Genomic DNA, 227251 nt, shown 5'->3' with positions numbered 1-227251 from the left:
CCGTGCTGATCCCGGTGCTCGGCGACGTCACCGCCGTCTCCGCCACCCGGGGCCCCTCCGACGTGGTGCAACTGGCCCTGCGCCACGCCTCGGGCGCCGCCAGCACCGCCGTGCTCAGTCTGGGCGCGCCGCGGGCGGCCGCCGGGGTGGGGCTGGAACTGCGCGGAGCCGAGGGAATCTTCGACCTGCCCGAGTGGAGCGACGTGCCCGGCGCCTACGGCCGGGCGCTCGACGCGCTGCTCACGGCGGCCCGCACGGGCGAGCCGGACGCGCGGGACGCGGGGTTCGGGCTCCGGCTGACGGAGATCCTGGCCGAGGCGGAGCGCCGGTTGGGCGCGTGAGGGGAGGGGGCGGGGGCCTGGTCCCGTTCGTCCCCTCGCCCCTCCGCGGGACACGCCCTCGCGGCGGGGCCCGGATCGCGGCCCGGGGCGGCACCTGCGCGCGCGTGCGGGCGGACTCCACCGTCCACCGGTGAGTCCAGGTTCCCGCTCGGTCTCCAGGGCCTGCTCGACTGCCCGGGGTCCCGCCCACCACTCGATGCCGCTCACGGCGGCCGACGCGATCACCCGCCCGCCGACGGAGGCTTGAGCCGGCCCGTCGGATCGCGCCCGCCGGCCCGGCCGGCTCAGGCCTTGCGGGACATGGCCTCGCGCACGGCCTCGTCGGTGCGGGCGATCACGGCCGTGCCGTCCTCGGCGGTGATGATCGGGCGCTGGATCAGCTTCGGGTGCGCCGCCAGGTGGGCGATCCACCGGCCTCGCGCGGCGTCCGTCGCCTCGCGCGGCAGCTCCGGTACCCCGCTCTCGCGGGCCATCGGGTCGGAGGTGCGCGTGATGTCCCAGGGCTCCAGCCCGAGGCGGTCCAGCACCTCGCGGATCTCGGCCTCGGACGGCACGTCCTCCAGGTACCGGCGCACCGTGTAGTCGGCGCCCTCCGCGTCCAGCAGGGTCAGCGCGGCGCGGCACTTGGAACAGGCGGGATTGATCCAGATCTCCATGCGCCCAAGCCTAACGAGGCGTCGCGCCGGGCCGGTCTGGCCAGGGGCTTTTGTCAGTGCCCCCCGGTAAAATCGAAGGAGCACGACAGGAAGCCAACTACCGTTTGGGAGGCTGTAGATGGCCGCTGCCGCGATCATTTCGATGCCCAAGAAGAAGCCGCTGCCTGCGGGGCTGCCCCGCGAGTGGTACGAGAGCCACAACCGCCGCCTGAAGGCGATGCGGCTGGCGATATCGCTGCTCGACACCGGGACCTACGACGCTCGACGCGCCACGAACCGCAAGATCCGGACGATGGCGGTGCGGGTGGGGATCCACCGGCCGTCCAACGTGACCTGCAAAATGGTGCGCGCCTTCATCCGCGACGTCGGCTGACGTTCGACGCCGGCTCCGGGGACCGCGACGCCGCGACCCCCGGAGCCGGCAGGGTCTGGGCTCTGCCGATCCCGGCCACGGCACGCCCGTCACGTTTCCATGGCCGGCAGGGACAGCAGCAGGACCGCCACGTCGTCGCTCGGGCCGCCCGCCGTGAAGGCCTCCAGGTCCCGCCACACCGCCCGTACGAGACCCTCGGGGTCGTTGGCCAGCACCGGGATCCGGGAGGCCAGCGGGTAGAAGTCGCCGTCCTCGTCGCGGGCCTCGGTCACGCCGTCCGTGTGGGCGAGCAGCCGGTCGCCCGGCAGCAGCGGGACCTCGGCGACCTTCGGGAGTTCGGGCACGGTCAGGCCCAGGCCCAGCGGGGGCCCCGGCTCCACGTCCAGTTCCGCGGTCGTGAAGCCGCGGAGCAACAGCACGGGCGGATGCCCGCACGACACGATCCGTACGAGATCCAGTCCGGGCGGGAACTCCAGCAGCACCGCCGTCGCGAACAGCTCCGCGTGCCGGATCGAGGCCGCGGCCGCGTCGGCCACCAGCCGCCGGTCCAGCCGGGCCGCGACCGTCGCCAGCTCGGGATCGTCCAGGACCGCCTCGCGGAAGGCGCCGAGCAGCGCGGCCACCGTTCCGACCGCCGCCAGACCGTGCCCCTGGACGTCGGCCACCACCGCCCGAACCCCGTACGGCCCGGCCCGTACGTCGTACAGGTCGCCGCCGACCAGCGTGCCGCGCTGCGCCGCCCGGTACAGACCGGAGCAGTGCACCGGACCCACCTGGTCCGGTACCGGTGGCAGCACCGCGAGCTGGGCCGCCTCGGCGACGGTCCGCACGCTGACCAGCTGGTCGTCGCGACGCCGTCGCACGAAGGAGATCACCACGCTGAGCAGACCGACGAAGGCCACGGTGGCCAGGTCCGTGCCCCGGGCGTTGGCCACGCCGAGCTGGGGGACGCCGAGCAGGACGAGGACCAGTACGGCGAACGCGCAGGTTCCCAGGGGGCCGTACGAGAACGCGGCCACCGCGGGCAGGGCCGCGAGGAAGTACCCCAGCTCCGCGCCGGGGGTCAGCCACTGCGCGCAGCACAGCACCACCACGGCCACGGCGGGCGCAAGCCGGGCCCAGCGGGGCGGGGGCGTCCCGTGCAGCCGGCCGGAGTCCTCGAGTCCGCGTCTCACCCCTCCACCCTGATCCCGGCCGGCCGGGGGCGCACCCCGGGTGGGCGCCGGATGGCCTCGCGCGGTCCGCCCGGCGACAGTGGTGCGGTGACCGAATCGGCGGGCGCGCGGAGCGCGGAGATCAGCACCCGGCTCAACTGGCTCAGGGCGGGGGTCCTGGGCGCCAACGACGGGATCATCTCCACGGCGGGCCTGGTGGTGGGCGTGGCCGGGGCGACGACCTCGCGCGCGGCGATCCTGACGGCGGGAGTGGCCGGGCTGCTGGCGGGGGCGCTGTCGATGGCGGCGGGGGAGTACGTGTCGGTCAGCTCGCAGCGGGACTCGGAACGCGCCGCCCTGGCCGTGGAGCGGCGGGAGCTGGCGGACGAGCCGGAGGCGGAGCTGGCGGAGCTGACGGACCTGCTCGCGGCGCGCGGCCTGAGCCGGGACCTCGCCCGGGAGGCCGCCGAACAGCTGACGGAACGCGACGCCCTGCGGGCGCACGCCCGGGTGGAGCTGGGGATCGACCCGGACGAGCTGGTCAACCCCTGGCACGCGGCCCTCGCGAGCCTGCTCTCCTTCACGGTGGGGGCGCTGCTCCCGCTCCTGGCGATCGTCCTGCCGCAGCCGTCGGCACGGGTACCGGTGACGGTGGCGGCCGTGCTGGCGGCGCTGACCCTGTGCGGGCTGGTCAGCGCCCGCCTGGGCGGCGCCCCCGCGGCGCGGGCGGTGCTGCGCAACGTGGCCGGCGGCGCGGTGGCGATGGCCGTCACCTACGCCGTGGGCACCTGGATCGGCGGCACCTGACCCGACCGGACCGCCCGGATCCGTCCCCGGACCACCCCGGCGCGGCCCGCCCGGTGGATCCCCGGGCGCCACGCCCCGGGTCGCCCGTGCACGGGCGCGACCTGCGGGCAGACTGGCGCCATGCGCATCGCGGTCACCGGAGCATCCGGCCTCATCGGCAAGGTCCTCGTACGGTCCCTCCAAGTGGACGGCCACGAGGTGGTGCGCTTCGTGCGCCGCCCCGCCGCCGCCCCGGACGAGGCGACCTGGGACCCGCGGCGCGGGTACGTGGATCCCGCCGCCCTGGTCGGCTGCGGCGCCGTCGTCCACCTGGCCGGGGCCGGTGTCGGCGACCACCGATGGACGGCCGCGTACAAGAGGGAGATCCGCGACAGCCGTGTCCTCGGCACCGCCGCCATCGCCCGAGCCGTCGCCGACATGGCCGAGCCGCCGCCGGTCCTCGTCAGTGGAAGCGCCGTCGGCTACTACGGCGACACCGGCGACCGCGTCGTCGACGAGGACGCCCCGGCGGGGGAGGGCTTCCTGCCCTCCGTCTGCGTGGAGTGGGAGGCGGCCGCCGCGCCGGCCCGGGACGCCGGGATCCGTACGGTCTTCGCCCGCACCGGCCTGGTCGTCGCCGCCGACGGCGGGGCGTGGGGCCGGTTGTTCCCCGTCTTCCGGGCCGGCGTCGGCGGTCGGCTCGGCAACGGCCGCCAGTACTGGTCGCACATCTCGATGCACGACGAGGTCGCCGCCCTGCGCCACCTGATCACCGCGTCCGGGGTGTCCGGTCCGGTGAACCTGACGGCCCCCGAGCCGAGGACCAACCGTGAGGTGACGGCGGCGATGGGGCGGGTGCTGCACCGCCCGACGGTGTGCGCCGTGCCGGCGCCCGTCATGCGCGTCGTCCTCGGCGAGTTCGCCGAGGACGTGCTGGGAAGTCAGCGGGTGCGTCCCACGAAGCTGTTGGAGTCCGGGTTCGTGTTCCGCCACCCGGGGATCGACGACTCGATCAGGGCCGCGCTGGCCTAGGGCCGGCGGCCCGGGGCCCGGGGCCCGGGGCCCGGGGCCCCGGGCCCCGGCGGCTCGGGGGAGCACCCTTCGCTCACGTGCGACCGTTTGTGACCCGAATGCGACCGCTGTGCGACCGGAGTTGTGCGCAATACGGCATCGAACTCGGGTTCTGCCGGAGTCCGTTGGGGGAAGGAGGAACCCCACACAGCCGCGCCGACCTCGGGGAGGGGCACGTGCTCAGCAGCGCACACCATGCAGACGTCGTCATCGTGGGAGCCGGAGTCTCAGGACTCGCGGCGGCACACCATCTGATCGCCGCGGGCGTCACGGTCACCGTCCTGGAGGCCGCGGACGACCCCGGCGGTCGGATGGCCACCGAGTCGGTCGACGGCTTCCGGCTCGACCGGACCGGCCAGCTCCTCAACACCTCGTACACCGAACCGTCCCGTACCCCGGGCCTGGAGGCGCTCGTCCTGCGGTCCTTCGCACCCGGGGTCCTCATCCGGGGAGCCGACGGCAAACAGCAGCGTGCCGGGGCCCTCACCCCCGCCCGCGCCCTCGCCGGCGGCTCCCTCGACCAGGCCCGGCTCAGCGCCGCGCTCGGCCGGCTCGCCGCCCTGCCCGTGGAGCGCCTGCTCGCCCGGCCCGAACGCACCGCGACGGCCGCCCTGCGCACCCGCGGCCTGCCGCCGCGCACGGTCAACGGCGTACTGCGCCCCCTGCTCGCCACCCTGCTCCGCGACCCGGAGCTCACCACCTCCAGCCGGGTCGCCGACCTGGCCCTGCGCGGATTCGCCCGAGGCCGGCTCGCCGTGCCCGAGGGCGGCGCCGCGAGCCTGCCCGACCTGCTCGCCGCCGCCCTGCCGCCCGGCACCGTACGGACCGGGGTGCGGGTCCGCACGGTGGCGACGAACCTCGTCACCACCGAGGGGCACGGCGACTTCAGCTGCCGTTCCGTCGTGCTCGCCACCGGTGCCCGCGCCGCCGCCGACCTGCTGCCGGGGCTGCGGGTGCCGGACTTCCACGAGGTCACCGTCATCCACCACGGCACCGCCGTCCCGCTGCCGTGGGACGGCTCCCTGCTCCTGGACGCCGACCCGAAGTGGCCGCTCGCCCACACCACCGTGATGAGCGCGGTCGACCCGACGCGGGCTCCCGCCGGGCGCAGCCTCGTCACCACCACCGTGCACGGACCGCCGCCGCCCATCCGCACGGTCGCCTCCCGGCTCGCCCGGCTCTACGACACCTCCACCCGGGACTGGGAGCCGCTCGCCGTCCACCACACCCCCGAGGCCGTCCCGGCCATGCCCCCGCCACACGACCTGCGGCGCCCGGTACGGGTCGTGGCCGGGCTGTACGTGTGCGGCGACCACCGCGACTCCAACACCGTCCAGGGGGCCCTGCACTCCGCCCGACGCGCGAGCACGGCCGTCCTGCGCGACTTCGGCATCCCGGTGCCGGCCGCCCCGGAACGATCCATTCCGGTGGCGGCCTGAGCCGGTCCCGCCCGGCCGCGCCCCCGGAGGGCCCGGCCCCCGGTGACCGGGGGCCGGGCCCTCCCGCGCCCCCCCGTGACCGGGGCCGGGCGCCGGTCCGCTCAGGCCAGCGCGGCGACCCGGTCCCGGTAGGTCCGCACCGCCGAGGCGTCCCGGTACGGCTCCAGCCGCCGCTCGAAGTCCCGTACGTACTCCACCGCGCGCGCCGACCGCATCTCCATCGCCTGCTGCGCCGCCTCCGCGCCCAACGCGCACGCCTGGTCCAGCTCACCGAGCCCCAGCCGGGCCGTGGCCAGCACCACCCTGCAGAACAGCCGCGAACGCGCGTGGCCGGGCGCCCGCAACTGGAGCGAGCGCTCCGCGTGCTGCGCCGAGGCCCGGTACTGCTGGAGATCCCGGTGGCAGTGGCCGAACTCGTCCGCCAACTGCGCCTCGTCGTAGAAGCGGGCCCAGTGCGGCACGTCGTCCCCCGGCCGGGCCGCGCCCAGCGCCCGCTCCGCCCGCACCAGCGAGGCCGTCGAGGCCCGCACCTCGCCCAGCACCGCGTGCCCCCGCGCCTCCGCCGAGTGCAGCAACGCCTGTACCACCGGCGGCGGCCCGGAACCCACGCCCTGCTGGGCGACCCGGGCGAGCTGCACCGCCTCCCGCCCGTGCCCCAGGTAGACGGCCTGCCGGCTCATCGTGACCAGCACGTACGACCCGTACGGCCGGTCGGCGGCGGCCTGCGACAGCCGTAGTGCCTGCACGAAGTACCGCTGGGCCAGCCCGTGCGCGGCGATGTCGTACGAGGTCCACCCCGCAAGCCGGGTCAGGTCGGCGGCGGCCGCGAACAGCCTGCGCCCGGTGGTCTCCCCGTACGTGCCCCGCAGCATCGGCTCCGCCTCATGCTCCAGGTACCGCACCAACGCCTGCCGGGCGTGCCCGCCGCCGTAGGTGTCGTCCAGGGTCCGGAACAGTTCGCTCACCGACCGCAGCGCCGCGATGTCCCCGCCCGTCACCCGCTGGCCGGGCGCCCGGTCGATCTGCCGCTGGCGGGGCACGGCCGTCCGGCCCTGCGTCGGGACCCGGGAGCCGGCGGGCTCCGCGCCCCGCCCGACCCGTTCGTCGGCCCGGCCGATCAGCCAGTCCCGACTGGGCACCACCAGACCGGCCGGGGTGAAGGCGATCTTGCGCAGCTCGGCGTGCGACCCGGAGTCCTTGCGCCACAGCCCGCTCGCGATGTCCACGGCCTCCTCGGGGGTGGCCGCGAACTCCAGCCCCGCGTAGACGGGCGCGCACGCGTCGAGCCCCAGGTCCTGGGCCGACAGCCGCCGCCCGAGGCGCCGGGTGAAGACCTCCGCGATCAGCGCGGGGGTCGTCCCGCGGGGTTGCTGGCCGCGCAGCCACCGGGTCACGGACGTCTTGTCGTACCGCAGATCGAGACCGTGCTCCAGGCCGAGCTGGTCGACGCGGCGGGCGAGACCGGCGTTGGAGAACCCGGCTTCCGCGATCAGCGCCGAGAGTTGCCGGTTGGGGACGCGCTGGGCTGGTCGTTCCGTCATCGGCTCCACGGTTTCCTGACGTGAAAGACCGGAGTCCCGGCCCTGTGAACGGCGTGAATGTAGCGGCGAACTTCGCCCGCACCGCCCCCTCTGTCCCACATTCATCCGATCGTGTGCAGAACCTGTGGGGTCCTTTACGGATCGGCACGCTCCGCCCGTATGGGCGATGACCGGGGCGATCGTCGGGGCCCTGAGGGGCCGCTTTCGGCCGGCCGTACCCTTGGCTGGTGCGATGCGTGCACACAGCAGGTTCAACGAGGAGGCGCTGCGGTGACTGAGCTTCGGTTTGTCCATCTGGGCTTCGGGCCGGAATTCGTCGAGTACACCGAGGCCTGGGACGAGCAGCGCCGGGTGCACGCCGCCCGCTTCGCGGACGAGATCGAGGACACCTGCCTGCTGCTGGAGCACCGGCCCGTCTACACGGCCGGCCGGCGCACCGCCGACAACGAGCGGCCGCTGGACGGCACGCCGGTCGTGGACGTGGACCGGGGCGGAAAGATCACCTGGCACGGCCCGGGCCAGCTCGTCGGCTACCCGATCATGAAGCTGCCGCGCCCCGTGGACGTGGTCGCCCACGTCCGCCGGCTGGAGGACGCGCTGATCAGGACCGCCGCCGAGTTCGGTCTGGAGACCACCCGGATCGAGGGCCGCAGCGGCGTCTGGGTGCTCGGCGACCCCGTCGAGGACCGGCCGAGCATCGGCGGACTCTCGCTCGACCTCGATCCCCGGATGCACGACGACGAGTTCGACGCCCGGCTGAACGGCCCCGAGTACGCCCCGTCCAACGCGGGACAGCGCCGCGAGGACCGCAAGCTCGCCGCCATCGGCATCCGGGTCGCCAAGGGCGTCACCATGCACGGGTTCGCGATCAACGTGAATCCGGACAACACCTGGTTCGACCGGATCGTCCCCTGCGGCATCCGGGACGCCGGTGTGACCTCGCTCTCGTACGAACTGGGCCGGGAGATCACCATCGCCCAGGTCGTGCCCGTCATCGAGCGGCACCTCAAGGACGTCCTGGAGCAGGCGGAGCTCCGGCCGAGGGAGATCGAGCACGCCGCCGGCTGACGGCGCGGGGAATGCGTCCGACCGCCCCCAGGTTGGCGGACGTAAGAACGTATGAAATTACGGGCGTACCCTGGTGGGCGCCGAAGAATCGAAGTCACAGGGAGCCGGTCGTGTCCGCAGTCGCACCCGACGGACGCAAGATGCTGCGCCTCGAAGTCCGCAACGCCCAGACCCCCATCGAGCGCAAGCCCGAGTGGATCAAGACCCGGGCGAAGATGGGCCCCGAGTACACCAAGATGCAGGCCCTGGTGAAGGGCGAAGGACTGCACACGGTGTGCCAGGAAGCCGGCTGTCCGAACATCTACGAATGCTGGGAAGACCGCGAGGCCACCTTCCTCATCGGCGGTGACCAGTGCACCCGGCGCTGTGACTTCTGCCAGATCGACACGGGCAAGCCCGAGGCCCTTGACCGGGACGAGCCGCGTCGTGTCGGCGAGTCCGTGGTCACCATGGACCTGAACTACGCGACCATCACCGGCGTGGCCCGCGACGACCTGCCCGACGGCGGCGCCTGGCTGTACGCGGAGACCGTGCGCCAGATCCACCAGCAGACGGCGGGCCGTGAGACCGGCCACACCAAGGTCGAGCTGCTGGCCCCCGACTTCAACGCGGTGCCGGAGCTCCTGGAGGAGGTCTTCGCCTCCCGCCCCGAGGTCTTCGCGCACAACGTCGAGACGGTCCCCCGGATCTTCAAGCGGATCCGCCCCGGCTTCCGCTACGAGCGCTCCCTCGACGTGATCACCAAGGCGCGCGCCTACGGCCTGATCACCAAGTCGAACCTGATCCTCGGCATGGGCGAGGAGCGCGAGGAGGTCACGCAGGCCCTCAAGGACCTGCACGAGGCCGGCTGCGAGCTCATCACCATCACCCAGTACCTGCGGCCCTCGCCGCGGCACCACCCCGTCGAGCGGTGGGTCAAGCCGGCCGAGTTCGTCGAGCTGGCGAAGGAGGCCGAGGAGATCGGCTTCTCCGGTGTGATGTCCGGCCCGCTGGTGCGCTCCTCGTACCGCGCCGGGCGCCTCTACCAGCAGGCGATGGAGAAGCGCGCCACCGTCTGACATGGCCGTGTGAAGTCCCGCACAAAACCTTACTGAAGAGTAACACCGCGCCGACGCGGCCCCTAGGCTCATTCCAGGATGAGTCGGGTGGGCCGCGTCAGTGTTTTCGCGCCCGACATGTTCATCGCATTTGACCGACCGGTCACGTCCTGGTAACACCAGTCAGTGACGATTGCTGCACGCACCGCACACCGCGCAGCAGGCACCACCGCTTCGCTCCACGTACCACCGCTTCACTCCCAGCCGTCGTGAGCACCGTGAGAGGGATCGACATCATGCAGGCCGCGCCCGTACGCGCCATCGCCATCCCGTCGTTCACAGACGCCTTCCGGGGCATCGAGTCGCTGCTCATGAGCGGCGCCCGCCGCAACGCCTGGAGCGCGGTCCTGGAGGACCGGCGCAGGGCCAAGGATCGGGTCGAAACCGAGCACGTACTCGAGGCCGCGGCGACCCGCCGTCCGCAGGCCACGTAAACTCGCCTTATGGCGAGGAAGTCAAACGCAGAGACTGCTGCGAACCCCGGGCGACTGAAGCAGATCGCCCTGACGTACAAGATGACGCGCAAGGCCGACCCGAAGGTCGGTCTGATCGTCGCGGGCGTGGGAATCGTCACCTTCGGTGTCTTTCTTGCGATCGGCTTCCTGATCGGCCACCCGGTCTACCTGGGCATCCTGGGTTTCCTGGTGGCGTTCCTCGCGATGGCGATCGTCTTCGGGCGACGGGCCGAGCGGGCTGCCTTCGGGCAGATGGAGGGACAGCCGGGCGCGGCCGCGGCCGTACTGGACAACGTGGGACGGGGCTGGACCACCACCCCGGCCGTCGCGATGAACCGGAACCAGGACATCGTCCACCGGGCCGTCGGCAAGGCGGGCGTCGTCCTGATCGCGGAGGGCAACCCGAACCGGGTCAAGGTCCTGCTCGCGGCCGAGAAGAAGAAGCTGGCCCGGATCATGCCCGACGTCCCGGTGCACGATTTCATCGTGGGCACCGGCGAGGGCGAGGTCCCGCTCAAGAAGGTCCGCACGACGCTGCTCAAGCTGCCGCGCGTGCTGGCCGGCCCGCAGATCACGCAGGTGAACGACAAGCTCCGGGCCATGGGCGACCTCATGAGCAACATGCCGGTCCCCAAGGGCCCCATGCCGAAGGGCACGCGCATGCCGCGCGGCGGCAAGATGCGCTGACAATGCGCTGACCTGCTTTTCGTATACGACACGGGGGTGCCCCCGGAGCCGCCGGCTCCGGGGGCACCCCCGTGTCGTGCGTCGTGCGTCGCGCCGTTCCTCAGATGCGGACCTGGACGGCGCCGGAGAGCCGGTCGTGCAGGCCGCGGCCGTCCCGGTCCGAGATCAGGGCCGGGACGAAGAGGGCCAGCAGCAGGGTGCGCAGCGCCACCCGGCCGAGGCCCAGGCGCGAGCCGTCCAGCGCGATGACCCGGAGCCCCAGGATCCGCTTGCCGGGGGTGAAGCCCACCGTGCCCACCGTCAGGAACGTGAGGCTCAGGAAGAGCGCCAGCGTCCAAGGGCTGGAAGCGTCCAGGTCACCGCCCGTGACCAGGGCGTAGGCGATCAGCTGACAACCGACCCAGTCGATGACGACGGCGCCGAGGCGACGCCCGAAACGGGCCACCGAGCCGGGCCCCGAACGGGGAAGGCCCAGACGCTCGCCCGGATGGCCGAAGTCGACGCCCATCTCCTCGGCGGCCGCGCGGGGGCCGGAAAGCCAGGATCCGATTGCTTGCCTGTTGTCCACCCGACCACGGTACCGGTGCGCTCTCCAGCGCCCCGGACGGGACCCTGGTTAACTTGTGCGAAACAAATGGGTCATGCCTGAGAAATCCCGTCTGCTTATGGTCGGGTCAGCGTGCGGCACCGCACTGACGCACCACGAGCTATAAAGCCCGCCCCTGCCCCGGGGTCGGGAGTAGGAGGAGTTGGATGTTCCAGAACGCCGACGAAGTGAAGCAGTACATCGAGGAGAACGACGTCAAGTTCGTCGACGTCCGCTTCTGTGACCTGCCTGGTGTGATGCAGCACTTCACCATCCCGGCGCGGGCGTTCGACCCGGCGGAGGAGCTCGCCTTCGACGGATCCTCCATCCGCGGCTTCCAGGCGATCCACGAGTCCGACATGGCGCTGCGCGCCGACATCACCACCGCGCGCCTGGACCCGTTCCGCAAGGACAAGACGCTCAACATCAACTTCTTCATCCACGACCCGATCACGGGCGAGGCCTACAGTCGCGACCCGCGCAACATCGCGAAGAAGGCCGAGGCGTACCTCGCCTCCACCGGCATCGCCGACACCGCGTACTTCGGCCCCGAGGCCGAGTTCTACGTGTTCGACAGCGTGCGCTTCGCGACGACCGCGAACGAGAGCTTCTACCACATCGACTCCGAGGCCGGCGCCTGGAACACCGGCTCGGAGGAGAACAACCGCGGCTACAAGGTCCGCTACAAGGGCGGTTACTTCCCCGTCGCCCCGGTCGACCACTTCGCCGACCTGCGCGCCGAGATCTCGCTGGAACTGGACGCCCAGGGCCTCCAGGTCGAGCGCCAGCACCACGAGGTCGGCACCGGCGGCCAGGCCGAGATCAACTACAAGTTCAACACGCTGCTCGCCGCGGCCGACGACCTGATGCTCTTCAAGTACATCGTGAAGAACGTCGCCTGGCGCAACGGCAAGACCGCGACCTTCATGCCGAAGCCGATCTTCGGTGACAACGGCTCGGGCATGCACGTCCACCAGTCGCTGTGGGCGAACGGCGACCCGCTGTTCTACGACGAGGCCGGCTACGCGGGCCTCTCGGACACCGCCCGCTACTACATCGGCGGCATCCTCAAGCACGCCCCGTCGCTGCTGGCCTTCACCAACCCGACGGTGAACTCCTACCACCGCCTGGTGCCGGGCTTCGAGGCGCCGGTCAACATGGTGTACTCGCAGCGCAACCGCTCCGCCGCGATGCGCATCCCGATCACCGGCTCGAACCCGAAGGCCAAGCGCGTCGAGTTCCGTGCCCCGGACCCGTCGTCCAACCCGTACCTCGCCTTCGCGGCGCTGCTGCTCGCGGGCCTCGACGGTGTCAAGAACAAGATCGAGCCGATGGAGCCGATCGACAAGGACCTCTACGAGCTCTCCCCCGACGAGCACGCGAGCGTCCCGCAGGTCCCGACCAGCCTGGAGGACGTCCTCAAGGCCCTGGAAGCGGACCACGAGTACCTCCTCGCCGGCGGCGTCTTCACCCCGGACCTGATCGAGACCTGGATCGACTACAAGCGCACCAACGAGATCGCCCCGATCGCGCTGCGCCCGCACCCGCACGAGTTCGAGATGTACTTCGACATCTAGTCGCCCCGAGCGCCCACCGGCGGAACCCGTACGACGGGCCGCCGGCCGGGCGCTCCGCGACCTTGCCGCAGGCGCCCGCGCCCGTGGCCGTGCCGTCCCCCGCTCCTCACGGAGCGGAGGGCGGCACTTCGTCGTTTCGGGGTGCTTCGTGGCGTCGGGGCGCTTCGTGGTTCCCGGGGGTGCGGGCCCTCAGGTCGGGCGGTGCAGCAGCGGCATCGCGCCCGTGAGGTCGCGCAGGCAGCGGACCGCGAGTTCGGCCGGGGAGCCGGGGCCCGCGACCGGGGCGTCGGTGGCCGACCAGAGTTCCAGGGCGATGCGGATCGCGTCCGTGGCGGCCGCCGCCAGGAGGCGGACGCCGAGGGCGTCGGCGTCCGGTCCGGCGAGCCGGGCGATCACCGGCACCAGACGTTCCTCGGAGTCCTGGTTCACGCGGTACCAGACCGCCCGCAGGGCCTCGTCGCCGGTGGCCGCCCGCAGCAGCCCGCGCGTCACCTTCAGGCCTTCCTCGACGGCCTGGGAGTCGCCGAGGGAGCGGGTGACGGCGCGTTCCAGCGCCTCGGCCAGGGGGGTGCCGGGATCCTCCTCGGCGAGCAGCGCGCGCCAGGCGTCACCACCACCGGCGAGCAGGGGGGCCACGGCCTCCTGCTTGTTGCGGAAGTAGCGGTAGAACGTGCGCAGGGCCACGCCGGCGCGGTGGGCGATGTCCTCGGCGGTGGTGCCGTCGGGACCGTGCTCGGCGAAGAGTTCGCAGGCGGCGCGGGCGATGTCGAGCTGGGTCGCGGCCTTGCGGCGCTCGGTCAGCGACTGGGCTCCGGGGCCGGCCTGGGGAGAGTACGGACGAGGGGATCTCACGTCTGAAGCCTACCGTCCTGCAGGGTCGACGATTGCATGCATTGACGTACTGGCAAAACGTGTCATCAGGTCGTACGCTCGCACCCATGAATCGTTACGAAGGACGTCGCGTCCTCATCACCGGCGGCGGCTCCGGCATCGGCCGGGCCACCGTCCACCGCATCCTCGCCGAAGGCGGCCGCGTACACGCCGTGGACGTCGACGAAGCCGGACTCGAGAACACGGCGGACCAGGCCGGCGCCGACGGCCGCGGGGACCGTCTCACCACCGCCGTCCTCGACATATCCGACGAGGCCGCCGTACGGGACGGGATCGCCGGCGCCGTCGCGAGCCTCGGCGGGCTCGACGTGCTGGTGAACGCCGCCGGCATCCTGCGCTCCTCGCACACCCACCAGACCACGCTCGACTTCTGGAACAAGGTCATCGCGGTCAACCTCACCGGCACCTTCCTGGTGATCCGCGAGTCGATCCCGGCGCTGCTGGCGGGCGACCAACCGGTCGTCGTCAACTTCAGCTCCACCTCGGCCTCGTTCGCCCACCCCTACATGTCCGCCTACGCGGCCAGCAAGGGCGGCATCCAGTCCATGACCCACGCCCTGGCCGCCGAGTACAGCAAGCAGGGCCTGCGGTTCGTCGCCGTGGCCCCCGGCTCCATCGAGAGCGGCATGACCACCGGCAACGGCCCGGGCCTGCCCGAGGACACCGACTGGAGCCTGTTCACCAAACTCGCCCCGGCCCTCGGCCAGGGCTTCGCGGGCCCGCAGACGGTGGCCGGCGTCGTCGCGATGCTCGGGTCCGAGGACGGCGCGTTCATCACCGGCACGGAGATCCGCATCGACGGCGGCACGCACTGCTGAGCCGCGCGCGCCACCGACCGGATCCGGTGCCGCACGCGCCACCGACCGGCGTCAGCCCCTGAACCGGTCCCAGAGCCGGGGGAAGCGTTCCGCGAGGACGGATTCGTTCTCGAAGTCGAGGGGAGCGCCCTCCGGCTCGGCCGCCTGGAGCGAGACCCCGAGGTCCGGCGCCACCGCCCCGGTCAGCTGCTCGTACGCCTCGTCCGCCGCGTACCCCAACTCCTCGCCGTCGCCGTCGATCTCCTCGTCGAAGTCGCCCAGCAGCTCCGCCAGGTGGTCGGGATCGTGCACCCCGCCCTCGAAGACCTCCCGCCCCTGGCCGATCAGCCAGCACCGGAAGTAGTCGAACGCGTCGTCGCTCGCCCCGTCGAGCAGCACCCAGGCCGCGCCCCAGAGGTCCCAGGTGTACGCCCGGTTGTACCGCGACTCGAAGTGCCGGGCGAAGTCCAGCACGGAGTCCGGGTCGAGCTGCGCCAGCCGCTCCACGAGCAGCTCGGCATGCTCCTCGGGGTCGCCCTCGGCGGCCTCGCGGGTACGGTCGACGATCTCCCAGAACTCCGTCTCGTCCATCACCGCTCCAGCATCACGGGTCCACCCCCGTGCCGCCACCGCTCATACGGCCAAAGGCCGGTGTCCGCCCCCCAATGGCGGGGCGGACACCGGCCTTCGGCCGCGGGTGGCGCATCGGACTCGGCGCGACGGGGCGCCCGGGTCCTACAGGCCGTAGCGCTCGCGGGCCTCCTTGATGGCGGACGCCGGCACCTCGCCGCGGCGGGCGAGCTGGGCCAGCGCGGCCACCACGATGGACTGGGCGTCGACACCGAAGTGCCTGCGGGCGCCCTCGCGGGTGTCGGAGAGACCGAAGCCGTCCGTGCCGAGCGAGGTGTAGTCCTGCTCCACCCACTGGCTGATCTGGTCCGGGACCTGACGCATCCAGTCGGACACGGCCAGCACCGGGCTCGTGACGCCCTCCAGCGCGCGGGTGACGTACGGGGTGCGCACCTCGCCGCGCAGCAGCGCCTCGTCGCACTCCAGCGCGTCGCGGCGCAGCTCGCCCCAGGAGGTGGCGGACCAGACGTCGGCGGCCACGTTCCAGTCGGCGGCGAGCAGCTTCTGGGCGTCCAGGGCCCAGTGGATCGCCGTGCCGGAGGCCATGAGCTGGACCTTCGGGGCGTCGGCGGCGGGGGCCGCCTCGGCGAGGTCGGCCGCGGTGTTGAAGCGGTACAGGCCCTTGAGGATGCCTTCCTCGACGCCCTCCGGGATGGCGGGCTGGACCTTCGGCTCGTTGTAGACCGTCAGGTAGTAGAAGACGTCTTCCGGCTTCTCGCCGTACATGCGGCGCAGACCGTCCTTGACGATCACCGCGATCTCGAACGCGAAGGCCGGGTCGTAGTTGAGCGACGCCGGGTTCGTGGACGCGATCAGGTGCGAGTGGCCGTCCGCGTGCTGGAGGCCCTCACCGGTCAGCGTGGTGCGACCGGCGGTGGCGCCGACGATGAAGCCCTTGCCGAGCTGGTCGGCGAGCTGCCACATCTGGTCGGCGGTGCGCTGCCAGCCGAACATCGAGTAGAAGATGTAGAACGGGATCATCGGCTCGCCGTGCGTCGCGTACGACGTGCAGGCGGCGATGAAGTCGGCCATGGCGCCGGCCTCGGTGATCCCCTCGTTGAGGATCTGGCCGTCCTTGGCTTCCTTGTAGTACATGAGCTGGTCGCGGTCGACCGGCTCGTACGTCTGGCCCAGCGGCGAGTAGATGCCGGCCGACGGGAAGAGGGACTCCATGCCGAAGGTGCGGGCCTCGTCGGGGACGATCGGCACCCAGCGCTTGCCGGTCTCCTTGTCCCGCATCAGGTCCTTGACGAGCCGGACGAAGGCCATGGTGGTGGCCATCTCCTGCTTGCCGGAGCCCTTGAGGAGCGGGGCGAAGGAACGGTCGGCCGGGGCCGGCAGGGCCACGGGCTTGACCTTGCGGGCCGGGGCCGGGCCGCCGAGGGCCGTGCGGCGCTCGTTGAGGTACCGCACCTCGGGGCTGTCGGGGCCCGGGTGGCCGTAGGGGACCTGGCCGTCGACGAAGGCGCTGTCCGGGATCGGGAGGTCGAGCTTGTCGCGCATGCTCTTGAACTCGTCGATCGTGAGCTTCTTCATCTGGTGGTTCGCGTTCTTCGACTCGAACCCGGCACCCAGCGTGTAGCCCTTGACGGTCTGCGCGAGGATGACCGTCGGCGCGCCCTTGTGCTCCAGGGCGGCCTTGTACGCGGCGTACACCTTGCGGGGCTCGTGGCCGCCGCGGGAGGTCTGGAAGCACTCGGCGATCTTCGCGTCGGACAGTACGGCCGCGAGCTGCACGAGTTCGGCGTTGGCGCCGAAGAAGTGCTCGCGGATGTAGGCCGCGTCGCGGGTCGCGTACGTCTGGAACTGCGCGTCCGGTACCTCGCGCAGCCGGCGTACGAGGGCGCCGGTGGTGTCGAGCCGGAACAGCTCGTCCCAGGCGGAGCCCCACAGGGACTTGATGACGTTCCAGCCGGCGCCGCGGAACTGGGCCTCCAGTTCCTGGACCACGCGGAAGTTGGCGCGGACCGGACCGTCGAGACGCTGCAGGTTGCAGTTGATGACGAAGGTCAGGTTGTCGAGCTGCTCGCGGGAGGCGAGGGCCAGGGCGGCGGTCGACTCGGGCTCGTCCATCTCGCCGTCGCCCAGGAAGGCCCAGACGTGCGAGTTCGCGGTGTCCTTGATGCTGCGGTTGTGCAGGTAGCGGTTGAACCGCGCCTGGTAGATCGCGGACAGCGGGCCGAGGCCCATGGACACCGTGGGGAACTCCCACAGCCACGGCAGGCGCCGCGGGTGCGGGTAGGACGGCAGGCCGTTGCCGCCGGACTCCTGGCGGAAGTTGTCGAGCTGCTGCTCGGAGACGCGGCCGTCGAGGAAGGCGCGCGCGTAGATGCCGGGGGAGGCGTGGCCCTGGATGTAGAGCTGGTCGCCCGATCCGTCGGCCTCCTTCCCGCGGAAGAAGTGCTGGAAGCCGGTCTCGTAGAGCCAGGCCGCCGACGCGAAGGTGGCGATGTGGCCGCCGACGCCGTACTTGGAGCCGCGGGTCACCATGGCGGCCGCGTTCCAGCGGTTCCACGCGGTGATCCTGGCTTCCATCGCCTCGTCGCCGGGGAACTCCGGCTCCGCGGCGGTGGGGATGGTGTTGACGTAGTCCGTCTCAAGGAGCTTCGGCAGCGCGAGGCCGGCGGCCTCGGCGTGCTGGAGGGTACGACGGAGCAGGTACTCGGCGCGGCGCGTACCGGCGGCCTTGGCGACGGCGTCGAGGGAGGCCGCCCATTCGGCGGTCTCCTCGGTGTCGCGGTCCGGGAGCTGGTCGAGCTCGCTCGGAAGCTTTCCTACGGGGTCGGACATCGGTGTGCGCCGCCTTCCGGACAAAGGAGAGGTGGTGAAGAAAATCCCTGACGGGCAGGACAGGGTCGATGGACCCGGGTGGGGTCCGCGTTGACTGTAAAGCGCTGATCGATGATCGATCAAATAAAAGTGACAATTAAATGTCCACGAGGCGAAAGTCGGCACCGGGTGCCATGGCTCAAGGCACCCGGTGCCGGTGGTCTCGCGTCGTGGAACCAGTACAGGCCGACGCGCCGGCGGCTCCCTGGAGAGCCGCTCGAAACCCCAGGTCGGAAGGGGTTTCGGAGGGACGTGCCGGCCGGCCGGAAACGTTCCTCAGGCGCGCGGCGCGCAGCCCAGGACGTGCCGCTTCACGAGCAGGCCGATGTCCGGATCCTGACCACGGAACGCCGCCACCAGCGCCTCGTGCTCCTCGGCGTACGACTTCTGGACGGTACCGAGCCAGCGAATGGACAGGGCCGTGAACACCTCGATGCCCAGGCTCTCCCAGGTGTGCAGCAGCACGCTGTTCCCGGCCGCCCGCACCATCTCGCGGTGGAAGCCCACCGTGTGCCGCACCTGCGCCGTGCCGTCCTCGGTGCGGTCCGCCTCCCACAGGGCCGCCACGTGCGGCTCCAGCGCCGCGCAGTCGGCCGCCAGCCGGGGCGCGGCCAGCTCGGCGGCGATCTGCTCCAGACCGGCCCGGACCGGGTAGATCTCCTCCAGGTCGGCCGCGGAGAGGTTCCGTACGCGGACGCCCTTGTTCGGCGCGGACTCGATCAGCCGCAGCGTCTCCAGCTCGCGCAACGCCTCCCGTACGGGCGTCTGGCTGACCTCCAGCTCGACGGCGATCCGGCGCTCCACGATCCGCTCACCGGGCTTCCAACGGCCGCTGACGATCCCCTCCACGATGTGCTCGCGGATCTGCTCGCGCAGCGAGTGCACGACGGGTGGGGTGATCATCGGCGCTTCATCTCCTGAGGGGCACGCAGGGCTCTGATGCGTAGACAATACGGCGGAGTAGCCCCGAGCGAGGTGTTCCGGGGCGGGGACCCCGGGTGAGGCTGGTTACAAGACCGCCCCGGCCGGCTCGCCGTCGGCCGGACATCGCGTCCCCCGAGCCCGGGCACGACGACGGCGCCCCCTCCCGGAGGGTGTTCCGGGAGGGGGCGCCGTATCGGATGGCTGCCGCGGGGCGCGAGCCCTACAGGCCGAGCTCGACCTCGAACTCGCCGGCTTCCAGGATGGCCTTGACGGCCGAGAGGTACCGGGCCGCGTCCGCGCCGTCCACCAGGCGGTGGTCGTAGGACAGGGTCAGGTACGTCATGTCGCGGATGCCGATGTTCGTGCCCTCGGCGGTCTCGATGACCACCGGGCGCTTGACCGTGGCACCGATGCCCAGGATGGCGACCTGGTTCGGCGGCACGATGACCGTGTCGAACAGGGCGCCGCGCGAGCCGGTGTTGCTGATGGTGAAGGTCGCGCCCGACAGCTCGTCCGGCGTGATCTTGTTGCCGCGGACCTTGGAGGCCAGGTCGGCGGTCGCCTTGGAGATGCCCGCCAGGTTGAGGTCACCGGCACCCTTGATGACCGGGGTCATCAGGCCCTTCTCGGAGTCCACGGCGATGCCGATGTTCTCCGAGTCGAAGTAGGTGATCGTGCCCTCGTCCTCGTTGATCCGGGCGTTGACGACCGCGTGGGCCTTCAGCGCCTGGGCCGCGGCCTTGACGAAGAACGGCATCGGCGAGAGCTTGACGCCCTCACGGGCCAGGAACGCGCCCTTGGCCTTCTCGCGCAGCTTCATGATCTTGGTGATGTCCACCTCGACCACGGAGCTGAGCTGCGCCTGCGAGTGCAGCGCCTTCATCATGTTGTCGCCGATGACCTTGCGCATGCGGGTCATCTTGACGGTCTGGCCACGCAGCTCGGACACCGCGGCCGGAGCCTTGGCGGCCGGAGCGGCAGCGGCGGCAGCCGGCGCCGGAGCGGCGGCAGCGGCCTTGGCGGCCTCGGCGGCGGCCAGGACGTCCTGCTTGCGGATACGGCCACCGACACCGGAGCCCGAGACCGAGGACAGGTCGACGCCGGACTCGGAGGCGAGCTTGCGCACCAGCGGGGTCACGTACGCGCCCTCGTCACCGGCCGAGGCCGGGGCGGCGGGAGCGGCCGGGGCCACGGGAGCCGGAGCCTGAGCGGCCGGAGCGGCCTGCGCCGGCGCGGCGGCCGGAGCCGCCACGGGAGCCGGAGCGGCAGCCGCGGGGGCGGCCTGGACCGGAGCCGGGGCGGCGGCCGGGGCGGCAGCCTCCACCGGAGCCGGAGCGGCGGCGGGAGCGGCCTCGGCCGGAGCCGGGGCGGCCTCTGCCGGAGCGGCCGCGGGAGCCGCACCGGCGACACCGATGACGGCCAGACGCGCGCCGACCTCGGCGGTCTCGTCCTCGCCGACGAGGATCTCCAGCAGGGTGCCGGCGACCGGGGCGGGGATCTCGGTGTCGACCTTGTCGGTCGAGACCTCCAGCAGCGGCTCGTCGGCCTCGACCGACTCGCCGACCTGCTTCAGCCAACGGGTGACGGTGCCCTCGGTGACGCTCTCGCCCAGGGCGGGGAGGGTGACGTCCGTGCCGGACGCGGCAGGCGCGGCGGCGGCAGGGGCCTCGGCGGCGGGAGCCGCGGGTGCCTCGGCAGCCGGAGCGGCCTCGGCGGCCGGAGCCTCGGCAGGGGCCTCGGCGGCGACCGTCTCGGCCTCGGCCGGCGCCGGGGCGCCCGAACCGTCGTCGATGACGGCCAGCTCGGCGCCGACCTCGACGGTCTCGTCCTCGGCGACCTTGATGGAGGCCAGGATGCCGGAGACGGGCGACGGGATCTCGGTGTCGACCTTGTCGGTCGATACCTCGAGCAACGGCTCGTCGGCCTCGACGCGCTCGCCCTCGGCCTTCAGCCAACGGGTGACAGTGCCCTCGGTGACGCTCTCACCGAGCGCCGGAAGGGTTACGGAAACCGACATGGTTTCAGTTGCTCCTAACGAAAGTGCGGAAGTGGTCGTCGCGCCCGTGACGATTAGTCGTGGGAGTGAAGCGGCTTGCCGGCCAGGGCCAGGTGGGCCTCGCCGAGCGCTTCGTTCTGGGTCGGGTGTGCGTGGATGAGCTGCGCGACCTCGGCCGGCAGAGCTTCCCAGTTGTAGATCAACTGGGCTTCGCCGACCTGCTCGCCCATCCGGTCACCGACCATGTGGACGCCGACCACGGCACCATCCTTGACCTGGACGAGCTTGATCTCGCCCGCGGTCTTGAGGATCTTGCTCTTGCCGTTGCCCGCCAGGTTGTACTTCAGGGCCACGACCTTGTCGGCCCCGTAGATCTCCTTGGCCTTGGCCTCGGTGATGCCGACGGAGGCGACCTCGGGGTGGCAGTACGTGACGCGCGGCACACCGTCGTAGTCGATCGGGACGGCCTTGAGGCCGGCCAGACGCTCGGCGACGAGGATGCCCTCGGCGAAGCCGACGTGCGCGAGCTGCAGGGTCGGGACGAGGTCACCGACGGCCGAGATGCTCGGCACGTTGGTCTGCATGTACTCGTCGACCAGGACGTAGCCGCGGTCCATCGCGACGCCCTGCTCCTCGTAACCCAGGCCCTGCGAGACCGGGCCGCGGCCGATCGCGACCAGCAGCACCTCCGCCTCGAAGGTCTTGCCGTCGGCGAGGGTGACGCGGACACCGTTCTCGGTGTACTCGGCCTTCTCGAAGAAGGTGCCGAGGTTGAACTTGATGCCGCGCTTGCGGAACGCGCGCTCAAGAAGCTTGGAGCTGTTCTCGTCCTCGACCGGCACGAGGTGCTTGAGGCCCTCGATGACGGTGACGTCGGTGCCGAAGGACTTCCACGCCGAGGCGAACTCGACGCCGATGACGCCGCCGCCCAGGATGATCGCGGACTCGGGCACGCGGTCCAGGACGAGCGCGTGGTCCGAGGAGATGATGCGGTTTCCGTCGATGTCCAGGCCCGGCAGCGACTTCGGCACGGAGCCGGTCGCCAGCAGGACGTGGCGGCCCTGGATGGTGCGGCCGTCGACGTCGACGGAGGTCGGCGAGGAGAGGCGGCCCTCACCCTCGATGTAGGTCACCTTGCGCGAGGCGACGAGACCCTGGAGACCCTTGTACAGGCCCGAGATGACGTCGTCCTTGTACTTGTGCACACCCGCGATGTCGATGCCCTCGAAAGAGGCCTTGACACCGAACTGGGCGGCTTCGCGCGCCTGGTCCGCGATCTCACCGGCGTGCAGCAGTGCCTTCGTGGGGATGCAGCCGTTGTGCAGGCAGGTGCCGCCGAGCTTGTTCTTCTCGATCAGCGCAACGTCGAGACCCAGCTGGGATGCGCGCAGCGCCGCGGCGTAACCGCCACTGCCACCGCCGAGGATCACTAGGTCGAAAACGGTGCTGGCGTCGTTCGCCACGTCACGTCCTCCATGCATGTGCGCCGGGCACCGGTCCTCTGTGACCGGGGCGGCGGCTGGTAATCGGCCGCTTGTTTCTTCGGCCCTGTGGTGGGGGCCCTGTCCTGCCGAGAACCCATCTTCGCATTTGTCGGGGGCACGCGGGACGCCGGGCCCCGGCTCTGGACCGTCGTTCTGCCCGAACCGGGGGTTACCACTGCGTAGAAACCTACTGATCTTCGAGGTTTCGTCGAGAGCGAACGTGCCCCGGGACCCCGTCGGGGTCCCGGGGCACGTTCACGTCCCACCCGGCGAGACGGATCGCCGGTCGTGTCAGCCCAGGTCGCCCGTGGCGGTGCGCTCGGCCAGCCGCACCAGGGTGCGCACGGCGGAGCCGGTGCCGCCCTTGGGGGTGTAGCCGTAAGGGGCGCCCTCGTGGAAGGCGGGGCCCGCGATGTCGAGGTGGGCCCAGGTGATGCCCTCGCCGACGAACTCCTGGAGGAAGAGGCCGGCCACCAGGCCGCCGCCCATGCGGACACCCATGTTGGCGATGTCGGCGGTGGGGGAGTCCATGGTCTTGCGCAGGTCCGCGGGGAGCGGCATCGGCCAGGAGGCCTCGCCGACCTCCTCGGCGATCTCGTGGATCGAGGTGCGGAAGGCGTCGTCGTTGGCCATCACGCCGAAGGTCCGGTCACCCAGGGCCAGCACCATGGCGCCGGTCAGGGTGGCGACGTCGACGATCGCGTCCGGGTTCTCCTCGGAGGCCCTGGTCAGCGCGTCGCCGAGGACGAGGCGGCCCTCTGCGTCGGTGTTGAGGACCTCGACGGTCTTGCCGCTGTACATGCGCAGCACGTCGCCGGGCTTGGTGGCGGAGCCGGACGGCATGTTCTCGGCGAGCGCGAGCCAGCCGGTGACGTTGACCTGGAGGCCCAGCTTGGCGGCCGCGACGACGGCGGCGAACACGGCGGCGGCGCCGGCCATGTCGCACTTCATCGTCTCGTTGTGGCCGGCCGGCTTCAGGGAGATGCCGCCCGAGTCGTAGGTGATGCCCTTGCCGACGAAGGCGAGGGTCTTCGCCGCCTTGGAGTGGGTGTAGCTGAGCTTCACCAGGCGCGGCGGGTTCTCGGAGCCCTTGCCGACGCCCATGATGCCGCCGTAGCCACCCTTGACGAGGGCCTTCTCGTCCAGCACCTGGACCTTGATGCCGTTCTCCTTCGCGGCCGCGGACGCGATCGCGGCGAAGGCCTCGGGGGTGAGGTCGTTCGGCGGGGTGTTGATCAGGTCGCGAGCGATGTTGACCTCGGTCGCGACGACGATGGCGCGCTCGGCCGCGGCCTTGTGGTCCTTGTCGCGCGGCTTGGCGCCGAGCAGGGCGATCTCGGCGAGGGGCTGCTTGGGGCCCTCGCCCTTGGCGGCCTTCTTCTCGCCGCCCTGGTAGACGGTGAAGGCGTACGCGCCGAGCAGCGCGCCCTCGGCGACCGCGGTGACGGCGGAGGCGTCGTCGAGGGGAAGCGCGAAGGCGGCCTTCTTCACGCCGTGCAGGGCGCGGGCGGCGGACCCGGCGGCGCGGCGCAGCGCCTCCTCGTCGTAGGACTCGTCCTGCTCCGGTACGGAGCCCAGACCGACCGCCAGCACGACCGGGACCTTGAGGCCTGCGGGTGCGGGCAGCTTGGTGATCTCGCCTTCCGCGCCCGAGGCGCCGAGCGCGTCAAGCACGGTGGCGAGCTTTCCGCCGAACGCCTTGTCCACGGCCTCGGCGCCTGCGGCGACCACGGGGCCCTTGGCGCCCTTCGACACGCCGACCACGAGGGCGTCGGCGCGCAACGTCGCGGCGCCGGCAGTGCTGAGAGTCAGAGCAGTCACGGTGGTGAAGTCTCGCTTCCGTTTGTGTATGTGGGCGCTGCGGTCGCGTCAGGGTCGCCGGCCGCTCCGCAGCGATCGTATTCCGGCACTACGGCCGCCGGAAACGAGCCTACGCCGACGCACTCGTCCGTACGTCACTCGAAGGTTTGGCAAGTTGTTCGATCAGGACGCCGACAGGTTCACCCATCTGTGGTCTCTGTTCCAGGTTTGCCCTTGAGACCTGACGAGGTCCGAGAGAGTGATGCCGCTCTCGCAAGGGGACGCGGGGTCCCTTTGCATGATTTCCACAGAGCCTCCCCGGCGCGGCCGAACGCCATGCGGCCCAAGTCGTCGGGAGGCCTGCGGGGGGAAGGCCGAAATGGTCAACAAGAACCGGATGAACAGGGTCGCCGCGGCGATGGCCGCCGCGACCCTGATGTCCGTGGCAGTACCCGCGGCGTCCGCCGAGGCGGCCGCCGTGACACCGCGCATCGACCTCAGGGTGCTGGTCGTCGACGACGGCGGCAGCTCGGTCGAGGCGATCACCGCCGAACTCCGCGACACCGGGGTTCCGTACACCCGCGTCGACCTGGGCAGCAGCAGCCGCCCGGTGCTCAACGCCGCCTACCTGAGCGACACGGTCGACGGCCGTCCGCGCGCCAAGTTCCAAGGAGTGGTGCTGCCCAACGAGAACCCCTTCGGCGCGGGTTCGGCCGAGATGACGGCGCTCGCCGCCTACGAGACGACGTACGGGATCCGCCAGGTCGACGCCTACACCTGGTCGCACCCGGGCGTCGGACTGGAGTACACCGACAACGGCGGCTACAGCGGCACGCTCGACGGCACCCAGGCCGCCGTCACCGCCGCCGGCAAGACGGGCCCCTTCGGCTACCTCGGCGGTCAGGTCACCTTCGAGGACAACTCGCCCCTGGTACCCGAGAGCTACGGGTTCATGGGCAAGCCGCGCACCGGCTACACCAGCTACCTCGACGCACCCGTCGGCTCCGGGCGCGCCTCGCTCGTCGGCGAGTACGCCCACGACGGGCGCAGTGAACTGGTCGTCACCTTCGGCTACAACCAGTACCAGCAGCAGTTCCGGCTGCTGGCCCGGGGCATCGTCGAATGGCTCACCCAGGGCGTCCACCTCGGCCAGGAGCGCAACTACTTCGCGGTCCACGTCGACGACGTCTTCGCTCCGGACGCCCGCTGGAGCAAGGAGCTCAACTGCACGCCCGGCGACTACGCCTGCGCGGGCGGCGAGGGCCAGGAGAGCACCATCCGGATGACCGCCGCCGACGCCCAGTACGCGGCGCAGTGGCAGACCTCCAAGAACTTCAAGCTCGACATGCTCTTCAACGCGGGCGCGGGCGAGGAGTGGAAGACCGAGCACGGCGGCGTCGACGCCATGACCGCCCAGCTGGTGGCGGACCGGGCCAAGTACCGCTGGATGAACCACACGTACACGCACCCGTTCCTCGGCTGTGTGCAGGACACCACCACCTCCCCCTGGACCTGCAAGAAGAACGCCCAGGGCGCGATCCAGTACATGAGCCGCGCCGAGATCTCGGCGCAGATCCGCGACAACAACAACTGGGCGGCCGGCAAGGGCATCACCACCGACCGCACCGAGCTCGTCACCGGCGAGCACTCCGGCCTCAAGACGGCCCCGCAGCAGCCCGTGGACAACCCCAACCTGGCGGGCGCGCTCGCCGACAACGGGGTCAAGTGGGCGGGCAGCGACAACTCCCGCGAGCCGGCGCAGCGCGCGGTCGGCGCCGCCCTGACCGTCCCGCGCCACCCGATGAACGTGTACTACAACACGGGCACCAACGCGGAGATGGCAGACGAGTACAACTGGATCTACAGCAGTCGTGCCGACGGCGGCAGCGGCGCCTGCGAGGACAACCCGGCGACCTCCACCTGTCTGCCGGCCCCGCTCGACGTCAACACCGGCTACACGAACTACATCGTCCCGCAGGAGGCCCGGACCGCCCTGCGCCACGTGCTGGCCAACGACCCCCGGCCGCACTACGTCCACCAGTCCAACCTGGCCGAGGACCGCACGCTCTACCCGGTGCTCAACCAGGTCCTCGACACCTACCGCACCCTGTACGCGCCCAGCGCGCCCATCGTGAACCAGACCATGAAGGACACCGGCGTCGAGCTGACCCGTCGCGCCGCGTGGGACAAGGCCATCGCGAACAACCAGGTCACCGCCTACCGCATCGGCAAGGACGTCACCGTCAAGGCGCCCTCCGGAGTGGTCGCCCCGATCACCGCGCCGAACGGGACCAAGAAGCAGCTGCTGCTCGGCACCGCCGACTTCGGCACCGCGTACGCCGGCACCCGCTCGGCGTGGACGGCTCCCGAGATGCTCCAGTCCGCGGTCACGCTGAAGCTGCTCTGACCTCCCCCCGGCCCCCGTCGGGCCGGACGTTCCACCGCACGCGCACCCGCATCACCCAGCGCCGGCGCTCCGCGAACCACGGGCGCCGGCCCCTTTTCCGTCCTGGGGGGACACACCGCATGAGCCATGGGCGTCATGTCACCATGCTCACCGAAGGCACCTATCCACACGTCCACGGGGGCGTCAGCACCTGGTGCGACCAACTGGTCCGCGGCATGCCGGAGGTCGACTTCAACGTCATAGCCCTGACCGGCTCCGGACGCGAGCCGGTCACCTGGGAACTGCCGCGCAACGTCTACCGGCACACCGCCGTACCGCTCTGGGGTCCTCCGTCGGCCCGGCGACTGCGGTCGACACTGCGCGGAAGGGCCCTGCGAGGTTTCACCGAGACGTACGAGACGTTCCTGCTCTCCATGCTCGACCCGCGGCACGGCGGATTCTCGCGATCCCTGCGCGAACTGGCCCTGCTGGCCCGCGCCGGCAAGCTCGCGCCGGCCCTGCGCTCCGAGTCCGTGCTGCGCCTGCTGATGACCGTCTGGACCCGCCCCGGCCTCGTCACCGCCGAGGCCGCGCCCACCATCCACGACGCGCTGACCGCCACCGACCTGCTGGAACACGCGCTGCGCCCGCTCTCCGTGCGGATCCCGCCCGACAGCGTCGCCCACGCCGTCAGCAGCGGCCTCGCCACCCTTCCGGCCCTCGCCGCCAAATACCTCGACCAGGTGCCCTTCCTCCTCACCGAGCACGGCATCTACCTGCGCGAGCGCTACCTTGGCTACCGCAGCGCCGAACAGCGCTGGCCCGTCAAGGCGTTGATGCTCGGCTTCTACCGCGAGCTCAACACCGAGGGCTACCGGCAGGCCGACCTGATCACCCCCTGCAACCAGTACAACCGTCGTTGGGAGGAGCGCGGCGGCGCCGCCTCCGACCGGATCCGCACCGTCTACAACGGCGTCGACCCGCACGCCTTCCCCGAGGCCGGCCCCGAACCCGAGGTGCCCACCCTCAGCTGGTGCGGGCGCATCGACCCGATCAAAGACCTCGAAACCCTCGTGCGCGCCTACGCCTTCATGCGCGAGGAGCTGCCGGCCCTGCGGCTGCGCCTCTTCGGGCCGGTCCCGGCCGGCTGCGAGGACTACAAGCTCCGCCTGGAGAAGCTCGCCGCCGAACTCGGCGTCGGCGACGGCATCACCTACGAGGGCCGCATCGACCAGGTCGCGAAGGCCTACGCCGCCGGCAGCGTCGTGATGCTCTCCTCCATCAGCGAGGGCTTCCCCTTCAGCATCATCGAGGCCATGTCCTGCGGCCGCACCACGGTCTCCACCGACGTGGGAGGCGTGCGCGAGGCCGTCGGGGACACCGGTCTCGTCGTCCCGCCCCGCGAGCCCGAGACCATGGCCCGCGCCACCCTCGCCCTGCTCCGCGACGACGAACGGCGCGCCGAACTCGGCCGGATGTCGCGCAGGCGGGTGGTCGAGAAGTTCACCCTCCACCAGTCCGTCGACGGCTTCCGGCACATCTACCGGGAACTCGCCGGCCAGCCCCTGCTGCCCGTCCACCCGGGCGACGACTGGACCCAGCGGCTCGCGGACCCCTGGTACAAGGAGCTCGCCGCCGACGGGAGCCTGTGGTGAGCGGTTCCCTCTGGCTGAAGGTCCCGGGCGGCAACACGCTGCCCGCCGTCCCGCGACCCCGGCGAACCGTTCCCCCGGCCGCCGACCCGATGGAAGAACTCGCCGAGCGGCTCGACGTGTTCATCGCCGCGGCCGTCCACCCCGACGAGATAGCGGCCATCCTCGAATCCGACGGGATGACCGACGAGTACATCCGGCTCACCTACGGCCGCCACGACTCCTTCGCACTCGCCGAGGAGCTGTACACCCGGGTGCCCCGGTCGTTCCCGGAGCCCGAGGGAGCAGCCGACCCCTGGAAGGTCTCGCTCACCGCCTGCCTGCTCCGCGGGGTGATCTTCGCCCTGCCCGGCCTGGCCTACCTGCTCGGCGCACCCCTGCTGGAGGGCCCCCAGGACCGGCTGGGGCTGCCCGCCGGGACGCTGACCCTGCTCGCCGGGGCACTGATCGGGTGGGTCTGGGACCAGGCCCTGTCCCACCGGGCCTACTCCTGGCTCGGCCTCGGCGACCGGGCCGCCGCCGGGCGGACCCTGCTCGCCGGGGCCCCCGCCGGGGCGCTGCTGGGCACCGCCGCAGCGCTGGCGGTGCCCGGCGGTCCGCCGTTCTCGTACGCGTTCGCCGCCGGACAGGCCCTGTACGTGGGCGCCGCCACCGTCCTGCTGGTCCTCGGCCGGGAGCGGATGCTGATCGTCGCGCTCGCGCCGATGGCCGCGGGCGCGGTGCTGTCCCTCTTCGTGGACCTGCCCGTGCCCGTGCGCGTCACCCTGCTCCTGGTGTCGTTGCTGGCCGCCTGCGCCCTCGCCGTCCGGGAACTCCCGCTGGCCGAGGGCGTGCGGAGCACCGTGCGCCGCGTCCGGGGCCGGTACCGGCGCGGCCCGGGGGAAGGGCCGGTGCGCTGGCGGATGCTGCGCGGTGCCGAGGAGGAGTACCGGCCGCGCGGACCCCGGCTCGGGGACTCCGTGCCGTACGGGGTGTTCGGCCTCGGCACCGGCCTGCTCGTGCTGTACGCCGCCCTCGGCGAGGTGCTGGCCGGGGGCCCCGCCGAGGCCGTCGCCGCGCCCTCCGCGGTGGCCCTCACCCTCAGCATGGGCCCCGCCGAATGGCTGCTCCACCGGTTCCGCAGCGGCAGCCTCGCCGGGCTGCGGGCCGCCCGCTCGCCCCGGGCGTTCCGACACCGGATGCTCGTCACGCTGACCCGGTGCCTCGCCGCCTACCTGGTGGTGCTGCTCGCCCTGGGCGTCGTCGGCACCCTGCTGTGGCCCGGAGCCCCCGGGCCGACCGGGCTGCGCGTCGCGACCCTGCTGCTGCTCGGCGCCGTGATGTGGACCGGGCTGCTGCTCCAGTCGTTCGGGGCGGTCCGCCCCGCCGCGATGGTCTGCGCCTCGGCCGCCGTCGCCCAGAGCCTGGCCCTGCTGTTCGGGGCCGGGCAGCCGCGGCTGGTCCAACTGGTCGTGGCGGGCACGGCCGCCGCCGCCCTGGCCGCCATGGTCTGCCTGTTCCTGGGTCGGGCCACGGCCCACCGCTGACGCACGTGCCCCCGTACCCGACGGACATGAAGAAGGACCACATGCTGATGGTGCCCCTCTACGAGCACCCCGCCGACCGGCCCGAGGCCTGGGAGCTGCTGATCCGCTCCGCGGGCCGCCTGCACTCGGTGGTGCTCAACCCCGACAGCGGGCCGGGCGACGCCCCCGACGAACGGTTCGCCGCCGTCGCCGCACGGCTGCGCGACGCCGGGGTGCCCGTCCTGGGCTACGCCGACACCGACTACGGGCGGCGCCCGCACGCGGCCGTCGTCCAGGACCTGTTGCGCCACCGCGACTGGTACGACACCGACGGGGCCTTCCTCGACCAGGCCTCCGCCGACCCCGAGCTGCTGGCGCACTACGGTCGGCTCGGGGTCGCCGCCCGGGCCGCGGGCGCCCGCACGGTCGTCCTGAACCACGGCGTGCACCCGCACCCCGGGTACGCCGAACTCGCGGACCTGCTGGTCACCTTCGAGGGTCCCTGGGACGCCTACCGGGACGCGGCGGCCGTGCCCGCCTGGACCGCCGACCACCCCGCGGGACGGTTCTGCCACCTGGTGTACGCCGTCCCGCCGGGCGCGCCCACCGCCGAACTCGCCCGGGAGCGGGGGGCCGCCGTGCACTGCGCGGTCCCCGGAACCGGCGCGCACCCGTGGGGCACCCTCCCGTACGCCCTGGAGGCCACCGCGTGAACCGCCGTCCGCCGCGGTGGTCCCTGCCGGTCCTCGTCCCACTGCTCCTGCTCGCCGCGTGCACCACCGTGCCGGAGCCGGACGACGTCTCGCCCGACCCGGCGCCCGGGCAACGCTGGCAGCCCGAGCCGGGGGTCAGCTGGCAGTGGCAGCTCTCGGGCAGGCTCGACACCTCGGTGAAGGCGGCCGTGTACGACGTCGACGGGTTCACCACGACCAGGGAGCAGGTCGCCGACCTGAAGAAGGCCGGACGCAAGACGATCTGCTATCTCTCCACGGGGGCCTGGGAGGAATTCCGCCCGGACGCCGACGACTTCCCGAAGTCGACGCTCGGCAAGGGCAACGGCTGGGAGGGCGAACGCTGGCTGGACATCCGGCGCCTGAAGGAGCTGGAACCGCTGATGGCCAAGCGCATCGACATGTGCCGGGGCAAGGGCTTCGACGCGGTGGAGCCCGACAACATGGACGGCTACGCCAACACCACCGGCTTCCCGCTGACCGGCGACGACCAGGTGAGGTACAACCGGCTGATCGCCCGGCTCGCCCACGACCGGGGCCTGTCGGTCGGCCTGAAGAACGACCTGGACCAGATCCCCCAACTCGTCGGGAACTTCGACTTCGCGGTCAACGAGCAGTGCATGGAACACGACGAGTGCGAGCGGTACGCGCCGTTCACCGACGCGGGCAAGGCCGTCTTCCACGTCGAGTACGAGGGTCGGGTGGGCGAGTGGTGCGCCCGCTCGCAGGAGGCCGGGCTCAGCTCGCTCCAGAAGAAGTACGACCTGGGCGCCTGGCGCAGGGTGTGCCCCCGCTCCGGCACCCCCTGAAAGGACCGGGAAGGAGCGAGACTTCGACGACGGGACCTAGGAGACCGGCAGGATGGCGTGGACCCGGTACCCGCCGCCGTACCGGGGGCCCGCGAAGCAGGACCCGCCCAGCGCGCCCGCCCGCTCGCGCATCCCGAGGAGCCCGTGGCCGCCACCCGGATCGGCCGGTTCCGGGGCCGGGTCGGCGGAGGTGCCCCCGTCGTCGAGGACGGTCACCTCCACCGAGGCCCCGACCCGGACCACGCTCACCTCGGCACTGGCTCCCGGGCCCGCGTGCTTGCGCACGTTGGTCAGCGCCTCCTGGATCACCCGGTACACGGCCAGGTCCACGGCGGCCGGCAGCGCGGAATCGTCCCGCCCCAACTGCACGATGACCTCCACCGGCAGCCCGGCGTGCCGGAAGGTGTCCGTCAGTTCGTCCAGCACGGCCAGCCCCGGCGCGGGCTCGGTCGGCGCCTCCGGGTCGCCGGACTGGCGCAGCAGCCCGACCGTGGCACGCAGCTCGTTCAACGCCGAACGGCTGGCGTCCCGTACGTGGGCCAACGCCTCCTTGGCCTGGTCGGGGCGCTTGTCCATCACGTGCGCGGCCACCCCCGCCTGCACGTTGACGAGGGCGATGTGGTGGGCCACCACGTCGTGCAGGTCCCGGGCGATCCGCAGCCGCTCCTCGGCGACCCGGCGCCTCGCCTCCTCGTCACGGGTCCGCTCGGCGCGCTCGGCCCGTTCCCGGATGGCGTCGATGAAGGCGCGCCGACTGCGCACGGCGTCGCCGGCGGCGGCGGCCATGCCGGTCCAGGCGAAGATCCCGAGGTTCTCCTGCGCGTACCAGGGCAGTGGTCCCGCCAGCATGGCGACGCCGGTCAGGCCCGTCATCGTGAGCAGCCCGATCCGCCAGGTGGTGGGCCGGTCGGTGCGGGCGGCCAGCGTGTACAGGGCGATCACCGCGCACATCACGACGGGGGCCCGGGGCTCCCCGGTGGTCAGTTCCAGCAGGGACAGCGCGCAGGTCACGGCGAGCACGGCACGGGTGTGCCGGCGCCGGAACACGAGGGCGGTGGCGCCCAGGAGCATCAGCAGGAGCGAGAAGGGGTCGGGGGTACGGGTGCCGAAGGTGGGCCCGTGCGGTCCGCGGGGATCGGCGAACGATCCGACGACCATGGAGACGAGCGCCCCGAGCGCGAGCACGGCGTCGGTGGCGAGCGGATGGGCCCGCATCCACTGCCGGGTGGGGGCGAAGGGCCCGAGGTGTGTCGTCACCCCGTTACGGTACGGCCTGCCCGCGGAGCGCAGGACGGAGGCGGAGGCGTCACGCCCCCGGCGGTGCGCTCGACGCGGGCGGCGGGTGTTGCCCCAGCGGGGCCCGGGAGCGCCGCGGCCCCCACTTCGCGCGCACCACGCACACCACCATGACGGCCGCGATGGCGGCCAGGTGCTCCTTGCCCGCCAGATTGTCCTTGATCAGCACCTCGCCGATCATCACCAGGATCACCAGGGCGCCGGTGAGGTGGGCCCGGTAGCGCCAGCAGACGTAGATCGCCAGGCCCACGACCGCCGCCGACGGCCCCGTGTCGTTGACGACGCGGTCGGACACCGGCAGACCGAAGGGGTGGTCGGGGCCCAGCGAGAGACCGATCCGGGCGTACGTGGTGCCGGCGAGGGTGGCCACGTAGCCGACGACCAGGGTGCGCCACCAGCCGATGCAGATCTCCGAGATCCCGAAGACCAGCAGGATCTGCGCGAGCGCCCCCCACACCGGCAGGTCGAGCGCCGGGACGAAGAGGGACAGGGGCGTGCGCAACAGCGCCAGCCAGAGCGGATCGACGGCCTTGACCGAACCGAGGTCCTGCACCGGCTGGAAGCCCCAAGAGGTGTTCTGGACGATCTGGAAGACCGAGGTCAGACAGACCGCGCCGAGGGTCATCGGGATCGCCCGCCACTTCTCGCGGGCGAGCGAGTCCCGGATCGTCCAGAACAGGGGCCCCCACTCGCGGCGGGCGAACCGCCGCAGTGAGGAGTTCGTCAACGCTTGGTCTCCAGGTGTCTGCGGTGCATCCACTTCGGCAGGCCGGGAGCTTCGAGGAAGCCCTCCGCCCGGCCCGCCGCGACACCGATCCGCAGCAGGTCCGAACTCTTCTCGAAGAGCATGAACCGCGGTTCCCAGATCGGCCGGTATTTGGCGTTGGCCCGGTAGAGGGACTCGATCTGCCACCAGCGCGAGAAGAAGCTCAGCAACGAGCGCCACATCCGCAGCACCGGACCGGCGCCGAGCTTCGATCCCCGCTCGAAGACGGAGCGGAACATCGCGAAGTTCAGTGAGACCTGTGTGACGCCGATCTCCTTTGACCGCTCCAGGAGTTCGATGACCATGAACTCCATCAGACCGTTCTCCGAATCCCGGTCGCGGCGCATCAGGTCGAGCGAGAGCCCCTTGGGTCCCCACGGCACGAAGGACAGCACGGCCCGCAGTTCACCGTTGCCGTCGAAGCACTCCAGCATCACGCACTGTCCGTCGTCGGGATCGCCCAACCGGCCCAGTGCCATCGAGAAGCCGCGCTCGGTCGCGCCGTCGCGCCAGTCGTCGGCACGGACGAGGAGTACGTCCATCTCCTCGGTCGGGATGTCGGAGTGCCGGCGGATCCGCACCGTGTACCCGGCGCGCTTGACCCGGTTGTAGGCCTGCCGGACGGTCCGCATGGCGCGGCCCTCCAGCGTGAACTCGGCGGTCTCGACGATGGCCTCGTCGCCCAGTTCCAGCGCGTCCAGGCCGTGTCGGGCGTAGATCTGTCCGGCCTCCTCGCTCGCGCCCATGACGGCCGGCACCCAGCCGTGCTCGCGGGCCTCGGCCAGCCAGGGCTCGATGGCGCCGGGCCAGGCCTCGGGGTCGCCGATCGGGTCGCCGGAGGCCAGGGACACGCCGCCGACGACGCGGTAGGTGACGGCGGCCTTGCCGGTGGGGGACCAGATGACGGACTTCTCGCGGCGCAGCGCGAAGTAGCCCAGCGAGTCACGGTCGCCCTGCTTGGCGAGCAGTGCCCGCAGCCGGTCCTCGTCCTCGGGGGTGAGCGGGTCCACGGCGCGGCGCGAGCGGAACGCGGCGAACAGCACGGCGAGGAGCAGCAGCATCGACATGACGTTGACGAAGACGTCCACCCACGCCGGCGTGGCGATCCCGTCGTAGGCCCGGTCGTTCGGCTCAAGGGTGATCAGCCGCATCGCGCCGTACTTCCAGCGGGCGAGGAAGGTGGCGTCGGCCCGGTCCGGGTCGGTGTTGGTGGCGCCGACGAGCAGCGCCGCGACCAGCGAGGTCAGCAGCAGGCCGACGGCGGCCACGGCGGTGGCCAGCTTCGGGTTGGACCGGTCGCCCTTGGCGTAGAACTCGTGGCGGCCCAGCAACAGGGCGCCGACGAAGGCCGCGGTCAGGACGAGCGAGACCCAGTTCTGCGCGTGGTCGCGGAACTCCGGGTAGCAGAAGTCGTAGTCCCCGCCGATGCACGGGGCGAAGGCCGCCGTGGCGAAGGCGAACAGCAGCATGCCGCTGATCACCAGGTTCAGGATCCAGGCGGCCCGTTTGCGGCGGCCCATGGTGACGGCGAGGATCAGCGAGAACAGCCCCGAGGCGAAGCCCGCCGTGAGCAGGTACGGGGTGTAGAAGTCGGCGGTGTTGTGCCGGCGCAGGTCCTGCCCCAGCGAAAGCCACACCGCGCTGAGGAAGTTCACGAAGGTGACGACGCGCAGGTACCAGATCGCGAAGGCGGCGCCGCGCCGTGACGGTTTGCTGCCCCTGCGGGCCTCCGCCTTGGCCACGGGATCCCCCTTGCCTGTTTCCCCCCTGCCGGCGGGATCGCCGCCGGACTCTTTTCTTCCGTTTACTGCCGTTGTGGTATCTGCGCTGGTCAAGCGGACCTCTCCCATGAAAAGCGATGATATGGGGCGTCACCGTCCACGGGCGGATCGAGCGCCCCGGACTGGTCAGGCCGGTGGCGCCCGGTGAATTCAGTCCGTCGGCTCCTCCACCGCTCGTTCGGGCAGTTCCGCAGCGAGTGCGGCGGCCGCCTGAACGAGGGGGAGGGCCAGCAAGGCCCCTGTTCCCTCGCCCACAGTGACGCCGTGGTCGAGCACGGGGTTGAGTGCCATCCTGTCCAAGGCCTTCGCCTGGCCGGGTTCGCCGCTCGCCTGGCCGGCCAACCACCAGTCCGGGGCCCGGAACGCGGCCCTCTGGGCCACCAACCCGCAGGCCGCCGAGACGAGCCCGTCGAGGATGACCGGTGTACGGCGCACCGCGCACTGGAGCAGGAAGCCGGTGATCGCGGCGACGTCCGTGCCGCCGACCTTCGCCAGCAGGGCCACCTGGTCGCCCAGGACCGGACGGGCCCGGCGCAGGGCGTCGCGGATCGCCGCGCACTTGCGCATCCAGGCCAGGTCGTCGATCGGGGCGCCCCCACGACCGGTGACGACCGAGGCGTCCGTCCCGCACAGCGCGGCGACCAGCGTCGCGGCCACCGTGGTGCCGCCGACACTGAGGTCCCCGAGCACGACGAGATCGGTTCCCGAGTCGGCCTCCTCGTCGGCGACCCGCATCCCGAGCCGCAGCGCGGCCTCGGCCTCCTCGACCGTCAACGCGTCCTCGACGTCGATCCGCCCGCTGCCGCGCCGCACCCGGTGCCGCACGACGTCCTCGGGGAGCAGCCCCGGGTCGCAGTCCAGGCCGGTGTCGACGATCCGTACGCCGGCGCCGAACCGCGCCGCCAGGACGGCCACCGGGCTGGTCCCGTCGAGCACGCCGCGCACCAGCTCGTGCGCGGTGCCCGCGGTCCGCGCGGAGACCCCCTCGGCGGCGATGCCGTGGTCGGCCGCGAACAGCACGACGCGGGGCCGTTCGATCTGCCCGACCGGAACCCGCCCCTGAGCCGCGGCGAGCCACTCGCCGAGCTCGTCGAGCCGGCCCAGCGCGCCGGGCGGCACCGCCAGCCGCTCACGGCGATCCTCGGCGTCACGCCGGACGCCCCCGTCGGGGCGTTCGATCAGATCGGAGAAGTCGTCGAGATTCAGCGTGGTCATCTGCCAGAGCGTACAGCCGGTGAGGCCCTCCCCAAGCCCCTCCCGGGGCCTCGCCGTCGGTGTGCCGGGGGCGATTTCACCGACCGCGGGCGACCTCGTCGGCGACGTCAACCCTTCAGGACCACCGCCTGTCCGGCCACGACCAGCAGGACGTGCTCGCACTGCGCCGCCACCGCGTTGTTGAGCCGCCCCAACTCGTCACGGAAACGTCGACCGGAGGACGTCGCGGGGACCACTCCCGAGCCGACCTCGTTGCTGACGAGCACCACCGGACGACGGGTCGCGCGGACCGCCGCCACCAACTCCTCGGTCGACTCGCGCAGTTTCCGCTGCCCGCCGCCCGCCCACACCTCGTCGTCCCAGGCCCCGGCCCGGTCCATCGCGTCCGTCAGCCACAGCGCCAGACAGTCGATCAACAGCGGCGGGCCGCCGTCGTTCTCCAACAGCGGGACCAGCGCGCAGGTTTCCACCGTCCGCCAGCTCGCCGGCCGCCGCTCCCGGTGCAGACCCACCCGCTGCGCCCACTCCGTGTCCCCGTCGCGGGAACCGCCCGTGGCCACGTAGACCACCTCGGGGAAGCCCGCCAACCGGCGTTCCGCCTCGTACGACTTGCCGGACCGGGCGCCGCCCAGGACCAGCGTGCGCCGCGGCACCTCCGGCGCCGCGTGGTACTCGCCGACCGCCACCGTCGTGCCGTCCGGCACCACCCGCGCCCCGACCGCCGCGCACCGGCGCTCCGCCTCCCGCCCCGGCGGGTCGTCGTGGTCCAGGTGCACCGCGATCAGGTCCGTCGCCGGCCCCAGCGCGCCGCTCGCCCGCAGCCGCGCCACCGCCTCCGGCCGGCCGAGCACGTCCGCGAGGACCACGTCGTAGGGACGCTGCCCGGCCTGGCCCCCGGACTCCGGGCGCCCGGACCCCAGACCGGCCGGCGCCCCGCCCGGCGGGAGGTACAGCAGCCGGCTGCCGTCCGGCCCGGTCACCTCGTACCCGGTGCCCGGCGTGTCCATCGGTACCGCCCGCACCCGGTGACCACTGATCACCGACAGTTCCTGCCCGTCCGGGACCCGCCCCGCCGCCGGCAGACCCGGTGGCAGTTCGACGGGGGGCCCGTCGTGCGGATGGGTGAGCAGCACCTGCCGCACACCGGCCAGCGAATGCCCCGCACGGGCCCCGGCCAACACCGCCCCGGGGGTCAGGTCGAGCAGCAGCGCGCCGTCCACGAGCACGGCGGTCGCCGCCCTGGAGAGGGGGCCGACGGAGACCGCGCAGGCGGCGCAGGGACAGCCGGGTCGGGGCAGTCCTTCGGGGGTACCGGTACCGAGCAGAGTGAGTTCCACCCGATGATCCTCCCGCGTCCGCGGGAGTGGTGCTCGCCCGGCTACTCTGCGGGCAGACTCAAGGCGAACAACGCGGGTGCGCGCCGGACGATCGACGCGCGAACAGTGGACGAGCAACGGAGGCGGACATGGCGTGGACGTGGCGGTTCGAGACGGCCGAGGGCAGCGAGACGACCCCGTCGGTGGTGCCGGAGGAGTTCACCACGCAGGGGGACGCGGAGTCCTGGATCGGTGAGTACTGGAAGGACCTGCTGGAGGGCGGCACCGAGAAGGTGAAGCTGTCCGACGACACGGGCACCGAGCTGTACACGATGAGCCTGCGCGAGGCCCTGGACGCCTGACCGGCGCCCGCCGCCGCGGTGTGCGGGCTCAGCCCCGCACACCGCACAGGTGCAACAGCGCCGCCACCGCGCGGTACGGGTCGGTGCGTCCGGCCCGGTCCTCGGCGGCGAGCAACCGTTCCATCTCCGCCTCGTCCGGCAGGTGGTTCCCGGCCTCGGTGCCGTCGGTGAAGACCCGCACCCCGTACCAGGCCTGGAGCGGAGCCCCGATCCCCGAGAGCGTGGCGGTCAGACCCGCCAGTCGGTCGGCACGCACGTCCAGACCCAACCGGTTCGTGTAGTCGACGGTGTCGAACGCCCGCAGAGCGGCGTTCCAGTCGCCGCCGAGCCCCGGTCGCATGGCGAGCGCGTCGCCGTTGCGCACCAGCAGGGACAGCAGCCCGCCCGGAGCGAGCATCCGGGCCAGCCCCGCCAGCATGGCGTCCGGCTCCGGTACGTACATCAGGACGCCGTGGCACAGCACCACGTCGAAGCTGCCCGGCACGAAGTGCGCACCGGTCTCCCGGCCGTCGCCCTCCATCAGCCGGACCCGGTCGCGGATGCCCGCCGGCTCGCCCGCCAGCGCCTCACGGGCGACCGCCAGCATGTCGGGGTCCTGCTCCAGGCCGGTCACCTTGTGCCCGGCGCGCGCCAGGCGCAGGGCCTGGGTGCCCTGGCCCATGCCCACGTCGAGGATGCGCAGTCGCTGCCCGACCGGGAAGCGGTGCGCGATCTGTTCGTCGACCTGGCGGCCCACGAGTTCCTGCCGGACCGCGTTGCGCAGTCCGCCCAGGCCCTCAAGCCACAGTCGGGATCCCCCGGAGAAGTCGGCCACGTCGCCCCCCGACGCCCCGGATGCGGGCGTCGCTGCGCTCAGGGCCGTTCCCCACGCTTGACCTGCGGCTTCGGCAGGCGAAGCCGGCGCATCTGAAGGGTGCGCATCAGGCCGTACGCGACGGCGCCGCGCTTGGGCTCGTCCGGGAAGCGCTCGTTGACGGCCTTGCGCAGGCGGATGAACATGCCGACGGAGTCGAGGAGGATCAGCACGATCACACCCATCCACAGCACCAGCGCGATGCTCTGGAGCCGCTCGACCCGCACCATGCTCAGCACGAGGATGATCACCGCCAGCGGCAGGAACATCTCGGCGACCGAGAAGCGCGAGTCCACGAAGTCGCGGACGAAGCGGCGGACGGGGCCCTTGTCGCGGGCGGGCAGGTAGCGCTCGTCGCCGTTGGCGAGGGCCTCGCGCTGCTTCGCCATCTCCACGCGACGGCGCTCACGGGCCCGCTTGGCGTCCTCCTTCCGGTTGCCGGTCGAGGCCACCACTGCCTTGCGCTGCGACTGGGCCACAGCACGCTTCGGCGTCGGGCGGCCCTTCGGGGCCTGGGGGTCACGGGGCTGCGAAAGGTCGGCGCTCACCTTGTCGGTGGCGGGGGCCTTTTCTTCCTTGGAGGAACGGCTACCAAACACGAAACCAAGCCTACGTGGTCAAGGGCACGCTCCCCACCTCGGTGGGGAACGATCCGGCAACGGCGGGCGTCTTCCCTTGTGCAGGGTTCTTGTGACGGGCGGGCCCCTCCGGGGATCTCCTGGGACCACCTACTCCTTACGCCTGACACGGCGGCGGCGTAGTCGTCCTGGAGGAGGAGCGCATTCGTTCTCGAACAGTGCGGTAATGGAGACAGGGCCCGTACTGTGGGTTCTGTTGGTGACCTGGAGCGAAGTCCGTCTAGAAGGGGGCGCGCGAAGCCCATGAGCGGTGTCATGAAGCGTATGGGGATGATCTTCCGCGCGAAGGCGAACAAGGCCCTTGACCGGGCCGAGGACCCGCGCGAAACCCTCGACTACTCGTACCAGAAGCAGCTCGAACTGCTGCAGAAGGTACGCCGCGGTGTCGCCGACGTCGCGACCTCCCGCAAGCGCCTGGAACTGCAGCTGAACCAGCTCCAGGGCCAGTCCACGAAGCTGGAGGACCAGGGCCGCAAGGCACTGGCGCTCGGCCGCGAGGACCTGGCCCGCGAGGCCCTGTCCCGGCGCGCGTCGCTCCAGCAGCAGGTCAGCGACCTGGAGGTGCAGCACCAGACCCTCCAGGGCGAGGAGGAGAAGCTGACCCTCGCCGCCCAGCGCCTCCAGGCCAAGGTGGACGCCTTCCGCACGAAGAAGGAGACCATCAAGGCCACCTACACCGCGGCCCAGGCGCAGACCCGGATCGCGGAGTCCTTCTCCGGCATCTCGGAGGAGATGAGCGACGTCGGCCTCGCCATCCAGCGGGCCGAGGACAAGACGGCCCAGCTCCAGGCCCGCGCCGGCGCGATCGACGAGCTGCTGGCCTCCGGCGCCCTGGACGACCGCAGCGGTCTCGGTTCCAAGGACGACATCCAGGCCGAGCTGGACCGCCTCTCCGGCGGCTCGGACGTGGAGCTGGAACTCCAGCGGATGAAGGCCGAACTGGCGGGCGGCCCGGCCGACCGGCAGCAGGCCATCGAGGGCGGCGCCCCGGGCGACGCCCAGCCCACCCAGACCCCGCACCGGTTCGACAAGCAGTAGGACGGGCCCGTCATGATTGTCCGCATCATGGGGGAGGGCCAGTGGGAACTGGCCGACAGCCACTTCGTCGAGCTGAACAGGCTCGACGACGAACTGCTCGCCGAGATGGAGTCCGGTGACGGCGAGGGGTTCCGGCGCACGCTGGCCGCGCTCCTCGACGCGGTCCGCAGACTCGGCGAGCCCCTCCCGGACGACGCCCTGGAGCCGTCCGAGCTGATCCTCCCGGCGCCCGGCGCGAGCCTGGACGAGGTCAGGGAGATGCTCAGCGACGACGGACTGATCCCGGGCTGATCCCCGGGTCACCCCCGCGCACCCGACGGCACGCACCCAGGCACCCAGGCACCCGGGCACACCGACACCGCAGGACGACGGGCCCGCCCCACATTCGGGGGCGGGCCCGTCGTCCGTCCGTACGCCCGTCAGTCCGGGCCCTTCTCCAGCGAGATCCGCTCCGGGTCCGGCGTCCCGCCGATGAAGTTCTCGAACCTGCGACGAGGCGAGGCCCAGCGCCGGTCGTGATGGAAGGCGCGCAGCCCCGCCTTGGCCCGCGCCTTCGGACGGTTCGTGTAGAAGCGCTTCGCGTAGGGGGAGGTGGGCCGGGCGAGGCGGACCGCGCCGATCAGCGCGACGAACGGCACGACCGTGCCGAAGATCGCGGTCCGCGTCTTGCCCTTCCACAGCGCGATCAGCGCCAGGAAGAAGTTGCCGGCCATGTTCATCACGACCACCCCGCGGCTCTGCCGTTCCTCGGGGGTGAGGTCGTTGACCCCGAACGGCAGGAACCCGCCGAGCATCAGCGCCACCAGCGCGGCGGTCAGGACCACGATCTCCACGCTCTTGCGGCCGTCCTCGCTCCAGTACACGTCGTCCAGGTGCAGGATCAGCGCGAACTCGTCCAGCACCAGCCCGGCGCCGATGCCGAAGAGCACGGCCGAGAGCAGCGCCCCGAAGCCCTGCCGGCCGCTGCTCACGGCCCCGAAACCACCGATGATCACCAGGATCACGCCCGGCACGACGTGATGGATGTGCATGCCGCCCGGCGTGACGTTCTTGAACGGCCCCCGCCCCGCCCGGATCAGGCGGGTGATCACCCGGGTGATCAGGAACGACAGGACGAACGACAGCAGCGCGAGCAGCAGCGGCAGCTTGCCCGGCTCCAGGATGTTGCGGTACCACCAGTGACCCATGACACCACCTTCCACCGTGGCGGGTAATGCGCAATTCAACCCCGGCGGCGGCGGGGTAGCGTTCGCGCCGATGAAAGATTCGTTCGAAGATCAGCCGCAGTCGCCGCCGCCCGAGCGCGCCCCGCTCGTCGACGGGGTCCGCTTCGCGTTCGGCACCCTCACCGTGCTGCCCGCTCGCATCACCCGGTGGGACCGGCCGGCCGCCCGTACCGGGATGGCCTGCGCACCGCTCGCCGGACTCGCCGTGGGTCTGCTCGCGGCCGTCCCCGGGGTGCTTCTGCTGGTCCTCGGCGGTGGGCCGCTGCTGGCCGCCGCCGTCACCGTCGCCGTGCCGGCCGCGCTGACCCGGGGGCTGCACCTCGACGGACTCGCCGACACGGTCGACGGGCTGGGGAGCGCCAAGCCCGCCGAAGAGGCGCTGCGGATCATGAAGCAGTCCGACATCGGCCCCTTCGGGGTGATCGCCCTGCTGGTGGTCTTCCTGGTGCAGGTGGCGGCACTGGCCAACGTGTACGCCGACAGTTGGGTACGGGGCGCCCTCGCCACCGTCCTCGCCGCCGTCACCGCGCGACTCGCCATGACCCTGGCAGCCCGCGACGGCGTACCGGCCGCCCGACCCGGAGGCCTGGGCGCGGCGGTCGCGAGCGTGGTCCCGCTCCGCTCGGCCGTCCTCGTCACCCTCCTCACGGTGACGGCCTGCACGGCCGCGGCCCTCCCGTTGGGGCTGCCCGCCGCGGCCCAGCACGCTGCGGCGGTGCTCGTCGCCCTGCCCGTCGCCGAACTGCTCCTGCGCCGCTGCGTGCGCCGCTTCGACGGGGTCACCGGTGACGTCTTCGGCGCCCTGTCCGAGGTCTCGGCCACCGCGGTCCTCGTGGTCCTGGCCCTGGGCTGACCCCCGCGGAGCACCCCGTGGGGACGTACGCGGCGTCTCCCCGCCACCGGTCCCGGAACCCGGGGACGTACCCTCGGGGGGTGGACGACACGGTGGCGGGAATGCCGGGCGGTGGGCCCATCAGGGTGCTGCTCGCCGACGACCAGGCGCTGCTGCGCAGCGCGTTCAAGGTGCTCGTCGACTCCGAGGTCGACATGGAGGTCGTCGGCGAGGCCGCCGACGGGGCCCAGGCCTACGCCCTCGCCGGCGAACGACGGGCCGACGTGGTCCTCATGGACATCCGGATGCCGGGCACCGACGGGCTGGCCGCCACCCGCATGATCAGCGCCGACCCGGAACTGCGCGACGTACGCGTCGTCATGTTGACCACCTTCGAGGTGGACGAGTACGTGGTCCAGGCCCTGCGCGCGGGTGCCTCCGGCTTCCTCGGCAAGGGCGCCGAACCGGACGAGCTGCTCAACGCGATCCGGGTCGCCGCCGCCGGCGAGGCCCTGCTCTCCCCGGCCGCCACCAAGGGGCTCATCGCCACCTTCCTCGCGCAGGGCGGCCACCCGGACGTCCCCGCCGACGGCTCCGCGCACGCCGCCCGCCTCGCCACGCTGACCGTGCGCGAGCGCGAGGTCCTCGTACTCGTCGCGGCGGGCCTGTCCAACGACGGCATCGCCGGCCGCCTGGAGGTCAGCCCGCTCACCGTCAAGACCCACGTCAACCGGGCCATGGCCAAGCTGGGCGCCCGCGACCGGGCCCAACTGGTGGTCGTCGCGTACGAATCGGGCCTGGTGCGGGCCCGGGCCGACGGCGCGCGGTAGTTCGGGGCGGCGCAGTAGTACGGCGTACTGCGGGCGCGGTATGCCGCCCGTAAGTACGGCACCTGGGGGCGACGAAGCGGCGCCCCCGGATGCGAAAGGCTGAGGGGCCCTCGCTTGTCCCTGACGGTGTCACCTCGCCGCCGTCACCGAATGAGAGATCATCCACCATGTCGTGGCTGTCCCGCTTCAGCCTGGCCCAGAGAGCACTGATCGGCCTCGTGTCGATCATCGCGCTCCTCTTCGGCGCCATAGCCGTCCCGCAGCTCAAGCAGCAACTGCTGCCGTCCATCGAACTGCCGATGGTGTCCGTGCTCGCGCCCTACCAGGGCGCCTCGCCCGACGTGGTGGAGAAGCAGGTCATCGAGCCGATCGAGAGCACCCTCAAGGGCGTCGACGGCATCACCGGCATCACCTCCACCGCCAGCGAGGGCAACGCCCTCGTCATGGCGACCTTCGACTACGGCGACAGCGGCACCAAGCAGCTCGTCGCCGATGTCCAGCAGGCCGTCAACCGGGCCCGCGTCCGGCTGCCCGCCGACGTGGACCCGCAGGTGGTGGCCGGTTCCACCGACGACATCCCGACCGTCATCCTCGCCGTCACCTCGGACAAGGACCAGCAGGCCCTCGCGGACCAGCTGGAGGCCTCGGTGGTCCCCGTCCTCTCGGACATCGAGGGCGTCGGCCAGGTCACCGTGGACGGGGTACGGGACCTCCAGGTCACCGTCACCCCCGACAACGCGAAGCTCGCGGCCGCCGGACTCGACGCCGCCGCGCTGAACAAGGGCCTCCAGGCCGGCGGCGCCACGATGCCGGCCGGCTCCTTCGACGAGGAGGGCAAGAACCGCACCGTCCGCGTGGGCGCCGGTTACACCTCCCTCGCCCAGCTGGAGGACCTGCGGCTGAGCCCCGGCCCCGGCAAGCCGGCCGTCCGCCTCGGCGACGTGGCCGCGGTGAAGCAGGAGGCCGCCCAGGCCGTCTCGATCACCCGCACCAACGGCAAGCCCAGCCTCGCCCTCGTCCTGACCATGGACAAGGACGGCAGCGCCGTCGCGATCTCCGACGCCGTCAAGGACAAGCTGCCCGAGCTGCGCTCCACCCTCGGCTCCGGTGCCGACCTGGCCGTGGTCACCGACCAGGGCCCGGCCGTCGCCAAGTCCATCTCCAGCCTCACCACCGAGGGCCTGCTCGGCCTGCTCTTCGCGGTGATCGTGATCCTGGTCTTCCTCGGCTCCCTGCGCTCGACCCTGGTCACCGCGGTCTCCATCCCGCTGTCCGTGGTCCTCGCGCTGATCGTGCTGTGGACCCGCGACCTGTCGCTCAACATGCTGACCCTGGGCGCACTCACCATCGCCATCGGGCGCGTCGTCGACGACTCGATCGTGGTCCTGGAGAACATCAAGCGGCACCTCGGCTACGGCGAGGAGCGCGAGGCCGCGATCATCACCGCCGTCAAGGAAGTGGCCGGCGCGGTCACCTCGTCCACGCTGACCACCGTCGCCGTCTTCCTGCCGATCGGCCTCGTCGGCGGGATGATCGGCGAACTCTTCGGTTCCTTCTCCCTCACCGTCACCGCGGCCCTGCTGGCCTCGCTGCTCGTCTCGCTGACGGTGGTCCCGGTCCTGGCGTACTGGTTCCTGCGCGCCCCGAAGGGCACCTCGCAGGACCCGGACAAGGCCCGCCGCGACGCGGAGGAGAAGGAGGCCCGCAGCCGGCTCCAGCGCTTCTACGTGCGCGTCCTGGGCTTCGCGACCCGCCGCAGGCTGACCAGCGTGGCCATCGCCGTCGTGGTCCTCGTCGCCACCTTCGCCATGTCCCCGCTGCTGAAGACCAACTTCTTCGACCAGGGCGAGCAGGACACCCTGACGGTCAAGCAGGAGCTGGCCCCCGGCACCTCGCTGGCCGCCGCGGACGCGTCGAGCCGCAAGGTCGAGCAGGTCCTCGCCTCGGTCGACGGCGTCAAGGACTACCAGGTCACCGTCGGTTCCTCCGGTTTCATGGCGGCCTTCGGCGGAGGCACGGGCTCCAACCAGGCCTCGTACCAGGTCACGCTGGAGGACTCCGGCAAGGCGGAGTCCGTCAAGAAGAGCATCGAGACCAAGCTCGCCGCGCTCGACGGCGTCGGCGACACCCGCATCATCGCGGGCGGCGGCTTCGGGAGCTCCAACCTGAGCGTGGTCGTCAAGGCCGGCGACGCCGACGTGCTGGCCAAGGCCGCCGCGCAGGTCCAGGCAGAGGTGGCGAAGCTCAAGGACGTCACCGACGTGCAGAGCGACCTCTCGCAGTCGGTGCCCCGGATCTCGGTGGTCGCCGGCCCCAAGGCCGCCGAGGCGGGCCTGGACCAGGCCACCCTGGGCGCGATCGTCGCCCAGTCCGTCCGGGGCACCCCGGCGGGCAAGGCCGTCCTGGACGACACGGAGCGGGACATCCTCGTGAGGTCGGCGCAGCCGGCCACCACCCTGGCCCAGCTCCAGGCGCTCCCGATCGGCCCGGTCAAGCTCGGTGACATCGCCGAGGTCAAGGTGGTGCCCGGCCCGGTCGCGATGACCCGGATCGACGGCGCCCGCGCCGCCACCATCACGGCCAGGCCGGTCGGCGACAACACCGGCGCGGTCGGCACGGAGCTCCAGGGCAAGATCAAGGCGCTGGACCTGCCCGCAGGCGCCACGGCCTCGATCGGCGGCGTCTCCGAGGACCAGGACGACGCCTTCGCCTCCCTGGCCCTGGCCATGCTCGCGGCCATCGCGATCGTCTTCATGCTGCTGGTCGCGACCTTCCGCTCGCTGGTCCAGCCGCTGATCCTGCTGGTGTCCGTGCCGTTCGCGGCGACCGGTGCGCTCGGTCTGCTCATCGTCACCGGCACCCCCATGGGCGTCCCGGCGATGATCGGCATGCTGATGCTCATCGGCATCGTGGTGACCAACGCGATCGTCCTGATCGACCTGGTCAACCAGTACCGCGCCCAGGGCCTCGGCGTCGTCGAGGCCGTCATCGAGGGCGGCCGCCACCGGCTCCGCCCGATCCTGATGACCGCCCTCGCGACGATCTTCGCGCTGCTCCCGATGGCGCTCGGCGTCACCGGAGAGGGCGGCTTCATCTCGCAGCCGCTCGCGGTCGTGGTGATCGGTGGCCTGGTCAGCTCGACGTTGCTGACCCTGCTGCTCGTGCCGACCCTCTACACCATGGTCGAGCTGTTCAAGGAGCGCCGCCGGGCGAAGAAGCGGGCCCGCCTGACGGTGGTCTCCAGCTCCGCCCCGACCGAGGACGACGCCCCGGTCAAGGTCTGACGCGCCGGACCCCGGGTCCCGGCCCCCGTACGCGTACGGGGGCCGGGACCCGGGCCGTGGTGCGAGAGCGGCGGGCGTTCGGGAACGGAGAAGGGGCGCCCGGCTTGCCGCCGGGCGCCCCTTCTCCGTTCACGGACGACCCGCGTTCGAGCGGATCGCTACGGAAGCGCGAGCATGCGCTCCAGGGCGAGCTTCGCGAAGCTCTCGGTCTCCTTGTCGACCTCGATCCGGTTGACCAGGTTGCCCTCGGCGAGGGATTCCAGGGTCCAGACCAGGTGCGGCAGGTCGATGCGATTCATCGTCGAGCAGAAGCAGACCGTCTTGTCGAGGAAGACGACCTCCTTGTCCTCTGCGGCGAATCGGTTCGCCAGGCGGCGGACCAGGTTCAGTTCGGTGCCGATGGCCCACTTGGAACCGGCCGGGGCCGCCTCCAGCGCCTTGATGATGTACTCGGTGGAGCCGACGTAGTCCGCGGCCGCCACGACCTCGTGCCTGCACTCCGGGTGGACCAGGACGTTCACGCCGGGGATGCGGGCGCGGACGTCCTCGACCGACTCGACCGAGAACCGGCCGTGCACCGAGCAGTGCCCGCGCCACAGGATCATCTTGGCGTCGCGCAGCTGCTCGACGGTCAGGCCGCCGTTCGGCTTGTGCGGGTTGTAGAGCACGCAGTCGTCCAGCGACATGCCCATGTCGCGGACCGCGGTGTTGCGCCCGAGGTGCTGGTCGGGCAGGAAGAGCACCTTCTCGCCCTGTTCGAAGGCCCAGTCCAGGGCCTTCTTGGCATTGGACGACGTGCAGATCGTGCCGCCGTGCTTGCCGGTGAAGGCCTTGATGTCGGCCGAGGAGTTCATGTAGGAGACCGGCACGGTGTCGCCCGCGATCCCGGCCTCGGTCAGCACGTCCCAACACTCCGCGACCTGCTCGGCGGTGGCCATGTCGGCCATCGAGCAACCGGCCGCGAGGTCGGGAAGGACGACCTTCTGGTCGTCGGAGGTGAGGATGTCCGCGGACTCGGCCATGAAGTGGACGCCGCAGAAGACGATGTACTCGGCCTCCGGCTTGGCGGCCGCGTCCTTCGCCAGCTTGAACGAGTCGCCGGTGACGTCCGCGAACTCGATGACCTCGTCACGCTGGTAGTGGTGGCCGAGGATGAAGACCTTGTCCCCGAGCTTCTCCTTGGCCGCGCGGGCGCGGGCCACCAGGTTCGGGTCCGACGGCGAGGGCAGGTCGCCGGGGCACTCCACCCCGCGCTCGCTCTTGGGGTCGGCTTCGCGGCCGAGCAGCAGCAGGGCAAGGGGCGTCGGCTGGACGTCCAAAGGCTGGGCGGTGGTCACGACACGCACCCTTTCTGTTCTGCGACTAGGTACTTCCGAGGAAGCGCTTCGACTTCTCGTCTATTTGACGTTATCTATCATAACCGCTTCACGTCAGTTTGACGATGCCCGATAGCGTCGATGTGACGCATTCGCCCGCCCCGGAACTCTCCCGTCCGTCAGGTACGTCCCCCCGTGCCGGTGTGCGAGCATGAATATCGAGACAAGGCGCGGGACCCGGAATGAATCCGCCATCGCGCTGGTTGCCACCGACGGCAAGAGTCCGACGTTTCCCCAGCCTCCGGCGGGGAGCCGCCCACTTCGGGAGTGAATGCAGATGTCCGTACAGGACGACAAGACCACTGTGAGCGACGGCATCCTCCTGTCCGACGCCGCCGCCGTGAAGGTCAAGACCCTGCTGGAGCAGGAAGGCCGTGAGGACCTGGCGCTGCGCGTGGCCGTTCAGCCCGGTGGCTGCTCGGGCCTGCGCTACCAGCTCTTCTTCGACGAGCGCTCCCTCGACGGCGACGTCGTCAAGGACTTCGACGGCGTCAAGGTCGTCACGGACCGGATGAGCTCGCCCTACCTCCACGGTGCCTCCATCGACTTCGTCGACACCATCGAGAAGCAGGGCTTCACCATCGACAACCCGAACGCCACCGGCTCCTGCGCCTGCGGCGACTCGTTCAGCTAAGCCTGTACGACGAGGGCCCGCGCACCGGTCGAGTACGACCGGTGCGCGGGCCCTCTCGCATGTCGGGCTCGCATGGTCGGGGTCCCTGCCGGGACGCCGCCGCGACGGCATCCCTCCGGCTCACCCGCGGGGGAGCGGCTTGCCCGTGGTCGCGTCGACCACCTTCCGGTCGCCGAGCGGCTCCTTGAGGGTCACCGTCCGGGACATCTCCTCCGCGATCATGATGCAGTTCTGGCCCGGCTTGTTCGGGGTGTCGGTGATCTTCACCAGTACCGACCCGCCGTCCTCGCGCGCCTCCACGGCGTACGCGCTGCACACCCCGCCCCAGAAGTTCACGGTCAGCTTCCGGTCGGCCTCGGCGTACGAGAACCCGGGCACGGTGCGTCCCCCCGTCGGCGGGACCGGCGCCGGAGCGGTGCTCTCCTCGGCCGACGCCGGCTGGACCACCGTGTGGCCCGCCGCGCCGTCCTTGCCGGCCACCTCGAAGTGCCAGGCCGGGACCAGGCCCCGCGTACCGTCGACGGTCCCGGGCGCCAACCCGAGCACGGCGCCCCGCACGGTCTCCGTCCGCGGCGGCTTCATCGGGCGCGGCTCCGGGTTGCAGGGCAGCGTGTCGGTCGCCCCGACCGGGGTGTCCGGAGTCAGCGGCACCGAGGTCGCGCAGCCACTCGGGCCGGTGCCCGTACCGTTCGAACCGGACTTCTGGGCGTTCAGCCGGGCCAGCGCCTCGACGGCCCCGACCACCGACTGCTCGGCGGCCCGGACCGGCGCCTTCAGCTCGCCGCTCGCCGCCACCACCCGGGAGTCCGGACCCACGCTGACCTTGCTGGACCAGCCCTGCGTGGGCAGGTCGCCGATCACCGGGTCCGCGGTCACCACCCGGGCCGAGCCCTGCGCGAGGCGGGCGTCCAGCTTCGCGCCGGCCTGACCCGCGGCGGCCAGCACCGGGGCCGCGGCGGCCTTGGCGGCCTCCTCGGAGACCGGCGTGGCGCCGGTGGAGCCCTGCGGCTCCTGCGGGTCCTTCGGAAGGGTGGCCGGTCCGCAGGTGTCCTGACCACGCTTGCAGTCGTCCCCGCCCCCGCCGTTGTCACCGCCCGGCTGGAAGCGGTTGAACGTCCAGGTGCCGGGAGCCTTGAGGGCGACCGTCAGCCGGGGCCCGGAGCCGTCGGCGCCCTCGCCGGCCAACCACTGCCCGCCCGACAGCCGGGGCGCGCCGGTGACGCCCAACGCGCCCGCCAGCCGCGCCACTTCCTCGGAGGTCACCTCGCCCGACGCGGCGAACGCAGGCGCCTTCGCCGGGGCCTCGGGCAGCTTCACGTCCGCGCGGTACGTCACCCCGCCGCCGGACGGGTCCGGCTCGCCGGGGGCGATCCCCGGCCCCGACGGGGTCCCGGCCTCGCGTGCCGCGGCGGCCGTGCGCTCGCCCGTCCGCCCGGCGCCGGATCCGTCGCCGTGGGCCGTCGACGCCCAGAAGGCCGTACCGCCACCCGCGAGCAGGACGGCGGCCGCGATCGAGCCGATGGCCCAGGCCGGCCGCCGTCGTGTGGCGCGTGCTGTGTCGGGTTCTTCGCTGGTCACCGAATCGCTCCTTCACTCGTCCCGTCGTACGTGACGCGGGTGTGACGGGACAGGGGCGAAACCGGTTCCCCCCGGGAGCGACCGGGTCAGGCAGGATCCGAAAGAGACGACCTAGTCGCCGTACTCCGCGGTGGACGCGATCAGCCGGGCCGAGGAGGGCGGGACACTGATGCCGTGGATCTGGGACGGTGCCACCCGGTCCGGACGCGGGCCCACCGGGACCGCCCAGTGCGGGGCCATCCGGGCGCAATCACCCAGCAGGCGTGCGAAACCGGGACGGATCTCGGCGGTGTGGTCGGCGTACCCGAAGCCATCGCTGTAGGTCATGAAGGCACCGTAGGCCCGGCTCGGCAGGCGAAGAAAGGCCTACTACGGGGTAGTTTCGTACGGTCGGCCTGGCGCCGGGGAACGGGTAGTTTTGAATGTCCCCCTTGCCGCCCTCCGCAGGAGCATCCACGCCGTGCGCATCGCAGTCACCGGCTCCATCGCCACCGACCACCTCATGACCTTCCCCGGCCGTTTCGCCGATCAGCTGGTCGCGGACCAGCTGCACACGGTCTCCCTCTCCTTCCTCGTGGACAACCTCGACGTACGGCGGGGCGGTGTCGGCCCGAACATCTGCTTCGGAATGGGTCAGCTCGGCAGCCGCCCCGTCCTGGTCGGCGCGGCCGGCTCGGACTTCGACGAGTACCGCGCGTGGCTGGACCGCAACGGGGTCGACACCGAGTCCGTGCGGATCTCCGAGGTGCTCCACACCGCGCGCTTCGTCTGCACGACGGACGCCGACCACAACCAGATCGGCTCCTTCTACACGGGCGCGATGAGCGAGGCCCGGCTGATCGAGCTGAAGGCCGTCGCCGACCGGGTGGGCGGGCTGGACCTCGTCCTCATCGGCGCCGACGACCCCGAGGCGATGCTGCGCCACACCGAGGAGTGCCGCACGCGCGGGATCCCCTTCGCCGCCGACTTCTCGCAGCAGATCGCCCGCATGGACGGCGACAACATCCGCACCCTGATGGAGGGCGCGACCTACCTCTTCTCGAACGAGTACGAGAAGGGCCTCATCGAGTCGAAGTCCGGCTGGACCGACGCGGAGATCCTGGCCAAGGTCGGCACCCGGGTGACGACGCTGGGCTCCCAGGGCGTGCGGATCGACCGGGTCGGCGAGGAGCCGATCGTCGTCGGCTGCCCCGAGGAGACCGCGAAGGTGGACCCGACGGGCGTCGGCGACGCCTTCCGCGCCGGCTTCCTGACGGGCCTGGGCTGGGGCGTCGGCCTGGAGCGGGCGGCGCAGGTGGGCTGCATGCTCGCCACGCTGGTCATCGAGACGCTGGGCACGCAGGAGTACACGCTGGCGCGGGCGCACTTCATGGAGCGCTTCACGAAGGCGTACGGGGACGAGGCCGCGGCCGAGGTCCGGTCCCACCTCTCGGCGTAAGGCCACCCGACGGCGCGGCGGGAGCACTCCCGCCGCGCCGCCGTCCACGTGCCCCCAGCCGTCCGCATGCCCCCCGACGGCGTCAGCGCAGCCGGCGGACCGCGTACGCCACACCCACCTCGGCCGCCGTCTCGCCCAGGTAGGCGTGGCCGCGCATCGCGCACCACGCCGGGATGTCCAGGCGGGCGACCTCGTCGTCCGACACGACCGTCACCGTGCCGCCCACCGGTACCGTCACGATCGCCCGGGCCAGTTCGATCACCGGCTGGGGGCAGCGCAGCCCCAGGGCGTCGAGGCGCACCGCGTCCGCGACCGGCGCGCAGGGCTCCGGCTCGCTCACCCCGAGCTTCTCCCGGACGTCGGCCACCGCGCGCGGCAGGACCTCCAGGAAGCCGTTCACGTCGTCGGCGGTGGTCCCGGGCGGCAGGGACACCCGTACGTTCCCCTCCGACAGCACCCCCATGGCGCGCAGCACGTGCGAAGGCGTCAGGGTCGAACTGGTGCAGGAGGAGCCGGAGGACACCGAGTAGCCCGCCCGGTCCAGCTCGTGCAGCAGCGTCTCCCCGTCGACGTACAGGCAGGAGAACGTGACCAGGTGCGGCAGCCGCCGGTCCGGGTCGCCGACCACCTCCACGTCCGGCACCAGCCGGGCCACCCGCCGCCGGATCCGGTCCACCAGCAATCGCAGTCGGGCCGCCTCCACATCGGCCTCGGCGCGCACCGCCCGCAGCGAGGCCGCCGCCGCCACGATCGCGGGCAGATTGGCGAAACCGGGGGAGCGGCCCGACTCCCTCTCGTCCGAGGGGCCTTGGGGGGAGAACCGGACGCCCTTGCGGACCGCCAACAGCCCGACCCCGGGCGGGCCACCCCACTTGTGGGCGCTCGCGGTGAGCAGCGACCACCCGCCCTCCACCCGGCCCCACGCCAGCGACTGCGCCGCGTCCACCAGCAGCGGCACCCCGGCCGCGCCGCACACCTCGGCCACCTCCGCCACCGGCTGGACGGTGCCCACCTCGTGATTGGCCGACTGGAGACAGGCCAGCGCCGTGGTCGGGCCGAGCACGGCGGCGTACTCCGCCGGGTTGACCGCGCCGAAGCGGTCGACCGGCACCTCGGTGACCGTGCCTCCGCCGGCCGCGTGCACCTCGGCGGCGTGCAGTACAGAACTGTGTTCGACCGCCGACACCACCAGGTGCCCGCCGACCCGCCGGCGTCCGGCCAGGGCTCCGGCGAGGCCCGTGTGAACCGCGTGCGTCCCCGAAGGAGTGAACACCAGCTCGTCGGGGCGACAGCCCACCGCCTCGGCGGCGGCCTCGCGCGCCGCGTCCAACAGCAACCGGGCACGGCGGCCCTCCCGGTACAGCCGGGCCGGGTCGGCCCAGCCCTCGTCCAGGGCGGCCCGCAGCGCCTGACGGGCCACAGGGTGCATCGGAGCGGCTGAGGCGGTGTCGAAGTACGGCATCCGGCCACGCTAACCGGCGGCCGGGGACGCCCGAGGTCAGGGGCCGTCAGTTGTCCGCCGGAGTGCGCCATTCAGGGCCGGATGGCCCGTCCCCCGGACGGCGGATCCATCCCTTCGGGGTCAGTAGCGGCGCGTTGGGCACCCTCCCCGCGCGACCCCAAATAGCGTCCAGTAGGGTTTGGTCCGCATAAACATCCAAACCCCTGCCTGCGTCAGGGCCGGCGACCGACCCGAATACGGCCGCGGCCAGCCACGCGGGCCGAGACTCTCGGGAAGGCGCTACGTGAGTCCCTACGGCTCCGACCGCTCGCCGCGGCGCCCGATGCGGCGGAAGCTGCTCCAGGCGCTGACTGCGGGCGTGGTCCTGGCGACCGCCACTGGTTGCTCGTATACATGGAAAGACTTCCCTCGCCTCGGAATGCCGACTCCGGTAACTGAGGAGGCGCCGCGCATTCTCTCCCTCTGGCAGGGATCCTGGGCTGCCGCGCTGATCACGGGCATCCTGGTGTGGGGCCTGATCCTGTGGAGCGTCATCTTCCACCGGCGCAGCCGCACGAAGATCGAGGTTCCGGCGCAGACCCGGTACAACATGCCCATCGAGGCGCTGTACACCGTGGTCCCGCTCATCATCGTCTCGGTGCTCTTCTACTTCACCGCGCGTGACGAGTCGAAGTTGCTCGCCCTCTCCAAGCCCGCCCACACCATCAACGTGGTCGGCTACCAGTGGAGCTGGGGCTTCAACTACATCGAGGACGTCGACGGCGACCCCGCGACCCCGAAGCTGCCGGCCCCGTCGGTCGGCGAGGAGAAGAAGGAGGGGGCCGTCGCGGTCCCCAAGGAGCTCGCCTCCATCCCGGACCGCTTCGCCAAGGACTTCCCCAAGGGCGCCGAAGGCGTCTACACCCAGGGCGTCCCCGGTGACCGGAACCCGCAGACGGGCAACCCGGGTCCGACCCTCTGGCTCCCCAAGGGCGAGAAGGTCCGCTTCATCCTCTCGTCCAATGACGTCATCCACTCCTTCTGGGTGGTGCCCTTCCTGTTCAAGCAGGACGTCATCCCCGGCCACACCAACGTCTTCGAGGTGACCCCCTCCCAGGAGGGCACCTTCATGGGCAAGTGCGCCGAGCTCTGCGGCGTGGACCACTCCCGGATGCTCTTCAACGTGAAGGTCGTCTCGCCGGAGAAGTACCAGGCGCACCTGAAGGAACTGGCCGAGAAGGGGCAGACCGGCTTCCTGCCGGCCGGCATCAAGCAGACCGACCCGGCCCGGAACTCGGAGACGAACAAACTGTGAGCATCCTCAACGAATCTCAGGGTGCCGCCGCCGACTCGTATGAGAACGAGCTGCCGGTACGGCGCAAGCAGCCGGGCAATGTCGTCGTGAAGTGGTTGACCACCACCGACCACAAGACCATCGGCACGATGTACCTGATCACGTCGTTCGTGTTCTTCATCATCGGCGGGATCATGGCGCTCTTCATGCGCGCCGAGCTGGCCCGTCCGGGTACGCAGATCATGTCGAACGAGCAGTTCAACCAGGCGTTCACCATGCATGGCACGATCATGCTGCTGATGTTCGCCACCCCGCTCTTCGCGGGCTTCGCGAACTGGATCATGCCGCTGCAGATCGGCGCGCCCGACGTGGCGTTCCCGCGGCTGAACATGTTCGCGTACTGGCTGTACCTCTTCGGTTCGACCATCGCGGTCGCCGGCTTCGTGACGCCGAACGGTGCGGCCGACTTCGGTTGGTTCGCCTACTCGCCCCTGTCGGACGCGGTGCGTTCGCCGGGCATCGGCGCCGACATGTGGATCATGGGTCTGGCCTTCTCCGGCTTCGGCACGATCCTCGGCTCGGTCAACTTCATCACCACGATCATCTGCATGCGCGCGCCCGGCATGACGATGTTCCGCATGCCGATCTTCACCTGGAACGTGCTGCTGACCGGTGTCCTGGTCCTGCTCGCCTTCCCGGTCCTCGCCGCCGCGCTCTTCGCGCTGGAGGCCGACCGGAAGTTCGGTGCGCACGTCTTCGACGCGGCCAACGGCGGCGCCTTGTTGTGGCAACACCTCTTCTGGTTCTTCGGACACCCAGAGGTGTACATCATCGCCTTGCCCTTCTTCGGCATCATCTCCGAGGTCATCCCGGTCTTCTCGCGCAAGCCGATGTTCGGTTACATCGGTCTGATCGCCGCGACGATCGCGATTGCCGGCCTCTCGGTGACGGTGTGGGCCCACCACATGTACGTCACCGGCGGTGTGCTGCTGCCGTTCTTCTCCTTCATGACCTTCCTGATCGCGGTACCGACCGGTGTGAAGTTCTTCAACTGGATCGGCACCATGTGGAAGGGCTCGTTGTCCTTCGAGACCCCGATGCTCTGGGCCGTCGGCTTCCTGATCACCTTCACCTTCGGTGGTCTGACCGGCGTCATCCTGGCCTCGCCCCCGATGGACTTCCACGTCTCCGACTCGTACTTCGTCGTCGCGCACTTCCACTACGTGATCTTCGGCACCGTGGTGTTCGCGATGTTCTCCGGCTTCCACTTCTGGTGGCCGAAGTTCACGGGCAAGATGCTGGACGAGCGCCTCGGCAAGATCACCTTCTGGACGCTGTTCGTGGGCTTCCACGGCACCTTCCTGGTGCAGCACTGGCTGGGTGCCGAGGGCATGGCGCGTCGTTACGCCGACTACCTCGAGGCAGACGGCTTCACCGCGCTGAACACGATCTCCACGATCAGTTCGTTCCTGCTCGGCCTGTCGATGCTGCCCTTCATGTACAACGTCTGGAAGACGGCGAAGTACGGGAAGAAGGTCGAGGTCGACGACCCGTGGGGCTACGGCCGTTCGCTCGAATGGGCGACGTCCTGCCCGCCGCCGCGGCACAACTTCCTCACCCTCCCGCGGATTCGTTCCGAGTCCCCGGCGTTCGACCTGCACCACCCGGAGATCGCGGCCCTCGACCACCTTGAGGACCACGGCGCCGGCACCAAGGCCGTCACCGGTGGCAAGGAGGCCGGCAAGTGAAGATCCAGGGCAAGATGTTCCTCTGGCTCTCCTTCTTCATCCTGATCATGGCCGTCGTGTACGGCGTGTGGTCGAAGGAGCCCGTAGGCACCACCGCGCTCTTCCTGGCCTTCGGCCTGAGCGTCATGATCGGCTACTACCTGGCCTTCACGGCCAAGCGCGTGGACGAGATGGCCCAGGACAACCTGGAGGCCGACGTCGCCGACGAGGCGGGCGAGCTGGGGTTCTTCTCCCCGCACAGCTGGCAGCCGCTCTCGCTGGCCGTCGGTGGCGCGCTCGCGTTCATGGGCGTCATCTTCGGCTGGTGGCTCATGTACTTCTCGGCCCCGATCATCGTGATCGGCCTGTGGGGCTGGGTGTACGAGTACTACCGCGGTGAGAACCAGAACCAGTAGCCAAAGCGGCACCCACGCAAGACACCAGGGGCCCGGACACCTCGAACAGAGGAGTCCGGGCCCCTCGTTTGCAGTCACCCCGCGCGCCGTAATTGTCATATCTTCATAGCGTTAGCCCCATGAACCACTCACCGCGTCTTTGGACGGTAATCGGCTGCTCCCTGCTGGTCGCGTCCCTCGGGGCCGGCGCCACCGCCTGTGGGTCCGAAGAGGAGAACCCGCTGTCCGCCCGCCCGTTTGACGCGGGCGAGCAGGTCGCCTTCAACCAGAAGGCCGGCGGACGTCCGGTGGACCACAACCGGCCACTGGAGATCACCGCGAAGAGCGGCGGCGGCCGGATCACCGACGTCACCGTCGTCGACACCCATGGCCGCCGCCTGGCCGGCGAGCTCACCGCCACCGGCGAGCGCTGGCACAGCACGGTCCCGCTGGCCGCAGGCGTCCGCTACACCGTCACCGTCAACACGGAGGACGAGAGGGGCGCTCCGGGGCAGCGCACGATGGCGTTCGACACCACGCCCTCCAAAGGCGTCCTCCAGGTCGAGTTCGGGCCCGAGGAGGGCAAGTACGGCGTCGGACAGCCCATCACGGCCGAACTCAACGAGCCCGTCAAGGACAAGGCGGCCCGCGCGCTGGTCGAGCGCGGCCTGGTCGTCGACACGCCGGAGGGCGTCGAGGGCGCCTGGCACTGGGTCGACGACAAGAACCTGCACTTCCGGCCCAAGGAGTACTGGCCGGCCAACACCACCGTCTCCGTGCGGAGCAACCTGGAGGGCGTCAGGATCACCGACGACCTCTACGGCGCCGCGGCCAAGCCGCTGAAGCTGGAGATCGGCGACCGCGTCGAGGTCACCACCGACGCCTCCTCGCACTACCTGACCTTCCGGCGCAACGGAGAAGTGATCAACACCATTCCGGTGACCACCGGAAAGCCGGGCTTCTCCACCCGAAACGGGATCAAAGTGGTCCTCGGCAAGCAGTACTTCGTCCAGATGCGCGGCGACACCGTCGGCATCGGCGGCAGCGAGTACTACAACCTGCCCGTCTACTACGCGACGCGCGTCACCTGGAGTGGTGAATACGTGCACGCCGCCCCGTGGTCCGTCGGCTCCCAGGGCTACGAGAACGTCAGCCACGGCTGCACCGGCATGAGCACGGGCAACGCCGCCTGGTTCTACGAGAACATCACCGAGGGCGACGTCGTCAAGGTGATCAACAGCATCGGCGACGACATGGACACCTTCGGGAACGGCTTCGGCGACTGGAACATGGAGTGGAAGGAGTGGCGCGAGGGCAGCGCTCTCCTCAAGGGCACCCAGGACGGACGCCACCCCATGGACCAGGCCCGACTCCGCCCACAGGTCTGAACCGGCGCGCGCGGGCGCGCAGAACCCCCCGAAAGAGGCCCTCGACCGGCCCATGGAAGTCCGTACGGGCTCCCGTGGGCCGGTTTCCGGTGTTCCGCGCCCGTTCTACGCGTCCAGGGCCAGCCGGGGCCGCAGCAGGCCCGCCAGAACCTCCGGGAAGTCCACCGGGTCCACCGGAAGGGTCACCGCCGCGTCCGCGCGGCTCCAAGTGGCCAGCCAGGCGTCCTGGGGGCGCCCCATGAGCAGCAGGACCGGCGGGCAGCGGAAGATCTCGTCCTTGATCTGCCGACACACCCCCATGCCCCCGGCGGGGACGGCCTCGCCGTCCAGCACGCACACGTCGATGCCGCCCGCGTCCAGCGCGGACAGGACCGCCGGAAGGGTCGCGCACTCCAGGAACTCCACCGGCGGCAGGTCCGCGGCCGGCCTGCGTCCGGCGGCCAGCCGCACCTGCTCCCGGGTGCCCGCGTCGTCGCTGTAGACCAGAACTCGCGCAGTCGCCCGCATTTCGTTCCTCCACGTGTCCCGTGAATCACGTTGATGTTGCGCGGGATGCTACTCCGTCCGACCCGGTGTCAACATCGGTTCGCACAGCCTCGCGACCACCCGTCCGCCACCCGATCTGATGGGCCGTTCGGGCCTTGCACACGCCCCTGACACTCCGAACGGCACCCCCCGGGGTGAGGGCGGGATAAGCGACCGACATAATGTCGGTCGTGGCGACAGCAACGACAGTAGATACCGGGCACGCGCACCCGACGGTCAACCGGCCGAACCTCGTCAGCGTCGGAACCATCATCTGGTTGAGTTCCGAGCTGATGTTCTTCGCGGCCCTCTTCGCGATGTACTTCACCCTGCGATCAGTGACGGGTGCCGAGTACTGGACAGAACAGGCCTCGGCCTTGAATCTGCCCTTCTCGGCGACGAACACGACGATCCTGGTGCTCTCCTCGCTCACCTGCCAGCTCGGCGTGTTCGCCGCCGAGCGCGGTGACGTGAAGAAGCTCCGGACGTGGTTCATCATCACGTTCGTCATGGGTGCGATCTTCATTGGCGGCCAGGTGTTCGAGTACACCGAGCTGGTCAAGCACGAGGGCATGTCTCTCTCGTCCGGACCGTACGGATCGGTGTTCTATCTGACCACCGGCTTCCACGGTATGCACGTGACGGGCGGTCTCATCGCCTTCCTGCTGGTCCTCGGCCGGACGTACGCGGCCAAGAGGTTCACCCACGAACAGGCCACGTCGGCCATCGTCGTGTCCTACTACTGGCACTTCGTCGATGTCGTCTGGATCGGCCTCTTCGCGACGATCTACCTGATCAAGTAGCGAGAACGTCGCCGGGCCCGACCCGGCACTCCATCCAGAAACACCGACGCAGAAGATCCTGACACCGGGGTAATCCGTGAAAAAGCTCTCCGCACGACGACGCCATCCGCTGGCGGCGGTCGTCGTTCTACTCTTCGCGCTGGCGGCCACCGGGGGGCTCTACGCCGCCTTTGCCCCGGCGGGCAAGGCGCAGGCCGATGAAACCGCCCAGTCCCTCGCCATCGAGGAGGGCAAGAAGCTCTACGCCGTGGGCTGCGCAAGCTGCCACGGAACCGGCGGTCAGGGTTCCTCTGACGGCCCGAGCCTGGTCGGCGTCGGCTCCGCGGCCGTCGACTTCCAGGTGAGCACGGGCCGCATGCCCGCCCAGCAGCCCGGCGCCCAGGTGCCGAAGAAGCCCGTGATCTACTCGCAGGCCCAGATCGACCAGCTGGCCGCGTACATCTCCTCTCTCGGCGCCGGCCCGATCACGCCGACCGAGAAGCAGTACGACCCGGCAGGGGCCGACATCGCCAAGGGTGGTGAGCTGTTCCGCAACAACTGCGCGCAGTGCCACAACTTCACCGGCGAGGGCGGCGCCCTGACGCACGGCAAGTACGCCCCCAACCTTGAGGGCGTCGAGCCGAAGCACATCTACGAGGCCATGCTCACCGGCCCGCAGAACATGCCCTCCTTCCCGGACAGCACCATGCCGGAGAAGCAGAAGAAGGACATCATCGCGTACCTCCAGAACGTGAACGGCGATAAGGCGAGCAGCCCCGGTGGTCTCAAGCTCGGTGGCCTCGGCCCCGTGTCCGAGGGTCTGTTCGGCTGGATCTTCGGTCTGGGTGCGTTGATCGCTGTCGCCGTCTGGGTCGCGGCCCACACCGCTAAGGCCAAGAAGTCATGAGTAGCCAAGACATTCCCGAAGAGAAGCACCTGCCGAGTGAGCAGGGCGACGCGCACCACGGTGGCGTAGCGGTCGCGGACGATCCGTTCGCCGACCCGGGCCTTCCGGTCCACAAGCCGCGCATCCAGGACATCGACGAGCGGGCCGCCAAGCGGTCCGAGCGTACGGTCGCGATGCTGTTCACGCTGTCGATGCTGGCCACGATCGGCTTCATCGCCTCGTACGTGGCCATCCCGATCGACAAGATCGTCTACATCTTCCCCGTCGGGAAGGTGAGCGGCCTGAACTTCGCCCTGGGTCTGACCCTGGGCGTGGCCCTCTTCTGCATCGGCGCGGGCGCGGTCCACTGGGCCCGCACCCTGATGTCCGACGTCGAGGTCGCCGACGAGCGGCACGCCATCGCCTCCCCGCCGGAGGTCAAGGCGAAGGTCCTCGCGGACTTCGCCGACGGCGCGCGCGAGTCGGACATCGGTCGACGCAAGCTGATCCGCAACACGATGTTCGGAGCGCTGGCCCTGCTGCCGCTCTCCGGCGTCATCCTGATGCGCGACCTGGGCCCGCTGCCCGAGGACAAGCTCCGCAAGACCCTGTGGGCCAAGGGCAAGCTGCTCATCAACGACAACACGAACGAGCCGCTGCGTCCCGAGGACGTCATCGTCGGGTCGCTCACCTTCGCCCGGCCGGAAGGCCTGGAGGAGGAGCAGCACGACTTCCAGACCCAGATCGCCAAGGCCGCCCTGATGATCGTCCGCATCCAGCCGGACGACATCAAGGACAAGCAGGAGCTGGAGTGGTCCCACGACGGGATCGTCGCCTACTCCAAGATCTGCACCCACGTCGGCTGCCCGATCAGCCTGTACGAGCAGCAGACGCACCACGTGCTCTGCCCGTGCCACCAGTCCACCTTCGACCTCTCCGACGGCGCCCGAGTCATCTTCGGCCCGGCTGGTCACGCGCTTCCGCAGCTGCGGATCGGCGTCAATGACGAAGGTTTCCTCGAGGCGCTCGGCGACTTCGAAGAGCCCGTCGGTCCTGCTTTCTGGGAGCGCGGATGAGCACTGCCACCACTGACACCAGCGCGCGCAAAGCGCCCGCCGGCGAGCGCGTAGCGGACTGGGCGGACGGTCGCCTGGGCATCTACGGCCTCGCCAAGGCGAACATGCGCAAGATCTTCCCGGACCACTGGTCCTTCATGCTGGGTGAGATCTGCCTCTACGCCTTCGTCATCATCATCCTCACGGGTGTGTACCTGACGCTGTTCTTCCACCCGAGCATGAACGAGGTCGTGTACCACGGCTCGTACGTGCCGATGCAGGGCGTCCAGATGTCCGAGGCCTTCGCCTCGACCCTGGACATCAGCTTCGACGTCCGCGGCGGTCTGCTCATCCGGCAGATCCACCACTGGGCGGCGCTGATCTTCGTCGCGGCCATGGTCGTGCACATGATGCGCGTCTTCTTCACGGGTGCGTTCCGCAAGCCCCGCGAGGTCAACTGGATCTTCGGCTTCCTGCTGCTGGTCCTCGGCATGTTCACCGGTTTCACCGGTTACTCGCTGCCGGACGACCTGCTCTCGGGTACCGGTGTCCGCTTCATGCAGGGCGCCATCCTGTCGGTCCCGGTCGTGGGCACCTACCTGTCGATGTTCCTCTTCGGCGGAGAGTTCCCCGGCGGCGACTTCGTCGCGCGGTTCTACTCGGTCCACATCCTGCTGCTGCCCGGCATCATGATGGGCCTGTTGGTGGCCCACCTGATCCTGGTCGTGTTCCACAAGCACACCCAGTACGCCGGCCCCGGCAAGACGAACAAGAACGTCGTCGGCATGCCGCTGCTGCCGGTCTACATGGCCAAGGCCGGAGGCTTCTTCTTCCTGGTCTTCGGTGTCATCGCGGCCATCGCGGCGCTCGCCTCGATCAACCCGATCTGGGCGCTGGGCCCGTACCGCCCGGACCACGTGTCCACCGGCGCGCAGCCCGACTGGTACATGGGCATGCCGGAAGGCCTGATCCGAGCCATGCCGGGCTGGGAGATCAACCTGTGGGGCCACACCCTCGTCCTGGGCGTGTTCATCCCGCTGCTGCTCTTCCCGCTGGTGCTGGGCGCCATCGCCGTCTGGCCGTTCATCGAGTCCTGGGTCACCGGGGACAAGCGCGAGCACCACATCCTGGACCGCCCGCGCAACGTCCCGACCCGCACGGGCTTCGGTGTCGCCTGGATCGCGGAGTACATCGTGCTCCTCATCGGCGGCGGCAACGACATGTTCGCCCAGTACTTCCACCTGTCGATCAACTCGATCACCTGGTTCGTCCGGATCGGCTTCTTCGTCGTACCGGTCCTCGCCTTCATCGTCACCAAGCGGATCTGCCTCGGCCTCCAGCGCCGGGACCACGACAAGGTGCTGCACGGTCGCGAGACCGGCGTCATCAAGCGCCTGCCGCACGGTGAGTTCGTCGAGGTCCACGAGCCGCTCCCGCAGTCCCAGCTGCACACGCTCACCGCGCACGAGCAGTACCGTCCGATCGAGCTGGGCCCGACGGTCGACGAGAACGGTGTCGAGCGCAAGCTCACGGCCACGGAGAAGCTCCGCGCGAAGCTCAGCAAGGGCTTCTACGCGGAGAACAACCAGATTCCGAAGCCCACGGTGGAGGAGTACAAGGAGATCCAGAGTGGCCACGGCCACCACTGATCCCGCGTGATCGTTTGACCGCACCCGCATGAGGGATTGATTTCGGTCAATCCTGGTGTCGCCACGGCGAGAGCCCCGTCCAGACCCTGGACGGGGCTCTTTGCCGTCCCGCGCGGCTGGATAGGCTGAGGCCCTTACCCATCAGACGTGGGCGGCGAGCACGGGGCGGCCCACTAGCGCAGGAGCGGACCATGGACGTTGTGACCCCGGCAGGCGGCGACAGCGTGGCGGCCCGCGGCTGGCCGGGCGTGCTCGACGCCCTGCTGACCGGCCGGGACCTGCGCGCCGAGGACACCGCCTGGGCCATGGACACGATCATGCGCGGCGAGGCCACCGACGCCCAGATCGCCGGGTTCGTGGTGGCGCTGCGGGCCAAGGGCGAGACGGTCGAGGAGATCGCCGGGCTGGTCGGGAGCATGTACGAGCACGCCAACCTGATCGAGGTGCCCGGCCGGACGGTGGACATCGTCGGGACCGGTGGCGACGGGGCCAAGACGGTGAACATCTCCACGATGTCGGCGATCGTGGTGGCCGGCACCGGCGCCAAGGTCGTCAAGCACGGCAATCGGGCCGCCTCCTCCGCGAGCGGCTCCTCGGACGTCCTGGAGAAGCTCGGCGTCAACCTCGACCTCACCCCCGCGCGGGTGGCGCAGGTCGCCGAGGAGGCCGGCATCACCTTCTGCTTCGCCGTGAAGTTCCACCCCGCGCTGCGGCACGTGGCGGCGGCGCGCAAGGAGCTGGGCATCCGGACCCTGTTCAACTTCCTCGGCCCGCTGACCAACCCGGCCCGCGTCCGCGCCCAGGCGACCGGCGTGGCCGACCCCCGGGTGGCGCCCATCGTCGCGGGCGTCCTCGCCGAACGCGGTTCCTCGGCGCTCGTGTTCCGGGGCGACGACGGCCTCGACGAGCTGACCACCACGGGCACCTCACGGGTGTGGTGGGTGCGGGACGGATCGGTCACCGAGCTGCCCTTCGACCCGCGCGACGTGGGGATCGACGTGGTCGACGTGTCCGCGCTGCGGGGCGAGGACCCCTCGTACAACGCGGACGTCGCCCGGCGCCTGCTCGCGGGCGAGACCGGCCCCGTGCGCGACGCCGTCCTGCTGAACGCGGCCGCCGCCCTGGTCGCGCTGGACCCGGGCAGCGGCTCGCTGGAGGAGCAGATCGCGGCCGGCATCACCCGGGCGGCGCAGTCCATCGACTCGGGATCGGCGCGCGCCGCGCTGGATCGCTGGGTGACGGCCAGCAACGCGTAGCCGGCTCGTCCGAACGGCGTGAAACGGCAAGACCCCGGTCCACGATGCGGACCGGGGTCTTGCGCACGACGGATCGTGTGGCAGGATTCTGCCCAGGTCACGAGTGACAGCGTTTAGGCCCCGGCTTGCTGTCCGGCAACCCTCCTTCCGTGGCGGGGTGCCCCGGGTGATGACCAGGCCGTAGGCAGTGAGGTCTACGGCAAGCGCGGATCCCTCGACACCAGGGGTCCTGGTCTCTCGAGGAGCGTTTTCCGTGAGCAAGCGAATGCGATAGGGCGACTCCGCCCCTTCTTCACCCCTCGGAACAGGGACCTCTCCGCGTACCCGCGTACGCCCTCCCGTGCTCCGAGGTCATCCCCGTACCCCTCCGGTCGGCCGCCGAGCCGCACCCGCGTACGGGCACACCGAAGCCATTCAGCCCTGCCTGCCGGGAGATTCCGCCATGTCCGCATCCCTGAACACCGCCGTCACCACCTCCGCCGACGTCGCCGCCGACCCCGCCTGCGTCGAGCCGCTGCCCGTGCTCGGCCGCGACGTCACCGTGCCGCTCGTCACCGGCGGCGAGGTCACCTACGCCGCCCTCGACTACGCGGCCAGCGCCCCCGCCCTGCAGCGGGTCTGGGACGACGTGGCGGCCTACGCCCCGTACTACGGAAGCGTGCACCGGGGCGCCGGCTACCTCTCGCAGCTCTCCACCGACCTCTTCGAGCAGAGCCGGGTCACCGTCGCGGAGTTCCTCGACTGCCGCGCCGAGGACCAGGTGATCTTCACGCGGTCCACCACCGACTCCCTGAACCTGCTCGCCGCCGCGCTCCCCGCCGACTGCCAGGTCTTCGTCTTCGAGACCGAGCACCACGCCTCCCTGCTGCCCTGGGGGGACGCGCGGGTCACCTGCCTCGACGCGCCGCGCACCCCGGCCCAGGCCGTCGAGACCCTGGAGCGGGCGCTGGCCGGGCGCGACCCGTACGGTCCCGCGCTGGTGTGCGTGACCGGCGCGTCCAACGTCACCGGCGAGCTGTGGCCCGTACGGGAGCTCGCCGCCGCTGCGCACGCCCACGGGGCGCGGATCGTGCTGGACGCCGCCCAGTTGGCCCCGCACCACCCCGTCTCCGTGCGGGAACTCGACGTGGACTGGGTGGCCTTCTCCGGACACAAGCTGTACGCGCCCTTCGGCTCGGGCGTGCTCGCCGGCCGCGCGGACTGGCTGCAGGCCGCCGATCCGTACCTCGCCGGCGGTGGCGCCTCCCGCAAGGTGGCCCGCCGCGAGGACGGCGGCGTGGACGTCGAGTGGCACACCACGGCCGCCCGCCACGAGGCCGGTTCACCGAACGTCATCGGCGTCTACTCCATCGCCTCCGCCTGCCGCGCCCTGAAGGAGGCCGGGTTCGAGAACCTGGTCGCCCGCGAGAACCACCTCATCGCGAAGGTCCGCGAGGGCCTGGCCGACGTCCCGGCGGTCCGCGTGCTGTCCCTCTTCGGGGACGACGCCCCGCGCGTCGGCGTCATCTCCTTCGTCGTCGACGGGTGGAACAGCTCGCACTTCGCCGCCGCCCTCTCCGCGGAGTACGGCATCGGCGTCCGCGACGGCCTGTTCTGCGCCCACCCGCTGGTCCGCACCCTGCTCGGCAGCGAGCCGCAGGAGCCGGGGGAGTGCGGGGCGCCCGAGGCCGGCCCGGGGGAGCGCTCGCTGAACGCGATCCGCGTCAGCTTCGGCGCGGGCACCCCCGACGAGCACGTCGAGCGGTTCGTCGGCGCGGTCAGGGAACTCGTCACCGACGGGGCCAAGTGGCGGTACCACACCGAAGAGGGCCGCTGCGTGCCGGCCGTCTGAGGCCCGTCGGCCCCTGAACGCCGCGCGCCCCGGTCGGGAGGATTCCCGCCGGGGCCTTCGGCCGTCGCGACGGCTGCCGGCCGTCGACACGCCCGGCCGGAACCTACGCGTCGAGGCCGATCGCGAAGGCGGCTTCCAGGTCGTGCTGGGAGTACGTGCGGAACGCCACGTGCGTGTCGGTGCCCTCCACGCCCGGGATCTTGCTGATGCGGCCCGGGATGATGTCCGCGAGGTTCTCGTGGCGGGCCACCCGGACCAGGGCGATCAGGTCGTAGGTACCGGTGACGGAGTAGACCTCGCTGACGCTGTCCAGCGCGGCGATGGCCTCGGCGATCTCGGGGATCCGGTCCACGCTGGTCTTGATGAGCACGATCGCGGTGATCACGGTTGGCTGTCTCCCTCGCCGGCAGTCACTGGTCTCCTCACTCTAGTCGTACGCCGGTATCGCACCCACGCGTAGCCGAAGCCCAGGGAGAAGCCCACCACGTGGGCGAGATAGGCGACCCCCGGACCGCTTTCCGCCCGGTGCGCCGCCACCCACTGCAACGCGAACCAGAACATCAGCACGATCCAGGCGGGGAAGCGCAGCGGCAGGAAGAACAGGAACGGGAACAGGCTCGTGACCCGGGCGCGGGGGAAGAGGCACAGGAACGCCCCGAGCACCGCCGAGATCGCGCCGGACGCCCCGACCAGGGTCTGGTCGGAGGAGGCGTTGGCCGCCGCGTAGGCGCCCAGGGCGAGGTAGCCCGTACAGACGCAGAAGGCGAGGAAGGCCGGTCGGCCCATCCGGGCCTCCGTCATCGCGCCGAAGACGTACAGGAAGAGCATGTTGCCCAGCAGGTGCAGCCAGCTGCCGTGGACGAACAGCGCGGTCAGCGGGGTGAGCAGCGCCCTGGCCGATCCGGAGAAGAGCTGATCGGGGACGACGCCCCAGCGCCGGAAGTAGTCGGTGCCCCGCGCGAGCAGCTCGTCACCGGTCCCGTAGACCGGATTCATGCCCGAGGCGGGACCGAGGAGGAACACCACGCAGCAGCCGGCGATCAGCGCGTGGGTGATCACCGGGCCCCTGGAGGCCTCGCGGACGGCCTGCCACCTTACGATCATGCGACCGAGCATGACCCAACCGGACCCCCTCGGAGCGGTGGCAGGCCGTAGGGTTACGAGCTGCGGTCCGCCGTACGGCTCAGCGGGCCGCTTTAATTGAAACTGAAAGAGCCACGAAGGAGAGAGCGGCCTGATGACGGTTCCCCAGCCGACCGACACCACCCGGTGGCGCTGCACCCTGTGCGGCAACCTCACGCGTTTCGACGTGACCCGTTCGTCGAAGGTCGTGGAGTACATCCACTTGGACCTCGCCGGGGAGCCCAAGGTCGAGGAGCGAGAGGTGGTCAATGAGACCATCGAGTCGGTTCGCTGTCGCTGGTGCAACGCGGTGGACCAGATCGAGCTCGTGGACAGGCCGGGCGCGGACTCCTGAAGGAGCCGGGCCCACAGGTAGATCACGGTAGGGGTGACGGATTGTGGAGCCAGCAAGCGGCGCTGAGCCGGCCGACGCGGCCGGCGACGCCGCCGAGGTGCTCGACCGCCCGCTGCCGGAAGGCGTGCGGCGCAGGGTCGTCGCACTCGTCTCGGACGCCTTCGGCGGACTGACGGTCGGGGACCTCCCGGCGCAGCTGCGCCAGTACGCCCGGTTCACCCCGACCCGTCGTGCCAAGTTCGCGGGCAACGCGATGGCCGCGGCCGTGGAGACGGACGCCGTCTTCCGCGGCCGGGTCGCCGAGAAGCTCCGCGAGGCGCAGGCCGAACTGGCCGGGGCCCTGGAGTCCGGGGCCCCGCCCGCCGCCGCCGATCCGCTGGACGTGGCAGCCGCCGCGTACGTGCTGAGGCCGGCCGGCTGGGTCAAGCTGGTGGCCGCCGCGGGCGAGGAGGCGCAGCGCGCCGACGCCGAGCGGGTCGGCGACGAGACCCGGCGCGAACTGGAGCGGCTCCGCGAGGAGCTGGCGCACGTACGCGAACTCCAGCGCAGCGGCGGTGAGCAGGTGCGCGGCGAGCTGGAGGCGGCGCGCAAGGAAGCGGAATCGCTTCAGCGCAAGCTGCGCAGCGCCCTCAGCGACGTCAAGCGCGGCGAGGCGGCCCTGCGCAAGATCAATGCCGAGATCGACGGGATCCGCGGGGAGGCGGCGGCGCAGGTGACGGTCGCCGAGAGCGAGACGCGGCGGCTCAAGTCCCGCCTCGCGGAGGTGGAATCGGCGCTGGAGACCTCGCGCCGCGCCACCCGCGAGGGGCGCAGCATCGAGGACATGAGGCTGCGGCTGCTCCTGGACACCGTGTTGGACGCGGCGGCCGGACTGCGCCGCGAGCTGGCGCTGCCGCCCGTGTCCACCCGGCCCGCGGACACGGTGGAGGCGGTGGAGCCGGGTCGGATGACCCCGAAGGACATCGCGGCGCGGGCGCTGTCGGAGACCGATCCGGCGCTGCTGGACCAGTTGTTGGCGCTGCCGCAGGCGCATCTGGTGATCGACGGCTACAACGTGACCAAGACGGGCTATCCGACGATGCCGCTGGAGAAGCAGCGGCTTCGGCTGCTGGGCGGGCTCTCGATGCTGGCCGCGCAGACGGGCGCGGAGATGACCTGTGTCTTCGACGGCGCCGAACTGGCCGCCCCGGTACTCCTCGCCCCGCCGCGCGGGGTGCGGGTGCTGTTCTCCAAGGCGGGGGTGACGGCGGACGAGCTGATCCGCCAGTTGGTGCGGGCCGAGCCCGCCGGCCGGCCCGTGGTCGTGGTCTCCACGGACCGGGAGGTCGCGGACGGGGTGGCGAAGGCGGGTGCCCGGCCGGTGACGTCCGCACTGCTGCTGAAGCGGCTCGCCCGAGTTTCGTAGTACCTGCGGCTTCTGTCCCCTCCTGCAACGGCTGTGCGCAATGCCGGTATTGGTGGGGCGGTGAAGGGAACGTACCGTCAACTGACCGGTACGGAGCGTGCGAAGACGGTAAAGAAGCCGGTCGGGGACCGGAATTTTGCCTTCGGGGATTTGAACTGATCACAGCCGGGTCACTAGGGTCTGTTCAAACCTTCGTACGGTCGTTCACTCATTCGGGGTGTCGGCGGAGGCGCGCTGCCGAGTGTGTGCCCCTCTTCGGCGGCTCCAGGAAGAAGGAGCTCGCGTTCGTGGCGTCCCACCGTCGACCCAAGCCGCCGACCCGCACGCGAGTGAGCGTCCTCACCGCCCTCGCCACCGCGGCCGTCGCCCTCTCCGCCCAGTCGGCCACGGCCGCCCCGGACAAGCCGAACAAGGACGAGGTCAAGGCCCAGGTCGACGCCCTCTACGAGGAGTCCGAGCAGGCCGGCGAGAAGGCCAACGCGGCCAAGGACCGCCAGGACAAGCTGGAGAAGGAGATCGGTCGGCTCCAGGACTCGGTCGCGCGCGGCCAGGCGGAGCTCAACGACCTGCGCAGCACGCTCGGTTCGATGGCCACGGCCCAGTACCGCGGCGGCGGCCTCGACCAGTCGATGCAACTGTTCCTCTCCGACGACCCCCAGGACTACCTCGACAAGTCCTCCATGCTCCAGCAGATGAGCGGCAAGCAGGTCGAGGCGATATCCACGATCCAGGCCAAGCAGAGGACCCTGGCGCAGCAGCGCGCGGAGGCCGGCACCAAGCTCGCCGACCTCGACGCCACCCGCAAGGAACTGGCCGAGAAGAAGGCCGCCGCCCAGGGCAAGCTCGCCGAAGCCCAGGCCCACCTCAACTCGCTGACCGCGCAGGAGCGTTCGCAACTGAAGGCCGCGGAGGCCAAGGCCGGCGAGGAGGCCGCCAAGGCCGCCGACGGGGGCGCCAAGCCCGGTGCGGTGAAGGGCTCCGGGCGGGCCGCGCAGGCGCTCGCCGCCGCCCTGACCCAGGAGGGCAAGGGCTACAACATGGGCTCCACCGGCATGGCGTACTGGGACTGCTCCAGCCTGGCGCAGTGGGCCTACGGACAGGCGGGCGTCCAGATCAGCCGTACCACCTTCACGCAGGTCAACGACGGCACGCGCATCGGCGAGAGCCAGCTCCAGCCCGGTGACCTGGTCTTCTTCTACGACGACCTGCACCACGTCGGCCTCTACGCGGGCAACGGCCAGGTCTTCCACGCCTCCAACCCCAGGGGCGGCGTCAAGTACGAAGCCATGAGGAACATGCCCTTCCAGTTCGGCGTCCGCGTCGGCTGACCCCGTCCCGCGCCTCCCCCGACCGGGGAGGCGCGCCGGACACCGCCCATCCGGGCGAATTGCGCGGCCCCGCCGTGACCCCACGCCCCGCCGGTGACCTGCGTCTCCTGCGGGGCACCCGTGTGTCCGGGCCCCGACGGTCGTTGGTCGGCGCCCCGTCACGCCGCTACTGTCTGCCAGCGCGGAACCCGGCACACGGCCGTCCACGGAGGGCGGACCCGGGCCCCGCGCAAGCGGAAGGGAGCGGTTCCACGTGGCGTCCCATCGCCGGTCCGGCCTCAGCGGCCTCGACCGGAACACGAAGATCACCGTCCTCACCGCCGCAGCGGCCACCGTCGCGGTCGCCCTGGCGGGAGCACCCGCCGGCGCGGCGCCCGGTCTCCCGCAGGACCCCTCGGCGGGCGCCCGCGCCCAGGTCGACCGGCTCTTCGAGGAAGCCGAACAGGCCACCGAGCGGTTCAACGAGGCCGGGGAGAAGGCCGACCGGCTCCGCGCCGAGATCGGCCGCGCGCAGGACTCCGTCGCCCGGGGCCAGGACCGCATCAACACCCTGCGCGGGATCCTCGGCGCCTTCGCCGGAGCCCAGTACCGCTCGGACGGCATGGACCCCACCCTCTCGCTGATGCTGTCGGACAACCCCGACGACTACCTCGACAAGGCAGCCGTCCTCGGCCGACTCGGCGACCGCCAGGCCGACCGGCTCGACGAACTCCGCGGCGAGCAGCGCCGGATCGCCGTGCAACGCCGGGAGGCCTCCCACAAGCTCGCCGAGCTGGACGCCCTGCGCGCCGACGTCGCCCGACACAAGAGGTCCGTCACCGCCAAGCTCGCCGACGCCCGCCGACTGCTGAACGCGATGCCCTCGCAGGAACGGGCCGACTTCGAGCGCGCCTCGCGCTCCGGCGACCGGCCCGGCTCGTTCCCCGAGATCTCCTCCGCCGGCGCGTCCTCGGGCCGGGCCGCGACCGCCGTGATGGCGGCCCGGGCGGCCGTGGGTCGCCCGTACGTGTGGGGTTCCACCGGCCCCTCCGGCTTCGACTGTTCCGGGCTGATGGTGTGGTCCTACCGCCAGGCCGGCGTCTCGCTGCCGCGCACCTCGCAGGCGCAGCGGCACGCGGGGCGGCAGGTCCCGCTGTCGCAGGCCCGGCCCGGCGACCTGGTGACGTACCGCTCGGACGCCAGCCACGTCGCCATGTACGTCGGCAACGGCCAGGTGGTCCACGCCCCCTACCCGGGCGCGCGGGTGCGCTACGACCCCGTCGGCATGATGCCGGTGTCCTCGGTGACCCGACCCTGAGGCGGACGCTGCGTACGATCGTCCGATGCTCCCGCGTCATCGGCCGGTCGTACGAGTCCTGCCCCTGCTGCTGTGCGCGCTCCTGGTCGGATGCGGCCTGGCCGGCGCCGCCCCTCTGGACCCCGGCGTCCGGCGCGCCGTGGCCGACTGGTCCGCGGCCCCGCCCGCGCGCCTCGCCGGGATCCCGCTGGAGGGCTGGTCGTACGAGGTCACCTCGGTCCGGCGGGACGGCGACCGGGCACTCGCGCGGGCCCGGCTCCGCTACCGGCTGACCGGCCACGACGAGGCCCCCGCCGAGTCGGTGCGCGAGGTCGACCTGACCCGGGACGACGGGACCTGGCGGGTGACCGGCGACAGGCCCGCCCCGGGTACCCCGCCGCAGCTGTGGGACCAGGGCGACCCGACCGTGGTCCGGGGCGCGCACGCGCTGGTGCTGGGCGTCGGACAGACCCGGCAGACCCTGTCCGGGATCGCCGCCGAGGCCGACCGGGCGGTGCCCGCCGTCGACGCCGCCTGGCCGGGGCCCTGGGCGGGGCGGGTGGTGGTGCTGGTCCCGGGCACCCTGGACGCCATGGCCGCGCTGCTGGGGCAGCCCGCCGCCGCGTACCGGGGCATGGGGGCCGTCACCACCGGCAAGGCGGGGGCCGGGCCCGCGCCGGCCGACCGGGTGGTCGTCAATCCCGAGGGGTACGCCCAGTTGTCGGGGGCGGGCCGCCGGATCGTGCTCACCCACGAGGTCACCCACGTGGCCACCCGCGCCGCGACCACCGCCGGGACCCCGCTGTGGCTGTCCGAGGGCTTCGCGGACTGGGTGGCCTACCGGGACACCCCGAGCACGCCGGCCGAGGCGGCGCCCGCGCTGGGGCGGGCGGTGCGGCGCGGTGAACCGCCGGCCGCGCTGCCCTCGAACGAGGCCTTCGCGTTCGGCGGGGACCCGGACGCGTTGGCGCGCGCGTACGAGGGTTCCTGGCTGGCCTGCCGGCTGATCGCGGCCAAGTGGGGCGACGCCACGCTGGTCCGGCTCTACGAGTCGGCGGGCCGAGAGCCGCTGCCCACGGCGCTGGCGGACACGATCGGCGGAGACCTGACGGGCCTGACGACGGCCTGGCAGGCGGCCCTGAGCGGGGAACTGGGAACCCGCTAGCCGCGGGCCGTGGGGACGAACCGCGCCGGGCCGGGGCAGGGGGCGTGCCGGGGCGGGTGGACAGGCTCGGCGGGGACCGCGCGGGTGCGCGCCGGACCGTCCGGTACTTTGGCTGACGATGCACAAGACGCTGATCGTGACCAACGACTTCCCGCCGCGACCCGGCGGCATCCAGGCCTTCCTGCACAACATGGCGCTGCGCCTGGATCCCGACCGGATCGTCGTCTACGCCTCCACCTGGAAGCACGGCGCCGAGGGCCGTGAGGCCACCGAGGCCTTCGACGCGGAGCAGCCCTTCCAGGTGGTGCGCGACCGCACGACGATGCTGCTGCCGACCCCGAGGGTGACCCGGCGGGCCGTCGGCCTGCTGCGCGAACACGGCTGCGAGTCGGTGTGGTTCGGTGCGGCCGCCCCGCTCGGCCTGATGGGACCCGCGCTGCGCCGGGCGGGGGCGCGCCGGCTGGTCGCGACCACGCACGGGCACGAGGCCGGTTGGGCCCAGTTGCCGGCCGCGCGGCAGTTGCTGCGACGGATCGGCGAGGGCACCGACACCCTGACCTACCTCGGGGAGTACACCCGCGCGCGGATCGCCTCGGCGGTCACGGACCGGGCGGCCGCCCGGATGGTCCAACTCCCGCCGGGGGTGGACGAGAAGACCTTCCACCCGGGATCGGGCGGGGCGGAGGTCCGGGCCCGGCTCGGGCTCGCCGAGCGGCCCGTGGTGGTGTGCGTGTCCCGGCTGGTCCCGCGCAAGGGGCAGGACACCCTCATCGAGGCCATGCCCCGGATCCTGGCCGCGGTGCCCGACGCCGTGCTGCTGATCGTGGGCGGCGGCCCGTACGAGGCCGACCTGCGCCGGCTCGCGGCCGACACGGGCGTGGCCGACTCCGTGGTCTTCACCGGGGCGGTCCCGTGGTCGGAGCTGCCCGCGCACTACGGCGCCGGTGACGTCTTCGCGATGCCGTGCCGGACCCGGCGCGGGGGACTGGACGTCGAGGGGCTCGGGATCGTGTACCTGGAGGCCTCCGCGACGGGGCTCCCGGTGGTCGCGGGCGACTCGGGCGGCGCCCCCGACGCGGTGCTGGACGGGGAGACCGGCTGGGTGGTCCGGGGCGGCTCCCCGGAGGAGGCGGCCGACCGGATCGCCACCCTGCTGCTGGACCCGGAGCTGCGGCGCAGCATGGGCGAGCGGGGCCGCGCGTGGGTCGAGGAGAAGTGGCGCTGGGACCTGCTCGCCGAGCGCCTGCGCGAGCTGCTCTGAGGCTCCGCGTCCGGGGGCGGCCTTCCGGCCGTCGGGCTGGGGCCCGTGGCCGGATCGCCATGTCTGACTGTCACTCAGATGTGTGTCAGCGCCTGCTATGGGGGGATGTGCGGATTCCGCTCATCATGCGGCCATGACACCCCAATTGACGCGCCGTCACATGCTTGGCATCGGCGCCCTCCAAACCGCGGCCGTGCTCGGATTCACCCGGATCGGACTGTCCTCCGCGGCAGCCGTCGAACCCGCCGCGGCGACCTACGCCCCCGCCATCGTCGTCGGCTCCGGATACGGCTCGGCCGTCGCCGCGCTCCGGCTCGGCCAGGCCGGCGTCCGTACCGTCGTCCTCGAAATGGGCCGGCTCTGGGACACCCCCGGGTCCGACGGCAGGATCTTCCCGTCCACCTCCGCGCCCGACCAGCGCTCCATGTGGTTCCGCACCCGCACCGAGGCCCCGCTCGCCCAGTTCCTCTGGCTGGACGTGGTCAACCGGAACATCAGCCCCTACCCCGGCGTCCTCGACCGGGTGAACTTCGGCGACATGTCCGTGTACGTGGGGCGCGGGGTGGGCGGCGGATCCCTCGTCAACGGCGGCATGGCGCCGACGCCCCGACGCTCGTACTTCTCCGAGGTGCTGCCCCGGGTCGACGCCGACGAGATGTACGGCACCTACTACCCCCGCGCCCGGGCCATGCTCGGCGTCAACGACATCGACCCGGCCTGGTTCGAGTCCACGGAGTGGTACCGCTTCGCCCGCGTCTCCCGCAAGCACGCCCAGAACACCGGCCTGAGGACCACCTTCGTCCCGAACGTCTACGACTTCGAGTACATGAAGCGCGAGGCCGCCGGCACCGCCACCCGGTCCGCCCTCGCCGGCGAGGTCATCTACGGCAACAACCACGGCAAGAAGAGCGTCGACAAGACCTACCTCGCCGCCGCCCTCGGCACCGGCAACGTCACCATCGAGACGATGCAACGCGTCGTCGGCGTACGGACCGACCCGGCCGGGGGCTACGTGCTGACGGTGCGCACCATCGACGTCACCGGCAAGGTCACCCAGACCCGTGAACTCGGTTGTCGGCAGCTCTTCCTGGGGGCCGGCAGCCTCGGCACCACCGAGATCCTGGTCCGTGCCCGCGAGACCGGCACCCTGCCCGCGCTGACGGAACAGGTCGGCCGGGGCTGGGGGCCCAACGGCAACGTCATGACCGCCCGGGCCAACCACCTCTGGGACACGGTCGGGGCGAACCAGTCCACCATGCCCGCCCTCGGCATCGACGACTGGGACAACGCCGCCAACCCGGTCTTCGCGGAGATCGCCCCGCTCCCGATGGGCATCGAGCACTGGATCTCGATGTACCTGGCCATCACCAAGAACCCCGAGCGCGGACACTTCACCTACGACGCCGCCACCGACTCGGCACGCCTGCAATGGAGTCGGGACCAGAACGCCCCGTCGGTGCGGGCGGCGAAACAGCTCTTCGACCGGATCAACCGGCGCAACTTCACGATCTACCGATACGACCTGTTCGGCGGCAACAAGGCCTTCGCCGACACCTTCACCTACCACCCGCTCGGCGGCTGCGTCCTCGGCGAGGCCACCGACGACCACGGCCGGGTCAAGGGCCACCAGGGGCTCTACGTGGTCGACGGCTCACTGGTCCCGGGGTCCCTCGGCGTGAACCCCTTCGTGACCATCACCGCGCTCGCCGAGCGGAACATGGAACGGATCCTCACCGACCCGCGCTGACCCCGCTCGGCGAACCGACTCCCGTCGGGGCCCCCGGGAACGCGGGCGTTCAGCCCCGGTACAGCGCCTCGATCTCGTCCGCGTAGTCCTTCGCCACCACGTTCCGCTTGAGCTTCAGCGACGGCGTGATGTGGCCCGACTCCTCCGTGAACTGGGAGGGCAGAATGCGGAATTTCCGCACCGATTCCGCCTTGGAAACCGCCGCGTTGCCGTCGTCCACGGCCTTCTGGACGGCGGCGATCAGATCCGCGTCCTCGCGCAGCTCCGCCGCCGTCACACCGGCCGGCTTGCCGTTCTCGGCGGCCCAACGGCCCAGGAACTCCTCGTCGATGGTGACCAGCGCGGCCACGAACGGCCGCGCGTCGCCCACCACCATGCACTCCGCGACCAGCGCGTGGGCGCGGATGCGGTCCTCGATCACCGCGGGCGCCACGTTCTTGCCGCCCGCCGTGACGATGAGTTCCTTCTTGCGTCCGGTGATCGCGAGGTAGCCGTCCTCGTCGAGGGTGCCGACGTCGCCGGTGTGGAACCAGCCGTCGGTGAGCGCCTCGGCGGTCGCCGTCTCGTTCTTCCAGTACTCCTTGAAGATGTGCTCGCCGTGCAGCAGCACCTCGCCGTCGTCGGCGATGCGCACCACGGAACCCGGCAGCGGCTGACCGACCGAGCCGATCTTCTGGCGGTCCCACGGGTTGAAGGCCGTGGCCGCGCAGGACTCGGTCAGGCCGTAGCCCTCCAGCACCGTGAAGCCGATGCCGCGGAAGAAGTGGCCGAGCCGCTCGCCCAGGGGGGCGCCGCCGGAGATCGCGTACTCGCCGCGCCCGCCGAGGACCGTGTGCAGCTTGCTGTAGACCAGCTTCGTGAACAGCTTGTGCTTGAGCCGCAGCCCGAGACCGGGTCCGCCCGGGGCGTCCAGCGCACGGCTGTAGGTGATGGCCGTCTCGGCCGCCGCGTCGAAGATCCGGCCCTTGCCGTCGGCCTGGGCCTTGGCGCGCGCCGAGTTGTAGACCTTCTCGAAGACGCGCGGCACGCCGAGGATCAGCGTGGGCCGGAACGACTGGAGTTCGTCGGTGAGGTTCTTGATGTCCGGTACACAGCCCAGCCGGATCGGCGCCAGTACGGCCGCCACCTCGACCAGGCGCCCGAAGACGTGCGCGGCCGGCAGGAACAGCAGCACCGAACACTCGCCGGTGCGGAAGAGCGGGCCGAGCCGCTCCACGACGTTCCCGCACTCCGCGAAGAAGTTGCGGTGCGTCAGCACGCAGCCCTTGGGGCGGCCCGTGGTGCCCGAGGTGTAGACGATGGTGGCCGGGTCGTCGGCGTTCGCCAGGGCGGTGCGCTCGTCGACCTCGGCGTCCGTGACCCCGGCGCCTGCGGCGCGGAGCGCGGCGGGGGCGCCCTGTTCGATCTCCCAGACCTCGCGCAGCTCCGGCAGCCTGTCGCGCAGACCGGCCACCGTCGCACTGTGGCCGGGGCTCTCGACGACGACCGCCGACGCGCCGGAGTCACCGAGGATCCACTGGATCTGCTCGGGGGAGCTGGTCTCGTAGACCGGCACCGTGACGCCGCCCGCGGTCCAGATGGCGAAGTCGAACAGCACCCACTCGTACCGGGTGCGGGAGATCAGGGCCACCCGCTCACCGGGACGGATGCCGGCCGCGATCAGACCCTTGGCCGTGGCCCGGACCTCGGCCAGGAACTCGGTCGCGCTCACGTCCTGCCATCTACCGTCCACCTTGCGGCTCATGACGGCGACGTCGGGATGCTGAGCGGCGTTGCGGCGGATGAGATCCGTCAGGTTCCCGTCCGACGGGACCTCGTACAGGGCCGGAAGGCTGAACTCGCGCAAGACTGCTGCTCCTCTGGGCGCCATCGCCACCATGTGGACCGACCGGACGTTACCCACCGGTAGTGGGTTCCGGATAGGGGGAACCGGCCAGATGTTCCATGCGTCACACGACACGGACGTGCCGAGCCGACACTAGTCGACCCCGTTCGCGACTCGGAAGTAACCGCAGGTGGGCCGACTGTGGGGCTTCCCCTACCCGTCGAGGCCGGGCGCCCCTAGGGTGGCGGCATGGTGGGCAGGGAGAGTCGTACGCGGGTTCATGTCGTCAGTGACGTCCACGGCAACGCCGAGGCGCTCGCACGGGCCGGAGAGGGCGCCGACGCCCTGATCTGCCTCGGTGACCTGGTGCTCTTCCTCGACTACGCGGACCACTCGCGCGGCATCTTCCCCGATCTGTTCGGCGTCGAGAACGCCGATCGCATCGTGGAACTGCGCACCGCCCGCCGTTACGCGGAAGCGCGCGATCTCGGCCGGCGGCTGTGGGGCGACCTCGATCGGGAGACGCTCATCGAGGGAGCGGTGCGACGCCAGTACGCCGAGATGTTCGCCGCGTTCCCGAATCCCACGTACGCCACCTACGGCAACGTCGACATGCCGGGCCTGTGGCCCGAGTACGCCGGACCGGGCACGACCGTGCTCGACGGGCAGCGGGTGGAGATCGGCGGCCGGGTCTTCGGCTTCGTGGGCGGCGGGCTGCCCTCGCCCATGCGGACCCCGTACGAGGTGGACCCCGAGGAGTACGCGGCCAAGGTGGAGGCCCTCGGCGAGGTGGACGTGCTCTGCTCGCACATCCCGCCGGAGGTGCCGGAGCTCTGCTACGACACGGTCGCCAGGCGGTTCGAGCGGGGCAGCGAGGCCTTGTTGGAGGCGATCCGGCGGACCCGCCCGAGGTACGCGCTGTTCGGGCACGTGCACCAGCCGATGGCCCGGCGGATGCGGATCGGGGCGACGGAGTGCGTGAACGTCGGACACTTCGCCTCCACGGGGCGGCCGTGGGCGATGGAGTGGTGACCGGAGCCGCCGTCCGGGCCCGAGCCGCCGGCTCCGGCGGCCGGCACCCCGGGACCGGGGAGCCACTGGAGTGGCCGGCCCCGCACGCGCGGTAGCCTTCACGCGGCGGCCGGAGGCCCCCGCACACTTGTCGAACTTCCCCAGCCACCGCTGGGAGGTGCCCCCGACCCGGAGGAGCGACCGCGATGGCGGAACACACCAGCTCGAGCATCACGATCGAGGCGGCCCCGGCCGACGTCATGGCCGTGATCGCCGACTTCGCCCGCTACCCCGACTGGACCGGCGAGGTGAAGGAGGCCGAGGTGCTGGCCACCGACGCCGCCGGCCGCGCCGAGAAGGTCCGCCTGCTCCTCGACGCCGGCGCGATCAAGGACGACCACACGCTCGCCTACTCCTGGACGGGCGCCGACGAGGTCAGCTGGACGCTGGACAAGTCGCAGATGCTCCGCCAGCTGGACGGCTCGTACCGGCTCGCCCCGCTGGACGGCGGCAAGCGCACCGAGGTCACCTACCAGCTGACCGTGGACGTCAAGATCCCGATGCTCGGCATGATCAAGCGCAAGGCCGAGAAGGTCATCATCGACCGCGCCCTGGCGGGCCTGAAGAAGCGCGTCGAATCCGCCTGAGCGCAGGCCGGAGTCGGCCGACTCCGGCCTCGCCGCCGTTCGAGGCGCGGGGCCCTGGACGGAGCCCCGCCGGAGGGCGCACCCCGGGCGGAGCCCGGCCCGTACCCCCTCACAGGAGCACCGCACCATGCACACCCTGCTGATCACCGGCCCCGGCGGAGCCGGTCGGACCACGGTGGCCGCGGCCACCGCCCTCGCCGCCGCGCGGCAGGGACGCCGCGTACTGCTGCTGTCCGGTGACCCCGGCGCCCCCGACGACCGCCTGGTCGAGCTGCTGGGGCCCACCACCGGCCCCGTCGCGGAGGTCGTGCCCGGGCTGAGGGCCGTCCCCGTCGCCCACGGGATCCGGGCCGCGCGGATCGACTCCGGCGAGGAGTTCCGGGCCGAACTCGTCACCCTCCAGGAGCGGGGCGCCTCGCTGCTCGGGATGCTCGGCGGACGGCCGCTCGGCGCGGAGGAACTCACCGAACTCCCCGGCGCCGAACAGTTCGCCCTGCTCAGGGCCCTGCGTCGAGCCGCCTCGGCCCCCGGCGTCGATCTCCTGATCGTGGACATGCCCCCGCTGCACCAGGCGATCACCACCCTCGCGCTCCCCGCCGAACTGCGCCGCTACCTGGCCCGGCTGCTGCCCGCGCAGCGGCAGGCGGCCCGGGCCCTGCGACCCGTCCTCGCCCAGCTCGCCGGGGTACCCATGCCCGCGCAGTGGCTGTACGACGCGGCCGCCCGCTGGGACGAGGAACTGGCCGCCGTCGAGGCCGTCGTCGAGTCGCCCGCGACCGAGCTGCGCCTGGTGGCCGAGCCCGGACCCGCCTCCGACGACGCGCTGCGCACCGGCCGGCTCGGGCTCGCCCTGCACCGGCTCCCGGTCGCCTCCCTCGTCGCGAACCGGATGGTCCCGCAGGACTCCGCCGACCCGTGGGTCGCCGACCTCGCCGCCCGACAGCGCGAGCACGCCGACCGGTGGGCCGCCGAGCTGACCGTGGTCCCGCTCGCGCACCTCGGTCGGGACCCCCGCGACCTCCGCGACCTGACCCTGCTCACCGACACCGACACCGAAGCCGTCGCCCCCCGGGAGGCCGCCGTGTACCGCCGGGCCTGGGCCGTCGAGGACCGGCTCGCCGAGGACGGGGTGCTGGTCTGGGTCGTGCCGCTGCCCGGCGCCCGCAAGTCCGACCTGGACCTGATCCGGCGCGGCGACGAACTGCTGCTCACCGCCGGCCCGTACCGCAGGATCGTTTCGCTGCCGTCGGCGCTCCGGCGCTGCACCGTCACCGGCGCGGCCCTCACCGACGGCGAGCTGCGCGTCCGCTTCACCCCGGATCCGCAGCTGTGGCCCCGCGAGCACTGAGGCCCGTACCACCGTTCGGGTACCGTCGAAGGTAGTCCGTCCCGTACGTCCCGCATCCGCCGCAGGAGTCCGCCATGAGCGAGGCCACCGACCGCCCCATCGACGACGACGCCTGGGCCAAGGCCTGCGCCGAGGACCTCGCAGCGGAGAAGGAGCGCCGCAGGGCGGGGCAGGGCCAGGCGGGCACCGGCACCGGCAGTGCCTCCGAGGAACTGTTCAAGCTCTTCGAAGCCGTCGCCGACAAGGTCTCCGCCCTGAACAACCCGCTGCTCGGCGCCACCGCCCAGGGCGCCGTGCGCCAGTTCGTCACCCAGGCCAAGACCGCCGCCAAGCCCGTCATCGAACGCAACCCCGAGGTCTTCGACCACCTCGCGGCGGCCGGCTCCGAGCTGCTCGCCGCCTACCGGTCGGCCGTCGAGGGCCACGAGCGCCGCTGGACCCGCGACGAGGCCGCGCCCTCCGCTCCGGGCCCCCGCGCGGAAAGCGCCCCCCGCACCCCCGGCACCGGGCGCGACGACCGGGAAGAAGGTCCCGATTCCGGCCCGTCCGAGCGGATCGATCTCGACTGATCCTCCGTCGCGCTCGGGTACGGTGGGCCGTGGCGGGGTTTGACCGGAAACCGAGGGACTAATGGGACTCACCATCGGCGTCGACATCGGCGGCACGAAGATCGCGGCCGGCGTGGTCGACGAAGAGGGCACCATCCTTGAGACGTACAAGGTGCCCACCCCGCCGACCGCGGACGGAGTGACGGACGCGATCTGCGCCGCCGTGTCCGAGGTCAGCAGCAACCACACCATCGACGCCGTCGGCATCGGCGCCGCCGGATACGTGGACGACAAGCGCGCCACCGTGCTCTTCGCGCCGAACATCAACTGGCGCCACGAGCCGCTCAAGGACAAGGTCGAGCAGCGCATCGGCCTGCCGGTCGTCGTCGAGAACGACGCGAACTGCGCGGCCTGGGGCGAGTACCGCTTCGGCGCCGGCCAGGGCCACGACGACGTCATCTGCATCACGCTCGGCACCGGCCTGGGCGGCGGCATCATCATCGGCAACAAGCTGCGACGCGGACGCTTCGGCGTCGCCGCCGAGTTCGGCCACATCCGGGTCGTCCCGGACGGTCTGCTGTGCGGATGCGGCAGCCAGGGCTGCTGGGAGCAGTACGCCTCCGGGCGCGCGCTCGTCCGGTACGCCAAGCAGCGCGCCAACGCCACCCCCGAGAACGCGACGACCCTGCTCGCGCTCGGCGACGGCACCCCCGAGGGCATCGAGGGCAAGCACATCAGCGAGGCGGCCCGGGCCGGCGACCTCGTCGCCATCGACTCCTTCCGCGAGCTGGCCCGCTGGGCCGGCGCGGGCCTGGCCGACCTGGCGTCCCTCTTCGACCCGTCCGCGTTCATCGTCGGCGGCGGTGTCTCCGACGAGGGCGACCTCGTCCTGGACCCGATCCGCAAGTCCTTCAAGCGCTGGCTGATCGGCGGCGCCTGGCGCCCGCACGCGCAGGTCCTCGCCGCGCAGCTCGGCGGCAAGGCCGGCATGGTCGGCGCGGCCGACCTCGCCCGCCAGGGCTGACGCACCCGGTTCCCTCCGCTGCCCGCCGCGCCCCCTGTGGGAGCGGCGGGCAGCTGCGTATCTTGCGGGGCATGGACCTGCCGAAGTCGCATACGGAGCCCGACGGTTCAGCCGTGATCCGGGTGCTCAGCTACAACATTCGCTCGCTGCGCGACGACGAGGACGCGCTCGCCCGCGTGATCCGGGCGTGCGAGCCCGACCTGGTGTGCGTGCAGGAGGCGCCGCGCTTCTTCCGGTGGCGCAAACACGCGGCGCGACTGGCGTCGAAGTGCGACCTGGTGGTGCTGGCCGGCGGTGCGACGGCCGCCGGCCCGCTGCTGCTGTGCTCGCTGCGCGCGCACGTGGAGCACACCCGGGACGTTCTGCTGCCGTTGCGGCCGGGACTGCACCGCAGGGGCTTCGCGACGGCCGTCGTCCGCTTCGGGCCCGCACCCGGGACCAGGGTCGGCGTGCTCAGTGCCCACCTGCCGCTGGACGCGGGGGAACGGGAGGAACACGCGGGGCTGCTGCTGGAGCGGCTGGCGGGCATGGACGTCCCGTACGCGATTGCCGCCGGCGACGTCAACGAGGGCCCGGAGGGCCGGGCCTTCGGCCTGCTGGCCGCGGAACTCCAGGACTGCCGGGCCGTGGCGCCGTGGGGCGGGGAACACACCTGGCTCCGGTCCGCGGAGCCGAGGCGGATCGACGCCGTCTTCGCGTCGAAGGGGATCGAGGTGCTGGGCTGCGGGGTCCCGACGGGCCTTCCCGGGGTCACGGGCGCGGACCTGAGGGACGCCACCGACCACCTCCCGGTGCTGGCGGCGCTGCGCCTCGGCGCCGTCCCGGCGTCGCACTGAGCCGCCCGGTGCGACGCCGGCGGACGCCCCGCACCCGGGGCGGCGTCGCACCGGGGCCCGGCCCGGCCCCGACCGGCCCCGACCGGGCCCGACAGGGCCTAGACGACCGCGCCGCGCCCCGGGTCGTCCTCGTCATCGTCGTCCTGCGACATGCGGGCCACCAGGGTGGCGAAGCCGCCCAGGAAGCCGCCGATGCCCAGGGTGGTCAGCCACCAGGTCATCTCCCACTGGAGCAGCACCGCCACGAGCAGCAGGACCGGCCCGCCCACGACCGCCAGCCAGGCGAACTTGGACGTGGTGTCCGCCACCGGGAGCTCGGGCTCCGGAGGCACGAAATGGCCCTCGTCCGCCCGGTCCTCGGGCGTCACGTCCTCGTCCTTCGGCTCGACCGGCGAGTGGTCCCGGGGACCCGCCCCGCCCACGCCCGGCGCGAAGGTCACCGAGCTGCCCAGGGGCCCGGCGGGGGCCGGCGGGTCACCGGGACCGGCGTCCTTCTCCGGCGGCTTCCCGACCGAGGGGGGCGTCGGCTGGACGTCCTCCTCGGGCAGCATCAGGTTCTCGATCGGTCGGAACGGTCTGGATCCCGGCGGGTCCGGCGGTTCCTGCCCGTACCCGGCGACGATCGCCGCCCACGCGGCCTCCTCGTCCAACGGGGGAACACCCCCGGACGACTCCTCGTGCTCAGCCACCGCTGGCCGCCCCCTCCCTGCCGATGCTCTTCGAGAGCCGTCCGACGAACGCAAAACTGTCCGCGAAGATCCGCTCCGCGTCATGGTCCAACGTCGCGACGTGGTAGCTCTGTTCCAGCAGGGTCTCGGTCACGTCCGTGGACGAGATCCGGGACAGCACCCGCGCCGAGTCCACGGGCGGGACGACGTGGTCCTGCGGGCTGTGCAGCAGCAGCACCGGCTGGGTGACCTGGGGCAGCTCCGCGTCCACCAGGCGCAGGAACGCGCGCAGCGAGTGCGCGGCCCGCGTCGGGACGCGGTCGTAGCCGACCTCCACCGACCCCGGCTTCGCGATGTCGTTGGCGACGCCCGGCGTGGAGCGGATGACGTGCTTGGCCACCGGAAGGGCGAAGGCCAGCGGGTCGTGCACCTTGTTGGCCGGGTTGACCAGGACGATGCCGCTGACCGAGTCCCCGTGCTTGGCGGCCAGGCGCAGGGTCAGCGCGCCGCCCATCGACAGCCCGAAGACGAACACCTGCTCGCACCGGTCGAGCAGCTCGCGCAGCGCGCGGTCGACCTCGGCGTACCAGTCCTGCCAGCCCGTGAGTTGCATGTCCTGCCAACGCGTCCCGTGCCCGGGCAGCAACGGCAGCGACACCGTCAGCCCCCGCTCGGCCAGGTACTCGGCCCAGGGGCGCAGCGACTGCGGGGAACCGGTGAAGCCGTGGCAGAGCAGTACGCCGACCTCTCCGCCCTCGTGGCGGAACGGCTCTGCTCCAGGGAGGACGGGCACCAGGGTCTCCTTGTTGATCGGAATGCGAGGGGGATGGAGGGGTGGTGAGGGGGTACGGGTGCGTAGCGCTGTGTGACTTCACCGTACGCGACCGGGGTGGTACCGACCAGGGTCGTAGGAACGCTCCCGGGGGAGCCAGGGGATAAGGTCTGTTCGACAGACACAGGAAGGCTTTCGAGTTGATCTACGGCGCAATGAAGTTCTCGATCGGCGGTTCCCTGAAGCTCGCCTTCAGGCCGTGGGTGGAGGGCCTCGAAAACATTCCCGCTGAGGGGCCGGCGATCCTCGCGAGCAACCACCTGTCCTTCTCGGACTCCTTCTTCCTTCCGGCGGTGCTCGACCGGAAGGTGACCTTCATCGCGAAGGCGGAGTACTTCACCTCCCCCGGCGTCAAGGGCAAGCTGACGGCCGCCTTCTTCAAGGGCGTCGGCCAGCTCCCGGTGGACCGTTCCGGAGCGCGCGGTGCCGGCGAGGCCGCCATCAAGAGCGGCATCGACGTCATCGAACGCGGAGAGCTGTTCGGTATCTACCCGGAGGGCACGCGTTCACCCGACGGTCGCCTCTACCGCGGCAAGCCCGGCGGTCTGGCCCGGGTGGCGCTCGCCACCGGAGCCCCGGTCATCCCGGTCGCGATGATCGACACCGAGAAGATCCAGCCGCCCGGCAAGGTGGTGCCGAAGCTGATGCGACCCGGCATCCGGATCGGCAAGCCGCTGGACTTCAGCCGCTACCACGGCATGGACGGGGACCGGTTCATCCTGCGCTCGGTGACCGACGAGGTCATGTACGAGATCATGAAGCTCTCGGGCCAGGAGTACGTCGACATCTACGCGACGGCCGCCAAGCGGCAGATCGCGGACGCCGAGAAGGCCGCCAAGGCCGAGAAGGCGGACAAGAACGACAAGGGCGAGCAGGGCGCGGAGTAGCGGGGCGGGCGACACCGCCCGTACGGGGTGGGGGAGATGACGAAGCGCGAGCGCGTCGTGCGCATGTCGGTCGAGCAGCCGCTGTGGCGGGCCCTGACGGGCTATCGGCTGCTGACCATGGTCTACGCGGTGCTGCTGTTCGCCTCCGCGTACAAGGAGTTCGACCACCCCGGCGTCGCGGTCGGCTACCTCGCGGTCCTCGCCGTCTGGACCCTGGCCACCCACCGCCGGGTGTCCAACGCGGCGAGCTGCACCAAGCCCTTCCTCGGCGCCGACCTCGGCGTCGCCATCGCCGGGATCCTGCTCACCCCGCTCGCCGACAACGCGGAGCGGATCGCGGGCGGCGGCCCCACGCTCCCCAGCATCTGGACGGCCGGCTCGGTCCTCGCCTTCGCCCTCAAGGGCGGCTGGCGCTGGGCCGGCTTCGCCTCCACCTTCGTGGCCGCCGCGAACATCGTGGTCCACGGCGGCGATCCCACCCGCGACACCCTCCACAACGTCCTGCTGGTCTGGGTCGCCTCCATCGCGATCGGCTACGTGGTCGAGGTCGCCCGGGCCAGTGAGGCCACGTTGGCCCGCGCCCTGGAGATCGAGGCCGCGACCCGCGAACGCGAGCGCCTGGCCCGCGACATCCACGACGGGGTCCTCCAGGTCCTCGCGATGGTCCAGCGGCGCGGCACCGAACTGGGCGGCGAGGCGGCCGACCTGGGCCGGATGGCGGGGGAGCAGGAGGTGGCGCTGCGCACCCTGGTCTCCAGCGGACTCGTGCCCACCTCCCGGATCTCCCGCGACGAGTCGCTCGGCGCGCTCGTGGACTCCTACGACGACGAGGAGCCGGCCGCCGGGAACGGCGAGCTGGACCTGCGCGGCCTCCTCGCCCCCCACGCCGGCTCGAAGGTGAGCTTCGCCGAGCCCGGTACCCCGGTGCTGCTCCCGGCGCCCGCGGCGCGGGAGCTGGCGGCGGCGGTCGGGGCCGCCCTCGACAACGTGCGCAGGCACGCGGGGGAGGGCGCCCGGGCCTGGATCCTGGTCGAGGACTGGGGCGACGAGGTCATCGTCACCGTTCGCGACGACGGCCCCGGCATCCCGGCCGGTCGACTGGACCAGGCGGAGGGCGAGGGCAGGATGGGCGTCGCCCTGTCGATCCGGGGCCGGCTGCGTGATCTCGGCGGCACCGCCGAGCTGGTGTCCGTCCCCGGACAGGGCACCGAAGTGGAACTGAAAGTACCGAGGGGGAGAACCCAGTGACCGAGACCAACGAGCCCGGCGAGCTCAGCTCCATCAAGGTGATGGTCGTCGACGACCACCCGATGTGGCGGGACGCGGTCGCCCGCGACCTGGCCGCCGCCGGCTTCGACGTCGTGGCCACGGCCGGCGACGGCCCGGAGGCGGTCCGCCGCGCCAACGCCGCCGCCCCGCACGTCCTGGTCCTCGACCTCAATTTGCCGGGCATGCCCGGCGTACGGGTCTGCAAGGAGCTGGTCGGCGCCGACCCGGCCCTGCGCGTGCTCGTGCTCTCCGCGAGCGGAGAGCACGCCGACGTCCTGGAGGCGGTGAAGTCGGGCGCGACCGGCTACCTGCTGAAGTCCGCCGGGGCCGCGGAGCTCATCGACGCCGTCCGCCGCACGGCAGCCGGAGACCCGGTGTTCACCCCCGGCCTCGCCGGACTCGTCCTCGGCGAGTACCGCCGGCTGGCCACCGACCCGGCGCCGGCCGCCGCCAACGAGCCCAAGGCCCCGCAGCTGACCGACCGCGAGACCGAGGTGCTGCGCCTGGTGGCCAAGGGGCTCTCGTACAAGCAGATCGCGGAGCGGCTGGTCATCTCCCACCGCACGGTGCAGAACCACGTCCAGAACACCCTGGGCAAGCTCCAGCTGCACAACCGGGTGGAGCTCGTCCGGTACGCCATAGAGCGCGGCCTGGACGACGCGTAGTCCCGTACACGCGGCTCCCCGACGCGTGGTCCCCTTACGAGTGAACGGGTGTGCGGTAACGCCCCCTGGATCCACCGGAATTGCCTCTCCCCGGCATCTTGATGTGACCTGAATCACCATTAGCGTGACGGTCGTGCGGGCTCATTGGGCTCAGTGGGCCCTTTGCCGAAGGGAGATTCCATGAAGGTCGGAGTGCTGACGGGCGGCGGAGACTGCCCCGGGCTCAACGCGGTCATCCGGGCCGTCGTCCGCAAGGGCGTGCAGGAGTACCAGTACGAGTTCCTCGGCTTCAAGGACGGCTGGCGCGGCGCGGTCACCGGGGACACGGTCCCGCTCGACATCCCGGCCGTGCGCGGGATCCTGCCGCGCGGCGGGACCGTCCTCGGCTCCTCGCGCACCAACCCGTTCAAGCTGGAGAACGGGGTCCGCCGGATCAAGGAGAACCTCGCGAAGTTCGAGGTCGACGCGCTCGTCGCGATCGGCGGCGAGGACACCCTCGGGGTGGCCGCCAAGCTGTACGAGGAGTACGGCATCCCCTGCGTGGGCGTGCCGAAGACCATCGACAACGACCTCTCGGCCACCGACTACACCTTCGGCTTCGACACGGCCGTCGGCATCGCCACCGAGGCCATCGATCGGCTCCACACCACGGCCGAGTCGCACATGCGGGTGCTGGTCGTCGAGGTCATGGGGCGCCACGCCGGGTGGATCGCGCTCCATTCCGGCCTGGCCGGCGGGGCCAACGTCATCCTCGTCCCCGAGCAGCGCTTCGACGTGGACCAGGTCTGCGCCTGGGTCACCTCCCGCTTCAAGGCCAGCTACGCGCCGATCGTGGTCGTCGCCGAGGGCGCGATGCCCACGGACGGCGAACTGGTGCTCAAGGACGCGACGACGGACTCCTTCGGACACGTGCGGCTGTCGGGCGTCGGCGAGTGGCTCGCCAAGGAGATCGAGGCGCGGACCGGCAAGGAGGCCCGTACGACGGTCCTCGGGCACGTCCAGCGCGGCGGCACCCCCAGCGCCTTCGACCGTTGGCTGGCCACCCGCTTCGGTCTGCACGCCGTCGACGCGGTGCGCGACGGCGACTTCGGCAAGATGGTCGCGCTCAAGGGGACGGACATCGTGCGGGTGCCGATCCTGGAGGCCACGGCGAAGCTCAAGACGGTGGACCCGGCGCTCTACGCGGAGGCGGGCGTCTTCTTCGGCTGAGCCGGAGCGCGTGTGCGGATCATGGGTCGTATCGTGACAAAGGGCCCATGATCCGGTGCGGGCGACGACACGGTACGGGAGCGAACGTGGAGATCCTCGCATTCGGGGTGCAGGCGGACGAGAAGCCGCTCATGGAGAAGGCGTTCGCGGGCCGGCACGAGGTGCGTTGCCTGGACGTGGCCCTGGGCGAGGACACCGCCCCCATCGCGGCCGGGTACGAGATCGTCTCCTCCGGCGTCAATGCCGACCTCGGAGGCCGGGTGCTGCGGATCCTGGCCGACGGCGGGACCCGGATGATCGCCCAACGCTCCACCGGCTTCAACAACATCGACCTCGACGCGGCCCGGGAACTCGGCCTCACCGTCAGCCGGGTCTCGTCCTACTCGCCGTTCTCGGTGGCCGAATTCGCCTGGACCCTCGCGATGGCCGTCAACCGCAGCATCGTGCGGGCCTCGAACCGCACCCGGGACTTCGACTTCCGCCTCACCGGACTGATGGGACGCGACATGCGAGGCCGCACGGTCGGCGTCCTCGGCACCGGGAGGATCGGCGAGGCCTTCACCCGGATCGCACGCGGCTTCGGCATGAACCTGCTGGGCTGGGACGTGACGCGGAACCCGGCCTGCGTGGAACTCGGCATGAAGTACGTGGACAAGGACACGCTGTTCGTCGAGTCGGACCTGATCAGCCTGCACGTCCCGCTGCTGGACGCCACACGGCACATCGTCGACGGCGCGGCGCTGCGGCTGATGAAGGACGACGCGATCCTGGTCAACTCCAGCCGCGGCGCACTGGTGGACACGGACGCGCTGGTGGACGAACTCCGGGCGGGGCGGTTCGCCGGCGTCGGCCTGGACGTGTACGAGGCGGAGGCCGGACTGTTCTTCACGGACCGCTCCCTGGAGGCCGTGGAGGACGACACCCTCGCCCGACTGATCACCTTCCCGAACGTGGTGGTGACCTCGCACCAGGCGTACTACACCCACGACGCGGTGGGCCAGATCGTCGACGCCACCCTCGCGAACGTGCGGGACTACCTGGCCGGCCGCCGCTCCGAGAACACCCTGTCGCCGTGAGCACCCGGCGCGCCCCGAGCCACGCGCGACGCCGGCGGGAGCCGGGTGGGGCCCCCGCCGACACCGGAGGTCAGGCCGGGGCGGCCATCCGTACGCCCGTCAGCAGGTCGCGCAGCAGCTCCGCCCCGCGCAGGGTGAGCACCGACTCCGGGTGGAACTGCACCCCCGCGAAGCCCGCCGCCGACCGCAGCGCGTGCACCTCGCCCGTCTCCGGATCCCGCGCGACCTCCACCCCGCGCAGCGCCGACCGCTCCGCGAGGTCCGCCGGGCAGTGCGCGGTGTACGTGTTGTAGAACCCGACCACCTCGGACGTCCCGAACAGGTCGATCCGGGTCTGCGCCCCCTGCGCCGGCTCCGCCTTGCGGACCAGCGGGAGACCCAGCTCGGCGGCCAACAGCTCGTGCCCGAGGCACACGCCCAGCAGGCCGTGCCGGTGACCGGCCAGCAGCTCCGCCGTCAGCGCGCGCAACGTCCGCATCCTCGGGTCGGACGTGTCCGCCGGGTTCCCCGGCCCCGGTCCCAGGACGACCGGCCCCTCCCAGGCCAGGGCCGCCGCCCGCAGCCCGGGGTCGTCGTGGCGGAGCACGGTCACCTCCAGGCCGGTCACGCGCAGCACGTGGGCCAACATCGCCGTGAAGGTGTCCTCGCCGTCCACCACCAGCGCGTGGCCCGGCGCCGCGGCCGGCCGCTCCTGCATCCGCAGCCAGAAGGGAGCCAGGTCCGCTCGCCGCGCGGCCAGGGCCGCCTGCACCCGAGGATCGCCCGCGAGCGGCCCCCCGGTCGCCGCGGGGCGCGGAGCGGGGGCCCGCACCCCCAGTGCGGCCAGCACCCCGGCCGCCTTCGCGTGCGTCTCGGCCACCTCGCCGGCCGGGTCGGAGTGCCGTACCAGCGTCGCCCCGACCGGTACGCGCAGGGTCCCGTCGGGCGCGATGTCGGCCGTGCGGATCAGGATCGGCGAGTCCAGGGTCTGCGCCCCGGCGGCGTCCGTGCCCAGCAGGGCCAGCGCGCCCGCGTAGTAGCCGCGGCCACCGCTCTCGTACCGCTCGATCACCCGGCAGGCGTTCTGCACCGGCGAGCCCGTCACCGTCGCCGCGAACATGGTCTCCCTGAGCACCTCGCGCACGTCCAGCGAGGACCGGCCGCGCAGCTCGTACTCGGTGTGCGCGAGGTGGGCCATCTCCTTCAGCCGGGGTCCGACGACCACCCCGCCCATGTCGCCGACCGTGCACATCATCTTGAGTTCCTCGTCGACGACCATCGACAGTTCCTCGGTCTCCTTGCGGTCGCCGAGGAAGGCCAGCAGCGAATCGACCGTCGGGCCCTGCGCGGGATACCGGTACGTCCCGCTGATCGGATTCATCACGACCGTCCCGCCGGACATGCGCACGTGCACCTCCGGGCTGGCCCCCACCAGCGTGCGCTCCCCGGTGTGCACGACGTACGTCCAGTACGCGCCTCGCTCGCCCACCAGCAGCCGTCGGAACAGGGCCAGGGCGTCGGCCCGCCCGAAGCCCTCGATCCGCCCCTCGTACGTGCGCCGAATGACGAAGTTCGCGCCCTCGCCGCGCCCGATCTCGTCCTCGATGACGCGCTCCACGGTCGCCGCGTACCGCGCGTCCGGGACGTCGAAGCCGCCGTCCTCGACCCGCACCTCGTGGTCCGGCAGCGCGGCGAGCACCTCCGCCAGCGGCAGCTCGTACGCCTCCTCGGCGGCCAGCACGCTCAGCGGCGTGCCGTCGTCGCGCACGTCGAACCCGCGCTCCCGGATCTGCCGGAACGGCACCAGGGCCAGCGTGGGCAGCTCCCCGACGGGCAGGTCGGCGAGCCGCTCGGCGGTGTGGACCGGGCCGATCAGCAGCTCGACGGTGTCGTGGTCGCGACCGGGGGTGCGGCGGCGCAGCAGGGCGAACGGCGGGCAGGAGTCGTCGAGCAGTCTGCTGATGTCCATGGGCGGGCGTCCTTCTCGGAGATCTCGGAGGAGATGGGGTGAGAGGGGCCGGCCCGGGCCCGGAAACGCCGAAGGCCGCCCCTCGGGCGGCCTTCGCGTCGTTCGAGTCGTCTACGTACGCGCGAGGAGTGGGCCGCCGGAAGCGGGCCACCACCAGTTCTGGTTCGAGTGCGCGTACATGCCGCCGACGATAGCCCACGCCGGGGAGGGAGGCGAAGCGTCCGCGGGACGGGTCGCATTCCGAGAGACATCCGTCTCAGGAAGTGGGCACCGGGCTGGACGCGACGTGCGACGCCGTAATGTGTACGAGGTGACCGTGAACGCTGAAACCCAAGCCCCCGCCACCAAGGCGACCTGGCGAGACCTTCCCGCGGCGCAGCAGCCTTCGTACCCCGATGCCGAGGCCCTGCGCGCTGTCGTCGCGGACCTCGAGTCGTATCCTCCCCTCGTGTTCGCGGGTGAGTGCGACCAGCTGCGCGCCCGTCTGGGAGCCGTCGCCAAGGGCGAGGCGTTCCTGCTGCAGGGCGGCGACTGTGCCGAGGCCTTCGACGCCGTGTCCGCCGAGCACATCCGCGCCAAGCTGAAGACGCTGCTCCAGATGAGCGCCGTCCTGACGTACGCCGCCTCCGTGCCGGTCGTCAAGGTCGGCCGCATCGCCGGCCAGTACTCCAAGCCGCGCTCCAAGGACACCGAGACCCGCGACGGCATCACCCTGCCGACCTACCGCGGCGACTCCGTCAACGGCTTCGCCTTCACCGAAGAGGCCCGGATCCCGGACCCCGAGCGGCTGAAGCGCATGTACCACGCGTCGGCCTCCACGCTGAACCTGGTCCGCGCCTTCACCACCGGCGGCTACGCCGACCTGCGGCAGGTGCACGCCTGGAACCAGGACTTCGTGAAGTCCTCCCCGTCCGGGCAGCGCTACGAGCAGCTCGCGCGGGAGATCGACAACGCGCTGAACTTCATGAAGGCCTGCGGCACCGACCCGGCCGAGTTCAAGGCGGTCGAGTTCTACGCCTCCCACGAGGCGCTGCTCCTGGACTACGAGGGCGCGCTGACCCGCACCGACTCGCGGACCGGCAAGCTGTACGACACCTCGGGCCACATGGTCTGGATCGGTGAGCGCACCCGCCAGCTGGACCACGCGCACATCGAGTTCTGCTCGCGGATCGCCAACCCGATCGGCATCAAGCTCGGCCCCACGACCACCGTGGACGAGGCGCTGACCTACATCGACCGCCTGGACCCCGAGCGCGAGCCCGGTCGGCTCACCTTCGTCGTCCGCATGGGCGCCGACAAGGTCCGCGACAAGCTCCCCGAGCTGGTCGAGAAGGTCACCGCGTCCGGTGCGACCGTCGCCTGGGTCACCGACCCCATGCACGGCAACACCTTCGAGGCGGCCTCCGGCCACAAGACGCGTCGCTTCGACGACGTGCTCGACGAGGTCAAGGGCTTCTTCGAGGTCCACAAGGCGCTGGGCACCCACCCGGGCGGCATTCACGTCGAACTCACCGGTGACGACGTCACCGAGTGCGTGGGCGGCGGCGACGAGATCTTCGTCGACGACCTGCACCAGCGGTACGAGACGGCCTGCGACCCGCGGCTCAACCGCAGCCAGTCCCTGGACCTCGCGTTCCTGGTGGCCGAGATGTACCGCGACCAGTAGGACCCGCGATCAGTAAGTGGCTTCGTACGACGGTGGGGCACGGATCGATGTGATCCGTGCCCCACCGTCGTATCCAGGCCTTTTAGGTGACCCTAAGTTTGGGTATGGTTAGGTAAGCCTCACCGAATAGGGGATGGCTCGTCGAACCGTTCCTGCCAGGGAGGTGAACCGCGTGTACGTCTGCTCTTGTTTCGGGATCACCGACAAGCAGGTCAAGGACCACGCGGCTGCCGGGGCGTGCACCCCCCGCCAGATCGCCTCGGAGACCAAGGCGGGCACCGACTGCGGTTCGTGCGTGCGCACCATCCAGGGAATCCTCGGCCGCGGGGCGTGCCCGCGCCGCGAACTGCTGGAGACGGGCAACGGGGCGGCCGTGCTCGCCGCCGACCCGCAGCTCGCCGAAGCGGCCTAGTTCACCGAAGCGGCCCGGCGCAACGGCGCGGCTCAGCTCTCCGGCTGCTCGATGAGCTGCGCGATGTAGAGCGGCTCCCCGATGCTCTCGATCAGTTCCAGCTGGGTGTCGAGGTAGTCGATGTGGTGCTCCTCGTCCTCCAGGATCTCCTCGAAGAGGCGCGCGGAAGTGATGTCACCCTTGCCGCGCATGACCTCGATGCCGCGCTTGAGGCGGTCGATGGCCTCGACCTCGACCTGGCGGTCGGCCTGGAACATCTCCGTCAGCGTCTGGCCCACGCGCACGTGGAAGAGGCGCTGATAGTTGGGCAGACCGTCGAGCATGAGGATGCGCTCGGTGATCTTGTCCGCGTGCTTCATCTCGTCGATGGACTCGGCGCGGGTGTAGTTGGCGAGCTTCGTCCAACCCTTGTTGTCCTGGATGCGGTAGTGCAGCCAGTACTGGTTGATCGCCGTGAGCTCGCCGGTCAGCTGCTCGTTGAGAAACTCAAGGACCTCGGGGTCGCCCTGCATCGCAGAGGCTCCTTCCAAGCAATGTCAGCTAAGTGACTGGGCAGGTGCGCGCATCCTTGCACCGCCGCACGGGGGCGTCCAGTAAGTGCCTCCTTAGTGGGAGTTGCCGTGACTTGCCCGAATCGGTCCAGACCTGGTCATGACCACCCCGACGAGTCTGTCACCATGGAGTCATGGGTCAGCCGGAAAGCCGGGAATCTCCGGAAGCAGAGCAGTTCGAGCTTCCTCCGGGCCAACGGTTGCAGCGCGGCTGGCCGGTCACCCACTACGGTCCGGTCCCCAAGTTCAAGCCGGACCGCTGGGAGTTCCGCGTGTTCGGCGCGACGGCCGACGGTGACAAACACTGCTGGAACCACGAGGAGTTCGCGGCCCTGCCGTTCGAGTCGGTCGTGGCCGACCTGCACTGCGTGACGAAGTTCAGCATGCTCGGAGCCGAATGGGGTGGGGTCCGCGCCCGCACCGTCCTCGCGCTCGCCCCGCCGGCCCCCCAGGTCACGCACGTGATGGTGTGGGCCGAGTACGGGTTCAGTTCGAACATGCGATTGGCGGATTTCGCCGCGGACCGCACGGTCTTCGCCACCCATCAGGGTGGCGAACTGCTGACCGCCGAGCACGGCTTCCCCCTGCGTCTCGTGGTCCCGCACCTCTATGCCTGGAAGGGCCCCAAGTGGGTCCGCGGCATCGAGTACATGACCGCCGACCGGCGGGGTTTCTGGGAGGAGCGGGGCTACCACAACGTGGGCGACCCCTGGCGCGAGCAGCGCTACTCGTACCAGGAGGAGCCCGGGGACGGCCCCGAGCTCTGACCGTCGCGCTTCAGTGGTGGTACGCGTGGACGACCGCGTGCCCCTTGCCGCGGCCGATCATCCACTTGTTGACCGGTGTGGTGATCACGAAGGCGGCCGCGAGCGCGATGCCCAGGACGATCCAGAACAGCGGGTCGGAGAGGTGGGCGTCCATGGCGCCCGGCCACAGGGCGATCACCCCGTTGTCGATCAGTTCCATCACGGCGATCGAGAGGGTGTCGGCCGCCAGTGCCACCCGGACGGCCGTACGGAGGTCCACGCCGGCGCCGAGGATCCCGCGCAGGGTGAGCGCGTAGCCGAAGAGGAACGCGAGGACGATCGCCAGGATCATCGTGGCCAGGTTGCCCCAGCCCAGCGCGGTACCGATGATCATGCCCAGCACCTCGCCGATGGCGCATCCGGTGAGGCAGTGCAGGGTGGCCTTCGCGGCCATGGCCCAACTGACCCGGCCGTGGTCGCCGTGGTCGCCGTCGTGGTGGTCGGCGTGCTCGTGGTGCTCCTGGTGTGCGTGCGCGTGATCCATGGAATGCCCCCTGGGAACGGCTGAGGAACGGGTCTGCGACAAACAGAACCGTATACCCCCCAGGGGTATTCCCGGGCGCTCGCCGCCCGGTGTGTCACCTCGGGCCGCGCAGCTCCTTCAGCAGCGCCACGTCCGCCGCGTGGCCCTCTTTGCCGCCCGGCGTCTCGATGATCAGCGGTACCCCGTCCATCCCCGGGTGGGTGAACAGCTCGGCGAACGCCTCCCGGCCGATGTGCCCCTGACCGATGTTCTCGTGCCGGTCCTTGTGGGCGCCGACACCCTCCTTGGAGTCGTTGGCGTGGACGAGTTTCAGCCGGCCCTCGCCCACCGTCTCCACCAGGAGATCCAGCGTCTGCTTGGTGCCGCCCGTTTCCGCCAGATCGTGCCCGGCCGCGAAGACGTGGCAGGTGTCCAGGCAGACACCGAGCTTCGGATGGTGGTCCAGCGCGTCGAAGTACGGCCCGAAGTCCCAGGTGCGCGAGCACAGGGAGAAGCCCTGACCGGCCGTGGACTCCAACAGCAGGAACGGGTCGTCGTCGTGCGTCAGCTCATCCAGGAGCGGCAGCATGTGCTCCCTGACCTGCGCGTATGCCTCCTCGCGCGGTCGGCCCCCGGTGGCGGAGCCGGTGTGGACGACCACGCCGAGCGCCCCGATCTCACGGCCCCGGCGCAGCGAGTGCCGAAGGGAGTCCACCGACTTCTCGACGGTCGCCCCGGTGTGCGAGCCGAAGTTGATCAGGTACGGCGCGTGCACGTACGCGGGGATCGACTCCCGGGCGCACTCCTCGCGGAACAACTCGTCCTGCGCCGGGTTCCCGACGGGCGTCGCCCACCCGCGAGGATTGGCCACGAAGACCTGGACGGCCTCGGCGCCCATCTCGCGGGCGTACGAGAGGCCGACCGAGGCGAGGCCGCCCGCGACGGGCACGTGGCCGCCCACCGGATTGCGTGTCACGCCTACAGCCCCTTGGTCTTGATCGTGATCGTGCTGCCCTCGGCGGCGTTCTGGCCGCCGGGCACGGACTGGCTCTCCACGGTGTTGCTGAACGACAGGAACGGCCGGTCCACCTTCACCTTGAAGCCCGATCCCTCCAGCGCCTTCCGGGCGGCGTCCACATCCTGGCCGGTGACGTCCGGCACCTGGACCTGGCGGGGCCCCTTGGAGAGGGTCAGGGTGACCGTGTCGCCCGCGGCGGCCTGGGTGCCGGCCCCGATCGACTGGTTGGCGACGGTACCGGCGGGCGAGGCGGAGTTGACCTGCTCGGCCGCCGTACCCACCTTCAGGCCGAGGGCCTCCAGGGCCGATCGGGCCTCGTCCGCGGACCGGCCGGTGACGCTCGGCACCCGGACCGGGCTGCCCTTGCTGACGACGATCGCCACCGCCGTGTCGGGAGCCCGCTTCTCGCCGCCCGCCGGATCGCTGCTGATGACGGAGCCCTGGGCGACGTCGTCGTTGAACGCCTGGGTGACGATCCCGGGCGCCAGCCCCACCGCCGTCAGCTCCGCCTTGGCCGCCTCCAGGGGCTTGCCCTTCAGGGCCGGCACGCTCACGACCTCGGGGCCGCGGGAAAGGGTGATCGTGACGGCGTCGTTGCCGCGGATGCGCCTGCCACCCTGCGGGTCGGTGTTCATGACGGTGCCGCGGTCGAAGGCGTCGCTGAACTTCCGGTTCACGCCCTTCACGCCGAGCCCGGCCGCCGACAGCTGCGACCTGGCCTCCTGCTCCGACTTGCCGAGCAGGTTGGGGACCTTCGTGAACTGCCCGGAGTTGATGTACCAGACGCCGGCCCCCAGACCGAGGGCCAACAGTATTCCCGCGACGATCAGCAGCGGGCCTCGGCGCGGCGCGCGCAGGCCCCCCGCCGGCCGACGCCGGGGCGGGATCGGCGCGGGGGATTCCAGGCGGGAGGTGTGGTGCACGGGCTGCTGCGCCGTGACCGGCCGCGCGATCACGCTGGTGCGGTCCTCGGAGGCGGGCCGGTCCTCGGCGCGGGCCTGCGGCGGTTCGGCGTCGAGCTCCGCGTCGGTCAACCGGGCGCGCGCTTCGAGCGTCAGCCCGAGCAGGGCGGCGGCGTCGGAGGGGCGCCGCTCCGGGCTGCGGGCCGCCGCCAGGGCGACGAGCTCGTCCAGGCCGGCGGACAGCCCGGGGACGGCGGCCGACGGGGGCGGGACGTCCTCGTTGAGGTGCTGGTAGAGCACCTGGGCGGGGCTGCCGCCGTTGTGCGGCTTGGCGCCCGTGAGCATCTCGTACAGGACGACACCGCAGGCGTAGACGTCCACGCGGGTGTCGGTGATCCCGTTCTCGATCTGCTCGGGCGCGAGGTAGGAGACGGTGCCGAGGACCGAACCGGTGGTGTTCGTGACGGAGCCCACACTGCGCACCAGACCGAAGTCGGCGACCTTGACCCGGCCGTCGTCGCCGATCAGCACGTTCTCGGGCTTCATGTCCCGATGGACGAAACCGGCCCGGTGGGCGGCGCCGAGGGCGGCGAGGACCGGTTCGAGGATGTCCAGGGCCGCCCGGGGGCGCAGCGCGCCCCGCTCGCGGAGCACGTCGCGCAGGGTGCAACCGGAGACGTACTCCATGGCGAGGTACGTGTACGGGCCGTCCGTCCCCTGGTCGAAGACCGCGACCACGTTGGGGTGGGCGAGCCGCGCCACGGACTTCGCCTCACGGATGAAGCGGTCGACGAAGGCGCCGTCGGCGGCCAGGGCCGGGTGCATCACCTTCAGCGCGAGGATCCGGTCGAGACGGGTGTCGAGGGCCCGGTAGACCGTGGCCATGCCGCCGGCCGCGATTCGGGCGTCGACGCGGTAGCGGCCGTCGAGCACGCGCCCGACGAGGGGGTCATCCAGGGTCGTATCCACCCGGCGATTCTACGAGCGGTGCGGAGTGCGCCGACGCGGGCGGGGGTGGTTGCAGCGCACCTGTGACGTGCCGAACACCGGCCCTGTCCGGCCTCGCCGGCGTTTGAGGCGCGGGGCCGGGGTTGCCCGGGGCTCCGCCCCAGGGCCCCGCGCCTCAAACGCCGGCGAGGCTGAAATGGACCGGCCCGGCCGAGCCGGAGGCTAGAAGGCGGGGCGTTCCGGGTCGAGGGCGGCGCGGCCCTCGGTGGGGGAGGAGGCCTCGGCGAAGCGGCGCTGGGGGATGCGTCCCGCGCGGTGGGCGAGGCGCCCCGCCGAGACGGCGTCCCGCATGGCGGCCGCCATCAGCGCGGGCGACTGGGCCCGGGTGACGGCCGACGCCAGCATGACGGCGGCGCACCCCAGCTCCATCGCCAGCGCCGCGTCCGAGGCGGTGCCGGCGCCCGCGTCCAGGATCACCGGGACCCCGGCCCGTTCCGTGATCAGTTCGAAGTTGTGCGGGTTGCGGATGCCCATGCCGGAACCGATGGGGGAGCCCAGCGGCATGATCGCCGCGCAGCCCACGTCCTCCAGCTTCCGCGCCAGCACCGGGTCGTCGTTGGTGTACGGGAGCACGGTGAAGCCCTCGTCCACCAGGATCTCGGCGGCGTCGAGCAGCTCGACGCCGTCCGGGAGGAGGGTGCGTTCGTCGGCCACGACTTCGAGCTTGACCCAGTCCGTGCCGAGGGCCTCGCGGGCCAGCCGCGCGGTGAGCACGGCCTCGCCGGCCGTGAAGCAGCCCGCGGTGTTCGGCAGGACCGCGATGCCCAGCCGGGAGAGCACGGACAGCACCGACCCCTGGACCGTGGGGTCCAGACGGCGCATGGCCACGGTGGTGAGTTCCGTGCCGGAGGCGATCAGGGCGCGTTCCAGGACGTCCAGGCTGGGGGCACCGCCCGTGCCCATGATCAGGCGGGAGGTGAAGGTCCGGCCGCCGAGGGAGAAGAGGTCGTCCGCCATCGCCGTCAGCCTCCCTGGACCGCGGTGAGGACCTCGACCCGGTCGCCCTCGCCGACCTCGGTCCGCGACCACCGGCCGCGCGGCACCACGGTCTCGTTGAGTGCCGCCGCGACGCCCTGGGGGGCGCGCGTCAGGGTGGCGACCACCGCGTCGAGGGTGGTTCCGGCCGCGACCTCGTGCGGCTCGCCGTTGACGGAGATGGTCATGCGTACGACTCCTGACGTGCCTGGGTGAAACGGCGCGGGGTGAAGGGGCGGGCGACCTCCGGCATGGTGCCGGTGGCCAGCAGTTCCGCCATGACGTCCCCGGTGAGCGGGGTCAGCAGCACCCCGTTGCGGTAGTGCCCGGTGGCCAGGTGCAGGCCGGGCAGTTCGGTGGGTCCGAGCAGCGGGGCGTTGTCGGGGGAGGCCGGTCGCAGGCCCGCCCGGGTCTCGGTCAGCGGGAGTTCGGTGATGCCGGGTACCAACTCGTGGGCGTCGCGCAGCAGCTCGTACACCCCGCCGGCGGTGACGGTGGTGTCCCAGCCGAGTTCCTCGCTGGTGGCTCCGACGACGAGTTCGCCGTTCTCGCGCGGCACCAGGTAGACGTGGCTGCCCCGGACGACGGCCCGTACGGTCCGGGAGAGGAACGGCGCGTACGAGGCCGGCACCGTCAGCCGCAGCACCTGGCCCTTGACCGGCCGCACCGGGACCCGCACCTGCGGCGGGACGCCCGCCAGCCGCCCGCTCAGCGAGCCCGCCGCCAGCACCACCTGGTCGGCGCGCAGCTCCGTGCCGTCGTCGAGCACGGCCCCCGCGGCCCGGTCGTGCAGCACGGTCAACCGGTCGGCTGCGGCCCGGTGGACGCTCACCCCGGCCCGCTCGCAGGCGGCCAGCAGCGCGGCGGCGAGCCGGCGCGGGTCCACCTGGTGGTCCCCGTCGACGCGCAGTCCGCCCCGGACGCCCGGGGCCAGCATCGGTTCCAGACGCCGGCACTCGCGGCCGGTCAACCACTGCGACTCCAACCCGCAGCGGCGCTGGAGCGCGTGCAGTTCGCGCAGGTGGAGGCGGTCGTCGGAGTCGAGGGCCACGGCGAGGGTGCCACAGGCGCGGTAGCCGATCCCCAGCCCGCCGGCGGCCTCGGTCAGCTCGGCGGCGAACTCGGGGTAGCGGGCGGCGGAGGCGACGTTGAGCCCGAGCAGGGTCTCCTCGCCGTAGTGCAGCTCGGTGACGGCGGCGAGCATGCCGGCCGCGACCTGGGCCGCGCCCCCTCCGGGGGACGGGTCGGCGAGCACGGTGCGCAGTCCGCGCCGGGCCGCCCGCCACGCGACGACCAGGCCGATGACGCCGCCCCCGATGACGAGGACGTCGTGCCCCGCCTGTCGTGACGCGTGCGATGAACGCGATGAGTGCATGGGTGTCCAGCCCCTCCCTTCGCCGGCATGACCCGGATCAGGTTCGTACGGTCGGAGGCCGGTCAGCCTCCCTCTCAGCCCGGTGCGCCCGGACTCCCGCGATAGGTACGGTGGCCAGACTAACCCCGGGGCCGATGCCGGGTAAGGCTGCCTCCCCGCCCACCATTCCTGACGAACCATCAGGAGATTAGGGTGGGCGACGTGAGCGAGCAGACGGAACAGACTCAGAGCGGCGTCGTCATCGTGGGCGCCGGAATGGCCGGCGTGCAGACCGCCGTGGCCCTGCGCGAACAGGGCTACACCGGACCCGTGACCCTGCTGGGCGCCGAGCCCCACCAGCCCTACGACCGGCCCCCGCTCTCCAAGGCGGTCCTGCTGGGCAAGGCCGAGGACTCCGCGTTCGACGTGGACTTCGAGGGGCTCGACATCCGCCTCCGGCTGGGCACCGAGGTCACCGGGCTGCGCGCGGGAGCGCGCGAACTCGACACGGAGGCCGGACCGGTCCCGTACGAGGCCCTGGTCCTGGCGACCGGCGCCGAACCGCTGACCCTGCCCGGCTCCGAGGGCGTCCGCGGCGTCCACCTGCTGCGCACCCTCGACGACGCCGCGCGACTGCGCCCGGTCCTCGCCGCAGCCCGGGCCGTCGTCGTGGTCGGGGCCGGCTGGATCGGCGCGGAGTTCGCCACCGCGGCCCGGGAGGCGGGCTGCGCCGTCACCGTCGTCGAGGCGGCGGACCGGGTCCTGGCGGGGGCCCTGCCCGCCGAGGTCGGCGAGGCGATGGGCCGCTGGTACGCGCAGGCCGGCGCGACCCTGCTGACCGGCGCGCGGGTGGCCTCGGTGGAGCCGGGCCGAGTCCTGCTGGCGGACGGCCGGGAGCTGGCGGCCGGTGCGGTGATCGTGGGCATCGGGGCCCGCCCCGCCACCGCGTGGCTCGCGGACTCGGGGGTCGACCTGGGACCGGACGGCTCGGTCACGGCGGACGCCCGGCTGCGGAGCTCGCTGGAGGACGTGTACGCGGTGGGGGACTGCGCCTCCTTCCCCTCCGCCCGCTACGGGACCAGGCTGCTCGTCCACCACTGGGACAACGCCCTCCAGGGCCCCAGGGTGGTCGCGGCCGACATCCTCGGCGGCGGGACGGACCGGGCCTACGACCCGGTGCCGTACTTCTGGTCGGAACAGTTCGGGCGTTTCGTGCAGTACGCCGGGCACCACGACGACGCGGACGAGACGGTGTGGCGGGGCGACCCGGCCGACCCGGCGTGGTCCGTCTGCTGGCTCCGCGACGGAGCCCTGGTCGCCGTCCTCGCCGTGGGCCGCCCCCGCGACCTCGCCCAGGGCCGCCGCCTGATCGAATCCGGCACGGCCCTGGATCCGGCCAAGGTCGCCGACCCCGGCACCCCCCTGAAGTCCGCGGCGGCCTGACCCGGGCGAGGACCGCGGGGCGCCGCCGTGCCGGGCGGCACCTGCCCCGGCGCCCGTACGGACGGCCCGGGTACCGGCGGCCGGCCCGAGATGGCAGGCTTGTCCCCGTGACCGAGATTGACGCAAAGATCGATGCCCTTGTCCCCGCCTGGCTGTACCTCCCCGACATCGCGGAGATGCTCGACATCGAAGTGACCCGGGTCCGCCAGCTGGTCAAGGAAGGTCAGCTGCTCGCCGTGCGCCGCGGCGAGAACCGCTCCCTCCAGGTACCCGCCCCCTTCATCGACGGCGACAAGGTCGTCAAGGGCCTCGTCGGCCTGCTGACGGTGCTCCGCGACGACGGCTTCTCCGACGCGGAGATCCTGGAGTGGATGTTCACCGCCGACCCCACCCTGCCCGGCACCCCCGCGCAGGCGCTGAGCGAGAATCGCGGCACGGAGGTGAAGCGCCGCGCTCAGGCGCTCGCCCTCTGACCGGCTGATTCGCCGAACCAATCGGTGTACGGGCCGAGCGCGCGGGCCCGTACACCGCCACGACCACGGGGGGTACACCCATGCAGCAGCTGTCCGACGCCCGGCTCTACCTGTGCACGGACGCCCGCAAGCGACAGGGTGACCTTCCCGAGTTCCTCGACGCCGTCCTGGCCGGCGGGGTGGACATCGTCCAGCTCCGCGACAAGGGCATGGAGGCGGGGGAGGAGCTGGAACACCTCCAGGTCTTCGCCGAGGCGGCCCGCCGCCACGGAAGGCTCCTCGCGGTCAACGACCGCGCCGACGTCGCACACGCCATCGGCTCCGACGTCCTGCACCTCGGCCAGGGGGACATCCCCGTTCCGGCCGCCCGCGCCATCCTCGGCCCCGACGTCCTCATCGGCCGTTCCTGCCACTCCGAGTCCGAGGTCGACGCGGCCGCCGCCGAAACCGGGGTGGACTACTTCTGCACCGGCCCCTGCTGGCCCACCCCCACCAAGCCCGGCCGGCACGCCCCCGGCCTCGGGCTCGTCCGCCACGCCGCCTCCCTCGCGCAGGACCGGCCCTGGTTCGCCATCGGCGGCATCGACGCCGGCAACCTGGACGAGGTCCTCGACGCCGGGGCCACCCGCGTCGTGGTCGTGCGCGCCCTCACCGAGGCCTCCGACCCCGGGGCCGCCGCCGCCGAACTGGCCAAGCGGGTCCGCGCCCGTCTGCCGTAGCCGGGTGTCCAAAAACGTGTCCAATGGGCGGACAGCGCTTCGGCGTCCGCCGGCACGCGTCTAACCTGCCGGTATGGCCCTTGGTACCGCTTCCACCTGGTCGGACCGCGCACACACGGTCCGCGACCTCATCGCGTCCGGGCGCTCGTACTCCTTCGAGTTCTGGGCGCCCAAGACCGAGAAGGGCGAACGCAACCTCTGGAACGCGCTCCGCCGCATCGAGGCGGTGGGCCCCAGCTTCGTGTCCGTCACGTACGGGGCCGGCGGCTCCACGCGCGGAGGCACCGTACGGGCCACCGAGGCCATCGCCGCGAACACCACCCTCACCCCCGTCGCGCACCTCACCGCCGTGGACCAGTCCGTCGCGGAGCTGCGTCACGTCATCGGCCAGTTCGCCGACGCCGGCATCCGCAACATGCTCGCGCTGCGCGGGGACCCGCCCGGCGACCCCATGGCCGACTGGGTCAAGCACCCCGAGGGCGTGGACTACGCGGCCGACCTGGTCCGGCTGCTCAAGGAATCCGGCGACTTCTGCGTCGGCGTCGCGGCCTTCCCCGAGATGCACCCGCGTTCGGACGACTGGGACACGGACATCCGGCACTTCGTGGACAAGTGCCGCGCGGGCGCCGACTATGCGATCACCCAGATGTTCTTCGATCCGGAGAATTATCTGAGGCTCCGCGACAGCGCCGCGAAGGCGGGCTGTGACACCCCGATCATCCCCGAGGTCATGCCTGTTGTGGGCATCAAGCAGTTGGACCGGTTGCCCCAGCTCAGCACCGCGGTCTTCCCCTCGGCGGTAAAAGACCGCATGCTCGCCGTCAAGGACGATCCGGCCGCTGTACGCTCCATTGGCATCGAGTTCGCCACGGAGTTCTGCGCGCGGCTGCTGTCCGAGGGTGTTCCGGGGCTGCACTTCATCACGCTGAACAACTCCACGGCGACTCTCGAAATCTACGAGAACCTGGGCCTGCACCAGCGGGCCTGACGGCCGTCCCCCGTTCCCGCGCCGGCGGCCGTACCGAGAGGGGCCAATGCATGGGAATGACGGTCCTCTACACCGCGTTCGGTTTCGTCGCGTTGTGGCTGCTTGCCGAGGTCCTGATGCAGTACAAGGCCCGGCTCCGCTGGCGCCTGCTCGCCTTCGCCGGTTTCGCCGGCGTGGTCGCCGGGGTGGTGCTGCCGTCGGTGCCCGTCATCGCCGTCGGCGCGACCGCGTTCGCCGTGGGCCAGACATTGGTGACGCTCTCCTTCCGCAAGGGCTTCGTGGCCGGTTGGGCGCTGCGCCGCGGCGGGGAACCGGTACGGCAGCAGAGCGGCCGGCGCCGGGGCGGCGGTGCGCGCGCCGAACGCCCGGCGCCCACGCTGGAGGTGACGGGGCTGGAGTACGACGAGCGGACGGCCGCCGGTCGCCGCGACGGCGCGGACGCTCCCGACGACTTCGACGACCGGGAGGCCAACGTCTTCACCCCGCAGCCGGTTCCCGAGGACACCGGCTCCTACGGGATACAGAGCTTCGCCCCCCAGTACGGCGACCCGTCGGGCCAGGCGGCCGAAACGGCCGCGTTCGCCTCGCCGTTCGCCACGGCCGGGCAGGACGGCCAGTACGCGCCGCAGTACGGCGCGCAGCCCCAGGGCGGCTACGACTACTCCGGTGGCTACCCCGGGGCCGAGCAGCAGGTCTACGCGGCCTACTCGGACCCGTACATCGGCACCACGCCCCAGAGCAACGACTACGCGCCCTACGCGGACCAGAGCGGGCAGCAGTACGCGATGGACACCCCGCCCGGCGGGGTCTGGGTACCGCAGCAGCGGTCCACCGACGAGTACGGCGGGCAGTCCTACCCGACGGACGAGCAGTACCAGCAGCAGCAGTACCAGCAGCAGCAACAGCAGTACCCGTACCAGGGCGGCGCCGGCGACCACGAGCAGTACCGCTACTGACCCGCCGGCGCCCGACCCGACCGGGCCTAGCGGGAGCCGCGGAAGTCCGCGCCCTCCACGATGAGCCCCGCCACCAGGGCGCCGGTCATGCCCGCGTGCGGGAGTCCGCCGCCGGGGTGGGCCCAGCCGCCGGCGAGGTACAACCCCGGCAGACCCGTGGTGTTCGAGGGATGGAGCAGCCGTCCGCCGGCCCCCGCGAGCGCGGGCGGCGGCACGGCCCCGTCCAGGGCGCCCGTCGCCGCCGCGATGTCGGCCGGGGTGCGCAGTTCGTGCCACAGCAGCCGTTCCCGCAGACCCGGCACGGCCGGGGCCGCCGCCGCGATCAGCTCCTCCGCGGTGGGCGTCGTGCCGGGCTCCACGACCGCCTGGACGGTGACGGCCTCGTGCGCGGAGTCGGGCCGGACGGCGGGATCGTCGGGCCGCAGCACGGTCAGGTCCGTTCCGACCAGGGTGCGGTGCGCGGCCTCCGCCGGCCGGGGCCCGCCGAGGGCCAGGAAGAGCGTGTACCGGCCGGGGAGCCCCGTGGGCGGGGCGGGGACCGGACCGGGCGCCGACGGGATCCCCAGTGCCCTGGGATCGACCCCGCAGACCACGGCGTCGGCCTCCACGGCGTCGCCCTCCACCGTGCACGTGTCGGCCAGCGAGAGGCCGGCGGCCCGGCCGTCCCGCTCCACGACCCCCCGCACGTCGGCGTCGAAGACGAAGGCCACCTTCCGTTCCAGGCAGCGCTCGTACACGGCCGTGGCCAGCTCCCGGACACCACCGCGCACGTACCAGCTCCCGAAGGTCTGCTCCATGTACGGGAGCACCGCCGCCGAGGCGGGCGCGTCCGCGGGGCGCAGACCGTACGCGCGCACCCGCGCGGTCAGCAGGTCGCCGAGCGATCCGCCCAGTTCCCGTTCGGCCACCTCGGCGAGCGTCGGCGGGCGTCGCCGCAGCAGGCCGCTCTTGCGCAACGCCGGGTAGGGGTCGGTGCCCAGTACCTGCCAGTCGGGGCGCAGCGGCTCCTCCAGCAGCGGGCGACGCGTGGCGTTCCAGGCGTCGCGGGCGCGCCCGAGCACCCCGTTCCAGCGGTCCCCGGAGCCCGCGCCGAAGGCCTCGTCGAGCACCGCGGCGGCGCCGCCCCGCGAGGCGTTGGGGAGGGTGACCGAGGTGCCGTCCGCCGCCAGGTGGCGGACGGCGGGGTCCACCTGGACGAGCTGGACGCACTCCTCCAGCGGCTGCCTGCCCGTCTTCACGAACAGGTCGCGGTAGACGGCGGGCAGGTGCAACAGCCCCGGGCCGGTGTCGAAGGAGAATCCGTCCCGTTCGTACCGGCCGACCGAGCCGCCGTACGTGGAGCCACGCTCGTACACCGTCACCCGGTGGCCCGCCACGGCCAACCGGGCCGCCGTCGCCATCGCGCCCATGCCGGCGCCGATCACCGCAATTCGTGCCATGCGGCTGAGCCTATCGAGCGAACCGGGGGCCGGTTCGGCGAGGTCGTACGAGGTCAGGGCGGGCGGCGGGCGGGCGTCCGGGCCCGGCCGGCGCCGGCGCGCGACGGTCAGGGAGGTGGCGCGCCGGAGGTCTGACGCAGCTCGGCGGCCATCCGCTTCTCCTCGCGGCGTTGGGCCCGCCGCCTTCGGTAGCGGCGGATCCGGCTCCAGAGGAAGAAGACCATCGCCAGGCCGGCCGCCAGCAGCACGGCGGCGATGATCGCGGCGGCCTGGGGATTGAACATGGCGAAGGTGACGATGCCCGCCACACCGAGGTCCTCGGCGGTGCTGAGGGCGATGTTGGTGAACGGTTCCGGTGAGGTGTTGACCGCCATCCGGGTCCCGGCCTTGACGAAGTGGCTGGCCAGCGCGGTGGAACCGCCGACGGCCCCGGCGGCGAGGTCGGGGAGCGAACCGCTCTGCCCGGCCAGCAGGGCCCCGACCACCGCACCCGCAACCGGGCGGATCACGGTGTGCAGGGTGTCCCACAGCGAGTCCACGTAGGGGATCTTGTCGGCCACCGCCTCGCAGAGGAACAGCACGCCGGCGACGATCAGGACGTCGGGACGCTGCAACGACGCCGGAACCTCGTCCGTGAGCCCGGTCGCGCCGAAGATGCCGAGCAGGAGGACCACGGCGTAGGCGTTGATCCCGCTGGCCCAGCCGCTGGTGAAGACCAGGGGCAGCACAGTCATTCGGTCATCATGCCGCAGGACGGGTGATCCGTCCGGAACGACGAGGGGACGGCCGCCCGTCGGCGACCGTCCCCTCGTTCATGTCGTGTGGGGCTACTGCCCCTGTTCGTCACGGCGGCGCTGCCACCGTTCCTCGATGCGGGTCATCATCGACCGACGCTGTCGGTTCCGGCCGCGGGCCGAACCATCTGCACTGTCGGAGACGGGCTGCTCGCCAGGCTTGGGTGCCTTGCGCCAACCGGTGACCACGAGAACCGTGCAGCCCAGCATGACGAGGAAGCCCACCACGCTGATCCAGAGCACGTTCGGCACGATCACACCGGTCATGAGGAGCGCGATACCCACCACAATGCCTGCGACTGCCTGGTAGACCCGTCGCCGGGTGTACGTGCGCAGTCCGCTTCCCTCAAGCGCTGTCGCGAACTTGGGATCTTCGGCGTACAGCGCTCGCTCCATCTGCTCGAGCATTCGCTGCTCGTGCTCCGAGAGCGGCACGGGAGTCCTCCTCATCCGTCGGTCGCGAAGGGTAGCGACCAGGGGTCCCCTTCAGGATAGGCGGGGAATCGCCCCCGTGATACCCGCCCTCTACGCCACGTTCGAAAAATGCCCTGCGTTCAAACCGTACCGTCGCCTGTGCGGTCACTGAGGCGCTTATTCCCCAATGGTCCGTCCGCCATGCCGACCGGTGTCCTCGATCATACGGGGCCGGCGGCCGGTTCACAGGGTGTCCGTTGATCCGTGTGCGCGGACCCGTCGCAGATCAGGCGGTCTTCTCGCCCAGAATGTGCAACTGCGTGGCCACCGCGTGGAAGGCGGGCAGCTCGGCGGCGGCCTCCTCCAGACGCAGCAGCGCCTCCACCGCGCCGGGCTCGGTGTCGACCAGGACACCCGGGACGAGGTCCGCGAAGATCCGCACACCGTGCACCGCGCCGACCTCCAGGCCGGCTCCACCCACCAGCTCCGTGAGCTGCTCGGCGGTGAAGCGGCGCGGGACCGGATCGCCGGATCCCCAACGACCCGCCGGGTCGGTGAGGGCGGTACGGGCCTCGGTGAAGTGGCCCGCCAGCGCGCGGGCCAGCACGGCTCCGCCGAGTCCGGCGCCGAGCAGGCTCAGGATCCCGCCCGGTCGCAGGGCCGCGACGGCATTGGCCACGCCCTCGGCAGGGTCGTCCACGTACTCCAGCACGCCGTGGCAGAGCACCACGTCGTAGGCGTCCCGATCCACGACGTCCAGCAGGCCCTGGGCGTCACCCTGGACCCCGCGCACCAGGTCGGCGACACCGGCTTCGGAGACCCGGCGTTCCAGCCCGAACAGCGCGTTCGGGCTGGGGTCGACCACCGTCACCCGGTGGCCCAGTCGGGCCACCGGGACGGCGAACTTGCCGGTGCCGCCACCGGTGTCCAGCACGTCCAGCACGTCCCGCCCGGTCGCCTTCACCCGGCGGTCGAGGGCCTCCTTGAGGACCTCCCACACCACGGCGGTGCGGAGGGAGGCACGGGGGCGGGAAGTGTCCGACACGGCTGATGGCTCCTCGGCGCGGTAAGGGTGAGCGGGCGTGCCCACCCTATTGCCTCAGGCCGCCGACCAGCTCATCCCGCATGCGGACGCTCCGGCCGCGGTTGTGGCAGGGTCGTTGGCAGGCCCTGTGCGGCGGCCGGGGTCACCGGTCGCAAGGACAGCATCCGCTCCACCAGGCGCAGGAACATCCCGACCTCGCGGACGAGGTCGTCGGCCTCCCGGCCCGTCGCGGCGTCCGGTATCCCGGCCTCGGCCCGGGCCCGGCGGTCGGCGCCCGAGGCGAACAGGGCGCTCCACTCCGTCAGCTCCGGTGCCATTTCCGGCAGCACCTCCCACGCGCTGCGGATCCGGGGCCGCCGGCGCGGGTTGACCGGTTCGGGCTTCACGCGCGCGGCCAGTACGGCCGCGGCCGCGCGCAGCGCCGCGAGGTGTGCGGTGGCGTAGCGCTCGTTGGGCCGGGACAGTGCGACCGCCTCGGTCAGGCCGCGGTGGGCCTTGGCGAGCAGATCGAGGGCGGCCGGCGGTGCCGACGACTTCCTCGGGACGGGGTGGACAGGGGACGGGGACGGTGTGGCCATGACGAACCTCCTGTCGATGCGTGCTGCTTCTGATGCCGGGTACTGCTCGGGTACTGCCTCTTCGGGTACTGGCTCTTCGGGTACCGCCGTTCGGGTGGTGCTGTGTTGCCCGCCGCGTTGTCGCGCTGCGTGAGTCCATCGTGACCCCCGCCACTGACAAATGCGGTGACCTGCATCTTTACCCCCGGTTGGGGATCTTCACCCCCCTCGCCGCAACCGGATACCGCAGAACCTGCTAGTTTTTGAACTGACCGGTCAGTTCAAAAGAAGGGGGGACGGCGTGGAGAGCCCACACGGGGCGGCCGTCAAGGCCGAGGACTTCGGACTCAAGGGCCCGCGGGGCTGGGTCTTCCGGGGAGTGGGGATCGACGCCGCACCCGGCTCGCTCATCGCGCTCGAAGGCCCCTCCGGAAGCGGCCGGACCTGCCTGCTCCTCGCCCTCACCGGCCGGATGAAGCCCTCCGAGGGTCACGCCGGGATCGGCGGGTACCCGCTGCCGAAGAAGATGACCGCGGTGCGGCGGATCGCCGCCCTCGGACACGTACCCGGGGTCAACGACCTCGACGAGGCGCTCACCGTCGCCGAGCAGTTGCGCGAGGGCGCCATGCTCCAGCGCCGCTACGAGGGTCCCGTGCGGGCCCTGTTCCGACCGCGCGGAGAGCGCCGCGCCGCCACCGCGACCCGGATCGAGGAGGCCCTCGCGGCCGCCGGGCTCGACCCGGCGACCCTGCCCAAGGGACCGCGTACCTCCGTCCGCGACCTGGAGCGCCTGGAGGCCGTCCGGCTGTCCGTGGCCATCGCCCTGCTGGGCGAGCCCCGACTGCTGGCCCTCGACGACGCCGACCTCAAGCTCTCGACCGCCGAGCGCGCCGAACTGTGGGCGCTGCTCCGCTCGATCGCCGGCCGGGGGACCACCGTCCTCGCGGTGTGCGACGAGGCGCCGGAAGGGGTCCTGGTGCTGCGCACGGTCGCGACCGCGGCCGAGGCCACCGCCGTGCCGACCACCGAGGTCGAGGCCCCACCCGCCCCGGCCGTCCGGTCGGGCTCCGGCACGCAAGCCCCGATCACCTGGGGGGCCAAGCCCGAGAACAAGCCTGAGCCGACGGACGAGCCCGCGCCGGAAGCCGAGCCGAAGGTCGAAGCCGAAGCCGAGCCCGGGGCCGAGCCGGAGGCCGAGGTCGATCCCGACACCGGCGAGGACGCCGACGCGGCCACCACCGACAACGGCGCGGTCGCCACCACCGACAACGACACGAAGGGGGCGGACGATGCGCTCGCCGAAGCTCGCCGCGCTTGAGCTGAAGCGGTTCGGGCGGGGGAAGCTGCCCCGGGCCGCTCTCGTCGCGCTGCTCCTCCTGCCGCTGCTCTACGGGGCCCTGTACCTCTGGTCCTTCTGGAACCCCTACGGCAACCTCGACAAGGTTCCCGTGGCCCTCGTCAACTCCGACCGCGGCGCCACCGTGGACGGAAAGCACCTCGCCGCGGGTGACGAGATCGCCAAGAAGCTGCGCGACAGCAAGACGTTCGACTGGCGCGAGGTCGACGCCGACGAGGCGGCCGAGGGTCTGGAGGAGGGGAAGTACTACCTGTCCCTGACCATGCCCGCCGACTTCAGCACGAAGATCGCCTCCAGCTCCGGCGCCGACCCCACCACCGGGGCGCTCCAGGTCCGGACGAACGACGCGAACAACTACATCGTCGGCTCGATCTCCAAGACCGTCTTCTCCGAGGTCCGTTCCGCCGCGTCCACCAACGCCTCGCGCGGATTCCTCGACAAGATCTTCGTCAACTTCTCCGACCTGCACGACAAGACCGCCGAGGCCGCCGACGGCGCCGACAAGCTCAAGGACGGCGCCGGCAAGGCCAAGCAGGGCGCCAAGGACCTCGCCGACGGCCTCGACACGGCCAAGGAGAAGACGGGCGAGCTCAACGGCGGGTTGAGGAAGCTGAACACGGCCGCCGGGCAGCTGGAGACGGGTTCGAAGGACCTCGCCGCCGGCACCCGGACCCTCGCCGACAAGGTCAACGGGGCCGCCGCCAAGGCCAAGCCCTTCGTCAGCGATCCGAAGTCCCTGGCCGCCACCGCCGAACTCGTCGCGGACACCGCCCAGGTGGTCAACAAGCACCTGGACTCCTTCGCCAAGAACGCCCCGGCCGCGGCCGCCGTCACCCAGCGGGCCGCGACGGGAGCGGACAAGTACTACACCGCCCACTGCGTCACCCCGGGCGCCGAGCCGCACCTGGCCTCCTGCCCCGACCTGAAGCGGATCAAGGACGACACCGCCGAGGGCGCGCTGCTGGCCGGTGATGTCAACGACGTCGTCAAGGCCTCCGGCACCGACATGGGCAAGCTCCGCCGTCAGCTCGACGACCTGGAGACCAAGGCCCGCGAACTCGCCGACAAGGCCCCCGGCCTGTCCTCCGACCTCAACGCGGCCGTCGCCAAGGTCAACGCCCTGAACACCGGCGCCCAGAAGGTCGCCTCCGGCATGACGCAGCTGCACAGCGGCCTCGGCACCGCGTTCACCGGCTCCGGCGCCCTCACCGAGGGCGTCGGCAAGCTCGGGGACGGCGCGCACACCCTGGACAGCGGCATGTACAAGCTGGTCGACGGCAGCGGCGAACTCGCCGGCGGCCTGCACGACGGCGCCGGCAAGATCCCGGACTACGACCAGCAGGCGCGCGACGCCCGGACCCAGGTCATGGCCGACCCCATCCGGCTCGCCAACCAGTCCCTCCACAAGGCGCCCAACTACGGCACCGGTTTCGCCCCGTACTTCATCCCGCTCTCCCTGTGGGTCGGCGCGATGGTCGCCTACATGCTGATCGCCCCGCTGAACCGGCGGGCCCTGGCCGCCGGCGCCTCGCCCTGGCGGGTCGCCCTCGCGGGCTGGCTGCCCGTGGCCGGCATCGGCTTCGCGCAGGTCGCCCTGTTGATGTCGGTGCTCCACTGGGCCCCGGGCCTCGGCCTGGACATGGCCCGGCCCGCGCTCACCATCGCCTTCCTGATGCTGGTCTCCGCCTGTTTCGCGGCGATCGTCCAGTGGCTCAACGCCAAGTTCGGGGCGGCCGGACGCATCCTGGTCCTCGCCGTCCTGATGCTCCAGTTGACCTCGGCCGGGGGCACGTACCCCGTTCAGACCAGCCCCGCCTTCTTCAACTGGATCCACCCGTACCTGCCCATGTCGTACGTCGTCGAGAGCCTGCGCCGCCTCATCACCGGCGGCGACCTCGCCCCGGTGTGGCAGGGATCCCTGGTCCTGCTGGCCTTCACGGTCGGGGCGCTGGCCCTGACCGCGCTCGCGGCCCGCGGCAAGCAGGTGTGGACGATGAGTCGACTGCACCCGGAACTGAGCCTGTAGAGAGCTGTTGACCTGTGAGAATCAGCGCCATGGAAAGCAGCAGCACCGGTACCGCCGCCGGCGGCGGTCGACGTCAGGCCACCCGGCAGAAGCTCTACGAGGCGGCCGTCACCCTCATCGCCGAGCAGGGCTTCTCCGCGACCACGGTCGACGAGATCGCCGAACGGGCGGGCGTGGCCAAGGGCACCGTCTACTACAACTTCGCGAGCAAGAACGACCTCTTCGAGGAGCTGCTGCGGCACGGGGTGGGGCTGTTGACCGTCTCGCTGCGGACGGCGGCGGAGGAGACGGAGGCGCGGGGCGGCACCCGGATCGAGGCGCTCGACGCCATGATCCGCGCGGGCCTGGTCTTCATCGACCGGTACCCGGCCTTCACCCAGCTGTACGTCGCCGAACTCTGGCGGACCAACCGCACGTGGCAGTCCACGCTGATGGTGGTCCGGCGCGAGGCGGTGGCGGTGGTGGAGGACGTCCTGCGGGAAGGCGTCGAGCGGGGCGAACTCAGCGCCGAGATCGACGTGCCGCTGACGGCGGCCGCGATGGTCGGCATGGTGCTGGTGGCCGCGCTGGACTGGCAGTCCTTCCAGAGCGAGCGGTCCCTGGACGACGTCCACTCGGCGCTGTCGCTGCTGCTGCGCGGCCGGGTGAGCGGCAGCCGCTGACCCCCCGGTCGGCGGTGCCGCCGGGGGACGGACCCGGCGTAGAACTGAGTATCCGTACCCAGCCCTCCGGATGAGTACGAGTACGGATGGGTTCCCACCTGCGCACACAGCAGACTGGGGGCACGGACCGGGCGCCCGGTCCCGCACCGCGGACACGGGGCCGCGGAGCGGGACCGGGCCCTCGTCCTTCGCCGGGATTCGGGGGAACCTGCGCGACACGAACGCCGGTGCGGCGGGGCTCGGGGGGAACGAGCCCCGCCGCACCGGCGTTCTTCGCGTACATCCGTCCGGGGCCGACCCCGAGGGGCCGGCCCGGGCTCAGCCCCGGCCGCGCAGCGGGAGCCGGATCCGACCGGAGAGCGCCGCGCCCCGGGCGGTCACGACCGACCAGCGGGTCGAAGCGGCCCAGGAGAGCCGAACCAGGGACCGGGGCAGCAACAGGGCCCGTACCCGGGTGCCCCGTGACACGGTCGCGAGCAGCGCCGCGCTCGCCAGCAGGACGTCGTCCGCCAGACCCTCGTACGAGGTGTCCGCGCCCGGCGGGGCGTACAGCGCCCGTTCCACCGCGCCCGCGACCCGGTGCACGGCCTGCGACGCCTCGTCCTCCAGCCGGCCCAGGACGACCACCCGCCCCGCCGCCCGACGGGGGGACAGCGCCTCGTCCGGCGGGATGTCCACGTCCCAGGCCGCGTCGCCCAACTCGCGCCAGGCGAGCAGCACGTCGCCGTCCGCCAGCCGCTGCGTCCGGATCCTGCGCCGCCACAGCAGGGGGAGCAGGGGCAGACCCAGGACGAGGATCCCCGCGGCCGTCCAGCCCAGGACCGACAGCGGTGTCACCCCACCGTCCGAGTTCCCGCCCTGCGAGAGCACGGGCCCGCCGCACTCGCCGAGCTTCTTCAGCTCCGGCGGGCAGTCCTCCGCCTTCGACGGGGCGGCCGAAGGCGCCGACGCGCCCGGCGAGGGCAGCGCCGCCGGGGCGGACGGCTGCGCGGTCGGCGTCGCGGCCCGGCTGTACTCCGGTACCGAGATGCCGGACCGGGGGGTCGGCTCGAACCGGGTCCAGCCCACGCCCTCGAAGTACAGCTCGGGCCACGCGTGCGCGTCCCGCAGCGTCACGTTCACGCTGCCGTCGGCCTGCTTGGAGCCCGGGGTGAACCCGACCGCCACCCGCGCCGGGATGTTCAGCGAGCGGGCCATCGCCGCCATCGAGAACGAGAAGTGGACGCAGAAGCCCTCCTTGTCGTTCAGGAACCGGGCGATGGCCTGCGAACCCGAACCGGAACTCACCGTGGTGTCGTAGCGGAACCCGCCGCTCACCGCGAAGAAGTCCTGGAGCCGCACCGCCCGCGTGTAGTCGTCCGTCGCGCCCCGGGTGACCCGCCGGGCCGTCTCGGCGACGACCGGCGGCAGGTTCGCCGGCAGCTTCGTGTACTCCGACCGGACCGCCGGGTCCGGTGCGGGGGCGTCGCGCAGCTGCGAGGCCGTCGGCTGGAGCAGCAGGCTGCGCACCGTGTACTGGGCGCCCTGCACGTTCTGGAAGCGGTCCTTGCCCAACTGGTCCCCGACCAGGGTCCGGCCGGCCGGTTCGAACCGCCACTTCCCGCCGATGTCCACCTGCGTGGCCGGGTACGGCATCGGCAGGTAGCGCTGCGCGTACGTCTGGGCCGCCGACACGGTCGTCCGCACCTCGGCCGCGTCCTGGCGCACATCGGCCCCGAGACCCTGCGGGTTGGGCAACCTCTCCGGCACATCCGTCAGGGGGCGCCCGGAGGCCTCCCACTTGACCCCGTTGAACTCGTCGAGCGCGAGGATGCGCAGGTACTGGTCGGACTGCTGAGGACTGTCCGTGCGGTACCGCAGCACCACCCGGTTGTCCTGCGCGTTCAGGCTGCCCTGGAGCGACACCAGCGGGTTCACCGCCGAGATCGTCCCGCCGCCCGCGCCGTTGCCCGCACCGCCGTCGTCGCCGGAACCCAGCATGCCGCCGCCGAGCGACGGCAGCACCGCCGGCACGGCCAGCGCCAGACCGAGCGTGACCACGCCGATCCGCCGGCCGGTGCGCACCGGGGCCACGGCCCGGGTGCCGTCCTTGCCGCCCCCGTATCCGGAAGCTGCCGACACGCGCCCGCCCGGCGCCGCGCCGAAGACCCGGCCCCACTGCGCCAGCCGGTCCCGGCCCTCGGTCAACAGCAGCATCAGGAAGCCGCAGCCCGCCAGCAGGAAGGAGAACCAGGCGCCGCCCTGACCTGCCGACAGCCCGGCGGCCACCGAGTACAGCGCCAACAGCGGCAGCCCCGCCGCCGCGGCCGTCCGCATCGTGACGGCCAGCATGTCCACCAGCAGACCGATCAGCAGCACCCCGGAGAGCAGCAGCAGCCGGATGCCGTCCGTCAGCGGCGCCGGTATGGCGAACTCGCCGACATCGCGCACCCCCTGCCGGAACAGCGACCCGAAGTCCGTGAGCAGGTAGCCCGACAGCCCGCCGGAGGGCGACTCGGCCTTCCCCGCGAAGAGGAAGGCGAGCAGCAGCAGCGACACCAGGAGCTGCGCCGCCACCGTCAGCGAGCGCGCCAGCGGGATCCGCCGGGCCCCGGCCCCCACGGCGCTCTGCACGCCGAGCAGTACCGCCGCCTGCACCAGCCAGCCGGAGGACTCCACCAGCGGGGCCAGCGACCAGGAGGTCAGCAGTGTGGCCAGCATCGCGAAGAGCGTCAGTCGTGCGCGCCCGCTCATCCCCAACCTCCGGAAGTCGCCGTGCCGAGCGGAGCGTTCCCGGCCTGCCGCCACAGATCGCCGAAGGCCACCCCGGGCGGGGCGGCCAGTGCCGTCCAGCCCGCGTCGCGCAGCCGGCCCAGCCGTGTCTCCACCCGCGAGGTCTCGCCGGCCCAGGCCGCGGAGTCCAGCACGAACGCCACCGCGCCCCCGCTGCGCTGCCGCATCCGGCCCGCCATCTCCGTCTGTACGTCGTCCAGGTCGCCGAGGAAGGCGATGAGGAGCCCGTCCGAGCCCGCCCCGCCGAAGCCCCCGCCCGCTCCGCCGCCGCGGAGCGCGTCGTGGGCCTTGGACAGCCCGCTCTCGTCGGAGTGCCCGATGACCGCGAGGGTGTCCAGCATCAGCCCGGCCGCCTCGGCGGGATCGTGCCCGCCGGAGGAGAAGCCGCCGCCGGCGTCGCCGGGGACGGAGGTGCCGTTGTCGGTCAGCAACCGCACCGAGAACCCCTGCTCCAGCAGGTGCACCAGGGTGGAGGCGGCCCCCGAGACGGCCCACTCGAAGGCGGAGTCCGGGCCGGCGCCCCGATAGGCGTCCGCCCGGGTGTCCAGCAGGACCGTGGCCTTGGTGCGCTGGGGCTGCTCCTCGCGGCGCACCATCAGCTCGCCGTAGCGGGCGGTGGAGCGCCAGTGCACCCGGCGCAGGTCGTCGCCGCGGCGGTACTCGCGCGGGATGACGTCGTCGTCCCCGGCCAGGGCCAGGGAGCGACGGCTGCCGTCGCCGTGGCCGTTGGCCTCGCCGCTCAGGCGGACCGCGGGCAGGGCCTCGGTGCGCGGGATGACGGTGAGGGTGTCGTACGTGCTGAAGGAACGGGTCAACTCGACCATCCCGAACGGGTCGGTCAGCCGGAGTTGGAGCGGGCCCAGCGGGTAGCGTCCGCGCAGGTCGGAGCGGACCCGGTAGGACACCTCGCGGCGACCCCCGGGCTCGACCCGGTCCAGGACGAAGCGGGGCCGGGGCCCCAGCACGTACGGCACCCGGTCCTGGAGCATCAGCAGCCCGGTGGGCATCCTGGAGGTGTTGTCCATGCGCAGCTGCACCCGGGCCTCACCGCCCGCGGGCACCCGGCCCGGGGTCAGCCGGCGGCTGCCGGAGACCCGGTGGCGGGTGCGGTGCAGGGCGACGACACAGATCAGGGGGAGCAGGGCCAGCAGCAGTCCGACCCGGAGCAGCTCGCCCTGTCCGAGTACGTACGCGCACGCGGCGGCGGCGATCCCGGCGGCCAGGAACGAGCGGCCGCGCGTGGTCAGTCCCGACAACGAGGCGCGCAGACCGGCCCCGCCCCCTCCCGCGCCACCGGCGCCGCTCGGGGCACCGGCGCTCATCAGAAGCCCCGGATGCCCGCGCCGGGCGGCATCTCGCCGCGTGCGTGCGCGGCCGGGACGGGGGTGCGCTGCAGGATGTCGGCGACGACCTGCTCGGCGGTCCGCCGGTTCAGCTGGGCCTGCGCGGTCGGCAGCAGCCGGTGCGCGAGGACCGGGGCGGCCAGCGCCTGGACGTCGTCCGGCAGGACGTAGTCCCGGCCGGCCAGCGCGGCGGACGCCTTCACGGCGCGCAGCAGGTGCAGGGTGGCGCGGGGCGAGGCGCCCAGGCGCAGGTCCGGGTGGCTGCGGGTGGCGGAGACCAGGTCGACCACGTAGCGGCGCACCGGCTCGGCCACGTACACCTCGCGGACGGCCTCTATCAGCTTGACGATGTCGTGGGCGTGCGCGACGGCCTGCAGGTCGTCCAGCGGGGAGAGCCCGCCGTGCACGTCCAGCATCTGGAGCTCGGCCTCCGGGCTGGGGTAGCCGACGGAGACGCGGGCCATGAAACGGTCGCGCTGGGCCTCGGGGAGCGGATAGGTGCCCTCCATCTCCACCGGGTTCTGGGTGGCGACCACCATGAAGGGGCTCGGCAGCGTGTAGGTCGTGCCGTCGATGGTGACCTGTCGCTCCTCCATCGACTCCAGCAGCGCGGACTGGGTCTTGGGGGAGGCGCGGTTGATCTCGTCGCCGATGACGATCTGGGCGAAGATCGCGCCGGGCTTGAACTCGAACTCGCGGCGCTGCTGGTCGTAGATGCTGACGCCGGTGATGTCGGACGGCAGCAGGTCCGGCGTGAACTGGATGCGCTGCACCGAGCAGTCGATGGACTTGGCGAGCGTCTTGGCCAGCATGGTCTTGCCGACGCCGGGCACGTCCTCGATCAGCAGGTGTCCCTCCGCGAGCAGGACCGTCAGCGCGAGGCGGACGACCTCCGGCTTGCCCTCGATCACGCTCTCGACCGAGTGGCGGACCCGCTCCGCAGTGCTGGTCAGATCCGCGAGGCTCGCTCGGTCGTCATACGTGGTCACCTTGTTCTCCTCGGCCCTTTCTCCGGGCCGATCACGCTCTTGACGCATGAACCGGCCCACCCCGACACCTCTGCATCGCGAGAGTGCGGACGCCGGCCCGGGAACTCTCCCGGGTGGCGTCACCCCGCATTCTTGACGGCGTTACGGCCTTGTGTCACTCAAGAGGCGGGATCGATCTCCCGCAGGAGCCCGGTGTGCACGTCGAAGACGAAGCCTCGCACATCGTCGCGGAAGGGCAGGAAGGGGTTCGTCCGGACCCGCTGCATGGACTGGCGCACGTCCTGGTCCACGTCCCGGAAGGCCTCGACGGCCCACGCGGGCCGCTGGCCGACCTCGTCCTCCAGCTCGTGCCGGAAGTCCTCGGTCAGACTTTCGAGACCGCAGCCGGTGTGGTGGATGAGTATGACCGCGCGGGTGCCCAGCGCCCGCTGGCTGATGGTGAGCGAACGGATCGTGTCGTCGGTGACCACACCACCCGCGTTGCGGATCGTGTGGCAGTCGCCCAGCTTCAGGCCGAGGGCGGCGTGCAGGTCGAGGCGGGCGTCCATGCAGGCCACGACGGCGACCTGGAGCACCGGGCGGGCGTCCATACCGGGATCGCCGAACGCGGAGGCGTAGTGACGGTTCGCCTCGACCAGCCGGTCGGTGACGGACCCGCCGGCGGACGCCTGGGCTGCGGATTCTGCGGGCAGGGATGCGGAAGTCGTCATGCCTACGACGTTAGTGGGCCTCGCTCGGGGAGGCATGGAGCGAGGAGGGACAAAGAAGGTCAACCGGCCTTGTTGTGAGCTAACCCACAAGGGTGGGCAGGATGCGGCTGTTCGGGTGATTCGCGGCATTCGCGGGTTCCGTGCGAGCGGAGCGGACGGCGCGCCGGGCGGTTCGTTGACCGCGGGGACCGTTGCACTAAAGTGACGCGAACCGGCCGGAGCCCGGCCCTCACCGGCCGCCCGGCCCCCTGGTAAAACTCCGCGTGCGCGGCGCGGCGTACGCCTGCCGCGCCGTTATCTGAGAGGGCGCTTTGACTAGCGAGTCCCGACACGTCCCGGTGATGCTCCAGCGGTGCCTGGACCTGTTGGCCCCGGCGCTGGAGAGGCCGGGGGCCGTCGTAGTCGACTGCACCCTCGGTCTCGGCGGCCACAGCGAGGCCCTGCTGACCCGGTTCCCCGAGGCCCACCTGATCGGCCTCGACCGCGACAAGGAGGCCCTGCGGCTCTCCGGGGAGCGCCTCGCGCCCTTCGGCGACCGGGTCACCCTCGTCCACGCGATCTACGCCGACCTGGCCGAGGTGCTCGACGGACTGCGCATCCCCGCGGTCCAGGGCATCCTCTTCGACCTGGGCGTCTCCTCGATGCAGCTCGACGAGGCCGAGCGCGGGTTCGCGTACGCCCAGGACGCCCCGCTGGACATGCGCATGGACCAGACGACCGGCATCAGCGCCGCCGAGGTCCTCAACACCTACGCCCCCGGCGAGCTGGTCCGCATCCTGCGCCAGTACGGCGAGGAGAAGCAGGCCAAGCGCATCGTCTCCGCGGTGGTCCGGGAGCGGGAGAAGGACCCCTTCACCAACAGCGCCCGGCTCGTCGAACTGATCCGCGACTCGCTGCCCCAGGCGGCGAAGCGCACCGGTGGCAACCCGGCCAAGCGCACCTTCCAGGCGCTGCGCATCGAGGTCAACGGCGAGCTGTCCGGCCTGGAGCGGGCCATCCCGGCGGCCGTGGACCGGATCGCGGTCGGCGGCCGGATCGCGGTGCTGTCGTACCACTCGCTGGAGGACCGGCTGGTCAAGCAGGTCTTCGCGGCGGGCGCCGCCTCCACGGCGCCGCCCGGACTGCCGGTGGTGCCCGAGAAGTACCAGCCCAAGCTCAAACTCCTCACGCGCGGCGCCGAACTCCCCACGGAGGAGGAGATCGCCGAGAACCGGCGGGCGGCTCCCGCCCGGTGCCGCGGAGTCGAACGGATCCGCGAGGCGCGACTGTGATCAAGCGCGGGGGACGGCTGCGGCCGGGCGTCGCCGGCGCCACGGCGGGGAGCGGAGCAGGTCAGGCGGCCCGGATGCCGTTCGTGCTGTTGGTCGTCGCCCTGCTGGGCGGCGGCCTGATCAGCCTGCTGTTGCTGAACTCCGCGCTGAACCAGGGCTCCTTCCAGCTCACCCGGCTGAAGAAGGAGACCCTCGTGCTGACCGACGAGGAGCAGGCGCTCCAGCGCGACGTGGACGGCTACTCGGCCCCCGACGCGCTCCAGCGACGGGCGCACGAACTGGGCCTGGTGCCGGGCGGCAGCCCCGTCTTCATCGGCCCGGACGGGAAGGTCGCGGGCACCGCCTCGCAGGCGCAGGCGCCGCCCCCGCCGTCCCCCGCGCCGGTCGCCCAGCCCCCGGTGTCCGCGGCGCCCTCCGGCGCCCCGTCCGCCGCGGCGAGCGGGCCTCCCGCACCGAACCCGTCCGCGACGAGCGGGACCCCCCAACCCAGCCAGACCCCTGGAAGGTGACGTCGTGACGCGGACCCCCGCGGGGCTTCTCCCCAGCCCGCCCCCGCCTCGTACGCCGGGCGGCGCCCCGGCCGGAGCCGCCGTCCGGGCCGTGCCGGCGGTGGCCGCGTGAGCCCCCAGGAGCCGCCCCGGCGGCGGGTGCCGGGCCCCGGCCGGCCCCGGCCCACCGGCGGTGACCGGGCCAGGGCCACGGCGCGTCCCGCGTCCCGCCCCGCCACCCGCAGGCCGGCCCCGGCCCGCACGGCCCACACCATCAGGCTCGGGAACCCCAAACCCCGCCTGCGCCTCGTCGGCGTCGGGCTGACCCTGGTCATGATCGCCTTCGTGGTACGGCTGCTCCAGGTACAGGCCGTCGACGCCTCCGCCTACTCCGCCAAGGCCTCCGAGAACCGCTTCACCAGCTACACCCTGGCCGCCGAACGCGGGGAGATCACCGACCGCAAGGGCGTGGCCCTGGCCACGAGCGTCGACGCGTACGACATCACCGCCGACCCGAAGATGTTCTCCGCGCAGGAGAGCAAGGCCCCGGACGCCCCCGCGCAGGCCGCGGCCCTCCTCGCGCCGATCCTCGGCAAGGACGCCAAGGAGATCGCCAGGCTCCTGGAGACCAAGAACTCCCGCTACGTCATCCTCGCCCGCCGCCAGACCCCCCAGGTCTGGAACCAGATCAAGGACCTCAAGAAGGTCTTCGCGGACAAGGCGGCCGCCGACAAGCGCAACAACGGCCCCGGCGCCAACGTCATCGCGGGCGTGTTCAAGGAGGACAGCAGCAAGCGCGTGTACCCGAACGGCGACCTCGCCGCCGGGATACTGGGTTACGTCAACGCCGAGGGCAAGGGCGGCGGCGGCCTGGAGTCCTCCCTCGACAAGAAGCTCTCCGGCAAGGACGGCAGCCTCACCTACGCCCAGTCCGGCGGCCGGCGCGTCCCCACCGCCGAGTCCAGCGAGAAGGCCGCGGTGCCCGGCGAGGACATCGAGCTGACCATCGACCGCGACATCCAGTGGGCCGCGCAGAGCGCCATCTCCGAACAGGTCGAGAAGTCCGGCGCCGACCGCGGCTACGTCGTCGTCCAGGACACCCGCACCGGCGAGGTGCTGGCCATGGCCAACGCCCCCGGCTTCGACCCCAACGACCTGTCGAAGGCCCGCTCCACCGCCATGGGCAACGCCGCCCTCCAGGACGTGTACGAGCCCGGCTCCACCGCCAAGGTGATGTCGATGGCCGCCGTCCTGGAGGAGAAGAAGGCCACCCCGGCGACCCCCGTCGAGGTCCCCAACCGCCTCCACCGCGGCGACCGCCTCTTCAAGGACGACGTGGACCACCCGACCTGGTACCTGACCCTCAACGGGGTGCTCGCCAAGTCCTCGAACATCGGCACCATCCTGGCCACCGGCCGACTCGGCGCCACCCAACCCGAGGCCAACAAGGTCCTGTACGGATACCTGACCAGGTTCGGCATCGGGCAGCCCACCGGCCTGGACTACCCCGGCGAATCCCGCGGCATCCTCGCCAAGCCCGAGGCCTGGTCCACGTCCCAGCAGTACACGATCCCCTTCGGCCAGGGCCTCTCCCTCAACGCCGTCCAGGCGGCCTCCGTGTACTCCACCATCGCCAACGCCGGCGTCCGGATCGAGCCGACCCTGGTCCGCGGCAGCAGGGGACCCGACGGCCGCTTCACCCCGGCCCCCGCCCCCGAGCAGACCAAGGTGATCAGCCAGGGCACCGCCAAGACCCTCGCCGCCATGCTCGAATCCGTGGTCGACGACCAGGAGGGCACCGGCACCAAGGCGCGCATCCCCGGCTACCGCGTCGGCGGCAAGACCGGCACCTCCAACCGCGTCGACCCGGCCACCGGCCGCTACAAGGGGTACACCGCCTCGTTCGCCGGCTTCGCGCCCGCCGACAGTCCGCGCGTCACCGTGTACTGCGCCATCCAGAACCCCACCAAGGGCAGTTACTTCGGCGGCCAGATCTGCGGACCCATCTACAAGAAGGTCATGGAGTTCGCCCTCAAGACCCTCCGGATCGCGCCCACCGGCACCGCCCCCGCCGGACTGCCGGTCACCTTCGAACCGGGCCCGCAGCCCGCACCGCAGCCCAGTACCCGGCCAGGCCCGCAGCCCGGCCAGTGAACCCGCCGCCCAGCCAGAAAAGCGTGAGGCACCATCAGTGACAACGATCACCCCCAAACCCGGGAACCAGTCGGCCACCGGCCCCGCGGCCGGGACCTCGCTTCGCGACGGGGCCACCGCGCCCGGTACGCTCACCGCCGTGTCCCACGCTGATCAGCCCAGAAACACCCGGAAAGACGCCCCGGCAGCGCCGCCGGGAGCGCCCCGCCCCGTGTCCGTGCGCCCCACCCCGCTGCCCGAGCTCGCGGCCCTGGTGGACCTCGAAGCCGCCGGCGAGCCGACGGGTCCGCGGATCACCGGCATCACGCACGACTCCCGTGCGGTGCGCCCCGGCGACCTCTACGCGGCCCTCCCCGGCGCCAAGGCGCACGGCGCGGACTTCGCGGCCCAGGCGGCCACCCTCGGCGCCGCCGCCGTGCTGACCGATCCCGCGGGCGCCGACCGCGCCGCGGCGACCGGACTGCCGGTGCTCGCCGTCGCCGACCCGCGCGCCCGGATGGGCGAGCTCGCCGCCGCGATCTACGGCAGGCCGGGCGAGGCCCTCCTCCAGCTCGGCATCACCGGCACCTCCGGCAAGACCACCACCGCGTACCTGGTCGAGGGCGGCCTGCGCGCCGCCGGTCGGGCCACCGGCCTCGTCGGCACCGTCGAGATGCGGATCGGCGACGAACGCATCAAGTCCGAGCGCACCACCCCCGAGGCCACCGACCTCCAGGCCCTGTTCGCCGTCATGCGCGAACGCGGGGTCGAGGCCGTGGCCATGGAGGTATCCAGCCACGCGCTCGTGCTCGGCCGGGTCGACGGCTGCGTCTTCGACGTCGCCGTCTTCAACAACCTGAGCCCGGAGCACATGGAGTTCCACTCCGACATGGAGGACTACTTCCAGGCCAAGGCGCAGCTCTTCACCGAGCGCCGGGCCCGCCTCGGAGTGGTGAACGCCGACGACGAGTACGGCCGCCGCCTCGCCAAGGAGGCGACGATCCCGATCGTCACCTTCTCGGCCACGGGCGATCCGGCCGCCGACTGGCGCGCCGAGGACGTGGTCCTGGGGGCCGCCGACTCCACGCTGACCCTCGTCGGTCCGGACGGACAGCGCGTCCGCGCCACCGCGCCGCTGCCCGGCCCGTTCAACGTCGCCAACACCGTCGCCGCGATCGTCACCCTCGCCGCCGCCGGCATCGACCCGCAGACCGCCGCCGACGGCGTCGCCGCGGTCCCCGGAGTGCCCGGCCGGCTGGAACGCGTCGACGCGGGACAGCCGTTCCTCGCCGTCGTCGACTACGCCCACAAGACCGACGCCGTCGAATCGGTGCTGCGCGCCCTGCGCGAGGTCACCGAGGGGCGGCTGCACATCGTGCTCGGCTGCGGCGGCGACCGCGACACCACCAAGCGGGCCCCGATGGGCGCCGCGGCCGCCCGGTTCGCCGACGTCGCCGTGCTCACCTCCGACAACCCGCGCTCCGAGGACCCCCTCGCCATCCTGGCCGCGATGTTCGAGGGCGCCGTGTCCGTGCCCCGCGCCGAACGGGGTGCCGTCCTCGTCGACGCCGACCGGGCCGCGGCCATCGCCGCCGCCGTCGCGAGCGCCCGGCCCGGTGACACGGTGCTGGTCGCGGGCAAGGGCCACGAACAGGGCCAGGACACAGCCGGCGTCGTACGCCCCTTCGACGACCGCGAGGTCCTGCGCGCGGCCATCGAGGCGCGCACCGAGGCCCCGCACCACGCAACCACGCAGGCCGAGGTGAACCAGTGATCGCCCTTTCCCTCGCCGAGATCGCCGACATCACCGGCGGGCGGCCCCACGACATACCGGATCCGGCGGTGCGGATCGGCGGGGCCGTGGTCATCGACTCCCGTCAAGTGGAGGCCGGCAGCCTGTTCGCCGCCTTCCAGGGCGAGCACGTCGACGGCCACGACTACGCGGAGCGCGCGGTCGCGGCCGGCGCCACCGCCGTCCTCGCCGCCCGCCCCGTCGGCGTACCCGCGATCGTCGTCCCCGACGTGGAGAAGGCGCTCGGCGCCCTCGCCCGCGCCGTCGTCGAACGCCTCGGCACCGACGTGGTGGCCCTGACCGGTTCCGCCGGCAAGACCTCCACCAAGGACCTCATCGCCCAGGTGCTCCAACAGCACGCACCCACCGTGTGGACGCCCGGCTCCCTCAACAACGAGATCGGCCTGCCGCTCACCGCCCTCAAGGCCACCGAGGACACCCGGCACCTGGTGCTGGAGATGGGTGCCCGCGGGATCGGCCACATCGCCTACCTCACCGGCCTGACCCCGCCGCGCATCGGCCTGGTCCTCAACGTCGGCACCGCCCACATCGGGGAGTTCGGCGGCCGCGAGCAGATCGCCCAGGCCAAGGGCGAACTGGTCGAGGCCCTGCCGTCCGAGGCCGACGGGGGCGTCGCCGTCCTGAACGCCGACGACCTGCTCGTGCGCGCCATGTCCGCCCGCACGAAGGCCCGTACGGTCCTCTTCGGCGAGGCCGAGGACGCCGACGTCCGGGCCACGGACGTACGGATGACGGCCGGGGGAACGCCCGCCTTCACACTCCACACACCCTCCGGGTGCGGCGATGTGACCTTGCGGCTGTACGGTGAGCACCACGTGTCGAACGCGCTCGCCGCGGCCGCCGTCGCCCATGTACTGGGCATGTCCACTCCGGAGATCGCCACCGCGCTCTCCGGGGCGGGCACGTTGTCCCGGTGGCGGATGGAGGTCACCGAGCGAGCGGACGGCGTGACGATCGTCAACGACGCCTACAACGCGAACCCCGAGTCCATGCGGGCCGCTCTGCGCGCGCTTGCCGCGATGGGCAGCTCCGCGAGGGCCGACGGGGGACGCACGTGGGCGGTGCTCGGTCCCATGGCCGAGTTGGGTGACGCATCGCTGGCCGAGCACGACGCGGTGGGACGGCTCGCCGTCCGGCTCAACGTGAGCAGGCTCGTCGCAGTCGGGGGCAGGGAAGCGTCCTGGCTGCAACTGGGCGCATACAACGAGGGTTCGTGGGGTGAGGAGTCGGTGCTCGTGTCCGACGCGCAGGCGGCGGTCGACCTGTTGCGCAGTGAACTGCGCCCGGGTGACGTCGTGCTGGTGAAGGCTTCCAGGTCGATCGGCCTGGAGCGGGTCGCGCTTGCGTTGCTGGAGCGCGAGGGCGAGGTCGCCGACCGATGAGGCAGATTCTCTTCGCCGGTGTGATCGGTCTGTTCCTGACCCTCATCGGCACCCCTCTCCTGATCAAGCTGCTGGCCCGCAAGGGCTACGGCCAGTTCATCCGCGACGACGGCCCCCGCGGCCACGCCGGGAAGAAGGGCACACCCACCATGGGTGGCATCTCCTTCATCCTGGCGACGCTCATCGCGTACGCCCTGACGAAGGTCATCACCGGCGAGGAAGTGAGCTTCTCCGGTCTGCTCGTCCTCTTCCTGATGGCCGGCATGGGCGTGGTCGGCTATCTCGACGACTACATCAAGATCGTCAAGAGGCGCTCGCTCGGCCTGCGGGCCAAGGCCAAGATGTCCGGCCAGCTGATCGTCGGCATCGCCTTCGCGGTGCTCGCCCTCCAGTTCAAGGACTCGAGGGAGCTGACCCCGGCCTCGACCAAGCTGTCGTTCGTCACGGACTTCGGCTGGTCGATGGGGCCGGTGCTGTTCGTCGTCTGGGCCCTGTTCATGATCCTGGCGATGTCCAACGGCGTGAACCTGACCGACGGCCTGGACGGACTCGCCACCGGCGCGGCCGTCATGGTCTTCGGCGCCTACACCTTCATCGGCGTCTGGCAGTACCAGGAGTCCTGCGCCAACGCGCAGACCCTGACCAACCCGGCCGCCTGCTTCGAGGTGCGCGACCCGCTGGACCTCGCGGTCGTCGCCTCCGCCCTCATGGGAGCCTGCTTCGGCTTCCTGTGGTGGAACACCTCGCCCGCCAAGATCTTCATGGGTGACACCGGTTCGCTGGCGCTCGGCGGCGCGCTCGCCGGCCTCGCCATCTGCTCCCGCACGGAGTTCCTGATGGCCCTCCTCGGCGGCCTCTTCGTGCTCATCACGATGTCGGTCGTCATCCAGGTCGGCTCCTTCAAGCTGACCGGCAAGCGCGTCTTCCGGATGGCGCCACTCCAGCACCACTTCGAACTCAAGGGGTGGTCCGAGGTCCTTGTGGTGGTCCGCTTCTGGATCATCCAGGGCATGTGCGTGATCGTGGGTCTCGGTCTCTTCTACGCGGGATGGGCAGCCGACAAGTGACCTCCTGGCACGGCAAGAACATCACCGTCGCCGGCCTCGGCGTGAGCGGCATCAGTGCCGCCCGCGCCCTGGCCGGCCTCGGCGCTTCGGTGACCGTCGTCGACGGCGGCGACAGCGAGGGCCACCGGGCCCGGGCGGCGGAGCTGGAGGCGGCGGGGATCTCCGTGCGCCTCGCGGACGCCGCGACCCTGCCCGAGGGCACCGACCTGGTCGTCACCTCGCCCGGCTGGAAGCCCGACAGCCCGCTGTTCGCCGCGGCCGCCGAGGCCGGTGTCGAGGTCGTCGGGGACGTGGAGATCGCCTGGCTCCTGCGCGGCCCCGACGCGGCCCCCTGGCTCGCGATCACCGGCACCAACGGCAAGACGACGACCACCCGGATGCTCGCGTCGATCCTGCGGGCCGCGGGCCTCAAGACCGCGGCCGTCGGCAACATCGGCACCCCGATCATCGACGTCGTGACCGGCGGGGAGGCGTACGACGTCCTCGCCGTCGAGCTCTCCAGCTACCAGCTCCACTGGGCGCCCTCCGTGCGCGCCCACTCGGCGGCCGTCCTCAACCTGGCCCCCGACCACCTCGACTGGCACGGCTCGATGGAGGCGTACGCCGCCGACAAGGGCCGCATCTACGAGGGCAACACGGTGGCCTGCGTCTACAACGTCGCCGACAAGGCCACCGAGGACCTCGTCGTGGATGCCGACGTCGAGGAGGGTTGCCGGGCGATCGGCTTCACCCTCGGCGCCCCCGGCCCCTCCATGCTGGGCGTGGTCGACGGGATCCTGGTGGACCGGGCCTTCGTGGAGAACCGGCAGAAGAACGCCCAGGAGCTCGCGCAGGTGGAGGACGTCAACCCGCCCGCCCCGCACAACATCGCCAACGCGCTCGCCGCGGCGGCCCTGGCCCGCGCCTTCGGCGTCGAACCGCGCGCGGTCCGTGACGGCCTGCGCGACTTCCGGCCGGACGCCCACCGGGTCGCGCACGTGGACGAGGTGGACGGGGTCACGTACATCGACGACTCCAAGGCCACCAACACCCATGCGGCGGAGGCCTCCCTGGCGGCCTTCGAGCCGGTCGTGTGGATCGCCGGCGGCCTCGCCAAGGGCGCGACCTTCGACGAGCTCGTGCGCAAGTCGGCCGCCCGTCTGCGGGCCGTCGTCCTGATGGGTGCCGACCGGGCCCTGATCGCGGACGCGCTGGCGCGACACGCGCCGCAGGTACCCGTCGTGGACCTCGACCGGACCGACACTGGGGCGATGCTCGCGGCGGTCCGGGAAGCGGCCCGTCTCGCCGAGCGCGGCGACACGGTCCTGTTGGCACCTGCCTGTGCCTCGATGGACATGTTCGCGAACTACAACGAGCGTGGGGACGCATTCGCCGACGCGGTGCGCGAACTGGCCGCCGAGAGCGCCTAGGTCGAACCAGGGCAGGTGTCCTTCCCGACCGGCTGCTCGCCTCGCACGAGTGGAGGGGAAGATCACAGATGCCGGCCAAGCAAGTACTGCCGGGGCGGCGGCCGTCCGCGTCGAAGGCCGTCAAGGCCGTCAAGGCGCAGGGGCGCAAGCGCCCGGTGATCGGTGGGAAGCGGCCCGGCGGGCGCGGGCCGCTCGCCGGGCTCCGGCGTACGCAACAGCAGTTGCGCAAAGCCTGGGACCGTCCGCTCACGGCGTATTACCTGATTTTCGGCAGCTCGATGCTGATCACCGTGCTCGGCCTCGTGATGGTCTACTCGGCCTCCATGATCAAGGCGCTCCAGCTCGGCCTGGGCGACGCGTACTTCTTCAAGAAGCAGTTCCTCGCGGCCGTCATCGGCGCCGTCCTGCTGCTGGCCGCCTCCCGCATGCCCGTCAAGCTCCACCGGGCCCTGTCCTACCCGGTGCTGACCGGGACCCTCTTCCTGATGGTCCTGGTGCAGGTCCCCGGGATAGGAGTGTCGATCAACGGCAACCGGAACTGGCTCTCCCTGGGCGGCCCGTTCATGCTCCAGCCCAGCGAGTTCGGCAAGCTGGCGCTGATCCTGTGGGGGGCCGACCTGCTGGCCCGCAAGGGCGACAAGGGGCTGCTGAGCCAGTGGAAGCACCTGCTGGTGCCGCTGGTCCCGGTCGCCTTCCTGCTGCTCGGACTCATCATGCTCGGCGGCGACATGGGCACCGCGATGATCCTCGGGGCCATCCTCTTCGGCCTGCTCTGGCTGGCCGGCGCCCCCACCCGGATGTTCGCGGGAGTTCTCGCGTTCGCGGGTGTGATCATCGCACTGCTGATCAAGACGAGTCCGCACCGGATGGACCGGCTCGCCTGCCTCGGTGCGACAGAACCGGGCAAGAACGACCTTTGCTGGCAGGCCGTCCACGGAACCTACGCCCTCGCGTCCGGGGGATGGTTCGGTTCCGGGCTGGGTGCCAGTGTGGAAAAATGGGGCCAACTGCCGGAAGCCCACACCGACTTCATCTTCGCCATCACCGGTGAGGAACTGGGTCTGGCGGGGACGCTGTCGGTGCTCGCCCTGTTCGCGGCTCTAGGCTATGCGGGTATCCGCGTGGCCGGACGCACGGAGGACCCCTTCGTACGGTATGCCGCGGGAGGCGTGACCACATGGATCACGGCGCAGGCCGTGATCAACATCGGTGCGGTGCTCGGCCTGTTGCCGATCGCCGGGGTTCCGCTCCCGCTGTTCTCCTACGGAGGGTCGGCCCTGCTGCCGACCATGTTCGCGGTCGGACTGCTCATCGCCTTCGCGCGTGAGGAGCCGGCGGCGCGCGCGGCACTCGCGATGCGGCAGCCGAAGACCGGCCGGCCGCGGACCGGGCTGAGATGGAAGTCGATGAGACGGCGCGTCAAGAAGCGTCCGTCCGGAGAGCGGTGAATTTCGGTGCATGTCGTACTCGCCGGTGGGGGGACCGCCGGCCACATCGAGCCGGCGCTCGCCCTCGCGGACGCCCTGCGCAGGCAGGACCCTTCAGTGGGCATCACCGCCCTCGGCACGGAGCGCGGACTGGAAACCCGCCTGGTGCCGGAACGCGGCTACGAGCTGGGCCTGATCCCCGCCGTACCGTTGCCCCGCAAGCCCACCCCTGAACTGATCACCGTCCCCGGACGGCTGCGCGGCACCATCAAGGCGGCCGAGGAGATCCTCACGCGCACCAAGGCCGACTGCGTGGTCGGCTTCGGCGGCTACGTGGCGCTGCCCGGCTACCTGGCCGCCAAGCGGCTCGGGGTGCCGATCATCGTCCACGAGGCCAACGCCCGGCCGGGACTGGCCAACAAGATCGGCTCCCGGTACGCGCACGCCGTCGCCGTGTCCACCCCGGACAGCAAGCTGCGGGGGGCCCGCTACGTGGGCATCCCGCTGCGGCGGTCCATCTCGACCCTGGACCGGGCCGCCGTGCGCCCCGAGGCGCGCGCCGCGTTCGGCCTGGACCCCAACCTGCCGACGCTGCTGGTCTCCGGCGGCTCGCAGGGCGCCCGGCGCCTCAACGAGGTGATCCAGCAGGTCGCCCCGACCCTCCAGCGGTCCGGGATCCAGATCCTGCACGCCGTCGGGCCGAAGAACGAACTGCCGCGTGTCGACAACATGCCCGGGATGCCGCCTTATGTGCCGGTACCGTACGTGGACCGGATGGATCTCGCGTACGCCGCCGCCGACATGATGCTGTGCCGCGCGGGTGCGATGACCGTCGCCGAACTCTCCGCCGTCGGGCTGCCCGCCGCCTACGTACCGTTGCCGATCGGCAACGGTGAACAGCGGCTCAACGCCCAGCCGGTGGTCAAGGCCGGCGGCGGCCTGCTCGTGGACGACGCGGAGCTGACGCCCGAATGGGTGCTCAGTCAGGTCCTCCCGGTGCTCGCCGACCCGCACCGCCTCTACGAGATGTCCCGCGCCGCCGCCGAGTTCGGCCGCCGGGACGCCGACGACCTGCTCGTCGGCCTGGTCTACGAGGCGATTGCCGCACGCAGAGCCCGCTGAGGCGGGAGCACTGACCCAGGAGGCACAGGAGTGGCCGGAGCGACGACCGCACAGCGCGGGACACCCGGTTCCGACGGGAACGCCCGCAAGGGCAGGAACCCCGGCCCTCCCAAGCCGGGCCGGCGTCCCAAGCCGTCGAAGGGATCCGGCCCGCGGGGACCCGGCGTCAAACGGCGCCGGGTCCTCGTCCTGGCCTCCCTGGCCGCCGCGGTGCTCCTCGCGGCCGGCGGCACCTGGGTGCTCTACGGGTCCTCCTGGCTCCGCGTCGAGAAGGTCGCCTCCGCCGGCACCGAGGTGCTCACGGCGGCGCAGGTGGTGTCGGCGGCGGCCGTCCCGATCGGCGCGCCGCTGGTGAGCATCGACACCGACGAGATCGAGAGTCGGCTGCGCGAGCGGCTGCCCCGCATCGATTCGGTCGATGTGACGCGGTCGTGGCCGCGTGGAATCAGCCTGAAAGTGACGGAACGCAAACCCGTGCTGCTCATCAAGAAGGGCACGGACTTCGTCGAAGTGGACTCTTCGGGTGTGCGATTCGACACGGTTGCGAAAGCACCCGGAGGCGTTCCCGTCCTCGAATTGGCAGCGGAACGGTCACCCAGCGCCCGTCGTTTCGACGAGCAGCGGCTGCTGCGCGAGGCGGTGGACATCGCGGGCGGCCTCCCCGAGGCCGTCGCGAAGGAGACCCTGCAGGTCAGGGTGGAGTCGTACGACTCGGTCGTGCTGGCGCTCACCAAGGGGCGAACCGTGGTGTGGGGAAGCGGCGAACTGGGTGAAGCGAAAGGGCGGGCGCTGACCGCCCTGCTGAAGGCCTCGCCCAAGGCTGACCACTTCGACGTGAGTGTCCCCACCGCCCCGGCGGTGTCCGGGAGTTGACGTCGAGTCGAACAGCGACGCACCCTGGTTGGCCAGCGATACGGGTGATCACATAGGGTGAAAAGAAAAACGGGAGGTTCGGCGTGTTCGTTGAACACGCGCTACTTGTCGACTTAGTGTCCTGTTCGGAGAGTCCAAGGAACAGACACACTCATAACCCTAAACTTCAGGGTTAGGGTTCGGGTCGGCGTGTACGAACCGGCCCAATTTCGGCATCAGTCGTCGCAACGCAGGCCCGCGAGGCGGCGACACGTAACTCGAGGCGAGAGGCCTTCGACGTGGCAGCACCGCAGAACTACCTCGCAGTCATCAAGGTCATCGGTGTCGGCGGCGGTGGTGTCAATGCCATCAACCGAATGATCGAGGTCGGTCTCAAGGGCGTCGAGTTCATCGCCATCAACACGGACGCCCAAGCGCTGTTGATGAGCGACGCCGACGTCAAGCTCGACGTCGGCCGTGAACTCACCCGGGGCCTCGGCGCCGGCGCCAACCCGGCCGTCGGCCGGAAGGCGGCAGAGGACCACCGCGAGGAGATCGAGGAGGTCCTCAAGGGGGCCGACATGGTCTTCGTCACCGCCGGTGAAGGCGGCGGCACCGGCACGGGCGGCGCACCTGTCGTCGCCAACATCGCGCGCTCGCTGGGCGCCCTGACGATCGGTGTGGTCACCCGACCGTTCACCTTCGAGGGCCGGCGCCGCGCGAACCAGGCGGAGGACGGCATCGCCGAGCTCCGCGAAGAGGTCGACACCCTCATCGTCATCCCCAACGACCGACTGCTGTCCATCTCGGACCGCCAGGTCAGCGTGCTCGACGCCTTCAAGTCGGCCGACCAGGTCCTGCTGTCCGGCGTCCAGGGCATCACCGATCTCATCACCACCCCCGGCCTGATCAACCTCGACTTCGCGGACGTCAAGTCCGTGATGTCCGAGGCCGGCTCGGCCCTCATGGGCATCGGCTCGGCCCGCGGCGACGACCGTGCCGTGGCCGCTGCCGAGATGGCGATCTCCTCGCCCCTGCTGGAGGCGTCCATCGACGGCGCCCGCGGCGTGCTGCTCTCCATCTCCGGCGGCTCGGACCTCGGTCTCTTCGAGATCAACGAGGCCGCGCAGCTGGTGAGCGAGGCGGCGCACCCCGAGGCGAACATCATCTTCGGCGCCGTCATCGACGACGCGCTCGGCGACGAGGTACGGGTCACCGTCATCGCCGCCGGGTTCGACGGAGGACAGCCCCCGGCCCGCCGGGACAACGTCATCGGCGCGGCCTCCACCAAGCGCGAGGAGCCGGCCCCGGCACCGGTCCGCGCCGCCGAGCCGGTGCGCCCGGCCTTCGGCGGGCTCGGCTCGGTTACCCCGCGTGAGGAGCCCCAGGCTCCGGTCGAGCCGGAGCCGGCGAACGAGTTCCCGCCGCCGGCCCACGTCCCGACGGCCCGTCCCTACCAGGACAGCCCGGCGGAAGAGCTGGATGTCCCGGACTTCTTGAAGTGATCCTGGGACGGCACGACGAGAACGGCGCGCACTTCGCCTTCACCGACAGGTGGGGCGGGGTGAGCGCCGTTCCGTACGAGGAGCTCAATCTCGGCGGCGCGGTCGGAGACGACCCGGCCGCCGTTCGCGCGAACCGGGCGACCGCGGCGAACTCCCTCGGCCTCGCTCCCGAGCTGGTGATCTGGATGAACCAGGTGCACGGTCGGGACGTGGCGGTGGTGGACGGCCCGTGGGACGCCGAGCGGGAGGCGATCCCCTCGGTGGACGCGGTGGTGACCGCCCGTCGCGGCCTGGCCCTGGCGGTGCTCACGGCCGACTGCGTGCCGGTCCTGCTGGCCGACCCGGTCGCCGGGATCGCGGGGGCGGCCCACGCGGGGCGGCCCGGACTGGTCGCCGGGGTGGTGCCCGCCGCCGTCGAGGCGATGGTCGCCCTCGGGGCCGACCCCGGGCGCCTCGTCGCCCGTACGGGGCCGGCGGTCTGCGGGCGTTGCTACGAAGTGCCCGCCGAGATGCGGGACGCGGTCGCGGAAGTGGTGCCGGCGGCGTGGGCCGAGACGAGCTGGGGTACCCCGGCCGTGGACGTGGTCGCCGGCGTGCACGCACAGTTGGCGCGGGCGGGGGTGGCGAACGCCGACCGTTCCCCGGTCTGCACACTGGAGTCACGGGACCACTTCTCGTACCGCCGTGACCGGGTGACCGGGCGGCTCGCCGGATATGTCTGGTTGGACTGAGGGATGACGGATCGTAAGGCCGAGCTCGCGGCGAACCTCGCGCGGGTCGAGGAGCGCATCGCGTCGGCGTGCGCGGCGGCGGGTCGCCAACGGGACGAGGTGACCCTCATCGTGGTCACCAAGACCTACCCGGCGAGCGACGTACGACTGCTGGCGGACCTGGGTGTCCGTCATGTTGCGGAAAATCGTGACCAGGACGCCGCCCCCAAGGCAGCGGCCTGCGCGGACCTGGCGCTCGACTGGCACTTCGTGGGCCAGTTGCAGACGAACAAAGTCCGTTCCGTGGCGGGATACGCGCAAGTGGTGCAGTCGGTCGACCGGCCGAAACTGGTCACCGCGCTCTCGGCGGCCGCCACGGCCGCGGGACGGGAACTCGGCTGCCTCGTGCAGATCGCCCTCGACGCCGAGTCGGGGGAGCGGGGGGCCCGGGGCGGGGCGGCACCGGACCTCCTCCCGGAGTTGGCGGACCTCGTGGCCGCGGCGCCGGGACTGAGGATCGACGGCCTCATGACCGTGGCCCCGCTGGCGGGGTCGTACGCGGGCCGCGAACAGGCGGCTTTCGCGCGGCTGGTGGAATTGTCATCCAGCCTGCGCGCCGACCATCCTGCTGCCACGATGGTGTCGGCGGGAATGAGCGCAGACCTGGAACAGGCGGTGCTGGCGGGTGCGACACATGTACGCGTCGGCACTGCGGTACTCGGCGCGAGACCCCGGCTCGGGTAACGTCGCGAAGAAAGTCGGACCACAGCAGAAAATATGGTCATTTCCGCAGATGAGCGGACAGACCACGTGGATCGCGGGCAGTTGGTGACTTTGGTGACACAGCGACTTTGGTGGCACGGCGACACCTGCGACAGGGCGATCCACCACAGAGCGGAGGACTCGGAGAATGGCCGGCGCGATGCGCAAGATGGCGGTCTACCTCGGCCTCGTGGAGGACGACCGGTACGACAACCCGGGGTACGACCCCGATGACGAGTTCGAACCCGAGCCGGAGCCGGAGCGGGATCGCCGGCGTCAGCAGCCCGCGCACCAACCGCCCGTAACGGACGAACCGGTACGAGCAGTACAGCCCCCGGCACAGCGGGAACCCATCCCGATGCCGGTGGAAAACGGACGTCCGGCGCGAATTGCCCCCGTGGCGTCCATCACACCCGACCGCACCAACCTGGAGAAGAACGCACCCGTGATCATGCCCAAGGTCGTCTCCGAGCGGGAGCCGTACCGCATCACGACGCTGCACCCCCGGACCTACAACGAGGCCCGTACCATCGGGGAACACTTCCGTGAGGGCACCCCGGTGATCATGAACCTCACGGAGATGGACGACACCGACGCGAAGCGTCTGGTCGACTTCGCGGCCGGCCTCGTCTTCGGTCTGCACGGCAGCATTGAACGCGTGACGCAGAAGGTGTTCCTGCTGTCTCCTGCTAACGTCGATGTCACGGCGGAGGACAAGGCCCGCATCGCGGAGGGCGGGTTCTTCAACCAAAGCTAGACCGATCCGTCAGACACGGGACCGGGAACAGAGCGGGAGCAGGGGAGAGGGAAGCGCGGGATGGGCATCGCAATGCAAGTGGTCTACATCGCGCTGTCGTGCTTTCTGGGCATCCTGATCTTCCGACTGGTCATGGACTATGTGTTCCAGTTCGCACGTTCATGGACACCCGGCAAGGCGATGGTGGTCGTTCTGGAGGCCACCTACACCGCCACCGACCCACCACTCAAGCTTCTTCGGCGTTTCATTCCGCCGTTGCGTCTCGGGGGCGTGGCACTCGACCTGTCCTTCTTCGTTCTGATGATCATCGTTTACATCCTGATCACTTTCGCGCGCGCTGGTGCGAGCGGCCAGTGAACGATGTGCTTCCCCGCGAACCCGGGGACAGTCCCGATACGGTCTTGCCGACTGCCGACGACTACGTAGAGGTGAAGAAGACATGCCGCTGACTCCCGAGGACGTGCGGAACAAGCAGTTCACGACCGTCCGCCTGCGAGAAGGCTATGACGAGGACGAGGTCGACGCCTTCCTCGACGAGGTCGAGTCCGAACTGACGCGCCTGCTGCGCGAGAACGAGGACCTGCGCGCCAAGCTGGCCGCCGCCACACGCGCCGCCGCGCAGAACCAGCAGCAGCAGGGCATGCGCAAGCCCGAACCCCAGGACCAGCGCGGCCCCGGTGGGCCCGGCGCCCCCGTGCCCGCGGCCATATCCGGCCCGCCGCAGCAGCAGCAGCCGCAGATGGGCCCGCCCCAGCTGCCCGGCGGTCAGCCGCAGCTGCCCCCCGGCCCCGGTGGGCAGGGCCCGCAGGGTCCCGGCCCGATGGGCGGCCCCATGCAGCAGCACAACATGGGTGGCCAGCAGCAGATGGGTCAGCCGCAGCAGATGCAGCAGCCCCAGCAGATGCAGCAGATGCAGCAGCAGTCCATGGGCGGCCAGAACCCGCTCGGCCAGCCGATGGGCCAGCAGATGCAGCCGATGGGGCAGCAGATGCAGCCCATGGGCCAGCAGATGCACCAGCAGCACCAGCAGCTTCCGCAGCAGGGTCCCGGTGGCGATAGTGCCGCCCGCGTCCTGTCGCTCGCGCAGCAGACCGCCGACCAGGCCATCGCGGAGGCCCGTTCCGAGGCCAACAAGATCGTCGGCGAGGCCCGTTCGCGTGCCGAGGGTCTGGAGCGGGACGCCCGCGCCAAGGCCGACGCGCTGGAGCGGGACGCGCAGGAGAAGCACCGCGTCGCGATGGGCTCCCTGGAGTCCGCCCGCGCCACGCTGGAGCGCAAGGTCGAGGACCTGCGAGGCTTCGAGCGCGAGTACCGCACGCGCCTGAAGTCCTACCTGGAGTCCCAGCTGCGTCAGCTGGAGACCCAGGCCGACGACTCGCTGGCCCCGCCGCGCAACCCGGCCGGTCCCGCGCTGCCGCCGTCGCCGTCCATGGCTCCGGCCGGTGCGATGGGGCAGTCGATGGGTGGCCCGTCCCCCATGGGCGGTCCCTCCCCGATGGGTGGCCCGTCCCCGATGAGCGGTCCGTCCTACGGCGGCCAGCAGCAGATGTCCCCGGCGATGACCCAGCCGATGGCTCCGGTGCGGCCCGCTGCTCCGCAGCCGATGCAGGCGCCGTCGCCGATGCGTGGCTTCCTGATCGACGAGGACGACAACTAGGCGCCGCCGCCGCGTCTGTCGGCAGTCTCTCGGGCCGGGCCCGGTTCCCCTCAGGGGGTACCGGGCCCGGCCCGTTTCCGTACCCCGGTGCCGGTGCCGGTGCCGGTGCCGGTGCCGGTGCCGGTGGTGGTGGTGGTGCGGGGGCGGGGTGGGGGCCGCTGCGCGGGGCCGGTCCCCGACCCGCCCTTCCGCCGTTCCCCGGGGCTCCGCCCCGGACCCCGCGCCTCAAACGCCGGCGGGGCTGGGGGGTGTTCGGCGGGGCTGGGCGGGGGTGTTCGGCGGGGTTGGGGGCCTTGGGCGGGGGTGGGGACGACGACGGCCCGCGGCTCCCGGGTGGGAGGCGCGGGCCGTCGGGTGGGGTGGGGTTACGCCTTGCGGAGGCGGAACGTCAGGCCCAGGGGCTCGTCCGTGAACGGGTCGCCGTAGGACGCGTCGGCCTCGCCGGTGGCGAAGTCCGTCGCCAGGACCTCCTCCGCGATCAGCTCCGCGTGGTCCGTCAGGGCCGTCACCAGCTCCGGGTCCGCCGAGGACCACCGCAGGGCGATCCGGTCCGCCACGTCCAGGCCCGAGTTCTTGCGGGCCTCCTGGATCAGGCGGATCGCGTCACGGGCCAGGCCCGCCAGCCGCAACTCCGGGGTGATCTCCAGGTCCAGGGCCACGGTCGCCCCGGAATCGGACGCCACCGACCAGCCCTCGCGCGGGGTCTCGGTGATGATGACCTCCGCCGGGGTGAGGGTCACGGTCTCGCCGTTCACCTCGACCGAGGCCTCACCGGAGCGCAGGGCCAGCGAGAGACCCGCCGCGTCCGCCGCGGCCACGGCCTTGGCGACGTCCTGTACGCCCTTGCCGAACCGCTTGCCCAGCGCACGGAAGTTGGCCTTCGCCGTCGTGTCGACGAGGGACCCGCCGACCTCGGACAGGGAGGCCAGCGAGGAGACGTTCAGCTCCTCCGTGATCTGACCCCGGAGCTCCGGGGTCAGGGCGTCGAAGCCGGTCGCGCCGACCAGGGCCCGGGACAGCGGCTGACGGGTCTTGACGCCCGACTCCGCGCGGGTCGCGCGGCCCAGCTCCACCAGGCGGCGGACCAACAGCATCTGCCGGGACAGCTCCGGGTCGATCGCGGCGGTGTCCGCGGTCGGCCACGTCGAGAGGTGGACGGACTCCGGGGCGTCCGGGGTGACCGGGACGACCATGTCCTGCCAGACCCGCTCCGTGATGAAGGGGGTCAGCGGGGCCAGTAGCCGGGTCACCGTCTCCACCACGTCGTGGAGGGTGCGCAGGGCCGCCTTGTCGCCCTGCCAGAAGCGGCGGCGCGAGCGGCGGACGTACCAGTTCGACAGGTCGTCCACGAAGGACGACAGCAGCTTGCCGGCGCGCTGGGTGTCGTAGGACTCCATCGCCTCCGTGACCTCGGAGGTGAGGGTGTGCAGCTCCGACAGGAGCCAGCGGTCCAGGACGGTGCGGTCCGCGGGCGCCGGGTCGGCCGCCGACGGCGCCCAGTTCGACGTGCGGGCGTACAGGGCCTGGAAGGCCACCGTGTTCCAGTACGTGAGCAGCGTCTTGCGGACGACCTCCTGGATCGTGCCGTGGCCCACGCGCCGGGCCGCCCACGGGGAGCCGCCGGCCGCCATGAACCAGCGGACGGCGTCCGCGCCGTGCTGGTCCATCAGCTGGATCGGTTCGAGGGTGTTGCCCAGGTGCTTGGACATCTTGCGGCCGTCCTCGGCGAGGATGTGGCCCAGGCAGACCACGTTCTCGTAGGAGGACTTGTCGAAGACGAGGGTGCCGACCGCCATCAGCGTGTAGAACCACCCGCGCGTCTGGTCGATGGCCTCCGAGATGAACTGCGCCGGGTAGCGCTTCTCGAAGATCTCCTTGTTCTTGTGCGGGTAGCCCCACTGCGCGAACGGCATCGAACCCGAGTCGTACCAGGCGTCGATGACCTCCGGGACGCGCACGGCTTCGAGGGAGCAGCCCTCGTGCGTGCAGGTGAAGGTGATGTCGTCGATGTACGGGCGGTGCGGGTCCAGGGCCGACTGGTCGGTGCCGGACAGCTCGCCCAGCTCGGCGAGGGACCCGACGCAGGTGAGGTGGTTCTCCTCGCAGCGCCAGATCGGCAGCGGCGTGCCCCAGTAGCGGTTCCGGGAGAGCGCCCAGTCGATGTTGTTGTTCAGCCAGTCGCCGAAGCGGCCCTGCTTCACCGAGTCCGGGAACCAGTTCGTCTTCTCGTTCTCCCGCAGCATCGCGTCCTTGACGGCGGTGGTGCGGATGTACCAGGACGGCTGCGCGTAGTAGAGCAGCGCGGTGTGGCAGCGCCAGCAGTGCGGGTAGCTGTGCTCGTAGGCGATGTGCCTGAAGAGCAGGCCGCGCGCGTCGAGGTCGGCGGTCAGCTTCTCGTCGGCCTTCTTGAAGAAGACACCGCCGACGAGCGGGACGTCCTCCTCGAAGGTGCCGTCGGGGCGGACCGGGTTCACGACGGGCAGGCCGTAGGCCCGGCAGACCGCGAGGTCGTCGGCGCCGAAGGCGGGGGACTGGTGGACCAGACCGGTGCCGTCCTCGGTCGTGACGTACTCGGCGTTCACGACGTAGTGGGCGGGCTCCGGGAACTCGACGAGGTCGAAGGGGCGCCGGTACGTCCAGCGCTCCATCTCCTTGCCCGTGAAGGTCTCCCCGGTTGCCTCCCAGCCCTCGCCGAGGGACTTCTCCAGCAGCGGCTCGGCGACGACGAGGCGCTCCTCGCCGTTGGTGGCGACGACGTACGTGACCTCGGGGTGTGCGGCGACGGCCGTGTTGGACACCAGGGTCCACGGGGTCGTCGTCCACACCAGCAGGGCGGCGTCGCCCGCGAGGGGGCCGGAGGTCAGCGGGAAGCGGACGTAGACCGAGGGGTCGACGACCGTCTCGTAGCCCTGGGCCAGCTCGTGGTCGGAGAGGCCGGTGCCGCAGCGCGGGCACCAGGGGGCGACGCGGTGGTCCTGGGTGAGCAGACCCTTGTTGAAGATCTCCTTCAGCGACCACCACACGGACTCCACGTACTCGGGGTCCATGGTCCGGTAGGCGTCGTCCAGGTCGACCCAGTAGCCCATGCGGGTCGTGAGCTCGGCGAACGCGTCGGTGTGACGGGTCACCGACTCGCGGCACTTGGAGTTGAACTCGGCGATGCCGTACGCCTCGATGTCCTGCTTGCCGTTGAAGCCGAGTTCCTTCTCGACGGCGAGCTCGACGGGCAGGCCGTGGCAGTCCCAGCCGGCCTTGCGGGCCACGTGGTAGCCGCGCATGGTGCGGAAGCGGGGGAAGACGTCCTTGAAGACGCGGGCCTCGATGTGGTGCGCGCCGGGCATCCCGTTCGCGGTGGGCGGACCCTCGTAGAAGACCCACTCGGGGCGGCCCTCGGACTGCTCCAACGTCTTGGCGAAGGTCTTGCTCTCGCGCCAGAACTCCAGGACGGCGTGTTCGAGGGCGGGCAGGTCGACCTGGGCGGGTACCGGGCGGTACTGCGGCGGTGTGGTCATGAGGCTGAACTCTTCCTCCGGCGGGATGTCACTTCCGTCCGGAGGGACGAGAGCCTTGTCGCGCTCCCGCGGTACCACCCTCCTTGGCCGTCGGACGGATCCGATGGCCCCCTCATTGGGGTGCGAAGCCGGTTCTACTTCCCGTACGGGGATCCGTGCGGGATCCGTGATCGTGACGGCTTTCTTCCGGCGGCTCCGGGGTGATCCTTCGCATCGCGCTCGCCCCCGGGCTCTCACCGTCCCCGGGTCGCTCCTGGCTGCGTCCGACGCTACTCGTCCCCATCCATGCCTCTCGCTGGGCCCAGTGTACGGGCCGACGCCGAGGGCGGCCGACCGATATTCCGGGCGTGGTGCGGGGCCGCGGGGCGGCGGCCGCGGTGACCCGGATGGGCTGACGCGCCGGTCCCGGTTCCGGTGGGGCGGGAGGGGCGGATTACCGGGCCGCCGGATGGGCACAACGGATGCAGGTTGACCTCGCGGGATGCGCGCCCCGTTGCCGCGGGGCCGGCGTCGATTTATCGTTCCGGCACGATTCGCGAGCAATGATCACAGTATGTGAAGGGGCCGCGGCCATGGTGGCGAAGAAGACCGCCGGGACTACCAAGAAGGCTGTCGGGAAGGCTGTCGGGGCCGAGGTCGGAACCGAGGTCGGGGCACCGGCGCCGGCTCCCGCCGAGGCGGCGCCCGAGGAGACGGCCGCCGTACGGAAGGCGCCCGCGAAAAAGGCATCCGCGAGGAAGTCGGCGTCCACCGCCAAGGTGGCCGCCGCCGAGAAGTCGACGGCGAAGAAGGTCACGGCCAAACGGGCCGCGACCGAGGGGGCGGCGCATGCCGCGTCAGAGACGGGAGCCCGGAAAGTGGTCGCCAAGAAGAGCACCGGCACGGCCAGGAAGACGGCCGCTGCCGCCACCAGTGGACTGCCCAAGGCGCGGGGCGGCGCGGTGGCCGCCACTCCCGGAGAGCTCCCCGTACGCCCGGGAGAGGACCCCTGGACGCCGGCGGAGGTCGCCGAGGCCCGGTCCGAGCTGGAGAGCGAGGTGCTGCGCCTGCGGGCCGAGCTCCAGGCCTCCGACGCGGCCATCTCCGGCCTGATGCGGGACTCGGGCGACGGCGCGGGAGACGACCAGGCGGACACCGGCACCAAGAACATCACCCGGGAGTCCGAACTGGCCCTCGCGGCGAACGCCAGCCTGATGCTGGAGCAGACGGAACGCGCCTTGGAGCGGCTGGAGTCCGGTACCTACGGTCTCTGCGAGACCTGCGGAAAGCCCATCGGCAAGGCCCGGATGCAGGCATTTCCCCGCGCCACGCTCTGCGTGGACTGCAAGCAGAAGCAGGAGCGACGGCACTAGCCGGGCGTCGGCCGGGCGCCCTGACGTACCCTCGTGTCTCGTCAGGGTCCAGGAACCTGGCAGGGCGGTTTCGCCGGAACCTGGTTCGAGCTAGTTCGAGGGACTCACGTGGCAGAGGCGGAGCGCATCATCGGTACGCCGGAGGTCGGGGACGACACCGAGCCCGAATCGACCGCGCCCAAGGGGCGCAGGCGGATCGTGGCGCTGCTCGTGGTGGCGACGCTGGCGTACCTGATCGACCTCGGCAGCAAGATGCTGGTCGTCGCGAAACTGGAGCACGAGCAGCCCATCGAGATCATCGGTGAGCTGCTGAAGTTCTCGGCGATCCGCAACCCCGGGGCCGCCTTCGGCTTCGGTGAGGCCTTCACGATCATCTTCACCTGCATCGCGGCCACCGTGATCGTGGTGATCGTCCGGCTGGCGCGCAAGCTCTACAGCCTGCCGTGGGCGATTGCGCTGGGCCTGCTGCTGGGCGGTGCGCTGGGCAACCTGACCGACCGGATCTTCCGTTCCCCGGGCGTCTTCCGGGGAGCGGTCGTCGACTTCATCGCGCCCGCCCACTTCGCCGTCTTCAACCTCGCGGACTCGGCGATCGTGTGCGGCGGGATCCTGATCGTCCTGCTCTCGTTCAGGGGCCTCGACCCGGACGGCACGGTCCACAAGGACTGATCGCGGGGCCGCTCGCGGGAAGGCGGGCGCGCCCCGTCCTGCATACTCGACAGGTGAGTACGATTCCCGAGATCCGAACCCTGCCCGTTCCCGATGGCCTGGAGGGCGAGCGCGTCGACGCCGCCATCGCCCGTATGTTCGGGTTTTCCCGGACGAAGGCGGCCGATCTCGCGGCCGCGGGGAAGGTGTCGGTCGACGGCAGTGTCGTCGGGAAGTCCGAGCGCGTACACGGTGGCGCCTGGCTCGAAGTCGAGATGCCCGCGCCGCCGCGGCCCGTCGAGCTGGTGGCCGAACCGGTCCCCGGCATGGAGATCGTCCACGATGACGACGACATCGTCGTCATCATGAAGCCGGTGGGCGTCGCCGCCCACCCGAGCCCCGGCTGGACCGGCACCACCGTCATCGGTGGCCTCGCCGCGGCCGGCTACCGGATCTCGACCTCCGGCGCCTCCGAGCGCCAGGGCATCGTGCACCGGCTCGACGTCGGCACGTCCGGCCTGATGGCCGTCGCGAAGTCCGAGCGGGCGTACACCTCCCTGAAGAACCAGTTCCGCGAGCGCGTGGTCGACAAGCGCTACCACGCGCTGGTGCAGGGCCACCCGGACCCGATGAGCGGCACCATCGACGCGCCCATCGGCCGCCACCCCAACGCCGACTACAAGTGGGCCGTGACCCAGGAGGGCAAGCCCTCGGTCACCCACTACGACCTGATCGAGGCCTTCCGCGCGGCCTCCCTGCTGGACATCAAGCTGGAGACCGGCCGCACGCACCAGATCCGCGTGCACATGTCCGCGCACCGGCACCCCTGCGTCGGTGACCTGACGTACGGCGCCGACCCGACGGTCGCGAAGCGACTGGGGCTGACCCGGCAGTGGCTGCACGCGGTGCGGCTCGGTTTCGAGCACCCGTCGGACGGCCGGTGGGTGGAGTTCGAGAGCGGCTACCCGGCCGACCTCCGGCACGCCCTGGACGTGATCCGGGCGGAGAGCGAGTGACCTCCTACCAGGTGCGCGTGGCCTCCTGCGACGCCGACCTGGCGGCCTGCTTCGCCGTGCGCACCGAGGTGTTCGTGGTCGAACAGTCCGTGCCGGAGTCGATCGAGTACGACGCCTACGACGCGGTGGCGGTGCACGTGCTGGCCGAGGGGCCGGACGGGGAACCGCTGGGCACCGGCCGGCTGCTGCACGGGCCCGAGGCGCTCGGCAAGACCGGCGCCCCGGAGATCGGCTCCCTCGGGCGGCTGGCCGTCGCGAAGTCCGCGCGGGGACTGGGCGTCGGCGCGGCGCTGGTGCGGGCGATCGAGGCGGAGGCCGCGAGGTCGGGGCTGACCGCGGTCGACCTGGGCGCGCAGACCCACGCCCTCGCCTTCTACGAGCGGCTCGGATACGAGGCCTACGGGCCGGAGTTCCAGGACGCGGGCATCCCGCACCGCTCCATGCGGCGCCACCTGCCCTAGGCGGTATCGCCGGCGGGGCTGGCGGGGCTCGGCGGACGGATGGGGCAGGCTGGGGATCGTGGATCAGCTTGCTCTGTTGTTCGTGTTGTTGCTCGGGGCCGTGGTGACCGTACCGCTCGGGGATCGGCTCGGGTTGCCCTCGCCCGTGTTGATGACCATCGGCGGGGTGGTGCTGGCCCTCGTGCCGGCCGTGCCGAACGTCGACATCCCACCCGAGTACATCCTGCCGCTGGTGCTCCCACCGCTGCTGTACGCCTCCGTGCAGCGGACCTCCTGGCGACAGTTCGCCGCCAACGTGCGCCCCATCCTGCTGCTGGCCGTGGCCCTGGTCTTCGTGACCACCGCGGCCGTGGCCGCCGTCGCGCACGCCGTCGTCCCGGGCCTGCCCATCGCCGCGGCCGTCGCGCTCGGCGCGCTCGTCGCGCCGCCCGACCCGGTCGCGGCGACCGCCGTCGCCGGCGCGCTCGGGCTGCCGCGCCGCATGGTGTCCATCCTGGAGGGCGAGGGGCTCTTCAACGACGTCACCGCCATCGTGCTCTACCACGTGGCCATCGCCGCCGCCGTCAGCGGCAGCTTCTCCTGGCCCGACGCGCTCGGGGAGTTCGTGCTCTCCGCCGTGGTCGCGGTGGTCGTGGGGCTCGCGCTCGGCTGGGCCACGAACCGGCTCATGGGCCGGCTGGGCGAGGTCACCCTGCAGATCGGGCTGACGCTGCTGGTGCCGTTCGTGGCGTACGTGGTCGCCGAGGAACTCCAGGGCTCCGGGGTGCTGGCCGTGCTGACCACCGCGCTGTTCCTCGCCGAGTACGCGACCGACGCCGACGACGTGCTCGGACGCCTGGCCGGGCACACGTTCTGGGAGATCGTCGACATGCTGGTCACCGGTGTCGCGTTCGGTCTGATCGGGCTCGAACTGCACCAGGTGTTCGGCGTCGCGGGGGACCGCGTGGGCGAGATGGCCGGCTGGGCGGGGATCGTGGTCGCCGTGGTGGTGGGCGTACGACTGGCATGGCTGTTGCCGGCCGGCTGGCTGGCGAAGAAGCTGCACAACCGGCGCGACTACGACGAGGAGATCCCGGTGAGCTGGCGGGAGAGCGTCGTCATGTGGTGGGCCGGGATGCGCGGCGTGGCCTCGGTGGCGCTCGCCCTGGCCATCCCGCTGAAGGTGGACGGCGGGGACCCCTTCCCGGCGCGGGACCAGATCATCTTCATCGCCTTCGCCGTGATCATGGCGACGCTGGTCTGCCAGGGCCTGACCCTGCCCTGGCTGGTGCGCCGGCTGGGGGTGGAGGCCGACGAGGACGCGGACAAGGAGACCGAGCGCCGGCTGGCGATCCGCGCCGCCAAGGCCGCGAAGCAGCGGCTGAAGGAGATCGAGGCGGCGGAGGACCTCCCGGAGGACCTCGTGGAGACCCTGTACCGGCGGGCCTACGACGTGGGCGCCAGGATCAGCCCCGACATGGTCGACGAGGAACGGCGGGAGGCGTACGCGAAGCGGGTCGAGCGGATCCGGGACGTCCAGCGGATCCAGCGCGAGATGATGTCCGCCGCCCGGCACGAGGTGCTGTCGGCGCGCAGCGAACCGGGTTCGGACCCGGAGGTCGTGGACCGGGTGCTGCGCCACCTCGACGTCCGGAGCCTGCGCAGCCCTTAGTCGTCTCCGGCGGCGCGGGTCAGGCAGGATCCGGAAGGGACGGCTCAGGGCGCGAGCGGGGGCTGCTGGATCGCGTCGGCCGTGTTCACGTGGGGGAGGGCGTAGGGGTGGTGGTCCACCAGCCAGGTGATCAGGCGCTCGCGGACCACGCAGCGCACGGTCCAGATGTCGTCGGCGTCCTTCGCGGTGACCGTGGCCCGGACCTGGATCGTGTTCGGGGTGGAGTCGGTGACGACCAGACCGCTCGCGCGACCGTCCCACTCCGGGGTCTCCTTGAGGATCTCCGACAACCGCTCGCGCAGCAGCGGGATCGGCGCCGAGTGGTCCAGGTGCAGGAAGACCGTGCCGGTCATCTGGGCCCCGCCGCGCGACCAGTTCTCGTACGGCTTGCCGGTGAAGTACGAGACCGGCATCGTGATCCGGCGCTCGTCCCAGGTGCGGACCACGAGGAAGGTGAGGGTGATCTCCTCGACCGTGCCCCACTCCTTGTCCACGACGACGGTGTCCCCGATGCGGACGGTGTCGCCGAAGGCGATCTGGAGGCCGGCGAACAGGTTGCCCAGCGCGGACTGCGCGGCGATGCCCGCCACGATGCCGAGGACGCCCGCGGACGCCAGCATCGAGGCGCCGACCGTGCGCATCGCGGGGAAGGTCAGCAGCATGGAGGCGATGGCCACGACGACGACCACGGCGCTCACGACCCGCTGGATCAGCGTGACCTGGGTGCGGACCCGGCGGACCCGGGCGGCGTCGCCGGCGCCGGCCGCGTAGCGCGTGTACGTCGAGTCGACGACGGCGGTGGCGATCCGGATCAGCAGCCAGGCGGTCGAGGCGATCAGCACCAGGGTGAGGGCCCGGCCCACGCCCTCCCGGTGATCCGTGAGGACCTTGGTCTGGGGGTAGGAGGCGCGCAGCAGGGCCGTGCACAGGACGATCCGGAAGGGCGGACCGCACCGGCGCAGAAGCCCCCACAGGGGGGTCTCCCCGTGGCGGGCGTCGGCCCGGCGGAGCAGCAGGTCAAGCAGCCAGGCGGCGACGAGCGTGAGGGCCACCGCGCCGCCGATGACCACGACGGGACGCAGGACGTTCTCCATATCCATGCCCGTGAACCTAACCGGAGGGGGACCCGGGAAACTGGCACGATGGGGATATGAACATCATGCTCTTCCATTCGACGTACGGGCTGCGGCCCGCAGTGCACGCGGCGGCCGACCGGCTGCGCGCGGCGGGGCACGAGGTCCACGTGCCCGACCTGTTCGAGGGGCGCACGTTCGGGAACGTCGAGGAGGGCATGGCCCACCGGGACGAGATCGGCCGTGACGAACTGCTCAAGCGCGCGATCCTGGCCGCCGCCCCCTACTCGGACCGGGGTCTGGTCTACGCGGGCTTCTCCTTCGGCGCCTCCGTCGCGCAGCACCTGGCCCTGCACGACGAGAAGGCCCGCGGGCTGCTCCTCCTGCACGGTACGTCCGACCTGGAGGACGACGTCTCGGCGGACGACCTGCCGGTGCAGCTGCACGTGGCGGACCCGGACCCCTTCGAGCCGCACGACTGGCTGACCGCCTGGTACCTGGGGATGCGCCGGGCCGGGGCGGACGTGGAGGTCCACGGCTACCCGGGCGCGGGGCACCTGTTCACCGATCCCGATCTCGACGACTACGACGCGGAGGCCGCCGAGCAGACCTGGAAGGTCGCGCTGTCCTTCCTCGACGGGCTGTAGGGGGCGGGTGCGCGCGAGGGGGCCCGGCCGGGTGGACACCCGGCCGGGCCCCTGTCACGCGTCAGGTCACACGGGTCAGGCCCGGTACGCCGTCCACATGCTCTTCATGCGCGACACCTGGCCGCTCGTGAACTGGTACATGCAGGAGTCGTACGTGTAGTCCATGAAGTTGTGGATCGGGTCCGCGCCGCTCGCACCGCAGGTGTCGCGGCCGGTCGGGCACTCGAACGCGGCGCTCGCCTCGGCCGGGGTGTCGGAGACCGAGTCGCCGCTGCCCGAGCAGCCGCCCTGGAAGGTGTGGTAGAGGCCGAGCCAGTGGCCGACCTCGTGGGTGGCGGTGTCGCCCTGGTTGTAGTTGGCGGAGGAGCCGCCGGGGATCGAGCTGTTGAGGATGACCACGCCGTCCATCTTGGGCTGGGAGGCGTAGGAGCTCGGGAAGGTGGCCCAGCCGAGGAGCCCGCCGCCGAGGTTGGCGGTGTAGAGGTTCAGGGCGTTCTTGCCGCCCTTGCGCAGGGCGTTCTTCATGTTCTTCTCGGCGGTGGTGCCGTCCGAGACGTTGTACCAGGTCGCGTTGTCCGTGTAGTCGGTCCCGGCCAGCGAGAACTGGAAGCCGGAGTTGACGTTGCCGCTGCCCTGGCCGGCGTAGGCGGAGTTCAGGACGGCGAGTTGGCTGTTGATCTGCGCGGCGGTCAGCTTTCCGGTCGCACCGGAGTGGATGACGTGCACGTAGACCGGGACGGTCGTGCCGGCGGCGGCCCGGGCACGCATGCCGTCGAGCTGCTGCGGGGTCGACTGCCCCAGTCTTCTCTTGAGGTCGGCGTCCATGGCCTTGACCTGGGCGTCCGTCACCTCGTTGGGGTCGGCGGCCTGGTGGTCGCGCGGGCGGGCGACCCGGGCGTTGGCGGCGGCGCCGCCGGCTTGTTCGAGACAGGTCTGCGCCGGGGTCTTGGCGGCGGGCGCCGCGGCGACGGACGTGGGGGCCGTCAGCGGGGCGAACGCCAGGGTTCCGGCCAACAGGGCCGTACCCGTGATGCGGCGGCGGAGAAGGGGGGATATGCGGGCGAGAGCGCGCACGTGTACTCCTCGCGAAGCGTGGTGGGGGGTGAGGGACTTCCTCACGCCGGCGCGAGCTTACGTGGGCATGTCATACGGATGGCAAGATCTCGACGGTTAAAGATTTGTTGCGCGAGAGACGAAAGGGGCGCCTGGTGTGAACCAAGCGCCCCTCTGAACAGCAAAATTGATGGAATGTCAGGAAACCGGACGGTCGGCCCGCTCGACCTTCTGTGTCCCGTTCAGGGTGCGGTACGAGCGGGCCCACGTGGAGCGCGCGTCCTGCCTGCGCTTGTCCGAGACCACGAAGTAGTCCATCTGCGAGCGCTCGCCCGTCACGTCCAGGACGCCGTACCCGTGGGAGTCCATGTCCAGCCACTTCACGTGCCAGTTGGCGGCCTTGATGGCCGCCTCGGCGACCAGCGAGGCGGTGTCCGCCGGCACGTGCAGAATGTCGTCGATGTTGTCGGAGGTCACCGACGTCACCACGAACTCGGTCGCCGCCGTGCCCGAGCCCGGGTACGTCGCCATGTTCACCGGGACGTCGTTCGCCCACGCCATGTGGATGTCACCGGTCAGGAAGACCGTGTTCCTGATGCCGCGGTCCTTCAGGTGCCCCAGGAGTTCCTTGCGGTCGTCCGTGTAGCCGTCCCACTGGTCCGTGCTGATCGCGAGCCCGCCCTCGGGCAGCCCCAGCAGCTTCGCGAGCGGCTTGAGCAGGTGCGCGGGCAGCGAGCCGAACGCCACCGGCGAGATCATCACCGAGGTGCCGACCAGCTTCCAGGTGGCGTTCGAGTTCGCCAGCCCCGACTTGAGCCAGTCCAACTGCGCCCGCCCGGTGATGGTGCGCTCCGGGTCGTCCACCGCGCCGCTGCCCACCTTGACCTGCTGCGAGCGGAAGGTCCGCAGGTCCAGCAGGTGCAGGTCGACGAGGCTGCCGAAGCGCAGCCGCCGGTAGACGGTGCCGGCTATGGAGGCGCGGACCGGCATCCACTCGAAGTACGCCTGTTTCGCGGCGGCGGCGCGGGCCGCCCAGTCGCCCTCGGTGCCGGGGGTGTGGTTCTCCGCGCCGCCGGACCAGGCGTCGTTGGCGAACTCGTGGTCGTCCCAGATCGCGACGACGGGGTGCGCCGCGTGCAGGGCCTGGAGGTCCGCGTCGGTCTTGTACGTGCCGTGCCGGGTCCGGTAGTCGGCCAACGAGACGATCTCGTGCCGCGGCTGGTGCGGGCGCACGACGTACTTCGCCTCGGGATAGGCCCCGGAGGCGTACTCGTACACGTAGTCGCCCAGGTGCAGGACCGCGTCCAGGTCGGTGCGGGCCGCCAGGTGCCGGTACGCGGAGAAGTAGCCGGACTCCCAGTTCGCGCAGGAGACCACGCCGAAGCGGATCCCCGGCGTGGCCGCGTCGACGGGCGGGGCGGTCAGGGTGCGCCCGATCGCGGAGACGGTCGCCCCCGCGGTGAAGCGGTACCAGTACGGGGTGTGCGGGCGCAGGCCGCGCACGTCCACCTTGACCGTGTGGTCGGCGGCGGCGGTCGCCGTGACGGAGCCGCTCGCCACGACCCGGGCGAAGTTGCGGTCCTCGGCCACCTCCCAACCCACCGCGGTGGCCGGGCCGAGGCCGGAGCCGGGCACGGCCTCGGGGGAGGGGGTGACGCGGGTCCACAGGAGGACCCCGTCGGGCAGCGGGTCGCCGGAGGCGATGCCGTGCAGGAAGGCGGGGGCGGTCTCGGCCGCGTGGGCGGGCGACAGGCCCAGCGTGGCGATCGGCGCGAGCGCGGCCGCGGCCGCGGCGCCCAGGACCACCGTACGGCGGCGCGGGTTCGTCGCGGCGGGGGAAGAGGAGAGTTGACTGGTCACGGACCATCATATTACTGATCGGTATACCTCCGGTACAGACATGGAAAGGCAACGGGCGGACGAACTCCAGGAGTTCGTCCGCCCGTTGCCGTCCGCCCGTTGCCGGGACCGGGGAGGTTCAGCCTGCGAGGGCCTTCTCGATCGCCGCGGTGTACGCCTCCGCCGTCGAGGGGGTCTCGATCTTCTTGCCGTCCATCATCAGGGTCGGCGTGCCCTTCACCTCGGACTTGTTGAAGACCTTCGACATCTCCAGCGCCCACCGGTCGTAGGTGCCGTCCTCGACGGCCTTCTTGAACTCGGCGTTGCCCTTGAGCGCCGGGACCGTGTCCGCGACCTTGATCAGGTAGTCGTCCTTGGCGAAGCTGTCGACGGTCTCCTCGGGGTGCAGCTCCTTGGAGTAGAGCGCCCCCTTGTACGCGAGGAAGGCGTCCGGGCCGACGTTCAGCGCCGCGCCCAGCGCGCTCAGCGCGTTCTTCGAACCCTCGCCCTGGGCGGCGTTGTCGATGAAGGTCGCGCCGAAGTAGCGGAGCTTGAACTTGCCCGCGTCCACGTCCTTCTTGATCTGCTCGCCGCTGGTCTGCTCGAAGGCGGCGCACGCCGGGCAGCGCGAGTCCTCGTACAGGTCCAGGGTCTTCTTCGCCTCGGGCTTGCCGATGACGACCGTGGTGCCGTTGTCGCCCGAGGTGTTCTTGGGCTTGACCAGCTCCGCCGAGGCGGCCTTCTCCCAGTGGTCGGGCTGGTTGGCCTGTACGACCGCGTAGCCGACTCCGCCGGCCAGGGCCAGGGTGGCCACCACCGCGCCGGCGACGACCAACTGGCGGCGCGCCTTGTCCTTCTTGGCCTGCTTCTCGCGCTCGACGCGCAGGCGGTCGCGGGCCGCCGCCTTGTTCGCCTGGCTGTTGCGTGAACTCATCGTGATCTCCGTGGGGTGTGGAAGGGGGGATTGCCGTACGCGTGTCAGACGCTCGCGAGCGTCCCGCGCACGGGCGGTCCCCGCCGCCCCACGGAATGTGCCGGGAACCGGGTACGGGCACCCGAGCCCGGCCGGGGCGGGCATGCCCGCCGGCGCGCCGGACCGGCGACCGCCGCGACCGAGGCCACCACCAGCAGCAGCGGCCGGAAGGCGAAGGCGGCCACGGCCCGCAGCAGCCGGCCCAGCGCCCGCTCGCCGTACCGCAGCCACGCGGCGGCCAGCATCCCGACCGCGACGTGCCCGCCCAGCAGCAGCCAGGGCGTCCAGGGCCCCGCCGCGGCGGACAGCGCGCCCGCATCGGTCACGGAACCGGGTACGCCGGCCAGCTGTCCGCCGACCGGGGTGCCCCCGCACAGTTCCTCCAGGCCCAGCGCCCGCAGCGGACCGGCGACCGGGCCGCCCGCGGGGCCGTAGCAGAGGTGCTGCCCGGCGGTGAAGACGGTGTCGGCCGCCAGTTCCAGCGGCACGAGCAGCCCGGCGATCGGGCCGAAGCCGCGCTCCCGGCCGGCCAGCGCGAACGCCAGGGCGAACACCCCGGCGAAGGAACCGGCCACCAGCGCGGGCGGCAACGGCACCCGGGACATGAGGACGTGCGAGCCCGCGGAGAGCAGCACGACGAACGCGCTGAACAGCGCGGCTCGCAGCCCCCGGAGTCCTGCCCCTGATATGTCCATCGCCGCGAGTCTGTCACGACTCCCTGTGAATCGGAGGCCCCGGGTTCCCGACGGCCTGCCCGTTACGACGTGATCCGGCCGTTGCGGAACAGGTCGACGAAGATCTGGTGGTCGGCGCGCGCCCGGGCCCCGTAGGCGTGGGCGAAGTCGACCAGCAGCTCCGGGAAGCCCACCTCGTCCGCGGCGATGGCCGCGTCGATGGCCCGCTCCGTGGAGAAGGGCACCAGCGACTGGCCGCTCTCCGCCGCGTCCGCCGCCCCGTGCATCGTCGCCGTGGCCCGACCCAGGTCGGCGACCACGGCCGCGATCTCCTCGGGGTCGTCCAGGTCCGACCAGTCCAGGTCCACCGCGTACGGGGAGACCTCCGCCACCAGCTGCCCGGATCCGTCCAGCTCGGTCCACCCCAGCCACGGGTCGGCGTGCGCTTGGAGGGCCCGCTGCGAGATCACCGTGCGGTGTCCCTCGTGCCGGAAGTAGTCCCGCACCGACCGCTCGGTGATGTGCCGGGACACCGCCGGGGTCTGCGCCTGCTTGAGGTAGATCACGACGTCGTTCTCCAGGGCGTCGCTGTGCCCCTCCAGCAGGATGTTGTACGAGGGCAGGCCGGCCGAGCCGATCCCGACGCCCCGCCGTCCCACCACGTCCTTGACCCGGTAGGAGTCCGGTCGCACCAGGGACTCCTCCGGCAGGGTCTCCAGGTACCCGTCGAAGGCGGCCAGCACCTTGTAGCGGGTGGCGGCGTCCAGCTCGATGGTGCCGGGGCCCGCCGTGAAGCGGCGCTCGTAGTCCCGGATCTCCGTCATCGAGTCCAGGAGCGAGAAGCGGGTCCGCGAGCGGGCGGCGCGCAGGGCGGCCAGCAGCGGACCGTCGGCGGTGTCCAGGGTGAAGGAGGGGACCTCCTCGTGCTTGGCGCCGGTGGCCAGGGCGTGGATCCGCTCCCGGTAGGCGGCCGCGTAGATCCGCACGAGCCCGCTGATCTGCTCGTCGCTGAGCGCCTTGGTGTAGCCGATCAGGGCGACGGAGGCGGCGAAGCGCTTCAGGTCCCAGGTGAAGGGGCCGACGTAGGCCTCGTCGAAGTCGTTGACGTTGAAGACGAGGCGACCGTTGGAATCCATGTACGTGCCGAAGTTCTCGGCGTGCAGATCACCGTGGATCCACACCCGGCCGGTCCGCTCGTCCAGGTACGGGCCGCCGTGCCGTTCGCGCTCCAGGTCGGCGTAGAAGAGGCAGGCCGTCCCGCGGTAGAAGGCGAACGCGGAGGCCGCCATCTTTCGGAACTTCACCTGGAAGGCAGCGGGGTCGGCGGCGAGCAGCTCACCGAAAGCGGTGTCGAACACATCGAGTATCTGCTCGGCGCGCTGCTCGTTCGTCGTCTCGGGAACCGCCATGGCGGGTGCCTCCTGGTGGCGCTGGATCGATCGCGTGCGGATGGTGTGGAATCGGACACCGTCCCTGGGTCTGCAACGGATGACCGTACCCGTCGGTGCCCGTTTTCTGTCACTCGGGAGACGTAGACTTCGAGGCTGCCCCCCTCACTCCCGCCCGGAGGACTCCACCGTGACCAAGGCGCCGTTCACGCACCTGCACGTCCACACCCAGTATTCGCTGCTGGACGGTGCCGCGCGGCTGAAGGACATGTTCAACGCGTGCAACGAGATGGGCATGACGCACATCGCCATGTCCGATCACGGCAACCTGCACGGCGCCTACGACTTCTTCCACACGGCGAAGAAGGCCGGGGTCACCCCGATCATCGGGATCGAGGCGTACGTCGCGCCGGAGTCCCGCCGCAACAAGCGCAGGATCCAGTGGGGGCAGCCGCACCAGAAGCGCGACGACGTGTCCGGTTCGGGCGGATACACGCACAAGACGATCTGGGCGGCGAACGCGACCGGTCTGAACAACCTCTTCCGGCTGTCCTCCGACGCGTACGCCGAGGGCTGGCTCACGAAGTGGCCCCGGATGGACAAGGAGACCATCTCCAAGTGGTCCGAGGGGCTGATCGCCTCCACGGGCTGTCCCTCCGGCGAGCTGCAGACCCGACTGCGCCTCGGCCAGTTCGACGAGGCCCTCAAGGCCGCCTCCGAGTACCAGGACATCTTCGGCAAGGACCGGTACTTCCTGGAGCTGATGGACCACGGCATCGAGATCGAGCGCCGGGTCCGCGACGGACTGCTGGAGGTCGGCAGGAAGCTCGGCATCCCGCCGCTGGTCACGAACGACTCCCACTACACCTACGCCAGCGAGTCCGTCGCGCACGACGCCCTGCTGTGCATCCAGACCGGCAAGAACCTCTCCGACCCGGACCGCTTCCGCTTCGACGGCACCGGCTACTACCTGAAGTCCACGGAGGAGATGTACGCCATCGACTCCTCGGACGCCTGGCAGGAAGGCTGCGCCAACACCCGGCTGGTCGCGGAGCAGGTCGACACCGAGGGCATGTTCCAGTTCCGGAACCTGATGCCGAAGTTCGACATCCCGGACGGCTACACCGAGGTCACCTGGTTCCGCGAGGAGACCATGCGCGGCATGGACCGCCGCTACCCGGGAGGCATTCCGGACGACCGGATGAAGCAGGCCGAGTACGAGATGGACACGATCATCTCGATGGGCTTCCCCGGCTACTTCCTCGTGGTCGCCGACTTCATCATGTGGGCCAAGAACCAGGGCATCGCGGTCGGCCCGGGACGAGGCTCCGCGGCCGGTTCGATCGTCGCCTACGCCATGGGCATCACCGACCTCGACCCGATCACCCACGGCCTGATCTTCGAGCGCTTCCTGAACCCCGAGCGCGTCTCCATGCCCGATGTCGACATCGACTTCGACGAGCGCAGGCGCGTCGAGGTGATCAGGTACGTCACCGAGAAGTACGGCGCCGACAAGGTCGCCATGATCGGCACCTACGGCACCATCAAGGCCAAGAACGCGATCAAGGACTCCGCCCGCGTCCTCGGCTACCCGTACGCCATGGGCGACCGGCTCACCAAGGCCATGCCCGCCGACGTCCTCGGCAAGGGCATCCCGCTGTCCGGCATCCTCGACCCGACGCACCCGCGCTACGGCGAGGCCGGCGAGATCCGCGGGATGTACGAGAACGAGCCCGACGTGAAGAAGGTCATCGACACCGCCCGCGGTGTGGAGGGCCTGGTCCGGCAGATGGGCGTGCACGCCGCCGGCGTGATCATGTCCAGCGAGACGATCACCGACCACGTGCCCGTCTGGGTACGGCACACCGACGGCGTCACCATCACCCAGTGGGACTACCCGAGCTGCGAGTCGCTCGGCCTGCTGAAGATGGACTTCCTCGGCCTGCGCAACCTCACGATCATGGACGACGCCGTCAAGATGGTGAAGGCCAACAAGGGGATCGACATCGATCTCCTCGGCCTCCCGCTCGACGACCCCAAGACCTTCGAACTGCTCGGCCGCGGCGACACCCTCGGCGTCTTCCAGTTCGACGGCGGCCCCATGCGCTCCCTGCTGCGCCTGATGAAGCCCGACAACTTCGAGGACATCTCCGCCGTCTCGGCCCTGTACCGGCCGGGCCCGATGGGCATGAACTCGCACACGAACTACGCCCTGCGCAAGAACAAGCAGCAGGAGATCACCCCGATCCACCCGGACCTGGAGAAGCCCCTCGAAGAGGTGCTCGCGGTCACCTACGGGCTGATCGTGTACCAGGAGCAGGTGCAGAAGGCCGCGCAGATCATCGCCGGCTACTCGCTCGGCGAGGCCGACATCCTGCGTCGCGTGATGGGCAAGAAGAAGCCCGAGGAGCTGGCGAAGAACTTCACCATCTTCCAGGGGGGCGCCCGCAAGAACGGGTACAACGACAAGGCGATCCAGGCCCTGTGGGACGTCCTGGTCCCCTTCGCCGGCTACGCCTTCAACAAGGCGCACTCGGCCGCGTACGGGCTGGTCTCCTACTGGACCGCCTACCTCAAGGCGAACTTCCCCGCCGAGTACATGGCGGGCCTGCTCACCTCGGTCAAGGACGACAAGGACAAGTCCGCGATCTACCTGAACGAGTGCCGGCGCATGGGCATCAAGGTGCTCCCGCCGAACGTGAACGAGTCCGAGCCGAACTTCGCCGCCCAGGGCGACGACGTGATCCTCTTCGGCCTCACCGCCGTCCGCAACGTCGGCAACAACGTCGTCGACTCGATCATCAAGACGAGGAAGGCCAAGGGTAAGTACTCGACCTTCCCCGACTTCCTGGACAAGGTCGAGGCCGTCGTCTGCAACAAGCGGACGGTCGAGTCGCTGATCAAGGCCGGCGCCTTCGACGAGATGGGTCACACGCGCAAGGGCCTGGTCGCCCACCACGAACCGATGATCGACAACGTGGTCGCGGTGAAGCGCAAGGAGGCCGAGGGTCAGTTCGACCTCTTCGGCGGAATGGGCGACGAGGGCGCGAGCGACGAGCCGGGCTTCGGCCTCGACGTCGAGTTCTCCGACGTGGAGTGGGAGAAGTCGTACCTGCTCGCCCAGGAACGCGAGATGCTCGGCCTCTACGTCTCCGACCACCCGCTCTTCGGTCTGGAACACGTCCTCTCCGACAAGACGGACGCGGGCATCTCCCAGCTCACCGGCGGCGAGCACTCCGACGGCGCGGTCGTCACCATCGGCGGCATCATCTCGGGCCTCCAGCGCAAGATGACCAAGCAGGGCAACGCCTGGGCCATCGCCACCGTCGAGGACCTGGCCGGCTCCATCGAGTGCATGTTCTTCCCGGCCACCTACCAGCTCGTCTCCACCCAGCTGGTCGAGGACACGGTCGTCTTCGTCAAGGGCCGCCTCGACAAGCGCGAGGACATCCCGCGGCTCGTGGCGATGGAGATGATGGTCCCCGACCTCTCCTCGGCCGGCACCAACGCGCCCGTCGTCCTCACCATCCCGACGGTCAAGGTGACCCCGCCGATGGTGACCCGTCTGGGCGAGATCCTGCGCCACCACCACGGCAACACCGAGGTGCGGATCAAGCTCCAGGGGCCGCGGACCACGACCGTGCTCCGCCTCGACAAGCACCGCGTCAAGCCCGACCCGGCGCTGTTCGGCGACCTCAAGGTGCTGCTCGGCCCGTCCTGCCTGGCCGGCTAGGCGGGCGGGGGCGGGCACCGCGCCGCGCACGAGAACGAGGAAGGGCGCGCCCGGGCTACCGGGCGCGCCCTTCCTGCCGTCCGGCCGACGAGCCGCAGGTGGTGTCGGTCGTCGGTCGGGTCGGTGGTGTCGGTGGTGTCAGTTGTGGCCGAACTTCTTTTCCTTGCGCTTGCCCGCCATGTGCATCGGACTCGGCGCCGACGACGGCGAGGGCTCGGGCGTGGATTCCATCGAGCTCTTGCCCGGATCCTGCGCCGACGAGCGTTCCTGGGGCTTGGCGGGCTGCTGGCGGTTCTTGTTCTTGGCCATGGGAAGCCTCCGTGGGGGGTGTAGGGGCCAGGGCCGCCTTCACACTCACACAGCACTATAAACCGCGCATTTTGGATCATTACTGCGCGTAGTCGGCGCCCCGTCTTCCGGTCGCCGGGAGATACGCCACGCCGATGATCGAGTTCCGGCCGTCAACGTCCTTGCGGTCGGGCAGACTCGGGGAATATCCAGAGGACCCCCACGGAAGAGGGTGGAACGCGTGGACCGCTGCGTCGTCCTGGTGGACGCCGGCTATCTGCTGGGCGCCGCCGCCAGCCTTCTCGCAGGGGAGCCCTCCCGCTCCCGCATCACCGTCGACCACGCCGCCCTCATCCAGGGCCTGCGCGAACGCGCGGAGGCGGACACCGAACAACCCCTGCTGCGGATCTACTGGTTCGACGGCGCGCCGGACCGGGTGCCCCAGCCCGAACACCGCAGGCTGCGCGTGATGCCCCGGGTCACCGTCCGGCTCGGCGCGCTGACCCGCAGCGACGGCCGCTGGGCCCAGAAGGGCGTGGACGCGGCCATGCACGCCGAGCTCACCGAGCTGGCCCGCAACCGCGCCTGTTCCGACGTGGTCCTGGTGACGGGCGACGGCGATCTGCTGCCCGGCCTGATGTCCGCCAAGGAACACGGGGTGGCCGTCCACCTGTGGGCCGTCCAGGCCGCCGACGGGGACTACAACCAGTCCGAGGACCTCGTCGCCGAGGCCGACGAACGCCGGGTCCTGGACCGGGCCTGGATCACCCGGGCCGTCCGCGCCAAGGACCTCGCCGGCCTGTGCTCCCCGGCCCCCGCGCCACGCCCGGAGATCGCCGCGATCCTTTCCGCACCGCTCCCCGAGGCGGCCCTGGCCGAGGCCGCCCGCAACGGCGCCTCCACCACCCCGGCGGACGCCGCCGAGCGCGGCGCGCCCGTACCGCCGCCCGTCGCCGAGGGAGCCCGGCCCGTCCCCACGCCCAAGGACCTGGCCGCCCTGCGCGCCCCCGGGGCCGCCGCCCCCGCCACCCACAACGGCCAGACGGCCGCCCCCGCCGGCAGCGCCCTGCGCTGGTCCTCCGACAAGGGCTGGGTCGACCGGGCGGGACCGCTCGGGGAACCCGCCGAGACCGCCTCGCTGCCCACCCTCGCCCAACTCACCTCCGCCGAGCAGCGCTGGGCCGACCGCGAGGAGGACATCACCACCGTCGGCGGCGACCCCTTCGAGGTCGGCCAGGTCTTCGCCCGACGCTGGATGGAACGGCTCCCCGAGACCGTCCACCTCCAGAAACTGGCCACCATGTACCCCCGGATCCCGCACCGCATCGACGGTGAGCTGCTGCGTTACGCCGCGCGCTTCGGACTCCTCGCGCACAAGGACGACCAGATCGACGAGCACGACCGCTACGCCATCCGGGCCGGCTTCTGGCGGGAGATCGACGTCCGGGCGGCCGCCGACCACGTGGCCGGCCCGCCCCCCGCGGTGCCCGCGCCGCCGGGGTCGCCGACGCCCCCGGCGGCCGAGTGAGGGCGGAAGCCGCGTAGGCTGCTCCCTCGTGAGTACGGGCACAGCATCAGCGAGGCAGGGCACGGCAGCAGCCGCGGAAGCGGCCTCCGACGTGGTTTGCGCGGTGCGTGACCTGGTCAAGACGTATCCCGCCGTACGCGGCCGGCGCGGCGCTCCCGCCCTGCCCGAGACCCGCGCCACCGACGGGATCTCCCTGGACGTGGGGCGCGGCGAGATCTTCGGCCTCCTCGGGCCGAACGGCGCCGGCAAGTCCACGCTCGTCCGCCAACTGACCGGCCTCATGAGGCCGGACGGGGGCTCCGTCACGCTGCTCGGCCACGACCTCGTACGCCACCCCGAGCGCGCCGCCCGTCTGCTCGCCTACCTCGGGCAGGAATCCACCGCCCTGGACGAGCTCACGGTGTCCCTGGCCACCGAGACCACGGGACGGCTGCGCGGGCTCGACGCGCGGTCCGCCCGGTCCGCGCGCGACGAGGTCCTGGAGGAACTCGGTCTGACCGGGATCGCCGGCCGGCCGCTGAAGAAGCTCTCCGGCGGCCAACGCCGGCTGGCCTGCTTCGCCGCCGCCCTCGTCGGCGAACGGGCGGTCCTGGTCCTCGACGAACCCACCACCGGCATGGACCCGGTCGCCCGACGGGCCGTCTGGGCCGCCGTGGACCGGCGCCGCGCCCAGCGCGGCGCCACCGTCCTGCTCGTCACCCACAACGTCATAGAGGCCGAGACCGTGCTGGACCGGGTCGCCGTCATCGACCAGGGCAAGGTCATCGCCTGCGATACCCCGGCCGGACTCAAGGCCAAGGTCTCCGGCGAGGTCAGGCTGGAACTGGTGTGGCGGACCACCGCCCCACTGGAGGTGCCGGAGGTCGCGGCGCTGGCCCCGCGCGCCGTCGAGTCGGGACGCCGGTGGGTGCTGAGGCTGGGCCCCGACGAGGCGCGCGCCGCGGTCGCCGCCGTGACCGGCAGCCCCGCCTTCGCGGCGCTCGACGACTTCACTCTGGCCACGCCGAGCCTGGAGGACGTCTACCTGGCCCTGGGCGGGCGCGTATCGAAGGGGCTGGTCAAGTCGTGAGTGCCGCCGCTGTCGGAGTGCTGGCTCCCCGAGCCCGCTTCTTCCCGGCGCTGGCCGCCGTGTACCGGGCGCAGTTGTCCCGGGCGCGCGTGGCGCGGATTCCGCTGCTGTTCGTGGCCACCTTCCAGTCCGTCGGGATCATGATCCTGATGCGGGGCGTGGTCGACGGGGGCTCCGAGGCCCGTGCCGTCGTCGCCGGCTCGTCCGTCCTGGTCGTCGCCTTCGTCGCACTGAACCTGCTCGCGCAGTACTTCGGGCAGCTTCGGGCCAGTGGCGGCCTCGACCACTACGCGACGCTGCCGGTGCCGCCCGCGTCCGTCGTGCTCGGCGCGGCCGCCGCCTACGCCTCCTTCACCCTGCCCGGAACCCTCGTCACCGCCCTCTTCGGCTGCCTGCTGTTCGGGCTGCCCATGGGCGGGCTGTGGATCCTGGCCGCCGTGGTGCCGCTCGCCGGCGCCGCGCTGGCCGGACTCGGCGCCGCGCTGGGCCTGCTGGCCCCCCGGCAGGAACTGGCCACGCTGGCCGGACAGCTCGGCATGTCGGCCGCGCTGCTGCTGGGCGTCCTGCCGCCCGAGCGGATGCCCGAGGTCGTCGTGTGGGCGCGGGACCTGCTGCCGTCCACGTACGGCGTCGAGGCCTTCGCCCGCACCTTCGAGCCGCACCCCGACTGGGCGGCGGTCCTTCTCGACCTCGGGGTGTGCGCGGTGGTCGGCGCGCTGTCCCTCGCCGTCGCCACCTGGGCGTACCGCCGCGCGGCGGTCCGCTGAGGCCGGTGCCCGCCGCACCTGGCACGATGTGGGGGTGACCGAAGCCGTGACCCCACCGCCGTCCCCGTTCGACCCGCCGGCGCCCCCGCCCGAGAAGCCGCGCGACGCCGCCGGGGGAATCACCCCCGCCGATGTCCGAGACGGGGCCGGCGTCGCCCTCGTGGTGGCGGTGGCGGGCCTCCTGCTCGGGCTGTTGTGGGTCTGGCTCGCGCCCAGGGTCCAGTACGTCTCCAACGGCGAGGCCGTCTTCCTGCGGGACACCGAGAGCGAGGCGCGGATCGGGTCCGACGCCACCTTCCTGCTGCTCTCCGCCGGATTCGGGCTGCTGAGCGGGGTGGGAACCTTCCTGTGGCGGCGCCGGGGCGGCGTACCGCTCGTCGTCGGGCTCGCGGTGGGGTCCTGCTTCGCCGCGCTGGTGGGGTGGCGTCTGGGCCTGTGGCTCGGCCCCACGTCCGACCTGGCGGCTGCCGCGCTGAAGGCGGGCAAGGGCGTGCCCTTCGACGCGCCGCTCCAGTTGCTGGCCCACGGCGTGCTGCTGGGGTGGCCGATGGTCGCGGTGGCCGCCCACCTCGGGCTGACGGCCGCGTTCACGCCGAAGGACCCCGAGCCCGACATCGAGTGGTACGGCGCGACCTACCCGCCCGCGCACGCCCACGCCAAGGACCCGTCGCCCGAGCCGCCCCGCCCCTGACACCGGACGCCCGACCCCGCGGGGTCGGGCGTGGGTCGATCGGACTACGGGCGGGAGATGGGGGCCACCACGGCCTCCAGCAGCTCCGTCAGCGTCGCCGGCGGGAGTTCGACCTCCAGGCCGCGACGGCCCGCCGAGACACAGATCGTGGGATGGGCGGTCGCCGAGGCGTCCAGCACCGTACGCAGCCGCTTGCGCTGACCCAGCGGCGAGATGCCGCCCAGGACGTAGCCCGTGGTGCGTTCCGCCAGGGCCGGATCGGCCATCGACGCCCGCTTGGCGCCCAGGGCCACCGCCAGGGCCTTCAGGTCCAGCGATCCCGACACCGGGACCACCGCCACCGTGAGCACCCCGTCCACGTCCGTGACGAGCGTCTTGAATACCTGCGTGGGGGAGACCCCCATCGCCTCCGCGGCCTCCTGGCCGTACGAGGGGTGCGCGGGATCGTGCTCGTACGAGTGCACCGTGAACTCCGCCGCCGCCGCGGTGAGGGCCGCCATGGCCGGGGTCGCCGCCCCGGACTTCTTCCTCGCCATCAGTTCGGGCTCGTCGGCGCGCGCGTCAGGTCCACCGCGGGCAGCGACGGCAGATGGCGGATCACGGCCGTCTCGGCGCGCAGCAGCTTCAGTTCCTCGGCGAGCCGGGTTGCGGTGTCCGGTGCCTGGAGCAGTTGCTGCTTCGCCGGGATGTCGAGCACCGCCGCCGCGGCGACCAGGTACGAGACCACCGACGGCTCGTCCGGCAGTTCCGCGCCCGTCAGCGACCGCTCACGGGCCCCCGCCAGCCGCTTCTGGTAGTTCCGGAACGCCCGCAGCACGCCCTCGGCCAGCGCGCCGGCGCCCTCGCCCGCGTCCTCGGGGAGTTCCTCCAGCTCCGCGACCAGGAACGGCCCCGACGCGTCGACCGACAGCAACCGGACCCGGGAGGTCCCGGTGGCCAGCACCTCGAAACTGCCGTCCTCGCGCTCCCGGATCGTCGCGGCGTCCGCGACGCAACCCACCCGGTGGAACGCCTGGATCGGGTCCGCGCCGAAACCGGCCGTCGGGCCCCGCTCGGGCAGCGCCGTCGGATCGGGCAGGCCGGGCGCGGTCGGCGCGACCTCCCGGCCGTCGCGGATCGCGACGACCGCGAAGCGTCGCGGCTCGTCCTCGCTCGTCTTCAGCAGCTCGCGCATCATGGCGCGATAGCGCTCCTCGAAGATGTTCAGCGGCAACACGAGGCCCGGGAACAGCACCGAGTTCAGCGGGAAGAGTGGCAGGCGAACGGTGGTCACGAGGCACAGGGTAGTGGCCGCGGGGCCGCGGCGGTCACCCCCGCCGCAGCAGCCGGGACGCGCCCGCCGCCACCGTCGTGGCCAGGATCCACCCGAGCACGACCAGGGCCGCCGCCCCCCACTGCCAACCACCCCGCAGATCCCACTGCCCCTCCTGCCCGAAATCGACGACCGGGAGCAGCAGGTCGAGCGCGTACAGGGCGGCGTTCCAGTGCGGATGCTCGTCCGCCTTGATCGCGGGCGGGTCGAGCCGGGAGAACAGCAGCGAGCCCGCCGCCCACAACACCGCCATCCACAGCGCCGCCCGGCCCGGACGGTACCCGTAGACCACCGTCCAGTCCTGGAGGTACCCCCAGGCCTTCGCCGCGGGCGGCAGGGTGGCCCGGCGCCGGCGCTGCTTCGCCAACAGCACCATCCGGGCGTCCGCGTCCTCGCCGCTCGCCCGCAGGACCGCCGCGAGCCGCTCGTACGGTTCCGGCGAGTAGTCGGGCGTGGCGGCCTCCACCCAGGCCAGCCGACGGGCGAGCGGGAAGTGGCCCCGGGGCGCGAGCAGCTCGTACGAGCAGCCCTCCATCGACAGCCGGCCCGGGCCCGGCCAGCTGGTCGACATGTCGACCAGCTTGACGACCTTGGCCCCGGACAGCACCACCCTGCCCCGCTCCGGCTGCTCGCCGACGAACCGCAGCTCCGGCGTCTGGATCCGCCGCAGCGAGACCTCCTGCTCCGCCGACAGCAGGAACCGGGCCCCGTAGAAGTCGATCGCGTCGCCGAACCGCCCGTCGTCCAGTCGCATCCCGCCCTCGCACTCGAAGGCCCGCGCCCGCCGGCCGCCCAGCGGGGTCTCGCCCGTCCCGTACGGGGGCGTGTGGGTCCCGGAGTCGCCGGGGGAGTGGTCCAGGGCGACCGACGTCAGGTACAGGGTCCGCTCCACGGTGAGCTGCGGGGCGTTCAGCGCGCGCCGCCCCGACGGGTTGCGCAGCCGGGCCCCGCGCAGGCTCATCGACACGCCGACCTTCGCGCCGCGCAGACTGACCTCCCCGTACGCCTCCAGCATCTCGCCCTGGAAGTCCTGCGCCACCGCCATCCCGTCCGCGGCGATGGCCCGACCCTTGCTGTCGCGCTGCACCACCGCCTGGCTGATCAGCAGGTCGGTGCCGATCTGCGCGTCGGTCAGCCGGATGCCCCGTGCCACGCGGCACCGCGGCAGGTGCAGATCGCCCTCGGTGTGCAGCCGGGCCGCCTCCAGCCGCGGTATCGCGCAGTTGACCAGGCGCAACGTGCCGAACCGGGTCTCGGACAGCTGGATCTCGTTGTCGAAGCGGCAGGACTGGAACTCCACGTACGGCTCGACGGTGCCCCCGGACAGGTCGAGCCGCCCGCTGATCCGCACCCCGCGCAGCTTCAACGAGGCGACCCGGCCCGGTACCGGCGGCGGGCCGTGGAGCAGCAGCAGGGCGACCGTCCCGGCCCGGACGGTGCGCTCCGGCCCCCACACCCGGTCGGAATGCGGATCGTCCCGGCCGGCGGCGCGCGCACTGAGATCGCAGACACCGCCCGTCCGGTACGCCTGCCACATCCACAGCTCGGCGGCGGTCGCGTCGGCGGGCTCCCCGCCCCCACGCACCTCGGTCATGGCGGTCCCCCTCCGCTCGTCCGTCACGCCCAGGGGAACGCTAAGGGGCGGCGGTGACGTCCGGGGCGTGTATCAGCCAGTGATACGGGCGAACGGTGCCGGGAGACGGTCTGAGAGAATTGGCAGGTGATCTCTCGTATCGACCTGCGCGGTGCCACCCTCCCCGAGGGTGGCGCCCTGCGCGATCTGCTGCCCCGTGCCGAGTTCGACGTGGAAGCCGCCCTGGACAAGGTGCGGCCCATCTGCGAGGACGTCCATCATCGTGGCACGGCGGCGCTGATCGACTACGCGCGGAAGTTCGACGGGGTCGAGCTCTCGCAGGTCCGGGTGCCCGCGCAGGCCCTGAAGGCCGCCCTGGAGCAGCTGGACCCGGCCGTGCGCGCCGCCCTGGAGGAGTCCATCCGACGCGCCCGGATCGTGCACCGCAACCAGCGCCGCAGCGAGCACACCACCCAGGTGGTACCCGGCGGAACCGTGACCGAGAAGTGGGTTCCGGTCGAGCGCGTGGGCCTGTACGCGCCCGGCGGCCGGTCGGTGTACCCGTCCTCCGTCGTGATGAACGTGGTGCCGGCGCAGGAGGCGGGCGTCGAGTCCATCGCGCTCGCGTCCCCGCCGCAGAAGCCCGCTTTCCCCGGAGACCCGGCCGGCGGTCTGCCGCACCCCACGATCCTCGCCGCCTGCGCGCTGCTCGGTGTGGACGAGGTGTACGCGGCCGGCGGCGCCCAGGCCGTCGCGATGTTCGCGTACGGCACGGACGAGTGCGCCCCGGCGAACATGGTGACCGGCCCCGGCAACATCTGGGTCGCCGCCGCCAAGCGCTACTTCACCGGGAAGATCGGCATCGACACCGAGGCCGGCCCCACCGAGATCGCCGTCCTCGCGGACTCCACGGCCGACCCGGTGCACGTCGCCGCCGACCTGATCAGCCAGGCCGAGCACGACCCGCTGGCCGCCGCCGTCCTCGTCACCGACTCCGTCGAGCTGGCGGACGCCGTGGAACGGGAGCTGGAGCCGCAGGTCGCCGCCACCAAGCACGTCGAGGACCGGATCAGGCCCGCGCTCGCCGGCCGGCAGTCCGCGATCGTGCTGGTGGACAGCCTGGAGGACGGCCTCAAGGTCGTCGACGCGTACGGTGCCGAGCACCTGGAGATCCAGACCGCCGACGCCGCCGCCTGGGCCGCCCGGGTCCGCAACGCCGGCGCGATCTTCGTCGGCCCCTGGGCCCCGGTCTCCCTCGGCGACTACTGCGCGGGCTCGAACCACGTGCTGCCCACCGGCGGCTGCGCCTGCCACTCCTCCGGCCTGTCCGTGCAGTCCTTCCTGCGCGGCATCCACATCGTCGACTACACGCGGGACGCCCTCGCCGAGGTCACCCACCACGTGGTGACGCTGGCCGAGGCCGAGGACCTGCCCGCGCACGGCGCGGCCCTCAAGGCGCGCTTCGGATGGAAGGTCCCGCAGGCATGACCGGCATCGACGACCTCCCCATCCGGGACGAGCTGCGCGGCAAGTCCCCCTACGGCGCCCCGCAGCTCGACGTGCCCGTCCAGCTGAACACCAACGAGAACCCGTACGAACTCCCCGAGGAGCTGGTGCGGCGCATCGCCGAACGCGTGGCCGAAGCCGCCCGCACCCTCAACCGCTACCCCGACCGGGACGCGATCGAGCTGCGGACCGAGCTGGCCGCGTACCTCACCCGTACCGGCAAGCACCCCGTCGCGCGCGAGAACGTCTGGGCCGCCAACGGATCCAACGAGGTCCTCCAACAGCTCCTCCAGGCCTTCGGCGGCCCCGGCCGCACCGCGATGGGCTTCGAGCCCTCGTACTCGATGCACGCGCTGATCGCCCGCGGCACCGGCACCGGGTGGATTTCCGGCCCCCGCCGGGACGACTTCACCATCGACGCGGAGGCCGCCGAGCGCGCCATCGCCGAACACGCGCCGGACGTCGTCTTCATCACCTCGCCCAACAACCCCACGGGCACCGCCGTCGGGGCCGAGACCGTCCTCGCCCTGTACGAGGCCGCCCAAGCCGCGCGGGCCGATCGAGGTTCGGCGTCCCTGGTCGTCGTCGACGAGGCGTACGTGGAGTTCAGCCACCACGACTCGCTCCTGCCGCTGATCGAGGGCCGCCCGTGCCTGGTGGTCTCCCGGACCATGTCCAAGGCCTTCGGCGCCGCCGGGCTGCGCCTGGGCTACCTGGCCGCGCACCCCGCCGTGGTCGACGCCGTGCAGCTCGTACGCCTGCCGTACCACCTGTCGGCCGTCACCCAGGCGACCGCGCTGGCCGCGCTGGAGCACACCGACACCCTCCTCGGCTACGTGGAGCAGCTCAAGGCCGAGCGCGACCGCCTCGTCGAGGAGTTGCGGGCCATCGGCTTCGAGGTCACCGAGTCCGACGCGAACTTCATCCAGTTCGGGAAGTTCGACGACTCGCACACCGCTTGGGAAAAGATCCTCGACCAGGGCGTCCTGGTCCGGGACAACGGCGTGCCGGGATGGCTGCGGGTCACCGCGGGCACCCCGGCCGAGAACGACGCGTTCCTGGAAGCGGTTCGCGCACTGAAGAAGGAGCAGCACGCATGAGCCGCATCGGACGGGTCGAACGGACCACGAAGGAGACCTCGGTCGTCGTCGAGATAAACCTCGACGGCACCGGCAAGGTCGACGTCTCGACGGGCGTGGGCTTCTACGACCACATGCTCGACCAGCTCGGCCGCCACGGCCTCTTCGACCTCACCGTGAAGACCGAGGGCGACCTGCACATCGACAGCCACCACACCATCGAGGACAGCGCCCTCGCGCTCGGCGCCGCCTTCAAGCAGGCCCTCGGCGACAAGGTGGGCATCTACCGCTTCGGCAACTGCACCGTCCCGCTGGACGAGTCGCTCGCCCAGGTGACCGTCGACCTGTCCGGCCGCCCCTACCTCGTGCACACCGAGCCCGAGAACATGGCGCCGATGATCGGTGCCTACGACACGACGATGACCCGGCACATCTTCGAGTCCTTCGTCGCGCAGGCCCAGATCGCCCTGCACGTCCACGTCCCGTACGGGCGCAACGCCCACCACATCGTGGAGTGCCAGTTCAAGGCCCTGGCCCGCGCCCTGCGCTACGCGGCCGAGTTCGACCCGCGCGCCGCCGGGATCCTGCCCTCCACGAAGGGCGCCCTCTAACCGTGACCGGCCTCAACACCATCCTGATCGTCGTCGGCCTCTTCCTCGCCGGCGGCGTCTACTCCTTCCACAAGCAGAAGATGCCGCTGTCGCTGGTCGTCCTGCTCGCCATCGGCTCCGCGATGTGTCTCGCCGCCGGAGTCCTGCGGATCCAAGGAATCTGGGATTGACCTCCTTCCCTCCCCAAGAGGAGGGGGGTCCCACCCTCACGGGTGGGGTTTCCCGTTTCACCACGGACCGCCCCAACCGAGAGGAGCCTGCGCGTCGGTCGGATAGAAGCGGTACTTGTACGCCCGCTTCACCAGAGAAGAAGTTCCCACGCCCCGGACGCCAGGGGCGGTCACGATCCGAACACAAGTACAGGTCACGGCTTCACGCAGCGGCACCGCGCCTGGGCGCGGTCCCGAGCCGTGGACGCGTTCCCCACCTGGCTGCAGCCGGGAGTTTTCACGCAAGGAGGTTTGGGATGAGCGCTGCTGGTCCCGCCAGACCGACCAAGAAGGTCGTCGTCTTCGACTACGGCTTCGGCAACGTCCGCTCCGCCGAACGCGCCCTCGCGCGCGTCGGCGCCGACGTCGAGATCACCCGCGACTACGACAAGGCCATGGACGCCGACGGACTCCTCGTCCCCGGCGTCGGCGCCTTCGCCGCCTGCATGCGGGGCCTCAAGGACGCCCGCGGCGACTGGATCATCGGCCGCCGGCTCTCCGGCGGTCGTCCCGTCATGGGCATCTGCGTGGGCATGCAGATCCTCTTCGAGCGCGGCATCGAACACGGCGTGGAGACCGAGGGCCTCGACGAGTGGCCCGGTACGGTCGGACCGCTCAAGGCCCCCGTCGTCCCGCACATGGGGTGGAACACCGTCGACGCGCCGGCCGACAGCCAGGCCTTCGCCGGCCTGGACGCGGACGCCCGCTTCTACTTCGTCCACTCGTACGCGGCACGCGACTGGAGCCTGGAAGTCACCAACCCGCTGATCCGCGCCCCCAAGGTCACCTGGGCCACCCACGGCGAGCCGTTCGTCGCGGCGGTGGAGAACGGGGCCCTGTGGGCCACCCAGTTCCACCCCGAGAAGTCCGGAGACGCCGGGGCCCGGCTCCTCACCAACTGGATCGAGACCCTCTGATGCCGAAGACCCTTGAACTCCTCCCCGCGGTCGACGTCCGCGACGGACAGGCCGTCCGCCTCGTCCACGGGGTGTCCGGCAGCGAGACCTCCTACGGCTCCCCGCTGGAGGCGGCCCTCGCCTGGCAGGCCTCCGGCGCCGAATGGCTCCACCTGGTCGACCTCGACGCCGCCTTCGGCACCGGTGACAACCGTGCCCTGGTCGCCGAGATCACCGGCGCCATGGACATCAAGGTCGAACTCTCCGGCGGCATCCGCGACGACGCCTCGCTCGCCGCGGCCCTCGCCACCGGCTGCACCCGCGTCAACCTGGGCACCGCCGCCCTGGAGACCCCCGAGTGGGCCGCCAAGGCCATCGCCGAGCACGGCGACAGGATCGCGGTCGGCCTCGACGTGCGCGGCACCACCCTCAAAGGCCGCGGCTGGACCAGCGAGGGCGGCGACCTCTACGAGACCCTCGCCCGCCTGGACTCCGAGGGCTGCGCCCGCTACGTCGTCACCGACATCGGCAAGGACGGCACGCTGACGGGCCCCAACCTGGAGCTGCTGAAGAACGTCTGCGCCGCCACCGACCGGCCCGTCGTGGCCTCCGGCGGCATCTCCTCGCTGGACGACCTGCGGGCCCTGTCCGCGCTCGTCCCGCAGGGCGTCGAGGGCGCCATCGTCGGCAAGGCCCTGTACGCCAAGGCCTTCACCCTGGAAGAAGCCCTGAAGGTGGTCTCCGCATGAGCTCTGACGACCAGGTGCGACGCATCTCCTCCGGCGGCGCCTACGAGGACGTCATCGGCTACTCCCGCGCCGTACAGCTGCCCAACGGCCTGGTCCTCGTCTCCGGCTGCACCGCCGCCGAGGGGGGCGGCCCGTACGACCAGGCCATCACCGCCTTCGGCGTGGCCTTCAAGGCCCTGGAGCAGGCCGGGCTCGGCCCCGAGCACGTGGTGCGCACCCGCATGTACCTCACGCACGCCCGTGACGTGGAGGACGTCGGCCGCGCCCACAAGGAGCTGTTCGACGCGGTGCGGCCCGCCGCATCCATGATCATCGTCTCCGGTTTCGTCGACCCCTCCATGGTCGTCGAGGTGGAGGTCGAAGCCTTCGGTCCCTCAGGAGCCACCGCATGACCCTCGCCGTACGGGTGATCCCCTGCCTGGACGTGGACAACGGCCGCGTGGTCAAGGGAGTGAACTTCCAGAACCTGCGCGACGCCGGCGACCCCGTGGAGATGGCCAAGCTGTACGACGCCGAGGGCGCCGACGAGCTGACGTTCCTCGACATCACCGCCTCCTCCGGGAACCGGGAGACCACCTACGACGTGGTGCGCCGCACCGCCGAACAGGTCTTCATCCCGCTGACCGTCGGTGGTGGCGTGCGCACCGCCGACGACGTCGACAAGCTGCTGCGGGCGGGCGCCGACAAGGTGGGCGTCAACACCGCCGCCATCGCCCGCCCCGAGCTGATCCGGGAGATCGCCGAGCGCTTCGGACGACAGGTGCTCGTGCTGTCCGTGGACGCCCGCCGCACCGCCTCCGGCTCCTTCGAGGTCACCACCCACGGCGGCCGGCGGAGCGCCGGCATCGACGCCGTCGAATGGGCCCACCGGGCGGCCGAACTGGGCGCCGGGGAAATCCTGTTGAACTCCATGGACGCGGACGGTACGAAGGACGGCTACGACACGGAGATGATCGCGGCCGTGCGCAGGCACGTCACGGTCCCGGTGATCGCCTCGGGCGGCGCCGGCAGGCTGGAGCACTTCCCGCCGGCCATCGAGGCCGGCGCGGACGCGGTACTCGCCGCGTCGGTGTTCCACTTCGGCGACCTGCGCATCGGCCAGGTCAAGGACGCGCTGCGGGGGGCCGGCCACCCGGTGCGCTGACGCCTCGGGGGGCTGCGTTGAACCGGAACACATGGCGTTGGCTGGCCGCCTACGCCGCCTCGCTGATCGGCGACGCGATCTACTTCCTCGCCCTCGGCTGGACGGCCGCGCACGTGGCCGGCCCGGCCGAGGTCGGGCTGGTCATGGCGGCCGGCGCCGTCCCGAGGGCCCTGCTCATGCTGGGCGGCGGGGTGGTCGCCGACCGCTTCGGACCCCGGCTCGTGGTCGTCTCCTCCGACGCCGTGCGCTGCGCGGTCATCCTCGCGCTCGCCCTGATCGTCGCGCTCGCCTCACCGGGGCTGTGGGTCCTGGTGACGGTGGCCCTCGTCTTCGGGGCCGTCGACGCGCTGTTCATGCCGGCGGTCGGCGCGCTGCCGCCCCGCATCGCCGGCCCCGGACAGCTGGTGCGGGTCCAGGGGCTGCGCAGCCTCGCCGAACGCGTCGGGCACACCGCGGGGCCGCCGGTGGCGGGCCTCGCGATCGGCCTGGGCGGCGTGGGGGCCGCCTTCGGCGTGGCCGCCGCACTGTTCGGGCTCTCCCTGGTGCTGCTGCTGGCCGTACGGATCGCCCCCGCGGTGCGTGACTCGGAGGACCCCGCGGCGGGGCAGACCCCCTGGCGGCAGTTGCTGTCCGGGCTCGCCTACATCCGGCGGCACCCGGTGATCGGCCCGCTGACGGTGTCCGGCGCCCTGAGCCAGCTCGGCACCTCCGCCCCGCTCACCCTGGGGCTGATCCTGCTGGCCGAGGAGCGGGACTGGGGCGCCGGCGGGGTCGGCTGGATCATCGGCGCCTTCGGGGCCGGCGCCGCGTCCAGCGCCCTGGTCCTGACGCTGGTGCCGCGGTTCCCCCGCGCCGGCGCGGTGCAGAACCTCACCCTGATCGTCGGCTCGGCCGGCATCGGCAGCCTCGGCCTGGCCCCCGGCCTGCCGACCGCGGTCGCCGTCTCGCTGGTGACCGGCCTGGTCTGCGGCATCTGCGGAGGCCTGGCCGTCGCCCTGATCCAGACCTCCACCGACCCCGCGTACCTGGGCCGGGTCAGCTCGGTCATGGCCTTCACGGCCGTGGGCCTGGCTCCGCTGTCCTATCCCGTCTTCGGCCTGGCGGTGGACCTGTGGGGCATCACCCCGGTGTTCCTGGCCGGCGGCCTGCTGAGCATGGCGGGAGCGGTGGTCGGCACCTCGGCCCGCGAGGTCCGCAGGGCGGAACTCGCCTTCGCCTGACCGCCGGCCGGCCCTCTGCCGCCCGTCGGCCCCGCACACCCCCGCTACAGGCCCAACTGCGCCGTCGTCAGCTTCGCGACGGCCTCCGCCGGACCGTCCAGCTCCACCGCCGCCGAGGACTGGCGGCCGAAGCAGAACAGCGTGAGTTCGCCCGGCTCGCCCGTGACCGTCACCACCGGGGTGCCCTTGTGCGCCACCGTCGTCTGGCCGTTCGGGCGGCGCAGGACCAGCCCCACCGGGGAGCGGCGGCCCGTCAGCCGGGCCAGCTTCTCCAGGCGGGACCAGAGGGAGTCCGAGAACACGGGGTCCAGCGCCCGAGGCGACCAGTCGGGCTGGGCCCGCCGGACGTCCTCCGCGTGGACGTAGAACTCCACCGCGTTGGCCGCCTCGTCGATCTGCTTCAAGGAGTAGAGGGACATCTTCGGCGGGCCGGTACGGATCAGCCGGATCAGTTCCTCGTACGGCTTGGCCGCGTACTCCTCCATCACCTTGTCGAGCCGGGTCTTCAGCACGTCCAGCAGGAGACCGCCCGCCGCGTCCGGGCGGCGTTCGCGGACGACCACGTGCGCCGCGAGTTCCCGGGCGCGCCAGCCGTCGCACAGCGTCGGCGCCTCCGGCCCCGCCGACTCCAACAGGTCGGCCAAGAGCAGTCGTTCACGCTTCGCATGGGTAGACATGCGGGCTAGCCTACGGCCGGAACCCGCCGCGCGCCCGCCCATCAGGTGGACGGCGCTCCGTGATCGTCGCCTCCGCCCGGCACAATGGCCTCATGAGTACGACCTCCCTCGACCCCGCCATCGCAGCCCGCCTCAAGCGCTCCGCGGACGGTCTGGTTCCGGCCATCGCCCAGCAGTACGACACCGGTGAGGTGCTCATGCTCGGCTGGATGGACGACGAGGCCCTGCACCGGACCCTGACCACCGGGCGCTGCACGTACTGGTCCCGCAGTCGCGGGGAGTACTGGGTCAAGGGAGACACCTCCGGTCACTTCCAGCACGTGAAGTCCGTCGCCCTCGACTGCGACGCCGACACCCTGCTCGTGAAGGTCGACCAGGTCGGGGCCGCCTGCCACACCGGCGCCCGTACGTGCTTCGACGCCGATGTCCTCCTCAGCGAAGCCGAATAGGTAGGGTTCCACGCCATGGATCTTGAGACGTTCCGCAAGCTCGCGGTCGACCGCCGCGTCATCCCCGTCAGCCGCAAACTGCTGGCCGACGGCGACACGCCCGTCGGGCTCTACCGCAAGCTGGCCGCGGAACGCCCCGGAACCTTCCTCCTGGAGTCCGCCGAGAACGGCCGCTCCTGGTCCCGCTACTCCTTCGTCGGCGTCCACAGCGACTCCACCCTGACCGTCCGCGACGGCCGGGCCCACTGGATCGGCACCCCGCCCGTCGGCGTTCCCACGGACGGCGACCCGCTGGAGGCCCTGCGCGCCACCGTCGAGGCCCTGCACACCCCCCGCGACATCGCCGGCGGGATGCCGCCCTTCACCGGCGGCATGGTCGGCTACCTCGGCTACGACATCGTCCGCCGCCTGGAGCGCATCGGCGAGCACACCGCCGACGACCTGGAACTCCCCGAGCTGACCATGCTGCTCACCTCCGACCTGGCCGTCATGGACCACTGGGACGGCACGGTCCAGCTCATCGCCAACGCCATCAACCACAACGACCTCGACACGGGCGTGGACGAGGCGTACGCGCACGCGGTCGCCCGCCTCGACGCCATGGAAGCCGACCTCGCGCGGCCCGCCCCGTACGTCCCCACCCCGCTGCCCGCCTCCGAGCTGCCGGAGTTCTCCGCCCTGTGGGGCGGAGAGAAGTACCAGGCGGCCGTGGAGGACGTGAAGGAGCGCATCCGGGCCGGCGAGGCCTTCCAGGTGGTGCCCTCGCAGCGGTTCGAGACGCCCTGCGAGGCCTCCGCGCTCGACGTCTACCGGGTGCTGCGGGCCACCAACCCCTCCCCGTACATGTACCTCTTCCGCTTCGAGAACGGCTTCGACGTGGTCGGGTCGAGCCCCGAGGCGCTGGTCAAGGTCGAGGACGGCCGGGCCATGGTCCACCCCATCGCCGGCACCCGGCACCGCGGGGCCACCCCGCAGCAGGACAACGACCTCGCCGAAGAGCTGATGGCGGACCCCAAGGAGCGCGCCGAGCACCTGATGCTCGTCGACCTGGGCCGCAACGACCTGGGCCGGGTCTGCGCCCCGGGCTCGGTGGAGGTCGTCGACTTCATGTCGATCGAGCGCTACTCCCACGTGATGCACATCGTCTCCACCGTCACCGGCCGACTCGCCGAGGGCAAGACCGCCTTCGACGTGCTCACCGCCTGCTTCCCCGCCGGCACCCTCTCGGGCGCGCCCAAGCCGCGCGCCATGCAGATCATCGAGGAGCTGGAACCCTCCCGCCGCGGGCTGTACGGCGGCTGCGTCGGCTACCTCGACTTCGCCGGGGACTCCGACACGGCCATCGCCATCCGCACGGCGCTGCTGCGCGACGGGACGGCGTACGTCCAGGCCGGCGCGGGGGTCGTGGCGGATTCGGTGCCCGAGCTGGAGGACCTCGAATGCCGCAACAAGGCCGCCGCGGTGCTCCGCGCGGTGGGAGCGGCGAACCGCCTCCACCGCGGCTGAGGGCGTAGGGGATAGTGGGGTGCGTGAGTGCCGTACCCCCGCCCCGAAACGATGCCGCCGCCCCCGGGACCCAAGAGGCCCCGCCGAGGCCCGAGCGCGGCGCCGGCCGCCGCAGCGTGGCCGTCGCCCTGCTGTTCGGCGCGCTCGGCGCCACCGTCGTGCTGCTCGCCTCCGGCCGCGTCTGGGCCCAGGGCCGGGCGTCCGTCGGCGGCGGTTCGCTGCCGCTGAGCGCCGACGGGCGGGCCGTCACCGGCCTGCCCGCCGCCCTGGCGATCGTCGCCCTCGCCGCCCTGGTCGCCGTCTTCGCCGTCCGCGGCAGGAGCCGGCGGCTGGTGTCCGGACTGCTCGCGCTGAGCGGCCTGGGCGCCGCCCTGGCGGCCGTGTTCGCCGCCGACGACCACCGGGCCCTGGACGAACAGGCCGCCAAGACCACCGCGGACACCGCGGCCCAGGTGGTCGGGCTCACCCATACGGCGTGGCCGTACGTCACCGCCGTCGGCGGGGCCCTGATCCTGCTGGCCGGCCTGCTCGCCCTGCGCTTCGGCCGGAGTTGGCCCGCGATGGGAGGCCGTTACGAACGCGACGGCAGCCCCCGCACCCGCACGCCCGCGCCCGTGGACCCGGACCGGCCCGAGGACCTGTGGAAGGCTCTGGACCGAGGCGAGGATCCCACCCGCTGACGGGACCCCCGTGAGCGAGCGCCGCGCCCGGTGCGGGACAATGGGCACCGAGCGTTCGACACAGCACGTGACGTGCGACAGAGCAACGAGGAGCAACTCATGGCGGGCACGAGCCACGGACACACCCCGGCCGCCTGGACCGGTGTCATCATCGCCTTCATCGGTTTCTGCGTCTCCGGCGCCTTCATGGTGCTCGCGAACCCGCTCGGGTTCTACGCCGGCCTGGTCGTCGTCGTCCTCGGCGGTGTCGTCGGGATGGCGATGAAGGCCGCCGGCATGGGCGCTCCGAAGGCCGCCCACAAGGACCTCGCCGAGGTCATCGCCGCGTCCAAGGTCCCCGCGGGCGTCTGAGGCGCGAGGACCGGAAGCGGAAGGCGCGGCCCTGTCGGGCTGCGCCTTTTGTCATGACCGGAGAGAATCGGCGCGTGGACGCCTCCCGCACCCCTCCCGCCCCGCGGCCCGCCCCCGGGCCCGCGGTGCCCCCGTACGTGCCGCCCGCCCCGGCGCGGGCCTCCCGGGCCCGGACGATGGCCGTTCCCGTCCTCACCCTGGCCGGGGTGGTGGCCGCCTTCGCGTACGTGGGCGCGGTCGACCCCAACGAACCCGGGCACTACCCGGTCTGCCCGCTGTTCCGGCTGACGGGCATCCTGTGCCCGGGCTGCGGCGGGCTGCGCAGCGCCCACGCCTTCGCGCGGGGCGACCTGCTCACCGCCCTCGGCGCGAACGCGGCGGCGGTCGCCGGCTACGTCCTCTTCGCGGCGTTCATCGCCGTCTGGCTGGTGCGGGCCTGGCGCGGCGCCCCCGCCCCGCGGATCGATCCGAAACCCGGGTACTGGTGGCTTTTCGGGTCTCTGATGCTGATTTTCGCGATTGTCCGCAATCTTCCCTTCGGGGCGGCCCTGGCCCCCTGAGGCCCGTGCGACAGCCGGAGGAAGCCCGCATTCCGACTGTCCAGTCCCTGGGAAACGGCGATGTCCGTGCGGAGGCCGCGGCGACCTGCGGATACCATTTGAGTGCCGACCTTGCAGTGATACGTGTCTGCGAGGCGGCCGACCGTCATCGACCCGGAAGGGGGCCGCTCGCGTGAGTGTGCTCGACGAGATCATCGAAGGGGTCCGCGAAGACCTTGCCGAACGGCAGGCCCGCGTGAGCCTCGACGAGCTCAAGGAGCGTGCCGCCAAGGCGCCCCAGGCCAAGGACGGTGTCGCCGCCCTGCGCGGCGACAGCGTCAAGGTGATCTGCGAGGTCAAGCGCTCCAGCCCGTCCAAGGGCGCGCTGGCCGCCATCGCCGATCCGGCCGCGCTCGCCGCCGACTACGAGGCGGGCGGTGCGGCGGTCATCTCCGTCCTCACCGAACAGCGCCGTTTCGGCGGCTCGCTGGCCGACCTGGAGGCCGTCCGCGCCAAGGTGGACATCCCGATCCTGCGCAAGGACTTCATCGTCACGGCGTACCAGCTCTGGGAGGCCCGCGCCTACGGCGCCGACCTCGTCCTGCTGATCGTCGCGGCCCTGGAACAGGAGGCCCTGGTCTCCCTCATCGAGCGTGCCCAGACCATCGGTCTGACCCCGCTCGTCGAGGTCCACGACGAGGAGGAGGTCGAGCGCGCCGTCGCCGCCGGAGCCAAGATCATCGGTGTCAACGCGCGCAACCTCAAGGACCTCAAGGTCGACCGCTCCACCTTCGAGCGCGTCGTCCAGGAGATCCCCGACCACATCGTGAAGATCGCCGAGTCCGGCATCCGCGGACCCCACGACCTGATCGCCTACGCCAACGAGGGCGCCGACGCGGTCCTCGTCGGGGAGTCCCTGGTCACCGGACGCGACCCGAAGGCGGCCGTGGCCGACCTCGTCGCCGCCGGCGCCCACCCCGCCCTGCGCCACGGGCGGAGCTGACCCTCCCGTGCCGCCCATCCGCTCCTTCGTCCGCACCCGACCGGGCCCCGGCCCGGCCGGCGTGCCGACGACGCACGCGCCGCTGGCGCGCGGCTGCCGCCCCCGCGGCTGCCGCGCCCCGGCCCGGCGCGTGCACGGGCGACGGGTGCGCTACGTGATCGGTTCCGAGCCGGGCCAGGTCAACGGGATGCGATGGCGCGGCGCCTCGGCGCCGTAACGAAGACCACGCCCGTCCGGTACCCCGCGTACCCGCCGGGTGGTCCCGTACGGCCCGCCGTCCCGAGCCGCCGGCTCCGGGCGCGGGTCGCTCCGTCCGTACCCTCCACATCCCCCAGCGGGGTGCGCGAGGTACGGGCAGGCGGCGCAATACGGTGAAGTCCTCCCGTCGCACCCCGTAGGAGTAGTGACCATGTCCACCAGCTCGTTCTTCATCCCAGACCCCGAGGGTCACGTCCCCAACGCCGAGGGCTACTTCGGCGACTTCGGCGGCAAGTTCATCCCGGAGGCCCTCGTCGCCGCCGTGGACGAGGTCGCCGTCGAGTACGAGAAGGCCAAGGGCGACCCGGCCTTCGCGGCCGAGCTCGACGAACTCATGGTCAACTACACCGGTCGGCCCAGCTCCCTCACCGAGGTGTCCCGGTTCGCCGAGCACGCGGGCGGCGCGCGGATCTTCCTCAAGCGCGAGGACCTCAACCACACCGGCTCGCACAAGATCAACAACGTGCTGGGTCAGGCGCTCCTCACCAAGCGCATGGGCAAGACCCGCGTCATCGCCGAGACCGGAGCCGGCCAGCACGGCGTGGCCACCGCCACCGCCTGCGCCCTCTTCGGCCTCGACTGCACCATCTACATGGGTGAGATCGACACCCAGCGCCAGGCCCTCAACGTGGCCCGGATGCGCATGCTGGGCGCCGAGGTCATCGCGGTGAAGTCCGGCTCCCGGACCCTCAAGGACGCCATCAACGAGGCCTTCCGCGACTGGGTCGCCAACGTCGACCGCACCCACTACCTCTTCGGCACGGTCGCCGGCCCCCACCCCTTCCCCGCGATGGTCCGCGACTTCCACCGGGTCATCGGCGTCGAGGCCCGCCGCCAGATCCTGGAGCGCGTCGGACGGCTGCCCGACGCCGTCGCGGCCTGCGTCGGCGGCGGCTCCAACGCCATCGGGCTGTTCCACGCCTTCATCCCCGACGCCGGCGTCCGCCTGGTCGGCTTCGAGCCCGCCGGACACGGCGTCGAGACCGGTGAGCACGCCGCCACGCTCACCGCGGGCGAGCCCGGCATCCTGCACGGCTCCCGCTCCTACGTCCTCCAGGACGAGGAGGGCCAGATCACCGAGCCGTACTCGATCTCGGCGGGCCTGGACTACCCCGGCATCGGCCCGGAGCACTCCTACCTCAAGGACACCGGCCGCGGCGAGTACCGGGCGGTCACCGACGACGCCGCGATGCAGGCCCTTCGGCTGCTCTCCCGCACGGAGGGCATCATCCCGGCGATCGAGTCCGCGCACGCCCTCGCGGGCGCCCTCGACCTGGGCCGGGAACTGGGCCCGGACGGCCTGATCGTCGTCAACCTGTCCGGTCGCGGCGACAAGGACATGGACACCGCCGCGCGGTACTTCGACCTGTACGACACCGACGGCGAAGTCGCCGAGAACGAGTTCTCCCAGGGGGACGACAAGTGAGCGCCACGCACGGCACCGGCAACATCGAACTGCTGACCGCCACCCTCGCGAAGGCGAAGTCCGAGGACCGCGCCGCCCTCGTCGCCTACCTCCCGGCCGGCTTCCCGACCGTCGACGGCGGCATCGAGGCGGTCAAGGCCGTCATCGCGGGCGGCGCGGACGTCGTCGAGATCGGCCTGCCGCACAGCGACCCGGTCCTGGACGGCCCGGTCATCCAGACCGCCGACGACATCGCCCTGCGCGGCGGAGTCAAGATCGCCGACGTGATGCGGACCGTGCGCGAGGCCCACGAGGCCACCGGGGTCCCGATCCTGGTGATGACGTACTGGAACCCCATCGACCGCTACGGCGTCGAGCGGTTCACCTCCGAACTCGCCGCGGCGGGCGGCGCGGGCTGCATCCTGCCCGACCTGCCGGTCCAGGAGTCCGCGCTGTGGCGCGAGCACGCGGCCAAGCACGGTCTGGCGACCGTCTTCGTCGTGGCACCCAGCAGCCGGGACGCCCGCCTGGCCACCATCACCGAGGCCGGCACGGGCTTCGTCTACGCGGCCTCCCTGATGGGCGTCACCGGCACCCGCGAGTCCGTCGGCAACGAGGCGCAGGCCCTCGTCGAGCGGACCCGCGCCACTCCCGGCGCCCGGCGCGGCCTCCCGGTCTGCGTGGGCCTGGGCGTCTCCAACGCCGCCCAGGCGAAGGAGGTCGCCGCCTTCGCCGACGGGGTGATCGTCGGCTCGGCCTTCGTGAAGGTGCTGCTGGACGCGCCGGACCCGCACAGCGGGCTCGCCGGGGTGCGGGCGCTGGCGGCCGAGCTTGCGGAAGGCGTACGCAGGTCCTGACGTCGGACGGGCCCCGAGCGGGGTTCTGTAGCCCGATCGGGTGGAAGTGGGAGCGGGGAGGCACGAGAGTGCCTCCCCGCTTCGTTTGGCCGAACGTGAGCGACAAGAACGACGGTGCGAACCGCGATGCGACGAAACGATCGGCCCGGGAGCGACTCCTCGTGGAGCGCGAGCGGCAGAAGACCCGGGACAAGCGCCGACGGACCCTGATCGTGTCGGCGGCGGTGGTCGGCGTACTCGGTCTGGCCGCCGTCGTCGGCCTGATCGCGGCCAACACCGGGAAATCGGGCGACTCCGCCAAGGGCGCGGTGGTCGCCCCGTCCGGGGCCGTGGGCAAGGACGCGCTCGCGATCCGGACGGGCAAGGACGCGGCCACGTCCACCCTGACCGTCTGGGAGGACTTCCGCTGCCCGGCCTGCAAGGCCTTCGAGGACAACTACCGTGCCACCGTCCACGAGCTGGAGGCGAAGGGGCAGCTCAAGGTCGACTACCACCTGGTCACGCTGATCGACGGGAACATGAGCGGCACCGGCTCCCTCAAGGCCGCCAACGCGGCCGCGTGCGCCCAGGACGCCGGGAAGTTCCCCGCCTACCACGACGTCCTCTTCCAGAACCAGCCCGAGGAGGTCGACGACGCCTACGGCAAGAACGCCAAGCTGCTGGAGCTGGCCGGGAAGGTGGAGGGGCTCGACACCCCCGAGTTCCGCGCCTGCGTCGAGAAGGGCACGCACAACTCCTGGGTCGGCAAGTCGCAGGAGGCCTTCCGCGCCGGGAAGTTCCGGGGCACCCCGACGATCCTCCTCGACGGGAAGGACATCTTCGCCGACCAGGCGAACCCGCTGACCCCGCAGAAGCTCAAGGAGCAGGTGGAGGCCAAGGCGAAGGGCGGGTCGGCCGCCCCGAGCCCGAAGGCCTCCGGGACGGGCAAGAACGGGTCGAAGGCCTCGTCCTCCTCCTCGTCGTCCTCTTCTTCGTCCGGGCTGTCGTCGTCGACGTCGTCCGGCTCCTCCTCGAACGGCTCCTCCTCGACCGGCTCCTCGTCGCGATCGGGCTCGACGGCGGGGAGCCAGGCCGGTTCAGCCGGTTCCGCTTCCGTCTCCCGGGGGGCGGGCGAGGACTGAGAGGCCACCGGGGACGGTGTGGCGTCCCTGTATCGATTCAGCCGAGGTTGCCGGGCGGGTTGCGGTCTGCACCGCCCGGCAGGGTAGCGTCGGTCCTGCCATGGAACTTGCCTATATCCCCAGCCCGTCGACCGGCGTGATCCATCTCGGACCGATCCCGCTCCGCGGCTACGCGTTCTGCATCATCATCGGCGTCTTCGTCGCCGTCTGGCTCGGCAACAGGCGCTGGATCGCGCGCGGCGGAAAGCCGGGCACGGTCGCGGACATCGCCGTGTGGGCGGTGCCATTCGGCCTTGTCGGCGGTCGCCTCTACCACGTCATCACCGACTACCAGCTCTACTTCGGCGAGGGCCGCAACTGGGTCGACGCCTTCAAGATCTGGGAAGGCGGCCTCGGCATCTGGGGCGCCATCGCGCTCGGCGCCGTGGGCGCCTGGATCGGCTGTCGACTCCGCGGCATCCCGCTGCCCGCCTGGGCCGACGCCCTGGCCCCCGGCATCGCGCTGGCCCAGGCCTTCGGACGCTGGGGCAACTGGTTCAACCAGGAGCTCTACGGCCGCGCCACCGACCTGCCGTGGGCGGTGAAGATCAGCGAGGGCCCGAACCGGGTCGCGGGGACCTACCACCCCACCTTCCTGTACGAGTCCCTGTGGTGCGTCGGCGTCGCCGTCCTGGTGATCTGGGCCGACCGCCGCTTCAAGCTCGGACACGGTCGGGCCTTCGCCCTGTACGTGGCCGCGTACTGCGTCGGCCGCAGCTGGATCGAGTACATGCGGGTCGACGAGGCGCACCACATCCTCGGTCTGCGGCTGAACGTCTGGACCGCGATCGTGGTCTTCCTGCTGGCCGTGGTCTACCTGGTGCTGTCCGCGAGGCTGCGGCCGGGCCGCGAGGAGATCGTGGAGCCGGACCGCGGTCCCGCCGCCGGTGACCCGAAGACCGTGGACACCGACGCCGACGCGAAGGACGCGCAGGCGAAGGTCGAGGCCGGGGACAAGACGCCGAGCCTCGTCAAGGCCGAGGACGCGCCGAAGGACACCGCACCGAAGGACGCCGAGCCGAAGACCGCCGCACCGGAGGACGCCGAGCGGGCGGACGCGGAGTCGGCCCCCGGCACGGCTTCCGGGACGGCCTCCGAGGCCAAGAAGGTCTGACCGGTCCGGACCGAGGGTCCGTGATCGACGCAGTGGGGTGCCGCGCTCAGCGCGGCACCCCACTGCGTTGCCGGGCGGCGCGGGTCAGGCAAGATCCGGAAGAGACGGCCTAGACCCGGTCGCCGCGGCGGGAGAGGGTCAGGGTGCGGTGGGCCGCCGCGACCACGGCAGGGTCCACGAACCGGCCGTCGGGGAGGGCCAGCGCGCCCGGGGTGGCCCGGGCGGCGGTGACGATCTCCTCGGCGGCGCTGACCTCTTCCGGGCCGGGCACGTAGGCCCGTTCGATCACCGGGAGCTGGCGCGGATGGATCGCGGCCCGGCCCAGGAACCCGAGGGCCCGGCCGCGCGCGCAGGAGACGGCCAGCGCCTCCAGGTTCCGGATGTCGGGGAACACCGACTGCGCGGGCGCGACCAGACCCGCGGCCCGCGCCGCGACCACCACCCGTGAGCGCGGCCAGTCCAGGCCCGCCTCGGCACTGACGTTCAGGTCGGCCCGCAGGTCCGCCTCGCCGAGGGAGAGGCCGTGCAGGGCCGGGTGGGCGCGCGCGATCTCGTACGCCCGTTCCACGCCCAGGGCCGATTCCAGCAGCGCGTACAGCGCCACGCCGCCGGTGCGGTTCGCGACGGCGGTGATCTGCTCGGGGGCGGCGATCTTCGGGAGCCGCAGCGCCGACAGCCCCCGGAGCCCGGTCAGGGCGCTGAGGTCGGCGCCGGCCCAGGGCGAGTCCAGGGCGTTGACCCGGACCTGCACGGGCACCGGCGGCCGGTCGGCGAGCAGTTCGGCCGTCGCGGCCCGCGCGTACTCCTTGCGGGAGGCCGAGACCCCGTCCTCCAGGTCGACGATGACCGAGTCGGCCCCCGAGTGCAGGGCCTTCCAGACCACCTCGGGGCGGTCGCCGGGAGCGTACAGCCAGGTGAGGATCACAGGACTCCGTCCTTCGCGAGTGCGGTGATCTCGGCCTCGGTCAGGCCGAGTTCGGTGAGGACGGCCTCGGTGTCCGCGCCGTGGGGGCGGCCCGCCCAGCGGATGGCACCCGGGGTGCCGGACAGCCGGAAGAGCACGTTCTGCATGCGGAGCGGCCCGAGTTCCGGGTCCTCCACCTCGGTGATCGTGTCGAGCGCGGCGTACTGCGGATCGGCCATGACGTCCCGTACGTCGTAGACCAGCGCGACCGCCGCCTGGGCGTCCTCGAACGCGGCGACCACCTCCTCCGCCTTGTACCGGGCGATCCAACCGCCGACCGCCTCGTCGAGCACCCCCGCGTGGGCGGCCCGGCCGGAGCCCGTCGCGAACCAGGGCTCCGCGATCAACTCCGGTCGACCGACCAGCCGCATCACGCGCTCCGCGATGGACTGCGCCGAGGTGGACACGGCCAGCCAACGCCCGTCCGCGCTGCGGTAGGTGTTGCGGGGCGCGTTGTTGGTGGAGCGGTTGCCCGTGCGCGGCTGGACGAAACCGAGCTGGTCGTACCAGAGTGGGTGCGGGCCCAGCACCGTCAGGATCGGCTCGATGATGGCCAGGTCCACCACCTGCCCCTGCCCGGTGCGGTCCCGGCCGGCCAACGCCGTCATCACGGCGTACGCGGTGGTCAGCGCGGCGACGGAGTCGGCGAGCCCGAACGGCGGCAGGGTCGGCGGGCCGTCCGGTTCCCCGGTGATCGAGGCGAAGCCGCTCATGGCCTCGGCGAGGGTGCCGAAGCCGGGGCGGTGGGCGTACGGGCCGTGCTGGCCGAAGGCCGTCACGCGGGCCAGCACCAGCCGGGGGTTGGCGGCGGACAGCTCCGGCCAGCCCAGGCCCCACTTCTCCAGGGTTCCGGGGCGGAAGTTCTCGATGATCACGTCGGCGCCGGCGGCGAGGCGCAGCAGGGTGTCCCGCCCGCCGGGGGTGGACAGGTCGAGGGTCATCGTCCGCTTGTTGCGACCGAGCAGCTTCCACCAGAGGCCGACCCCGTCCTTGGCGGGACCGTGCCCGCGCGAGGGGTCGGGGCGGACCGGGTGCTCGACCTTGACGACCTCCGCGCCGAAGTCCCCGAGGAGGGTGGCCGCCAGCGGGCCGGCGAAGAGGGTGGCCAGGTCCAGGACGCGCAGCCCGGCGAGGGGGCCGGCGGCCCGGTCGGCGTCCGGGCCGGGGGTGGTGGCGGGCGGGGGCGGGGGTGCGGAGCGGGGTGTCCGGGTCACGAGGCGCTCCCGGTGGTTCGGCCGGCCGACGACGGGGCGTTCCCGTTCCCGTTCCCGGGCCCCGGAACGGGCTCCGGGGCGGTGTCGGGTGCGGTCGCGGTGAAGGCGTCGGTCTCGGTCCGGGTCGGCATCGAGTCCTGGGCGCCGGGCCGTTGCACGGACAGCGCCGCCGCCGCCGAGGCCCAGCGCAGCGCCTCGGGCATCGGGCGGCCCTCCCCGACGGCCACGGCGAGCGCCCCGACGAAGGTGTCCCCGGCGGCGGTGGTGTCCACGGCCCGCACCCGGAGCGCCGGCATGGCCAGCGGCTCGCGCCCCCGCGCCGCGAACAGCACCCCGGCCGCACCGAGGGTGATCACCACCTGCGGCACGCTGCGCAGGAGCGCCTCGGCGGCCCGGTGCGGGTCGGTGAGCCCGGTGAGGGTCGCCGCCTCGTGCTCGTTGGGCACCAGGAGGTCGGTGACGTCGAGGAGTTCGGCGGGCAGGGGCCGGGCCGGCGCCGGGGTGAGGATCGTACGGACACCGTGGGCGCGGGCGGCGCGGGCCCCGGCGATCACGGCTTCCAGGGGGAGTTCGAGTTGCAGGAGCAGGGAGTCGGCGGAGCCGATCCGGGAGTCGTCGCCCACCTCCAGCCCGGTGACGCGGGCATTGGCGCCGGGGATGACGACGATGCTGTTCGCGCCCTCGTCGTCGACGGTGATGTGCGCGGTGCCGCTGGCCCCCTCCACCGTGCGCAGGGCGGCCGTCTCCACGCCGGCCGCGGCGAGAGCGGAGCGCAACCGTACGCCGAACTCGTCCGCGCCGACCGCGCCGATCATCACCACCTCGCCGCCGAGGCGGGCGGCGGCCACGGCCTGGTTGGCGCCCTTTCCGCCGGGGACCGTGTGGAACGCGCGGCCGGTGACGGTCTCCCCGAGGCGCGGCGCCTTGGAGACGTAGGCGACGAGATCCATGTTCGTACTGCCGAGCACGGCGATGGCCGTCATGAGCGGGCTGCCTCCTGAGCGGTGAGGTGGGCGAGGGTGTCGAAGCCGACGCCGTCGAAACCGGGCACGCTGGTCGCGAGACGGTTTCCCAGCGGCGCGGTCCAACGCCGCGGGAGCCGATCGGGCGATCCGGCGAGGAGCCCGGCGAGGGAACCGGCGGTGGCGCCGTTGGAGTCGGTGTCCCAGCCGCCGGACACGGCGTTGCAGACGGACCGGGTGAAGTCGCCGTCGGCGTGGGTGAGCGCCGCCGCGATCAGGGCCGTGTTCGGGAGGGAATGGACCCAGTGGTGGTGGTCGTAGCGGGCGTGGAGGGCGTCCACGACCCGGTCGAAGTCGCGGTGCCGGCCCGCCGTGTCGATGCCGAGGCGGACGGCCCCGGCCAGGCGCGAGCGGGGTGGTACGACGGCCAGCCCGGCCCGCAGCGCGCCGTGCACGTCACACCGGCCGCCGGCCGCCTCCGCGATGGCGGCGGCGGTGAAGAGGGCCGCGTAGATCCCGTTGCCGGTGTGGGTGAGGGCGGCGTCCCGGTGGGCCTGGGCCGCGGCGGCCACCGGGTCGCCGGGGTTGGTCCAGCCGTGGACGTCGGCCCGGATGAGGGCGCCGATCCACTCGCGGAACGGGTTGTGGTGGGTGGCGGACGCGGGGGGCTCCAGCCCCTGGAGGAGGTTGCGGTAGGCGACGCGCTCGGCGGTGAAGGTCCGGCCGGCGGGGAGTTCGTCGAGCCAGAGCCGCGCGACGTCGGCGGTGGTGAACGACCTGCCGTGGCGCTGGAGCAGGAGCAGGTTCAGCAGGGGGTAGTTGAGGTCGTCGTCCTCGGGCATGCCGTCGATGTTCTCGGCGAGGGAGGTCGGGGCGGACCTGCGGTTCCAGGGATGCGCGGCCAGCAGCTCCGGCGGGACGCCGCGGGCGGTGAACCAGTCGGACAGCGGCCAGTTGCCGGTGGCGCGGGCCAGGGCCCGGATCCCGTCCAGGGGGAGCTTCTCGACGGGCTTGCCGAGCAGGCACCCGGCGGCCCGCCCGAGCCAGGCGGCCTCCAGCCGGGCGACGTCGGGTCGGGCCGCCGGCGGCGGTGGCGCGGGGCGGTCGGCGGGGCCGGTCGGCGGGGGAGCCGGGGGCCAGGTGGAGCGGATGGCGGGCCAGGCCCCCGGCTCGTCGGCGGCCAGTGGCGAGGGCAGGGCGGCGAGTTCGGCCAGGAGACGACCGGCGAGGGCGCGCAGCTCCGGCGGTGCGGGGGTGGCGGAGGCCCCGGCTCGAACCGGGGCCATGCGGCCCCCCGCGGCGAGCCAGCCGCGCAGCAGCGGTCGCGCGTCGCGCCCGTCCTGCGCGGCCTGACGGAACTCGTGCCCGACCAGGTCTTCCGGCTGTACCCAGGTCAGGCGCACCGCGCACGGGGCCGCGGTCCCGGTCACCGCGGCGTCGCGATCTCGGCGAAGGCCGCCTCGTGGGCGCGGCGCCGCTCCCGGTCGCGGTCGAAGACCTCCCGGGCCACCGTCGCCAGCGCCGCCGCCGGCGCGTGCAGGTCCAGCCGGCTGGCCTCCGCCACCTGCTTCGCCCAGCCGGCGGGGACCACGGCCTCGCCGCCCAGGGCGCCGGCGAGCGCCCCCGCCATGGTGGCGATGGAGTCGCAGTCCCGGCCGTAGTTGACCGCTCCGAGCACGGATGCCTCGTACTTCCCGTCGGCCACCAGCAACATGCCGAGCGCGACGGGGAGTTCCTCGATCGAGTGCAGCCGCGAGGGCCGTCGGGCGCCGAGCGAGGGCTCGCGGTAGTCCGGGCCCACCGAGTCGTACGGGGCCACCGCCGCCCGCAGGGGGGCCAGCGCCGACTCGAAGTCCCGGTGGCCCGCGGCCACGTCGCACACCGCCGCGATGGCCTCCCGGGTGCCGTCCTTCGCCAGCGACAGGGCCGTCTCGACGACCGAGGTCGCGCTCGCGCCCGGTGCGCACGCCGCCGCCACCGCGGCCGCGAACACGCCCGCCGCCTCCCTGCCGTACGAGGACTGGTGCGCGCCCGCGACGTCCAGCGCCTCCGCGTAGGCGGCGGCGGGATGCCCCGCGTTGACGAGCCCGACCGGGGCCATGTACATCGCGGCACCACAGTTGACGATGTTGCCGGCGCCGGCCTCGCGGGGGTCCGCGTGGGCGTAGTGGATCCGGGTGACGATCCACTTCTCGGCCAGGAAGATCCGCTGGAGGGGCAGGGCCTCGGCTTCGAGTTCCGGGATCCAGCGGGGGTTCGTCATGAGGTCCGGGACGAGGTGGTCGGCGACCGCGTACGCGTCCAGGTGGTCCCGCACGCTCTCGTAGACCCGGACCAGCGCGTGCGTCATGAGGGTGTCGTCGGTGACGTGCCCGTCGCCCTTGTGGTACGGCGCGATGGGGCGGGCGGTGCGCCAGTCCTCGTACCAGGGGCCGACGATGCCGTGCACCCGGCCGCCGTGCCGCTCGACGATCCGGTCCGGGGACCAACCCTCCACCGCACCCCCCAGGGCGTCGCCGACGGCGGCGCCGATCAGGGAGCCGGCCACGCGGTCGTCGAGGGAGAGGGGAGCGTGCGTCATGTCCGAATCATCCCTTGGGGGTTGGGGTTTTTGGGGGAGGTCAGCTCCGTACGGGTGAGGAGCGCGGCGAGTTCGACGAGATCGGTGCCGGCCAGGCGGGGCAGTGCGCAGCCGGACAGGGTGCGGCAGGCCTCCCGCCAGGCGGGCGGGAGGGAGTCGCCGCCCCCGAGGGCGCCGGCGAGGGCGCCGGCCAGGGCGGGGGCGGAGTCGGCGACGCGGGAGAGGCAGGCGGCCGCCGGGACGGCCTCGGAGACCTTGCCGCGGGCCGCGGTGGCCAGGGCGAGGGCGACCGGGACGGTTTCGGCGGCGGCGATTCCGTAGCTGTACACGTGGTCGACGGTCTGGTGTTCCAGCAGCGGGACGATGGCGAAGGCGCCTCCGTCCGGATCGGCGCGGGCGAGTTCGACGGCGTGGCGGGCGTTGCGGCCGATCTCGGTGGAGGCGGGCAGCTGTGCGAGGGCGGCGTCCACCGCGGCGTCGACGTCCGCGCCGGCGAGGGCGGTGGCGATGGCGGCGGCCATGGCGCGCGCGCCGTGCACCCCGTCGCCGTCCTGGGTGTACCGGGCGTCGAACTCCGCGAGGTCGGCCGCGGCGCGGGGATCGCCGGGGTGGACGACGGCCAGGACGCAGGCGCGGACGCAGGCGGCGTCGTCGAAGTAGTGCGGGTTGTCGTGGCCGGTCGCGGGCGGGCGCAGGCCGGCGGCGAGGTTGCCCAGCCCGGCGCGGACGGAGATCCGGGCGCGCAGCGGCAGTACGGCCGACTCGACCTCGGGCGCGCGCTCGGCCGCCGCCGCGACCTCGGAGGCCAGGGCGTTCCACGCCAGGTCGATGGCCGCCCGCATCCGGCGGGACCGGCTGAGGTCGCTGAGCAGCACCCCGGCGGCCGTCAGCACGGACTCGGCGGCGAAGGCGGCCCACTCGGCGTCGTCGGACGGGCCGAGTCGCAGCGGTTCCGGGGGCTGGTTGAGGGCGATCGGGACGGGGAGCGTGGTGGTGGCGTTCTGCTCGGCGAAGGTGTCGAGCTCGCGGGTGAGGCGGCGGGTCCACTCGGGCATCCGGCTGGCCCGGTGCCGGGCGGCGGGCCAGCCGGCCGCGTCGCCCGCGGCGAGACCGAGGAGGAGCCCCTCGATGCGGCGCGGCCCGCCCGGCACCGCCTCCACCGGGGTGGAGGCGGTGCCGGGCGCTCCTGCGGGGGGCGGGCCGGCGAGGGCGGTGGTGCGCGGCCCCGGGTGCGGCGCCTCGACCGGGAGGTGTCCGCCCCGGGGGCCCCGGCCCGCGACCGTCCCCGGCGGGAGCGGAGCGCCGAGCCCCGAGGGCGAGGTCGCGGAGCCCGGGACGGGAACGGGCACGAGGGCGGGGACGGAGCCCGTGATGGGAACGGGCACGAGGACGGAGACGGACACGGGGACGGAGCCCGGGACGGAGACGGAGACGGGCGCGAGGACGGGGGCGGGGGCGGAGATCGGCACGGGGGCGGGGGGCGGCGGTGTGGTCTCGGCGGTCCGATCCCGCGGGGGCGGACCGGCGAGCGGGTGGAAGAGGCCCGGTTCCGCGGCGGAGGGGCCGTGCGTCCCGGCGGTGGGTTCGGCCGAGTCCGGGGTGTGGGGGGAAGGGCTCATCGGGGGGTCTCGGCTTCCGGGGTGAGGAGGTCCGCGATGTCCAGGACGTGGTAGCCCCGCATCGAGGGGAGGCAGCTGCCCCGGACCGGGCCGATCGCCGCCGCCCAGTCGGCTGGGATGGAGGGGATGCCCGACATGGCACCGGCCAGGGCGCCCGCCACGGCGGCCGTGGTGTCGGCGTCCCGGCCCATGTTCACGGCCGTCAGGACGGAGCCGGGGAAGTCGCCGCGGCAGGCGGCGAAGGCGCCGAACGCCAGCCCCACCGCCTCGGGGGCCAGGTCCGTCCACGGGTAGCCGCCGATGACCACCGCCGAGCGCACCGCCCGTTCGCCGCGCGGGGCCGCGGTGACGGCCCGGCGCAGGGAGCGGGCCGTCCAGGAGTCGGACGGGATGACGGACAGGGCCGCCGAGACCACGGAGGCGGGCGAGCCGCCGGCCATGGCCGCCGCGACACCCGCGGCGACGGCCTGGCCCCCGTAGATGCCCTCGCCGTCGTGGCTGACGGTGCCGTCGATGGCCACCAGCCGGGCGGCCTCGGCGGGCCGGCCCGCGGCGAAGACGCCGAACGGGGCGGCCCGCATGGCCAGTCCGTCGGACCAGGCGTGGCGGTGCTGCGCCGAGATGGGGGCCGCGAGTCCCCGGCGGAGGTTCTCCAGCGTGCCGCGTTCCGAGAAGCCGGCCCCCCGGAAGGGGCCCTCGTCCAGGTCGGCGATCCAGTGGTGCCACGCCCGCTCGACGTGGGCCACGGTCAGCGCGGAACCGTGCCGGGCCAGCAGCAGGCCCGAGAAGATCGCGTACTCGGTGTCGTCCGTGCCCGCCGGGTCCTCGGACACGAAGCCCTCGATCCGACCCCACTTCGCCCGGATCTGCGACGGCTTCATGTTCTCCGCCGGGGCTCCCAGCGCGTCACCCACCGCGAGCCCCAGAAGAGCGCCCCTGGCTCGTTCGAGGAGGACCTGCGGATTGCATGCAATCAGCTCCATGGCGCGCCTCTCCACTTGATGGGACTCATGATGAGCCCTTGGGGGATTTGTGCCATGGCATGTGGTTTGTCGCTTGCCGCGAAACACCACCCGAACGCTCTCGTCACCCGGTCGCCGATCCACGAAACCGCAGGTAAGTACGGCCTTCCTTGCCGGCGGAGACCGAAAATCGTGCGTAGGTTCGAGGTGTTCAGGGGGAGTGGGTCTCTGCGCGTCGCCTTCGCGCGCCCATTCGCAGGAAAAGGGGAGATGTACCGCATGTCCATCATCGACACCGAAGCGCCGCTGCACACCGCCCACCGCGACAACCACACCCACCGTGACGTCAACGGCGGATGGCTGCGGCCGGCCGTGTTCGGGGCGATGGACGGACTGGTCTCCAACATCGCCCTGATGACCGGAGTGGCGGGCGGCGCGGTCGCGCCGCAGACGATCGTCATCACCGGCCTCGCCGGTCTGGCCGCCGGCGCCTTCTCGATGGCGGCGGGGGAGTACACCTCGGTCGCCTCGCAGCGCGAACTGGTCCTGGCGGAACTCGACGTGGAGCGTCAGCAACTGCGCAAGCACCCGATCGACGAGATGGAGGAGTTGGCCGAGCTCTACGTCTCGCGCGGCGTCGCCCCCGCCCTGGCCCGCGAGGTGGCGATGCAGCTGTCCCGCGATCCCGAGCAGGCGCTGGAGATACACGCCCGCGAGGAGCTGGGCATCGACCCCGACGACCTGCCGTCGCCGCTGGTCGCGGCCGTGTCGTCCTTCGGCTCGTTCGCGCTGGGCGCGCTGCTTCCCGTACTGCCCTACCTGCTCGGCGCGACCGCCCTGTGGCCGGCCGTCCTGCTGGCGCTGATCGGGCTCTTCGCCTGTGGTGCGGTCGTCGCCCGGGTCACCGCACGCTCCTGGTGGTACAGCGGACTGCGGCAGCTCGTCCTGGGTGGTGCGGCCGCGGGTGTGACGTACATCCTGGGAACCTGGATCGGCGGCGCCATAGGCTAACCGCCGCGGGAGTGAGACACTATGCGGTACACAACATAAGTAGTCCGTTACCCGGCGGTTTCGATTCCGTGTCCGCGGGGCATCAGGACAGGGCGTCGGGCAATGGTGCCCGCTCCGTGCCGGGATCAGCAGCGGCCCGTGACGCGTCCGCAGATGTTCTTGAGATCCAAGGGACCTCCCGGCAGATCCCTTATCCCCCTTCGGGCATGTCCGCATGTTGGAATGCGATATCCGCTTCTCGGGATTGCCGTCATCATGTAACCTGCACGAAATTTCGCAGAGGGCCAACGTCGTCCCTCGGCCATGCACATATGCCACGACGACGACGGGAGAGCCGATGCGTTCCGCATCCACGCACTCCGCGACCGGCCTCAGCACCACCGCCTGGTCGCCCATGGACGGTCGCCCCGCCCAGCAGGGCATGTACGACCCGCGCAACGAGCACGACGCCTGCGGCGTCGGCTTTGTGGCCAACCTCAGCGGCGAGGCCAGTCACACGCTGGTCGAGCAGGCGCTGACCGTATTGCGGAACCTCGAGCACCGCGGCGCCACCGGCTCCGAGCCCGACTCGGGCGACGGCGCCGGAATCCTGTCCCAGGTGCCGGACGCGTTCCTGCGCGAGGTGGCCGGTTTCGAGCTCCCCGACGCCGGCGCGTACGCCGTCGGCATCGCCTTCCTCCCCGCCGACGGCCCCGCACAGGCCGTCGCCGTGGAGCGCATCGAGGCCATCGCCGTCGAGGAGAACCTCACGGTCCTCGGCTGGCGCGAGGTCCCCGTCTCCCCGGACCTGCTCGGCAACGGCGCCCGCGCCACCATGCCCGCCTTCTCGCAGCTCTTCGTGTCCAACGGGGCGAGCGGCATCGAGCTGGACCGCAAGGCGTTCGTGCTGCGCAAGCGCGCCGAGCGCGAGGCCGGCGTGTACTTCCCGTCGCTCTCCGCCCGCACCATCGTCTACAAGGGCATGCTGACCACCGGCCAGCTGGAGCCCTTCTTCCCCGACCTGTCCGACCGTCGCTTCGCGTCGACGCTCGCCCTGGTCCACTCCCGGTTCTCGACGAACACCTTCCCGTCCTGGCCGCTCGCCCACCCGTACCGCTTCGTCGCGCACAACGGCGAGATCAACACGGTCAAGGGCAATCGGAACTGGATGAAGGCCCGCGAGTCCCAGCTCGCCTCGGACGTCTTCGGCGAGGGCAACCTCGACCGGATCTTCCCGATCTGCACCCCCGACGCCTCCGACTCGGCCTCCTTCGACGAGGTCCTGGAGCTGCTCCACCTCGGCGGCCGGTCGCTCCCGCACAGCGTGCTGATGATGATCCCGGAGGCGTGGGAGAACCACGCGTCCATGGACGCGGACCGCCGCGCGTTCTACCAGTACCACTCCACGATGATGGAGCCCTGGGACGGCCCGGCCTGCGTCACCTTCACCGACGGCACCCAGGTCGGCGCGGTCCTCGACCGCAACGGTCTGCGCCCCGGACGCTACTGGGTCACCGACGACGGCCTCGTCGTCCTCGGCTCCGAGGTCGGCGTCCTCGACATCGACCCGGCCAAGGTCGTCCGCAAGGGCCGCCTGCAGCCCGGCAAGATGTTCCTCGTCGACACCGCCCAGAAGCGGATCATCGAGGACGACGAGATCAAGGCCGAACTGGCCGGCGCCGCCCCCTACGCCGAATGGCTGGAAACCGGCGAGATCGAGCTCGAAGACCTTCCCGAGCGCGAGCACATCGTCCACACCCACGCCTCGGTCACCCGCCGCCAGCAGACCTTCGGCTACACCGAGGAAGAGCTGCGCGTCATCCTCGCGCCGATGGCCCGCACCTCCGGCGAGCCGCTCGGCTCCATGGGCACGGACTCCCCGATCGCGGCCCTGTCCGAGCGCCCCCGGCTGCTCTTCGACTACTTCACGCAGCTCTTCGCGCAGGTCACCAACCCGCCGCTGGACGCCATCCGCGAGGAGCTCGTCACCTCGCTGCTGTCCTCGGTGGGCCCGCAGGGCAACCTGCTGGAGCCGACCGCCGCCTCCTGTCGCAGCGTCACCCTGCCCTTCCCGGTGATCGACAACGACGAGCTGGCCAAGCTGATACACGTCAACGCCGACGGCGACATGCCGGGCATGAAGGCCGCCACGCTCTCCGGCCTCTACCGGGTCTCCGGCGGTGGCGAGGCACTCGCCGCCCGCCTGGAGGAGATCCGCGGCGAGGTCGACGCGGCCATCGGGAACGGCGCCCACCTGATCGTCCTGTCGGACCGTCACTCGGACGCCGAGCACGCGCCGATCCCGTCGCTGCTGCTCACCGCCGCCGTGCACCACCACCTCATCGCCACCAAGCAGCGCACCCAGGTGGGTCTGCTGGTCGAGGCCGGCGACGTCCGCGAGGTCCACCACGTCGCGCTGCTCATCGGCTACGGCGCCGCCGCCGTCAACCCGTACCTCGCCATGGAGTCCGTCGAGGACCTGCTGCGCGCCGGTACCTTCCTGTCCGGCCTGGAGCCGGAACAGGCCATCAAGAACCTGATCTACGCGCTCGGCAAGGGCGTCCTGAAGGTCATGTCCAAGATGGGCATCTCCACGGTCGCCTCGTACCGGGGCGCCCAGGTCTTCGAGGCCGTCGGCCTCGACCAGGAGTTCGTCGACACCTACTTCGGCGGCACCGCCACCAAGATCGGCGGCGCCGGCCTCGACGTCGTCGCCAAGGAGGTGGCCGCGCGCCACGCCAAGGCGTACCCGGTCTCCGGCATCGCCGCCACGCACCGCGCGCTGGAGATCGGCGGCGAGTACCAGTGGCGCCGCGAGGGCGAGCCGCACCTGTTCGACCCGGACACGGTCTTCCGCCTCCAGCACGCCACGCGCAACCGCCGGTACGACATCTTCAAGCAGTACACCGACCGGGTGAACGAGCAGTCCGAGCGCCTGATGACGCTCCGCGGACTCTTCGGGTTCAAGACCGGCGAGGCGGGTGACCGGCCGTCGATCCCCGTCGAGGAGGTCGAGTCCGTCGCCGACATCGTCAAGCGCTTCTCCACCGGCGCCATGTCGTACGGCTCCATCTCCAAGGAGGCGCACGAGACCCTCGCCATCGCCATGAACCAGTTGGGCGGCAAGTCCAACACCGGTGAGGGCGGCGAGGACCCGGACCGCCTGTACGACCCGGCGCGTCGCTCGTCCATCAAGCAGGTCGCCTCCGGCCGCTTCGGCGTCACCAGCGAGTACCTGGTCAACGCGGACGACATCCAGATCAAGATGGCGCAGGGCGCCAAGCCCGGCGAGGGCGGCCAGCTGCCCGGCCACAAGGTCTACCCGTGGGTCGCCAAGACCCGGCACTCCACCCCGGGCGTCGGCCTGATCTCCCCGCCGCCGCACCACGACATCTACTCCATCGAGGACCTGGCTCAGCTGATCCACGACCTCAAGAACGCCAACCCGGCGGCCCGCATCCACGTGAAGCTGGTCTCCGAGGTCGGCGTCGGAACGGTAGCCGCGGGCGTCTCCAAGGCCCACGCGGACGTCGTCCTCATCTCCGGCCACGACGGCGGAACGGGCGCCTCGCCGCTCACCTCGCTCAAGCACGCGGGCGGCCCCTGGGAACTCGGCCTCGCCGAAACCCAGCAGACCCTGCTGCTCAACGGGCTGCGCGACCGCATCGTCGTCCAGACGGACGGCCAGCTCAAGACCGGCCGCGACGTCGTCATCGCCGCGCTGCTCGGCGCCGAGGAGTTCGGTTTCGCGACCGCGCCGCTCGTCGTCTCCGGCTGCGTCATGATGCGCGTCTGCCACCTGGACACCTGCCCCGTCGGCATCGCCACCCAGAACCCGGTCCTGCGCGAGCGCTTCTCCGGCAAGCCCGAGTTCGTCGTCAACTTCTTCGAGTTCATCGCGCAGGAGGTGCGCGAGATCCTCGCCGAGCTGGGCTTCCGCACCATCGAGGAGGCCGTCGGTCATGCCGAACTCCTCGACACCAGCAAGGCCGTCACGCACTGGAAGGCCCAGGGCCTCGACCTGGAGCCCCTCTTCCACGTGCCCGAGCTCCCCGAGGGCGCGGTCCGCCACGCCCTGATCGAGCAGGACCACGGCCTGGAGAAGGCGCTCGACAACGAGCTGATCAAGCTCGCCGGCGACGCGCTGAACGCCGCCACGGCCGAAGCGGCCCAGCCGGTCCGCGCCCAGGTCGCGATCCGCAACATCAACCGGACCGTCGGCACCATGCTCGGCCACGAGGTCACCAAGAAGTTCGGTGGAGCGGGCCTGCCCGACAACACCATCGACCTGACCTTCACCGGTTCGGCCGGCCAGTCCTTCGGCGCCTTCCTGCCGCGCGGCGTGACGCTTCGCCTGGAGGGCGACGCCAACGACTACGTCGGCAAGGGCCTCTCCGGAGGCCGTGTCGTGGTCCGCCCGGACCGCGGCGCCGACCACCTCGCCGAGTACTCCACCATCGCCGGCAACACCATCGGCTACGGGGCCACCGGCGGCGAGATGTTCCTGCGCGGCCGTACCGGCGAACGCTTCTGCGTCCGCAACTCCGGCGCCCTCGTCGTCTCGGAGGGCGTGGGCGACCACGGCTGCGAGTACATGACCGGCGGCCAGGCCGTCGTCCTCGGCGAGACGGGCCGCAACTTCGCGGCCGGCATGTCGGGCGGCACCGCGTACGTCATCGACCTGGACCCGAACAACGTCAACGTCGGCAACGCCGGCGCCGTCGAGACCACCCTCTCCGACACCGACAAGCAGTGGCTGCACGACGTGGTGCGTCGCCACGAGGAGGAGACCGGCTCGACCGTGGCCGCGAAGCTCCTCGCCGACTGGTCCGCCGCGGTGGACAGGTTCAGCAAGATCATCCCGACCACGTACAAGGCAGTGCTCGCCGCCAAGGACGCCGCCGAGCTGGCCGGACTCTCGGAGTCCGAGACCACCGAGAAGATGATGGAGGCGGCGATCAATGGCTGACCCGAAGGGCTTCCTCACCACCCCGCGCGAGACCGCCTGTTCCCGTCCCGTGGCCGAGCGGCTGGGGGACTGGAACGAGGTCTACGTTCCGGGCTCGCTGCTCCCGATCATCAGCAAGCAGGCCGGCCGCTGCATGGACTGCGGCATCCCGTTCTGCCACAACGGCTGCCCCCTCGGGAACCTGATCCCGGAGTGGAACGACTTCGCCTACCGCGAGGACTGGGGCGCGGCGTCCGAGCGCCTGCACGCCACGAACAACTTCCCGGAGTTCACCGGGCGGCTGTGCCCGGCCCCGTGCGAGTCGGCGTGCGTGCTCGGCATCAACCAGCCCGCCGTCACGATCAAGAACGTCGAAGTCTCGATCATCGACAAGGCCTGGGACAACGGCAACGTCACCCCCCAGCCGCCCGAGCGGCTGTCCGGCAAGACGGCCGCCGTCATCGGCTCCGGCCCGGCGGGTCTCGCCGCCGCCCAGCAGCTGACCCGGGCCGGCCACACCGTGGTCGTGTACGAGCGCGCCGACCGCGTCGGCGGCCTGCTGCGCTACGGCATCCCCGAGTTCAAGATGGAGAAGGTGCACATCAACCGCCGCATCGAGCAGATGCGCGCGGAGGGCACCAAGTTCCGCACGGGCATCGAGGTCGGCCGCGACATCACGGCCACCGACCTGCGCAAGCGGTTCGACGCGGTCGTCATCGCGGCCGGCGCCACCGTCTCCCGCGACCTGCCGGTCCCCGGGCGCGAGCTCAAGGGCATCCACTTCGCGATGGAGTACCTGCCGCTCTCCAACAAGGTGCAGGAGGGCGACTTCGTCACCCCTCCGATCACCGCCGAGGGCAAGCACGTCGTCGTCATCGGCGGCGGCGACACCGGCGCGGACTGCGTCGGCACCGCCCACCGCCAGGGCGCGGCCTCGGTCACGCAGCTGGAGATCATGCCCAGGCCGGGCGAGGAGCGCAGCGCCAACCAGCCCTGGCCGACCTTCCCGATGCTGTACAAGGTCACCTCGGCCCACGAGGAGGGCGGCGAGCGGGTCTACTCCGTCTCCACCACCCACTTCGAGGGCGACGAGGACGGCAACGTCCAGTCCCTGCACCTCGTCGAGGTCGCCTTCGAGGACGGCAAGCTCGTCCAGAAGGCGGGCACCGAACGCGTCCTCCCGGCGCAACTGGTCACCCTCGCCATGGGCTTCACCGGCACCGACCAGGAGAACGGTCTGGTCCACCAGTTCGGCCTGGACCTCGACGCGCGCGGCAACATCGAGCGCGACGCCTCGTACGCGACCAACGTGGGCGGCGTCTTCGTCGCCGGCGACGCCGGCCGCGGCCAGTCGCTCATCGTCTGGGCCATCGCGGAGGGCCGCTCGGCCGCCCGCGGCGTGGACCGCTTCCTGACGGGCGCCAGCGCCCTGCCGTACCCGGTCAAGCCGACGGACCGTTCCATCACCGTGTAGTACCGACGGTGCACCCTCCCCCGGGCCTTCCGGGGGAGACCCCTCATACGGCCCGTACAACGACGTACGGAAACCCGACACCGCGCCCGCCATGTCCCCGACCAGGGATGGCGGGCGCTGTGGCGTTCCGGGTGCGCGGCGACCTCAGCGGGGCGTCGAGCGGGCCGTCAGGGCTGCCAGGGCCGAACGGCTGGTGACGCCCGTCTTGTGGAAGATGTGCGACAGGTGGGTGTCGACCGTGCGCGGGCTCAGCCGCAGGCGCGCCGCGATCACCGGGGTGGTGAGGCCCTCCGCGACCAGGGCGGCGATCTCCTGTTCGCGCCGGGTGAGGGCGGGGAACCCCGGGGCGGAGCCCGCCGGGGCCGGGTCGGGGACAGCCGAGGGTGCCGGCGGCGGCTCGGGGGTCGGGGGGCGGGCGAGGTCCGCGAGGCCGGTCAACAGCCCGGCGCCGCCCGCCGCGGCCAGTCGGTGGCCCTGTTCCCACAGCGGCGCCGCCGCCGCCGCGTCGGCCGTCAGCGAGGCCCCGAGCAGCAGCGACAGGGCCTCCCACAGGGTGGCGCCCGAACGCCCCGCCTCCTCGGCCGCCTGGACGAACCGACGCGCCGCCCCGGCCGCGTCACCCCGGCCCGCCAGGACCTGGCCCTCGCCCCGCAGCGCCGCCGCCCGCTGGGCGGGCAGGTCGAGCAGGGCCGCGTCCCGGCGGGCCCGGGCGGCCCACGCCTCGGCGGCCGGCAGATCGCCGTCGGCCACGGCGGCGGTGACCAGCGCCTCCAGGAACAGGGGCCGCATGGAGGGCTGGAGCCCCGCCAGGTCCGGTCCGCCGCCGGCCCGCAGCATCGCGGACCGGGCCCGCCGGGGGTCGCCCCCGTGCAGCGCGGCGTAGCTGAGGACGCACCACGCGAGGGAGGCCCACCAGCTGGTCCGGGGACCGGCCGCGGCGACGGCCTCCTCGGCGACGGTCAGCGAGGTCCGGTCGCCGGGCGGCAGCGCCGCGATCAACACCTGGGCCTTGTTCGACAGGACGAGCGCGAGCAGTTCCTCGCTCCCGATCCCGCGGGCGATGCTCTCGGCCTCGTCCGCGAGTTCCAGCGCCGACCCCAGCCGGCAGGTGTTCATGTGGACGATGGCCTTGCAGAGCAGCAGGTGGGGCAGCAGGTGCAGGGGGCCGCTGCGCCGGGCGATGGCCAGCCCCCGGTCGGCGTGCCGTTCCGCGTCGGTGTACCGCTCCAGGTAGAACTCGGCCCAGCCCAGCCGGGCCAACGGTTCGCACAGGTCGGCGAGGTCCCGGTCGGTGAGCGCGTCCACCCGGGCACCGGCGCGGTCGGTGAACTCCCGGGCGGCCGCCAGGTTCCCCTCGTACGCCTCGCCGAGCGCCGCGACGGCCAGCGCCGTGGCCGCGGCCGGCTCGTTGCCGAGGGTCCGGGCCAGCTCGAAGGTGCGTTGTACGTCGGCCCGCACGGTCGGGTAGGCCGAGGCGTGCGGGGCGGCCGAGCCCAGCTCCAGACCGAGGGCCACCGCGTCCGCCGGGCCGGGCGCGGGGGTGCGCGACAGTTCGCGGCGCAGCAGCGACACGGCGGCCGGGTAGTGCCCGAGGTGGCGTTCCATCGAGGCGCACAGGGTGACGGCCGCCGCGCGCACCCCGCCGTCGTCGTCCTCGGGCACCTCGGCGATCACCTCGTGCAGCAGGTCCCGGCTCTCCCGTAACGCGCCGCAGACGCTCAACGCCCGGGCCCGCCGCAGCCGCAGCTCCCGGCGCCGCACGGCGTTGTCGGGCGTGTCCGGCAGGACCCGCAGCACCACCTCCAGCCAGTGGGCGCAACTCGCGGGGGCCGTGGTCGCGGACTGCTCGGCCGCGTCGAGCAGCACGGCCGCGAGGTCGGGGTCCCAGCGGGCGGCGAGGGCCCGTTCCACGTGGTGGGCCCGGACGGCGGCCGAGGCACCGGCCCCGGCCAGCGCCTCGGCGGCCCGCCGGTGCATGCCGGTACGACGCCGGCGCTCGGTGTTCTCGTGGATCACCGTCCGCAGCACGGGATGGCGCAGTGACCAGCTGTCGCCCGGCCCGGGCCGCAGCAGGTCGCGGCGGGCCAGCACGGCCAGGTCGGCGTCGAGCCGGGCCGCGTCGGGCACGGCCGCCGTCAACGCCAGCAACGGCGCCGTGGCCTGGTCCCCCAGCACCGCGACGGCTTCGGCGGTACGCCGCTGCGCGGTGGTCAGCGGGGTCAGTTCGTCGAGGAGCAGCGCGGCGAGCCCGCCGTCGGGGACGCTCGCGCCGGCCTGTCCCTGGAGCAGGGTCAGGAAGTACAGCGGGTTGCCCTCGCTGGCGGCGTACAGCCGGGCGGCCCGGGCGGGGGCCAGGCCGGGCACGAGGTCGGGCGCGAGTCGGGCGACGCAGGCCTCCTCGGGGAGCGGTCCGAGGTCCAGGCGCAGGACGGCGGCGGTGTCCACGCCCCGGGTGAGCGCGGCGGTGAGCGAGGGCGAGGTCTGCCGGTCCCGCCGGGCCACGGCGATGATCACCGGGGTGCGCGGGGGATGCCGTACGAGGTGGTCGAGCAGCTCCAGCGAGGCAGGGTCCGCCCAGTGGAGGTCGTCGAGGGCGATGAGCAGGCCCGGTCCGCCCCGGCCCAGGCGGGTGAGCAGACGTCCCGTCGCCCGGTGCACGGCGAACCGTTCGGCGTCCGCGCCGACCCCGCCCGCGTCCACCCCGTACAGGACGGGGGCGGCCGCCTCGGCGTCCGGCCCGTCCGGCGGCCCCGTGTCGAGGTCGGTGAAGGCGTCGGTGAACACCCCGAAGGGGATGTGCCGCTCGAACTCGGCCGCCCGGCCGCGCAGTACGGTCATGCCCCGGTCGGCGGCCCGCGCGCACAGTTCCGTCAGCAGGCGGCTCTTGCCGATCCCTGCGGCTCCCGTGAGGTCGACGACGGCGGGGGCGCCGCCGTCGAGCACCTCGACCAGGTGCCGGAGTTCGGCGGCCCTCCCGACCAGCGGAGTCCTGCGCATCATCAGCCCCCCCCGAGTCGGCGCCGGCCCGGACCGGTACACCCGGATTGTCTCCCGTGCGCGCGGCTTACGTAGGTGGTTCCACGGATGTGTGACGGCCGGCGGGCTGTCACGCTCGGAATCGACTCCGGCTGTGTCTGACGAGGAGGCCGCATGCGTCGATTACGCGTACTCGTGGTTCCGTTCCTGACCGTTCCCGCACTCGTGCTCGCGGGCTGCGGGGGGCAGGGGTCGCCCCGGTCCCTGCCCTCCGATCCGCTCGTGCCGGGCCCGGCGACGTCCTCCGCGGCCGCACCGACGCCCACCCCGACACCCACACCCACCCCCTCGCCGACCCCGACGTGCACGGTCACCTCCGGCATGGGTCCGGACGAGAAGGCCGCCTACCTCAAGGCCCTGCGGAGCAAGGACCGCCCGGACTACAGCGCCCTGTTCATGACGGACACCGGGGTCTACCTGAGCCTGAAGGACGGCAAACGCCCCTGCGAGGCGGTGGAGGTGAAGGTCGGCCACTTCCGGGTCGACATGACCCGCGCCATGAGCAAGCCGGGCTACTCCTACTCCTACAAGCCGATCAACACCGTCATCGTCAAGGTCGGGCCCCGCGACGGTCTCGCCCCGGGGAGCGTCCCCCCGCCCCCGGAGGGATGCGGGGGAACGCTGTCCGTCCTTTACGTCGGTGACGAGATCACCGAGGACGACCTGCCGGACGGACTCCGGCTCCCGAGCGCCGATTCCTCGATCGACTGGACGCTGGTCGTGCTCAGCGCGGACCGCGCCCTCGACGGGGTCTTCCAGCCGCCGGCCGGCGTACGGAACTGCTGAGCCGGCCCGGCGGGACGGCGCACCGTGGGGGTGTGCACCGACCGCCGGGCCACGGAGCCGCTCCTCGGCGGGGGAGCGGGGAACACGACGGGCGGTACCGCTGGGGGGCGGTACCGCCCGTCGTCACGGGTCGTCGTGGCGCCCGTCGTGACGGGGCCGGGCCCGGTTCGCTCGTGCGGGTGACGCGTCGCGGGAGGCGCGGGGGCGCCGGCCCCGCCCGACGCGGGCCGGACGCCGGTCCGGGCTTCGGCGCCCGGATCCGGGCGGGACGGGCGGCGCCGCCCGGGCGGGTGCGACCGTAGGCCGTACGGCCCATGTGCGGCGGATCGCGGCGCAGTTGAGGGCAGCCGCCCTCTGGTAACTCTGGCCCCATGCCCTCCCGAATGCTGCTGCTGCGCTGTCTGCTGGGCGCCGCCCTGCTCCTGCCCGCCCAGGCCGCGGTCGCCGTCACTGCCGCCGGCGACGAAGGACGCACCGTCGACTACCGCGGGCTGCGGCTCACCGTCCCCGCCGACTGGCGGGTCGTCGACCTCGACCGGACCCCCGACGCCTGCCTGCGCCTCGACCGGCCCACGCTGTACCTCGGCCACGCCGGGACCCAGACCGAATGCACCGGTCGGGCCGCCGTCACCCGCGCCGACACCCTGCACCTGGAACCCCTCCACGGGGCCCCGCCGCGCGCCGACGTCCCCACCCTGAAGGCGAACCCCGGCACGCCGCTCCCGCGGACCGGGAGCGACAGCAACGAGCTGCGGTACGCGCTGCGCGGCTCCGGGGTGATGGCCACCGTCTCGTACGGCACCGGGCCCGAGGCGGTACGCGGCCTCCTGGAGCGGGCGCGCCGTACGCCCGCCTCCGCCACCGGGGCGGTGGCGGACGTCGCGACCGCGGCCCTGCCGGCGTCCCGCACCGCCCAGGAACCGTTCACCGGGCTCGGTTTCGACGCCTGCACCGCCCCGACGCAGTCGGCGATGACCGCCTGGCGGCAGGGCTCGCCCTTCGGCGCCGTCGGCGTGTACATCGGCGGCCTGGCCCGGGCCTGCGCGCAGCCGCAACTGACCTCCGGCTGGGTCCGACGGCAGACCGAGGCGGGCTGGCACCTGATGCCGATCTGGGTGGGCCCGCAGCCCTGGCGCAGCAACACCACCGGCCTGTCCACCGACCCCTCCCGGGCCGACGAGCAGGGCGTCACCGCCGCCGAGGGCGCCGCCGACGCGGCGCGGTCACTCGGCCTGGGTCCGGGCACGCTCCTCTACAACGACCTGGAGCACTACACCGATCGGGCCACCTGGGACGCGCCGGTCGTGGCCTACCTCACCGCCTGGACGGTGCGGCTGCACGAGCTGGGCTACAAGTCGGCGGCCTATGTGCACGCGGCTTCCGGGGTGCCGGCGTTGAGCGAGCACCACCACCAGGCGCCGCAGGCCATGCCGGACGTGCTGTGGGTGGCCCGGTGGAACCTCTCGGCGAGCGTCTCGGACGCCGACATGGGCCTGCCCACCGGGACGACCAAGTGGGCGGGCCCGCGCCGGGCCCACCAGTTCCGCGGCGGGCACGACGCCACGTACGGCGGGGTGACGATCAACATCGACCGCAGTTGGCTCGACGTCGATCCCCGGCTCCTCACCGTCCCCGGGACGATCGGGCTCGGCCCCCTGGCCTGAGGGGCGTCTCAGCCGGCGGGGGAGTCCCCGGCCGGGTCCTCGCGCGGCGGCTCGTCGTCGTTGCCCCGGCGCAGGGTGTGGACGCCGCGCTCCGGGGTCCACGTCCGCACCACCAGGTCGTCGCCCTCGACGGTGATCCGCACGATCTCCGTCAGGTCGGCGTGGAAGAGGTGGAAGGGGTGCGGTGTCTCGGTCTCCTCCGCGTAGCGGTGGAGCTCCGGCGGGTCCACGAGCTCCAGCGCCCGCCCGGAGATCCGGACGTCCCCGCCCTCCATCTCCTCGCCGGGGCCCGGGTTGGAGTGCAGCGCGAAACGGGGGTCGCGCTGGAGGTCCCTGGCCTTCATGGAGCCGGCCATCATGCCGAGCCACAGTTCGCCGCCGCGGATGTCCACGTTCAGTCCGGCCAGTCGGGGCGAGCCGTCCTTGCGGAGGGTGCCGAGGACGTGGTGCGGATACCGCGCGAAGCGGGCCCGGACGGCCGCCGCGAACTCCGGCTCCGCCGTCTCGAACACGGCCCAGTTGTTCGTCGTCGTCATCCCTCCATCCAAGCGCGGATCGTGCGCCGCCGCCGCTCAGACGCGCAGGATGCCGGCTTCCCGGGCCGCCGCCAGCCAGGACGGGAACTCCGCGACCAGCCGGTCGTACAGCACCTCGTCCGGGACCCGGCGCGGGTCCTCGCCGGCGTGGAAGTAGCCCGCGTTGTCGACGACCCGCTTCGCGGGGACGGGGAGTTCGTCGAGGCGGCGCAGGAAGTCGAACTGGGTGCTGCGGGTGTTGCCGAAACCGACGAACTGCCAGAACAACGGCAGCCGGGCGGCCTTGCAGAGGTACCTCTCCGCGGCGAGTTTGTTGATCGGGCCGCCGTCCGTCTGGAAGACCACCAGGGCCGGGGCCGAGGTGCCCGAGTCGAGGTAGTGGTCGATGACCGCGTCCATCGCCAGGTGGTAGGCCGTCTTGCCCATGTGGCCCAGGCCGGCGGCGATCTCGGTGACCCGGCCCGCGTGGTCGGCCAGGGAGACCTCCGCGACCGCGTCCACCTCCGTGGAGAAGAACACGACGGGCACCCGGCCGTCGGTGTCCAGGTGGGCGGACAGCCCCAGGACCCGGTCGGCCAGGGACTGCACGCTGCCGTCCTGGTAGTACGGGCGCATCGACCCCGAGTAGTCCAGGACCAGGTACACGCTGGCCCGGCCGCCCTCCATGCCGTGCTTGCGGAGCGACACCCCGGCGCTCTTGTACAGGTTCACCAACGCCGGAGCGGCTTCTTCCAGCTTGCGGAGGTTGATCGCACTGCCCGTCATGGCGCCGAGCGTACGGCAGTCGGCGGGGGCGGAACCCGGTGTCGCGCCGGCCGCTCCGAGGCCCCCGCGCGATCGGCGTCCCGCTCGCGCCGCGCGTGCCGGCCGAGGAGGCGGACTCGGCCGCCGCCTCGGGTCCGGGCGGGCCTACGGCCGTGTGCCGCGTTCCGACGCGAGTGCCTCGATGTCGTCGAGCATCGCCGCCGCCAGGTCGCGCTCGGAGGCGTAGTACCGCTCGGCCCACTTGAGGGTCAGCGTCGGGTAGGGCCAGGAGGCCCGCTCCTCGGCCTCTTCCGCGTCCGCCGCCGCACTGCGGCGCATCGTCTCCGCGAACTCCCTTTGCCGTGACAGGACTTCGCGCATCTGCTCCGGCTCCAACAGGTGACCGAGCCACAGTCGGAGCATGGGCCCGTGCTTGAGCACCGGAGGGTCGACCGGCGTCCCGCGCGCCCACTCCCGTACGGCCGTCATGCCTTCGTCGGTGATCCGGTACACGCGTTTGTCGCGGGTTCCGGTCTCCTGGGCGACCAGGCGCGAGGAGGCGTATCCGGCCTTCTCCAGCCGCTTGAGTTCGCTGTAGATCTGGCTGAAGGACGGGCTCCAGTGGAAGAAGCGCAGCGAGCGGTCCGACCACTTCTTCAGGTCGTAGCCGGAGAGCTCCTCGCCGAAGGAGAGCAGCCCGAGCACTGCCCAGCCGGTCGCGGGGAGGGCGCGCTTGTTCGTCTCGTCTGCCACGCGGCGCAGTCTACGACCGGTCCGCGCGGACCCTCTTCCCTCCTCGCGGTGTGACTGCTAGAAGTGTTCCTGTTAGGCATACTGAGCCCCGTCCCCCCGCGCTTTCGTGCCCCTGGAGGGCTGAACCGTGATCCCACTGGACGGCAAGGTCGTCGTCATCACCGGCGCCGGGCGCGGGCAGGGCGCCGCCGAGGCCCGCATGTGCGCGGAGGCGGGCGCCCGGGTCGTCGTCACCGACATCCGGGAGGCGGAGGGCCGGGAGGTCGCCGCGACCCTGGGGGGCCAGGGGCTGTACGTCCACCACGACGTGGCCGACGCCGACGGCTGGGCCCGGGTCGTACGGGAGGCCGTGACCGCCTTCGGCACGATCTCGGCGCTCGTCAACAACGCGGCCCTGTGGCGCACCGCCCACGTGGAGCGGCAGTCCCTCGCCGACTTCGAGGCGCTGCTGCGGGTCAACCTGCTCGGCCCCTTCCTCGGCATCCAGGCCGTCGCCCCCGTCATGCGCGCCGCCGGGGGCGGCTCGATCGTCAACGTCTCCTCCACCGCCGGACTGGTCGGCATCCCGGGCCACGCGGCCTACGGATCCACCAAGTTCGCCCTGCGCGGGCTGACCCGGTCGGCCGCCCTGGACCTGGCGGGGGACCGGATCCGCGTGAACTCCGTGCACCCGGGCGTCATCGACACCCCGATGATCTCCGCCGTGTCGGACCAGGACTGGTCCCACGTGCCGCTCGGCCGCATGGGCCGGCCCGAGGAGGTCGCGGAACTCGTCCGCTTCCTCTGCTCGGACGCCTCCTCGTACGTCACGGGCGGCGAGTTCACCGTGGACGGGGGGACGACGGCCCGATGAGCGACGACCTCTCACCCGCCGCCCGGCGGCTGTGCGACCTCATGGCCGCGGCCTTCCCCGGCCCCGGCGACCCGCACGCCCTGCGGGCGGCGGCGGCCACCGGCGGGGGCGCCCCCGGGCCCGCGCCGGCCGATGTGCGCGACGACGACGCCTGCGGGGTTCCCGTCCGCGTGTACGACCCCGACCCCGGGGCCTCGGGGCGCCCGCTCGTCGTCTACCTCCACGGCGGCGGCTGGGTCATGTGCGACCTCGACACCCACGACGCCGGCTGCCGCCGGCTCGCCGCCGCCTCGGGCGCGGTCGTCGTCTCCGTCGACTACCGGCTCGCCCCGGAACACCCCTGGCCCGCCGCGCCCGACGACGCGCTGACCGCGCTGCTGTGGGCCCGCTCCCGAGCCGCCGCGCTGGGCTGCGATCCCGACAGGACGATCGTCGCCGGGGACTCCAGCGGGGGCACCCTGGCGGCCGTGACCGCACTGCGGGCCCCCGAACTCGTCGCGGGACAACTGCTGTTCTACCCGCCCCTGGACGCGGCCATGGACACCCCGTCCGTGGAGAGGTACGGGCGGGGGTACTTCCACACCGCCGCCCACATGGCCTGGTACTGGGACCGGTACGGCGGGGACCCCGCGCACCCGCACGTCTCCCCGTTGCGCGCCCCCGACCTGACCGGACTGCCGCGCACCCTGATCGTCCTCGCCGACTGCGACGTGCTGCGGGACGAGGGGCTGGCGTACGCCCGCAGGCTGGGCGAGGCGGGCGTGGACTGTGGCGTCCAGCTGTACCCGGGGGTCTTCCACGGCTTCCTGGGCTCGCCACTGCCGGCCGCCGGCGTGGATCAGGCGCTGAGGGGCCGAGGGGCCGGTGCGGGCCCCGCCCCGTGGAGGCGGTGCGGTGATCCATGGGCGGCGCCCGCGGCGCGCCGGGCGGCGGCAAACCGCTGTCGAAGATCGGCGGCGGCGCGAAGAATGGGCCCATGACGCCCCCCTCCCGCGCCCGTTCCTTCGACGCCGCCGCCGCGCTGTACGCCGCGCACCGGCCCGCCTACCCCGACGCGCTCCTCGACGCCCTGGAGGAGCTGAGCGGTCGCCCGCTCGCCGGTTCCCGGGTCGCCGACGTGGGGGCCGGGACCGGCATCGCGACGGCCCTGCTCCACGCCCGCGGGGCGCACGTCCTCGCCGTCGAGCCCGGTGACGGGATGGCCGCCGAACTGCGCCGCGCGCACCCCGGGATACCGCTGGTGCGCGGGGACGGCGACCGTCTGCCGCTGGCCGGCGACAGCTTCGACCTGCTCACCTACGCGCAGGCCTGGCACTGGACCGACCCCGCCCGCTCCGTCCCCGAGGCGCGCCGCGTGCTGCGGCCCGGCGGCGCGCTCGCGATCTGGTGGAACGACATGGACGAGTCGGTGCCGTGGGTCGCCGAACAGGCCGCGCGGATCCGGGCCGTCTTCGGCGTCGACGGCGTGTCCTTCCGTACGCTGCCCGCCGGCCTCGACTCCGGCTTCCGCACCCGCACCGTGCCCTGGTCCCGCCGGATCACCCTCGACGAGCACCTCGCGAACATCGCCAGTCACTCCGCGTTCCTCCTCCTCGGGGAGGCCGGCACCCGGGAGTTCACGGACAGGGAGCGGTCGGTGCTCGGCGCCCTCTTCCCGGACGGGACGCTGGAGGAGCCGTACGTGGTCAGCCTCCACGTGAGCGTCCTGTGACGGGGGCCGTGGGGGGTGCGCCCCACGACCCGGAACGCGACCGCGGCCACCGCTACCCGCCGGCCGCCCCGAGCACCGCCGCCCGGCACGCCGACGGCGTTCCCCACGCGTCCCGCAGCGGGCGCGCCCTGCGCAGCCACAGCGACAGGTCCAACTCCTCGGTGTAGCCGACCGCCCCGTGGAGTTGGAGCGCCGTCATCGCCGCCGCGTACGAGGCCTCGCCCGCCGCGAGCTTCGCCGCCGCGACCTCGCCCGGATCGAGGGACAGCCCGGCCGCCCACACCAGCGGCCGGGCGAACTCCAGGCCCAGCAGGGTGTCCGCCAGCCGGTGCTTGACCGCCTGGAACCCGCCGATCGGCGCGCCGAACTGCGTGCGCCGCTTCGCGTACTCCACCGTCCGCGCCAGCAGGGCCTCCCCGACGCCCAGGCACTGCGCCGCCGTCAGCAGCCGCGCCCACCCCAGGGCGCTCCGCGCCGCCGCCGTCACCGCCGGCCCGCGGGCCAGCAGCTCACCGCCCCCGGCCGGGAGGCGCAGCAGCCTGCGCGTCGGGTCCGTCGAGCGCAGGACCGGCCCGCCGGCCGGGTCCGCCAGGCGCAGTTCGCCGGCCTCCGACACCGTGAAGCAGTACGTGGCCGCGTCCGCGTCCAGGGCGTACGGGGCCGCGTCCGGCAGGGTCAGCGAGGCACAGGCGCCGCCCGAGAGAAGCCCCGGGAGGAAGCGCTTCGCCGGCCCCTCGTCCCCCAACCCCGCCAGCAGCACCGCCGCCGCCGCCGTCTCCACCACCGGCCCCGGCACTCCGGCCCGCCCCAACTCCACGAAGCCGAGGGCCGCTTCCAGCGGCAGCGGCCCGAGCCCGTCGTACGTTCCGTCGGTGGCGAGCGCGAACAGGCCGGTGTCGGCGAGGCGGGACCACAGGGCCCGCCCCGGCGCGTGGTCGCCCGCGCCCCAGGCCCGTACGGCCGCCGGCACCTCGGACGCGTCGAGCAGCCGGCGCAGCGTCCGGACGAAGTCGCGCTGTTCGTCGGTCGGCAGGAAGCGCATCAGCGGCGGCCCTTCGGGAGGCCGAGCAGCCGCTCGGCGATGATGTCGCGCTGGATCTCGTTCGTCCCGGCGTAGATCGGCCCGGCCAGGGAGAAGAGCCACGGTTCGGCCCACTCGCCGTCCGCCAGCTCGGCGTCCGCGCCCAGCAGGTCGAGCGCCGTCTCGTGCAGGGCGATGTCGTACCGGGACCAGAACACCTTGTTCAGGCTGGACTCGGCGCCGATCGTCTCGCCCGCCGCGAACCGCGAGGCGTTCCCCCAGGTGAACAGCTCGTACGCGCGGGCGCCGACCAGCGCGTCCGCGACCCGGTCCGACAGCGCGGTGTCGGCGGGATCCCCGACCTCCCGCCACAGCCCGAGCAACCGGTCCGCCGCCGCCAGGAACCGGCCGGGGGAGCGCAGGGTCAGCCCCCGCTCGTTGCCGGTCGTGGACATCGCGATCCGCCAGCCCTGCCCCGGCTCCCCGATGACGTCCTCGTCCGGGACGAACACACCGTCCAGGAAGAGTTCGGCGAACGCCGGTTTGCCGTCCAGGCGGCCGATCGGCCGCACGGTCACCCCCGGCGCCCGCAGGTCGAACATCAGGTACGTCAGCCCCTGGTGCGGCTTCGGGGCCTCGGGGTCGCTCCGGAAGATGCCGAACGCCCGGTCCGCGAACGCCGCCCGCGAGGACCAGGTCTTCTGCCCGGACAGCAGCCAACCCCCCTCCGTACGGACCGCCCTCGACGTCAGGGAGGCCAGGTCGGAGCCCGACTCCGGCTCCGACCAGGCCTGCGCCCAGATCACCTCGCCGCTCGCCATGGACGGCAGCACCCGCGCCCGCTGCTCGGCCGTCGCGTGGTCGAACAGGGTGGGGGCCAGCAGGTTGATGCCGTTCTGGGAGACCCGGCCGGGCGCGCCCGCCGCCCAGTACTCCTCCTCGAACACCAGCCACCGCTCGATGTCCACGCCCCGGCCGCCGTACTCCTCGGGCCAGGACACCACCGCCCAACAGTCCGCGTGCAGCCGGGCCTCCCACTCCCGGTGCGCGGCGAAGCCCTCGGCCGTCTCCAGCGAGGGGAGGGGGGCGGCCGGGACGTGTCCGGCCAGCCAGGCCCGGGCCTCCTCGCGGAAGGCCTCCACCTGCGGCGTGTGGGTGAGGTCCATCAGCCGGTCGCCCCCTTCGCCGCGGCGGGGTGCGTCACGGTCGCGTGCGTGAAGGGGCCGCGACGCTCGTGGAGCACCGGCGGACCGACCGTCTCGGGGGTGCGGGCAGCGGACATCGACACATCCTTCCCTAACAAGTGTTTGGTAGGTTAACGTACGGGCACGAGCGGCGTCGAGGAGAGCGGCGCCACCTCTTCTCCGCGCCGACTTCTCCGCGCCGACACCGTCGCCGAGCGGCTCCTCGGCCTTCCCCAGGAGGTACGGGCGTGAACGCACCCGAGTACGTCGGCGGGCACGGGCTGCTCGCCGGCCGGACCGCCGTGATCACCGCCGCCGCCGGGGCCGGCATCGGCGGCGCCACCGCCCGCCGCTTCCTGGAGGAGGGCGCCCGCGTCCTGATCGGCGACTCCCACGCCCGCCGCCTCAAGGAGACCGAGGACACGCTGGCCGCCGAGTTCGGGGCGGACCGGATCGACTCCCTGCCCTGCGACGTCACCGACGAGGACCAGGTCCGGGCCCTGTTCACGCACGCCGAACAGACCCACGGCGCCCTCGACGTCGTCGTCAACAACGCCGGACTCGGCGGCACCGCCGCCCTGGTCGACATGACCGACGACCAGTGGGGCCGGGTCCTCGACGTCACCCTCAACGGCACCTTCCGCTGCACCCGCGCCGCCCTGCGCTCCTTCAGGGCCGCCGGCACCGGCGGCGGGGTCGTCGTCAACAACGCCTCCGTCGTCGGCTGGCGCGCCCAGACCGGCCAGGCCCACTACGCCGCCGCCAAGGCCGGGGTGATGGCGCTGACGCGCTGCGCGGCCCTGGAGGCCGCCGAGTTCGGCGTACGGATCAACGCGGTCGCCCCCAGCCTCGCCATGCACCCGCACCTGGTGAAGGTCACCAGCGAGGACCTCCTCGCCGAACTCACCGCCCGCGAGGCCTTCGGCCGGTACGCCGAACCCTGGGAGGTCGCCAACGTCATCGTGTTCCTGGCCAGCGGCTACTCGTCGTACATGACCGGCGAGACCGTGTCGGTCAGCAGCCAGCACGCGTAGGTCGAGAATGGGCGCGTGCCGACGAACAAGAAGAAGCCACAGGTGACCGCGTCCCCCGAGCGCAGACGGGAGCTTCTCGACACCGCCGCCGAGGTCTTCGCCGCGCAGGGCTACAACGCCACCACCGTGCGCAAGATCGCCGATGCCGCCGGGATGCTCGCCGGCAGCCTCTACTACCACTTCGATTCCAAGGAATCGATGCTCGACGAGATCCTCTCGGCCTTCCTGAACGAACTGTGGGAGGGGTACGACACCGTCCTCGCCGCCGGTCTCGGCCCCAGGGAGACCATCGAGGCCCTCGTCACCGAGTCCTTCCGGGAGATCGACCGGCACCGCGCCGCCGTCGCGATCTACCAGAAGGAATCCCGCCACCTGTCCGCGCAACCCCGCTTCCACTACCTCTCCGACTCGCAGCAGAAGTTCGAGAAGGCCTGGCTGGGGACGCTGGAGCGCGGAGTGGCCGCCAAGGTCTTCCGGGCCGACCTGGACATCCGCCTCACCTACCGCTTCGTGCGCGACACGGTGTGGGTGGCGGCGTCCTGGTACCGGCCGGGCGGACAGCACAGCCCCGACGAGATCGCCCGGCAGTACCTGTCGATGGTGCTGGACGGGATCGCCCTGCGCGACTGACCGAACCAGAGGAGTCCCGATGCCCGAGGCCTACATCGTCGACGCCGTACGCACCCCCGTGGGGCGACGCAACGGAGGGCTGGCCGGCGTGCACCCCGCCGACCTCGGCGCCCACGTCCTGCGCGCCCTGATGGAACGCTCCGGGGTGGACCCCGCCGCCGTCGAGGACGTGGTCTTCGGCTGCCTGGACACCGTCGGGCCGCAGGCCGGCGACATCGCGCGGACCGCCTGGCTCGCCGCCGGCCTCCCCGAGGAGGTCCCCGGGGTGACGGTGGACCGCCAGTGCGGCTCCTCCCAGCAGGCCGTCCACTTCGCCGCGCAGGGCGTGCTGTCCGGCACCCAGGACCTGGTCGTCGCCGGCGGCACCCAGAACATGTCGATGATCCCGATCGCCTTCGCCTCGCGGCAGGCCGCCGAACCCCTGGGCCTCACCGAGGGCCCGTACGCGGGATCGGAGGGCTGGCGCGCCCGGTACGGCGACGCTCCCGTCAACCAGTTCCACGGCGCACAGCTCATCGCCGGGAAGTGGGGGATCTCGCGCCTCGACATGGAGGAGTTCGCCCTGCGCTCCCACCGGCGGGCCCTGCGCGCCATCGACGGGGGACGCTTCGAACGGGAGATCGTGCCGTACGGGGACGTCCGCGTGGACGAGGGCCCGCGCCGGGACACCACCCTGGAGAAGATGGCCGCCCTGGGGCCCGTGGTCGAGGGCGGCACCATCACGGCGGCCGTCTCCTCCCAGGTCTCCGACGGCGCCGCGGCGATGCTGATCGCCTCCGAGCGGGCGGTCGCCGAACACGGCCTGCGCCCCCGGGCCCGCATCCACCACCTGTCCGTACGGGGCGAGGACCCGATCCGGATGCTGTCCGCCCCGATCCCGGCGACGGCGCACGCCCTGAAGAAGACGGGGCTGTCGCTCGACGAGATCGACCTCGTGGAGATCAACGAGGCCTTCGCCCCCGTCGTGCTGGCCTGGCTGAAGGAGACCGGCGCGGACCCCGATCGGGTGAACGTCAACGGCGGCGCCATCGCCCTCGGCCACCCCCTGGGCGCGACCGGCGTCAGGCTCATGACCACCCTGCTGCACGAGCTGGAGCGCACCGGGGGCCGCTACGGCCTCCAGACGATGTGCGAGGGCGGCGGCCAGGCCAACGTGACGATCATCGAGCGGCTCTGAGGCCCTCGGGAACGGGACCCGCTCCGGGGCGCTCAGGCGCTCCGGGGCCAGGTCAGGGACCCGCGGGGGCGCGGTTGCGCCGACGTGTGCTAGCTTAGAGCTCGTTGCAGTTGTGGTACCCATGAACTTTATGTGCGCCTGACGGGAATGCTCCGACAGGCGCTTTAATTGTTTTTACCGGGATCTCCGGATGGGGCCCTTGCCGCCTATTCAGGAGATTCAAATGGCACTTGGCACCGTGAAGTGGTTCAACTCGGAAAAGGGCTTCGGCTTCATCGAGCAGGACGGTGGCGGCCCGGACGTCTTCGCCCACTACTCGAACATCGCCACCCAGGGCTTCCGTGAGCTCCAGGAGGGCCAGCGCGTGTCCTTCGACGTCACCCAGGGCCAGAAGGGCCCCCAGGCGGAGAACATCCTCCCCGCCAACTGACGTCATCAGCACGCCGGGGTCCGCACCGTGAAGGTGCGGGCCCCGGCTTGTCTGCTGTTTCGACTGTTTGTTTTACCTGCCGGTTTCAGGAGGGCTTTCTCGCATGACCAGCTCCAGCTCCGCACGACCCAGCCGCCGCCCCACCCGGGGTCGAGGTGCGGCTCAGGGACGTCCGAAGGCTGGCGCGGGACGGCAGAAGTCCGCCCCCGTGGCCAGGCCCCAAGAATTCACCATGCCCGAACCGCTGACCCCGGCCCTGCCGCCGGTCGCCGCGTTCGAGGACATGGGCATGCCCGAGGCGCTGCTGAAGACCCTCGCCGCCCTGGGCGTCACCGACCCGTTCCCGATCCAGGCCGCCACGCTGCCGAACTCGCTCGCCGGCCGTGACCTGCTCGGCCGCGGCCGTACCGGCTCCGGCAAGACCCTCGCCTTCGGCCTGGCACTGCTGGCCCGCACCGCCGGTCGCCGCGCGCAGCCGAAGCAGCCGCTCGCGCTGGTCCTCGTACCGACCCGCGAGCTCGCGCAGCAGGTCACCGACGCCCTGGCCCCGTACGCCACGGCCGTCAACCTGCGCATCGCGACCGTCGTCGGCGGCATGTCGATCAACCGCCAGTCCGGCGCGCTGCGCCGCGGCTCCGAGGTGCTCGTCGCCACCCCCGGCCGGCTGAAGGACCTCATCGACCGCGGTGACGCGGACCTCTCGCAGGTCTCCATCACGGTCCTCGACGAGGCCGACCAGATGACCGACATGGGCTTCATGCCGCAGGTCACCGCGCTGCTCAAGCAGGTCGAGGCCGACGGCCAGACCATGCTGTTCTCCGCGACGCTCGACAAGAACATCGACAAGCTCGTCAAGATGTTCCTGCACGACCCGGTCGCCTTCTCCGTCGACCCGTCCGCCGGCGCGGTCAGCACGATGGAGCACCACGTCCTGTACGTCATGGACGAGACCGACAAGAAGGCCGTGGCGACGCGCATAGCCGCACGCGACGGCCGGGTGATCATGTTCGTCGACACCAAGCGCGGGGTCGACCGCATGGTCAAGAAGCTCCTCGCGGACGGCGTCCGCGCCTCCGGTCTGCACGGCGGCCGTTCGCAGCCGCAGCGCAACCGGACCCTGGACTGGTTCAAGACGGGCGAGGTCACCGCGCTGGTCGCCACCAACGTGGCCGCCCGCGGCATCCACATCGACGACCTCGACCTCGTCGTCAACGTGGACCCGCCCACCGACCACAAGGACTACCTGCACCGCGGTGGCCGCACCGCCCGCGCCGGCGAGTCCGGCAGCGTCGTCACCCTGGTGCTGCCCGACCAGAAGCGCGACATGACCCGGCTGCTGTCGGACGCCGGGATCTCCCCGCGCACCGCGCAGATCAAGTCCTCCGACGCGGAACTGTCCCGGCTGACCGGCGCCAAGGAGCCCTCGGGCGTCCCCGTGGTGCTGGACGTGCCGCAGCCCACCCCGCCGAAGCCGCGCAGCGCCGGCCGCTCCGGCGGCGGCTCCACCGGGGGCGGCGCGCGTCGTCGCTCCGGCGGCGGCCAGGGCGGTGCCCCTGCCTCCACCACCGCGGGCGGCGGCGACCGTTCGCGGCGGGCCCGTTCCGGCGGCCAGGGCGGGGCCGGCCAGCCCGGCGCACGCGGCCAGGGCGCCCCGGCGGGCTCCCGAGGTCAGGGCGGCGGCCAGGGCGGTGCCCGCACCGGCGGCGCTCCCGCCGCGCGTCGTCGCTCCGGCGGCGGCCGTCCGGCGGCCGGGCGCGCGGGTTCCTGACCCTTCCCGAGCCCGACCCTTCGCTTGACGAACACACCGGTACGCCGGGCGGCACGGAACACGCGCCGCCCGGCGTACCGTCGTTTCCGGACCCCCCGCCAGGCCCTGTCGTCGAAGTCTCGCCTGGCCCGCGCCACTTCGACGACAGGACCTAGCGGACCATCCTGGCCTGGAGCTTGGCGAGGGTCCGCAGGTCCAGGCCGAGACCGTCCGTGAGGTAGCCGTAGAAGCCGCCGTAGTCCGCCTCCATGCGGGTGGTCGCGGCGGCGAGGTAGTCCGGCCGGACCTCCTGGAGCGGGATCAGCAGGTCCGGGTTCTGCATCCGGCCCGACTGCTTGAGGCCGGCCCGCACCTGGGCGTCGTACGCCGCGCGGAAGGTGTTCGAGGCGAGGTAGTCGCGTTCGGCGGTGTCCTCGGGCACGGCGAGCGCGCGCAGCAGGACGTAACTCATCCAGCCCGTGCGGTCCTTGCCCGAGGTGCAGTGGTACAGCAGCGGGCCCTGCCCGCCGTCGGCGATCTCCCTCAGCGTGGTCGCGAACTGCGCCCGGTTCTCGGGGCTCGTCACGAACGTGCGGTAGATGTCGCGCATGTAGGCCTCGGCGCGACCGCCGCCGAGCATCTGCTCCTGCGTCGCGGGGTCCCCGCTGGCTATCGCCCCGACCAGGGTCGCGTACAGGCCCAGGTCGCTGACGGGCCGGGCGGTGGGGAGGAGTCCGGCGGGCAGCTTGTCGGCGCCGTCGTACTGGACCTCCATCGGGATGCGGAAGTCGACGACCTTGCGGAGACCGAGCCCGGAGACGGTGGTGAGGTCGGCTGCGGTCAGCTTGCCCAGCGCGTCGGAGCGGTAGACCAGTCCCTGACGGACCTGTCCACCGGTCCAGGTGCGGTACCCGCCCAGGTCGCGGACGTTGACAGCGCCCTGGAGGGGGATCTGACGGATCGTTTCCGCCGAAGCGCGGTGCCGCCCGACGGAAGCGGCGGCTGCGGCGGTACGGGTGGCTGCGGCGGAACCGGGGGCCGCGCCGGGCGACGGTGCGGCGTGCGCGGCGGCGGGCAGGGTCGCGGCGGCGAGCGCGGCGGCGAGCGCGGCGGCCGCCAGGCGGATTCGGGCACGGCTCATCTGGGGCGACTCCTGTAACGGAGAAGGGGGATCACCCTGCCGGCGGCAGGGCGCCGAGCGAGTGCGGGGGGCGCGGGGGGTTGAGGTCGTGCAGTCGGTCCAGCACGGTGTGGGCCTCGGCCATGACCCGGGCGACGAGCTCCGCACACGACGGAAGGTCCTCGATCACGCCCGCGACCTGGCCCGATGCCATGACGCCGAGGTCCGTACGGCCCTCGACCATGGACGCCTTGAGGAGCATGGGGGTGTTCGCGGCGAGCAGGACCTGGCTCCAGGACAGGTCCTTGCCGTGTTTCATCGCCAGGCCGTCGCGCACCATCCGCGACCAGGACAGCCCCGACAGCTTCCGGAAGCCGGCCGCGTGCCGCACCGCCTTGGCCAGGGCCCGCGCGCGGCCCGCCCGCTCCAGGGAGGCGACCAGCTCGCTGCGGAGCATCCGGTGCGGCAGCCCGTCGACGGCGGTGGTGACGGTGACGTCCTTGACCGTGGCCTTCAGGTACTCGGCCTTGACGGCGTCCGGGACGGTGGAGTCCGAGGTCAACAGGAAACGGGTGCCCATCGCGATGCCCGCCGCCCCGTACGACAGCGCGGCGACCAGGCCGCGACCGTCGTGGAAGCCGCCCGCCGCGATCACCGGGATGTCCACCGCGTCCACCACCTGCGGCAGCAGCACCGTCGTGGCCACGTCCCCGGTGTGCCCGCCGCCCTCGCCGCCCTGCACGATCACCGCGTCGGCGCCCCAGGCGGCGACCTTCTCGGCGTGCCGCCGGGCCCCGATCGAGGGGACGACGACCACGCCCGCGTCCTTGAGGCGGGCGATCAGCTCCTTCGACGGGGCGAGCGCGAACGAGGCGACCCGGACCCCCTCGTCGACGATCAGCCGCACCCGCTCGGCCGCGTCCCCGGCGTCCGCGCGCAGATTGACCCCGAACGGGGCGTCCGTACGGGCCTTGACCTCGTGGATCGCCGCACGCAACTGCCCGGTCGTCATCGTCGCCGAGGCCAGGATCCCCAGCGCCCCCGCGTTCGCCGCCGCCGACACCAGTCGGGGCCCGGCCACCCAGCCCATGCCCGTCTGCACGATCGGGTGGCGGACCCCGACCAGCCTGGTGAATGCCGTCTCCATCCGTCAGACCCGCACTTCCCGCTCGCGCAGCCCCTTGGGGTCGACGACCTCGCGGATCAGCCGCAGTTCCTCCGGCGTCGGCTCCCGCGTGGACGGGACCTCGCCGGCGATCGTCAGCTCGAAACCGGTGGCCTCCCGGACCTGCTCGACGCTCACGCCCGGATGCACGGACACCAGGCGCATGGCGTGGTCGGGGCCGGCGAAGTCGAAGACCCCGAGATCGCTGACCACGCGCGGCAGGCGGTGGAAGCGGGTCGCCCCGGCCGCCTCCGCGCGGTCGTACCCGACCCCGCAGACCATGTCGACCTTCTCCACGAAGACCCGACGGGAATGCCTCGGGATCCAGTAACTCACCGGATTGTTGAGCGTGTTGACGGGGGCCCCGCGCACCCCGAGGAGCTGGCGCGTCGGCCGCTCCCAGTCCCCGACGCAGGAGATGTTCTGGTTGCCGTACCGGTCGATCTGGCTCGCGCCCATCATCACGTGCCGCCGGCCGCCGGTGACCATCGCGAGGTGACGGCGGTACGGCAGCCAGCCCTCGGGCGTCCCGTCGAGCCCGACCAGCGTGGCCTCGCCGTCGGTCAACAGCAGGTCGGGGGAGAAGGTCCGCTTCGCGAGACGGGCCCCGAAGGACGGGATGAGCCCCATCGGGGAGGCGAGCACCTCGCCGTCGCCCCGCCAGGCCTCGGCGCAGGCGATCACGCAGTACTCGGCGCGACTGACGCCCGCGGTGGCCTCTGACGCTGCGCTCACTGCTGCTCCTCGTGCCAGGTCCGCACGGCGGACTGGTAGTCGTGCTCGCTCGCGCCGGAGAGGAACCGGGCGGCGAACTCGGGCCAGGGGGTGCTCGCGTACAGCTTCTGGAAGGGCTCGTCGCGGTCGTGGTCGGGGACGCAGGAGGTGAAGTGCGCGCCGTTCGGGGTCTCCACCACCCCGGTGACGGAGTGCCGGCTGACCAGCAGGGACTGGGGCGGACCGGCCTTGGACAGCTCGGCGGTCTCGACGAGCCGCTCGCAGGAGACGTACGCGACGTCCGCGGCCTCGCAGAACAGGTCGTCGAAGTACGGGTCGGGGCCCAGGTACTGGGCGTTGCCGAGGCGGTCGGCGCGGTTGAGGTGTACGAGCGCGGCGTCCATGCGCAGCGCCGGGACGGCGACGAACTCCTCGCCGTCCTCGTAGGGGGAGGTGACGGTCCGCAGCTGTGGATTGACCCGCATGACGTCGGAGCCGAGGCCGGCGCGGACGGGCAGGAAGGGCAGCCGGTTGGCGGCGGCGTGCAGCCCCCACATGAACATGGCCTCGTCGAGTTCGGTGAGGGCGAAGGCGCCGCGCTCGCGGGCCGCCCGGTAGTGCGGCTCCAGCGGGATCGAGTCGAGGGTCACGAAGGGGGTGACGAGCCGGCGGATCCGACCCGCGGCGGCCAGCAGGCCGACGTCGGGGCCGCCGTACGAGACCACGGTGAGATCGGCGATCTCGGATCGGAGCAGTGCCCGCACCAGGGCCATGGGCTTGCGCCGCGACCCCCAGCCGCCGATGCCGACGGTCATGCCGCTGCGCAGCCGCCCGATCACCTCCTCGGGGGACATCACCTTGTCCGACGCCGACGTGCCGCTTCTGTCTCGTCCGCTCATGCCTCGCCCGCCTTTCCGAAGGTGTCGCGGACCCGGTCGGCGACCCCGCTGAGGTTGGCCTCGAAGGTGAAGCCCTGCTCGAAGCGGTAGCTGCGCCGTACGTCCACGGGGTCGATGCCGTTGATGGCGGCCTTGGCCAGCCGGATCAGCAGGCCGTCCTTGCGGGCGATCTCCGCGGCGAGTTCCAGCGCCGCCGCCCGCAGTCCGGCGGGCGGGACCACCTTCCACACCGAACCGTGCGCGTGCAGTTCGGCGGCGCCCACGGTCCGCGAGGTGTAGTACAAGGCGCGCATCAGGTGTTGGGGGACGAGACGGGCCAGGTGCGTGGCCGCGCCGAGGGCGCCCCGGTCCAGCTCCGGCAGCCCGAAGACGGCGTCGTCGGAGGCGACGATCGCGTCGGCGTTGCCGACGAGGCCGATCCCTCCGCCCAGGCAGAAGCCGTTCACGGCGGCGACGACGGGGACCTCGCAGTCGTACACGGCGGCGAACGCCTCGTAGCAGCCCCGGTTGGCGCCGATGAGGGCGTCGTGGCCGGTGTCGCGCTGCATCTCCTTGATGTCCACGCCCGCGTTGAAGCCCCGGCCCTCGGCGGCGAGGACGACGCACCGGACGTCGGGGTCGCGGCCGGCGGCGCGCAGGGCGTCGGCCAGCTCGTACCAGCCCTGTACGGGGAGGGCGTTGACGGGCGGGAAGTCGACGGTGACGAGTGCGATGCCCTTGTCGGGGCCGGAGGTGGAGACACCCATGAGCGGATCAGCTACCTTTCCACCAAACATTTGTTAGGTGAGGAAGGTAGCAGCCGATGGAGCTCAACGGGAGGGTTGTCGTCGTCACCGGCGGAACCCGGGGCGTCGGCGCCGGCATCGCGCGGTCGTTCCTCGCGGCCGGCGCGGAGGTGCTCGTCTGCGCCCGCCGGCCACCGGACGAACCGGTGGCCGCGGCGGGCCGCACGGCCGCCTTCACGGCGCTCGACCTGCGCGACCCGGCCGCCGTGACGGAGTTCTTCGCGGCCACCGCACGCCGGTACGGGCGGCTCGACTGCCTGGTGAACAACGCGGGCGGCACCCCCTACCGGCTGCTCGGGGAGGGCGACGCCGAACGGCACGCGCGGGTCGTCGAACTGAACCTGCTGGCCCCCCTGACCGCCTCGCTGGCGGCCTACCCGTGGCTGCGGGAGTCGCACGGCTCGGTCGTGATGATCGGCAGCGTCAGCGGCACCCGCCCCTCACCCGGCACGGCCGCCTACGGCGCCGCCAAGGCCGGCCTGGAGAACCTGGCCCGGTCGATGGCCGTGGAGTGGGCGCCCGAGGTACGGGTCAACTCGCTCGTCCTCGGCATGGTGCGCACCGAACTGTCGCACCTGCACTACGGGGACGAGGCCGGGCTCGCCGCGGTCGGCGCGACCGTGCCGCTGGGGCGACTGGCCGACCCTAGCGACGTGGGGGAGGCGGCGGTGTTCCTCGCAGGCGACCGGGCGGGATACGTGAGCGGCGCGAGCCTGCTCGTGCACGGGGGCGGCGAACGCCCGGCCTTCCTGGACGCGGCGACTGTCAACAAGGAGAACTGAAATGGGACTTGCCGAAGGTCGTGTGGTCATCGTGACGGGCGCGGGTCGGGGGCTGGGCCGCGCCCACGCGCTGGCCTTCGCGGCGGAAGGGGCGAAGGTCGTCGTCAACGACCTGGGGGTCGGGCTCGACGGGCTGCCCGGCCCGGACGGCCCGGCGGCCCGGGTCGTCGAGGAGATCCGCGCGCTGGGCGGGGAGGCGCTCGCGCACGGCGGGGACATCGCCACCTCGCAGGGCGCGGCCTCGCTGGTCGCGGACGCCGTCGCCACCTTCGGGCGGCTGGACACCCTGGTCAACAACGCCGGTTTCCTGCGGGACCGGATGCTGGTCAACCTGGACGAGGACGACTGGGACGCGGTGATGCGGGTGCACCTGAAGGGGCACTTCCTGCCCCTCAAGCACGCCGCCGCGCACTGGCGGGCACAGGCGAAGGCGGGCCGGCCCGTCGCGGCGCGGGTGGTCAACACCTCCTCGGGCGCGGGCCTCCTCGGATCGGTGGGGCAGGGCAACTACAGCGCGGCCAAGGCCGGGATCCTCGGCCTGACACTGGTCGCGGCGCAGGAGATGGGCCGGTACGGGGTTCAGGTCAACGCCATCGCCCCGGCGGCCCGTACCCGCATGACGGAAGAGGCCTTCGCGCGGACCATGGCGGCGCCGGCGGCGGGGGAGTTCGACGCGATGGCCCCGGAGAACGTGTCGCCGCTGGTGGTGTGGCTGGGCTCGGACGCCTCGGCCGGGGTGAACGGCCGGGTCTTCGAGGCCGAGGGCGGCCGGATCACGGTCATGGAGGGCTGGCGGCCCGGCCCGACGGCGGAGCGCGGCGAGCGCTGGACCCCGGCGGAGGCGGGGGAGGCGGCGACGAAGCTCCTGGCGGCGGCGGAGGCACCGCAGCCGGTGTACGGGGCGCGGTAGTCCGGGGCGGCGCGCCCCGACTCCCCTCCCCTCTGCTTCCCCCGAAGGGAGGGGAGTCGAGGATTCCGGCCACCTCCGCGCGTGGGCGTGGTTACGCTCGGCCACGGACTGGACCCGACCGTACGCCGCACGGCGCGAGCATGGGGGTGACCGCCCGTGGTCAACATCCGCAACCTCGATCCCAGCGCATCGCCGCTGGACTACTACGGCTCCGAACTGCGCCGACTGAGGGAGGACGCCGGGCTGACACAGGGGCAGCTCGGCGACGTCATCTTCTGCGCGGGATCGCTGGTCGGACAGATCGAGACGGCGAGGAAGGTGCCGACCCGCGCGTTCTCGGACCGGGTGGACGCGGCGCTCGTGACGGGCGGGGTGTTCTCCCGGCTGGTGGGGCTGGTGCTGAGGAGCCAGTTGCCGACGTGGTTCCAGCCTTTCGCGGAGATGGAGGCGCGGGCGGAGTACATCTGCACGTTTCAGGCGCAGATGGTTTACGGGCTCCTTCAGACAGAGGGGTATGCGCGGGCGGTGTTGACGACAGGTTTGCCAGACAATCTGGACGACCTGGTGGCGGCTCGGATGGAGCGCCAGCGGATCCTGCGCCGGGAGCGTTCGCCCATGGTCTGGGTCGTTCTGGACGAGGCCGCGCTATACCGGCCCATCGGCGGTCGAGAGGTCATGCGGCACCAACTCGCACACTTGTTGAGCTTCCAGGAAGAGCGCTGGGTGAGGATCCAAGTGCTTCCCTTCGCGGCTGGTGAACACGCAAGCCTGATCGGATCGTTCACCACTCTGAGGTTCGACCATGACCCGGACATCGTCTACGCGGAAGATCTCATCTCGGGGCACATGACCGCTAACCCTGACACCGTCAAGGAAGCCTCGCTTCGTTACGCTCACTTGCAGGCCGCTGCTCTCTCCGTGGAGGCTTCGGTTGCATTGATCACCCGCGTAATGGAGGAACGATATGGGCATCAGCCAGGACCTGACCAGCGCGCGGTGGCGTAAGTCCAGCTACAGCGGTAACACCGGCGGCGAATGCGTCGAGTGCGCCCCCCTCGGCGCCGCCGCCTGGCACAAGGCGTCGTACAGCGGAACCACCGGCGGCGACTGCGTCGAGGTCGCCTCACAGCCCTGCCTGGTCGCCGTGCGGGACTCCAAGGACCCCGGCGGCCCCGTCTTCACCGTCGGCCACGCCGCCTTCGCCGCCTTCGTCGGGACCCTGTAGGCGCACAGCCGTAGACGCGGGCCGGCTGGTCGGGAGGGTCCGCGCACAGAGAAAGAAGCTCCGGGCCCGGCCCCCTGGCGAGGGGTCGGATCCGGAGCTTCTCTCGTGCGATGGAGTATGACTACCCGCTACATCCACCCGCTGAACCGCATGCGGCCCATGATGTTGTCCGCAACCTGATCCGAGACCGCCGGCGCGGGGTTCCGGGCCGGATGCGGGAGCGCCGGCGCCGGTTCACGTGTCGCAGTCCAAGACCGTGTGGCACAGCCCGCAGCGGGCCCGGACGGGCCCGCCGACCGGCAGCCGCAGCCACTGCCGGCAGACCGGGCACGGGAAGCTGACCCGAGGCCCGTCCGCGTGCCCCTCGAAGCGGTACGGGGCCCCCGGTGCGGCGGATCCGGTCCGGCGGTCGCGCGCGTAACGCAGGCGTTCCGGCCAGGATGCGGCCGTCAGCGGGGCGCGGCGGTGGTCCCGGGCCGCGAGGGCGCGCCCGCGCTGGTACGCCTCGTACGCCCGGGGGCCGGTGAACCGGGTGGAGAGGTCCTCGCCGATCAGGTCGCCGCGCTTGGCGAGGACGTAGCCGAACTCCTCCGGGGTGAGGTAGCCGAGCTTCTGGTGCGTCAACTCGTCCTCGCGGTAGGCGTCGAGCAGCAGCCAGCCGGCGCCCAGGTAGGCGGCGGTGGTGTCGGTCAGGATCTCGTTGTCCTCGGTGGTGGGAAACCGCAGGTCCAGGCGGTGCAGCAGGACATGGGCGACCTCGTGGGCGAGCGCCGCGCCGAGGTCCCGGCGGTGGGTGCGGAAGCGTTCGTTGACCTCGACGAAGTACTCGGGTCCGGGGCCGAGTTCCACCGTGGCCGCCTCCGTCATCACCCGGTAGCCGATCACCAGCCGGGCGTCGGGCAGCCGCAGCCCGCGCACCACGGCGCGGGCCACGCGCTGCGCCCCGATGTGGGGATCGTCGTCGGGGGAGAACTCCGCGTCGGCGGCGGTCAGGCCGGCGTCGTAGGCGCGGATCCCGTCGTACGACAGGCGGCGGTGGAGAGCCGTCAGGGCGCGGTGAACCGTGTTCAGGTGCGGAAATCCGTGCTCGATCGGGCTGCCGCGCCCGTGGTTCTGCGTCATGCGGGCCCCCGCGCCGAAAGTTGTCCGAAAACGCCTTCTTGATGCCGGCCATACGGGGGATGTGTCATGGACTCGTCATTCACCCGATGACGACACGCACGGCCCAACCCCCCACGAAAGGCAGTGTGTCGACTGTGTCCACCCTTGCCACGACCCTCAAGCGCGCCCTCGCCGTCGGCGCCGTCGCCCTGGCGGCCGTCAGCCTCCAGCCCGGCTCCGCCACCGCCTCCCAGGCCCCCGTCGTCGGCGGAACCCGCGCCGCCCAGGGCGAGTTCCCGTTCATGGTCCGCCTCTCCATGGGCTGCGGTGGCGCCCTGTACACCCAGCAGATAGTCCTCACCGCCGCCCACTGCGTGAACGGCTCCGGCAACAACACCTCCATCACCGCCACCGCCGGCGTCGTCGACCTCAACAGCTCCAGTGCCGTCAAGGTCAAGTCCACCAAGGTGCTCCAGGCCCCCGGCTACAACGGGCAGGGCAAGGACTGGGCCCTCATCAAACTCGCCAAGCCCATCAACCTGCCCACCCTCAAGATCGCCGAGACCAAGACCTACGACAACGGCACCTTCACCGTCGCCGGCTGGGGCGCCACCCGCGAAGGCGGCGGCCAGCAGCGCTACCTCATGAAGGCCACCGTCCCCTTCGTCTCCGACGCCTCCTGCCAGAACGCCTACGGCAGCGACCTCGTCCCCGGCGAGGAGATCTGCGCCGGCCTGCCCCAGGGCGGCGTCGACACCTGTCAGGGCGACTCCGGCGGCCCCATGTTCCGCCGCGACGCCGCCAACGCCTGGATCCAGGTCGGCATCGTCAGCTGGGGCCAGGGCTGCGCCCGCCCGAACTACCCCGGCGTCTACACCGAGGTCTCCACCTTCGCCACCGCCATCAAGAACGCCGCGGCGACCCTCTGACCCACCCTCGTCCTTCCGGCCGAACCGCGCCGCGGGGAAACGACCGGAAGGACGAGGCGCCCCACCCCACGCGCACGTAACGTCGAACGAACCATCGCGGGACCGGCGCGCCGCCGTGCCGGTCCCGCGGCACCCTCCCGACGGCCCGCCGCGCGGTTGCGGGACACCACGCGCACCGGTCCCATGGAACGAATCCCTCCGGGACGAGACCATCGGCAGCGGGCGACAGTGGGGCAGGCAGCGCATGACGATCAGAGTGGTCATCGCGGACGACCAGGAAATGGTCAGGACCGGCTTCCGGATGATCCTCGAAAGCCAACCGGACATCGAGGTCGTCGCGGACGTCGTCGACGGCGAGGAGGCCCTCGCGGCCGTCGCCGCCCACCGGCCCGACGTCCTGCTGCTCGACATCCGCATGCCCCGGCTCGACGGCCTCGAAGTCACCCGACGCCTCGCCGGCCAGGACGTCCCGCGCATCGTCATCGTCACCACCTTCGACCTCGACGAATACGTCCACGCGGCACTCCGCGGCGGAGCGTCCGGCTTCCTCCTGAAGGACGCGAGCCCGGCCATGCTGGTTGAAGCGGTCCGCGCCGCCGCCGTCGGCGACTCCCTCGTCTCACCCGCCATCACCGTGCGGCTGCTGCGCGAAATGGCCCACGCCCCCGCCGCCCGAGCCGCCCGCCGCCCCTCGGAGCCCCTCACCGAACGCGAGGTCGACGTCGTGCGCTGCCTCGCCCGCGGCCAGACCAACGCCGAGATCGCCGGCGAACTCTTCGTCTCACTGTCCACCGTCAAGACCCACCTGGCCAACGTCCAGACCAAACTCGACGCCCGCAACCGCGTCGAGATCGCCGCGTGGGCCTGGGAAAGCGGCCTCGCCGCCGGCGCGGCATGAGGCGTGACCCCCGGCGCGGCACGTGCCCTGGCCGCCGGCGGGGTACGAGCCCCGGGCCGGGGTGCCGTGTGAGCCCTGGTCGCCTGCGGGGCACGAGCCCTGGCCGCCGGCCCGGGCCCCGACCCGGCCCCCGGCATGGTGTGAGCCCCGGCCCCCGGGCCTGCGTGAGCCCCGGCCCCCGGCCCGGTGTGAGTCCCGGCCCCCGGGCCGCTGTGCCCCCTGCCTGCCGGCCCAGTGCGAGCCGCCCACGCCGGGCCCCGTCGGGAGGCGCGGCCCGGCCCCGCCCCGCCCCCGCCGCCCGTACCGGCCCCGGCCCCCGGCCCGCCCCCGCCTCCCGACGGGGCCTCGCCTCCCGTACCGGCCCCGACCGGCCGCGCCCGCCGCGATGAGCCCCCTCGCCTCCTGGACCCGCCGCCACCCCCGCGCCGCCCGGCTGCTCCGCGTCACCCTCTCGGTGGTCCTCCTCGGCCTCGTCACCTTCGAAGGCATCGTCCTGGCCCGTCAGCCCAGCGCCCCGCACGCCGCCGTGTGGGTGTCCGGGATCCTCGTGTGCCTCAGCGCCGCCCCCTGGCCCCGCATCCCCCTGCTCACCCGCGCCTGGTTCGCCGCCGCCACCACCTGGACCGTCACCCTCCTGCTGATCATCGGCAACCACCCCCTCGTCGTCTGGGGCGCAGGCGAGGCCATCGCCCTGCTCGTCCTGCTCTCCCAGGTCCTGCTCCGCGCCCCCGCCCGCACCGCCGCCGTCCTCGGCCCCCTCCTCGGCCTCGGCTGCATGGCCGTACCCGTCCGCGACACCGACCCCGGCCGGTTCACCCTGCTCTTCTCCGTCCTCGCCGTCGTCGTCGGCGCGTACTCCCTGCTCCTGCGCCTCCAGTCCGTCCAACGCGTCCGCGAACTGAGCGCCGTCCGCACCGCCGAACGCCTGGAACTCGCCCGCGAACTCCACGACCTCGTCGCCCACCACGTCACCGGCATCGTCGTCGAGGCCCGCGCCGCCCGCTTCACCGGAGTCGGCGCCGACCGCGCCGCCGAGATCCTCGGCCGCATCGAGACCGCCGGCGACGAGGCCCTCGGCTCCATGCGCCGCCTCGTCAGGATCCTCCGCGACGACGAGGCCGCCGCCGCAGGCGACACACCCGCCGGGACCACCCCCGTCGCCGGCCTCGCCGACCTGCGCGCCCTCACCGAACGCTTCGCCGTCACCGGCCCGCCCGTCACCCTCCACATCGAGGACGGCCTGGAGACCCGGCTCCCCGCGGACGTCGCCGCCACCGCGCACCGCATCGTCCTCGAAGCCCTCACCAACATCGGCAAACACGCGGCGACGGCCACCACCGTCCACATCGACCTGCGCACCGTCCCGGCCGGCCTCGAAGTACGCGTCGAGGACGACGGCGGCCGGCCCGCCCGCCTCTCCGAGAACGCCCGCGGCG

207 protein-coding genes, 1 pseudogene and 2 riboswitches (2 of these 210 running past the window's edge) are annotated in these 227251 nt (G+C 72.1%); of the genes and pseudogenes, 130 read left to right on the top strand and 78 right to left on the bottom strand.

The features are described from left to right. A protein-coding gene (locus tag ACQEVM_RS27355) for a Gfo/Idh/MocA family protein (protein ID WP_433085405.1) crosses the window boundary here: on the top strand, positions 1 to 341 show its end. It extends 565 nt beyond the left edge of the window; only the last 341 of its 906 coding nucleotides appear in the window; its start codon lies beyond the left edge, outside the window; it ends in the stop codon at positions 339 to 341. 284 nt (positions 342 to 625) lie between these two features. On the opposite strand, the gene ACQEVM_RS27350 is transcribed toward ACQEVM_RS27355, so the two are convergent. Next, positions 626 to 997, bottom strand: a complete 372-nt coding sequence (locus tag ACQEVM_RS27350; RefSeq protein WP_433083317.1) for an ArsC/Spx/MgsR family protein — start codon at positions 995 to 997, stop codon at positions 626 to 628. A 118-nt stretch (positions 998 to 1115) separates the two neighbouring features. Here ACQEVM_RS27350 and ACQEVM_RS27345 point away from each other — a divergent pair, with 118 nt between their 5' ends. Continuing rightward, positions 1116 to 1370: a hypothetical protein gene (locus ACQEVM_RS27345; protein WP_053676109.1), complete on the top strand. Its 255-nt coding sequence runs from the start codon at positions 1116 to 1118 to the stop codon at positions 1368 to 1370. Positions 1371 to 1459: 89 nt separating this feature from the next. On the opposite strand, the gene ACQEVM_RS27340 is transcribed toward ACQEVM_RS27345, so the two are convergent. After that, positions 1460 to 2545, bottom strand: a complete 1086-nt coding sequence (locus tag ACQEVM_RS27340) for a PP2C family protein-serine/threonine phosphatase (RefSeq protein ID WP_433083315.1) — start codon at positions 2543 to 2545, stop codon at positions 1460 to 1462. Between the two features lie 51 nt (positions 2546 to 2596). Between ACQEVM_RS27340 and ACQEVM_RS27335 the strand changes: the two genes are divergently transcribed. The 3 genes from ACQEVM_RS27335 (at position 2597) to ACQEVM_RS27325 (ending at position 5820) form a co-directional block, all read left to right on the top strand. Continuing rightward, the gene (locus ACQEVM_RS27335) at positions 2597 to 3331 is read left to right on the top strand and encodes a VIT1/CCC1 transporter family protein (protein WP_433083313.1); all 735 of its coding nucleotides are present in this window, start codon (positions 2597 to 2599) and stop codon (positions 3329 to 3331) included. A gap of 120 nt (positions 3332 to 3451) precedes the next feature. Further along, complete coding sequence (locus ACQEVM_RS27330; protein ID WP_433083311.1) at positions 3452 to 4342, top strand: TIGR01777 family oxidoreductase; 891 nt, start codon at positions 3452 to 3454, stop codon at positions 4340 to 4342. Between the two features lie 215 nt (positions 4343 to 4557). Beyond that, positions 4558 to 5820 (top strand): FAD-dependent oxidoreductase, encoded by a 1263-nt coding sequence (locus ACQEVM_RS27325; protein ID WP_433083309.1) that lies wholly within the window; start codon positions 4558 to 4560, stop codon positions 5818 to 5820. 101 nt (positions 5821 to 5921) lie between these two features. On the opposite strand, the gene ACQEVM_RS27320 is transcribed toward ACQEVM_RS27325, so the two are convergent. Further along, positions 5922 to 7361, bottom strand: coding sequence for a regulator (locus ACQEVM_RS27320; RefSeq protein WP_351383652.1), 1440 nt, complete (start codon positions 7359 to 7361; stop codon positions 5922 to 5924). Between the two features lie 270 nt (positions 7362 to 7631). Here ACQEVM_RS27320 and lipB point away from each other — a divergent pair, with 270 nt between their 5' ends. The 4 genes from lipB to ACQEVM_RS27300 all read left to right on the top strand — a co-directional run bounded on the left by lipB (position 7632) and on the right by ACQEVM_RS27300 (position 10668). Beyond that, positions 7632 to 8429 carry a lipoyl(octanoyl) transferase LipB gene (gene lipB, locus ACQEVM_RS27315; RefSeq protein WP_433083307.1) on the top strand — a complete coding sequence of 266 codons (798 nt, stop codon included), beginning with the start codon at positions 7632 to 7634 and terminating at the stop codon, positions 8427 to 8429. Between the two features lie 110 nt (positions 8430 to 8539). Then, positions 8540 to 9487, top strand: a complete 948-nt coding sequence (gene lipA, locus ACQEVM_RS27310) for a lipoyl synthase (RefSeq protein WP_053676103.1) — start codon at positions 8540 to 8542, stop codon at positions 9485 to 9487. 275 nt (positions 9488 to 9762) lie between these two features. After that, positions 9763 to 9960, top strand: a complete 198-nt coding sequence (locus ACQEVM_RS27305; protein WP_053676102.1) for an SCO2195 family GlnR-regulated protein — start codon at positions 9763 to 9765, stop codon at positions 9958 to 9960. A gap of 9 nt (positions 9961 to 9969) precedes the next feature. Beyond that, positions 9970 to 10668, top strand: a complete 699-nt coding sequence (locus tag ACQEVM_RS27300) for a DUF4191 domain-containing protein (protein WP_053676101.1) — start codon at positions 9970 to 9972, stop codon at positions 10666 to 10668. Between the two features lie 100 nt (positions 10669 to 10768). Here the strand turns inward: ACQEVM_RS27300 and ACQEVM_RS27295 are convergent, their stop codons facing one another. Further along, positions 10769 to 11236 (bottom strand): RDD family protein, encoded by a 468-nt coding sequence (locus ACQEVM_RS27295; protein WP_433083304.1) that lies wholly within the window; start codon positions 11234 to 11236, stop codon positions 10769 to 10771. Positions 11237 to 11421: 185 nt separating this feature from the next. Here ACQEVM_RS27295 and glnA point away from each other — a divergent pair, with 185 nt between their 5' ends. Continuing rightward, positions 11422 to 12831: a type I glutamate--ammonia ligase gene (gene glnA / locus ACQEVM_RS27290; RefSeq protein ID WP_351750148.1), complete on the top strand. Its 1410-nt coding sequence runs from the start codon at positions 11422 to 11424 to the stop codon at positions 12829 to 12831. A 189-nt stretch (positions 12832 to 13020) separates the two neighbouring features. Here glnA and ACQEVM_RS27285 read toward each other — a convergent pair whose 3' ends face one another. Then, the gene (locus ACQEVM_RS27285) at positions 13021 to 13683 is read right to left on the bottom strand and encodes a TetR family transcriptional regulator (protein WP_267798610.1); all 663 of its coding nucleotides are present in this window, start codon (positions 13681 to 13683) and stop codon (positions 13021 to 13023) included. An 86-nt stretch (positions 13684 to 13769) separates the two neighbouring features. Here ACQEVM_RS27285 and ACQEVM_RS27280 point away from each other — a divergent pair, with 86 nt between their 5' ends. Continuing rightward, a complete protein-coding gene (locus tag ACQEVM_RS27280) occupies positions 13770 to 14540 on the top strand; it encodes an SDR family NAD(P)-dependent oxidoreductase (protein ID WP_433083301.1) in 771 nt (256 codons plus the stop codon). 51 nt (positions 14541 to 14591) lie between these two features. Here ACQEVM_RS27280 and ACQEVM_RS27275 read toward each other — a convergent pair whose 3' ends face one another. The 6 genes from ACQEVM_RS27275 to ACQEVM_RS27250 all read right to left on the bottom strand — a co-directional run bounded on the left by ACQEVM_RS27275 (position 14592) and on the right by ACQEVM_RS27250 (position 24203). After that, positions 14592 to 15110 (bottom strand): DUF4240 domain-containing protein, encoded by a 519-nt coding sequence (locus ACQEVM_RS27275; RefSeq protein ID WP_433083299.1) that lies wholly within the window; start codon positions 15108 to 15110, stop codon positions 14592 to 14594. A gap of 144 nt (positions 15111 to 15254) precedes the next feature. Next, positions 15255 to 17939 carry a pyruvate dehydrogenase (acetyl-transferring), homodimeric type gene (gene aceE, locus ACQEVM_RS27270; RefSeq protein WP_433083297.1) on the bottom strand — a complete coding sequence of 895 codons (2685 nt, stop codon included), beginning with the start codon at positions 17937 to 17939 and terminating at the stop codon, positions 15255 to 15257. Between the two features lie 315 nt (positions 17940 to 18254). After that, a complete protein-coding gene (locus ACQEVM_RS27265; RefSeq protein ID WP_433085402.1) occupies positions 18255 to 18878 on the bottom strand; it encodes a GntR family transcriptional regulator in 624 nt (207 codons plus the stop codon). A 244-nt stretch (positions 18879 to 19122) separates the two neighbouring features. Beyond that, a complete protein-coding gene (gene sucB, locus ACQEVM_RS27260; protein WP_433083295.1) occupies positions 19123 to 20919 on the bottom strand; it encodes a 2-oxoglutarate dehydrogenase, E2 component, dihydrolipoamide succinyltransferase in 1797 nt (598 codons plus the stop codon). A 53-nt stretch (positions 20920 to 20972) separates the two neighbouring features. After that, on the bottom strand, positions 20973 to 22361 hold the full coding sequence (gene lpdA / locus ACQEVM_RS27255; protein ID WP_053676093.1) for a dihydrolipoyl dehydrogenase: 1389 nt from the start codon (positions 22359 to 22361) through the stop codon (positions 20973 to 20975). Positions 22362 to 22673: 312 nt separating this feature from the next. Then, positions 22674 to 24203: a leucyl aminopeptidase gene (locus tag ACQEVM_RS27250; protein ID WP_433083293.1), complete on the bottom strand. Its 1530-nt coding sequence runs from the start codon at positions 24201 to 24203 to the stop codon at positions 22674 to 22676. A gap of 358 nt (positions 24204 to 24561) precedes the next feature. Between ACQEVM_RS27250 and ACQEVM_RS27245 the strand changes: the two genes are divergently transcribed. The 5 genes from ACQEVM_RS27245 to ACQEVM_RS27225 all read left to right on the top strand — a co-directional run bounded on the left by ACQEVM_RS27245 (position 24562) and on the right by ACQEVM_RS27225 (position 31265). Continuing rightward, positions 24562 to 26589, top strand: a complete 2028-nt coding sequence (locus tag ACQEVM_RS27245; RefSeq protein WP_433083291.1) for a hypothetical protein — start codon at positions 24562 to 24564, stop codon at positions 26587 to 26589. Positions 26590 to 26708: 119 nt separating this feature from the next. Next, positions 26709 to 28223, top strand: coding sequence for a GT4 family glycosyltransferase PelF (gene pelF, locus ACQEVM_RS27240; protein ID WP_433083289.1), 1515 nt, complete (start codon positions 26709 to 26711; stop codon positions 28221 to 28223). Then, positions 28220 to 29746, top strand: coding sequence for a hypothetical protein (locus tag ACQEVM_RS27235; RefSeq protein WP_433083287.1), 1527 nt, complete (start codon positions 28220 to 28222; stop codon positions 29744 to 29746). The genes pelF and ACQEVM_RS27235 overlap by 4 nt, the downstream gene beginning before the upstream one ends. Positions 29747 to 29772: 26 nt before the next feature. Continuing rightward, positions 29773 to 30438 (top strand): spherulation-specific family 4 protein, encoded by a 666-nt coding sequence (locus ACQEVM_RS27230; RefSeq protein WP_433083285.1) that lies wholly within the window; start codon positions 29773 to 29775, stop codon positions 30436 to 30438. Continuing rightward, positions 30435 to 31265 carry an endo alpha-1,4 polygalactosaminidase gene (locus ACQEVM_RS27225; RefSeq protein ID WP_433083283.1) on the top strand — a complete coding sequence of 277 codons (831 nt, stop codon included), beginning with the start codon at positions 30435 to 30437 and terminating at the stop codon, positions 31263 to 31265. Before ACQEVM_RS27230 ends, ACQEVM_RS27225 begins: the two co-directional genes overlap by 4 nt. 36 nt (positions 31266 to 31301) lie before the next feature. Here the strand turns inward: ACQEVM_RS27225 and ACQEVM_RS27220 are convergent, their stop codons facing one another. From ACQEVM_RS27220 to ACQEVM_RS27200, 5 genes are all read right to left on the bottom strand, one after another. After that, on the bottom strand, positions 31302 to 32480 hold the full coding sequence (locus ACQEVM_RS27220) for a sensor histidine kinase (RefSeq protein ID WP_433085400.1): 1179 nt from the start codon (positions 32478 to 32480) through the stop codon (positions 31302 to 31304). 91 nt (positions 32481 to 32571) lie between these two features. Further along, positions 32572 to 33288 carry a hypothetical protein gene (locus ACQEVM_RS27215; protein WP_433083281.1) on the bottom strand — a complete coding sequence of 239 codons (717 nt, stop codon included), beginning with the start codon at positions 33286 to 33288 and terminating at the stop codon, positions 32572 to 32574. Further along, complete coding sequence (locus ACQEVM_RS27210; RefSeq protein ID WP_433083279.1) at positions 33285 to 35177, bottom strand: phosphatidylglycerol lysyltransferase domain-containing protein; 1893 nt, start codon at positions 35175 to 35177, stop codon at positions 33285 to 33287. The genes ACQEVM_RS27215 and ACQEVM_RS27210 overlap by 4 nt, the downstream gene beginning before the upstream one ends. Positions 35178 to 35258: 81 nt before the next feature. Next, the gene (gene cobT / locus ACQEVM_RS27205; RefSeq protein ID WP_433085398.1) at positions 35259 to 36314 is read right to left on the bottom strand and encodes a nicotinate-nucleotide--dimethylbenzimidazole phosphoribosyltransferase; all 1056 of its coding nucleotides are present in this window, start codon (positions 36312 to 36314) and stop codon (positions 35259 to 35261) included. A 116-nt stretch (positions 36315 to 36430) separates the two neighbouring features. Then, positions 36431 to 37660 carry a bifunctional adenosylcobinamide kinase/adenosylcobinamide-phosphate guanylyltransferase gene (locus ACQEVM_RS27200; protein WP_433083277.1) on the bottom strand — a complete coding sequence of 410 codons (1230 nt, stop codon included), beginning with the start codon at positions 37658 to 37660 and terminating at the stop codon, positions 36431 to 36433. Positions 37661 to 37788: 128 nt separating this feature from the next. Here ACQEVM_RS27200 and ACQEVM_RS27195 point away from each other — a divergent pair, with 128 nt between their 5' ends. Further along, a complete protein-coding gene (locus ACQEVM_RS27195) occupies positions 37789 to 38001 on the top strand; it encodes a hypothetical protein (RefSeq protein ID WP_053676083.1) in 213 nt (70 codons plus the stop codon). A gap of 28 nt (positions 38002 to 38029) precedes the next feature. On the opposite strand, the gene ACQEVM_RS27190 is transcribed toward ACQEVM_RS27195, so the two are convergent. Both ACQEVM_RS27190 and ACQEVM_RS27185 read right to left on the bottom strand, forming a co-directional pair. Beyond that, positions 38030 to 38773: a class I SAM-dependent methyltransferase gene (locus ACQEVM_RS27190; protein ID WP_433085396.1), complete on the bottom strand. Its 744-nt coding sequence runs from the start codon at positions 38771 to 38773 to the stop codon at positions 38030 to 38032. Positions 38774 to 38853: 80 nt separating this feature from the next. Then, on the bottom strand, positions 38854 to 39453 hold the full coding sequence (locus tag ACQEVM_RS27185; protein WP_433083275.1) for a DUF3043 domain-containing protein: 600 nt from the start codon (positions 39451 to 39453) through the stop codon (positions 38854 to 38856). Positions 39454 to 39735: 282 nt separating this feature from the next. On the opposite strand from ACQEVM_RS27185, the gene ACQEVM_RS27180 reads away from it, so the two are divergent. Together ACQEVM_RS27180 and pspAA are read left to right on the top strand one after the other, a co-directional pair. Beyond that, positions 39736 to 40530, top strand: a complete 795-nt coding sequence (locus ACQEVM_RS27180) for a PspA/IM30 family protein (RefSeq protein ID WP_433083273.1) — start codon at positions 39736 to 39738, stop codon at positions 40528 to 40530. Positions 40531 to 40542: 12 nt separating this feature from the next. Beyond that, the gene (gene pspAA / locus ACQEVM_RS27175; protein WP_433083271.1) at positions 40543 to 40821 is read left to right on the top strand and encodes a PspA-associated protein PspAA; all 279 of its coding nucleotides are present in this window, start codon (positions 40543 to 40545) and stop codon (positions 40819 to 40821) included. Positions 40822 to 40949: 128 nt separating this feature from the next. On the opposite strand, the gene ACQEVM_RS27170 is transcribed toward pspAA, so the two are convergent. Then, a complete protein-coding gene (locus tag ACQEVM_RS27170; RefSeq protein ID WP_433083269.1) occupies positions 40950 to 41717 on the bottom strand; it encodes a hypothetical protein in 768 nt (255 codons plus the stop codon). 70 nt (positions 41718 to 41787) lie between these two features. On the opposite strand from ACQEVM_RS27170, the gene ACQEVM_RS27165 reads away from it, so the two are divergent. The 3 genes from ACQEVM_RS27165 (at position 41788) to ACQEVM_RS27155 (ending at position 46702) form a co-directional block, all read left to right on the top strand. Continuing rightward, a complete protein-coding gene (locus ACQEVM_RS27165; protein ID WP_433083267.1) occupies positions 41788 to 42609 on the top strand; it encodes an adenosylcobinamide-GDP ribazoletransferase in 822 nt (273 codons plus the stop codon). Between the two features lie 101 nt (positions 42610 to 42710). Next, entirely contained in the window at positions 42711 to 43418 is a 708-nt protein-coding gene (locus tag ACQEVM_RS27160; RefSeq protein WP_433085394.1) for a response regulator, read from the top strand. A gap of 167 nt (positions 43419 to 43585) precedes the next feature. Then, positions 43586 to 46702, top strand: coding sequence for an efflux RND transporter permease subunit (locus ACQEVM_RS27155; RefSeq protein ID WP_433083265.1), 3117 nt, complete (start codon positions 43586 to 43588; stop codon positions 46700 to 46702). A gap of 158 nt (positions 46703 to 46860) precedes the next feature. On the opposite strand, the gene nadA is transcribed toward ACQEVM_RS27155, so the two are convergent. Beyond that, on the bottom strand, positions 46861 to 48048 hold the full coding sequence (nadA, locus tag ACQEVM_RS27150; protein ID WP_433083263.1) for a quinolinate synthase NadA: 1188 nt from the start codon (positions 48046 to 48048) through the stop codon (positions 46861 to 46863). A gap of 307 nt (positions 48049 to 48355) precedes the next feature. Between nadA and erpA the strand changes: the two genes are divergently transcribed. Beyond that, positions 48356 to 48712, top strand: a complete 357-nt coding sequence (erpA, locus tag ACQEVM_RS27145; RefSeq protein WP_053676136.1) for an iron-sulfur cluster insertion protein ErpA — start codon at positions 48356 to 48358, stop codon at positions 48710 to 48712. A 120-nt stretch (positions 48713 to 48832) separates the two neighbouring features. On the opposite strand, the gene ACQEVM_RS27140 is transcribed toward erpA, so the two are convergent. Together ACQEVM_RS27140 and ACQEVM_RS27135 are read right to left on the bottom strand one after the other, a co-directional pair. Next, positions 48833 to 50290, bottom strand: a complete 1458-nt coding sequence (locus ACQEVM_RS27140) for a hypothetical protein (RefSeq protein WP_433083261.1) — start codon at positions 50288 to 50290, stop codon at positions 48833 to 48835. Positions 50291 to 50401: 111 nt separating this feature from the next. After that, a complete protein-coding gene (locus ACQEVM_RS27135; RefSeq protein ID WP_433083259.1) occupies positions 50402 to 50617 on the bottom strand; it encodes a hypothetical protein in 216 nt (71 codons plus the stop codon). Positions 50618 to 50750: 133 nt separating this feature from the next. On the opposite strand from ACQEVM_RS27135, the gene ACQEVM_RS27130 reads away from it, so the two are divergent. Further along, positions 50751 to 51728, top strand: coding sequence for a carbohydrate kinase family protein (locus tag ACQEVM_RS27130; RefSeq protein ID WP_053676072.1), 978 nt, complete (start codon positions 50751 to 50753; stop codon positions 51726 to 51728). An 82-nt stretch (positions 51729 to 51810) separates the two neighbouring features. Here the strand turns inward: ACQEVM_RS27130 and ACQEVM_RS27125 are convergent, their stop codons facing one another. Next, on the bottom strand, positions 51811 to 53190 hold the full coding sequence (locus ACQEVM_RS27125; RefSeq protein ID WP_433083257.1) for an aminotransferase class V-fold PLP-dependent enzyme: 1380 nt from the start codon (positions 53188 to 53190) through the stop codon (positions 51811 to 51813). Between the two features lie 283 nt (positions 53191 to 53473). Between ACQEVM_RS27125 and ctaC the strand changes: the two genes are divergently transcribed. The 4 genes from ctaC to ACQEVM_RS27105 all read left to right on the top strand — a co-directional run bounded on the left by ctaC (position 53474) and on the right by ACQEVM_RS27105 (position 57973). After that, positions 53474 to 54484: an aa3-type cytochrome oxidase subunit II gene (ctaC, locus tag ACQEVM_RS27120; RefSeq protein WP_433083255.1), complete on the top strand. Its 1011-nt coding sequence runs from the start codon at positions 53474 to 53476 to the stop codon at positions 54482 to 54484. Continuing rightward, a complete protein-coding gene (gene ctaD / locus ACQEVM_RS27115; RefSeq protein WP_053676069.1) occupies positions 54481 to 56211 on the top strand; it encodes an aa3-type cytochrome oxidase subunit I in 1731 nt (576 codons plus the stop codon). The genes ctaC and ctaD overlap by 4 nt, the downstream gene beginning before the upstream one ends. Beyond that, positions 56208 to 56606 carry a cytochrome c oxidase subunit 4 gene (locus tag ACQEVM_RS27110; protein ID WP_433083252.1) on the top strand — a complete coding sequence of 133 codons (399 nt, stop codon included), beginning with the start codon at positions 56208 to 56210 and terminating at the stop codon, positions 56604 to 56606. Before ctaD ends, ACQEVM_RS27110 begins: the two co-directional genes overlap by 4 nt. A 119-nt stretch (positions 56607 to 56725) precedes the next feature. Further along, on the top strand, positions 56726 to 57973 hold the full coding sequence (locus ACQEVM_RS27105; RefSeq protein ID WP_433083250.1) for an Ig-like domain-containing protein: 1248 nt from the start codon (positions 56726 to 56728) through the stop codon (positions 57971 to 57973). A 105-nt stretch (positions 57974 to 58078) separates the two neighbouring features. Here ACQEVM_RS27105 and ACQEVM_RS27100 read toward each other — a convergent pair whose 3' ends face one another. Beyond that, on the bottom strand, positions 58079 to 58480 hold the full coding sequence (locus ACQEVM_RS27100; RefSeq protein WP_053676066.1) for a hypothetical protein: 402 nt from the start codon (positions 58478 to 58480) through the stop codon (positions 58079 to 58081). Between the two features lie 200 nt (positions 58481 to 58680). Here ACQEVM_RS27100 and ctaE point away from each other — a divergent pair, with 200 nt between their 5' ends. The 6 genes from ctaE to ACQEVM_RS27070 all read left to right on the top strand — a co-directional run bounded on the left by ctaE (position 58681) and on the right by ACQEVM_RS27070 (position 65957). Then, entirely contained in the window at positions 58681 to 59301 is a 621-nt protein-coding gene (gene ctaE, locus ACQEVM_RS27095) for an aa3-type cytochrome oxidase subunit III (RefSeq protein WP_053676065.1), read from the top strand. A 76-nt stretch (positions 59302 to 59377) separates the two neighbouring features. Further along, the gene (gene qcrC, locus ACQEVM_RS27090) at positions 59378 to 60187 is read left to right on the top strand and encodes a cytochrome bc1 complex diheme cytochrome c subunit (RefSeq protein WP_433083248.1); all 810 of its coding nucleotides are present in this window, start codon (positions 59378 to 59380) and stop codon (positions 60185 to 60187) included. Next, positions 60184 to 61242, top strand: coding sequence for a cytochrome bc1 complex Rieske iron-sulfur subunit (qcrA, locus tag ACQEVM_RS27085; protein ID WP_351750117.1), 1059 nt, complete (start codon positions 60184 to 60186; stop codon positions 61240 to 61242). The genes qcrC and qcrA overlap by 4 nt, the downstream gene beginning before the upstream one ends. Next, entirely contained in the window at positions 61239 to 62870 is a 1632-nt protein-coding gene (gene qcrB, locus ACQEVM_RS27080) for a cytochrome bc1 complex cytochrome b subunit (RefSeq protein WP_433083245.1), read from the top strand. The genes qcrA and qcrB overlap by 4 nt, the downstream gene beginning before the upstream one ends. 191 nt (positions 62871 to 63061) lie before the next feature. Further along, the gene (gene trpD / locus ACQEVM_RS27075; protein ID WP_433083243.1) at positions 63062 to 64126 is read left to right on the top strand and encodes an anthranilate phosphoribosyltransferase; all 1065 of its coding nucleotides are present in this window, start codon (positions 63062 to 63064) and stop codon (positions 64124 to 64126) included. Positions 64127 to 64221: 95 nt separating this feature from the next. After that, positions 64222 to 64338, top strand: a riboswitch (SAM riboswitch). Between the two features lie 230 nt (positions 64339 to 64568). After that, positions 64569 to 65957, top strand: coding sequence for an aminotransferase class V-fold PLP-dependent enzyme (locus ACQEVM_RS27070; protein ID WP_433083241.1), 1389 nt, complete (start codon positions 64569 to 64571; stop codon positions 65955 to 65957). A gap of 103 nt (positions 65958 to 66060) precedes the next feature. Here the strand turns inward: ACQEVM_RS27070 and ACQEVM_RS27065 are convergent, their stop codons facing one another. Both ACQEVM_RS27065 and ACQEVM_RS27060 read right to left on the bottom strand, forming a co-directional pair. Beyond that, the gene (locus ACQEVM_RS27065; protein WP_433083239.1) at positions 66061 to 66342 is read right to left on the bottom strand and encodes an Lrp/AsnC ligand binding domain-containing protein; all 282 of its coding nucleotides are present in this window, start codon (positions 66340 to 66342) and stop codon (positions 66061 to 66063) included. Then, positions 66339 to 67061 carry a rhomboid family intramembrane serine protease gene (locus ACQEVM_RS27060; RefSeq protein ID WP_433083237.1) on the bottom strand — a complete coding sequence of 241 codons (723 nt, stop codon included), beginning with the start codon at positions 67059 to 67061 and terminating at the stop codon, positions 66339 to 66341. Before ACQEVM_RS27060 ends, ACQEVM_RS27065 begins: the two co-directional genes overlap by 4 nt. A gap of 133 nt (positions 67062 to 67194) precedes the next feature. Here ACQEVM_RS27060 and ACQEVM_RS27055 point away from each other — a divergent pair, with 133 nt between their 5' ends. The 7 genes from ACQEVM_RS27055 to ACQEVM_RS27025 all read left to right on the top strand — a co-directional run bounded on the left by ACQEVM_RS27055 (position 67195) and on the right by ACQEVM_RS27025 (position 75616). Next, complete coding sequence (locus ACQEVM_RS27055) at positions 67195 to 67434, top strand: hypothetical protein (RefSeq protein ID WP_053676058.1); 240 nt, start codon at positions 67195 to 67197, stop codon at positions 67432 to 67434. Positions 67435 to 67474: 40 nt separating this feature from the next. After that, positions 67475 to 68839, top strand: coding sequence for an NYN domain-containing protein (locus ACQEVM_RS27050; RefSeq protein WP_433085392.1), 1365 nt, complete (start codon positions 67475 to 67477; stop codon positions 68837 to 68839). Positions 68840 to 69126: 287 nt separating this feature from the next. Further along, positions 69127 to 70167: an NlpC/P60 family protein gene (locus ACQEVM_RS27045; RefSeq protein ID WP_433083235.1), complete on the top strand. Its 1041-nt coding sequence runs from the start codon at positions 69127 to 69129 to the stop codon at positions 70165 to 70167. 253 nt (positions 70168 to 70420) lie between these two features. Beyond that, positions 70421 to 71464, top strand: coding sequence for an NlpC/P60 family protein (locus ACQEVM_RS27040; protein WP_433083233.1), 1044 nt, complete (start codon positions 70421 to 70423; stop codon positions 71462 to 71464). A 25-nt stretch (positions 71465 to 71489) separates the two neighbouring features. Beyond that, the gene (locus ACQEVM_RS27035) at positions 71490 to 72608 is read left to right on the top strand and encodes a hypothetical protein (protein ID WP_433083231.1); all 1119 of its coding nucleotides are present in this window, start codon (positions 71490 to 71492) and stop codon (positions 72606 to 72608) included. Between the two features lie 118 nt (positions 72609 to 72726). Then, entirely contained in the window at positions 72727 to 73869 is a 1143-nt protein-coding gene (locus ACQEVM_RS27030) for a glycosyltransferase family 4 protein (protein ID WP_433083229.1), read from the top strand. 133 nt (positions 73870 to 74002) lie between these two features. Next, positions 74003 to 75616, top strand: a complete 1614-nt coding sequence (locus ACQEVM_RS27025; protein ID WP_433083227.1) for a GMC oxidoreductase — start codon at positions 74003 to 74005, stop codon at positions 75614 to 75616. 49 nt (positions 75617 to 75665) lie between these two features. On the opposite strand, the gene ACQEVM_RS27020 is transcribed toward ACQEVM_RS27025, so the two are convergent. Next, positions 75666 to 77462 (bottom strand): AMP-dependent synthetase/ligase, encoded by a 1797-nt coding sequence (locus ACQEVM_RS27020; RefSeq protein WP_433083225.1) that lies wholly within the window; start codon positions 77460 to 77462, stop codon positions 75666 to 75668. 228 nt (positions 77463 to 77690) lie between these two features. Here ACQEVM_RS27020 and ACQEVM_RS27015 point away from each other — a divergent pair, with 228 nt between their 5' ends. From ACQEVM_RS27015 to ACQEVM_RS26990, 6 genes are all read left to right on the top strand, one after another. Next, positions 77691 to 78473 (top strand): metallophosphoesterase family protein, encoded by a 783-nt coding sequence (locus ACQEVM_RS27015; RefSeq protein WP_433083223.1) that lies wholly within the window; start codon positions 77691 to 77693, stop codon positions 78471 to 78473. A 185-nt stretch (positions 78474 to 78658) separates the two neighbouring features. Further along, positions 78659 to 79099, top strand: a complete 441-nt coding sequence (locus ACQEVM_RS27010) for an SRPBCC family protein (RefSeq protein WP_433083221.1) — start codon at positions 78659 to 78661, stop codon at positions 79097 to 79099. Positions 79100 to 79226: 127 nt separating this feature from the next. After that, the gene (locus ACQEVM_RS27005; protein ID WP_433083219.1) at positions 79227 to 80447 is read left to right on the top strand and encodes an ArsA family ATPase; all 1221 of its coding nucleotides are present in this window, start codon (positions 79227 to 79229) and stop codon (positions 80445 to 80447) included. A 74-nt stretch (positions 80448 to 80521) separates the two neighbouring features. After that, a complete protein-coding gene (locus ACQEVM_RS27000; protein ID WP_433083217.1) occupies positions 80522 to 81016 on the top strand; it encodes a DUF5304 domain-containing protein in 495 nt (164 codons plus the stop codon). Positions 81017 to 81077: 61 nt separating this feature from the next. Next, positions 81078 to 82019 (top strand): ROK family glucokinase, encoded by a 942-nt coding sequence (locus ACQEVM_RS26995; RefSeq protein WP_053676048.1) that lies wholly within the window; start codon positions 81078 to 81080, stop codon positions 82017 to 82019. 71 nt (positions 82020 to 82090) lie between these two features. Further along, the gene (locus ACQEVM_RS26990) at positions 82091 to 82855 is read left to right on the top strand and encodes an endonuclease/exonuclease/phosphatase family protein (RefSeq protein ID WP_433083215.1); all 765 of its coding nucleotides are present in this window, start codon (positions 82091 to 82093) and stop codon (positions 82853 to 82855) included. A gap of 98 nt (positions 82856 to 82953) precedes the next feature. Here ACQEVM_RS26990 and ACQEVM_RS26985 read toward each other — a convergent pair whose 3' ends face one another. Beyond that, on the bottom strand, positions 82954 to 83544 hold the full coding sequence (locus ACQEVM_RS26985; RefSeq protein WP_433083213.1) for a hypothetical protein: 591 nt from the start codon (positions 83542 to 83544) through the stop codon (positions 82954 to 82956). Next, on the bottom strand, positions 83537 to 84316 hold the full coding sequence (locus ACQEVM_RS26980; RefSeq protein WP_433083211.1) for an alpha/beta hydrolase: 780 nt from the start codon (positions 84314 to 84316) through the stop codon (positions 83537 to 83539). Before ACQEVM_RS26980 ends, ACQEVM_RS26985 begins: the two co-directional genes overlap by 8 nt. Before the next feature lie 194 nt (positions 84317 to 84510). Between ACQEVM_RS26980 and ACQEVM_RS26975 the strand changes: the two genes are divergently transcribed. From ACQEVM_RS26975 to ACQEVM_RS26955, 5 genes are all read left to right on the top strand, one after another. Then, entirely contained in the window at positions 84511 to 85242 is a 732-nt protein-coding gene (locus ACQEVM_RS26975; RefSeq protein WP_433085390.1) for a lysophospholipid acyltransferase family protein, read from the top strand. A gap of 36 nt (positions 85243 to 85278) precedes the next feature. Continuing rightward, on the top strand, positions 85279 to 86490 hold the full coding sequence (gene macS / locus ACQEVM_RS26970) for a MacS family sensor histidine kinase (RefSeq protein ID WP_433083209.1): 1212 nt from the start codon (positions 85279 to 85281) through the stop codon (positions 86488 to 86490). A 41-nt stretch (positions 86491 to 86531) separates the two neighbouring features. Next, the gene (locus ACQEVM_RS26965; protein WP_267803546.1) at positions 86532 to 87176 is read left to right on the top strand and encodes a response regulator; all 645 of its coding nucleotides are present in this window, start codon (positions 86532 to 86534) and stop codon (positions 87174 to 87176) included. 180 nt (positions 87177 to 87356) lie between these two features. Then, positions 87357 to 88385: a 6-phosphofructokinase gene (locus tag ACQEVM_RS26960; protein ID WP_433083207.1), complete on the top strand. Its 1029-nt coding sequence runs from the start codon at positions 87357 to 87359 to the stop codon at positions 88383 to 88385. An 86-nt stretch (positions 88386 to 88471) separates the two neighbouring features. Then, a complete protein-coding gene (locus ACQEVM_RS26955) occupies positions 88472 to 89461 on the top strand; it encodes a 2-hydroxyacid dehydrogenase (RefSeq protein WP_433083205.1) in 990 nt (329 codons plus the stop codon). Between the two features lie 70 nt (positions 89462 to 89531). On the opposite strand, the gene ACQEVM_RS26950 is transcribed toward ACQEVM_RS26955, so the two are convergent. Further along, positions 89532 to 91409 (bottom strand): anthranilate synthase family protein, encoded by a 1878-nt coding sequence (locus ACQEVM_RS26950; protein ID WP_433083203.1) that lies wholly within the window; start codon positions 91407 to 91409, stop codon positions 89532 to 89534. A gap of 310 nt (positions 91410 to 91719) precedes the next feature. On the opposite strand from ACQEVM_RS26950, the gene ACQEVM_RS26945 reads away from it, so the two are divergent. Beyond that, positions 91720 to 93075, top strand: coding sequence for a class II 3-deoxy-7-phosphoheptulonate synthase (locus ACQEVM_RS26945; protein ID WP_351383522.1), 1356 nt, complete (start codon positions 91720 to 91722; stop codon positions 93073 to 93075). Between the two features lie 172 nt (positions 93076 to 93247). After that, a complete protein-coding gene (locus ACQEVM_RS26940) occupies positions 93248 to 93487 on the top strand; it encodes a (2Fe-2S)-binding protein (RefSeq protein WP_433083201.1) in 240 nt (79 codons plus the stop codon). 32 nt (positions 93488 to 93519) lie between these two features. Here ACQEVM_RS26940 and bfr read toward each other — a convergent pair whose 3' ends face one another. Next, complete coding sequence (gene bfr, locus ACQEVM_RS26935; RefSeq protein WP_053676038.1) at positions 93520 to 93999, bottom strand: bacterioferritin; 480 nt, start codon at positions 93997 to 93999, stop codon at positions 93520 to 93522. 173 nt (positions 94000 to 94172) lie between these two features. Between bfr and ACQEVM_RS26930 the strand changes: the two genes are divergently transcribed. Further along, on the top strand, positions 94173 to 94805 hold the full coding sequence (locus tag ACQEVM_RS26930) for a sulfite oxidase-like oxidoreductase (RefSeq protein WP_053676037.1): 633 nt from the start codon (positions 94173 to 94175) through the stop codon (positions 94803 to 94805). Between the two features lie 10 nt (positions 94806 to 94815). Here ACQEVM_RS26930 and ACQEVM_RS26925 read toward each other — a convergent pair whose 3' ends face one another. The 6 genes from ACQEVM_RS26925 to thiO all read right to left on the bottom strand — a co-directional run bounded on the left by ACQEVM_RS26925 (position 94816) and on the right by thiO (position 100585). Beyond that, a complete protein-coding gene (locus ACQEVM_RS26925; protein WP_433083198.1) occupies positions 94816 to 95328 on the bottom strand; it encodes a DUF4396 domain-containing protein in 513 nt (170 codons plus the stop codon). A gap of 94 nt (positions 95329 to 95422) precedes the next feature. Then, complete coding sequence (locus ACQEVM_RS26920; RefSeq protein ID WP_433083196.1) at positions 95423 to 96283, bottom strand: deoxyribonuclease IV; 861 nt, start codon at positions 96281 to 96283, stop codon at positions 95423 to 95425. 2 nt (positions 96284 to 96285) lie between these two features. Further along, complete coding sequence (pknB, locus tag ACQEVM_RS26915; RefSeq protein WP_433083194.1) at positions 96286 to 98196, bottom strand: Stk1 family PASTA domain-containing Ser/Thr kinase; 1911 nt, start codon at positions 98194 to 98196, stop codon at positions 96286 to 96288. A gap of 201 nt (positions 98197 to 98397) precedes the next feature. After that, complete coding sequence (locus ACQEVM_RS26910; protein WP_351750092.1) at positions 98398 to 99192, bottom strand: thiazole synthase; 795 nt, start codon at positions 99190 to 99192, stop codon at positions 98398 to 98400. A gap of 5 nt (positions 99193 to 99197) precedes the next feature. Next, entirely contained in the window at positions 99198 to 99398 is a 201-nt protein-coding gene (thiS, locus tag ACQEVM_RS26905; RefSeq protein WP_433083191.1) for a sulfur carrier protein ThiS, read from the bottom strand. Further along, positions 99395 to 100585, bottom strand: coding sequence for a glycine oxidase ThiO (thiO, locus tag ACQEVM_RS26900; RefSeq protein ID WP_433083189.1), 1191 nt, complete (start codon positions 100583 to 100585; stop codon positions 99395 to 99397). The genes thiS and thiO overlap by 4 nt, the downstream gene beginning before the upstream one ends. Beyond that, positions 100583 to 100695, bottom strand: a riboswitch (TPP riboswitch). Its footprint overlaps the gene before it by 3 nt. 91 nt (positions 100696 to 100786) lie before the next feature. On the opposite strand from thiO, the gene ACQEVM_RS26895 reads away from it, so the two are divergent. From ACQEVM_RS26895 to ACQEVM_RS26875, 5 genes are all read left to right on the top strand, one after another. Then, positions 100787 to 102007, top strand: a complete 1221-nt coding sequence (locus ACQEVM_RS26895) for an NAD(P)/FAD-dependent oxidoreductase (RefSeq protein ID WP_433083187.1) — start codon at positions 100787 to 100789, stop codon at positions 102005 to 102007. Positions 102008 to 102114: 107 nt separating this feature from the next. Next, entirely contained in the window at positions 102115 to 102480 is a 366-nt protein-coding gene (locus ACQEVM_RS26890) for an Rv2175c family DNA-binding protein (RefSeq protein ID WP_053676030.1), read from the top strand. Positions 102481 to 102560: 80 nt separating this feature from the next. After that, positions 102561 to 103199: a thiamine phosphate synthase gene (gene thiE / locus ACQEVM_RS26885; protein WP_433083185.1), complete on the top strand. Its 639-nt coding sequence runs from the start codon at positions 102561 to 102563 to the stop codon at positions 103197 to 103199. Positions 103200 to 103272: 73 nt separating this feature from the next. Then, positions 103273 to 104187, top strand: a complete 915-nt coding sequence (gene metF, locus ACQEVM_RS26880) for a methylenetetrahydrofolate reductase [NAD(P)H] (protein ID WP_433083183.1) — start codon at positions 103273 to 103275, stop codon at positions 104185 to 104187. A gap of 50 nt (positions 104188 to 104237) precedes the next feature. Beyond that, positions 104238 to 105143 carry a hypothetical protein gene (locus ACQEVM_RS26875; RefSeq protein ID WP_433083181.1) on the top strand — a complete coding sequence of 302 codons (906 nt, stop codon included), beginning with the start codon at positions 104238 to 104240 and terminating at the stop codon, positions 105141 to 105143. A 26-nt stretch (positions 105144 to 105169) separates the two neighbouring features. Here ACQEVM_RS26875 and ACQEVM_RS26870 read toward each other — a convergent pair whose 3' ends face one another. From ACQEVM_RS26870 to ACQEVM_RS26850, 5 genes are all read right to left on the bottom strand, one after another. Continuing rightward, positions 105170 to 106582 (bottom strand): phytoene desaturase family protein, encoded by a 1413-nt coding sequence (locus ACQEVM_RS26870; protein ID WP_433083179.1) that lies wholly within the window; start codon positions 106580 to 106582, stop codon positions 105170 to 105172. 107 nt (positions 106583 to 106689) lie between these two features. Next, the gene (locus ACQEVM_RS26865) at positions 106690 to 107316 is read right to left on the bottom strand and encodes a DUF4126 domain-containing protein (RefSeq protein WP_433083177.1); all 627 of its coding nucleotides are present in this window, start codon (positions 107314 to 107316) and stop codon (positions 106690 to 106692) included. 93 nt (positions 107317 to 107409) lie between these two features. Next, positions 107410 to 107811: a DUF3040 domain-containing protein gene (locus ACQEVM_RS26860; RefSeq protein WP_433083175.1), complete on the bottom strand. Its 402-nt coding sequence runs from the start codon at positions 107809 to 107811 to the stop codon at positions 107410 to 107412. A gap of 265 nt (positions 107812 to 108076) precedes the next feature. After that, entirely contained in the window at positions 108077 to 108835 is a 759-nt protein-coding gene (locus ACQEVM_RS26855; RefSeq protein WP_433083173.1) for a class I SAM-dependent methyltransferase, read from the bottom strand. Positions 108836 to 108906: 71 nt separating this feature from the next. Continuing rightward, a complete protein-coding gene (locus tag ACQEVM_RS26850) occupies positions 108907 to 109413 on the bottom strand; it encodes an SAV_6107 family HEPN domain-containing protein (protein WP_433083171.1) in 507 nt (168 codons plus the stop codon). A 280-nt stretch (positions 109414 to 109693) separates the two neighbouring features. Between ACQEVM_RS26850 and ACQEVM_RS26845 the strand changes: the two genes are divergently transcribed. From ACQEVM_RS26845 to ACQEVM_RS26835, 3 genes are read left to right on the top strand one after another with little or no spacing between them, the layout of a single operon-like run. Beyond that, entirely contained in the window at positions 109694 to 110710 is a 1017-nt protein-coding gene (locus ACQEVM_RS26845; protein WP_433083169.1) for an ATP-binding cassette domain-containing protein, read from the top strand. Beyond that, on the top strand, positions 110682 to 112775 hold the full coding sequence (locus ACQEVM_RS26840) for a YhgE/Pip family protein (protein ID WP_433083167.1): 2094 nt from the start codon (positions 110682 to 110684) through the stop codon (positions 112773 to 112775). The genes ACQEVM_RS26845 and ACQEVM_RS26840 overlap by 29 nt, the downstream gene beginning before the upstream one ends. A gap of 29 nt (positions 112776 to 112804) precedes the next feature. Beyond that, the gene (locus ACQEVM_RS26835; RefSeq protein WP_053676019.1) at positions 112805 to 113437 is read left to right on the top strand and encodes a TetR/AcrR family transcriptional regulator; all 633 of its coding nucleotides are present in this window, start codon (positions 112805 to 112807) and stop codon (positions 113435 to 113437) included. A gap of 318 nt (positions 113438 to 113755) precedes the next feature. Here the strand turns inward: ACQEVM_RS26835 and ACQEVM_RS26830 are convergent, their stop codons facing one another. The 4 genes from ACQEVM_RS26830 to ACQEVM_RS26815 all read right to left on the bottom strand — a co-directional run bounded on the left by ACQEVM_RS26830 (position 113756) and on the right by ACQEVM_RS26815 (position 119251). Then, positions 113756 to 116170, bottom strand: coding sequence for a transglutaminaseTgpA domain-containing protein (locus ACQEVM_RS26830; RefSeq protein ID WP_433083165.1), 2415 nt, complete (start codon positions 116168 to 116170; stop codon positions 113756 to 113758). Continuing rightward, positions 116167 to 117531 carry a DUF58 domain-containing protein gene (locus tag ACQEVM_RS26825; protein ID WP_433083163.1) on the bottom strand — a complete coding sequence of 455 codons (1365 nt, stop codon included), beginning with the start codon at positions 117529 to 117531 and terminating at the stop codon, positions 116167 to 116169. Before ACQEVM_RS26825 ends, ACQEVM_RS26830 begins: the two co-directional genes overlap by 4 nt. Continuing rightward, positions 117531 to 118541 (bottom strand): AAA family ATPase, encoded by a 1011-nt coding sequence (locus tag ACQEVM_RS26820; protein WP_433083161.1) that lies wholly within the window; start codon positions 118539 to 118541, stop codon positions 117531 to 117533. Before ACQEVM_RS26820 ends, ACQEVM_RS26825 begins: the two co-directional genes overlap by 1 nt. A gap of 158 nt (positions 118542 to 118699) precedes the next feature. Next, complete coding sequence (locus tag ACQEVM_RS26815) at positions 118700 to 119251, bottom strand: beta-class carbonic anhydrase (RefSeq protein WP_433083159.1); 552 nt, start codon at positions 119249 to 119251, stop codon at positions 118700 to 118702. 341 nt (positions 119252 to 119592) lie between these two features. Here ACQEVM_RS26815 and rsmH point away from each other — a divergent pair, with 341 nt between their 5' ends. The 16 genes from rsmH (at position 119593) to ACQEVM_RS26735 (ending at position 137606) form a co-directional block, all read left to right on the top strand. Next, positions 119593 to 120522, top strand: coding sequence for a 16S rRNA (cytosine(1402)-N(4))-methyltransferase RsmH (rsmH, locus tag ACQEVM_RS26810; protein WP_433085388.1), 930 nt, complete (start codon positions 119593 to 119595; stop codon positions 120520 to 120522). 74 nt (positions 120523 to 120596) lie between these two features. After that, complete coding sequence (locus ACQEVM_RS26805; protein ID WP_433085386.1) at positions 120597 to 121031, top strand: hypothetical protein; 435 nt, start codon at positions 120597 to 120599, stop codon at positions 121029 to 121031. A gap of 108 nt (positions 121032 to 121139) precedes the next feature. Next, positions 121140 to 123164 (top strand): peptidoglycan D,D-transpeptidase FtsI family protein, encoded by a 2025-nt coding sequence (locus ACQEVM_RS26800; RefSeq protein ID WP_433083157.1) that lies wholly within the window; start codon positions 121140 to 121142, stop codon positions 123162 to 123164. A gap of 37 nt (positions 123165 to 123201) precedes the next feature. Next, positions 123202 to 124917, top strand: coding sequence for a UDP-N-acetylmuramoyl-L-alanyl-D-glutamate--2,6-diaminopimelate ligase (locus ACQEVM_RS26795; RefSeq protein ID WP_433083155.1), 1716 nt, complete (start codon positions 123202 to 123204; stop codon positions 124915 to 124917). Then, positions 124914 to 126338, top strand: a complete 1425-nt coding sequence (locus ACQEVM_RS26790; RefSeq protein WP_433083153.1) for a UDP-N-acetylmuramoyl-tripeptide--D-alanyl-D-alanine ligase — start codon at positions 124914 to 124916, stop codon at positions 126336 to 126338. The genes ACQEVM_RS26795 and ACQEVM_RS26790 overlap by 4 nt, the downstream gene beginning before the upstream one ends. After that, positions 126335 to 127405, top strand: a complete 1071-nt coding sequence (mraY, locus tag ACQEVM_RS26785) for a phospho-N-acetylmuramoyl-pentapeptide-transferase (protein WP_433083151.1) — start codon at positions 126335 to 126337, stop codon at positions 127403 to 127405. Before ACQEVM_RS26790 ends, mraY begins: the two co-directional genes overlap by 4 nt. Next, the gene (gene murD / locus ACQEVM_RS26780; protein ID WP_433083149.1) at positions 127387 to 128814 is read left to right on the top strand and encodes a UDP-N-acetylmuramoyl-L-alanine--D-glutamate ligase; all 1428 of its coding nucleotides are present in this window, start codon (positions 127387 to 127389) and stop codon (positions 128812 to 128814) included. The genes mraY and murD overlap by 19 nt, the downstream gene beginning before the upstream one ends. A gap of 68 nt (positions 128815 to 128882) precedes the next feature. Continuing rightward, positions 128883 to 130262, top strand: a complete 1380-nt coding sequence (gene ftsW / locus ACQEVM_RS26775; protein ID WP_433083147.1) for a putative lipid II flippase FtsW — start codon at positions 128883 to 128885, stop codon at positions 130260 to 130262. Positions 130263 to 130268: 6 nt separating this feature from the next. Next, positions 130269 to 131363: an undecaprenyldiphospho-muramoylpentapeptide beta-N-acetylglucosaminyltransferase gene (gene murG / locus ACQEVM_RS26770; protein WP_053676007.1), complete on the top strand. Its 1095-nt coding sequence runs from the start codon at positions 130269 to 130271 to the stop codon at positions 131361 to 131363. Positions 131364 to 131393: 30 nt separating this feature from the next. Next, entirely contained in the window at positions 131394 to 132236 is an 843-nt protein-coding gene (locus ACQEVM_RS26765; protein ID WP_433083145.1) for a cell division protein FtsQ/DivIB, read from the top strand. A gap of 278 nt (positions 132237 to 132514) precedes the next feature. Next, on the top strand, positions 132515 to 133720 hold the full coding sequence (gene ftsZ, locus ACQEVM_RS26760; protein WP_053676005.1) for a cell division protein FtsZ: 1206 nt from the start codon (positions 132515 to 132517) through the stop codon (positions 133718 to 133720). After that, the gene (gene pgeF, locus ACQEVM_RS26755) at positions 133717 to 134451 is read left to right on the top strand and encodes a peptidoglycan editing factor PgeF (RefSeq protein WP_433083143.1); all 735 of its coding nucleotides are present in this window, start codon (positions 133717 to 133719) and stop codon (positions 134449 to 134451) included. The genes ftsZ and pgeF overlap by 4 nt, the downstream gene beginning before the upstream one ends. Positions 134452 to 134454: 3 nt before the next feature. After that, positions 134455 to 135174, top strand: coding sequence for a YggS family pyridoxal phosphate-dependent enzyme (locus ACQEVM_RS26750; RefSeq protein ID WP_433083142.1), 720 nt, complete (start codon positions 134455 to 134457; stop codon positions 135172 to 135174). Positions 135175 to 135340: 166 nt separating this feature from the next. Beyond that, positions 135341 to 135949, top strand: a complete 609-nt coding sequence (locus tag ACQEVM_RS26745; protein WP_053676003.1) for a cell division protein SepF — start codon at positions 135341 to 135343, stop codon at positions 135947 to 135949. 60 nt (positions 135950 to 136009) lie between these two features. After that, positions 136010 to 136306 carry a YggT family protein gene (locus ACQEVM_RS26740; protein WP_433083139.1) on the top strand — a complete coding sequence of 99 codons (297 nt, stop codon included), beginning with the start codon at positions 136010 to 136012 and terminating at the stop codon, positions 136304 to 136306. Positions 136307 to 136388: 82 nt separating this feature from the next. After that, positions 136389 to 137606 (top strand): DivIVA domain-containing protein, encoded by a 1218-nt coding sequence (locus tag ACQEVM_RS26735; RefSeq protein ID WP_351386059.1) that lies wholly within the window; start codon positions 136389 to 136391, stop codon positions 137604 to 137606. A 365-nt stretch (positions 137607 to 137971) separates the two neighbouring features. Here the strand turns inward: ACQEVM_RS26735 and ileS are convergent, their stop codons facing one another. Next, positions 137972 to 141118 (bottom strand): isoleucine--tRNA ligase, encoded by a 3147-nt coding sequence (gene ileS / locus ACQEVM_RS26730; protein WP_433083137.1) that lies wholly within the window; start codon positions 141116 to 141118, stop codon positions 137972 to 137974. A gap of 572 nt (positions 141119 to 141690) precedes the next feature. On the opposite strand from ileS, the gene ACQEVM_RS26725 reads away from it, so the two are divergent. The 5 genes from ACQEVM_RS26725 (at position 141691) to ACQEVM_RS26705 (ending at position 146246) form a co-directional block, all read left to right on the top strand. Continuing rightward, a complete protein-coding gene (locus tag ACQEVM_RS26725) occupies positions 141691 to 142470 on the top strand; it encodes a TraR/DksA C4-type zinc finger protein (protein ID WP_433083135.1) in 780 nt (259 codons plus the stop codon). A gap of 108 nt (positions 142471 to 142578) precedes the next feature. After that, positions 142579 to 143139: a signal peptidase II gene (lspA, locus tag ACQEVM_RS26720; protein ID WP_053682231.1), complete on the top strand. Its 561-nt coding sequence runs from the start codon at positions 142579 to 142581 to the stop codon at positions 143137 to 143139. Positions 143140 to 143192: 53 nt separating this feature from the next. Further along, a complete protein-coding gene (locus ACQEVM_RS26715) occupies positions 143193 to 144134 on the top strand; it encodes an RluA family pseudouridine synthase (protein WP_433083133.1) in 942 nt (313 codons plus the stop codon). Then, positions 144131 to 144595: a GNAT family N-acetyltransferase gene (locus ACQEVM_RS26710; protein WP_433083131.1), complete on the top strand. Its 465-nt coding sequence runs from the start codon at positions 144131 to 144133 to the stop codon at positions 144593 to 144595. Before ACQEVM_RS26715 ends, ACQEVM_RS26710 begins: the two co-directional genes overlap by 4 nt. Positions 144596 to 144653: 58 nt before the next feature. Next, positions 144654 to 146246, top strand: a complete 1593-nt coding sequence (locus ACQEVM_RS26705) for a Na+/H+ antiporter (protein ID WP_433083129.1) — start codon at positions 144654 to 144656, stop codon at positions 146244 to 146246. 44 nt (positions 146247 to 146290) lie between these two features. Here ACQEVM_RS26705 and ACQEVM_RS26700 read toward each other — a convergent pair whose 3' ends face one another. Then, positions 146291 to 147340, bottom strand: coding sequence for a mechanosensitive ion channel family protein (locus ACQEVM_RS26700; RefSeq protein WP_433085384.1), 1050 nt, complete (start codon positions 147338 to 147340; stop codon positions 146291 to 146293). 56 nt (positions 147341 to 147396) lie between these two features. Here ACQEVM_RS26700 and ACQEVM_RS26695 point away from each other — a divergent pair, with 56 nt between their 5' ends. Next, on the top strand, positions 147397 to 147966 hold the full coding sequence (locus ACQEVM_RS26695) for a dienelactone hydrolase family protein (protein ID WP_433083127.1): 570 nt from the start codon (positions 147397 to 147399) through the stop codon (positions 147964 to 147966). Between the two features lie 75 nt (positions 147967 to 148041). On the opposite strand, the gene ACQEVM_RS26690 is transcribed toward ACQEVM_RS26695, so the two are convergent. The 5 genes from ACQEVM_RS26690 to ACQEVM_RS26670 all read right to left on the bottom strand — a co-directional run bounded on the left by ACQEVM_RS26690 (position 148042) and on the right by ACQEVM_RS26670 (position 153914). Beyond that, positions 148042 to 149040 carry a zinc metalloprotease gene (locus tag ACQEVM_RS26690; RefSeq protein ID WP_433083125.1) on the bottom strand — a complete coding sequence of 333 codons (999 nt, stop codon included), beginning with the start codon at positions 149038 to 149040 and terminating at the stop codon, positions 148042 to 148044. A gap of 177 nt (positions 149041 to 149217) precedes the next feature. Then, on the bottom strand, positions 149218 to 150879 hold the full coding sequence (locus ACQEVM_RS26685; RefSeq protein ID WP_433083123.1) for an alkaline phosphatase D family protein: 1662 nt from the start codon (positions 150877 to 150879) through the stop codon (positions 149218 to 149220). A 118-nt stretch (positions 150880 to 150997) separates the two neighbouring features. Next, positions 150998 to 151792 (bottom strand): DsbA family protein, encoded by a 795-nt coding sequence (locus ACQEVM_RS26680; RefSeq protein ID WP_433083121.1) that lies wholly within the window; start codon positions 151790 to 151792, stop codon positions 150998 to 151000. Between the two features lie 44 nt (positions 151793 to 151836). Then, positions 151837 to 152526: a hypothetical protein gene (locus ACQEVM_RS26675; RefSeq protein WP_433083119.1), complete on the bottom strand. Its 690-nt coding sequence runs from the start codon at positions 152524 to 152526 to the stop codon at positions 151837 to 151839. A gap of 62 nt (positions 152527 to 152588) precedes the next feature. Further along, complete coding sequence (locus tag ACQEVM_RS26670) at positions 152589 to 153914, bottom strand: DUF2252 domain-containing protein (protein WP_433083117.1); 1326 nt, start codon at positions 153912 to 153914, stop codon at positions 152589 to 152591. A 169-nt stretch (positions 153915 to 154083) separates the two neighbouring features. Here ACQEVM_RS26670 and dnaE point away from each other — a divergent pair, with 169 nt between their 5' ends. Continuing rightward, positions 154084 to 157626 carry a DNA polymerase III subunit alpha gene (gene dnaE / locus ACQEVM_RS26665; protein ID WP_433083115.1) on the top strand — a complete coding sequence of 1181 codons (3543 nt, stop codon included), beginning with the start codon at positions 154084 to 154086 and terminating at the stop codon, positions 157624 to 157626. A 138-nt stretch (positions 157627 to 157764) separates the two neighbouring features. Here dnaE and ACQEVM_RS26660 read toward each other — a convergent pair whose 3' ends face one another. After that, entirely contained in the window at positions 157765 to 157935 is a 171-nt protein-coding gene (locus tag ACQEVM_RS26660; RefSeq protein ID WP_433083113.1) for a hypothetical protein, read from the bottom strand. A 211-nt stretch (positions 157936 to 158146) separates the two neighbouring features. Here ACQEVM_RS26660 and ACQEVM_RS26655 point away from each other — a divergent pair, with 211 nt between their 5' ends. From ACQEVM_RS26655 to ACQEVM_RS26640, 4 genes are read left to right on the top strand one after another with little or no spacing between them, the layout of a single operon-like run. Next, positions 158147 to 159442, top strand: coding sequence for an NYN domain-containing protein (locus ACQEVM_RS26655; protein ID WP_433083111.1), 1296 nt, complete (start codon positions 158147 to 158149; stop codon positions 159440 to 159442). Positions 159443 to 159470: 28 nt separating this feature from the next. Further along, positions 159471 to 160511, top strand: a complete 1041-nt coding sequence (locus tag ACQEVM_RS26650) for an ABC transporter ATP-binding protein (protein WP_433083109.1) — start codon at positions 159471 to 159473, stop codon at positions 160509 to 160511. Beyond that, on the top strand, positions 160487 to 161278 hold the full coding sequence (locus ACQEVM_RS26645) for an ABC transporter permease (RefSeq protein WP_386936978.1): 792 nt from the start codon (positions 160487 to 160489) through the stop codon (positions 161276 to 161278). The genes ACQEVM_RS26650 and ACQEVM_RS26645 overlap by 25 nt, the downstream gene beginning before the upstream one ends. Positions 161279 to 161312: 34 nt before the next feature. Beyond that, positions 161313 to 161969, top strand: a complete 657-nt coding sequence (locus ACQEVM_RS26640; protein WP_433083107.1) for a hypothetical protein — start codon at positions 161313 to 161315, stop codon at positions 161967 to 161969. A gap of 44 nt (positions 161970 to 162013) precedes the next feature. Here ACQEVM_RS26640 and ybaK read toward each other — a convergent pair whose 3' ends face one another. The 3 genes from ybaK to ACQEVM_RS26625 are packed head-to-tail and all read right to left on the bottom strand — an operon-like array spanning position 162014 to position 164875. Next, a complete protein-coding gene (gene ybaK / locus ACQEVM_RS26635; protein ID WP_433083105.1) occupies positions 162014 to 162505 on the bottom strand; it encodes a Cys-tRNA(Pro) deacylase in 492 nt (163 codons plus the stop codon). After that, the gene (locus tag ACQEVM_RS26630) at positions 162505 to 163242 is read right to left on the bottom strand and encodes an LON peptidase substrate-binding domain-containing protein (protein WP_433083103.1); all 738 of its coding nucleotides are present in this window, start codon (positions 163240 to 163242) and stop codon (positions 162505 to 162507) included. The genes ybaK and ACQEVM_RS26630 overlap by 1 nt, the downstream gene beginning before the upstream one ends. Positions 163243 to 163276: 34 nt before the next feature. After that, the gene (locus tag ACQEVM_RS26625) at positions 163277 to 164875 is read right to left on the bottom strand and encodes an oxidoreductase (RefSeq protein ID WP_433083101.1); all 1599 of its coding nucleotides are present in this window, start codon (positions 164873 to 164875) and stop codon (positions 163277 to 163279) included. A gap of 126 nt (positions 164876 to 165001) precedes the next feature. Here ACQEVM_RS26625 and hisD point away from each other — a divergent pair, with 126 nt between their 5' ends. The 4 genes from hisD to ACQEVM_RS26605 are packed head-to-tail and all read left to right on the top strand — an operon-like array spanning position 165002 to position 168220. Beyond that, positions 165002 to 166342, top strand: coding sequence for a histidinol dehydrogenase (gene hisD, locus ACQEVM_RS26620; RefSeq protein ID WP_433083099.1), 1341 nt, complete (start codon positions 165002 to 165004; stop codon positions 166340 to 166342). Then, positions 166339 to 167460, top strand: coding sequence for a histidinol-phosphate transaminase (locus tag ACQEVM_RS26615; RefSeq protein WP_053682212.1), 1122 nt, complete (start codon positions 166339 to 166341; stop codon positions 167458 to 167460). Before hisD ends, ACQEVM_RS26615 begins: the two co-directional genes overlap by 4 nt. After that, positions 167457 to 168050 carry an imidazoleglycerol-phosphate dehydratase HisB gene (gene hisB, locus ACQEVM_RS26610; protein ID WP_351760327.1) on the top strand — a complete coding sequence of 198 codons (594 nt, stop codon included), beginning with the start codon at positions 167457 to 167459 and terminating at the stop codon, positions 168048 to 168050. Before ACQEVM_RS26615 ends, hisB begins: the two co-directional genes overlap by 4 nt. 2 nt (positions 168051 to 168052) lie before the next feature. Further along, positions 168053 to 168220: a hypothetical protein gene (locus ACQEVM_RS26605; protein WP_053682210.1), complete on the top strand. Its 168-nt coding sequence runs from the start codon at positions 168053 to 168055 to the stop codon at positions 168218 to 168220. Between the two features lie 57 nt (positions 168221 to 168277). Here the strand turns inward: ACQEVM_RS26605 and ACQEVM_RS26600 are convergent, their stop codons facing one another. Beyond that, the gene (locus ACQEVM_RS26600) at positions 168278 to 168352 is read right to left on the bottom strand and encodes a helix-turn-helix domain-containing protein (protein WP_433085381.1); all 75 of its coding nucleotides are present in this window, start codon (positions 168350 to 168352) and stop codon (positions 168278 to 168280) included. Between the two features lie 164 nt (positions 168353 to 168516). Between ACQEVM_RS26600 and hisH the strand changes: the two genes are divergently transcribed. The 5 genes from hisH to ACQEVM_RS26575 are packed head-to-tail and all read left to right on the top strand — an operon-like array spanning position 168517 to position 172268. Continuing rightward, positions 168517 to 169176 (top strand): imidazole glycerol phosphate synthase subunit HisH, encoded by a 660-nt coding sequence (hisH, locus tag ACQEVM_RS26595; RefSeq protein WP_053682208.1) that lies wholly within the window; start codon positions 168517 to 168519, stop codon positions 169174 to 169176. Further along, on the top strand, positions 169176 to 169904 hold the full coding sequence (priA, locus tag ACQEVM_RS26590) for a bifunctional 1-(5-phosphoribosyl)-5-((5-phosphoribosylamino)methylideneamino)imidazole-4-carboxamide isomerase/phosphoribosylanthranilate isomerase PriA (RefSeq protein ID WP_053682207.1): 729 nt from the start codon (positions 169176 to 169178) through the stop codon (positions 169902 to 169904). The genes hisH and priA overlap by 1 nt, the downstream gene beginning before the upstream one ends. Continuing rightward, positions 169901 to 170296 (top strand): RidA family protein, encoded by a 396-nt coding sequence (locus ACQEVM_RS26585; RefSeq protein WP_433083095.1) that lies wholly within the window; start codon positions 169901 to 169903, stop codon positions 170294 to 170296. The genes priA and ACQEVM_RS26585 overlap by 4 nt, the downstream gene beginning before the upstream one ends. After that, positions 170293 to 171048 carry an imidazole glycerol phosphate synthase subunit HisF gene (gene hisF, locus ACQEVM_RS26580; RefSeq protein WP_053682205.1) on the top strand — a complete coding sequence of 252 codons (756 nt, stop codon included), beginning with the start codon at positions 170293 to 170295 and terminating at the stop codon, positions 171046 to 171048. The genes ACQEVM_RS26585 and hisF overlap by 4 nt, the downstream gene beginning before the upstream one ends. Positions 171049 to 171065: 17 nt before the next feature. After that, complete coding sequence (locus ACQEVM_RS26575) at positions 171066 to 172268, top strand: MFS transporter (protein ID WP_433083093.1); 1203 nt, start codon at positions 171066 to 171068, stop codon at positions 172266 to 172268. 44 nt (positions 172269 to 172312) lie between these two features. Here the strand turns inward: ACQEVM_RS26575 and ACQEVM_RS26570 are convergent, their stop codons facing one another. Then, positions 172313 to 172945 carry a TIGR03085 family metal-binding protein gene (locus ACQEVM_RS26570; RefSeq protein ID WP_433083091.1) on the bottom strand — a complete coding sequence of 211 codons (633 nt, stop codon included), beginning with the start codon at positions 172943 to 172945 and terminating at the stop codon, positions 172313 to 172315. 92 nt (positions 172946 to 173037) lie between these two features. On the opposite strand from ACQEVM_RS26570, the gene hisI reads away from it, so the two are divergent. The 11 genes and pseudogenes from hisI to lgt all read left to right on the top strand — a co-directional run bounded on the left by hisI (position 173038) and on the right by lgt (position 182267). Continuing rightward, on the top strand, positions 173038 to 173394 hold the full coding sequence (gene hisI, locus ACQEVM_RS26565; RefSeq protein ID WP_433083088.1) for a phosphoribosyl-AMP cyclohydrolase: 357 nt from the start codon (positions 173038 to 173040) through the stop codon (positions 173392 to 173394). A gap of 15 nt (positions 173395 to 173409) precedes the next feature. Continuing rightward, a complete protein-coding gene (locus tag ACQEVM_RS26560; RefSeq protein ID WP_433083086.1) occupies positions 173410 to 174900 on the top strand; it encodes an anthranilate synthase component I in 1491 nt (496 codons plus the stop codon). A gap of 14 nt (positions 174901 to 174914) precedes the next feature. After that, positions 174915 to 175580, top strand: a complete 666-nt coding sequence (locus ACQEVM_RS26555) for a TIGR02234 family membrane protein (protein ID WP_433083084.1) — start codon at positions 174915 to 174917, stop codon at positions 175578 to 175580. Positions 175581 to 175679: 99 nt separating this feature from the next. Next, positions 175680 to 175931 carry an HGxxPAAW family protein gene (locus ACQEVM_RS26550; RefSeq protein ID WP_267800883.1) on the top strand — a complete coding sequence of 84 codons (252 nt, stop codon included), beginning with the start codon at positions 175680 to 175682 and terminating at the stop codon, positions 175929 to 175931. Between the two features lie 53 nt (positions 175932 to 175984). Further along, on the top strand, positions 175985 to 176491 hold the full coding sequence (locus ACQEVM_RS26545; RefSeq protein WP_433083081.1) for a DUF2752 domain-containing protein: 507 nt from the start codon (positions 175985 to 175987) through the stop codon (positions 176489 to 176491). A gap of 172 nt (positions 176492 to 176663) precedes the next feature. Next, positions 176664 to 177473, top strand: a complete 810-nt coding sequence (trpC, locus tag ACQEVM_RS26540; RefSeq protein ID WP_433083079.1) for an indole-3-glycerol phosphate synthase TrpC — start codon at positions 176664 to 176666, stop codon at positions 177471 to 177473. Positions 177474 to 177480: 7 nt separating this feature from the next. Beyond that, on the top strand, positions 177481 to 177690 hold the full coding sequence (trpM, locus tag ACQEVM_RS26535) for a tryptophan biosynthesis modulator TrpM (RefSeq protein WP_433083077.1): 210 nt from the start codon (positions 177481 to 177483) through the stop codon (positions 177688 to 177690). A 192-nt stretch (positions 177691 to 177882) separates the two neighbouring features. After that, the gene (gene trpB, locus ACQEVM_RS26530) at positions 177883 to 179157 is read left to right on the top strand and encodes a tryptophan synthase subunit beta (RefSeq protein WP_433083075.1); all 1275 of its coding nucleotides are present in this window, start codon (positions 177883 to 177885) and stop codon (positions 179155 to 179157) included. After that, positions 179154 to 179993 carry a tryptophan synthase subunit alpha gene (trpA, locus tag ACQEVM_RS26525; RefSeq protein ID WP_433083073.1) on the top strand — a complete coding sequence of 280 codons (840 nt, stop codon included), beginning with the start codon at positions 179154 to 179156 and terminating at the stop codon, positions 179991 to 179993. Before trpB ends, trpA begins: the two co-directional genes overlap by 4 nt. Before the next feature lie 95 nt (positions 179994 to 180088). Further along, positions 180089 to 180880: pseudogene (locus tag ACQEVM_RS26520) on the top strand (DsbA family protein); the annotation flags it as partial. Positions 180881 to 181214: 334 nt separating this feature from the next. Further along, positions 181215 to 182267 carry a prolipoprotein diacylglyceryl transferase gene (gene lgt / locus ACQEVM_RS26515; RefSeq protein ID WP_433083071.1) on the top strand — a complete coding sequence of 351 codons (1053 nt, stop codon included), beginning with the start codon at positions 181215 to 181217 and terminating at the stop codon, positions 182265 to 182267. Positions 182268 to 182376: 109 nt separating this feature from the next. Here the strand turns inward: lgt and ACQEVM_RS26510 are convergent, their stop codons facing one another. From ACQEVM_RS26510 to ACQEVM_RS26480, 7 genes are all read right to left on the bottom strand, one after another. Further along, the gene (locus ACQEVM_RS26510; protein WP_267800828.1) at positions 182377 to 183192 is read right to left on the bottom strand and encodes an HpcH/HpaI aldolase/citrate lyase family protein; all 816 of its coding nucleotides are present in this window, start codon (positions 183190 to 183192) and stop codon (positions 182377 to 182379) included. Continuing rightward, positions 183189 to 184445 carry a CaiB/BaiF CoA transferase family protein gene (locus ACQEVM_RS26505; RefSeq protein WP_433083069.1) on the bottom strand — a complete coding sequence of 419 codons (1257 nt, stop codon included), beginning with the start codon at positions 184443 to 184445 and terminating at the stop codon, positions 183189 to 183191. The genes ACQEVM_RS26510 and ACQEVM_RS26505 overlap by 4 nt, the downstream gene beginning before the upstream one ends. Beyond that, positions 184442 to 185428 (bottom strand): ribokinase, encoded by a 987-nt coding sequence (rbsK, locus tag ACQEVM_RS26500; RefSeq protein WP_433083067.1) that lies wholly within the window; start codon positions 185426 to 185428, stop codon positions 184442 to 184444. Before rbsK ends, ACQEVM_RS26505 begins: the two co-directional genes overlap by 4 nt. Continuing rightward, a complete protein-coding gene (locus ACQEVM_RS26495) occupies positions 185425 to 186837 on the bottom strand; it encodes an ADP-ribosylglycohydrolase family protein (RefSeq protein ID WP_433083065.1) in 1413 nt (470 codons plus the stop codon). The genes rbsK and ACQEVM_RS26495 overlap by 4 nt, the downstream gene beginning before the upstream one ends. Then, positions 186834 to 187988 carry an ADP-ribosylglycohydrolase family protein gene (locus tag ACQEVM_RS26490; RefSeq protein WP_433083063.1) on the bottom strand — a complete coding sequence of 385 codons (1155 nt, stop codon included), beginning with the start codon at positions 187986 to 187988 and terminating at the stop codon, positions 186834 to 186836. Before ACQEVM_RS26490 ends, ACQEVM_RS26495 begins: the two co-directional genes overlap by 4 nt. Continuing rightward, positions 187985 to 189457 carry an ADP-ribosylglycohydrolase family protein gene (locus ACQEVM_RS26485; protein ID WP_433085379.1) on the bottom strand — a complete coding sequence of 491 codons (1473 nt, stop codon included), beginning with the start codon at positions 189455 to 189457 and terminating at the stop codon, positions 187985 to 187987. The genes ACQEVM_RS26490 and ACQEVM_RS26485 overlap by 4 nt, the downstream gene beginning before the upstream one ends. Positions 189458 to 189603: 146 nt before the next feature. Then, positions 189604 to 190590 (bottom strand): ADP-ribosylglycohydrolase family protein, encoded by a 987-nt coding sequence (locus ACQEVM_RS26480; RefSeq protein WP_433083061.1) that lies wholly within the window; start codon positions 190588 to 190590, stop codon positions 189604 to 189606. A gap of 258 nt (positions 190591 to 190848) precedes the next feature. Here ACQEVM_RS26480 and ACQEVM_RS26475 point away from each other — a divergent pair, with 258 nt between their 5' ends. From ACQEVM_RS26475 to ACQEVM_RS26465, 3 genes are all read left to right on the top strand, one after another. After that, positions 190849 to 191580, top strand: a complete 732-nt coding sequence (locus ACQEVM_RS26475; RefSeq protein WP_433083059.1) for a VIT1/CCC1 transporter family protein — start codon at positions 190849 to 190851, stop codon at positions 191578 to 191580. A gap of 337 nt (positions 191581 to 191917) precedes the next feature. Beyond that, positions 191918 to 196528: a glutamate synthase large subunit gene (gltB, locus tag ACQEVM_RS26470; RefSeq protein WP_433083057.1), complete on the top strand. Its 4611-nt coding sequence runs from the start codon at positions 191918 to 191920 to the stop codon at positions 196526 to 196528. Continuing rightward, positions 196521 to 197981, top strand: a complete 1461-nt coding sequence (locus tag ACQEVM_RS26465) for a glutamate synthase subunit beta (protein WP_433083055.1) — start codon at positions 196521 to 196523, stop codon at positions 197979 to 197981. The genes gltB and ACQEVM_RS26465 overlap by 8 nt, the downstream gene beginning before the upstream one ends. Positions 197982 to 198125: 144 nt before the next feature. Here ACQEVM_RS26465 and ACQEVM_RS26460 read toward each other — a convergent pair whose 3' ends face one another. Next, entirely contained in the window at positions 198126 to 200981 is a 2856-nt protein-coding gene (locus ACQEVM_RS26460; RefSeq protein WP_433083053.1) for an AAA family ATPase, read from the bottom strand. A 150-nt stretch (positions 200982 to 201131) separates the two neighbouring features. On the opposite strand from ACQEVM_RS26460, the gene ACQEVM_RS26455 reads away from it, so the two are divergent. Continuing rightward, positions 201132 to 201803 (top strand): hypothetical protein, encoded by a 672-nt coding sequence (locus ACQEVM_RS26455; protein WP_433083051.1) that lies wholly within the window; start codon positions 201132 to 201134, stop codon positions 201801 to 201803. A gap of 371 nt (positions 201804 to 202174) precedes the next feature. Further along, positions 202175 to 203467, top strand: a complete 1293-nt coding sequence (locus ACQEVM_RS26450) for a glycoside hydrolase domain-containing protein (protein ID WP_433083049.1) — start codon at positions 202175 to 202177, stop codon at positions 203465 to 203467. 8 nt (positions 203468 to 203475) lie between these two features. On the opposite strand, the gene ACQEVM_RS26445 is transcribed toward ACQEVM_RS26450, so the two are convergent. From ACQEVM_RS26445 to ACQEVM_RS26435, 3 genes are all read right to left on the bottom strand, one after another. After that, positions 203476 to 204003: a pyridoxamine 5'-phosphate oxidase family protein gene (locus ACQEVM_RS26445; RefSeq protein ID WP_351376600.1), complete on the bottom strand. Its 528-nt coding sequence runs from the start codon at positions 204001 to 204003 to the stop codon at positions 203476 to 203478. Positions 204004 to 204039: 36 nt separating this feature from the next. Then, the gene (locus ACQEVM_RS26440) at positions 204040 to 204768 is read right to left on the bottom strand and encodes a vWA domain-containing protein (protein ID WP_433083046.1); all 729 of its coding nucleotides are present in this window, start codon (positions 204766 to 204768) and stop codon (positions 204040 to 204042) included. Positions 204769 to 204912: 144 nt separating this feature from the next. Further along, the gene (locus ACQEVM_RS26435; protein ID WP_433083044.1) at positions 204913 to 205500 is read right to left on the bottom strand and encodes a PadR family transcriptional regulator; all 588 of its coding nucleotides are present in this window, start codon (positions 205498 to 205500) and stop codon (positions 204913 to 204915) included. Between the two features lie 127 nt (positions 205501 to 205627). On the opposite strand from ACQEVM_RS26435, the gene ACQEVM_RS26430 reads away from it, so the two are divergent. From ACQEVM_RS26430 to ACQEVM_RS26420, 3 genes are read left to right on the top strand one after another with little or no spacing between them, the layout of a single operon-like run. Continuing rightward, positions 205628 to 206353 (top strand): SDR family NAD(P)-dependent oxidoreductase, encoded by a 726-nt coding sequence (locus tag ACQEVM_RS26430; protein WP_433083042.1) that lies wholly within the window; start codon positions 205628 to 205630, stop codon positions 206351 to 206353. Next, entirely contained in the window at positions 206350 to 207333 is a 984-nt protein-coding gene (locus ACQEVM_RS26425) for an alpha/beta hydrolase (RefSeq protein WP_433083040.1), read from the top strand. The genes ACQEVM_RS26430 and ACQEVM_RS26425 overlap by 4 nt, the downstream gene beginning before the upstream one ends. Then, positions 207330 to 208064 (top strand): class I SAM-dependent methyltransferase, encoded by a 735-nt coding sequence (locus tag ACQEVM_RS26420; RefSeq protein ID WP_433083038.1) that lies wholly within the window; start codon positions 207330 to 207332, stop codon positions 208062 to 208064. Before ACQEVM_RS26425 ends, ACQEVM_RS26420 begins: the two co-directional genes overlap by 4 nt. 52 nt (positions 208065 to 208116) lie before the next feature. On the opposite strand, the gene ACQEVM_RS26415 is transcribed toward ACQEVM_RS26420, so the two are convergent. Then, the gene (locus ACQEVM_RS26415; RefSeq protein WP_433083036.1) at positions 208117 to 209106 is read right to left on the bottom strand and encodes an acyl-CoA dehydrogenase family protein; all 990 of its coding nucleotides are present in this window, start codon (positions 209104 to 209106) and stop codon (positions 208117 to 208119) included. Next, positions 209106 to 210251 carry an acyl-CoA dehydrogenase family protein gene (locus tag ACQEVM_RS26410; RefSeq protein ID WP_433083034.1) on the bottom strand — a complete coding sequence of 382 codons (1146 nt, stop codon included), beginning with the start codon at positions 210249 to 210251 and terminating at the stop codon, positions 209106 to 209108. The genes ACQEVM_RS26415 and ACQEVM_RS26410 overlap by 1 nt, the downstream gene beginning before the upstream one ends. A gap of 266 nt (positions 210252 to 210517) precedes the next feature. Between ACQEVM_RS26410 and ACQEVM_RS26405 the strand changes: the two genes are divergently transcribed. From ACQEVM_RS26405 to ACQEVM_RS26385, 5 genes are all read left to right on the top strand, one after another. Then, entirely contained in the window at positions 210518 to 211303 is a 786-nt protein-coding gene (locus ACQEVM_RS26405) for an SDR family oxidoreductase (protein WP_433083032.1), read from the top strand. 15 nt (positions 211304 to 211318) lie between these two features. After that, entirely contained in the window at positions 211319 to 211933 is a 615-nt protein-coding gene (locus tag ACQEVM_RS26400; RefSeq protein WP_433083030.1) for a TetR/AcrR family transcriptional regulator, read from the top strand. A 19-nt stretch (positions 211934 to 211952) separates the two neighbouring features. Next, positions 211953 to 213110 carry an acetyl-CoA C-acetyltransferase gene (locus ACQEVM_RS26395; RefSeq protein ID WP_433083028.1) on the top strand — a complete coding sequence of 386 codons (1158 nt, stop codon included), beginning with the start codon at positions 211953 to 211955 and terminating at the stop codon, positions 213108 to 213110. A 223-nt stretch (positions 213111 to 213333) separates the two neighbouring features. Beyond that, positions 213334 to 213540, top strand: coding sequence for a cold-shock protein (locus ACQEVM_RS26390; RefSeq protein WP_030707191.1), 207 nt, complete (start codon positions 213334 to 213336; stop codon positions 213538 to 213540). 103 nt (positions 213541 to 213643) lie between these two features. Continuing rightward, the gene (locus ACQEVM_RS26385) at positions 213644 to 215308 is read left to right on the top strand and encodes a DEAD/DEAH box helicase (protein WP_433083025.1); all 1665 of its coding nucleotides are present in this window, start codon (positions 213644 to 213646) and stop codon (positions 215306 to 215308) included. A gap of 151 nt (positions 215309 to 215459) precedes the next feature. On the opposite strand, the gene ACQEVM_RS26380 is transcribed toward ACQEVM_RS26385, so the two are convergent. From ACQEVM_RS26380 to ACQEVM_RS26360, 5 genes are read right to left on the bottom strand one after another with little or no spacing between them, the layout of a single operon-like run. Then, positions 215460 to 216428, bottom strand: coding sequence for a tyrosine-protein phosphatase (locus ACQEVM_RS26380; RefSeq protein WP_433083023.1), 969 nt, complete (start codon positions 216426 to 216428; stop codon positions 215460 to 215462). A 31-nt stretch (positions 216429 to 216459) separates the two neighbouring features. After that, the gene (locus ACQEVM_RS26375) at positions 216460 to 217554 is read right to left on the bottom strand and encodes an NAD(P)H-dependent flavin oxidoreductase (protein ID WP_433083021.1); all 1095 of its coding nucleotides are present in this window, start codon (positions 217552 to 217554) and stop codon (positions 216460 to 216462) included. Positions 217555 to 217557: 3 nt separating this feature from the next. Further along, positions 217558 to 218307: a CoA-transferase subunit beta gene (locus ACQEVM_RS26370; RefSeq protein WP_433083019.1), complete on the bottom strand. Its 750-nt coding sequence runs from the start codon at positions 218305 to 218307 to the stop codon at positions 217558 to 217560. Continuing rightward, on the bottom strand, positions 218304 to 219185 hold the full coding sequence (locus ACQEVM_RS26365; RefSeq protein WP_433083017.1) for a CoA transferase subunit A: 882 nt from the start codon (positions 219183 to 219185) through the stop codon (positions 218304 to 218306). Before ACQEVM_RS26365 ends, ACQEVM_RS26370 begins: the two co-directional genes overlap by 4 nt. Next, complete coding sequence (locus ACQEVM_RS26360) at positions 219182 to 219931, bottom strand: enoyl-CoA hydratase family protein (RefSeq protein WP_433083015.1); 750 nt, start codon at positions 219929 to 219931, stop codon at positions 219182 to 219184. The genes ACQEVM_RS26365 and ACQEVM_RS26360 overlap by 4 nt, the downstream gene beginning before the upstream one ends. A gap of 56 nt (positions 219932 to 219987) precedes the next feature. On the opposite strand from ACQEVM_RS26360, the gene ACQEVM_RS26355 reads away from it, so the two are divergent. From ACQEVM_RS26355 to ACQEVM_RS26340, 4 genes are all read left to right on the top strand, one after another. Continuing rightward, positions 219988 to 220752 (top strand): SDR family oxidoreductase, encoded by a 765-nt coding sequence (locus tag ACQEVM_RS26355; protein WP_433083013.1) that lies wholly within the window; start codon positions 219988 to 219990, stop codon positions 220750 to 220752. 1 nt (position 220753) lies between these two features. Beyond that, positions 220754 to 221662 (top strand): SDR family oxidoreductase, encoded by a 909-nt coding sequence (locus tag ACQEVM_RS26350; RefSeq protein WP_433083011.1) that lies wholly within the window; start codon positions 220754 to 220756, stop codon positions 221660 to 221662. A 156-nt stretch (positions 221663 to 221818) separates the two neighbouring features. Next, a complete protein-coding gene (locus tag ACQEVM_RS26345; RefSeq protein ID WP_433083009.1) occupies positions 221819 to 222667 on the top strand; it encodes a helix-turn-helix domain-containing protein in 849 nt (282 codons plus the stop codon). Next, the gene (locus ACQEVM_RS26340) at positions 222627 to 222887 is read left to right on the top strand and encodes a DUF397 domain-containing protein (RefSeq protein WP_433083007.1); all 261 of its coding nucleotides are present in this window, start codon (positions 222627 to 222629) and stop codon (positions 222885 to 222887) included. The genes ACQEVM_RS26345 and ACQEVM_RS26340 overlap by 41 nt, the downstream gene beginning before the upstream one ends. 234 nt (positions 222888 to 223121) lie before the next feature. On the opposite strand, the gene ACQEVM_RS26335 is transcribed toward ACQEVM_RS26340, so the two are convergent. Continuing rightward, complete coding sequence (locus ACQEVM_RS26335; protein WP_433083005.1) at positions 223122 to 224009, bottom strand: hypothetical protein; 888 nt, start codon at positions 224007 to 224009, stop codon at positions 223122 to 223124. 86 nt (positions 224010 to 224095) lie between these two features. Here ACQEVM_RS26335 and ACQEVM_RS26330 point away from each other — a divergent pair, with 86 nt between their 5' ends. From ACQEVM_RS26330 to ACQEVM_RS26320, 3 genes are all read left to right on the top strand, one after another. After that, positions 224096 to 224917, top strand: a complete 822-nt coding sequence (locus ACQEVM_RS26330; RefSeq protein WP_384615677.1) for a serine protease — start codon at positions 224096 to 224098, stop codon at positions 224915 to 224917. A 244-nt stretch (positions 224918 to 225161) separates the two neighbouring features. After that, complete coding sequence (locus ACQEVM_RS26325) at positions 225162 to 225815, top strand: response regulator (protein ID WP_433083003.1); 654 nt, start codon at positions 225162 to 225164, stop codon at positions 225813 to 225815. A 385-nt stretch (positions 225816 to 226200) separates the two neighbouring features. Then, positions 226201 to 227251: the 5' portion of a sensor histidine kinase gene (locus ACQEVM_RS26320; protein WP_433083001.1), read on the top strand. Its footprint extends 122 nt past the window's final position; only the first 1051 of its 1173 coding nucleotides appear in the window; it begins with the start codon at positions 226201 to 226203; its stop codon lies beyond the right edge, outside the window.

It is taken from the genome of Streptomyces sp. CA-243310, from assembly GCF_050936775.1.
Taxonomy (GTDB): Bacteria; Actinomycetota; Actinomycetes; order Streptomycetales; family Streptomycetaceae; genus Streptomyces.
This window is presented reverse-complemented; position numbering and strand designations above follow the sequence as displayed.

What these genes read in the sequence shown, in the direction of transcription:
- ACQEVM_RS26870 (WP_433083179.1), bottom strand. Translation starts at nt 106,582, where the DNA reads ATGGCACGAATTGCGGTGATCGGCGCCGGCATGGGCGCGATGGCGACG.
- priA (WP_053682207.1), top strand. Translation starts at nt 169,176, where the DNA reads ATGCCGAAGACCCTTGAACTCCTCCCCGCGGTCGACGTCCGCGACGGA.
- ACQEVM_RS26450 (WP_433083049.1), top strand. Translation starts at nt 202,175, where the DNA reads ATGCCCTCCCGAATGCTGCTGCTGCGCTGTCTGCTGGGCGCCGCCCTG.
- ybaK (WP_433083105.1), bottom strand. Translation starts at nt 162,505, where the DNA reads ATGGCGAGGAAGAAGTCCGGGGCGGCGACCCCGGCCATGGCGGCCCTC.
- ACQEVM_RS27180 (WP_433083273.1), top strand. Translation starts at nt 39,736, where the DNA reads ATGAGCGGTGTCATGAAGCGTATGGGGATGATCTTCCGCGCGAAGGCG.
- ACQEVM_RS26670 (WP_433083117.1), bottom strand. Translation starts at nt 153,914, where the DNA reads ATGGCGGTTCCCGAGACGACGAACGAGCAGCGCGCCGAGCAGATACTC.
- ACQEVM_RS26480 (WP_433083061.1), bottom strand. Translation starts at nt 190,590, where the DNA reads ATGGAGCTGATTGCATGCAATCCGCAGGTCCTCCTCGAACGAGCCAGG.
- ACQEVM_RS26965 (WP_267803546.1), top strand. Translation starts at nt 86,532, where the DNA reads ATGGTCGTCGACGACCACCCGATGTGGCGGGACGCGGTCGCCCGCGAC.
- ACQEVM_RS27245 (WP_433083291.1), top strand. Translation starts at nt 24,562, where the DNA reads ATGGTCAACAAGAACCGGATGAACAGGGTCGCCGCGGCGATGGCCGCC.
- ftsW (WP_433083147.1), top strand. Translation starts at nt 128,883, where the DNA reads ATGCCGGCCAAGCAAGTACTGCCGGGGCGGCGGCCGTCCGCGTCGAAG.
- ACQEVM_RS26410 (WP_433083034.1), bottom strand. Translation starts at nt 210,251, where the DNA reads ATGGACCTCACCCACACGCCGCAGGTGGAGGCCTTCCGCGAGGAGGCC.
- ACQEVM_RS27170 (WP_433083269.1), bottom strand. Translation starts at nt 41,717, where the DNA reads ATGGGTCACTGGTGGTACCGCAACATCCTGGAGCCGGGCAAGCTGCCG.
- ACQEVM_RS26695 (WP_433083127.1), top strand. Translation starts at nt 147,397, where the DNA reads ATGAACATCATGCTCTTCCATTCGACGTACGGGCTGCGGCCCGCAGTG.
- ACQEVM_RS27030 (WP_433083229.1), top strand. Translation starts at nt 72,727, where the DNA reads ATGCACAAGACGCTGATCGTGACCAACGACTTCCCGCCGCGACCCGGC.
- ACQEVM_RS26625 (WP_433083101.1), bottom strand. Translation starts at nt 164,875, where the DNA reads ATGACCGAGGTGCGTGGGGGCGGGGAGCCCGCCGACGCGACCGCCGCC.
- ACQEVM_RS26850 (WP_433083171.1), bottom strand. Translation starts at nt 109,413, where the DNA reads ATGGCCACACCGTCCCCGTCCCCTGTCCACCCCGTCCCGAGGAAGTCG.
- lgt (WP_433083071.1), top strand. Translation starts at nt 181,215, where the DNA reads ATGGAACTTGCCTATATCCCCAGCCCGTCGACCGGCGTGATCCATCTC.
- ACQEVM_RS27015 (WP_433083223.1), top strand. Translation starts at nt 77,691, where the DNA reads ATGGTGGGCAGGGAGAGTCGTACGCGGGTTCATGTCGTCAGTGACGTC.
- ACQEVM_RS27275 (WP_433083299.1), bottom strand. Translation starts at nt 15,110, where the DNA reads ATGGACGAGACGGAGTTCTGGGAGATCGTCGACCGTACCCGCGAGGCC.
- ACQEVM_RS26475 (WP_433083059.1), top strand. Translation starts at nt 190,849, where the DNA reads ATGTCCATCATCGACACCGAAGCGCCGCTGCACACCGCCCACCGCGAC.
- ACQEVM_RS26325 (WP_433083003.1), top strand. Translation starts at nt 225,162, where the DNA reads ATGACGATCAGAGTGGTCATCGCGGACGACCAGGAAATGGTCAGGACC.
- pspAA (WP_433083271.1), top strand. Translation starts at nt 40,543, where the DNA reads ATGATTGTCCGCATCATGGGGGAGGGCCAGTGGGAACTGGCCGACAGC.
- ACQEVM_RS27345 (WP_053676109.1), top strand. Translation starts at nt 1,116, where the DNA reads ATGGCCGCTGCCGCGATCATTTCGATGCCCAAGAAGAAGCCGCTGCCT.
- qcrA (WP_351750117.1), top strand. Translation starts at nt 60,184, where the DNA reads ATGAGTAGCCAAGACATTCCCGAAGAGAAGCACCTGCCGAGTGAGCAG.
- ACQEVM_RS26975 (WP_433085390.1), top strand. Translation starts at nt 84,511, where the DNA reads ATGAAGTTCTCGATCGGCGGTTCCCTGAAGCTCGCCTTCAGGCCGTGG.
- hisI (WP_433083088.1), top strand. Translation starts at nt 173,038, where the DNA reads ATGAGTACGACCTCCCTCGACCCCGCCATCGCAGCCCGCCTCAAGCGC.
- thiO (WP_433083189.1), bottom strand. Translation starts at nt 100,585, where the DNA reads ATGCACTCATCGCGTTCATCGCACGCGTCACGACAGGCGGGGCACGAC.
- ACQEVM_RS27125 (WP_433083257.1), bottom strand. Translation starts at nt 53,190, where the DNA reads ATGCCGTACTTCGACACCGCCTCAGCCGCTCCGATGCACCCTGTGGCC.
- ACQEVM_RS26805 (WP_433085386.1), top strand. Translation starts at nt 120,597, where the DNA reads ATGCCGTTCGTGCTGTTGGTCGTCGCCCTGCTGGGCGGCGGCCTGATC.
- ACQEVM_RS26990 (WP_433083215.1), top strand. Translation starts at nt 82,091, where the DNA reads ATGGACCTGCCGAAGTCGCATACGGAGCCCGACGGTTCAGCCGTGATC.
- ACQEVM_RS27350 (WP_433083317.1), bottom strand. Translation starts at nt 997, where the DNA reads ATGGAGATCTGGATCAATCCCGCCTGTTCCAAGTGCCGCGCCGCGCTG.
- erpA (WP_053676136.1), top strand. Translation starts at nt 48,356, where the DNA reads ATGTCCGTACAGGACGACAAGACCACTGTGAGCGACGGCATCCTCCTG.
- ACQEVM_RS27005 (WP_433083219.1), top strand. Translation starts at nt 79,227, where the DNA reads ATGCACACCCTGCTGATCACCGGCCCCGGCGGAGCCGGTCGGACCACG.
- ACQEVM_RS26455 (WP_433083051.1), top strand. Translation starts at nt 201,132, where the DNA reads ATGCGTCGATTACGCGTACTCGTGGTTCCGTTCCTGACCGTTCCCGCA.
- ACQEVM_RS27195 (WP_053676083.1), top strand. Translation starts at nt 37,789, where the DNA reads ATGGCGTGGACGTGGCGGTTCGAGACGGCCGAGGGCAGCGAGACGACC.
- macS (WP_433083209.1), top strand. Translation starts at nt 85,279, where the DNA reads ATGACGAAGCGCGAGCGCGTCGTGCGCATGTCGGTCGAGCAGCCGCTG.
- ACQEVM_RS26425 (WP_433083040.1), top strand. Translation starts at nt 206,350, where the DNA reads ATGAGCGACGACCTCTCACCCGCCGCCCGGCGGCTGTGCGACCTCATG.
- ACQEVM_RS26840 (WP_433083167.1), top strand. Translation starts at nt 110,682, where the DNA reads ATGCGCTCGCCGAAGCTCGCCGCGCTTGAGCTGAAGCGGTTCGGGCGG.
- metF (WP_433083183.1), top strand. Translation starts at nt 103,273, where the DNA reads ATGGCCCTTGGTACCGCTTCCACCTGGTCGGACCGCGCACACACGGTC.
- ACQEVM_RS27070 (WP_433083241.1), top strand. Translation starts at nt 64,569, where the DNA reads ATGTCCGCATCCCTGAACACCGCCGTCACCACCTCCGCCGACGTCGCC.
- ACQEVM_RS27155 (WP_433083265.1), top strand. Translation starts at nt 43,586, where the DNA reads ATGTCGTGGCTGTCCCGCTTCAGCCTGGCCCAGAGAGCACTGATCGGC.
- ileS (WP_433083137.1), bottom strand. Translation starts at nt 141,118, where the DNA reads ATGACCACACCGCCGCAGTACCGCCCGGTACCCGCCCAGGTCGACCTG.
- ACQEVM_RS26815 (WP_433083159.1), bottom strand. Translation starts at nt 119,251, where the DNA reads ATGACGACTTCCGCATCCCTGCCCGCAGAATCCGCAGCCCAGGCGTCC.
- ACQEVM_RS26585 (WP_433083095.1), top strand. Translation starts at nt 169,901, where the DNA reads ATGAGCTCTGACGACCAGGTGCGACGCATCTCCTCCGGCGGCGCCTAC.
- ACQEVM_RS26735 (WP_351386059.1), top strand. Translation starts at nt 136,389, where the DNA reads ATGCCGCTGACTCCCGAGGACGTGCGGAACAAGCAGTTCACGACCGTC.
- ACQEVM_RS26910 (WP_351750092.1), bottom strand. Translation starts at nt 99,192, where the DNA reads ATGGCGGACGACCTCTTCTCCCTCGGCGGCCGGACCTTCACCTCCCGC.
- ACQEVM_RS26490 (WP_433083063.1), bottom strand. Translation starts at nt 187,988, where the DNA reads ATGACGCACGCTCCCCTCTCCCTCGACGACCGCGTGGCCGGCTCCCTG.
- ACQEVM_RS26385 (WP_433083025.1), top strand. Translation starts at nt 213,644, where the DNA reads ATGACCAGCTCCAGCTCCGCACGACCCAGCCGCCGCCCCACCCGGGGT.
- ACQEVM_RS26830 (WP_433083165.1), bottom strand. Translation starts at nt 116,170, where the DNA reads ATGAGCGGGCGCGCACGACTGACGCTCTTCGCGATGCTGGCCACACTG.
- ACQEVM_RS26740 (WP_433083139.1), top strand. Translation starts at nt 136,010, where the DNA reads ATGGGCATCGCAATGCAAGTGGTCTACATCGCGCTGTCGTGCTTTCTG.
- gltB (WP_433083057.1), top strand. Translation starts at nt 191,918, where the DNA reads ATGCGTTCCGCATCCACGCACTCCGCGACCGGCCTCAGCACCACCGCC.
- ACQEVM_RS27035 (WP_433083231.1), top strand. Translation starts at nt 71,490, where the DNA reads ATGCTCCCGCGTCATCGGCCGGTCGTACGAGTCCTGCCCCTGCTGCTG.
- hisB (WP_351760327.1), top strand. Translation starts at nt 167,457, where the DNA reads ATGAGCCGCATCGGACGGGTCGAACGGACCACGAAGGAGACCTCGGTC.
- ACQEVM_RS26550 (WP_267800883.1), top strand. Translation starts at nt 175,680, where the DNA reads ATGGCGGGCACGAGCCACGGACACACCCCGGCCGCCTGGACCGGTGTC.
- ACQEVM_RS26330 (WP_384615677.1), top strand. Translation starts at nt 224,096, where the DNA reads ATGACGACACGCACGGCCCAACCCCCCACGAAAGGCAGTGTGTCGACT.
- ACQEVM_RS26950 (WP_433083203.1), bottom strand. Translation starts at nt 91,409, where the DNA reads ATGGACATCAGCAGACTGCTCGACGACTCCTGCCCGCCGTTCGCCCTG.
- ACQEVM_RS26465 (WP_433083055.1), top strand. Translation starts at nt 196,521, where the DNA reads ATGGCTGACCCGAAGGGCTTCCTCACCACCCCGCGCGAGACCGCCTGT.
- ACQEVM_RS26675 (WP_433083119.1), bottom strand. Translation starts at nt 152,526, where the DNA reads ATGGACATATCAGGGGCAGGACTCCGGGGGCTGCGAGCCGCGCTGTTC.
- ACQEVM_RS26545 (WP_433083081.1), top strand. Translation starts at nt 175,985, where the DNA reads ATGACCGGAGAGAATCGGCGCGTGGACGCCTCCCGCACCCCTCCCGCC.
- ACQEVM_RS26960 (WP_433083207.1), top strand. Translation starts at nt 87,357, where the DNA reads ATGAAGGTCGGAGTGCTGACGGGCGGCGGAGACTGCCCCGGGCTCAAC.
- ACQEVM_RS27335 (WP_433083313.1), top strand. Translation starts at nt 2,597, where the DNA reads ATGGCCTCGCGCGGTCCGCCCGGCGACAGTGGTGCGGTGACCGAATCG.
- murD (WP_433083149.1), top strand. Translation starts at nt 127,387, where the DNA reads ATGGGCAGCCGACAAGTGACCTCCTGGCACGGCAAGAACATCACCGTC.
- ACQEVM_RS26745 (WP_053676003.1), top strand. Translation starts at nt 135,341, where the DNA reads ATGGCCGGCGCGATGCGCAAGATGGCGGTCTACCTCGGCCTCGTGGAG.
- mraY (WP_433083151.1), top strand. Translation starts at nt 126,335, where the DNA reads ATGAGGCAGATTCTCTTCGCCGGTGTGATCGGTCTGTTCCTGACCCTC.
- ACQEVM_RS26995 (WP_053676048.1), top strand. Translation starts at nt 81,078, where the DNA reads ATGGGACTCACCATCGGCGTCGACATCGGCGGCACGAAGATCGCGGCC.
- ACQEVM_RS27000 (WP_433083217.1), top strand. Translation starts at nt 80,522, where the DNA reads ATGAGCGAGGCCACCGACCGCCCCATCGACGACGACGCCTGGGCCAAG.
- ACQEVM_RS26835 (WP_053676019.1), top strand. Translation starts at nt 112,805, where the DNA reads ATGGAAAGCAGCAGCACCGGTACCGCCGCCGGCGGCGGTCGACGTCAG.
- ACQEVM_RS26700 (WP_433085384.1), bottom strand. Translation starts at nt 147,340, where the DNA reads ATGGAGAACGTCCTGCGTCCCGTCGTGGTCATCGGCGGCGCGGTGGCC.
- bfr (WP_053676038.1), bottom strand. Translation starts at nt 93,999, where the DNA reads ATGCAGGGCGACCCCGAGGTCCTTGAGTTTCTCAACGAGCAGCTGACC.
- ACQEVM_RS27165 (WP_433083267.1), top strand. Translation starts at nt 41,788, where the DNA reads ATGAAAGATTCGTTCGAAGATCAGCCGCAGTCGCCGCCGCCCGAGCGC.
- ACQEVM_RS26340 (WP_433083007.1), top strand. Translation starts at nt 222,627, where the DNA reads ATGGGCATCAGCCAGGACCTGACCAGCGCGCGGTGGCGTAAGTCCAGC.
- ACQEVM_RS27160 (WP_433085394.1), top strand. Translation starts at nt 42,711, where the DNA reads ATGCCGGGCGGTGGGCCCATCAGGGTGCTGCTCGCCGACGACCAGGCG.
- ACQEVM_RS26560 (WP_433083086.1), top strand. Translation starts at nt 173,410, where the DNA reads ATGGATCTTGAGACGTTCCGCAAGCTCGCGGTCGACCGCCGCGTCATC.
- ACQEVM_RS26415 (WP_433083036.1), bottom strand. Translation starts at nt 209,106, where the DNA reads ATGCGCTTCCTGCCGACCGACGAACAGCGCGACTTCGTCCGGACGCTG.
- ACQEVM_RS26365 (WP_433083017.1), bottom strand. Translation starts at nt 219,185, where the DNA reads ATGAGCGGACGAGACAGAAGCGGCACGTCGGCGTCGGACAAGGTGATG.
- hisH (WP_053682208.1), top strand. Translation starts at nt 168,517, where the DNA reads ATGAGCGCTGCTGGTCCCGCCAGACCGACCAAGAAGGTCGTCGTCTTC.
- aceE (WP_433083297.1), bottom strand. Translation starts at nt 17,939, where the DNA reads ATGTCCGACCCCGTAGGAAAGCTTCCGAGCGAGCTCGACCAGCTCCCG.
- ACQEVM_RS26615 (WP_053682212.1), top strand. Translation starts at nt 166,339, where the DNA reads ATGACCGGCATCGACGACCTCCCCATCCGGGACGAGCTGCGCGGCAAG.
- ACQEVM_RS26380 (WP_433083023.1), bottom strand. Translation starts at nt 216,428, where the DNA reads ATGAGCCGTGCCCGAATCCGCCTGGCGGCCGCCGCGCTCGCCGCCGCG.
- ACQEVM_RS27135 (WP_433083259.1), bottom strand. Translation starts at nt 50,617, where the DNA reads ATGACCTACAGCGATGGCTTCGGGTACGCCGACCACACCGCCGAGATC.
- ACQEVM_RS26660 (WP_433083113.1), bottom strand. Translation starts at nt 157,935, where the DNA reads ATGGCCAAGAACAAGAACCGCCAGCAGCCCGCCAAGCCCCAGGAACGC.
- ACQEVM_RS27300 (WP_053676101.1), top strand. Translation starts at nt 9,970, where the DNA reads ATGGCGAGGAAGTCAAACGCAGAGACTGCTGCGAACCCCGGGCGACTG.
- ACQEVM_RS27280 (WP_433083301.1), top strand. Translation starts at nt 13,770, where the DNA reads ATGAATCGTTACGAAGGACGTCGCGTCCTCATCACCGGCGGCGGCTCC.
- trpD (WP_433083243.1), top strand. Translation starts at nt 63,062, where the DNA reads ATGGACGTTGTGACCCCGGCAGGCGGCGACAGCGTGGCGGCCCGCGGC.
- ACQEVM_RS26825 (WP_433083163.1), bottom strand. Translation starts at nt 117,531, where the DNA reads ATGAGCGCCGGTGCCCCGAGCGGCGCCGGTGGCGCGGGAGGGGGCGGG.
- ACQEVM_RS27330 (WP_433083311.1), top strand. Translation starts at nt 3,452, where the DNA reads ATGCGCATCGCGGTCACCGGAGCATCCGGCCTCATCGGCAAGGTCCTC.
- ACQEVM_RS26440 (WP_433083046.1), bottom strand. Translation starts at nt 204,768, where the DNA reads ATGACGGGCAGTGCGATCAACCTCCGCAAGCTGGAAGAAGCCGCTCCG.
- thiE (WP_433083185.1), top strand. Translation starts at nt 102,561, where the DNA reads ATGCAGCAGCTGTCCGACGCCCGGCTCTACCTGTGCACGGACGCCCGC.
- ACQEVM_RS27010 (WP_433083221.1), top strand. Translation starts at nt 78,659, where the DNA reads ATGGCGGAACACACCAGCTCGAGCATCACGATCGAGGCGGCCCCGGCC.
- ACQEVM_RS27105 (WP_433083250.1), top strand. Translation starts at nt 56,726, where the DNA reads ATGAACCACTCACCGCGTCTTTGGACGGTAATCGGCTGCTCCCTGCTG.
- ACQEVM_RS26395 (WP_433083028.1), top strand. Translation starts at nt 211,953, where the DNA reads ATGCCCGAGGCCTACATCGTCGACGCCGTACGCACCCCCGTGGGGCGA.
- ACQEVM_RS27220 (WP_433085400.1), bottom strand. Translation starts at nt 32,480, where the DNA reads ATGCGGGCCCATCCGCTCGCCACCGACGCCGTGCTCGCGCTCGGGGCG.
- ACQEVM_RS26680 (WP_433083121.1), bottom strand. Translation starts at nt 151,792, where the DNA reads ATGAGTTCACGCAACAGCCAGGCGAACAAGGCGGCGGCCCGCGACCGC.
- ACQEVM_RS26725 (WP_433083135.1), top strand. Translation starts at nt 141,691, where the DNA reads ATGGTGGCGAAGAAGACCGCCGGGACTACCAAGAAGGCTGTCGGGAAG.
- thiS (WP_433083191.1), bottom strand. Translation starts at nt 99,398, where the DNA reads ATGACCATCTCCGTCAACGGCGAGCCGCACGAGGTCGCGGCCGGAACC.
- ACQEVM_RS26420 (WP_433083038.1), top strand. Translation starts at nt 207,330, where the DNA reads ATGACGCCCCCCTCCCGCGCCCGTTCCTTCGACGCCGCCGCCGCGCTG.
- sucB (WP_433083295.1), bottom strand. Translation starts at nt 20,919, where the DNA reads ATGTCGGTTTCCGTAACCCTTCCGGCGCTCGGTGAGAGCGTCACCGAG.
- ACQEVM_RS27230 (WP_433083285.1), top strand. Translation starts at nt 29,773, where the DNA reads ATGAAGAAGGACCACATGCTGATGGTGCCCCTCTACGAGCACCCCGCC.
- ACQEVM_RS27210 (WP_433083279.1), bottom strand. Translation starts at nt 35,177, where the DNA reads ATGGGAGAGGTCCGCTTGACCAGCGCAGATACCACAACGGCAGTAAAC.
- rsmH (WP_433085388.1), top strand. Translation starts at nt 119,593, where the DNA reads ATGCTCCAGCGGTGCCTGGACCTGTTGGCCCCGGCGCTGGAGAGGCCG.
- ACQEVM_RS26350 (WP_433083011.1), top strand. Translation starts at nt 220,754, where the DNA reads ATGGGACTTGCCGAAGGTCGTGTGGTCATCGTGACGGGCGCGGGTCGG.
- ACQEVM_RS26390 (WP_030707191.1), top strand. Translation starts at nt 213,334, where the DNA reads ATGGCACTTGGCACCGTGAAGTGGTTCAACTCGGAAAAGGGCTTCGGC.
- ACQEVM_RS27060 (WP_433083237.1), bottom strand. Translation starts at nt 67,061, where the DNA reads ATGATCGTAAGGTGGCAGGCCGTCCGCGAGGCCTCCAGGGGCCCGGTG.
- ACQEVM_RS26375 (WP_433083021.1), bottom strand. Translation starts at nt 217,554, where the DNA reads ATGGAGACGGCATTCACCAGGCTGGTCGGGGTCCGCCACCCGATCGTG.
- ctaE (WP_053676065.1), top strand. Translation starts at nt 58,681, where the DNA reads ATGTCGGTCGTGGCGACAGCAACGACAGTAGATACCGGGCACGCGCAC.
- pelF (WP_433083289.1), top strand. Translation starts at nt 26,709, where the DNA reads ATGAGCCATGGGCGTCATGTCACCATGCTCACCGAAGGCACCTATCCA.
- ACQEVM_RS27100 (WP_053676066.1), bottom strand. Translation starts at nt 58,480, where the DNA reads ATGCGGGCGACTGCGCGAGTTCTGGTCTACAGCGACGACGCGGGCACC.
- hisF (WP_053682205.1), top strand. Translation starts at nt 170,293, where the DNA reads ATGACCCTCGCCGTACGGGTGATCCCCTGCCTGGACGTGGACAACGGC.
- ACQEVM_RS26460 (WP_433083053.1), bottom strand. Translation starts at nt 200,981, where the DNA reads ATGATGCGCAGGACTCCGCTGGTCGGGAGGGCCGCCGAACTCCGGCAC.
- ACQEVM_RS26360 (WP_433083015.1), bottom strand. Translation starts at nt 219,931, where the DNA reads ATGGGTGTCTCCACCTCCGGCCCCGACAAGGGCATCGCACTCGTCACC.
- ACQEVM_RS26875 (WP_433083181.1), top strand. Translation starts at nt 104,238, where the DNA reads ATGGGAATGACGGTCCTCTACACCGCGTTCGGTTTCGTCGCGTTGTGG.
- qcrB (WP_433083245.1), top strand. Translation starts at nt 61,239, where the DNA reads ATGAGCACTGCCACCACTGACACCAGCGCGCGCAAAGCGCCCGCCGGC.
- rbsK (WP_433083067.1), bottom strand. Translation starts at nt 185,428, where the DNA reads ATGACGGCCATCGCCGTGCTCGGCAGTACGAACATGGATCTCGTCGCC.
- ACQEVM_RS26930 (WP_053676037.1), top strand. Translation starts at nt 94,173, where the DNA reads ATGGGTCAGCCGGAAAGCCGGGAATCTCCGGAAGCAGAGCAGTTCGAG.
- ACQEVM_RS26570 (WP_433083091.1), bottom strand. Translation starts at nt 172,945, where the DNA reads ATGTCTACCCATGCGAAGCGTGAACGACTGCTCTTGGCCGACCTGTTG.
- ACQEVM_RS26445 (WP_351376600.1), bottom strand. Translation starts at nt 204,003, where the DNA reads ATGACGACGACGAACAACTGGGCCGTGTTCGAGACGGCGGAGCCGGAG.
- ACQEVM_RS26335 (WP_433083005.1), bottom strand. Translation starts at nt 224,009, where the DNA reads ATGACGCAGAACCACGGGCGCGGCAGCCCGATCGAGCACGGATTTCCG.
- trpB (WP_433083075.1), top strand. Translation starts at nt 177,883, where the DNA reads ATGTCCACCAGCTCGTTCTTCATCCCAGACCCCGAGGGTCACGTCCCC.
- ACQEVM_RS27025 (WP_433083227.1), top strand. Translation starts at nt 74,003, where the DNA reads ATGACACCCCAATTGACGCGCCGTCACATGCTTGGCATCGGCGCCCTC.
- ACQEVM_RS26925 (WP_433083198.1), bottom strand. Translation starts at nt 95,328, where the DNA reads ATGGATCACGCGCACGCACACCAGGAGCACCACGAGCACGCCGACCAC.
- ACQEVM_RS27055 (WP_053676058.1), top strand. Translation starts at nt 67,195, where the DNA reads ATGACGGTTCCCCAGCCGACCGACACCACCCGGTGGCGCTGCACCCTG.
- ACQEVM_RS26865 (WP_433083177.1), bottom strand. Translation starts at nt 107,316, where the DNA reads ATGACTGTGCTGCCCCTGGTCTTCACCAGCGGCTGGGCCAGCGGGATC.
- ACQEVM_RS27305 (WP_053676102.1), top strand. Translation starts at nt 9,763, where the DNA reads ATGCAGGCCGCGCCCGTACGCGCCATCGCCATCCCGTCGTTCACAGAC.
- glnA (WP_351750148.1), top strand. Translation starts at nt 11,422, where the DNA reads ATGTTCCAGAACGCCGACGAAGTGAAGCAGTACATCGAGGAGAACGAC.
- ACQEVM_RS26750 (WP_433083142.1), top strand. Translation starts at nt 134,455, where the DNA reads ATGACGGATCGTAAGGCCGAGCTCGCGGCGAACCTCGCGCGGGTCGAG.
- ACQEVM_RS27320 (WP_351383652.1), bottom strand. Translation starts at nt 7,361, where the DNA reads ATGACGGAACGACCAGCCCAGCGCGTCCCCAACCGGCAACTCTCGGCG.
- ACQEVM_RS26355 (WP_433083013.1), top strand. Translation starts at nt 219,988, where the DNA reads ATGGAGCTCAACGGGAGGGTTGTCGTCGTCACCGGCGGAACCCGGGGC.